The following is a 230,686-nucleotide window of genomic DNA, read 5'->3' as shown; positions in this document are numbered from 1 at the left end:
ACCGAGCCGGGAGAATTGGTCCTGTACTAAATAGTCGCATCTACGACTATCTTGAGTCAATGGAGTTGTGAGACTGCAGTCACGGGCGGGATTTCGATCGTCGTTCATCTAGGAATCAATACTCTAGTACTCTACTATTGCGTGACAGAATATCCCGAGCCGGAGAGCGAGGAAGCATGAGCGTGAACACCGAGACCGCGGCGGGTGTGGTGTGGGGTGAGGAGGTCGTCGAGGCCGACTACGCCGGACACCCCGGCCGGACCTACGCCCGGTCGCCCGGTTCACTCGTGGAGCTGCTGGCAACCGTCGGACCGTGGGACGGGCGTGACTTCCTCGTCCAGGGCGACGTCCGCATCGGCCACCGCGACTTCCTGCGTGCAATCCCTGCCGCTGCGGAAATGCTTGCGGCGCGGGGGGTCTCCCGTGGGGATCGCGTTCTGCTGCACTGCTACAACCGTCCCGAGTTCGCGCTGGCCACCTGCGCGGCATGGTGGTTGGGAGCGGTCCCGGTCTACGCCAACCGCTGGTGGAGCACCGATGAGGCCCGCCATGCGATTGCGGTGGCCGAACCTGCACTGGTCCTGTCCGATGCGACGGACTTCTTCGACGACGGCGTTCGGGTCGAGTCGATCGAGCAGCTTGCCGCGGCATGGACGAGCAACTCGACCTTTTCGCCGGTCGAGGGTGTCGCCCTCGACGACCCGGCACTCATCCTGTTCACCTCCGGCAGTTCCGGATCACCGAAAGCCGTTGTGCTGTCGTCGCGTTCGGTGATCACCAATCAGCAGAACCTGCTGGTGCGCTCACGGCGGCTGCCGCACCGGCTCGATCCGGCCGGACCGCAGCCGGTCGCGCTGGTGTGCACCCCGCTGTTCCACATCGGGGGCGTGTCGAACATCCTCACCAACCTGCTGATCGGCGGACGGATGGTGATGACCGTCGGCAGGTTCGACGCCGGCGAGATCCTCGCACTGATCGAGGCCGAACGGGTGCAGGCCTGGGGTGGCGTTCCGACGATGGCGATTCGCCTGCTCGAACACCCCGACTTCGACGCCCACGATCTGTCGAGTCTGCGGTCGTTCCCGCTCGGCGGTGCCCCGTTGCCGCCGGCCCTGCTCGGTCGGATGATCGCCAAGCTCCCGCAACTCGAGCGGCGCGGACTGGCCAACACCTGGGGCATGACCGAGACCGGCGGGTTCATGACCGTCGCGGGCAACGCGGACCTCGTCGAGCGGCCCGGCACCGTCGGGCGACCGTATCCCGTCGTCGAGATCCGCATCACCGACCCCGACGAACGCGGAGTCGGTGAGGTCATCGTCCGCGCGCCCACGGTGATGCTGGGCTACCTCGGCATCGAGGACGGCACCGTGGACGACGCCGGCTGGCTGCACACCGGCGACCTCGGACACCTCGACGACGGCTACCTGTTCCTTGACGGCCGGAGCAAGGACATCGTGATCCGCGGTGGTGAGAACATCGCCTGCGCGCACATCGAGAAGACGATCCTCGGCCACCCGTCGGTCATCGAGGCGGCGGTCTTCGGTGTGCCGCACGAGGATCTCGGCGAAGAACTCGCCGCGGCGGTGACCCACCGGGTCGGTGAGGCGATCACCGCCGACGAGCTCGTCGCCCACTGCCGAAAAACGCTCGGCTACTTCGAGATTCCCACGCACTGGCAGATCGACGACCGGCCACTGCCCACGCTGGCCGGCGAGAAGCTGAACAAGAAGGCCATCAAGGCGGCCTTCGTCGAATCCGTCCTGGAAGGATGACCGATGTTCCTCAGTCCCGCTGACGAGTACTTCACCCATCAGACCGCGCTCACCCACGCCATGGTCGCGACCAGTGACCCGTCCTGGCGGGAGCGGTACTGGGTCTCCTTCCAGGACACCGAGACCGGTGACACGGTGCTTACGCTGGGATTGGGCCGGTATCCGAACCAGGACGTGATGGAGGCGTTCGCCTGCTTCTCCGACAACGGTCGCCAGACCAACCTCCGGCTCTCCCGGTCGCTGTTGCCCGACAGTCACGCGCTGGCCGTGGGCCCGTTGTCGTGCGGGATCGTCGAGCCGCTGAAGGAACTGCGATTCACGCTGGTCGACAACGACTCCGGCCTTAGGTTCGACGTGACCTTCGAGGCGAGGTTCGAGCCGATGCTCGAGGGGAAGTTCTTCCAGATCAGCCGGGCCCGGACGACGTACGACGCGATCCGCTACGTGCAGCACGGCCGTGCGCGGGGGTGGATCGTGACCCCGGACGGGCGCCGCATCGAGGTGACGCCGGACCGGTGGTGGGCCGAGCGGGACCATTCCTGGGGCACCCGGCCGCTGCCGCGCGCGGAGGGGCAGCCGCCCGGCGAGCGTCCGGAATGGAAGCTGCTGCTGTTCGCACCGCTGCAGCTGCCCGACCTGGCCGTCCACCTGTACGTCCAGGAGTCCCGCCCCGGCCAGCCGGTGCATCTGTCCGCCGGCCTGATTGCACCACCCGGCGACGACCGGGAGCTGTCACCGATCACGGCGGTCGACCACGACCTGAGGTGGGACGACGGGGCGGCCGCGCCGACGCTCGTGGGTGGCCGCGTCACCCTCACGCAGCTCGACGGCGAGAAGATCGAACTCGAGATCCGTGCCCTGCGGGGACGGGCGCATCTGCGGGGTGGCGGCTACGAGGGCTGGAACGGCTGGCGTCAGGGCCAGTGGCGCGGTGACCTCACCGCCGAGCACGACGAGTGGGACCTGACGGACCGGGACAACTTCTACCGCTACGCCAAGGCGGGCTCTGATCACCTCGTCGAGGTGCGACGCGGGGACACTGTCGGATACGGCGTCATCGAGTACATGGTGCTGCCCGGCTACGGCCGTTACGAAGAGGCCCTGCCGCCGCGCCGATCACCGCAGCCGGAGCCACGATGAACACGCTCCGCGAGCGGTTGCCAGAACTCCTGCACGGCACCGGATTCCGCGACGCCGGTGACCCCGTCCGACTCGGTGGCGGCAGCTCGCAGGAGAACTGGGCCTTCGATGCGATCGCCGAGACCGACGGAAACCGGCGGGCCCTGCTGCTGCGCCGGGCGCCTGCCGGCGGTGTCGTCGACACCGAGCGCGACGTCGAGTTCGGCCTGCTGCGCTGTCTCGCCGGCTCCGGCCTGCCCATCGCCGCGGTGCATGCACTCGACGCCGACGGCTCGCTCATGGGCCGCCCGGCGATGATCGTCGACCGAGTGGCCGGGCGTGCGGACCGCGCGGCACTGCGGGACCGCGATCCGCTGCAACTCGGACGCGAGGGCCGGATGTCGCTGGCGCAGGAACTCGCGGACCTGCTGGGCGCGGTGCACCGGGTGGATCCGCCGGCGACCGGGCTCGTCGACGTGCTGAGGGTGCCGACCGATCCCGGGCGCGCCGAGCTCGAACGCTGGACGGCCGAGCTCGATCGCGTCGAACTCGAACCGCACCCCGCGCTGCGGGAGACGATCGCCTGGCTGCGCGACCACGTACCCCCTCCGTCACCGATCAGGCTGGTGCACGGCGACTTTCGGCCGGCCAACGTCCTGGTCGACGGGCAACGGATCAGTGCGCTGCTCGACTGGGAACTCGCACACCTCGGTGACGCCCACGACGATCTCGGCTGGTACACGTGCTCGGTCTACCGGGCCGAACACTTCATCGACGGTCGATGGGGCGTCGAGGACTTCCTGCGGCGGTGGTCGCAGGCCTCGGGCATCGAGGTCGACCACGACCGTCTGCACTTCTGGCAGGTGATGACGGCGTTGCGTCTCGCGGTGATCGCACTGACCGGGGTCAGGGCGTTCTGCGAGGGCATCACCGATCGTCCGGCCGGTCCCGCCGACCGCATCGAGCGCCTGGCCTTGCGAGAGACCGGGCTTCTCGAGGATTCCGACGACCACACTCGTGAGCGACCGGGAGGACAGCGATGAGACCACGACCATCGGAGATCATCGCGGGCGTCCGCACTGTCCTGGGCGACACGATCGCGCCGGCCGTCGAGGGCGACCACGCGCGTGCCCGGTTGCACGAGGTTCGCGCGGTCCTTGCCCAGATCGACTGGGACAACGCCGGATTCCAGCTCGCCGAACGTGCCGACCGGTTGGGTGACGCGCTGCGCGACGCCCAACCGTGGCTGGCCGGCGAGTTGCCGCCGCAGCCCGCCACAAGGGAGTACGCGGCGCTCGAGGAGTACTACGAACGGCTGGCGGCGGTCGCGGTCGCAACCCTGAGTCGTCTGCGCACCGCTCGGCGGCTGGAGCCCGATGACGATGCTGCCGCGGCCAGCCATCGCGCGCTGCTGCGCGCGCTCTGACCGCACCGATACCTGTTGCCCATCAGTAGATAATCTACTAGCCAATAGTCGAGTACTAGAGTAAAGTCTCGCGTAGACGGTCTCCCACCGAGATCGGCAATCGGAAGGCGCGCCATGGTCGACATCTCTCAGCCGTTCGTCATCGACAACGCGCCGAGCGAACGGTTCCCGGTCTACACCCGGGCGAATACCGGTGAGGTGGCCGGCGGGGTGATCACCCCGTTGCGGTGGACGCTCAACGGCGGCATGGTCGTCGAGTCGGCATGGCGTCGGGCGCTCGAGGAATTCGGCGCCTTCGACGAGACCGAGTTCCGTCCGGACGTCCTCGACATCCAGGGCGTCTTCCACGGCTATATCTACATCAACCTCTCGGTGCAGCGGGTCTTCGGTGTCCGGATGCCCGGCGCATCAGCCGATCTCATGGACCGGACCTATCTCGGGGACGTGACGGCACCGGCCTATGCGGCGCAGCCCGACGACGACCGCCCGGAGTACACCGACCGGATTCTCGCCAGTGTGGGCCGGGTGATGTCCGAACGAGATCGCCCTGACATCACCTCCGAGGACCGCGAGGAGGCCGCCCGGCTGCGTGCCGCCCGGCCCGACCTCACCGCGCTCGGGGATCGAGAACTCCTGGAACACGCCCAGGCCGTCGTCAAGGAGCGCTACGGGTCGGTGCTGCAGAAGCATCTACGGATGGTGTATGAATCCTCCATTGTCACCGGCGCACTCGACGACCTGGCGGCCGACCTGGGCGACCCGACACTGGCGGTCCGGCTCACCGGCGGTCTGGGCGACATCGCCTCGGCGGCGCCGAGTCAGGTGCTGTGGGACCTCTCCCGCCTCATCGTGCAGAGTCCGGCGCTGACCGCCGAGTTCGAACGGGGCGTCGACGGGCTCGACGACCGACTCCGGGCATCCACCGATTCGGCGATGCGGCGGTTCGTCGAGTGGTTCGATCGGTTCTGCTACGAATTCGGCTCACGCTCGACCGACGAGTGGGCGCCCATGCCCAAGACCTGGGAATCGCATCACGGTGTACCCCTCGGCATGATCGACCGGCTGCGGCTGCAGGACGAAAGCAAGAATCCGCAGCTCCAGTCGCATCGGCTGCGGCAGGACCGCGAGGCGCTGATCGGGACTCTGCGCACGCGTCACGCCGACGATGCGGCTCTGTTGGCGCGGATCGAGTCGGTTCTCGCGACGACTGACCTGTACATGCGCGCCCGCGAGCAATCGAAGACCAATACGGTGCGGGTGCTCCACGAGGCGCGGATGCCGCTCTTCGAGTTGGCGCGGCGCTTCGTTGAGCGGGGTCTCCTCGCGCGGGCCGACGACTTGAACATGCTCACGGTCACCGAACTCGAGGACCTCCTCGCCGCCCCGGGCCGCTACACCGACCGCATCGCCGAACGTCGCGAATGGATTGATCGCCTCGACGAGCTGGAGCCGCCCTTCATCATCGACGGCGAGATCCCGCCGGTCACCGAGTGGCCCGAGAAGAAGGCCCCGGCGATCTCGATGGCTGCTCCCGGAGATGTCCTCGAGGGCATCGGCGCATGTCCCGGAGTGGCAGAGGGGATTGCGCGGGTGATCTTCGATCCCGTGGACGCTCCCGATCTCGAGCCGGGGGAGATCCTCGTCGCCCCGGTTACCGATCCGGGCTGGACACCGATCTTCACCTCCGCCGAGGCGGTCGTGGTGAACGTCGGGTCGCCGCTCAGTCATGCCGCCATCGTCAGCCGGGAACTCGGCATGCCCTGCGTGCTCGGCGTCCGTGAGGCGACCAAGCGCATCGCCAACGGCACCCGCATCACCGTCGACGGCACCAACGGCACCGTCACCGTTCACTGAGCCCGGCCGTGTGCGGGCGTCGAGGACCGGTGCCCTCCAGGTAAATGATCTACACGTAGACAGTCTTAAACCAGAGTAAGAGCTGGGATGACCTCTGAAAGGTGGTGAAGTGATGACTCCGACTATCGACGAGTTCGTGGACGGGGCCCGGCGGTTCCTCGGGACCGTTGCTGACGGCCGAAACGGGTCGGCGGGGGCGGGCCCGGTGAAGTCCCGGTATGCGCTGTTCTCCGGGTCGACCGACGAAGAACTCAGTGCCGCAGTCGAATACCAGCGTGCGGCGTTCGACGCCGGCTTCGGCTGGATCACCGGGGCGGCAGACCGCGGCGGAGCCGGCCTGCCGGCCGCCTACGAGCGCGCCTTCTCCGCGGCCGAGCGGGAGTTCCCGATCCCGTCGAAGGGGCCGCTGTCGGTGAGTCTGGGCATGGTGGCGCCGACATTGGCGCAGTTCGGGTCCCCGGAGGCCGAGCGGAAGTGGCTCACCGGCCTGCGCCGGGCCGACGTGATCGGTTGCCAGCTCTTCAGTGAGCCCGCTGCGGGTTCCGATCTCGCCGCCGTCCGCACCAAGGCGGTACCGGATGCGGCGGGCGGCGAGTGGACGCTCAACGGTCAGAAGGTGTGGACCTCGGGCGCTCACTACTCCGACATCGGGATCGCCCTGACCCGTACCAGCGACGGGCCGCGGCACAAGAACCTGACCGCCTTCGTCGTCGACATGCGGGCTCCCGGCGTCGAGGTGCGGCCGCTGCGCCAGATCACCGGAGCCGCCGACTTCAACGAGGTCTTCCTCACCGACGTCACGCTGCCGGACTGGTGCAGGCTCGGCGAGGTCGGCGAGGGCTGGTCGGTCGCCATCGCGATGCTCATGCACGAGCGCAACGCCATCGGCGGCTCGTCGAGCGGCGGTAGTGGACTGTTCCGGATGGACGACCTCGCCGCCTGGATCGCCGATCTCGGACGACACGAGAATCCGGCGGTGATCGAGGCCTTCGCGAAAGTGTACTCCGGGGTGACCTCGGCCAAGGCGATGCGTCGCCGCGCCGACGCCAATCTCAAGGCCAACGGGGTGCCGGGGCCGGAGATGTCGCTCGGGAAGCTGGCACTGACAGCGAATCTGCAGGCACTGGGCGAGCTGGTCACCGTCGTACTGGGTCCGCGACTCGTCGCCGACACAGGTGCGCCGCGCACGTATGCGTGGTCGGAATTCGTGCTCAGCGTGCCCGGTATGCGCATCGGTGGCGGGACCGACGAGATCCACCGCAACACCGTCGCCGAGCGCGTTCTGCGACTCCCCAAGGACACGCCGGTCCGCCACTAGCGGCTGGCATCTCGAATTGCGTTCTCCCGCAGGGGAGACGACTCACAGGTAAGGAAACTCGATGGGACACCTCGACGGAAGAACAGTCATCGTCACCGGCGCGGGCCGGGGTATCGGACGTGAACACGCTCTGCTGTTCGCGGCCGAGGGCGCCAATGTGGTGGTCAACGACCTCGGCGGCGCACAGGACGGCAGCGGCGCCGCGGCCGGCCCGGCCCAGGACGTGGTCGACGAGATCATCGCCGCCGGCGGCCGAGCCGTCGCCAACGGTGACGACGTCGCCGACTCGGCCGGCGCGAGCCGGATCGTGGCCACCGCGATCGACACCTTCGGCGGCGTGGACGGACTGGTCAACAACGCCGGCATCCTGCGTGACCGCGTGCTGGTGAACATCGACGACGCCGACTGGGACCTCGTGCTCCGCGTCAACCTTCGCGGCACCTTCCTCATGACCCGAGAGGTCTCGCGCTTCTGGCGCGAACAGAGGAAGGCAGGTGAGCAGGTGACCGGCTCGGTCGTCAACACCAGCAGCGAATCGGGTGTGTTCGGCAATCCCGGCCAGACCAACTACTCGGCCGCCAAGGCCGCGGTCGCCAGCCTGACGCAGGTCGCAAGCAAGGAACTCAAGCGTTACGGCGTCCGGGTCAACGCGATCCTGCCGCAGGCGCGTACCCGCCTCACCGAGAGTGCCTTCGGTGACGCACTGGCCGGCAAGGACGGCGAGTTCGACCGCTTCGATCCGGCCAACGTGTCGCCCTTCGTCGGATATTTGCTGTCACCGGAGTGCCCCCTCACCGGCGAGGTCTTCCTGGTCGGCGGCTCGCGGGTGCAGCGTATCCAGCCGTGGACCAAGGACCCGGAGTGGAAGCTCATGGGCGACGGCCGATGGACCCTCGACGGGCTGAGCCGGGCAGTGGCCGAGGCCGGTGTCCCCAGTGGCGCGAGCACCTGGACCGCGAATCCGGAGAAGGCTGCCGCGCGATGACCACCACCGAGAAGGCCGCAGCGCCGGTGAACAAGACCACCGAGGCGAAGATGCCCGAGGCGGTCATTACCAACGAGATGATCGCGTCCATGAAGGCCCGGGCCGGGGTGGATCTGCGCATCGATCATTCGATCAACAACGAAGAGGCCACCCGTATCGCGGTGATCAAGTTCGCCGGCGGCATCGGCGACGTCAACCCGCTGTGGACCGACGCGGAACACGCGGCGAAGTCCGACTTCGGTGCCCCGGTGGCCCCGCCGTCCTTCGTGATCGGCTGCTTCTCCGGCATCCAGTTCGGTTGGCCGGGACTCGGGGCGTTCCACAACGCCACCCAGGCGCATTTCCATCAGCCGGTCTACTGGGGTGACACGATCACCGCGACCTGCCGCTACGACGGCTTCACCGGACCGCGGCCGAGCAAGTTCGCCGGCCAGATGGTGACCGACCACTTCGTCAACTCCTACCGCAACCAGCACGACGAACTCGTCGCCGAGATCGACTGGCAGGTGGTGAACTTCGAGCGCGGCTCGGCCAAGTCCCGGTCCAAGGCCGCGGCATCGGACTCCGGCAAGCCGGAGCTGGTTCTGCCGCATCCGTGGCAGGAGGAGGAGATCCGCGAGGTCGAGGCGCGGGTGCTGAGCGAGAAGCCACGCGGCGCGCAGGCGCGCTACTGGGAAGACGTCGAGGTCGGTGACCCGATCCAGACGCTGACCAAGGGGCCGATCGGGCTGACCGACGAGGTCGCCTTCATCGCCGGGGGCGGCACCCCGATCCCGCGACTCAAGGCGCATGCCGCCGCACTCGTCGACTACCAGACCCATCCGGCATGGTCGTTCCGCGACCCGGTGATGGGTTCCAGCGAACCGATCTACGCGGTGCACTACAACAAGGCGGCCGCGAACGCGATGGGTGTGGCCTTCCAGTACGACGTCGGCTTCCAGCGACAGTGCTGGCAGACGCAGCTCCTCACCAACTGGTGCGGCGACCAGGGCTGGGTCCGCGACTGCAGTTCCGAGTACCGGGGCTTCGTCTACCTCTCCGACGTGGTCACCCTCGGCGGTGAGGTGACCGGCAAGTCGGTCACCTCCGACGGCGAGCATGTGGTGGAACTGCGAACGTTCGCCCGCAATCAGCGCGGCGCCGATGTCATGCCCGGCGCGGCGACCATCGCGTTGCCGTCCCGCCACGAGCAGTCGCCGGTCGCCCGGCGGGCCCGGACCAAGTAGGAGATCGAGATGGCTGTCGACGCACAGGAACGAGCGGCGCTGGCCGAGGCGGTGCGCGATGCCGCCTCGGCCGGGCCCCGGGAATTCCTCGACGATCACGGCCGCCCGGAACGCGACGGGCGGTTGTGGAAGGTCCTGACCGAGCAGATGGGACTCGGCGCCCTGCTGGTCCCGGAAGCCCAGGGCGGTGCGGGCGCGGGTGTCACCGAGCTCGCGGTCGTCGTCGAGAACCTGGCCCGGACCCTGGCGGTAGTGCCGGGGCTGTCCTCGATCGGCATCGCCGGATCGTTGCTGCGGCTGGTCGGTACCGGCCCGGCGATGGAACTGCTGAGCCAACTCGGCGAGGACGGGCGGACCGCGACGGTGTGCTGGTCCGATCCGGCATCGACGACACCCGGTCCGTCGGCCGGGGCGCGCCGCGAGCAAGGCAACGAAAAAATCAGCGTCAGTGGGACTTTCGAGTTCGTGCTGGACGGAATGCACGCCGACGTACTGCTGGTTCCGGTCGTGCTCGGCGGCGACGTCGCGGTGGTGGCGGTCGACGCGGACGCGCCCGGTCTCACGCGGACAGCGGCGGTCGGTCTCGACCTGACGCGGGGCATGGCGACCGTCGAGTTCGATGGCGCACCGGCGTCCCTGCTCGGTGTAGGGGTTCCACTCGGGGCCGCGGCCGATCTCGCCCTGGTGCTCATCGCCGCGGAACAGGTGGGCATCGCGCAGCACTGCCACGAGGCGGCGGTCGCGTGGGCCAAGGACCGGGTGCAGTTCGATCGCCCGATCGGTCAGTTCCAGGCCATCAAGCACCAGCTCGTCGACCTGCTCATGGCCGTGGAGCTCGGACGGTCGTCGCTCGACGTCGCCGTCGTCGCCGCGGACGCCTACCTCGACGAGCGGTCGGAGGTGACCGCCCGGGACCTGTCGGTGGCCGCGAGCATGGCTCAGGCGAGGTGCGGCGACGCAGCGATGTTCGTCGCCGATGCGTCACTCCACATCCTGGGCGGCATCGGCTTCACCTGGGAGCACGACGCCCACCTCTATCTCCGGCGGGCCAAGGTGCTCGAGGTCCTGTTCGGCACCCCGGCCGAACACCGGTCGCGCTTCGCCGGGCTCTTGCTGCAGGCTGCGGTCCGATGAGCGAGCCGACGGTGCTGCTGGACGTCAGCGAATCCGGCGTCGCGACCCTGACCTTGAACCGGCCCGACCGCAAGAACGGGCTGAACAAGCAGATGGTGGACGAGACGATCGTCGCACTCGAGTCGGTGTGGGCCGACGACCGCTGCCGGGTCCTGGTGATGACCGGTGCCGGAACCTCGTTCTGCTCCGGCATGGACCTGTCGGAGAAGATCCTGCCCGACGAGATGACCTTCATGCGCCGCGTCGGGCATCTGTGCTCGCTGATCCACGATCTACCGCTGCCGGTGATCGCGAAGGTCCGCGGTGGGGCGGTCGGGTATGGCGCGAACCTCGCGCTGTGCGCCGACCTCGTGGCCGCCGCCGACGACGCGGTGTTCGGCGAGATCTTCGCCGAACGCGGTCTGTCCATCGACGGCGGGGGTTCCTGGCTGGTGCCGAGGCTGGTCGGTCTGGGCCGCGCCAAGGAGATCATGTTCCTCGCCGCCCGGGTCAGCGGCGCCGAGGCGGGGGAGATGTGGCTGGTCAACCGTGCTGTTCCGGCCGCCGAGCTCGACGCGCTGGTCGACAAGTGGGCCGACCGGCTCGCCGACGGCCCCCGGCGCGCCCTGTCGGTGATCAAGCAGCAGCTCAACGCCTCCTTCGAGCGCTCGTTCGCCGATGCGATCGAGGCCGAGGCGGTGGGGCAGGCCTTGTCCTTCCATTCCAAGGAGTCCCGGGAAGGCGCCCGCGCCTTCTTCGAGAAGCGCTCGCCGGACTTCCGTTCCTGCTGAGGTCGTCCCACCTAAGGCACGTGACTTGAATCACCTACATACGTAGATGTGATGCAGAACATAGGTAGCGACTTAGGTGCTTTTCCGAATGGTCGCCGGCCTCCGCGCACGCCAAGCTGGGAAGTGGCAAAAGGAGGCCGGAAATGAACGCAATGCAGCTGGACGTACTGGAACGGGTCGCGGTCGACGAGTTGGCGACGGCGATGGTCGGCACGGCGAGCGCGGATTCTCCGGTGGTGCGGAACGGGGTCGCGACAACCAGCGCCTCGGTCCTGGAGCGTCTCGTCGAACTCGGGTTGATCACCGGTGCGAGCGGTCCGACCGAACGCGGTCACGTCCGGATCACGCCGGCCGGCGTGGAGGCACTGGCCTACCTCGCTGCCGTGCCCTGACGGCTGTCAGGCGTCGCCGTCGGTCGCGCTGATCCACCGTGCGATCTGGGTCCGCGAGCGGAAGCCCAGCTTGGTCAGGATGTGATCGACGTGAGCGTCGACGGTTCTCGCGGAGATCACGAGCTTGGCCGCGATCTCCTTGTTGGTCAGACCGTCGGCCACCAGCTCGGCCACTTGCTGTTCGCGACGGGTGACGCCGGACCGGCGAGCCGGTGCAGCCGGTCGGGGCTCGGTCGGGCCGTCGGCGCCGCGCGCGAGTCGCACCGTTTCGTCGAGCGTCAGGGCCCGCCCCTGGTCGAAGGCCGACACGAACGCGGCATCGCCCATCATCTGGCGCAGCCGCTTCTCGACGATCCGGGTGACCGGATCGAGCGCTGCCTGCGCCAGCTTCATGTGACTGTGCTGGTGCCACAGCGTCGCGGCCGCTCCCAGGAGTGCCGCAGATCGCGGGGGATCGCTGTCGGCGGCACACCACCCGATCACGTCGATGGCGACCACGGTCATCCCCGGAAAGTCGAACGCCTCGTACAGGTCTATCGCCTCGGCCATCAGGGCCTCGGCGGCGGCGGTGGCGCCCTGGTGCCAACGCACGATCCCCATGGGTCCCAGGGCGGTGGCCCGCACCAGATGCCCCTGATGGCGGTCGGCGTAGTCCAGGTGACGCTGCGTGAACTTGTCGGCATCCGGGTGTTCGGTGATGAACGCGTAGAGCGCGGACAGTGCCATGCAGTCGGCGACCAGTCCAGGATCGGCTCGAGCGGTGTCCAGTTCGAGCGCCTGCTCGGCGATCTCGAAGGCCAGGCTCCCGTCCCGACGCAACGATGCCTCGAGGGCGGCTGCGAAGTGTGCCCGGAACGTGAACTCATCGGTCCCCAGCTGCTCCGCCAGCTCGTTGTGTTCGCGGAGCATCGCGTGTGCCCGGTCGATCTCGCCGATGAGGAAGCCGAGGAGGCTGCCGGTGGCCAGGCCCATCGCGCGCTCCGGCGTCGGCTCGGTGAGTTGCTCGAGCGCGCGGACCGACCACTGGAATCCCTCCACCATGGTTCCCGACTGTGACCAGTAGGGCCGCATCGCGCGCACCATCTCGAGGGTTACCCCAGCTTGTCCCGGCTCGGCCACGCTGAACGCCATCGCCTCTCGGATGTTCGCGTGCTCGGCTCGGGTACGGGCGAACCATTCGATGTCGTCCGGGCTGCAGTAGTCGGTGTCGGAACGCTGCGCGAGGCGCAGGAAGTAGTCGCGGTGACGGATACGGACTGCGGCGGCGTCGGCGGACGATTCCCGCTTCTCGAGTGCGAACTGGCGCATCGGCTCGAGCAGTCGGTAGCGGCCTCGCTGGGCCTTCTCGTCATCGATCCGAACGATCATCGACTTGTCGAGCAACGCGATCAGTTCGCGCAGGACGCCGTTCCCCGGCTCGGCCGGCAGGCAGACGCCGTCGGCCGTCTCAGCGGTGAAACCTCCCGAGAAGACCGAGAGTTGTTCCCACACCTGACGTTCGCGAGGTGAACACAATCGGTAGCTCCAGTCGACGACCGACTGGAGGGTCCGGTGCCGGGCGGTGCGGGTCCGCTCGGTCGAGGACAGCAACGCGGTGTCGCCGAGGCGAGAGGCGATCTCGGCCGGGTTGAAGATCCGGATGTTCGCCGCTGCCAACTCGATGGCCAGGGGCAGGCCCTCGAGGCTGCGGCAGATCTCCTCCACGGCCGCACGGTTGTCGTCGGCGATCCGGAAATCGGGTTTGGCGGCCGACGCGCGCTCTTCGAACAACACCATCGCTTCGCCCAGGCCGCCCGGCGAGTCGACGGTCAGCGGACTGACCGGCAGCAATTGCTCACCCTCGACACCGAGCCGATGCCGGCTGGTCGCCAGAATCCTGACCGACGGCGACACGGAGAGCAACCGGCGCCCCAGCTCTGAGCAGGCGTCGATGAGGTGCTCACAGTTGTCGAGAACCAAGAGGAGCCGTCTGGTCGCCGCATGCTCGGCGAGCTGGCCGAAGGCGTCGGCAGAATCGTTGGGAAGACCCAACTGGCGGCAGATCGTCTGCACCAGCAGGCCACCCTGGCGCAGATCGGCGAGTTCGACGATCCACACCCCGTCAGGGAACTCGCGACGGACGCTGCCGGCGACCGCGAACGCCAGCCGGGTCTTGCCGACCCCGCCGACTCCGGTCAGGGTGAGCAATCGGCTGGTGCCCAGCAGGGTTCTCGCCCGTGTCAGATCTTCGCGCCGGCCGACGAAACTTGTCAGTTCCACCGGTAGATTGCCGGCCGGACGGGTGGTCATCGAGCAAGTATCCCACTTCGCCTCGCCGAACCGGCCGAGCCGCAGGGGCCCGGGCCGACCACTTGTGCTGCCGTCGCTACCTCTTCGCGACGAGTTCCACCGGCAGTTCGGTGATCCCCCGCAGAATGAAGCTGCGGTGGTAGTCAATCTCCGTGGTGGCGCGCTCCGGGATGATCTTCTCGATGCGAGACAGCAGCGCCTCGAGCGCGATGACCGCTTCGCGGCGGGCGAGGTGCATGCCGAGGCAGAGGTGTTCGCCGCGTCCGAAAGAGAGGTGACGCTTCGGGTCGTTCTCCTCGGAGACGTCGTGCGGGCACTTGAAGACCTCGGGATCGCGGTTGGCCGCCGCATAGATCATGAAGACCATGCTCCCGGCGGGCAGGTGGATCCCGGCGAGGTCGTAGTCCCGGGTGAGGGTGCGATACATACCCTGGGTGGGCGACTCGAGTCGCAGGACCTCCTCGACGAAGTCGGGAATCCGGGACATGTCCGCCTGGAGTCCGGCGAGCAGCTCGGGGTCGCCGGACAATCGCAGCAGGCAGCTGCCGATGAGGTTGGTGGTCGTCTCGTTGCCCGCAACCAGGAACTGAACCAGCATCTGCAGGAGTTCGTCTTCGGTGAGCGGGCGTTCACCGTCGACCCGGGACTGCACGACGGCGGTCAGCAGGTCGTCCTTCGGCTCACGTTCGCGGTCGGCGATCTGCTCGGTGAAGTAGTCGTAGAAGTCGTCGACCGCCGCGAACAGCTCGATGATCTGTCCGCGGTCGAGATCATTCGCCCCGACCCCCCGCGTGAAGGCGATGGTCCACAGTTTGAAGACCTCCATCTTCGCCTCCGGGACGCCGAGGATCCGGGCGATCACCGTCATCGGGAACGGAAAGGTGAAGTTCTGCACCAGGTCGACCTTGCCCGCGGCGACCGCGGCGTCGACGATGGTCTCGGCGATCTCGGTGATGGCCGGCACCATCGAGTCGACGCTGCGGGGGGAGAAGGCGGAGGTGACCAGTCGACGTTGCCGGCGATGCTCCGGCGGATCGGAGTTCACCAGGACGGGCGACTTGCTCAGCCGCAGTCGCCGTGCCGCGTGGTCCCGGGTGGCATCGGGGTAGCTGTCGTCGGCCACCACCCGTTCGGCGAGTGCGGTCACCGAGCTCGGCCCGCTCTGCTGTCGGCTGGAGAAGACCTCGGGCTGGCGCAGGATCGTGAGGATGTCGTCGTGGCGGGTGATCACCCACGCATTCAGGGTGTCGCTGTAGGCGATCGGGTGGTCCGCTTGCAGGGTGGAGTACGTCGGGAACGGGCACTTGCGGGCCTCGGGTTCCAGGGCGACCAGTTCATCGAAACCGGTCTCCGGGGGAATCGTGTGGGTGGTGGTCATCGGGCACTCCCTTGCAGGTCGTCTGTCGCGCCGAACTTCAGGCCGGCGGATGCAAAAGCGCATTCACTCAGCGAGGCGTTGAAGTGACGTGAATCAGGCTATTGACGAAATAGCCTAGTGTCAAATAATCGCAGATGCGACTAAATTGCACACATCGACTACCGATCAACGGGTCGGATCGGCGGTGTCCCGTCCGGTGGGGCGGCCACGGCCTGACTCCTCGCAAGCGCGGGTGTCAGGATTGTGAGAGTGCGTTTGAAAACCGTCAGGTTCGGGCGAGCCGCCTGGTCATGGTCGCGATCGTCGCGATGTGAACCATGGCCTCGTGGTGGTCGGGTCTGGTTTCGCTGCTCGCACGCAGCGGCGGTGCTTGTTGATCCACGCGAAACGTCTCTCGACCACCCACACGCGGGGTCGGAGGTGGAAACCGGTGGCTCCGGGGATGCGTTTGATGATCTGCATAGGCAGGGCGAGAACGTCTTTCGCCCAGACGGGTAGCCGTCCGGGATAGCCGCCGTCGGCCCAGACCAGCCGGATGGTGGAGAACCTGCCGCGCAGTGCGGTCAGGAGTCGGTGCGCGGCGTCGCGGTCCTGGATCGAGGCAGCGGTGACGACGACGGCGAGCAGCAGTCCGTTCACATCCACGGCAATGTGTCGTTTGACGCCGTTCGTTCTCTTGCCGCCATCCCAGCCGCGGCTCGATCGGGGCACGGTGTCGGCGGCCGGCACCGTCTACGAGTCGATGATCGCCGCGGTCGGGCACTGGTCCCGCCCGGCCCGCACCCGCAGTCGGTCGCGCAGCGCGTCGAGGATGTGCTGCCACGCGCCGCTGTGGGCCCAGCGGGCGAAGACCGCGTACACCGTCCCGGCTGGCGGGAACTCCATCGGCAGTTGCCGCCACGCGATACCACCGCGGACGATGTACAAGATGGCGTCCACTATCAGAGGGCGGCAATGCTTCTCGGGTCTGCCGCCGTGGCCTGCCGTGCTGCCCGGCGCGGGCAACAGCGGTTCGAAGATCGTCGACTCTGCGTCGGTGACCGACGACGGGTACACCGCGCAACCGTGCCCGCCCGCCGCGTGGGGCGGGCACGACGGGCATGGCGAGTTCGGCGATGATGTCATTGTGGGCTCCTGGTGTGGTCGGGGACCTGGTACTCACCGACCCAACCAAGAGCCCTCTTTCTTCGATTCTCAGCGAGGCACACGCCCGCGATCGCGAGTTCTCAAACACCCTCTTAGTTTCGACGCCGCGGTTAAGCTCGGGCTTTCACGTTGGTCATGCCCGGGCCGCGTGTTGATCATGAAGAAAGGTGCTCTGAACTGGGAGAATGCGGCTTGCTGAGGGCCGATATTCACTGCGTTCGAGGAGCACCTTTCTGGTGGGCAAGTCTACTTCGTGGTACCCGTCGCTGTCCGTTGACTCCGCCGGAACTGGTTTCGTGTCGCACGCCGGGGCGGTGTTGTTGCTACGCACGGCCGAGAAATCTGGCCTGACCGCCGCGTTGTCGAGCGCGCTCGAGCCGTGGCGTAAACCGACGACCTCCCACGATCCGGGCAAGATCATCGCCGATCTGACGATGGCACTCGCCCTGGGCGGCGATTGCCTGGCCGATATCGCGCTGCTGCGGGAAGAACCCGCGGTCTTCGGCCGGGTGGCGTCCGATCCCACCGTCTCGACACTGATTGCCGAATTGGCCGCTGACGCCCGAAAGCGTTGGCGGCAATCAACTCCGCCCGTTCGGCAGTCCGACGGATCGCCTGGAGCGCCGCCGGTGAAAAGGCTCCCGATCATGAGATCGACGCCGGACATCCGCTGATCATCGACCTCGACGCCACCCTGATCACCGCGCACTCGGAGACGGAAAAGGCTGCCGCCACCTACAAGAGAGGGTTCGGTTTCCACCCGCTGTGCGCGTTCGTGGACCACGGACCGGACGGCACTGGAGAGCCATTGGCGATGATGCTGCGACCGGGCAACGCCGGCTCCAACACCGCCGCCGATCACATCGAACTGATACGGCAAGCATTGCGGCAGTTGCCGTTCACCGCCAAGGGTGGTCGGGTCGGCCGCAAGGCGCTGATCCGCACCGACGGGGCCGGCGGCACCCATGCCCTGATCGACTACCTGACGACGCAGAAGTTGTCGTACTCGATTGGATTCGGTCTGGCGGTTGACCAGTCGCACCGGCTGGTTGCGCGAGCGTCCAGGGCAGGCCTGCGGATCCGTCGACGCGGGGCAGCCCTGCGTCGACGGACCGCGCTCGTTCGGTGGTGCGAAGATGCTGTTGCCCCGAGCAGACTCACTTTCTGTGGTGGACTGAGGGCTGTCTTCAATTCGATCGGTCCTGAATGAATTCGAGCGATTTGTGAGTATTCGCTTTTCGGGTGAAGCACCGATCGTTGAATTGGAAGAACGCGGCTGCCGCGCTACTTAAACGTGTGCCAGGTATCGTTCGCTGTCCTTGTCCGCTGGGCGACGCCACCGCTTGCATGCAAGGACGACCAGCAGTAGACCGGTGATCGCCATGATGGCGGGCAACCATACTTTCAGGATCGCCAGCAGCGTGGCGTTCTTGGAGAGGTCGCCGGCAAGATTTGCGACTTCACCGTCGGCTGTGTGCATTCGAACCGTCGACAACGGCAGCACAGGAACGTCCGTACCATTGACCGGGACCGTTACGTACATGCTCTGTATCTGCTCGACGTCCATCGGCGCACCGAACTGTGCGTCAACTGCCAGTCTCGCTTGGTTGGAACTGCCGAAGCCGATGTCGATGGTATCGGGCAGACTCGCCAGGTTGTCATGCAGGATCGCTCGTGCATTCACAGGGATGATGTCGGCTCCAAGCAGTCCCGCGATCACCGCCTTCGGAAGCTGCGGCGGGAAGTTCTCGAACTGCGCCAGCACGGTGGGACTTTCGATAGGTCCTGCAGCGCTTACCTCGTAGTTGTACACGTCGCGACCTTCGAGAGTGCCCTCATTGATGAACTTCGCCTGCTGACCGCTGCGAGTAACGGAGTCGTACAGGAGGTTACCGTCCTTTTCAGGGTTCATCGGGAAACTGAAGGCGATGCCCTCGTGGTCCTCGAAGGTGTTGAGCACGCTCGGGGGAACCAGCGCTTGCCGCTTCTCGGCAGATAGGTGGATCGGACGATAGTCCACACGATTGACGGCGTAGCTGTGAACGTCCTGTTGTGTCGACCCGTCTGGCAGTGTGAGCGTGGAGTTGCTTGTGACGATCGCGGTGTCGCCGTCCGTGGCCTCGACGGTCAAGGACCGGTTTGCGGTGATCGGCAGAGTCGGTGTGATGAGATTGGCGAGATCGTTGGCCGCGAATGCCTGAGGATTCAACGCGCTAATGCTGCCCTCATACCTCTGGCTTTGATTCAAGTCGGCGGGCAGCTTGGTCAGTGCGGGCACGATCATCCATTTGATGATCACGGCGGAGCCGATCAATAGTACGCCGATCGCCAGCCAGGCGATCGACGACGTTCGGATTCTCGTCATGTGTTTTCCTTCGTGTCTCGGGCAGGTGGGCCTCGAACGCCGCATGGGGAGATTCACGGCGAGGTCGTGGCAGGGTTGCGGCTGCGGACTTGGGTTGAGTCATGGGAGCTTCGGCAGCGGATGGGTTGGTCAACACGCCCGGAACGGGCCACGCGAGTCACTGAACCGTGTGATGCGCCGCCATATCGGTCGGCACCGATAGTAGGAATTCCGCGGACGGTCGAGGGCTGGTGTGACGGCGGTGTGGTAGTACCTTCCGACTCGAGATCGGTGGAGGGTCTATAGTGCCGGCCGCGAACCCTGGGTCAGGCAGATGTCCTCCCGAAATGCACTCGCTCTGCGCGGTGACGATGTGAGTATCCGGATGTGACGCCGATTTGGCTGATAGGAAAGTGCTGGGTCAACGTAGTGAGCACCCGCCGGGTGCTAGCCGCATCCTTCGGTCGCTGCCGCGTGAGCATCCGGGACTCGTGAACCGCTTTGGCAGGTGTAGTCTTTCGCTTCCGTGGTGGTTTCGGTGCTCCGTCGGTCGAGGAACGATCGCGACTGGCCGGAAGCGGGCCCGCTGAATTCGGGTACCGGCGACGACTTGTCTCGATCCTGTTGTACGCGTTGGTATCTAGCCCCGCTCATCGGTGAGCTGCCCAGTGGGAGGCTTCGCGCACTCTACCCATGCTGCATGGGCTGGCTCGCCCTGAAGACGCCTTCTGATCTGTGCGTGAGATGGTCGACGGGGGAGTCTGCCACTGCGGTCGCGAGGTCGTCCAACTTCAGTGCGTGCAATCGACGCTCGGCCGGCACCCGTGTGACGTGGTGAGCGGCGGGTTCGGAGGGAGCGTTGTGGTGGCGGTTACGGGTTCGGTGCTGTGACCATGCCCAGCTTGTGCATGTCGGGGACGAATGGTTGGTGGGCGAGAAGACCTCCGTCGACGCGGATCACCTCGCCGTTGATGCCGCGCGAGTCGTCGGAGGCGAGGAACAGGAAGACCTTGCCCAGTTCGGTCGGGCCGTTGAGCGACGGTCGCATCGTGTGTCCGACGTAGATGTCCTTGATCTCCTCGGGTAGTGCCAGCGCAGGGGGAGTGGTGGTGGTACCCGGGCAGATGGCGTTGCAGCGCACCCCTTCCTTCCCGTACTGGGTCGCGGTGTACTTCGTCAGCGCGATGAGCGCGGCTTTGGTTGCGCCGTATCCGGTAAGGCTGCTGTCACCTGCGAAGGCGTGGGTGGATGAGGTGTTGACGATTGTGCCGCCGTTTTTGCGCAGATGGGGTAGCGCGTGCTTGGTGAGCAGCATCGCCGCGCGGACGTTGACGGCCATCACGTTGTCCCACACCTCAATGGCCATGGTGGCGACGTCACCGTCGTCGCCAGGGAAGATGCCCGCGTTGTTGACGACGATGTCGGGTGCGCCGAAATAATCGACGGTGCGCTGTACGAGATCTTGGATCTGGTCTTCGTGTCGCAGATCGATGCCGACCGCCAGTGCGGTCTTGTCTCCGTGGCGCTTGTTGAGGATTGCTGCGAGTCGCTCGGCGCCCTCGACATTGATATCGGCCACGACTACCCGGGCGCCCTCTGCGGCCAATTCGGTCGCGGTTGCGCCACCGATGTTGAGGCCTCCGGGCTCGACACTGGTTGCACCGGTGACGATGGCGATTTTTCTCTCTACACGGCCCATTTGCTTGCTCCTTGTCGAATGATGTTGTGGATTACAAATCCAGTACCAGCCGGTCGTCGTGGCACCGGGATACGCAAATCAGGATGTATTCGCCCGCTGCTCGTTCCTCGGGGGTGAGGATTTCGTCTCGATGATCGGGAGTGCCCTCGAGTACAGTTTGCTCGCAGCGTCCGCACATTCCTTGCTGGCAGGACGAGAGGACATCGACGCCGTTCGATTCCAGTGTGCGCAGGATCGTCTCGCCCGGTGGTACGACGAACGTGCGGCCCTGTTTGGCGAGGACGACCTCGAAGGCCGTGTCGCCCGATTCCGGTTGTGATGGGGCCGGGACGAATCGTTCCAGGTGCAACGAGCCGTCCGGCCAGGAACTGCACGCTGCCTCGACCGCCTGGAGCAGTCCGGAGGGACCGCAGCAGTACACCGCGGTGTCGGACCGCGGAATACCGAGTGCATGGCCCAGGTCGAGGGGGCCGGTGCGGTCCTCGGGAACGATCTCGACCCGGTCGCCGTACCGTGCGAGTTCGTCGCGGAAGGCCATCGACTCGGCGTTCCGACCACCGTAGATGAGCCGCCAGTCGACGTGCTGCTTATCGGCGTGCGCGATCATCGGGAGGATAGGGGTGATCCCGATGCCACCGGCGATGAACACGTATCGAGTCGACTCGACGAGCGGAAAGTTGTTGCGTGGTAGTCCCACTCGCAACTTCGATCCCGGGTGTATGGCGTTGTGGATGTACTCGGACCCGCCACGGCCTCTCTCCGGTGGTTCCCGAAGGACGGCGATCCGCCACGCGTGGCGATCCGAGGTATCGCCGCACAGGGAGTACTGGCGGACCGTTCCCGACGGAAGGAGGACATCGATGTGTGATCCGGGCGTCCAGGTGGGAAGCGTCGTGCCGGTGACCGGTCGCAGGACGAGCGCTTTGACGTCGGTGGCGGCGGACTCGATGCGCTCGACGACGACATCGAACTCATCATCCTCGACGACGGTGTCGAAGTCGCTGTCGTTGTCGGTCGTCACGGGGTTCCTCCTTTCCGCCTGATGCGTGGTTGTGTTGTTACGGTCGGTCCCACATGATGGGGAGTTCGTGGACGCCGAAGATTCGGGCATCGTTTTTGAGTTTGATGTCCGATGCGGGAACGGCCAGGCGCAGGGACGGGATGCGCTCGAGGAGAAGCGAGTACACGACCTGCAGCTCGAGGCGGGCCAGTGGAGCGCCCAGGCAGGTGTGAATTCCGTGTCCGAACGTCAGGTGCCGGCTGGCATCCCGATGGAAGTCGAGGCGGTCCGGCTCGTCGAACACCGACGGGTCGCGGTTGCCCGCCTCGGTGGAGAACATCAGCAGTTCGCCCTTGGCGATCCGCTGGCCCTCGATGTCGAGGTCCTCGGTCGCGGTCCGGGGGAGGCTTCCGATGATGTCGAGGTGACGGAGCAGTTCTTCGACGGCCTGCGGCATGAGTTCGGGGTCCTCGCGCAGCTCGGCGAGTTGGTCGGGGTGTTCGAGCAACGCGAAAAGGCCGAGGCCGATCATGTTGCCGGTCGTCTCGTGGCCGGCCATGAGTAGGAAGGTGGACATGCCCGCGACGTCGATTACGCCGAGGTCGCCCGACTCGATGTGCTTGACCAGTAGGCTGACCAGGTCGTCGCCGGGATTCGCCTGCTTGATGGTCACCAGCTCGGCGAGGTAGGTCATGACGTCGCCGATGGCCGCGCCGACCTGTTCGGGGGTGCTGCCGGCTGCGAGAACGGCGCGGGTGCGTTCCTGGAAGAAGTCGTGCCTGTCGTAGGGGACGCCGAGCAGCTCGCAGATGACCAGCGACGGGAGCGGCAGAGCGAGCGCGTCGATGATGTCGACGGGTTCGTCGGACTTGAGGATCTCGTCGATCAAATCGTTGGCGATCCGCTCGATCGTCGGGCGCATCGCTGCCATGCGACGCGGAGTGAACTCCTTCGCCAGGATCCTGCGCAGGTCGTCGTGCTGCGGTGGGTCCATCGCGACGAAGAAGCCGGGAACTGCCTGCTCGCCGTCGTCGCCGCGGGAGGAATCGTCGATCCCGCGCACGCTCATGCGGGGATCGGCGAGAACCGTGCGCACGTTGTTGTACCCGGTGACGAGCCATCCGGGGGTGCCCTTGAAGTCCACCTTCTGCAGATTGTCGTCGCTGAAGGACTGATACTTGTCGTTCGGCGCGAACGGGCACGTACGGCCGAACGGAAAGGCGGGGTGGCCCCCGGTGTCGGAGGCTGTGTCGGTGCCGAGTACGTCGTCGGCCGGTGTGGTTGTCATGTGTGCTCCTTCGGTAGCGGCGGAAGTGCCGTGACCTTCGGTCCGGGATTCGTGCAGCCGATGAACGGGTGACTGCTGTGATCGACCGAACCGGAAAGGCGACCCGTGAGAGTGTGACGGGCGGCACATAGTCTGTGAACGATCATATCGTGACATGACGTCGACCGGACGTCAATGGAAATCTTTGGTCGATCTCCGGTGTGAGATGGAAGTCGACGGTGTCTTCGCCTTGAGTGTGCACGAATGTGCCTGCAAAAGAACCAAATCCGGCCCATTGTCCCGTCGTTTCATCTCCCACGAGGAGGAGCGGTCGTGCCGGGAGGCAGTGTCGGCCGGAGTCATTCTGACTGCGAAAGTTAGTGATAATTCTGAATGTATGTCAGTGTCGGTGAGTAGTAGGCCGTCCGCGGTGCGCACGACGAATCCGCGCTCCGCTGCAATCGGCGCCGGACGCGATCGGAGCGGAGGGCGGAACGTCGTGCACGGGTGAGATCGCGTGCCACCGTGTGGTGTCAGGCGGTGGCTCGGCGGAAATGCGTCAACAGGTCGGGGTATTTCACCAGGTGTGCCCCGCCGTTCAGATCGAGGCTCTCACCGGTGAGCCATGACGCGTGGGTCATGTAGATGGCCGCGTCGGCGATCTCCTCGGGGGTGCCTGATCTGCCGAGCGGCGTGTTGGCGAGGTAGTCGTCCTCGAGGCCGGGAACGGACATCGACGGCGTGGTCAGCGGAGTCATGACGATGCCCGGCGCGATCGCGTTGACGCGGATCCCCCGGGGGGCCAGCTCGAGCGCGGCGACCTCGGTCAGCATCGCGAGCCCCGCCTTGGCCGAGCAGTACGCGCTCATCCCGGTGCCGGGTTGCCGTGCGTTGAGTGAGGACAGGGAGATGATCACCCCGCCCTCGTCCATCGCTCGGGCTGCGTGCTTGATTACCAGGAATGCCCCTGTGAGACAGACGTCGACGACGAGACGGAACTTGTCGACGGGAAGATCAGTGATGGAACCGGCGACGCTGATGCCTGCACTGTTCACGGCGATGTCTACTCGGCCGCGTGCTGCGCGTACCGAGTCGAACAATCTGAGGATCGAGTTTTCGTCGGTGACGTCGACCTGCGCCGCGTGGTGGGTGGGACCGAGTTCGGCGGCGAGTTCTTTGGCCTGGCCGACGTTTCGGTCGGCCACCGTGACGGTTGCTCCGTCGGCGGCGAGCGCTCGTGCGATGGCAGCACCGATGCCGGAGGCACCGCCTACCACGACCGCGCTGCGCGGTTCAGTTTCGGACATGTGATTTGTGCCCTTCTCAGGGTTCGGGGGTGGCTATTTCGGAACGAGACTCGGCGGCAGCGCCATTGCCCGCGCGAGGACTGTCAGTTCCTCGGCGAGTCCCGGGCGTTCCCGGAGCTGGGGTGTTTGCGCCACGTCGGTCACGACACCGATCACGGCCTGCGCGAGTGCGCGTGCGTCGGAGGTGGCCAGCTCGTCGGAGAGTGCGCAGATGGCAGCGATCCATTCGGCGACGTATTCGCGTTGGGTCTCGCGGAGCGCGGATTGTTCCTCGTCGGACAGGTACAGCAGGTCGGTAGAGAGGATGTGCATGATCCGTCCGTGGATACCGAGCGCCTGACGGACGTAGGTGCGAATCAAGGCGTCGAGTACCTCGTCCGGGGTGGTAGCGAGCGCGAGCGCGTCGGCGGTCACGTAGAGAAGACCTTCCGCGCCCCGCTCCAGCACTGCGCGGAGCACCTGAGCCTTACCGGTCACGTGCTGATACAACGTCGCTACCGACATCTCCGACGCCTTGGCGATGTCGTCGATCCGCACGTCGTAGAACCCGCGCTCGTCGAACAACTTCGCCGAGGCATCGATGATCCGTTCGCGGCGCCCCGCGGGCTGCCGGGGAACGGGACGCGGCGCCGAACCGGCGTCGGGACCGGGGGCGGGCAGGTTGCAGCCGAGGATCGACTTGGCCAGCGCCGATTGGATCTCCATCAACCGTTCCGCCGACAGATTGCCACGGATGTCGGGAGTGTTCGAGTACACCGCCAGGACCGCGAAGCCGAGCAATTCGGCCTTGTGTGCGTCGATCGCGGGGTTCGCCGCCCTGATCTTGGCGGCAATTCGGTGTTGATTAGCAGCGAAGTGGCCACGGAACTGCTCGCGTTCGGCGGGTTCGAGATGCCGTTGCTCGCGCCGCCACAACGTCGCCTCGTCACCGTTTGCGGTGAGATCTGCGAGTCCTTCGAGGAACAGGTCGAGCTGTTCCTGCGCGGTCGAGCCTTTCTGGTCTGCGCGGGTGTTGAGCTCGTCCACGAGCCGAACTTGGCTCATCAGAGCATGCACGAGGATGCCGTGCTTGCCTTTGAAGTGCCGGTAGACGGCGGGGCCTGTCAGGCCGACGGCGGCGCCGATCTGATCGATGCTGACGTTCTGGTATCCCAATTCCTGAAAGAGGTTCGCTGCGGCCCGCGCAATCTGCTCGGTGCGAGCGCTCCCACGTGCAGATGACGGCGTTGCCTTCTCTTCGACGTAGGTATGTGCCGCTGTCGATCGTGACATCTCAGTTCTTCCCGGTCGGCTCGATCATGGAACCAGTGTCGCATTTCCGAGCTCACCAGGATCCGACCACGCCACCACCGCGGTGCCCGTCAGGGTTCGGGTTCCGTCGGCGAGCACCACGTTCAGGTCGAGGTGGGCACGCTGCTCGCCGTCGACCTTGACAATTTCTCTGATGGCTGCGGTCAGCACGGGCTCGGCGTGGACCGGGGTGATGGCGGTGAACCGTGCAGACAGTTCCTGGATTCGGCTCTGCGGTATCCAGTCGGTGAGCAAGCGTCCCAGATAAGCCATCGACAACATGCCGTGTGCGAAGACGTCCTCCATGCCGGAGGCTTTCGCCGAGTCGATGTCGATGTGGATCGGGTTGTGGTCGCCGGAGGCGCCGGCGAACAACGCCAGGGTCGTTCGCGAGATTGCATCAGGTCGCAACTCGGCTACGACGTCGGTGGCGGTGGGTGTGGGTGTGGATGAGGTCATTTCTTACCCCCGGGATTCTTGATGACGCTGACGCTCTCGAGTTCTGCCACGACGGTGCCGTCGCGGGTCACGGTGCTGCGACGCACGAGGAAGTCGAGGGCGCCGCTCGCCTTGGAGTAGGCGTCGACATATGCGGATTCGAAGGTGACCCGGTCGCCGGCGTGGACGTCGGCGAAGTAGCGGAACCGCTGCTCGCCGTGCAGGACGTTGCCGAGATCCACTCCGTGGGCCGCGAGATCGGCGAAGACGTTCGAGTTCTCCAGTTCGAGGCCGAACAGGAAGGTGGGGGGTGCGAGTACGTCCGGGTGGCCGGCGGCGACGGCGGCATCACGATCGCGGTAGATCGGGTTCTCCTCGCCGATTGCGATGGCGAACTGCCGGATCCGGCCCCGTTCGACGTCGGTGACGATCGGAGGAACCGTGACATCGAGGATTGCGTGGTCGAGTGACATCAGTCCACCTTCTCGTACATGGTGACGACGCAGGCGCCGCCGAGACCGAGGTTGTGCTGCAACGCGATTCGTGCCCCTTCGACCTGCCGCTCACCGGCCTGCCCGCGCAGGTGCCACACCAGTTCGGCGCATTGTGCCAGCCCGGTGGCGCCGAGGGGATGGCCCTTGGAGAGAAGACCGCCGGAGGGGTTCGTCACGACCCGCCCACCGTAGGTGTTGTCACCGTCGAGCACGAACTTCTCCGCGGTTCCCTCGGGGGTCAGGCCGAGACCCTCGTACGTGATCACTTCATTGGTGCTGAAGCAGTCGTGCAGTTCGACGACCGGGATGTCCAGCGGATCGACGCCGGACTTTTCATAGACTTCGGCCGCGGCTTTGGCTGTCATGTCGTAGCCGGCCACCTTCATCATGTCGGTGGTATCGAAGGTGCCGGCCACGTCGGTGACCATCGACTGGGCACGAACGCGAATGCTCGCGTCCAGCCCGTGGGCGCGGGCGAACTCTTCGCTGCACACGATGGCGGCGGCCGCACCGTTGGTCGGCGGGCAGCACATCAGGAGCGTGAGCGGTCCCCAGATCTGCTTCGAGGACATCACGGCGTCGAGGTCGATCGGATCGCGGAACACAGCGAGCGGGTTCTGGGCCGCGTGCGACCGCGCCTTCACCGACACACGTCCGAACACCTCGGCGGATACGCCGTAGCGCACCATGTACTCGAGTCCAGCGCCGCCGAAGAGCTTCGCGGCCATCGGGGCGTTCTCGTCGCCGCCGGGCATCGACGCGGCGACGTTCTCCCCGCGTGCGGTGGGGCTCGGACGATCACCGTAGGCGTTGACGAGAGCGCCGGGCTGCATCTGCTCGAAGCCCAGAGCAAGAACACATTCCGCCGACCCCGAGGCTACCGCCTGGCGTGCGAGCCACAGGGCGCTCGATCCCGTCGAACAGTTGTTGTTGACGTTGACGACCGGGATGCCGGTCATTCCGATCTCGTAGAGAGCATTCTGACCCGACGTCGAGTCGCCGTACACGTAACCGACGAAAGCTTGCTGTACGTCGGTGTATTCGAGGCCCGCGTCCTTCAGCGCCGCTGCTGCTGCCGCGGCACCCATCCGGTCGTACGTCTCGCTTCTGCCGGGTTTGGTGAACGGCATCATTCCGACGCCGCTGATGCAGACGTTCCTCATGGGGCCTGCCTTTCGTTCGAAGTTGGTTTCCATGGGTCCAGCTCACAACGACTATACATATTCACGACTAACAATCATCCTAAAATACCAGTTGAAAGTCCCCATTGACGCGCAGGTGAGGTGAAGTTAGTATTCACCCCAGTGACTGGGGTCACAACACGATTTTCGGCGTAACGACGCCGCCGCGACCGGCGGCCGAGCGCTCGACGCAAACATCTCAGGAGGAAGCACGTGAGCGTCCACAAACTGCAGGGCAAAGTGGCACTGGTCTCCGGATCGGGTCGCGGTATCGGGCGTGCCGTCGCCGTGAAGCTGGCATCCGAGGGTGCCCGGGTCGTGGTCAACGATCTCGATGCCGAACCTGCCAAGGAAGTGGTTGCCGAGATCGAGGCTCTCGGTGGCCAGGCCGTCGCGTGCGTCGGTAGCGTCACCGACCCTGCCTTCGCCGATCGCTTCGTCTCTGCTGCAGTGGACAATTTCGGCGGGATCGACATCATCGTCAACAACGCCGGCTACACCTGGGACAACGTGATCCAGAAGATGACCGACCAGCAGTGGGCGGACATCGTCGACGTGCATCTCACCGCCCCGTTCCGGATCCTGCGCGCCGCCCAGCCGGTCATCAGCGCCGCAGTCAAGCGCGAGCGCGAGGCCGGCTTCGTGCCGTGCCGCAAGGTCGTGAACATTTCCTCCACTTCCGGGCTGCTGGGGAATCCGGGCCAGGCGAACTACTCGTCGGCGAAGGCCGGCATGGTCGGTCTGACGAAGACGATCGCCAAGGAGTGGGGGCGCTACAACGTCACCTCCAACGCCGTCGCGTACGGCGTGATCAACACCCGGCTGACGTCGGTGACCACCGAAGCGAAGACCATCAAGGTCGAGGACCGCGACATCAAGGTCGGGGTCGATCCCGCCGTGATGGACGCGGCCACCAAGCAGATCGCACTCGGGCGCGCAGGCACGGTCGAAGAGGCCGCGGGTGCGGTCTACCTGCTGTGCAGCCCCGAATCGAGTTACATCACCGGCCAGGTCCTGGTCTGCGGCGGAGGGCTGTGACGGACATGTCCGTGCACGAGGACGAAGCCGGGGTCGACTACGAGGACGTGCGCTACGAGGTGTCCGACGGCGTGGCCGTCCTCACCCTCGATGCCCCCGAGCGCCGCAACGGGATGCGCGTGGGGATGCTGGTCGACCTGCTGCGCATCCTCGATCGCGCCGACCGCGACCCCCAGGTGCGGGCCGTGATCGTCACCGGCGCCGGCGACGCGTTCTCCGTCGGTGCGGCCCTGGACGGTCCGGAAACTCTTTCCCGGGCGCTGGTCGAGGACACCGACGGGCACACTCCCACCGGTTACCGAGAACCCGCGGGCCGGATCAGTGAACGGCTCTTCGCGATGCAGAAGCCTGTGATCGCGGCTCTCAACGGGCATGCGATCGGGGGTGGCGCGACGATCGCCGCGGCGATGGACATTCGTATCGCCAGTGAGGACGCTCGATTCGGATTCGTGTTCACTCGTCGGGGAGTGGTCCCCGAGGGCGCGTCGTCGTGGTTCCTGCCTCGACTCGTCGGGGTCGGGCGCGCGACCGACTGGATTCTGACCGGCCGGGTCTTCGACGCCGCCGAGGGGTACGAGGCCGGGTATCTCACCCGGGTGGTGCCCGCGGATCAGGTGATGTCGGCGGCCCGGGCGTACGCGGAGCAGTTCGTCCACGAGACGTCTCCGACCTCGGTGGCCCTGTCCAAGCGGCTCCTGGCCTCGGGTTGGCAGCACGCACATCCAGGTGCGGCGGCGGCGGATGAATCCCGTACCTACGCCGGCCGAGTCGACTCGGAAGACGCGCGGGAAGGGATCCTGTCGTTCCTCGAACGTCGACCGGCGGTCTTCCCGCCGCTGGATCCGTCACCGGCCGAAAAATTCTGAACTCAAGCTGATCGACCTGAGGAGTGCTATGACGACCGAACCGTTCACCGTGTGCAAGTACGGCGCCGATGCGGAGGGAACCCACGATTTCGCCGGCATCCCCAATTTCAACGAGAGCGTCTACTTCAACTTCGTCGACCCCATCTCGCAGCTCGGCGGGCTCGTCCGGATCGGTAACCGGCCGAATCTCGGGTACAGCGAGACATCGGTGCAGCTGACCCTGCCCGGCGGAGCCATCGCGTTCCGGGCGGGGCGGACCCCGTGCGAGACGAACGACGGCTTCTCCGGTCAGGGCCTGGAGATCACGATCAAGGAACCCACACGGACCGCGGAGATTACCTACCGCGATACCGTTGCACGCGTAGTACATCCGTCGTTGATGGCGGAGAACGGCCGCATCGCGCTCAAGAATGCGCCGTCGGAGGAATGCGAGATCTCGCTGTCCTACGAGGCGTCGAGCCCGATGTTCGTCATCAACAGCGACGGTGACGGCGACTGCACACCGGGAAGTTCCGTCATCGCCAGCGACCACTACGAACAGTTCGGACACCTTTCAGGCACCATCCGCGTCGGCAACCGCACCTGGGTGCTCGACAAGGTCACCTCGTTCCGCGACCACTCGTGGGGTCCGCGGGAGTGGGCGTCGTACACCGGTGAGTGGCTGGCCGGCTGGCTGGCCGACGGCACCGCGTTCAGTGCGTACGGTGAATACGAGAAGTCCGGGATCCGGGTGTCCGCCGGCGCGGTACTCACCACCAACGGTGTGGCGCACCCGATCACCGACTACACAGTGCACACCGACTACGCGGGCGAATCCACCTACAACGGACGCCATGTCGGCATCATCACCGCCGAAGGACTACCGACGATCGTCGTCGACGGGGCGATCCGGCATTTCGTACCGGTCACCCAGCGAACCGAGGACCGCGCCGTCCGGATGGCTCAGATGACCGTCGACCTGGCCGGTGGGCACGGCGGCTGGGCGGTCGCGGAGTTCCTGCGACCCATCCGCCCCTGAACACACTGCGCCACCTCGTCCCTTATCCGATCGTCCGATAGGAGTCCCGTTATGTACCCCGGGCGCTATGCCACCGAACATCCCGACCGACCGGCGATCATCATGGCCCCCCGCGGTGAGGTTCTGACCTACGCAGACCTCGACGCACGCGCCAATCGTCTTGCCGCGCTGTTTCGCTCCGAGGGGCTCGGTCCGGGCGATCACATCGCGTTGTTCATGGAGAACAACATGGAGATGATCGTGGCGATGTCCGCAGCAGAGCGCTCGGGGCTGTTCTACACCCCGGTCAATTCGTTCCTGTCGGCGTCCGAGGCCGCGTACATCATCGACGACTCGCAGTCCCGGCTCGTTCTCACTACGGCGGCGAAAGCGACTGTTGCCCGCGACTTTCCCGAGCTGTGCCCGAAGGTGACTCGCTGGCTCATGGCCGACGCCGATCCGGACTCGATTGCTCTGACGGGACCGTACGAGTCCTACAGTGCCGCCGTCGCCGGTTTCGGGACGGAACCCGGCGAGCACGAGCGGCTCGGCACGCCGATGTTCTACTCCTCCGGAACGACAGGTCGCCCCAAGGCGATCAAACGCGCTCTGCCCGACGCGCATCCTGGCGAAATCCTGGCGATCGAGGATTTCGGCCGCAAGCTGTTCCATCTGCGTGAGGGGATGCGGTTCCTCTCGCCGGCCCCGCTGTACCACTCGGGTCCGCAGTCGACGGTCGCGATCGGCCTGCGCCTGGGAGCGACGATCGTGGTGATGGAGAAGTTCGACGCCGAGCAGTACCTCGAACTCGTCGAGCAGCACCGCATCACACACTCGATGGTCGTACCGACGATGTTCTCCCGGATGCTCAAGCTGCCCGAGGACAAGCGCAACCACGACATCTCGTCGCTCGAAGTCGTGGTGCACGGAGCGGCCCCCTGCCCGGTCGCGGTGAAAGAGGCCATGCTCGACTGGTGGGGCCCGGTGATCTACGAGTACTACGGCGGCACCGAGGCCAACGGCATGTGCGGATGCACCCCCGAAGAATGGCTGGCGCACAAGGGAACCGTCGGCAGACCGTTCATGGGCGAACCGGTGATCCTCGACGACGAGGGCAACGAGTGCCCCCCCGGCGTCGCCGGCAACATCTGGTTCCGCGGCGAGGGCAGCGGTTTCGAATATTTCAACGACCCCGGCAAGACGGCCGAGGCCAAGGACCCCACCGGCACGATGTCCAGGATCGGCGACATCGGCTACCTCGACGAGGACGGATTCCTCTACCTCACCGACCGCCAGGCGTTCGTCATCATCTCCGGTGGAGTGAACATCTATCCCCAGGAGATCGAAAATCTGCTCGTCACCCACCCGAAAGTCATGGACGCCGCCGTCTTCGGCGTCCCGGACGAGGACTTCGGCGAGGCCGTCAAGGCCGTAATCCAGGCCGTCGACCCGGCGCAGGCCGATTCCGACCTGGCGGCCGAGCTGAGTGAGTTCTGCCGGGCGAATCTCGCGAAGTTCAAGTGCCCCAAATCCTTCGACTTCACCGACGAAATGCCCCGGCTGCCCACCGGCAAGCTCTACAAAAAACCGCTCCGCGACGCGTACTGGACGACCGCGGACGCCGCAGCATCGCGCGCCTGACGTCCGGACCCCTTCCGGCGCGACCGCGCACCACCTCGAGAACAGGATTCGAAATGCCCCATGACGTGTACGTGTACGACGCCTTCCGCACCCCGCGAGGTCGTGGACGAGGCGGAGCCCTGCACGGCGTCAAGCCCATCTCTCTGGTCGTCGGTCTGCTGCAGGCGCTTCAGGACCGCAACCCGAGCCTCGACCCCAAGCGCGTGGACGATCTGATCCTCGGCGTGGTCGGACCGTTGCGCGATCAGGGAGCCGACATCGCGCGTACCGCGGCGATGGCCGCCGGCTTGCCCGAGACCGTGGCCGGTGTGCAGATGAACCGCTTCTGCGCGTCCGGTCTCGAGGCCGTCAACACCGCATCGCAGAAGGTGGCATCGGGGTGGGAGTCGCTGGTCCTCGCCGGCGGTGTCGAAAGCATGTCCCGTGTTCCAATGGGATCGGACGGCGGTGCATGGGCCAACGATCCGGAGACCAACCTGACCACCGGGTTCGTTCCACAGGGCATCGGCGCCGACCTCATCGCGACCCTCGAAGGCTTCACTCGTGAGGACGTCGACGCGTTCGCCGTCGAATCGCAGCGCCGCGCCGCAACCGCCTGGGACGAGGGCCGATTCGCTCGCTCGATCGTGCCGGTGCTCGACCGGAACGGACAGACCGTCCTCGACCACGACGAGCACATCCGCCGGGGCACGACCGTCGAGTCGCTCGGCCGGATCAAGCCCGCGTTCGCGGGGCTCGGCGCAGCCGGCTTTGACGCGGTCGCGCTGCAGAAGTACCACTGGGTCGAGCGGATCGAGCACGTGCACACCGGCGGTAACTCGTCGGGCATCGTCGACGGCGCGTCGCTCGTCGCACTCGGAAACGAACAGGTCGGCACCGAACTCGGCCTGACACCGCGCGCCCGCATCGTCGCGGGCGCGGTGAGCGGCTCCGACCCGACGATCATGCTGACCGGCCCGGCCCCGGCGAGCCGCAAGGCCCTCGAGGTCGCCGGACTGAGCGTCGACGACATCGACCTGTTCGAGATCAACGAGGCCTTCTCCTCGGTCGCCCTGCGCTTCATGCGAGACCTCGATCTTCCGCACGAGAAGGTCAACGTCAACGGGGGCGCGATCGCCATGGGGCATCCGCTCGGCGCGACCGGCGCGATGCTGATCTCGACGATGGTCGACGAACTCGAGCGCCGTGATCTGCGCCGCGGACTGGTGACGCTGTGCGTCGGCGGCGGCATGGGCATCGCGACGATAGTCGAGCGGGTGTGAGTGCACGTGACCGACATTTCCCCCCGACAGACATCGCACCGAGAGAATCGTGACCGCACCATGAGCGAGGCCAGCGCCGTGACCACCACAGACACCACCACCGAGACCATCACCTGGGAACAGACCGAATCCGGGGTCGTCGTCCTGACCTTCGACGACCCCACACAGTCGGTCAACACGATGACCGCGGCGTGGTCCGCGTCCCTGTCCGCGGCCCTCGACCGGCTCGCCGCCCTCGGATCCGACCTGACCGGGGTGATCCTCACCTCCGCCAAGAAGACGTTCTTCGCCGGCGGCGATCTCGGTGACCTGCTCGCGACGACGCCCGAACAGGCCGGCGAGCTCACCGTATTCGCGGACGGTGCCAAGGCCATGCTGCGCCGGCTGGAGACACTCGGTGTCCCCGTGGTTGCCGCACTCGGCGGCAGCGCACTCGGCGGCGGTTACGAGATCGCGCTCGCGTGCCACCATCGCATCGCCGTGGATTCTCCGGCGCTGCGGATCGGACTTCCCGAGGTCACCCTCGGTCTGCTGCCCGGCGGCGGTGGGGTCGTGCGCACCGTGCGCCTGCTCGGGCTGGAGGTCGCGCTCGACAAGGTCCTGCTGCCCGGTACCGCCTACCGCGTCCAAGACGCGCTCGACCTCGGACTGATCGACCGCATCGTCCCCGACGCCGGCTCCCTCATTGCGGCTGCAACGCAATGGATCTCGGCCAACCCCGGTGCCACCCAGCCGTGGGACCGAGGTGAGCCCATTCCCGGCGGCACCGCATACACCCCCGAGATCGAGGCGGTTCTGCCGGTGCGCAGTGCCGTGCTGCGCACCCGGCACAAGGGCGCGCCGATGCCCGCCCCCGCCAACATCCTGGCCGCGGCCGTCGAGAGCACGCAGGTCGACTTCGACACCGCGGCCGCGGTCGAGACCCGGTACTTCGTCGAACTGGCCACCGGACCGATCTCCAAGAACATCATCCAGGGCACCTTCTTCGACAAGCAGACCATCAAGTCCGGCGCGAGCCGCCCAAAGGGCTTCCCCGTCCACCGCGCGAGGTTCGCCGCCGTTCTCGGTGCCGGCATGATGGGCGCCGGCGTGGCCCTGTCATGTGCACTCGTGGGAATGCGGGTGGCACTCAAGGACATCGATACCGCAGCCGCGGAACGTGGCAAGGACTATGCCCGCAAGGTACTGGGCAAGCAGGTCGAGGCCGGCAAGCGCACCCGAGAGGACGCCGACGCGATCCTGGACCTCATCACCCCGACCGCATCGGTCGCCGACCTCGCCGGCGCCGACCTGGTGATCGAAGCGGTATTCGAGGATCCGGGCCTCAAGCGAAAGGTCTTCGCGGAGGTCCTCGAGGTGGTGGCCCCGGATGCCGTGCTCGCCTCGAACACCTCCACCCTCCCCATCACCGACCTGGCGAGCGAGCTACCGCGGCCCGACGACTTCATCGGCCTGCACTTCTTCTCGCCGGTCGACCGCATGGAACTGATCGAGATCATCGTCGGCGACAAGACCAGCGACGCGACCCTCGCCAAGGCCTTCGACATCGCGCTGCAGATGCGCAAGACCCCGATCGTCGTGGGAGACGGACGCGGCTTCTTCACCAGCCGGGTCATCCTGCAACGTCTCGTGGAAGCGGCCGCGATGATCGGCGAGGGCGTCGACCCGCAGTCGATCGAACAGGCGTCTCTGCAGGCCGGCTACCCCGTCGGCACCCTTGCGCTGCTCGACGAACTCACCCTGTCGTTGCCGCTGAAGATCCGCGGCCAGTTCCGCGAGGTCGCGGAGCAGCAGGGCGCCGAACTCGCCGACCATCCGGGCGACGCAGTGCTCACCGCGATGGTCGAGGAACTGGGCCGGCCCAGCCGGGTGGCTGGCGGCGGCTTCTACGAGTACCCGGAGGGGCGGCGCGGTGCCCTGTGGCCGGGCCTGGCCGCACGCTTCCCGGTCACCGGCGAACGTGCCGACCTGATCGACCTGCGCGATCGTCTGCTGTTCGCCGAGGTGCTCGAGACGGTCCGCTGCCACGAGGACGGAATCCTCCGCTCGACCGCCGACGCGAACGTCGGGTCGCTGCTGGGCATCGGATTCCCGACCTGGACCGGCGGCACCAGCCAGTTCGTCGCCGGATACCCCGGTGGCACCGAGGCATTCGTTCGCCGTGCACAGGAACTCGCCGACAAGCACGGGCCGCGGTTCACCCCACCCGCATCGCTGCTGGAGGGCTGACGCGTGCGCAGATCCCTCTACACCGCGGAACACGAAACGTTCCGGTCGGCGTTCCGGGCGTTGCTCGACCGGGAAGCCGTGCCGAACGTCGACAAGTGGGAGCAGGCCGGGACCGTCGACCGGGATTTCATCACCGCGGCGGCCAAATCCGGTTACCTCGGTTTCGAATTCGATCCGGAATTCGGTGGCCTCGGAATCTCGGACTTCCGCTACAACGCGGTGATGACCGAGGAGGTGGTGCGCTCCGGCATGGCCGGCGACACCTTCAGCATGCAGAACGACATCATCGTCCCGTATCTGCGCGACCTCACCACCGATGAACAGAAGCAGCGCTGGCTCCCGAAGTTCACTCGGGGAGAATGCGTTACGGCCCTCGGGATGACCGAGCCCGGCGCCGGCTCGGATCTGGCGTCGATCCGGACGAGCGCGGTCCGCGACGGCGACGATCTGATCGTCAACGGCACCAAGACGTTCATCACCAGCGGCGCCACCTGCGACCTGGCGATCGTACTGGTGCGGACCGGAGAGCGGGACGGACGCGGGACGTCGTTCGTCGCCGTGGAAGCCGGAACACCCGGATTCGAACGTGGTCGGCCCATGCACAAGATCGGTCGTAAGGCCCAGGACACCGCGGAGCTGGTGTTCACCAACTGCCGGGTCCCGGCCGCGAACATCATCGGTGAACCCGGCCGCGGGTTCGGCTCGGCCATCGCCAACCTTCCGCGTGAGCGACTGTCGATCGCGGTCTCCGGGGTCGCGTCCGCCGCACACGCGCTGAGTCTCGCACTCGACCATGTCCGGTCCCGGGTGGCTTTCGGTGCACCCCTGGCGGATCTGCAGTCGGTGCGCATGAAGATCGCGGAGATGCACACCGACATCCAGGTCCTCCAGCACTACGTCGACGGATGCGTGCAAGCACTCGTCCGCGGCGACCTCACCGCGGACGACGCCGCGGGCGCCAAGTACAAGGCCACCGACCTGCAATGGGATGTGGTCGACCGCTGCCTGCAGCTGTTCGGCGGCTACGGCTACATGGAGGAATATCCGATCGCGCGGATCTGGCGTGATGCGCGCATCCAGCGCATCTACGGAGGAGCGAACGAAGTGATGAAGGACCTCGTCGGCCGGGCGGTGGTGGCACGATGACCGCGGAACCGGGTGCACTCTCGGGCCGCACCGCGCTCGTCACCGGAGGCTCTCGTGGAGTCGGCCGAGCCGTCGCACTGCGCCTGGCCCGTGACGGCGCCGCGGTCGCGGTGAACTACCGGCGCGACGCCGCAGCCGCCGACGAGGTGGTCGAGCAGATCATCGCAGCCGGAGGCCGCGCCGCAGCGTACTGCGCATCCATCGACGACGAGACTGCCGTCGCGGACATTGTGGTGGCGATCCGGTCCGATCTCGGTCCAGTCGATCTGATCGTGAGCAACGCCGGGTCGGCCAGCCGCGGTCAGGATGTGGCGTCGACGCCGTATGCCGACTATCTGCAGCTCATGCGGGTGCACGCGTTCGGCCCGATCGGGCTCATCCAGCAGGTGCTGCCGGATATGCGCAAGGCGGCCGCGGGGGAGGTGGGACGCGGCGATATCGTGATGATCTCGTCCAACACCACACTGTCGGCACCGCCGAACTCCGCGCCGTACACGATGGCCAAGGCAGCGATGGAGATGTGCGTGCGCACCCTCGCGCGGGAAGAACGCCGCTACGGCATCCACGCCAACATCGTCGCGCCCGGGCTCATCGCCACCGATATGGGCAAGCGCCTGGTGTCCGCCTCGCGTGGAACCGACATCGGTGATCTCGACGCCGACTCACCGTTCGGGCGCGTGTGCAGGCCCGAGGATGTCGCCGGCACGGTGGCGTTCCTGGTCTCCCCGGACTCCGGGTATGTGACCGGGCAGCAGCTCATCGTCGACGGCGGTGGCCCGAATCCGACCATCTTCTGACGACCGATACACGAGTGAGGGCATTTCCGTGACGACCGTGGCCGAGGCAGACACTCCTATGACCGAGCACGACGATTTCTTCGCCGAGCTGACCGCCGCACTGGACGCTGCGCTGTCCGCCGGTGGATCCCTGCAGTTGACCGACATCGACCAACGTGGCGAGGGCAATTCGTGGGAGACCTATCTGGTCACCGCGCAGTGGACGAGCGGTGCCGACCGCCGCACCGACACCTTCGCCGTCAAGCGGCAACCGGTCAGCGGCATCACCGGCGACTACGACGTGGATCGTGAAGTCGCGTTGCTCGAGGCCGCGGCGCGCACCGGAATGAAGGTGCCTGCGGTTATCGCCCACCGCGGCGAGACACACGGTGTGCGTGGTTTTTTCGCGATGGAGAAGGTGCCGGGCATCATCCCGATGCCGTACACCGTGTCGCGGCTGATCCCGGACACCGCCCAGCGCGCGGAGCTCGGGCGGGAGGTCGCCCGCGAGATGGCGCGTCTGCACAGCGCGGATCCACGCACCATGGGGCTGAGCAGGCTCGGGGAGGTGCCCGACGGCGCCGACACCGGCCGGATCGAGAACGACAAGTGGGCCGGGGCATACCGCGAGGTCGCCGACATCCCGATCCCCATTCTCGATCTGGCATGTTCGTGGCTCGACCACCGCAGCGATGCGGTATCCGGCCGGGTGAGCTTGGTCCACAACGACTTCCGGGTAGGAAACCTCGTCGTGCAGGACGGGACGATTTCCGGCGTCCTCGATTGGGAGACCGCCCACTTCTCCGACCCCACCGCCGACATCGCATGGTTCGCGCAGCGCACCTCGCGGGGCCGATCCCCGCTGTTGTGCAAGCTGATCGAACTCGAGCCGTTCCTCGACGAGTACGAGCGGGCGGGCGGGTGGCGGCCGAGCCCCGAGACCCTCACCTGGTGGTCGGTCCAGTCCCTGGTCAAGACCGCCGTGGGCTGCCTGCAGGCGGTAGATGTGTACAAGCGCGGGGACCGCGACGAGCTGCGGTATTCGAACATGGCGCACAGCGTCTACTACAGCATCGGCTGGCTGACGAAGATGCTCCGCGACGGAGAATGGGGAAACTGACATGACCGTCTATTCGACAAACCTGACCAGGTTGCTGAGCACGATCACCGACACGCTCGGCCGGCGCGTCGCTCCGGCGCTCGAGGACGGACCCGCCCGCCTCGAGCTCGCGGCCGTGCTCGAACAGCTCGACAACCTCGCGGAACATCTCGCGTGGGACCAGGTGCGGCTGGGACAGACATGCAAACGCACCGAGAAGCTCGCGGTGCGGCTCGGACTCGCATCCGACCCCGAGCCGGCCGTCGACGTCGACACGCTGCGCAGGCGTCGACAAGACATCTCCGAAACCCTCCGCGCTGCCTACCGCGACGGTGCCCCCGACAGGAGCCTCGTCGACGCCGTGCTCGAGTTCTCCGAACAAGACGTACAGGAACAGATTTCGACCACACTGCGTGCCGGCCTGCCCGGCTGATCGGAAAGGGTGGTGGACATGCGTGTCCACGAACTGCTGGACCACTGGGCCGACCGATTCCCGGACGAGATCTACGTCAGCGACGGTGATCGAAGTCTGACCTGGAACGAGATGCGGGAGTGGACGCACCGCGTCGGCAACTGGCTGGCCGACACACTGCAGCCCGGTGATCGATTCTGCATGCTCGACCGCAACTCGCTGGAGATGATCGCGCTGTACTTCGGCGCCTCACGCGCCGGGGTGGTTCCGGTGCCTCTCAACTTCCGGCTGGCTCCCCAGGAGTGGAAGTACATCGTCGAGGACGCGCGGTGCACACTGGCCGTCGTCCACGAAGATTACGCCGACACACTGACCGCCGCCGTACCGGGCGTCATGGCCTCGGTCATGCGGGACGACAGTGACTCCCGGCTGAAGTTCGCCGACGACGTGGTCGCATACCCGGCCGATCGCATCGACAGGAACGTGCCGGCCGAGGCGATCTATCACCAGATGTACACCAGCGGAACCACAGGGAAACCGAAGGGCGCCATGGTGACCCACCGGGCCGCCTGTGCCAACGCGTTTCAGATCCAGCTCGCCCTGGATGCGAACCGAAAACGAACGCTGTGCGTGATGCCGCTGTTCCACGCCGGCGCGGCACTGCAGATTCTCGCGTACACGACCGGTGGCTGCTCGATCCGCGTGGTCCGCGACTTCGACCGGGCGAGCGTGCTCCGGTCGATGTCGGAACTGCAAATCCAGCTTCTCACCCTGGCACCGGCCATGATCCAGGACATGGTCGCCGACCCGCTGACCGCGGAACTGGACTTCAGCGCTCTGGACCTGATGGTCTACGGCTCGGCGCCGATGGCGGTGGAAGTGCTGAAAAAGGCGATGGGCATGTTCGGATGCGACTTCGCGCAGGCATACGGCATGACCGAATCCTGCGCGGTGGCAACCATTCTTGCCCCGGAGGACCACCATCGGGCGCTCGAATCGAACCCGGGAATCCTCATGTCCGCGGGGCGGCCCCTCCTCGGAACCGCGCTGCGCGTGGCGGCACAGGACGGCAGTGACGTCCCGGCCGGATCCGTCGGCGAGGTCCTCGTGCGAGGGCCGCAGCTGATGAGTGGGTACTGGGCTCTCGAGGACGCCACCCGCACGGCCCTCGGCGACGGCTGGCTCCGGACAGGCGACGCCGGATACCTGGATTCCGAAGGATTCCTGTACATTTCGGATCGAGTGAAGGACATGATCATCTCGGGTGGGGAGAACATTTACCCGCGGGAGATCGAAGAAGTGCTCTTCACGATGGGGGGTGTCGCCGACGTCGCCGTCATCGGTGTGCCGAGCCAGCGGTGGGGTGAGAGCCCGATCGCGTTCGTGGTGCCCCGGCCGGGGGCAGACCTCACCGAACACGACGTACTGGAGCACTGCCGGGCCGATCTCGCCCGGTTCAAGTGCCCGGCCGAGGTGGTGTTCGTCGACTCGCTGCCGCGCAGCGCGGTCGGCAAGGTGCTCAAGCGTGAGCTGCGGGCTCCCTACTGGGAGGGCATGGCTCGCGGGATCAACTGAACTTCCGGCGGCGTGCGTCAGTGCGGCCTGGCCCAAGGAGCAAGAGTGGACATAGTTTCGTTCGTCATCATCGGGTTGGTGGCCGGTTCGATCTACGGACTGGCGGCCGTCGGCCTCGTTCTCACCTACAAGACTTCCGGAGTATTCAACCTCGGGCACGGCGCACTGGCGGCTCTCGCCGCCTACTCGTTCTACGTGCTCAACGTTCAACTCGAGCTGTCGTGGCCGATCGCGGCGTTCGTCACCGTGTGCGTAGTCGGACCCGCGGTCGGGCTGCTCCTCGAATTGCTCGCCCGAAGACTGCAGGGCGCCGCGTTGCCGCTCCAGATCGCCGGTGTCGTCGGAATTCTGCTGGTCGTCCAGGCCGGGACGCTGCTGATCTTCGGTGCCCAGGAGGTGCGCCGGGTACCGTCGTTCCTGCCGAAGGGCCGCATCGAGGTCGGTGGCACCCTCATCCAGTACGACGATGTCCTGACCTTCGTGATCGCTGTCGCGGCGACGGCGGGCCTGTGGGCGTTCCTCCGGTGGACCCGGACCGGGATCGCGATGAAGGCTGTGGTGCAGAACCCCGAACTGCTCGAGCTGGTCGGGCACAGCGCAACACGGGTGCGCCGGTGGGCCTGGATTCTCGGCACCGTGATGGCCTCCCTGTCGGGTGTCCTGCTCGCACCGATCATGCCCCTGGACCCGGTCCAGTTGACGTTGCTGGTCGTCGCAGCTTATGCCGCTGCCGCGATCGGCACCTTCAGCAACCTGCCGGGAACGTTCGCCGGCGGACTCGTCGTCGGTGTGCTGGCCGCCCTGTCGACCCGATGGCTGACGAACGGCATCCTCGCCTCGCTCCCGGCGGCACTGCCGTTCGCGATCCTGTTCGTCGTACTGCTCTTCTTCCCGAAGAAGTACCTCGTCGACAAGACCGCCGTCCGGATACATCCCCGGCCGACGTGGAAGGCTCCGGTCCGGCTCCAGGCCATGGGCGGCGCCCTGGTCGTCGCCTTCCTGGTGACCGTCCCCCTCTTTGCCGGTATCCATCTGGTCGACTGGACGGTCGCGGTGGCGATGATCCTGGTCTTCGGATCGCTGTCGTTGCTGGTGCACACCTCCGGACAGGTGTCGCTCGCCCAGATCGGGTTCATGGCGGTCGGTGCCGCGACGTTCTCGCACCTGTTGCAGGGCACGGGGATGTCGTGGCCCGTGGCGCTGCTGCTCGCCGGTGTGGTCGCCGTGCCGATCGGTGCGGTGCTGGCGGTACCGGCGATCCGTCTCGGTGGGTTGTACCTGGCGATCGCGACGTTCGGGTTCGGAATCTTTTTGCAGCAGATGTTCTACACGCAGGACTTCATGTTCGGTGCCGCGTCGTCGGGTCTCGAGGTACGACGGCCCGACACCATGATCGTCGATTTCGCCTCGGACGCCGGGTACTACTACCTCGTTCTGGCGATCGCGGTCGTATCGGTGGCCGTGGTGTTCACACTCGAACGTGGCCGGCTGGGCCGACTGCTGACCTATATCAAGCAGTCGCCACGAGCGGCGGAGGCCAACGGAGTTCCCGCGGCCATGACGCGAGTGTTAATCTTCTGCATCGCGGCGTTCCTCGCTGCGATCGGGGGAGCACTGGCAGCGTCCGCCCAGCAGAGCATCTCGGCCGATAGTTACGCCCCGCTCATCTCGCTCACCGTGTTCGTCATCATCGTCCTGAACGGTCCGGCGGTGCCGTGGAACGCGGTCCTCGCCGCGGCGGCATACACGCTCATTCCCAGCTATTTTCCGAGCGCCGAGGTGGGGACCTACCTGCAACTGCTGTTCGGGCTCAGCGCGATCGCGCTCATCGTGCTGCCGCCGGCACAGCTCCCGGTGCGGGCGACGTCTCTCGCCGACCGGTGGTTCCGTCGCGACGATCGGACCGAACCGCCACTGCACACCGCACCGCCACTGCACACCGAACCCCCACTGCACACCGCACCGCCACTGCACACCGAACCGATCGACCCTGCAGTACTCGAGGTTTCGAAGGTCGGTGTCGCGTTCGGAGGCGTCAAGGCGCTCGATGGTGCCGACATCGTGTGCACTCCGGGACGAGTGACAGGGCTGATCGGTCCCAACGGTGCGGGCAAATCGACGTTGTTCAACGCGGTGACCGGATTGGTCGCCATCTCCGGCGGATCGGTGTCCTTCGGGGGAGTTGACCTTCGAGGGAAGAGTCCGTCCGCCCGGGCGCGTGCGGGCATCGGCCGCACCTTCCAGACCGTCGAGCTGTTCGAGTCGATGACGGTGCGGGACAACGTGTCGGTCGGTGCCGAGGGACGAACCGTCCGGCTCGACCCGACCACCCACCTGCGGTCCTCGAAAGCCGAACGGGACCATATCCGGTCGGCGACCGAATCCGCGCTCACGGCGTGCGGCCTCGAGGACGTCGCCGACCAGCATGCGATGAATCTTCCGACCGGTACTCGACGATTGGTGGAGGTTGCCCGCTGCCTGGCCGGCGGCCACACGATCCTGCTGCTGGACGAACCCTCGGCGGGTCTGGACCACAACGAGTCGGCGCGGCTCGGCGAGCTGGTCCGGCGGGTTGTCGACGAACGTGGAATCGGCGTGATCCTCGTCGAACACGATGTCTCGCTGGTACTCGGCGTCTCCGACGAGGTGTACGTTCTCGAATTCGGACGCGTCATCTTCTCCGGCTCTTCCGCCGACGCGCGTCGCTCGAGTGTCGTGCAGGCGGCATATCTCGGAACAACCGAGCCGGTCGACGACGTGCAGTCCGATCGGGAACTGGAGGAGATCAAATGACCACGCCGACCCTGCAGGTGACCGGACTGTCCGCCGGCTACGGGAAACTGACCGTGCTGCGGGACGCGAACGTGACCGTGGAGCCCGGTTCGGTCGTCGCGCTGCTCGGTCCGAACGGTGCCGGAAAGAGCACCCTGCTCGCGGCGATCGGAGGTGTGCTCACACCGACTTCGGGTTCCGTTCGGCTCGGGGAAACGGACATCACCTCGCACCGGCCGGCCACACGCGCCGCTGCAGGGATCTGCCTCATACCCGAAGGGCGGGGGATTTTTCCAGGACTGTCCGTGCGGGAGAACCTCCTCCTTGCTGTGGACGGCTCTCTGAGCGACCAGTACGAGCTGGCATTGGACACCTTTCCCGAGATCGGCCGGCGCATGGACGCGAAGGCGGGAAGCCTGTCCGGTGGCCAGCAGCAGATGGTGGCTCTGGCCCGCGCCTTCCTGCCCCGCAGTTCCGTGATCATCCTCGATGAGGTGTCGATGGGGTTGGCGCCGTTGGTGATCGACCAGATCTTCGATGCCCTCGACGTTCTCCGGAAGTCCGGGAAGTCGATCCTGCTCGTCGAACAATATGTCGGTCGCGCACTGGGCAGTGCGGATGTGGTGCACCTGATCGACCGGGGTCGGGTATCAGGACCGATCGATCCGTCGTCGTTGAACGAGGACGAACTCATGGGCCGATACCTGGGAATCGAAATCGCTACCGAGTTGAAAGAATCTACAGCTGAGGAGAACGTGTGATGAGAACGATGTGGAGGCGGGCTGCGCTCGCGGCCGCGGTGGGAGCACTTGTGCTGTCCGGCTGTTCCGCCGAACAGGAGCAGTCGCCGACACCGTCGACGCCTCTGACCAAACCTGCGATCGTGGTCGGTACCGTCTGTGGGTGCTCGGGCGTGTCCGCACCCACCCACGGCCGGGTCGGCGACGTCGCGCAGGCCTGGGCCGCGAGCGTCAACGATTCCGGTGGAATCAACGGCCATCCGGTGGAGGTCATCGTCAAGGACATCGGCCAGGAGCCGTCGAAGGCGCTGGCCGCGGTCAAGAGCCTCGTCGAGGAGGAGGGGGTCGTTGCGATCGTCGGTCCCATCACCGGTACCACCGGGTCGTGGCGGCAGTACGTCGAGGAGAAGGGAATCCCCGTACTTGGGGGCGTGCCCTCCGACGCAACGTTCCTCGCGAGCGACAACTTCTATATCGCGGGCTCGCCCAATCCGGTCATCACCTACGGTCTGGCGAAGCTCGCCCGTGAAGAGGGCACGACCAAGCTGGGTGTCGTGTACTGCTCGGAATCACCTGTGTGCGCGGATTCGGATGCGCTGGCGGGTAAGTCGGCGGCCGATGTCGGAATCGGGTACTTCTCGGTCAAGGCCGCGGCGGCCGCTCCCAACTACACCGCGGTGTGCCAGACGATGAAGAACGAGGGCGTCGACGGCCTCTTCCTGGCTCACATCACCAGTGTGGACGTCCGGATCGCGGAGGACTGCCACAAGATCGGTTACGAGCCCCAGTTCTACAGTTCGGCCGGAGCGGTCGGTAACGAATTCATGGAGTCACCGGCCGCCGAAGGATTGCTGTTCACGCAGTCCAATGCTCCGTACTACGACCCGTCCGTGCCGGTCGTTGGTGAGGCACGGGAGACGATCGACTCGTACTACGAGGGATTGACGGACTCGGCGCAGTTCTCGGCCGTCGCGTTCGATTCCTGGATCGCCGGCAAGCTTTTCGAGGCCGCCGCCGATCGCGCAGGGCTGACGTCGGACTCCACACCCGCCGATGTCGCTCGGGGACTGGGCGAAATCGATGGTGACACACTTGGCGGGCTGGCTCCGCCGCTGACGTACTCCGATACCGACCGTTCCTACCCGACCTGCTATTACGTCGGTGAGGTCCGAGACGGGCAGCTGGAAGCTCGTGACGGCGGAAATTCGACCTGCCTCGACGAGTCCGACCTCGAGTCGGAGGTCTTCGCGACGATCCACTGAGTAGCGACGGTTGACCGGGTAGCAAAGAAATTCGCCGGGTTTCTTCGGAAACCCGGCGAATTCCGCTTGCCTCGTGTCGGCTTTTTAGGCCCCGCGACGTTTCGTCGCCGTGAAGTCCCCAGGTTCGGGGTTGGCGGTGCGCGCCCAGTACTCGGGTACCGGCCAAGGCGAGTTGGTGACCACTCGTCCGCTGGAGTTACGGTAGTAGCTGCTCACGCCGTCCATCGCGTACACCATGGCGGCGTTGGCCTCGTCGAGCTCGGAGTTGTAGCGCTCATACGGCTCCTGCTTGCATTCGAGGGCTGCGAGATCCTCGGTGACGAGCCGGCTGATCGACTCGACGACGTACCGCACCTGGGCTTCAGCGATGGTGATGTAACTACCGCCGGGCGGATTCGTATTCGGACCGTAGAGGAAGAACAGATTCGGGAACCCCGGCGTGGTGATGCCGAGGTACGCGCGCCCGTTGTCATCGTTCCAGATGTCGCGTAGCGACGTTCCGTCGGTCCCGCGAATGTCCATCGGGTACAGGAAGCGCTGCTGCTGAAAACCGGTGCAGAGGATGAGGACGTCGATGTCGCGGTGTTCACCGTCGGCAGTGACGATTCCGTCGGGTGTGAGTCGTTCGATGCTGTCGGTGAGGAGCTCGACGTGGGGCTTGCGGAGTGTGGCGAACCAGCCGTTGTCGATGAGGAGCCGCTTACCGAACGGGGGGTAGTCGGGCAGCGTCTTGCGCTGCAGTTCTTCCTCACCGGCCAGTTGGCTCTTCAGGTACGCGGTGAAGTGCGCCCGGTACGCGTCGTTGAGGGAGCTGACGAGCTTGCCCTTCTCCTCGCGGCGCGGGTCGACCGGCAGCGCGGCGAAGGTGCGTTCGGTGTAGAGCCAGTACAGACGGAACCGGTACCAGCCCCGATAGAACGGGATGTTGTCGTAAAGCCAGTGCTTGCTGGCATCCGACTGCTGGAAATAGTGCTCGTTGGGGGCGATCCACTGCGGCTGACGCTGCAGCAATGCCATGCTCTCGACCTGATCGGCGATCGCCACGACGAGCTGCATGGCGCTCGCGCCGCTGCCGACCACCGCGACCCGCTTGCCGGTCAGGTCCAGATCCTCGGGCCACTGTGCGGAATGGACGATCTCGCCGCGAAACTCCGATGTGCCGGGGAAGTCGGGGACGTTGGGAGTGCTGTGCAGGCCGGCGGCGGTCACCAACGAGGTAGCGCGCAACTCCTGTTGCGTGCCATCGGGTCCGGTGACCGACAGGATCCACAGTTGCTCGTCCGCGTTCCATACTGCGGTGTCGACCGAGTGACCGAGCCGGATCCGGTCGGTGATTCCGGCCTCGCGGGCGACATCGGCGAGGTAGTCGAAGATCTCATTGCGACGGGCGAAGTACTCGGACCAATTCTTGGGACGGAACGAGAACGAGTACAGGTCGCTGGGGATATCGACCCGTGCGCCGGGGTACCGGTTCTCCCACCAGGTACCGCCGATGTGGTCGTTGCGCTCGAGGACGGTGTAGGGAATGCCGGCCTTCTCCAGGTTGATGGCGCAGGTTATTCCGGAGATTCCGGCGCCGACAATCGCGACACCGAAGTCGGGGCGCGACGTCCGGACGAGGTCACCGACGTTCTCGGGGGTGAAGGGTGCGAACCCGAGTTGTTCGGCGATCATCGGTGCGTAGACCTCGGAGATCGGTTCGCCCATGACCGTGCTCATCAACCGGGTCAGCTCGCTGCCGGTGGGCGCGGGGTGTGTGATCGGCTTGCCGTTGCACCAGTCGAGCACCGCGTCGGTGACCGCGTTGTGGATCTCCGCCTGGATCGCCGGTGCGAGGCCGCCGTCGTTCAGCTCCTCGAATCCCTTGGTAGAGGCTGGAAGATACGGTGAGGACAGCCACTTTTCTTCGCCGGTCAACTGATAGAGGACGGGAAGCAGGCAGGGAATATTGCCTGCGGTGACTGCGGCGTGCACGGTGGCACGGTCGAGATTCGGGTTCGGCGTGAAGACAGGGCTCACGGTTGTCCTTCCGGAGTGGGGGGTAGGGGGTCACGCGATCAGGGAGCGAAGGGTTTCGATCGCAGCGAGCCGCTCGGCGTGCTCGGATGCCACCGGTACGACGTTGAGCAGCCCGACACCGAGTTCGTCCAGCATCGCGATGCGTTCCGAGACGTAGGTCGCCGGGCCGATGAGCGAGGTGGCGCGGACGAGTTCGTCGGGAACCGCGGCCGTGGCTTCGGCATGACGTCCGGCCAGGAACAGATCCTGTATCTTCGCCGCCTCGTCGGCGAATCCGTAACGGCACGCCAGCGTGTTGTAGAAGTTGCGATCCCGCGACCCCATCCCGCCGATGTAGAGCGCCAGTTGCGGGCGGGCGCGATCGAGCCAGGGCGCGGTGTCCTCGACGATCGCGAAGGGAAGGCGAACGATGATGTTCAGTTCGTCGAGAGCGGGGTCGCGTTTGGCACTCCCGCGCTGCAGCGCCTCACCCCACACCTCGTGCATCTTCTCCGGGTGGAAGAAGATGGGTTCCCAACCTTGCGCGAGTTCGGCGGTCAGCTCGACCATCTGGTCACCGAGTGCAGCGATCGAAACCGGAATATCCGGACGCACAGGATGATTAATCAACTTCAGAGGCTTGCCGAGGCCGGTTCCCCGGTCTGCCGGAAGTGGAACGTTGTAGTGGCGTCCCCTGTGGCGGAGTGGTTCGCGTCGCCAGACGGTGCGGCATATCTCGATCATTTCCCGTGTCTTGCCCACGGCGCCGCCGAAAGGTGCACCGTGGAATCCTTCCACCACCTGTGGCCCGGAGGCTCCGATTCCGAGACGGAATCGCCCCTCGGATACGTAGTCGAGGCCGGCGGCGGTCATGGCGAGCGTGGCGGGGGTTCTGGCGTCGAGGGCGAGAATGCCGGTCGCGAGTTCGATTCGCGACGTACGTGCGGCGAGGTAACCGAGTTGGCTGACCGCGTCGAACGAGTAAGCTTCGCCCAGGGTTGCGGAGTCCAGTCCAGCGGATTCGTAATCCGCTGCCTCCGAAGCTAATTCGTGGAAGGGACGGCCGTGGCCCAGGATGGTGCCGATGCGCATGTGGTTCCTGCCTTTCGCGACGTGCAGCGCTCATGCTGCGACAGATGTCCTCGGGTGTTCGACCGCTCGGCTCTTGTCGGGCTGCGGATCGACGACGTGGCGTATGAACGGAACGGTGGTTAATGATAACTATGGTCCATGGTAACGGTCAATGGCTGTTGAACTGCTCATAATATTGGACAAGTTAGTGGCGACTATGCACTCGCGCGCATGGATCGAACGGCAATCCTGCCCGGGAGGCGTGCAACCTCGGCGTGCGGCCGGGGCGTTACTCCTCTGCCCGCGATCGTGTGCGATGCGCGCGACCGCCACGCGGCTCGAAAATCGATCTGTGAACGGAGATTGTGGACTAGTCTGGTTCGTATTACCTTTTGACCTGCGCTATCGCCTATTGACATTAGTGGTAACTATGTTAGCTTACTCACACTAGAGTGCTTTCGGAGTCAACTTCGGGGGCACCGTAAGGCAATGACAACCGGTTGCGTGGGAACACACGAATGTTGGGCACGCCTCCGGACATCCCCACGAAAGGCATGAACATGACCGAGACGCTGACCCGAGACACAGTTGCCGGCAGCGACAGGGAGGCCGACTATCTGCAGCGCGCTCGTTCCATCGCCCCGCTGATCAGGCAGGAAGCGGCCGCCATCGAAGAGGGCCGGACGATCACGAAACCGGTCGCGGACGCGCTCGTCGAATTGGGTCTGCACGGAATGCTGATCCCCGAAGAACTCGGCGGTGGCGGCCTGCTCCCCAGCGAGGGGATGCGGGTGTTCGAGGAGATCACCAAGTCCGATGCTTCGACCGGCTGGGCATGGATGGCCAGCGAATGGGGCACCGCCGGCGTGGTGGGTTACCTCGATCCCGCGGTGACGAAAGAACTGATGAGCAAGGACGAGCCCTTCATCGTCGCCGGTCAGCTCCTGCCGCGGTACCCGGGCGTGCAGGTCGAGGGCGGTTACATCATCGACGGCAAGTACTCCTTCGCCAGCGGCTCCGACCACGCCACCTGGGTGGGCGCCGGGTTCTTCGTCGCCGATGAGCAGGGAAACCCGATCCTGGGTGAGAACGGGCAGCCGCAGGCGCGTATCGCATTGTTGCCCAAGAACCAAGTCGAGTTCGAGAAGAACTGGGACGTATGGGGTCTCGCGGGCACCGGCAGCAATGACTACACGATCACAAAGCAGTTCGTTCCCGCCGAGTACACCACCCCCACCTTCGGTGGTACTCCGACGCGCTCGGAAACCATGTACAAGCTGACGAACGAACTGGCCGGTGGCCTGCCGCATGCGCCGATCGCGCTCGGAATCGCTACCCGTGCATTGGAAATCGTCGCGAGCATCACGGCTGGCAAGACCCGTCCCACCTACACTGTCCCAGTGGGGGACGCCGAGATCTTCCGGATCGACTTCGCGCGCAGGGAAGCCAACCTCCAGGCCGCGCGTTTGTACTGCTACGAGGTCACCAAGGCTGCCGAAGCTGCCGTGAACTCCGGACAGGCGGTGACCCCCGAACACATCGCCCGGGTGAGCCAGATGCTGTCCTGGGTGCACGAAGTCGCGGCCGATGTCGTGACTTTCGCCCATCGTTGGGGTGGCAGCCAGAGCATCGGCCGCAAGAGCACGCTGGGCCGTTTCGTTCGCGACATGAATGTGGCAACCCAGCACCTGCTCGTCGATCCGATCATGCTCGTCAATGCCGCGGGGGGTTCTGCTCCCGATCTACGCAGAAGCCGAAGCCTGATCCGAGATTCCGGCCCGATCATGAGATTCCGGTCCGGCCGCGCCTTCGGGCGCGGCCGGGTGTTCCGGCCTGCCCGGGGCAGGCCGACGAGTGTGAGAGGTACCCGACCATGGGGCATTACAAGAGCAATCTCCGCGACGTGGAGTTCAACCTGTTCGAACTTCTCGAGCGCGACCGTGTACTCGGGGCCGGGCCGTTCGAGGAGGTAGACCTCGATACCGCGAAGGTCGCACTGCGCGAGGTCGATCGTCTCGCGCGCGAGGAGCTCGCGGGATCGTTCGAGGATTCCGATCGCAGTCCTACGGTCTTCGATGCCGCTTCGCACACGGTTACCGTCCCGCCGTCCTATGCGGCGACGTACAAGACTTGGATGGACGCCGAATGGTGGCGCCTGCGTGTGCTTCCCGAATTGGGCGGAACTCACGCGCCCAGTTCCCTGAACTGGGCCCTCGGCGAGTTCGTCCTGGGCTCGAACCCGACCCTGTGGACATATGTGGGGTTTCCGACGGCCACGCGGGTGGTGTGGCGTCACGGCACCGATCGGGACAAGAAGATCGCGGAAATCGCTGCGGACAAGCAGTGGGGCGCGACGATGATGCTCACCGAACCGGACGCCGGTTCCGACGTCGGGGCCGGTCGCACCAAGGCCACCCCCAACGACGACGGCACCTGGAACCTTACGGGTGTCAAGCGGTTCATCACTGCGGGCGAACACGATCTGACGGACAACATCATCCACATGGTTCTGGCCCGGCCCGCGGGTGTCGAGGGCGCCGGAGGGCCCGGCACCAAGGGACTCAGTCTGTTCCTCGTCCCCAAGTTCCACTTCGACCTCGAGACCGGTGAGCTCACCGGCGAGCGCAACGGTGTCTACGTCACGGGCGTCGAGAAGAAGATGGGCGTGAAGGTCTCCGCAACCTGTGAAATGACGTTGGGTGAGAACGAACCGGCACGCGGCTGGCTTCTCGGGGAGGTCCACGACGGCATCGGTCAGATGTTCGACGTGATCGAAGACGCCCGGATGATGGTGGGTTCCAAAGCGATCGCGACCCTGTCGAGCGGGTATCTCAATGCGCTCGAGTACGCGAAGATCCGGTTGCAGGGTGCCGACCTGACGCGTTCGTCCGACAAGGCGGCACCCCGCGTGCCCATCACCCGCCACCCCGACATCCGCCGGTCGCTGCTCACACAGAAGTCGTTTGCGGAGGGGCTCCGGTCCCTGGTGCTGTACACCGCGTCGTGGCAGGACGAGATTGCGATCGGGAAGGCTGCCGGCACCGATACGACCCTCGCGGAGGCGGTCAACGACCTGCTCCTGCCTGTGGTCAAGGGATACGGCTCCGAACGCTCGTGGACGATCCTGGGAACGGAAGCCCTGCAGACCTTCGGTGGATCGGGATACCTTCAGGACTATCCCCTCGAGCAGTACGTGCGCGACGCCAAGATCGACACCGTCTACGAGGGAACGACCGCCATCCAGGCGCAGGACCTGTTCTTCCGCAAGATCGCCCGGAACCGGGGGGTGGCTTTCGGGCACCTCGTGCGAGAGATCTCGGGATTCGCCGACGATCCGGCCGCGGTCACAGACCTTGTCTTCGAACGAGACCTTCTCGTCGAGGCGACCGACAGCGTGAAGTCGATCGTCGCGAAGATGACAGCCGACTTGCAGAAGTCGAGTCCGACTGTCGAAGGCGGCGACGAGAAGAACGTCTACAAGGTCGGACTCAACGCGACCCGACTGCTCTACGTGCTCGGTGACATCCTCGTCGCCTGGCTGCTGTTGCGCAGTGCCGCAATCGCTCTCCGCGCGCTCGACACGGAGCTTCCCGCGGCCGAGAGGTCCTTCTACGAGGGCAAGGTTGCGGCAGCGCGGTTCTTCGCTCGCAACGTCCTTCCTGTCGTGGTGGCCGAGGGCAGGATCGCCGGTGCCGTCGACGATTCCGTGATGGGCCTGGACGAGGCAGCGTTCTGACGACAACAGCGTCCGAGAACGAGATGCGCGCCCGATCGAATCGATCGGGCGCGCATCTCGTGTGTGGTACCCGCGTTATGCGTGTCCGGTGGGCACCTCGGCCGTGTGCTGCTCCCAGTACGGGGCCTTCAACCGTCGCTTGAACAACTTGCCGGTGTCCTCACGCGGCAGGGTGTTTTCGAACACCACAACCTTGGGCACCTTGTACCGTGCGAGGCGACGGGCGACGTGCGCGCGGACGTCGTCGTCGGCGAGGGTCGCCCCGGGATCCGGTTGAACGTGCGCCGCCACGGCTTCGTCGAAATCCGGATCGGGAATGCCGAACACTGCGACGTCGGCCACTCCGTCGAGGCCGAGTATCACCGATTCGATCTCGGCCGGATAGATGTTGACCCCGCCGGAGATGATCATGTCGTTCCGGCGGTCGCTCAGGTACAGGAAGCCGTCCGCGTCGACATAGCCGATGTCACCGACGGTGACGAACCCGTCATTTTCCATGGCGCGGCGTTTGGCGTCGTCCCCCAGGTACGTGAAGTCGGGCCATGCGGAGAACGGCCGGAGGTAGATGTCGCCGGGTTCGCCGACGGCGGCCTCGCTGCCGTCTGCGGTGATGATCCGCACGGCGGCATCGGAGACCGGTCTGCCTACCGTGCCGGGGTGCGCGAGCCATTCCTCGCTCGAACAGATCACGGCAGCACCGGATTCGGAACCGCCGTAGTACTCGTGGACGATCGGGCCGAACCAGTCGATGATCGCGCGCTTGATGTCGGGTGGGCACGGGGCGGCCGCGTGGACGACGGCGGTCAACGACGACAGGTCGTACCGCTCCCGCACCGGGGCCGGCAGCTTCAGCAGGCGTACGAACATCGTGGGAACGGCTTGGACGTGTTCGATCCGGCGTTGCTCGATCACCCGGAGGAGTTCCTCCGGGTCGAAGCGCGGCATGATCTCGACGTCCATGCCCAGTGCGAACGCGAACTGGAACTGCGTGTTCGGGGCGGTGTGGTACATCGGGGCGGCGACGAGCGTGGAACGTGCAGTGCCGAACCCGAACGCCGCGATCACCACCTCGTGCAGCGCGGTGACGTCCTGGGGAGCAGTCGGACTGCGCAGGATCCCCTTCGGCAATCCGGTGGTGCCGGAGGTGTAGATGACGCTCATGGGCGGTTCGGTGATCCCGGCGATGTGCGGCTCGTGGACGTCGAGCAGTTCGTCGAGGTCCGGGTATCGTCCCGAGGCCGCGGGACGGGCGAATCCGTAGGCGGCCGCCACTACCTGCGGCGTCCGCACTTCGACGATCGTGGTACCCGGCGGGAGAACCGCTTCGACCTTCGGGAGCAGGTCGGTGTGCACCAGCACCACCTTGGCCGCGCTGTCGCTGAGCACGTGACCGAGATCGTCGGAGTTCCCGTGCCAGTTCGCAGGGACCGGAACCGCACCGATCGCGGCACCGGCAAGGGTGGCCTCGACGAAGCCGATCTCGTTGCGCATCACCAGCGCGTATCGGTCACCGTGCCCCACACCGAGGGCGGACAACGCCGAGGCCAGGCGAGTGGCGCGCACCCGTATCTCCGAGTGGGTACGGACGTCGGTGCCGCAACGTATGACTGCTTCGGTCGTCGTCATCGAATCCCTTCCGTGTCGCGCACGATGCAGAGGGCGTCGACCGCGACGAGACCGTCCTCGGTGACGAGGAGCGGATTGACATCGAGTGATTCGACCCAGCCGTGGCACGCGGCGGCCAGCTGCCCGAAGCCGACGAGAAGATCGGCGAGCTGCGCGAGGTGCCAGGGCTCGGATCCGCGATAACCGTGCATCAGGCGCAGGTCGCGGAACTCGTCGATGAGAGCCACGGCGTCGGTGCGGGTGAACGGTGCCGGACGACCACCGACTCGCTCGAGTACCTCGACGAGGATGCCACCGATACCCAGGACCACCATCGGCCCGAGCTCGCTGCGCCCCTCGATGCCGACCAGCAGTTCACCTCGCGCGGCCGTCATCGGCTGGATGGCCACGGTCTCTGGCAGCCCGTGCTGCTGCGCGATCGCGCGCATGTCGGCCACGGCGCGTTCGAGATCGTCCCGACCGACGTCCAGCACGACGGCTCCGAGCTCCGTCCGGTGGGGCACATCGGCGAGTTTCACCGCGTACGGTCCCGCGAAACCGGGCTCGACCTGCTCACCGGTGTCGACCGTGCAATGCGGCGCCGTGGGTATGCCGAACCGGTCGAGCAGCGCCATGGCCTGGGTGAACGGCAGAAAACTCCGGCCGTCACCGGCGTCGGGGAGCGGTCCGGTCGGGCGCGGGACGGGCGTAATCACGTCGGCCGGCGGACGTGGCGTCTCACGGTCGCGGACGAACGTGCCCATCGTGTGCAGTCCGCGCAGCGTGCCGCGGAGCCCGTACCCGAGTGCGACGCTCCCATCGGAACCGATGACTTCCTGCGCATAGGCACCGACGGGGCCGGCGCCAGCCGCGATCGCGACCGGCTTTCCGAATCGGCGCGCAGCGACGGCAACGTCGTCGATGAGGCGGCGGTACATCGGGGAGTCGTCGCCCTCGCCCCACATGTTGACGAAGACGACGGCGTCGAGTTCGGGTGATCCGACGTAACGGTCGACGATGTCCGTCCAGAACGCCGCGCCGAAGCCGGTGGTGTCGAGCGGGTTCGGGACGGTGATGCCCGGGATGGTCGAGCGCACCCAGTCAGCAAGGTCGTCCAGGGGCGGGAGGACCAGACCTTCCGCTTCGGCGAGGTCGTAGGCCAGGGACGCGAAGCCTCCGGTCCCGGCAACGACACCCAGGCGGTCGACCTTGTTCCACTTGGCGGGGTCGAGTTGGCCGACGAGCGACAGCCGGTCCACCAGTTCCTCGAGATCGTGGGCGAGTTGGATGCCTGCGTGACGGAACGCCACGTCGTAGGCCCAGGCGTTCCCGGCAAGCGCTCCCGTGTGCGAGGCCGCCATCTGCTGGGTCCGGCTGTTGCGTGCGAGTTTGAGCGCCACGATCGGCTTTCCCGCCGCGATGCATCGGCGGGCCGCGCGCAGGAACTCCTCGGGCCGGCGGATGCCCTCCACAATCAGTCCCACGGCGGCGGTCTCCGGGTCCGAGGCCAGGAAGTCCACGTAGTCGGCCATGTCGGTGGTGACTTCGTTTCCGGCCGAGATCAATCGTGAGATACCCGTGCCGGTGCGGGCGCGGGCGGCGATCGCGATGCCGCCGATCATCGCGCCGCTGTGGGAGACGATCGACACCCCACCCGCCGGTGGCTGGTAGTCCGCCGAGGCGGTCAGGTTGAGACTGCGGGGAACACTGATGTAGCCCAGGCTGTTCGGCCCGATCACGGCCATTCCGCCGCGCTGCGCTGCGGCGGCGAGTCGACGCTGGAGATCCTCCCCGTCCGCGCCTACTTCGGAGAAACCGGCGGCGTAGATGACGAGCCCTCCGCAGTCGAGTGTCGCGCACTCCTCGGCCAGGGTCACCGTCCGTTCTGCCGACATCACGGACAGGACGGCATCGATGGGTTCCGCTATGTCCGCGATGGTGCGATAGGTCGGTCTTCCCAGAACGGTGGGTGCCGTGGGGTGGACGAAGAACACCTCGGCGTCGCTGTCGAGCGTCGGCTGGATGAAGGGCGCAACGGGGGATTTGTCGCTCAGTCCGACAACCGCGATGGTCGACGGGTTCAGCACGCGTTCGAGAGAGGGTGAGGGGCGAACGTCGGACTCCTGTGTGCGGGAGGAACCGTCGGCCGAGATGAGGGTCATGGTTGTGGACCTCCGGGCGAGAGTGGGGACGTCTGGACGAGTGCCCGGCCGTTGTGTCCGCGTCCGGGGATGTGTCGGGACGGAGCAGAACTCAGGCCGGGGAAAGGACCGGGACCGCGGGTGCGGGTACCGGCGGTGTCTTTGCGGCACAGGCTGGTGTGACCGAGCCGTGCCGCTATCTGCTGAAATCTATCCTGTGAACCCCTGTTATGGCCAGATCGTTGTGCATTCGGAAAAAAGTCCTGGGAAATACCTTCCAAAGTTAGTGATAACTATGTAACATTGCTCACAACCCCATCGCGAGGCGATGTCGGGATTCGAACTCGATTTTCGGAGGACCCATGGCCAGGACCGAAGCTCTCGTGCGCGCCGAGAAGATGTGGGTGGAAGGTTTCCCTGACCCGGCGACGGCGACGGTGGACGATCTGCGCGACGCATACGACCGGCTGTTTCTGCAGTTCCCCCTCCCCGAGGGCATCGAGCCGGTAGAGGGTGAGGTCGGCGGCGTCCCCGTCCTGTCCGTTACGGCTGAGGGAGCGGCGCAGGACAAGGTCCTCGTCTGGTTCCATGGTGGCGGGTACATCATGGGCAGCGCGCGGGGCTTCCAGGAACTCGGACACAACCTCTCACGCGCCAGCGGCGTGACCGTCGTGCTGCCCGACTACCGGCGTGCACCCGAGAATCCGTTCCCCGCTGCCGTCAACGACGGCATCGCCGTGATCTCCGCACTCGTCTCGCAGTATGGTGCGGGCAATGTCGCGGCCGGTGGCGACTCGGCCGGCGGCGGACTCGGACTCGCCGCTCTCCTCGCGGTGCGTGACAAGGGTGAATCGCTTCCCGCAGCAGCGGTATTCATCTCAGCCCTCCTCGACCTCACGGCAAGCGGCGACAGCATCGACGAATTCGACGGCAAAGACGTCGCGGTCTCACGCGGGTCGATCGGTAACGTCGGCGACGCCTACCTGCAGGGCCACGATCCGAAGGATCCGCTGGCATCTCCGCTCTTCGCCGACCTGCACGACGTGCCGCCGACACTCTTCCTGGTCGGTTCCGGTGAGGTGCTCCTCGACGACTCCCGCCGAGCGGCCGCCGCGATCGTGGAGAACGGCGGAGCGGCGAGCGTCTCGACGTACGACGACATGGTCCATGTGTGGCCGCTGTTTTCGTCGATCCTGCCGGAGGGCATTCAGGCCGCGGATGAAGCTGGAGCCTTCATCCGCAAGCACCTCGGACTCTGACACCTCGTCGGGTCCCACCAGACATGCGGGTGCCGCACCGGCGGTGCGGCACCCGCGTTCCAATCCTCCATCCAGCATCACCACGTACGAAAGGCATCCGACATGCCCGCACAGCAACTCGACGAACTGGCAACGCGCTTCCGCGACGCCATGGCCGCGGTGTGCACACCGGTCGCGGTCGTGACCGCGATGGACGGGGACCGTCCCCATGGCACGACCGTCAGTGCCTTCGCGTCGCTGTCGATGTCGCCGCCGTCGGTGCTGGTCTCCCTCGATCGGGGATCGGATCTGCTGGCACTGGTCCTCGAATCGGGGCGCTTCGGGATGAACGTCCTCGGCAGTGGGCAGTCGGCGCTCGCCGGACAGTTCGCGCGCAAGGGGCAGGACAAATTCCAGGACGTGGCGTGGCGGGTCGACGGGGGAGTGCCGCGTATCGCCGATGTCCCGCACTGGATCGCTGCCGAGGTGATGGAAACCCTGGAGGTGGCCGACCACACGGTCGTGTTCGGGCGCGTCGTGGACATCGCCAGCGAAACGATTCCGCCCCTGACCTACCACGGCAGGGCTTTCGGCACCCACGCGGCGCTCGCGACCACGGGCAGGGCGCAAGCATGACTCACTCGGAAATCGCCGACTCCGCAGTCGATCACGACGGTGCGCTCGAACGTGCCCGAAACTCCTTCGCCGCGGTATTCGGCAACGGCCGCCTCACGCTCGAACAACTCCGGCACAACCTCGATGCCATGATGCTCGAATCCAGCCTTGCCGAAGATGTTTCGGTCGACGAACTCGTCGTCGGCGGCGTCGAGGCCTTGCGCGTCCTGGCCGGATCCGCGATCGACGACAACGTCCTTGTCTGGTTCCATGGTGGCGGTTACGTCATGGGCTCCGCACACGGATACCGCCACGCCGCCGCAGCCCTGTCCCGGGCGCTCGGGTCCGCCGTCATCCTGCCCGACTACCGGCTCGCTCCGGAACATCCGTTTCCCGCCGCACTCGAGGACGCGGCGGCCGTGGTAGACGCCTTGATCGCCGAATACGGACCCGAGCACACGGCCGTCGGCGGTGATTCCGCCGGCGGTGGCCTGACGGTGTCCGTCCTGGTCGACGCCCGCAACCGCGGCGCCACGCTGCCTGCGGTCGCCGTCGCGGTGTCTCCCCTCGCCGATTTCACGGCATCCGGAGAAAGCGTCGCCACCAACCGGGACACCGACCCGGTCATCACGGAACGCTCGCTCGGCATGCTCGCCGCCACATACCTCCGCGGGCACGACCATGGCCACCCCCTTGCCTCTCCGGTCTTCGCCGACCTCACCGGCCTGCCTCCGATCCTGCTGCTGGCCAGCGACAGCGAAATCCTGCTCGACGATGCGGTCCGGATCCACCATGCGGTGCAGTCCGGGGGCGGCGCGAGCACGCTGTCCGTCTACCCGGACACCTGCCATGCGTGGACGCTCTTCACCGACTTTCTCCCTCGAGCACGCGACGGCGTCGCCGAGATCGCTGACTTCTTCCGGAAGGTTCTTCCATGACTGTGAGTATCGTCGACGACAAATCGGTGCGGCACATCCTGATCGATCGTCCCGAACGCATGAACGCCGTCGACAAGGATACCTTGCACAAGGTCTCCGATGCCGTCCAGAGTGCCGGCGAGGATCCCGCCGTGCGAGTGATCGTGCTCTCGGGGTCCGGCCGGGCCTTCTGCGCCGGAGGAGATCTCGATGTCGAGGACCCGCTGTCGGTCGAGAACACTGCCAGCACCTCCGACGCGGCTTCCCGGTGCATCATCGCGATCACGCGGGTCTCACGTCCGGTCGTCGCCGCTGTCCGCGGACCAGCTGTAGGAGTGGGGGTCTCGCTTGCCCTCGCCGCCGATCTCACTGTCGTCCGATCCGACGCCTTCTTCTCGATGCCGTTCACCTCGATCGGGTTGATGCCCGACGGCGGTGCGACGGCACTGGTCGCCGCATCGGCTGGCCGCGCGATCTCGATGCGGATGTCGCTGCTCGGAGAACGCCTGAGCGCACAGGAGGCCGAGCGGGCCGGACTGGTGGCGGCAGTGTACGAGCAGGACGTGTTCGAGTCGGAACTCGAAAAACTCACGACACGCCTGAGCGGAATCTCCCTCGACTCGATCATCGAAACCAAACGCGCCATCAACGATGCGAGTCTGCGCGAACTCGAGGACGCATTTGCCCGTGAGCGCGATGGCCAAATGCGATTGACGACCAGGGACGACTTCCGTTCCGCAATCCTGGCCTTCACAGCCAAGCGCTCTCGGCCGCAATCCGCAACCAACGCAAGGAGCGGCAATGTCGATCGCTGAGATCAGCTATATGCCCCGGCTCGATCCGCGGTGCACTGTCCAGGCTCGCGTCGAACGGGCGGTGGCCGATATCACCGCCGGAAAATCGATCGTTCTGTTCGATCCCGCTTGCGGAGAAGCGAGTCTCGTCGTTGCTGCCGAGTTCGCGACCACCGACTCCCTGGCGTTCATGATTCGGCACACCTCAGGGTTAGTGAAAGTCGCGGTACCTGAAGAAGACTGCATCCGTCTCCAACTACCCCAGATGTGGCAACTTGTCGCCCCGGTGGTGAGTTCGATCCCGGCGGTGACCGTGGACGCCGCGGAAGGTATCGGTACCGGAATCTCAGCAGCCGACCGAGCGCACACCATCAGGACCATCGCAGACCCACGTACCGTTCCGTCCGGGCTTTCCCGGCCGGGACACGTGGCCCCGATCATTGCCCGAAACGCAGGGTCGGGCACGGCCGAAACGATAGTGCGCTTGGTGCAAGCGGCCAACATGCGACCGATGGCCACCATGTGCGAACTCGTTTCCCCAATCGATGCGACGAGGATGGCGAGCGAAGGAGAGGCCAGCGACTTCGCGCGAGATCACGCGTTGACCTACCTCTCGGTATCCGATATAGCGATGCGCGTGCACTGAGTGCCGGATTCCCAGTCACCGATCCGGTTGCTTTCCTCTGAGGAGTTTCCATGTCTTTTGTTGTGACACAGCCCTGCTGCAACGACGCCAGCTGTGTCCCGGTGTGCCCTGTCAACTGCATCCGCCCTACCCCAGATGATCCGGAGTTTCGCACGACAGAAATGCTCTACATCGATCCGCAAACCTGCATCGACTGCGGCGCGTGCATGGAAGCGTGCCCCGTCGAGGCGATCCACCACGAGGACGAACTCCCGGAACACCAGTCGCGGTACCGCGAGATCAACGCCGAGTACTTCCGTCACCATCCGCTCGACTCCTCCGTACCACCGTTCGACAAGCCGACACCGGTAAAAGCACCGAAGCCGAACGCGCCTCTGCGAGTGGCCATCGTCGGCTCGGGACCGGCCGGTGTGTACGCCGCGGCCGAGCTGCTCGGCAGAATACCGAGCCGCAGCGTCGAGATCGAGATGTTCGATCGTCTGCCCACCCCGTGGGGACTCGTGCGCGCTGGGGTCGCCCCCGATCATCTCGGCACGAAGGCAATCACCGAAGTGTTCCGCAAGATCGCTGCGAAGCCCGGGTTCCGATTCCACCTCAATGTCGAGATCGGCCGGCATCTCACCAATCACGAACTGCTCGCCCACCACCATGCCGTGATCTATGCCGTCGGCGCACTCGAGGACCGCGAACTCGACATCCCTGGAACGGAGCTGCCGGGCAGTGGAGGAGCCACCGAGTTCGTTGCCTGGTACAACGGGCACCCCGATTTCGCGCACCGGACATTCGATCTCGGGTGCGAGCGTGCGGTGATCATCGGGAACGGGAACGTCGCCCTGGATGTCGCCCGGCTACTCGTCACCGATCCTGATGAGCTGGTTCGAACCGATATGGCCGAGCACGCAATGGAAGCTTTGCGCAAGAGCAAGATTCGAGAGGTCGTCGTACTGGGGAGGCGGGGGGTCACGCAGGCTGCATACACCACGCCCGAGCTCCTGGCACTCGGCTCCATCCCGGGTGTCGACATCGTGGCCGATACAGGCGAGTTCGACCTCACAGACACGACCGACGCTGACCGGTCCTTTTCGGCGGACCTCAAGACCCGGATCGCCCGAGAGTACGCCGAGGTCGTCCCCAATCCGGGGCACAAGCGCATTGTCCTGCGGTACCTGGCGTCGCCGACCCGGATTCTCGGTAAGGATCGTGTCGAGGGCGTCGAGATCGTCCGTAACGAGCTGGTCCGGACCGAGGACGGTGCACTCGCGGCCCTGGCCACCGAACATCGGGAAGTCCTCGAGGCCGGGCTGATACTGAGGTCGATCGGTCTGCGCGGCACCGCCGTACCGGATGTGCCCTTCGACGACGTCGCAGGGAGGATCCCCAACGTTGATGGCAGGATCGTCGATCCGGACTCCGCGGCGACGATTCCGGGCTTGTACACCACAGGATGGGTCAAACGCGGGCCCTCGGGTGTGATCGGCACTAACAAGCAATGCGCCCACGACACGGTGGCAGCGTTGATCGACGACATGGTCGGGGGCCGGCTACCGCAGCCGAAGTTTGGTGACGGAGAGGCTCTGGCCACGTTGGTCCATAAACGCCGCCCCGAGGTTGTCGACCGCAAAGGCTGGTTGGCAATCGATGCGGAGGAACGGTCGCGGGGACGTGAGCGCGGCCGACCTCGAGTCAAGCTCACCGATATCAAGGAGATGCTCGATATCGCACACACGGTGATAAACACGGCGAAATAGAGCGCGATCAAGTGCTGCCAACCAAACGGTCGAATATGGCGTCCGCAGCGTGCAGAGCCGCTGGACCTACCGGTGTCTCGCTCTAGATTCCGGACTCCGAGAAGATGTGGCCGGCCTTGCGCCCGTTGACTTACCAACCTACAGTCAGAACCCTGCGCGTAGTCGGGTCAACCTGACGAAGAACCGTCGGTTTGCCTGCCCAGTGGCTGGGACTGACGGGAGTCCCCCAGTTGTGGGGCAGAGCGTCAGGGATTGGCCTCGAGGCGGTCGCTTCGGCGCATCAGGTGGTTGCGGCTCCACGGACACAACTGCCAGCACCGGATCGGTGCAGGCGATTCCTCCGGGCGCATTCGTTCACACTCATCAGGTTTCCGCTTTTCTGCCTTCGATTGTGCGACGAAATTTGTGTGCTGTCGCCCACACCATGTTCTTGAGGAAATCCATGGCTGCGGGAATCGTAAAGCCCTGTCGCTGCGTCGACGCCCATAGATGTGCGGTGTCGGTGCTGACGGTGAGTTGGAAGTCCAGACTTCGAAGCGTGGTACTCGGCGACGATATCGTCCCGGTGGTCGTCCCATCGAAAGCCCCTCCATCCCTTGGGGTGTTGCGTCCACCGGTTGAACCCGGTGTGTCTCCGTGCCCAGGTTTACGGAGCAGGGTCATGGACGGCATTGACGGTGAAGTCGAGCGTGCCGATGTGTTTCCGGCTCACCGTGGCCGATCTTGCGCTCGAAGACGACGCCCCGGCGGACGACGAGGTGGAAGAACTGCTGATCGAGGTGGAAATTAGTAGGCGACGACGGGGACGGCCAAGAAAAACCCCGCCGAGCTCGCCCGAGGACGTGGCTGATCCGACCGGTTACAGGATGCAGAGTCAATTCGATTGCGCACCGCTGTTGCCTCAGCCGTCATCGCCCCCGTGATGCTCGTGGGAGCCGGCACCGCAACAGCCGCACCCACGGTCACCGCGGGCGGCAAAGGCGAGATCAGCATTGCGATACCGGCGGGGGAGGGCTGGAATTGCTTCGCACTCGACTCGAATTTCGGACTGAAAGCCGGCGTCGGAAAGATCGGCGGTTTCGCGTCTGGATCTAATGTGACCGTCTTCTGCTTCGGAAGTGTGGCCCCGTTCTTCTTTACCGGGAGCGTCAAGGTCACGTAACCGACCGCGGTAGTGACGAGGATCGCCAGCACGGACAGGAGCAGTCGCGTGCGCAACTCGTAAAGGTGATCGACCAACGACATGGTGCCGTCGGGATTGGTCCTCCGCTTGCTGTGTCGCGGATCGAACGGAATACGCACTATGGGCCCTAGTCAACTCGTCCGGCCGGTCCCGCATTTCCTCTACGAGCGACGGGCTGCCTGGCGCCCCGGCCTTTCGATCTGCCGACCGCGCCCGGAACATGGCGTGTAGCAACGACCCCCGGATGCCGTGACTGCGCGTACCGTGACCGTTCGACCCGACGGCACTCGGGTCGGGACCGGACCCCATCAGCCGGGCGCACGGTCGTCGGGGGTGGTGGGTCTTGTCCTTCCTGCCATCGCGATGTGTTCGACCGGCATCGTCGACGTCTGCGGCGCGGCGGGTGAAACGGCCATCACCCTCGCTGCGATTTGACGGGTAGGGGGCTGCGAAACGAGGTGTCCCATGTTGGCCTGGGAAGTGTGGTTCCCCTTGATGATTCCGCTCGTGCGATGGCTCCGGTCGTTGCAGTGACCGCCACCAGGAAGGGTGCGCGCTCAGCGGTGAGAGGCCGACCACGGGGTTGTCGCAGCGCCGGCGGTCGTTCGCCGGGGCGTGGCAGCGCGAAGGATTGCCCGTGACGCCGTCGACAACGCCGACAGGGCCCGGGCAAGACTCACCCGGCCACACCGGTAGCCACGCGCCGCCGGGTGTCGGACCCGGCACCGCGCTGCCGGATCTGCTGCACGACATCGTCGAGGCGCTCATCGAGGCGCGGGCCGCCGACGCGTGGCGGGCGATGGACAGTATTGCGTTCGAGAGACGGGAGGCGACGCGACGCCGGGCTCCGCGGGAGAGGGACCTGGCCGCGATTTATGACCAGGATCGATACCTGTGCCGTTACTGCGGGATCAAGACCATTTTAACGCCGGTGATGCGCCTGCTTTCCGCGAATTTTCCTGACCAATTTCCGTTCCATCCCAACTGGAAGACGACCGACACGCATCCCGCGTACTGGTCACTGTCGGCCACCCACGACCATGTCGTACCGCTCTCACACGGGGGCGACCCGCTCGGTGCCGGGAACATCGTGACCGCGTGCTGGCCGTGCAATTCGCGTAAGTCCGGCCTTCTCCTCGACGATGTGGGCTTCGTCGTGCGTGAGGTCGAAGAGTCGACGTGGCGGGGTCTCGCCGACCTCTACCCTGCGTTGTGGGAGGAGTCCGGTCGCCCGGTCCTGAGCCGTGGTGATCGGTCCTGGCTCAACGCGGTGACCGCGCTGTACGGGCCGGCGTCCTCGTGAGGTCGTACAACGCTGACCACCCGGGCACGGGCGGAGGTCTCAACTGAGTTCGATCCATCGCTCATGCCTGTGTGAAAGGTGCACGCGAACCGGTCGAGGGGCCGAAAATGCCGGGCTGGCTCGGTGGTCAGATCTGCGACTCCCGCGGTGGTGCCGGGTCGGCGTACTCGGCGCGCCGGACTTTCGCTGCCGCGCGCAGGGGCGTGTTCAGGGTGTTGTACATGGTGACCAGCGTGTCGATGGCCCATTGGCGGGCTGCGTCGCGGTCGGCAGGATCGTCGAGGTCGACGGATCTGTACGCAGCAATGCGGGAGGCTCTGCGGTCGTCGAGCCGTTCCCACGACAGCTCTTGTCCGGCGTGGGCCTGCCACGAGGCGGCGTCGGCGACGAATTCGTCGAACAGGGCGTTGTTGATGTCGGCGTTGTAGGTGTCGATGTAGGCCTCGACTCGCATGCGGTCGTCGCTGATGCTCATGCCCCAGGTTCCGAAAGGACTACCAGCAAAGGAGATCCAGTTCCCTTTCTGGGGTTTCGGTACCGAGATGGCGGGCTGGCGGGTGTTCGCGGCGGTGAGGACCTCGTGGAACAACGCTTGGCGGGCAGTGTTCGCCGGGGTTGCGGTTGCGGTGCGGGCTTCGGCGGCGGTGCCGGCGGTCTTGACGGTTTTCTGCCAGTCGTTGGGGCGGGAGACGATGTCGAAGACCGGCGCCGGGGGTCCGTGGCCGATCTGGACGATGCCGATTTCGACTCCGAAGAAGCCGAGGTCGCTGTCGGTGTGTTCGTTGAGCCAGTCGAGGGCGCTGCGGAACTCTTCGCGGAAGTTGGGGGCGACCCAGATGACGGTGGAGGCGTCGAGGCCGGAGGCGTAGACCAAGCATTGTCCGAGGTGGCCGTGATCGGTGCGTTCGAGTTGGTTCTCGATGACGACGGAGCGGTCGTTGCCGTCTTTGGCGTGGATGTCGAGGCGGAAGTCGCCGATCCGCACTTCGGTGGCGACGACGGTCAGAGTCATTTCGAGGGCGTCGGCGAGGACGTCGATGTTTTCGGCGAGCCAGGGGGTGAAGTCGCCGGACTCGGAGGTCCACACCGTTCTGGCGTCCGCGATGCGGCGGAGCCTGCCCAGGTTCTTGCTGTCGAGTTCGTCCATGTCGACTCGCCCCACTTTCGCGCACGGTCCTTCGCTGTGGGGTCAGCGTACGTGCCGTCCGACCGGTGTCGGCGCCGAGTTCATGACCGGAATGAGCCTGTGTGTGGTGCAGATAGACCGCAGCCACGCACAGGGACAGCGGCGTCCGCGGTCACCACGCCCGTTTCCGCGGCATCGGTGCTCCAGGGTGGATGCTGCGCGGCGTAGAACGGCCACCGCGCCCGCGCCGCCGCGGTGGACGAGGGTTCCGGCGCGTGTCTTCCCGCGGAGCGGGTCATGTTCCCTGGGCGTTCGATGAGGGTGGGGCGTGTGGGTTCGGCGGGCCGCCGGAGGTGACGGTGAGTGTCCAGTCGCGGCGTTCGGTGACGACGCGGTGTAGGTGCTGTGCCCAGCGGCGGCGTTCGTCGCCACTGCGATCGTGGGTGATCGTGATTCGTCTGGTCCACCTTTCGGGTATCCCGCGGTCGTTGATCGCCAGCCCGATGACAACCCGAAGATCGGGATCGGGCGTTCCGGTGACCACGATGCGTCCGGGTTCGCCGCCCATCTCCATCCGGGCCCCGAGTACCGCGGCGACTGCTTCGGCCACCTCGAGCACGGACTGCGCCCCGAGCACGTCGATGTAGTCGACTTCGGTCATCTCGGTCCTCCATTTCGTGCCGGCCGCATATTGCCGGCACCTGGAACCGAATCACATCACGCACGTCGGTCGACGGCTCGGGTGGCACCGGCGGCCCGTGCATCAGCGGCTGGAACGGGTCGGGCGCTTCGGGCTCCGGCCACACCGGGTCGGGTGCACGCCTCTGCCGTTACCCCGTGCGACCGAGCGCACGGTGCGTTGCGTGAGCGTGAGGTGCGGTCGTATCGGTCTTTATAAAGGGACTTCTTATAGAGACTGATAATGTCTGATGAATGGATCCTGTCCTCAACCCGTTCAAGCCCGGAGCCGGTCTGCGCCCGCCCATTCTCGCTGGTCGCGACACTCTGTTCGGGGACTTCGACATCGTTCGCCGGCGTATCACCGAACTGGGCGAAGGTGACCGCAGCTGGATTCTCACGGGACTGCGCGGGGTCGGCAAGACCGTGTTGATCGGGGAACTCGCCCGCACTGCGATCAACGGTGGCTGGATCGTCGCCAAGCTGGAGGTCCGCAAGGGTCATCCCATGGCCGAGGAACTCGCCACCACGCTCGCCACCAGCCTGCGGGGCGCGACGCGACGATTCGACCCGCGCAAACTCACCCAACTGTTGGGCGTGTTCAAGTCGTTCACGGTGTCGCTGAACGTGGGTGTCGTTACCCTCGGCGTCGATATCGACCCGGCTGCCGGGTTCGCGGACACCGGCCGGTTGTCCACCGACCTGACCGACCTGTTCGTCGTTCTCGGTGAGACCGTGCGTGAGCTGGGTGTCGGTGCGCTCATCCTGATCGACGAGCTGCAGGAGGCCACGGCCGACGAGATGGCGGCGGTCAGCACCGCCATCCATCAGATCAGTCAGACCTCGCCGGTGTTGCCCCTGTTCCTGGTCGGCGCGGGCCTGCCGTCGCTGCCGTCGCAGTTGGCCACGGCCAACAGTTACGCCGAGCGGCTGTACCAGTTCCGGGCATTGTCGACCCTGAGCGAGCTGGACTCGCGTGCGGCACTCGTGCAACCGGTCATCGAACGGGACGCCGAATGGGACGAACCGGCACTGCGACTGGCTCTGGACGCAGCGAACGGTTACCCCTATTTCCTGCAGGAGGTGGGGAAGGCGGTGTGGAACAACGCCTTAGGCCCGGTCTTCACCGTCGAGGACGCGCAGGTCGGCACCGAAATCGCGCGAGCGGAAGTCAATGCTGGTCTCTACCAGTCGCGGTGGGACCGTGCGACACCGGCGCAGAAGGACTTGCTGCGTGCCCTGGCGGAGGAAGGCGTTGGCGATGGTGTCGTCGTCCGAGACTTGGCCAGGGCCATGGGCAAGCCCAGCGCGTCGGCGCTGTCGGTGCCGCGTGACGAACTGATCAAGAAGGGCCTTGTCTACGCGCCCGAACGAGGAGTCCTCGCCTTCACGGTTCCGGGTTTCCACCAGTTCATCCGCGAACAAGACTGACCTGATTGCTCGATGTGGCCGTGCCGCGCCGTGGCACCGCCTCCTCGATTGCGCGCCGAGATCGGCCTGCGTGGCCGTGGGGGTTGCGCGGGCCACGACTACGAGGTGTCTCAGGTGGGGAGTTCTGTGAAGCAGGTAAGCGCGGCGACGAGTTGGAGGAATCCGGCACCGAACAGGGCCCACTGTGAAGGGCGCGCTCGCTGTGAGCAAGGTGCCGTCCGGGGCTGGCGCGATGTTCCAGGGATCGGGACGAGCCGGACGCGGCACCGGTCACACAGCTCAGGACGCTGACCTGGGGATTGGTGCCCTCATGGTCGAAACAAGCCAAGCTCGGCCGCCTGATCAACGCACGCTCGGAGTCGGTGACCGAACGCCCCTCGTTTCGGGCCGCGGCCTCGAAACGTCGGTGCCTATTGCCCGCCGATGGGTACTTCGAGTGGGAGAAACGCGACGGCAAGAAGATCCCGCATTATTAACACGGCGACGGGGTGCTCGCGATGGCCGGCCGGTACGAGCTGTGGCGCGATCGTGAGCTGCCCGAGGACGACCCGAACGCCTGGTTGTGGACGGCGACGATCTTGACCCGGCCCGCTACGGATGCGCTCGGACGCATCCATGACCGCTGCCCGGTGGTGTTGCCGGCGACGTTCCAGGAGCACTGGCTCGACCCGGATCTTACCGACAAGGACGACGTCAAGGCGCTACTTGCGTCGGTGCCCGATCCGGTCCTGCAGACCTACGAGGTCAGTACCGCCGTGAATTCCCCGCGCAACAACGGCCCCACCTGCTCGAGCCCGGGGCCTGACTCCGAGTTGGTGCATCTGGCCGCCAAACGCATCCTCCGCTTCCATCACAACATCGAGAACCGGATGCTCGACGCTATGTTCCGCGCCCAGAACAACCGGAAACACCTGCTCGCCAAACATGTCCGCCGTGAGCGGATTCGTTGGATGGACCGCGGCAACGGCACCTGACCTGAGAGAATGGGCGGTGGGTCGGGCCCCGCACCACCGGAGGACCCATGTCTCGGTTTCTGCGCCTCGCTGTCGTCGCGTCCACGGCAGCCGCTGCCCTGTCCCTGACCGCGGCGCACGCACACGCCGCCCCAGCTCCGAGTGGGTGCGACATACAGTTCTTCGCGGTCGGTGCCATGTCGACCTGTGCACCAGGATCGGTGAATTCCCACCAATTGGAACTGGTGTGCGTCCCGTTTACCAATTTGATTTATCCCGTCAACACCATCACCGTGTGGGGGCCGGAGGTGCCCACCTTCTTGCCCTCCATCGCACTGTGTCCGCCGCCCATCTACTTCGCGCTCGGCCCCCTGGGGGACACCCGGGTGCACACCCGATAGGACCAGCCCCCGGCTGCTCCTGCGCCGTACAACCGGTAATTGACCTGCGGAGATGGCACGTCCCCGGGGTCGGTGCCCCTGATCGGCTGCGGCCGCCAGTAGGGTTCTGCCTGCTGTATCGAGAACGCCTACGGCTATGTACCTACCGAAGGCGACCAGTCGATGGACGCGTACGCCAAGGGCAGTTGGGATGAGGTGCGGCGGGCGTATCGGCGGGGTTTGCTCTCCGACGACGAGTGGGACCTCCTGTTCGAGGGCACCCGCACCGCACGGCAGGCGCAGCGCGCTGCGGCCCGGCGGTGAGCGTGGCCTCAGAACCACTGTGCGAGGCGGTTTCTCGGCAATTGGTGCCCCTGGGGCGACACGGGCAGCCGCTGCACCCTGACAGTGGCCGGAGCACCCTCGACCTGTACGCGAATGATCGCCGGCGAGACCGGACGCTGCAGGAGGTCATCGAGTGGTATCTCGACCTCGCGGAGCCCGATCAAGGGCGGGCACTGCGCCGCGATTATTTCTGCGGGGCCGCCGGGGGCAGGCAAGTCGACGGCGCTGCGTGAGCGTCACCTGGTCGATACCAGCTACCGCTATCTGGACGCGGACATCGTCAAGGACGAACTTCTGCGCCGCGCCATCGCGGACGGTCACTACGCGGACCTGCTGTCGACGACGCTCGCCGATGCGCACCCCATAGCCCCCGGGAACTCGCGGCCCTGGTCCACGCCGAATCCACCGAAGTCATCGACGACGTCCGCGAGGTGTGCCTGCAACGACGCGAGAACGTCGTCATCGAAGGCACCCTGCAATGGGGTCCGCTCGGGGACATCCTCATGGCCCAGCTCAGTGAGCACGACTACACCGACGTGCGCATCGTCGACGTCGAAGTACCGGCGTCGATCGCCCATGAGCAGGCGGTGCGTTGGTGGTGGGAGGGCCGGCTCCGTGGGATCAGCGGACGGGACCGGATGGGCGTCAGGTTCACACCGCCCGCGGCGATCGCACGGCTTTATGAGCAGGGTGCGGTGAGCCGGTGCGCAGCCCACGCCCGCGCGGCGTTCGAAAGCTCGCTCGCAGCGGCGATCACACAGGTCACCCTCATCCACATCGACCGCAGACTCGGCGCCGAGCCGTTGGTCTCGCGGCGTGTCGACGGCAATCTGGTCGAAGGACGATAACCACCGCGCACAGCGGTATCGGGCGGCATAGGAACCTCGTGTTTCGGGGCCGTGGTGGGACGTCTGGGGGTGTGGAGTGGCGCCTGACTGTGGTCGCCGACGCGGTCGTTCGTGTGCTGGTCGACGCGATAATGGTCGTGCGGTCGAGACCATGCCGAGCGGGGACGGCAGGGAGACGACGAAAACCTCGCTCAATATGTGATCCACCCATCACGGCAACGTGCCCTTGTACAGCACCCGCATCGTCGCCATCGACGGCGAACTCGCCCACTCGACACCGACGGCTACCGCCCGCTCACGGCACCCTGATCAAGTAGCTTCGGGCGTCCCACAGGGACCGTCCGGGCGGATGCTCGCGCGATGGTCACGTGCAGCGTCGGCCGGCTGTCCGGGCCGGTCGGATGGTTGGCGGTGCCCACGCTGCCGGTTCACGAGGTGCGAGGAATGTCGTTGTGCAGGGCCCTCTTCCGGTGGGTTGCGATCTGGACGAACTGTGCGAGCGCGTCTGCGTCGTCGAGTGCGGCCGGGTTGGCGACGCTCGATGGTGCAGCGCCCTGGAGGACTCGCTTGATGGGGACTTCGAGGCGTTTGCCGGTCATGGTGTGGGGCAGGGCGGGTAGGGCGATGACGTCGTCGGGGACGTGGCGGGGGGAGACTTCGGAGCGGATCCGGCCGCGGATTCGGGCGATGAGGTCGGGGGTGAGGTCGTGTCCGTCCGCGAGGACCACGAAGAGCGGCATCCAGTAGCCGCCGTCGGGTTCCTCGACGCCGACGATGACTGCGTCGGCGATTTCGTCGAGTTGGTCGACGACTTCGTAGATTTCGGCGCTGCCCATGCGGACGCCGTACCGGTTCATGGTGGCGTCGGAGCGGCCGTGGACGATGACGCCGCCGCGGGTGTTGACGGTGACCCAGTCGCCGTGGCGCCACACGTTGGGGTAGGTGGAGAAGTAGGCGTCGCGGTAGCGGGCTCCGTCGGGGTCGTTCCAGAAGTGCAGTGGCATGGACGGCATCGGGCGGGTGACGACGAGTTCGCCGACCTCGTCGGTCACGGGTTGTCCGTGCCCGTCCCAGGATTCGAGGGCCACGCCGAGTAACCGGGCCTGCATCTCGCCGGGGTACGACGGGAGGGTGGGTACGCCGCCGGCGAATCCGGAGACGATGTCGGTGCCGCCGCTGGCGGCGGCGAGCCAGGTGGTGGGCAGGGTGTCGTGGATCCACTGGGAGGTGCTGGCGGGCAGTGGTGAGCCGGTGCTGCCGAGGCCGGTCAGCGCGAGGTCGTAGGCCGCGCCGAGGTGGGTGCCGTCCTTGTGGGCGGCGGTCAGGTAGGCGGCGCTGGTGCCCAGGAAGGTCAGCTGCTCGTGGGCGGCCAGTTGCCACAGGGCGCCGGGGTGGGGCCAGCCGGGGCTGCCGTCGTAGAGCACGATGGTGGCGCCGTGGAGCAGGCCGGAGACCTGGATGTTCCACATCATCCAGCTGGTGCTGGTGTACCAGGCGAAGCGGGAGGAGTCGTCGAGGTCGAGGTGGAGGCCGAGGAACTTGAGGTGCTCGAGGGTGACGCCGCCGTGGCCGTGCACGATGCCCTTGGGTCGGCCGGTGGTGCCGCTCGAGTACAGCACCCACAGCGGCTGGTCGAACGGCACCGGGGTCGTCGCGAGCGGGTGGTGGCCCTGGGTGAGGGTGTCGAAGTGTTCGGTGCCGGGTGGCTGGGCCTCGCCGAGGTGCGGCACCCACACGGTGGTGCGCACCGTGGGCAGCAGGCGCCGGAGTTCGGTGTTATGGGTGGAGCGGTCGTGTTCCTTGCCGGCGTAGCGGTAGCCGTCGGCGAGGAACAGCACGGTGGGTTCGAGTTGGCCGAGGCGGTCGGCGGCGCCGTCGGGTGAGTACTCCTGGGAGCAGGCAGACCAGGTGGCGCCGACGGCGGCGGTGGCGAGGAACGCGATGACGGTGGCGGTGATGTTCGGGAGGTAGCCGACCACACGGTCGCCCGGGCCGATGTTCTGGGTGCGGAGCCAGTGTGCGAGGGAGGCGACCTGGTTGCGGAGCTCGTCGCGGGTCACCTCGCGGCGGTGCCCGCCTTCGGAGACGGCGACGATCGCGGTCTTCTCGCCGGTGTGGCGCAGCGCCTGGTCGGTGTAGTTGAGTGTGGCGCCGGGGAACCACTGCGCCCCCGGCATCGCGTCGTCGGCCAGCACTCGTATTGCCGGCCGGCGGAAGCGCACGTCGTAGAAGTCGGCGATCGCCTGCCAGAACTCGTCGAGTTCGGTGGTCGACCAGCGCCAGAGTTCCTCGTAGCCGCCGAATTCACCGCGTCCCTCGGCGGCCAGCCACCGCCCGAACGCGTTGATCTGTGTTCGGGCGGCGGCGCCGGGTGTCGGGGTCCACGCCGGCACGGGGGCGGGGTCGTCAGCCGGCATTGTGGGCCCCGGTCATCATCGCGGCGACGTCCTCGGGCATGAGGAAGGACGGGGGTGGGGGCGGTCCCCAGTTGAACAGGCCTTTCACACCTTCCCAGGTGCCGGGCGTCCAGAGCGCGTCGTCGACGATGCAGTCGATGTCGGAGTAGTACTCGGAGAAGTTGCCGGCCGGGTCTTTCAGGTACCAGAAGAAGTTGGATCCGACGTGGTGGCGACCCAGGCCCCAGACGTGCCGCTCGGGGTTGTCCTCGAGCATCGCCATTGCGCCGCGGCCGATTTCGTCGATGTCCTCGACCTGCCAGGAGGTGTGGTGCAGGAAGTTCACCGGGGCCTGCTGGACCAGCACGTTGTGGTGGTCGGTCGAGCAGCGCATGAACGCGGCGATGGACGGGACGACGTCGCTGACCTTGAATCCGATGCCCTCGGTGAAGAACCGCTGGGTCGCGGCCTGGTCGGTCGACCCGATGACCACGTGACCGAGCTTGCGCGGGGTCACCGGGTCCTCGCGGACGATGCCCGGCGCCCGCACGTTGGGGCGGTCGATCCGGCCGGGCCCGTTGTACGGGGTGGGTGCGGTGCGCTGCTGCTCGATGCGCGGCGCCACCGAGATCACGGCGCGGAAGCCGGCGATCGGCTCCTCGGTGACCAGCGTGTCGGCGGTCCGCTCGACCGGCAGGTCCAAGGTGCGGAGCTTACCGGCGATGCGGTCGAGGTCATCGGGAGTCTCCGCGCCGATGCCGATCTCGACGAGGCGCCTGCGGGGTGCGTGGGTGAGTTTGAACTGTTCGCCGCCGTCGGTGGTGGCGAACGCGTTTTTACCGAGCGGTGTGAGACCGAAGTCGGTGTAGTAGGCGGCGGTCTCCTCGACGTTGGGGACGCCGACGGTGATCGAGGTGAGGCGGTGCAGAGCCATGGCGGGTGTCCTTCCCTGTCAGCTCTTACGAGGCGGATGCGGTGGTGTACGGGGGGCCGGGCACACATCGTTGACGGAGTGTGCCGATGCCCTCGATCCAGGTGACGACTTCCTCGCCGGGGACGAGGAACCGCTTCGGGTTCCGTCCGCCGCCCACGCCGCTGGGTGTGCCGGTGAAGATCAGGTCACCCGGCTGCAGCGGCAGGACCGCCGAGAGCCGCTCGATGAGAACCGGGACCGAAAAGATCAGGTCGCTGGTGCGGGCCTTCTGGACCTGCTCGCCGTTGATGCTGCAGCCGATCTCGAGGTCTGCGGGGTCCGGCAGCTCGTCGAGGGTGACGACGACCGGGCCGATCGGCGCGAAGCCGGGGAACGACTTGCCGAGGCTGAACTGCGGTGCGGGCGCGACGAGTTGCCGCGTGCGCTCGGAGTAGTCCTGCCCGACGGTCAGGCCGGCGACGTAGTCCCACGCGTCGGCCGCGGCGACATGGCGGGCCTCGCGGCCGATGACGACGACCAACTCGGCCTCCCAGTCGACGGTCTTCCCCGGTAGGGCGAGATCACCGACTGGACCGGTGATCGAGGTGCGGAACTTGGTGAAGACCGGCGGCTCGACCGGGAAGTCGAACCCGCTCTCGGTGGCGTGCGCGCGGTAGTTCAGGCCGATCGCGAACACCTGTCCCGGCTCCGGCACCGGTGCGCCGAGTTCGGTCTCGTCGTAGGACCGGCCGGACGGAAGCTCGGTCGATGCGGCCCAGGCGGTGAAGTCGGGCCACCGGCGGTAGATGGCGGTCGGGTCGGGCCCGAACTGGCCCCGGCTGGCCTCTTCGACGTCGACGGCACCGGTGTCGGTGACCAGGACGAGCCGTCCGGCGAGGTTGGCGATACGCATGGGGGGATTCTCCTTGTGAGATTCGGGGTCAGCGGAGCTCGGTCGAGAGCACCTGGGACAGGGCGTCTTCGAGCGCGGCGCGCGGGTCCGCCACGCCCTCGCTCGCGCGGAACGCGACGTATCGGTCGGGGCGCACCAGGACGGCGCCGGTGGAGGAGATGCCGCGGTTCTTCAACCAGGCGCAGCGCACGTCGATGAAGTCGGAGTCGAGGACGCCGACGGTCCCGGCGACCAGCGGGAGGTCGTTCTCGGCGGCGAGTTTGTCGGCGGCCTCGACCCACGCGTGGCCCTCCTCACCGGCGAGGAGCAGGAACTTGCCGCCGTGGACGAGGGTGCCGAGCGGGATCCGCTCGCCGCGGCGCTCGACGAACGCGTGCGGCATCGGGTGGCCCGGCTTGGTGCTGGGCTCGTAGAGGCGGACCGGGTCGAGCGGCACGTACTCCGGGCTCCCGTCGGGCACGATGGCGGTGGAGTCGTAGCGGTAGCCGAATTCGACGTTGTGGTGGCGGAACTCCATGGTCTGTGAGCCGATCGCCCGGTTGAGGGCGTGCCGCTTGGCCGCCGACTCCGGGAGGTCGTGCCACAGCGGGGCGAGCTCGGCCCAGTTCTCCTCCGGGGTCTTCTCGGCTGAGAGGCCCAGGGCCTGGTCGATCGTGAAGTGGTTCATCGCGTTGGCGATCGCGTTGTCGATGTTGTTCTGGTCGACCGGTTTACGCTCGGCCTCGTAGGTGTCCAGCAGGCCGTCGCCGGCGCGGCCGGCCAGGACGGCGGCCAGCTTCCAGCTCAGGTTGTAGACGTCGTGGATCGCCGAGGTCAGGCCCAGGCCGCCGGTCGGGGGGTGGCGGTGCGCGGCGTCGCCGGCGAAGAACACCCGGCCCTGGCGGAACTTGTCCGCGATGACGCCCTCCATCACCCACTGGCTGATTCGGTGCACCGTCGGCACCAGCTCGGGCGGAAGACCGAGCGAGGCCCGCATCCGAGCGAGGACCTTCTCCTCCTGCATCGCGTCCGGGTCGTCGGTGGCGTACTGCATGTGGAAGACCCACTCCTCCGATGCCGGGCCCCAGTGGTCGGGGCCCATCGGGACGAGCACCCCGCTCCACGAGCCGCCGAAGTCGGGGTTGACCAGCCAGCGGATCAGCACGTCATCGTCGGTGGCCCACCGCGAGAGGTCCGCGGTCATGTGGATCGAGACCATCTTCATGATGTCCCGCGGACCGTTCATCTCCACCCCCACGAGCTTGCCGACCGTCCGGCCGCCGTCGGCAGCGATCAGGTACTGCGAGCGCACCTGGTAGGTCGCGTCGGCGTCCTTGTCCCGCACGGTCGCGGTCACCCCGTCGGCGTCCTGGACCAGATCGATGAGCTCATGGTTGAACCGGATCCCACCCGGGTTCAGCTTCTCGGCGTGCTCCTTCAGGACCGGCTCGAGGCGGATCTGCGGCAGGTTGCAGGTCCGGCAGGGACTCGCCGCCACGTAGTCCGGGTCGGTGTAACCACCGCCCCACGCCTCGAGCTCGCCCAGCTTCCGGCCGTAGCCGTCGTGGGCGCCGGCCAGGCCGGCGTACCAGCCGTTCGCCCGCATGTTCGCCGCCGGGGTGCTGCGCTTGTAGATCTCCGGAGCCACACCCACCTCGGTGAAGATTTCCATCGCCCGCTGGTTGAGCACGTGCGCCTTCGGCAGCGTCGAGGTGCCCGGCAGCGAGCTCACCAGCAGCGAGTCGACGCCGAGGTTGGACAGCGTCATCGACGCGGTGAGACCGGCGCCACCGCCGCCCACGATGAGAACGGGAACCTGGATGTCAGTCATGGAATGTCTCCTTTATCGGGACCGCCGGATCAGTGGTCGAGAGGGGTGCGACGGCCCGGCGCTGCGGCCCTGGCAGGTGTATTGCCTGGATCACAGTGTGCTCCAGGTCTCATCGATGTGTCAACAGAAAATCGATTATTTCTTCCTATACCGATATTCGGATGGATTCCGTAGACTGACCGCATGACCAACACTCCCGCCAAGCCCACGCGCGTCCAGGAGGTCTACGACCGCATCCGCGGCGACCTCCTCAGCGGTGAACTGGCGCCCGGGAGCAAGCTCAAGATGAACGACTTCACCGAGCAATACGGCGTGAGCCTCTCCGTCGTCCGGGAGGCCGTGATCCGACTGGCCGGCGAGGGCCTCGTCGAGGCGACACCTCAGCGCGGATTCGCCGTCGCGACACTCACGATCGACGACCTGCAGGACCTGACACGGACCCGTGTGCTGATCGAGACCCTGGCACTCGCGGAGTCGATCAAGCACGGCGACCTGGCCTGGGAGGCTTCGGTTCTCGCCACGCACCATGCGCTGGCCCACACCCCCATGATGACCCGCGAAGGGCACGTCGACCCGGCCTTCACCATCGTCCACCGCGACTTCCACCACACCCTGCTCGCCGGCTGCGGCAGCTCACGGCTCGAGGCCATCGCCACCGGCCTGCGCGACTGCGCCGAGCTTTACCAGCACTGGTCCCAGGAATTCGCCCGCGACGCCACCCGCGACATCGCGGCCGAGCACAAGACCATCGCCGAGCTCACCGTCGCCCGCGACGAAGCCGGCGCCACCCAGGCGCTGCGCGAGCACATCGAACGCACCACCGCCGCCCTCGTCCGCTACGCCGAGCAACTCGACGGCAGAGACGACCAGCGCGCCCTCGCCTGAGCAAATCTCCAGCACCACCTGCCGGGGAGTGCGCCCCGAAATATGTTGGGAACCTGAGCGTTCTGAGCGCGCAACGATATTCCTCGACGACAAGTTTCGCGCAACCGCAGTTCGCCTACACCCTGTTTTCTTAGGTTCCACGTTTCCGTGTCGGTTTCCGGATTTCACGTAATGGAAGAGTCGGACCCCGGTCCGACACGAAAAGCGACCGGCAGGAGGTCACTGAGATTTCACCGATCCGGGCGCAGTCTGAAGCGGTGAGCTGCTGACAGGTGACCACTGCTGTTGACGACACGGACTGCGCGAGAGGTCTCGCAACGTAGACGGTGGCCCTGCCAGTCGCCCCGGGGAGAGGTGATCGGCTTGTGAGATGCCGCGCCCGCGAGCGCTGTCCATTAGGTCGCCGCACCACCCCGATCTCACCGACAGGGACGACGCCGACACAGGGAGGACACCACATGGGTATCACCTGCGGAATCGATTGGGCCGAGGCACACAACGACATCGCCCTCGCCGACGACACCGGACACATCGTCGCACGAGCGCGAATCGGCACCGGCGCAGACGGATTCAATGCACTACTTCGGTTGATTGCCGCGAACGGAGGCAGCCCGAAGGACACTCCGATAGCGATCGAAACCGACAAGAACCTCTTCGTCGTGGCCCTCGCCGAGGTCGGCTTCACCGTCTATCCGATCAACCCACGGGCGGTGGCCCGCTACCGCGAACGCCACGGCCAGGCCGGCGGCAAATCGGATCCCGGTGACGCCGCGGTTCTGGCGAACATTCTGCGCACCGACCCGGACACGCACCGAACGCTGCCGGCCGTCAGCGAGCACGGACGAGCGGTCAAGGCACTGGCCCGCCAACATCAGGAGGCCATCTGGGCCCTGCACCAAACCATCAGTCGGCTCCGGTCGGTACTGCTCGAATTCTATCCCCAGTCCCTGCAGGCTTTTCCGAACTTGAAGCACCGCGCCGCACTGACCGTGCTCACCGCTGCGCCCACCCCGTCGGCGGGTCGCAGGCTCACCCGCCGACGTCTCGAAACTCTTCTCGGACGTTGCGGCCGGCGCAACGATCCGGGCCTCATCGAACAGATCCTCACCGACCTGAAGGCACCGACACTACGACAGCCACCGCAGGTCGAGGCCTCGCTCGGGCAGGCGGTCACCGGACTGTTGGGCATCATCGCCTCGATGCACCAGGCCGTCGACGGGCTGGAAAAGGAACTGGGCCGAACATTCGACACCCACCCACAGGCGTCGATCCTGCGGTCCGTCCCCGGCTTGGGTCCAATCCTGGCTGCTCGAGTCCTCGCCGAAATCGGCGACGATCCGACACGATTCACCAGCCCGGCGGGGTTGCGTGCGTTCGCGGGCACCGCGCCGATCACCCGCGCCTCCGGGCGTTCGTGCTACGTCAAGGCCCGCAAGGTCCGCAACAAACGACTCGGCGACGCATGCCACTGGTGGGCATTCGCCACGCTCACCAGATCGACCGGAGCCCGCGCCCACTACGACAAACGCCGCGCCGCCGGTGACCACCACAACGCCGCGCTGCGCAACCTCGCCAACAAGCTCCTCGGACGCTTGTGGTGGTGCCTGCAGCACGACGAACCCTGGGACGATCACGCCGCATGGCCCGATTATCCAGTCCCGGCTCAACCGGTAGCTGCTTGACGTCTGACTCGCGTGGGATGTCTCGGTAGAAGGCCCTTGCCTAGGCATCTCCGCAGCTCAAAATCAGCATGGAGCATGAAAACCCGAGGATTCCGAAAAGATCGCGAGAATCCGTCGACGAGAACCTATATGTCTCTGTCTTGTCATCATTTTGGTTGGTGCGTCATTTGGGGCACCTGACTGTGAGCTGGGGCGGTCAGTCCGGGGGATCGTCCTGCTCGGACGCGTGGGTGCGCTCCTTTGCGCCGCTGGTGGGGTGGTAGTGCTCGACCAGCGATGCCGGACTATTTCCCGGCGGGGGAGAAGGGGCGTCGGGTGCGTCGGTGGGTGTGCTGCTCGGCCGAGACCTGCTGCTCCCAGTAGTGGTGCCCGCGTACCGGGCGTGGATGAACCATGTGAACTCCTCTCACTGGCCGTCGACGATCCGTTATCGGAGTTCACGCCCATGGTGCCGACAGTGCTCCGGGCATGTCGACCGGGTGAGCGGCGAGCCAGCGGGCTGCGGCCCGGTGACAGCCGACCAGGAGCTGCTCGCAGGCCAGCCGACCAGGAGCTGCTCGCAGGCCAACCGGGCAGGGGCGCCGTCGTCGAAGATGACAGGCAGCACGCCCTCGTCGAGCGCTTCGACGATCGGCCGTTGTTGATGGCGATCGACCGGTTGGGGGCATACACACCGTTCGCGGCTGCGGCGTTGACCAGCCAGTCCGTCGCGGCGATCGTTCGCGCCCATCAGACCGGTAAGGCCCCGGTGCACCGGCAGCCCCCCGCGCGGCCACTCCGAAGCACGGTGACACCCGTTGTCGTGGCCGCCGTCGACAACGCGGAAGTCGAGCTGGATCAGGGGTATTACGACCGCGGGATCGCGGGAGCCGCGACGCCCACAGCCGTTCTGAGAGATGTCACCGACATCCTCGACGGCCTCGATGGACGAGGCGGACAAGCTGCCTCGCCGACCTGCCCGTGATCCTCGACGACGCCGATCTCGACCCGTAAGAGCACCGCCCAACGTTGGCCTCTGTGGATCCGCGTCGGGCGGCGGGTAGATTCGATAAAAAGTTGATATTTGGTGATTTCGTTACGCCGTGGCAGCGCCGTAGAAAAGTACACCGTTGGCCGTCGCAGCTGAAATCGCCAGCTGAACTGTGAGTGGTGTGATGGGTGAGGGCGATGGGGTGGTGACACGGCGGGACGTCGCCGCGATGGAGCGTGAGTTGAGTTCGGCAGGTTTGACCGAGGCCTACGAGGTCGGCCGTGGCGGGTTCGGAGTGGTTTACCGGTGTCTGCAACCCTCCTTGGACCGCACGGTCGCAGTCAAGGTCCTTACCGGAACCATCGACGACGAGAACTTGGCGCGATTCTTCCGGGAGCAACGCGCGATGGGTCGTCTGACCGGACACCCCAACATCGTCAACGTGCTTCACGTCGGCACCACGGCAAGCGGCCACCCATACATCGTGATGCCCTACCACCCCTTGGACTCGCTGGATACATGGATTCGAGAGAAAGGTCCTCTTTCCCAGGAGCAAGTCTTGCGGATGGGAGTAAAAATCGCGGGTGCCGTAGAAACTGCGCATCGACTCGGGATCTTGCACCGGGACATCAAGCCGGGGAATATTCTTCTCTCCAGCTACGGAGAGCCAGCCCTCACTGACTTCGGCATCGCGCACATTAGGGACGCGTTCGAAACTTCGAAGGACACGATCACCGCTTCACCGGCATTCACGGCTCCTGAAATCCTCAAAGGTGCTCCGCCGACTCCGGCCTCGGACGTCTACAGCATCGGCGCAACTCTCTTTTGTGCGTTGACTGGCCACGCGGCGTTCGAACGCCGCTCCGGAGAGCAAATGATGGCACAATTCGTCCGCATCACGCGGCAGCCTGTACCTGACCTGCGCGAATACGACATTCCAGAAGACATCGCCGCAGCAATCGAGCACGCGATGACTCGCAATCCCGGTGACCGCCCCCGTAGCGCCGTCGAGTTCGGCGACGAACTCCGGGCCATCCAAGCCCGGAAAGGCCTCGACGTCGACGAGATGGCCCTCCAGGTTGATGAGCCGTCGGCGCCGATAGGCCGTCGAGATGAAAATGGGGGAGCATCCACGGAGGGGCACGCACGTCGCCGTACTCCGTTTCAGAGTGGAAGAGGGAACCTCCCTCTGGAGGTAACCAGCTTCGTCGGTCGCCAGGACGAACTCGCCGACGCGAAACACATGTTCGACACGGCACGGCTCGTTACGTTGACGGGTATTGGCGGGGTGGGGAAGACGCGTCTTGCGCTGCGGCTTGCCGCCGACATGCGCAGCGAGTTTCCGCACGGCGTGTGGTTGGCGGAGTTCGGTGAACTGTTAGACGAAAGCGTCCTTATCGAGGTGATTGCGAGAATTCTGGGTCTTCGAACGGGTCACTCGGATCCGATGAACGAGGTTGTCGATTTCCTGATGGACCGGAAGCTCTTGATTGTGTTGGACAACTGCGAGCATGTGATCGCACCGGTAGCACGATTCGCCGAAACGGTTCTTCGAACTTGTCCAGATATCTCGATCCTGACTACCTCCCGCGAGCCGTTGAACATCGCCGGCGAGTCTGTCTTGCGTGTGCCGCCCTTGAGGACACCCGACGCCGATCATGAGCCCGCGTTGCTGGCATCGCCCAATTATGATGCCATCGCGTTGTTCGAGGAACGTGCGGCAGCCGCAGTGCCGGGATTCGAGCTCTCCGATGACAACATCGATACCGTCGTAAAAATCTGTCGACAAGTCGATGGCTTAGCTCTTCCAATTGAACTGGCGGCAGCCCAGTTACGCGCGATGTCCCTCGATCAGATCGAGCAGCGATTGACTGATCGCTACAAACTCCTGACCCATGGACGTCGTGCGGCGCCCGCGCGTCAGCGCACCCTTCTCCTCTGTGTCGAGTGGAGCTACGACCTGTGTACCCCGCTCGAGCGGCAGATATGGACGAACCTATCGGTATTCGCCGGCAATTTCGAGCTTGATGCAGCAGAAGGAATTTGCTCGGACATCGACCGAGACGACCTGCTCGACGGCGTATTTTCCTTGGTCGACAAGTCGATTCTGATCCGCGAGGAGCAAGGGGCTGTCGTTGGATTTCGGATGCTGGATACGATCCGTGAGTTCGGGCGAATGAAGGCAGATGCCTCGGGAACTTACTCGCAACTGCGCCGCCGTCATCTTGATTGGTATCGCCGGTTAGTGCTCAACGCGGAGAATGATTGGATCAGTGTCCGTCAACTCGAATGGCTCGGGCGGCTCGGCCGCGAACAATCGAACCTGCGTGAAGCTATTGACTTCGCTGTACTCGAGTCCGATGACCACGAATCCAACTCCGCACTCGAAATCACTGCGGCGCTATTTCCTTTCTGGCTTTCCCGAAACCTCCTCAGCGCTGGCAGGTTTTGGCTGGACCGGGCCCTACAGACCCGGCCGATACGGGCTTCGGCGGATCGAATCAAAGCTCTCTACGCTGATAGCGTGCTCGCGGAGATACAGGGCGATCTTTCCGCCGGAGCAAGGCTCATCTCGGTTGGGGAGGCACTACTTGCAGAAGATCCGGATCCTGTCAACCAAGTACGTATGGCCCACGCCAAAGGCATCTTCGACTTGTACAACGGCGATCCGCTTCAGGCGTCCGACAGACTTGAACAGGTTCTCCAGGCCTTCGATGAGCAGGATGAACTGGCAGTGCGGATATGGATCCTTGTGATACTCGGATTGGCATACGAACTGGGGGGCCGCAGCGAGCGTGCAATCGCCTGCCATCAAGAGGTACTCGACATTACCGGGGCGCGCGGTGAATCGGTCAATCGATCGTTTTCTCTGTGGGGTACCGCTGTCTCGCTGTTCCGGCGGGGTGATTTCGCTGAAGCAGCACGGTATGCGCAGGAGAGCCTGCAGCTGTGTCGTCTCATCGACGGGCCGCTTGTATCCGCCCTGGGCCTAGAAATTCTCGCGTGGGTCGCCGATCACGATGGGGACGCAGACCGGGCCGCTATTCTGTTAGGCGCGGCAGAGTCACTCGGATCCGCGGCGGGAAGTTCACCTGTGGTATTTCACGAACTGCAGATTTATCACAATCAATGTGAACTATCGACTCGTGATCGTCTCGGCGACAGCACATTCCAATCCCGGCATCGTAAAGGATCACGGTTGGGGCCGGATCAGGCCATCACGTTCGCTCTTGATCAGGGGTGATTGTGGAGCTGGCGTGTCCCCTCTGAGTAGGTTCGGTTGTTTTAGAGTCCTGATTGCCCAGCGAATCGGAGACGGGACGACGAGTGGGCGGCGGAGGGCGGGAAGGGCGAGGAGACCGCGGCCGAGCTCGGGTGTCGGCGGCAGCGTCGTACAACTGGCGTCGCCAGTACTCGGGCATGGATGCCGATGCCGCGAAGGAAGTCGAGGGGTGCGTGAGCGGTACAGCCGGCTCGAGCGGTTGCTCGCGAATGCCGAGTGGTCGATCGCAGCCTGTCACTCCGTGATGGATCCGAATTCACCTGACTCGTCTAAAGGTCGCGTCTCAGTGTTTTGTGGACGGGATTCGGTCGTGCGAGTTAGGGGCGGCGTTTCGTCAGCCCTGCCGTGACCCCGCACTCACAGCAGGGTCCTCCAGAATCGACTGACCCCGCCGCCGTCCGTTCGAAATACCTGCTGTCGCCCAGCGACTCTTTCCACCGGGGCTGGCCGCAGCCGGCACGCGGATTCCGTCGAGAACGGCGGTGGACTACAGACTGTCCCAGCCCTGACCGGCCATGATCAGGATGGAGAACGGGTCTGCGGCGCGGCCGCGGAGACGAGTCCAGGTGCGGAGGGTGGGTTGAGCCGGTCGTTGCCCTGCTCGCAGGCCAGATGGGGTTGGTGGCGAAATAGTTGCTACCTTATTGGCCGTACATCTCCCACGTCAGCGCCTGATTCATCACTTTGGGATGCTTTCGTTCGAAGTAGGCACGGGTCTCGGCCATGTGCTCGGCCATGGCCACCCGAGCGCGATCAGCATCCCCATCTTCGATTGCTTCGCAAATCTGGTCGTGGATCACCGCGACATGTTTTCGGGAGGTCTGGCTGTAGACGACTCCCAAGCGGGCTCCGTCGATGATCCAGTCGAGCGAGTTGAGAAAATAGGAGATCAGGTGATTCTGCGCACCTTCGGCGATCAGTTCGTGAAATCTGTGGTTCTCGTAGAGAAATGCACTCTCGTCGGCGAGATTCGTTCGCATGGCGTCGACGGATTGGCGGAGTCCGCCGATGACCCGGTCGTCACCGTTCTGTGCGCAGAGGGCAGCGGCGATTGGTTCGAGGTGTTCACGAGTTTCCAGTACGGATCGAAACGGTGTGTCGGAGAACTGCATCAACAGGGCTAGCGTGCTCGCCAGGTGGCGGGAGTCGGGCAGTCCCACGGTAGGTCCGCCACCTCGGCCCGGTCGGATAACGATCACGCCTTGCTGTTCGAGTACTCGCAGAGCCTCCCGAAGCGTGCTTCTTCCGACACCGAAGAACTCGTACATTTCCGATTCGACCGGCAACGGGTCGCCGGGCTTCAAGCCTTGTTCCTGAATCATCCGCACGATGCGCTGAGCGATCATCTCGCCCCGCTTCTGCGGCATCTCTGGAGGGCGGGTGAGTGGCGTGACGTCACGGAAGAGTGGCAGAATCTGGGTGAGCGTGTCGCCGGAGGCGGAGGGACGACCGGTGCGTATGCGACTACTCGTCGTAGTGGACCTGGCCGCCGCCTTCTTTTCTGGCATATGTTCATCATACATTTCCACACTCTGACTCGTGGTCCATCCTCCCCGCCCGGCCCATCTGCTGTGGCATCGGGCGAGAATGCACTCTTCAATCCTTCGAGACCGTGCGCCTGGGCGGCGGGTCGGATCTGCGATGAGGACCACTGTAGGTGGCCGTTGGATCGAGGTGTCGTGGTCATCTACCGTGGCCGGAAGGTGAGCCGCCTGCTGGCTGGCGGCCGGCCTATTTCGCAGTGAGGTGACGGCGGAGCGCTTCGAGCCCCTCCGGGAGGCACTCCGGCCACCCGGTGAACCTCTTCCGAAGCATCACATCTCCCAGGGTTGACGAACGACCCGGGGGCTGTAAATATGAATAAGTTATGTACTGAAGTCTGCTGCGGCTTTTATCGCAGGATGCGGGTACTTGGCGGGCGAAAAGGCTCGGAGCCTGCTGGGAGACAACCCGGAGTCGCCGCTATCGCGTTCGGGAGGAATGGCATGCAGAGCTATCGTCCGCACCCGCGACAATCAGGGGCGGCCTGGAAGGCCGTCGACGTCAAGGTGTTACAGCCGAGCCTTCTCCTCGGGACTCACGCCGTGGTCACGGGTGCCGGAAGCGGCATCGGCCGGGTCATATGCGTGCGGTTAGCGGAGTTGGGTGCGACGGTGACCGGGATCGGTCGCACCGACTCCGCGCTGCAGCGCACGGCAGAACTGGTGGCCAATGCGCAGGGCAGCTTCCGGTGGTTCGCGGCCGATGTCCGCGACTGCACTCGGATCCGGTCCGTGATCTCCGAATCGTCGGCCGAACTCGGCTTGGATCTTCTCGTCAACAACGCCGGTGGGCAGTTCTATGCCGCGGCGGAGCAAATTTCCGACAACGCCTTCAGGTCGGTAGTTGATCTGAATCTCAATGCGGTCTTCACCGTCATTTCGGAGGCCAAGCAGTTCCTCGCGCAGCGAGGCGGCAGCATCGTCAACATCTCGTTGTCCGGAGTCGAACGGGGAAGTGTTGGTCTTGCGCATTCGCTGTCGGCCCGCGCCGGTGTGCTGGCGATGACGAAAACCCTGGCACTCGAGTGGGCGCACCTGGGCATCCGCGCCAACTGCCTTGCCCCGGGCGTGGTGATTTCGGAGTCGTTACCCACCGCAATTGCTACGACGCTGCGTGATCGAGTCGTCCCCGAATCCGTGCCGGCCGGAAGGCCCACGCCCACCGAGGATGTCGCCGAGCTCGTTGCCTTCCTCGCGACACCGGCGGGGCGAATGATCACCGGTCAACTGCTACAGATCGACGGCGCCGCACACCTCGGACGCGGTTTGCACATGATCGAGAACTGGCCGCCCGGCGAAGAGAAGTAAGAAATGAACAGAGACGCAGATATCCTTGCCTTCGCCGTCAAGTGGCGGCATTGGGGCGGTGGAAGTTCCTCCGAGATCTTCGTCGAATTCGGACTATCGCCGAACGAGTACTTCACACGTCTCGCCCGGGTGCTCGATAGCGTGCAGGCCCGAGAGTTGGCGGTCGATGTTCGCGGAGACCTGCGGAGAATCTGTCGGGCCCGCCGATCGGAGCGCACCTCTCCGTCCGCGGGATAGCAGAGCACATCGGCGTTGTGATGCAGTGCCGCGCCAACGGCGCACGTGGGGTTCGTCGTACTCATCTCCGCGCGGCGCCGTACATGCAGCACCATGACGGAACATCCGGGGCCGAGTTGGTGAAACCGGTGAACAGAAGGCGTGTCGAGCTTTCGGGCTCGGCGCCCGCCAACCGGCTGTGCGACGGCGAGGGTCGCACAGCCGGTTGTTCGCGATCCTCACATCATGATGTCGAGCACTCCCCGTGCTGAGCCTCCCTCGACGATCAGTGGCCATGCACCGTCTCGTCCGGCGTCGACCGCTGTCTGGGTGAGCAGCCGATCCCACTGGCCGACGGATCCGAATTCGGACCGCCACGCGAGTACCGGTTTGGTGTATCGGTGCAGTTGATGCTCGTAGGTTGTGCCGATGGCGCCATGCACTTGATGGGCATTGCGGACCACCGTGGAAGCGGCATGACCGGCACAGGACTTGGCTACCGCCACAGCGAAGGCAGCGCCCGGTGCGGCCCACCCATCTCTTTCGATCTGGGCAATCGCCGCGTCGGCCGCGGCGCGGGCCAGCGCGGTCTCGGTAGCTATACCGGTGACCAGGCGCTGCACTGCCTGGAATTTCGACAGTGGTCGGCCGAACTGGACGCGGCTGGATACGTGATCGATTGACAGTTCGACGATCCGTTCCATAGCTCCACAAACCTGTAAGACGCGAGCGAGAGCGCCTCGCAGGATGAACGTTTCGCCGACGTGATCTGGGACCGGGGACCAGTGCACGTCGTCGATGTCGACGGTGACCGTGTCGCGCGGTTCGCCGGCAATATTCTGCAGTGGGGTGATCGATGCCCGCTCTGCCGCGATGTCCGCCACCACCCACGATGAGGGGGAACGGCGGAGGGCCACGAGGAAGTCGGCGGCACGCGCCCACGGCACCGCGTTCGCGCCATCCGACTCGGTGAGCAGGAAAGCTGTTCGTAGGCGGCCGTCCATGGGAAGTCCGGCGGTCTCGAGAAGCCAACCGGCCAGCAGATCGTGCTCGACGAGGGGGAGAGGAACGGCTGAGGCGGCCGCGGCGCCGAGCAGCGCGGCGGCGGCGGGCCAGTTCGCGCCACTCCCGCCGTGGGATTCGCTGCCGGTCAACCGTGCGAGGCCGAGGTCGTCCAGTATTTCCCACAGTTTGGGATCGAATGCCTCCTCGACGGGATTCGGAAGGGCAGTGCGATGTGTGGTGAAGACCGATTCCATCATCTCGACGAGATCCGGATCGACCATCGTGGGTGGGTTCATCAGCGCAGTCCTAGCTCTCGTGCGACAACGCCTTCGAGGATTTCGTTGGTGCCGCCGCGCAGGGTGAATCCGGGTCGTTGCAGCACGGCCTGGTCGACGAGGTCGGCGAAGTGCTCGGCGTCGCAGGCGTGAGTGTCGCGGTCCATGAGCACATCGACGTAGTCCGCAATGTCGCCCTCGGTTGCGGTGCCGAGAAGTTTGACTGCGGCGGCGGCACTGTCCGCTCGCTCACCGCGGTGCAAGGCGCCGGCGACGGCGGACGACATGTGGTGCAGCCCGGCGATTCGGGCAGTCAGACGCCCGAGGCCACCGTCGCTGCTCAGTCGTTCGGCACCGACCTGGCTCAGCGTCTCGGCGAGCAACGCGAAAGTGGAGAGAAATCGCTCGGGACCGCTGCGTTCGTAGGCGAGTTCGGAGGTCACCTGTCGCCAACCGTCGCCGATTCGGCCGAGGACCATGTCGTCGGGCACCATCACCTCGTCGAGGACGACCTCGTTGAAGTGATGGCTTCCCGTCATCGAGATGATGGGTCTGATCTCGACTCCAGGTGACCGCAAATCGACGATGAATTGGCTGAGTCCGGCATGGCGGACGTCCGGGTCCTTGGGCGAGGTCCGGGCGAGGGCGATGAACGCATCCGCGCGGTGGGCCCCGGAGGTCCACACTTTGGTTCCGGTGATCGCCCATCCGCCGTCCACCTGAACAGCTTTCGTGCGCACGCTCGCCAAGTCCGACCCGGAATCGGGTTCACTCATACCGATGCCGAAGAAGCACTCACCGCGGGTGATCGCCGGGAGGAAACGCTGCTTCTGCTGTTCGGTTCCGAATTTCAACAATGACGGGGCGATCTGCCGGTCCGCGATCCAATGCGCTGCGACCGGTGCGCCCGCGGCCAAGAGTTCCTCCGTGACAGCGAACCGCTCCAGGTGCGACCGCCCATGGCCACCGTATTTGGTGGGAATGGTCATACCGATCCACCCACGCGCAGCCAGGGATGTGGAGAATTCAGGATTCCAACCTGTCAACCATGTGTCGACGCCGGGTGTGAACACTGCATTGTCGAGGCAGTCGCGGAGGAAGGCGCGCACCTCGCCGCGAAGCGCAGCGTGGTCCTGCGGATCGTCCACCGCGGGTGGGACCAGTCGGATTCTGCTCACGGGAAGCTCCTTTGAAGGCATGCCGGAGGCCAGCAGTGCCAGCTCGGTGATGTCGGTACGCTCACGAGTGGTTCCTGACCGAGACGGCGGTTAACTGTGCAGACCAGAAAATCTCCGCGTCGCCGTCGGCAGGAGCGGTCACGTGGAAACGCGAGTTCAACGCGTCGAGCACAAGCGGCCCGTCTAGATAGTCATAGGGGTAGAGGTGCTGCGCATCATCGTGCTGGCTGATTCGCTCGCCCGCCAGATCTGCTCTGGCGAGTTCGACATAAGATATGTCACCATCCATCCACGACTTCTTCATTGCCGCAGACAAATCGGCGATCGACGGCGCGGGGCCGCACGGTATCCACATCTCTTCGGCAGAGCTAGGGGAGTGGGCGATTTCGGCCATGGTCTCGTGGACACTCATGGCGTTCTCCTTCACTGGGGGCGCGGCCACCGGCTGCCGAAGCCGGGACCGCTTGCTCGGGGCAGGCGAATTGGGTCTGGCGTCAGCACCGTATGACGTTTAATATGGCAAATATAATCAGGTTAATGTGGCCTGGCAAGAGGCGACCCCGGTTCGGTTTCACTGACGGGGATCACGCCGAGTGTTCAGCACCGAAAGGAATGGGATCAATGGACCTCCAGCTTCGCGGAAAGGTCGCGATCGTCACGGGTGCAAGCCGTGGACTAGGGAGAGCAGCGGCGGAAGCGCTGGTCGAGGAAGGTGCGTCCGTACTGCTGGTGGCACGCTCGCGTGAGGCTTTGGAGGAACTGCACGCGCGGTACCCCGACCGCACGGCCGTGCGGACATGCGACATGCGAGACATGGACGCGGTCGCCGCGCTCGCCGACGCCGCGGTCGAAGCATTCGGACGTTTGGACATCGTGGTCAACAACGCCGGCATCGCGCCGGCAGGACGATTCGACGAGCAACCTCAGAAGCTCTGGGACGAAGTCTTCGATGTCAACGTCCGCGCTCCCGCGGTTCTGACACGGGCGGCGGCACAACACCTTCTTCCTCAGAGGTCCGGCAAGATCATCAACATTGCAAGCACATCCGGGCTCAAGGGCAAGCCGACGTTGGTGGCGTACTCGTCGTCCAAGGGTGCGCTCGTGCAATTCACCAAAGCGCTCGCGGGTGAGTGGGCGAACAAGGGTATCCAGGTCAACGCCATCGCGCCCGGCGCATTCACCACCGACGCCCAGAGCGCGGTCACCGAATCACCGGACATCCTTGCTCGACGGCTGAGGAAAATTCCGGCGGGACGAATGGGCGATCCTGCAGAGTTCGGGCCGCTCGTGGCGTATCTGGCCTCCCCGCTGTCCGACTTCGTAACCGGTTCCGTCGCCGTCATCGACGGCGGCGAAGTCAGCCGACTCTGAAAGGTGCTGCAATGATCATCGACGCCCACACCCACATGTGGCCGGACGCCGTCGCCAAACGCGCTCTGGCCGGTTCGGTACCGGATCTCGAACGCCGCGGAGACGGCACGGCGAACGGTCTCAAGAGATCGATGGCAGCAGCGGGTATCGACCGATCGGTCTGCCTTGCCGTCGCGAATGACGGTGCAGCCGTCGACAAAGCCAACAAGTTTTCGGGTTCGCTCGATCCCGACTACTTCATCGGATTTGGGTCCGTTCACCCCGAATTGTCGGTGGAAGAGAACGTCGACAGTCTTCGCCGGCACGGTCTGAAGGGAGTGAAAATTCATCCCTTCTTCCAGAAGTACGCTCTCGACGACCCGCGCATGGATAAATTGTTCGATGCGATGCAGGGGGAGTTCGCGGTCATTATTCACATCGGTTCCATCTCTACCGCGAGCTCGGAGGGTGTCTGTAGTCCGGCGATGTTGGCGGAACTGGTCCGAAAATTTCCCAAGCTCGACGTCATCGCCTGCCACTTCGGTGGTTACCGGCAGTTTCAGGCGGCGATCGACACGGTGGTCGGGTTGCCGGTCTATCTCGACACCTCGTGGCCGCCGAGTCTTGCAGAGCTCAACCCCTCCGACGTGCGGAAGTTGATCGAGTCGCACGGTCCCGAGCGGATCATCTTCGCCTCGGACTGGCCGATGGCGGATCAGAGCCGGGAGATTCAGGCGATCCGTGAATTGGGTCTGCCCGACACCGACGTCGACAACATCCTCGGTCTCAACTTGGCGCGGTTGTTGAATATCCGGACCGATCGCCCCTAGGACGAATTGCGGTCGTCGGTCCGAGCTCTCCTCGTGCCAGGGGGCTCGGATCGACGCCGTTCCGGTGGGCGGTGGATCGACTCCGCTCCGGGTGTGAGAGTTACGCCGGAAATGGTGCGCGTGGACGTCAACCGCTCGGTCGGCCATTCCCGATGGCGGCTCACGGGCGAGTTGATTTTTCGTGTGATCGCACTCGGGTTCGACCGGCTCTGGGCGTCTACGCCAGCGTGAGCAGGATCAGTTGTGCTCGTCGGGGTGGGCATGTCGCAGGATCGGGTGACGTGTAGCCGGCGGATCTCGGGAACGCGTATACACGCGATCTTGCCCTGATCTACGATCCAGATTCCCCACGTTTTACTTCGGCTATCGATCCGGCGAGCCAGGCGAGGACAAGCCTCAACAAGGTGTGTGGGCGTACCGGGCTCGGTAGGTCCGCATGTGGTGTTGGTCCAGTCCGGCCTCGTTCTCGGCCTGCTGGAAGCACTCCTCGACCCGCCCGCAGAGGGATTGATGGGCGAGTGACCAGTGCCCACGGCCAGGTAACCCAGACGACCGCAGATCGGCACCCGACCCAGGAGTACTCCCGAGTGCTCCCGCGGGCCGTGCGCGCCGTCGCCAGGCGGAGATCATCCGGCGCCATTGCTTCGGCGGGACCGCAGCGATCGATCAGCTCGCCGGCCCGGTCGCTGCGACCGTCCGAGTGAACGTCGTCTTTGCCGCGGCCGGCCGGCACATACGACACATCGCGTTGTTCGAGCCAGACCCGTAGGCACTTCCTCTGGACGTACGCCTGGCCGGCAGTCACCCAGGTGAACGGGACACCGGCGCCCCAGATGCGTTCGACTATGCTGCGCCAGCTCGGGTTTCGTCGCAAGTCGATGTCGTCACCGATGGCGGCGCGGGCACCGGTCGCGGTCGGAGGTCCACGATTCGGGGAGGTGGAGCTCCCGGCCGATCAGACCGTGCCCAGCTGCGCTCGCGTAGGCCAGGAAAGGAACACCTCGACTTGACAGTTCTCCACCCGACAGGAAGGGCCCGAGCGGTGGCGTTGAACCCGGCCGAGCGGGTACCCTTCTTCTCCGAATCCGGTGTCATCGACGATCAACACCCCGCTGCGGTGGCCGAGGAACCAACCACGTTGGCACGCACAACGCGACGGACCCGGTCGAACGTCGCTGTCCGCCCTCGCAGCAGCCGCTGCATCCCGTCCGGGCTCTCCTCACCGGCACGGTCGGCTTACGTCCAGCCGATCTTGCGCTCAAGACCCGCAACGAGACCACCAGCGACATTCTCACGCACCCGGACCGCGGCTCGGACCGCGCGAACCGGGCCGGACACGCTCGTGTGCAGGCCTGCTTTCGTCGGCGGTCTTGTGTCCCGTTTACCTGCTCAGCACGGGTCGGGCATTACACCTCGCGCTACTCAATCTCTCGCCCCGCACAACCAGGCGTTGTGGGACCTAGCCGAAACCAACTTCACTGAGCAGTTTTCCTCGTCCGCCCACCGCCCGCGCGGAAGGGGGACGGCTTGTTTCGGCGGGGAATGGTGTCGGTTCAGATCATCTTGTATTGATCTGAACCTGGCGTCGTTGCATTCCGCCCGTCAGTCGAAGGCCAACCATCCGCCGGTGTCCAGGTTCACGGGAAGTGACCTGGACACCGGATCGCTCCTTCACAAACGCAGATCTTGGGCTCGGCCGAACCGAGGTTGTGGGCAGACCTGTTATACCGGTCGCCGTTTCCGAACTCAGCGTTCGACGAGCATCTGATACTCGAGCGGTTCCCTAAGCGCTGAGCATTCGGAAGCAGGCGATTGTGCGAAGGCGAGCTTGACGTCGTTTAGGTGTAGAGCGCGACTTCCTCGCCCTCGACGTCCACTTTGTAGACACGGGCACGAAGCTTGAGTTTGGGCGCGACGACTGATTTACCGTCCGACAGGTTGAATTCGAAGCCGTGCCAGGGGCACCGCACGATTTCGCCCTCGCGGCCCCATTCGTACACGTGTGGCGCACTTTCGAGCATCATGCCGGTGGGGGGGAGTGTGCACAGTGGGGCGCCCTTGTGGGGGCAGGCGTTGCGCATCGCGTGGAAGGTGCCGCCGACGTTGAAAACTGCGATCTCTTCGCCGTCGATGTCGACGACGTGGCGGGTGTCGTCGGGAAATTCGTCCAACTTGCCGATTACGTGGCGTGTCATTGTGGTGCTCCAGTTGTGCTGTGGGACCGTTCCTGTGGTGGGGAATGGCGGCTGGGGTGGGTCAGATTCGTTCGATCAACGTGGCGGTGCCGAGGCCTCCGCCGCAGCACATCGTGACGAGGCCGAGGCGGGTGTCGGTGTTTTCCAACCGGTTGACGATCGTGGTGAGGAGTCGGGCGCCGGTGGTCCCGAGCGGGTGCCCGATCGCGATGGCGCCGCCCCAGGAGTTGACGCGGTCCATGTCGGGCTGGAATTCGCGCTGCCAGGCGAGCACGACCGAGGCGAATGCTTCGTTGATCTCGATGGCGTCGATGTCGCGGATGCTCAGGTTGTTGCGTTCGAGGATTCGTGTGGTCGCCGGGATCGGGCCGGTCAGCATGTCAACGGGGTCGACCCCGAGGACCACCTGGTCGACCACCCGGGCACGCGGCCGGAGTCCGTGTTCCTGCGCGAAATGGGCGCTGGCGAGCAGGATAGCGGCTGCGCCGTCGGAAATTTGGGAAGAATTCCCGGCTGTCACTTTTCCATAGTCGGCGAAGACCGGTTTCAGCGCTGCCAGCGACTCGGCTGTCGAATCGGCGCGGATGCCCTGATCGGTGTCCACTTTCGTGCCGTTGACATCGATGGGGTGGATTTCCCGAGCCAGGTGCCCGTCCCGGGCGGCGGCTGCGGCACGGTGGTGGGAGAGCACGGCGAACTCGTCCATTTCAGCGCGGCTGATCCCATAGCGGTCGGCCAGCCGCTCGGCCGCCACGCCCTGGGAAACCAGGGGGTACCGGGAGCGTAGTTCGTCGGTGAACGCCTGACCCCACTGCTCCTGCGAACCCTGGTGTACGCGGAAACCGTTGCGTCCCATGTGCTCGATGCCAGCGGCGATCACCGCACTATCGATACCGGCGGTGATGGACGATGCTGCGTAGTGTGCCGCCTGCTGGCTCGAGCCGCACCGGATGTCCACCGTCGTCGCGCCTGTGGTCGCCGGGAGACCTTTCTGCAACCATGCGGTACGGGCAATGCCGGAGGACTGTTGCGCGATCTGGTTGGCGCACCCAGCGATCACGTTGTCGACGGCAGCCGGGTCGATGCCCGCCCGTTGTAGGACACCCTCGTAGCACTGCCCCAGCAGGTCGGCGGGGTGAACGTCCCGGAGAACTCCCTTTTCGGCGTGACCACGGCCGACTGGAGACCGGACCGCGTCGATGATGACGGCTTGACGTGCCGCGTCGTTGTTCATCGTCGAGTCCCTTCCTGGGTCGTCGCGTCGCGGGCCGCATCGGCTGTGAGGACGGTGCTCACGAGTGTCTTGGAGATACCGAGTCGGAGGATTTCCGAGGAACCCTCGTAGATCCGCATGGGGCGGGCCTGGCGGTAGAGCCGCTCGAGCTTGGAGTCGCGCACCAGTCCGAAGCGGCCGGAGATTTGCACCGCGCGGTCGGTGACGCGGCCGGCGGTCTCGCTGGCGACGAGTTTCGCCATGGAGCTGAAGTGCAGGGATGCCGCCGGGTCGACCCGGGCCATGTCGGCGGCCTTGTAGGACAGCAGGCGGGCAGCTTCGACTTCGGCCCACGATGCACCGAGCATGTCGGCGACCGCGCCGAGCTTGGCCAGCGGGCGCCCGAACTGTACGCGCGTACCTGCATGCCGTGCAGCCTCGTCCAGGGCCGCCTGGGCGAGCCCGACCGATGCTCCCGCAACCGAGACGCGGAACACTGCCAGGGTGGCGAGGACATGCTCGAGTCCCTTGCCGATTTCGCCGATGCGGTTGCCCTCGTAGACCTCGACGTTGTCGAAGGCGAGTTCGGCCAGGATGTGGGGAGCGATGATCTCCGGGGTGGGGGTAATCGTCAGGCCGGGTGCGTCCGCCGGGATGAGGAACAAGCTCAGGCCGTCGTCCTCCCGGGCAAGCACGCAGTAGAAGCCGGCCGCGCCGCCGTTGGAGATGAAGGATTTGTTGCCGTTCAGCACCAGGCGTTCACCGTCCCGGTGCACCTCGGTGACGATGTTCTTCAGGTCCGAGCCGGCGTCCTGCTCGGTCAGCCCGAGTCCGGCGAGGACCTCGCCGGAAGCGACCTTGGGCAGCCACTCGTCCCGGAGCTTGTCGCCCCCGGCCCGCGCCAGTCCGAAGCTGCCGATGCCCTGCAGGGCGAAGAGCGAGTCCAGGTGCGCCGAGGTCCCCATGAGAACCTCCCGCACGATGCACACCGCGAGCGGGTCGACAGTCTCGAACCGCCCGCCCCAGCGGGCCGGCACGGTCAGTGTCCACAAGCGGCTGTCGGCCAGCACCTTCCGCATGCCCTCGTGCGCGGTGCTCATCGCATCGGCCTCGACGGCGAACGGTTCGGCAGCGGCCGCGGCAACAACCGCTTCGTCGCGAATATCGAGGTACTTCTGATCCAGTTCGAAAGCCATTAGTTTTCCTTGTCTACCCGGGCATTGTCGGCTCCGAATCCGGGCCGTTCGGGCTGCGCCCATTGCTGCGCCATGCGTTTCACAGGTCCAACTTGAGGCATTTGCTCTTGGCACGTGAGACGCAGACCATCATGCATTCGCCGCTCTCGCGTTCGCTCTCGGTGAGCACCACGTCGTGATGCTCCGGAGTGCCCTCCAGCACGACCACCTCACAGGTCCCACAGGTGCCCTCCGAGCAGGACGAATCGACATAGATATCGGCCTCGGTCAGCACTTCGAGGATGGTCTTGTCGGGTGGCACCGTCAGCGTCATGCCGGACTGGGCCAGTTCGACCTCGATCGGACGGGCGTGCGTCAGGTCCGGCAGATCGGCGCGGAACCTTTCCACATGCAATGCTCCTGCAGGCCAAGTCGCTTCGCAGTGATTCTCGATCGCCGCGAGCAGCGGTTCGGGGCCGCAGCAGTAGACCGCGGTCCCGAGCGCGGGATTGGCCAGCTCGGTCGCCAGATCGAGTAGCCCATGGGTGTCCTGCGGGTGAATACGCACCTTGTCGCCGTAGCGTGCGAGTTCCTCTCGGAAGGCCATCGATTCGAGCGAGCGGCCGCCGTACAGGAGCGTCCAGGGAGTGCCGGATGCTTCCGCCGCGGCGATCATGGGCAGCATCGGGGTGATGCCGATCCCGCCGGCCACGAACTTGTAGGTACCCGCGGGCTCGAGGGGGAAGTTGTTCCTCGGCCCCCGGCTCTTGACGCTCGTTCCTGCGGGCAGGTTGTCGTGGATGTAGTCGGATCCGCCCCGGCTGCTCGGCTCGCGAAGCACCGCGACGGTCCACGTCTGCCGATCGGCCGGATCGCCGCACAAGGAATACTGTCGTGAAAGTCCGTTGGCGAGGTTCATTTCGACGTGTGCGCCGGGGGACCAGGACGGAAGAAGTGCACCGTCATTCGCCCGAAGATCCAACGCGACGATGTCCGGTGTCAGCATCCGTCGGGAGTGCACGACGAGGTCGAGGTCGACTTCGGTGTCGTTTGTCGTCAGCATGACATTCATGGCTGTGGTATCCCACTCAGTTGATGCGGTCACCGTAGAACTCCCGTGGATTGTCGAACATGATCCGGCGCTGGAGGTCCTCCGGCAGGCCGGCGAGGGCGTTGGTGGGGTCGTTGTAGTTCCAGTGCGGGTAGTCGGAACTGAACATCAGAACCTTCTCCGCGTTGATCATGTCCATCAGCGCAAGCAGATGCTGCTTCTTCGGCGGCTCGACGAACGGCTGCGTGGTGAACCGCATGTTCTCGTTGAGATAGTCGCTCGGGTGCCGCTTGACCCAGGGGATCTCGTCGCGCAGTCCGTACCAATCGGCGTCGAGCTTCCAGGACAGTTCCGCGATCCAGGCGATGCCGCCTTCGGCGATGACAATCTTCAGCTGCGGGAAGCGCTCGAACACACCGTGGCACAGCAGGCTCGCGGTGTTCGCCTGATGGATCTGACCGAGCAGGGCGTGCCATTCGATGTAGTACGTCGGGGTGCCGGCCATCCTGGGGGCGCGAGCGTAGACGTTCTCGGTACCACTGGGGTGTACGCAGATGGGGAGCCCGTGGCGCTGGGCGGCCTCGTAGATCGGGTAGTAGTGCTTCTCGCCCATCAGGATGTCGTGCAGCGGCATGAAGATCTCGACGATTCCGGGGCGATCGGCCATCCGGTCGATCTCCTTGACGGCGAGTTCGGGATCCTGGGGGGCGATGACGAGGCCGCCGCGGTACCGCTTGTCGAACTGGAGCCAGCGTTCACACATCCAGTCGTTGTATGCCGAGGCGATGGTGGCGGCGACCTGCGGATCGGGCATTGCCCCGATACCCAACAGGTGTCCGGACAGCAGAATCGCCCGATCGATGCCGGCTCCGTCGAGAAGCTGGCTGGCGGTGAAGGCGGGGTCGGTGGCCGGGGACATGCCGGGGCGGGAGGTATCGCCACGCATGCCGCCGGAGGAGTTGATGTACAGGTAATCCAAGGGCAGGTGGAACTGCGATGCCACCGTGTGGCCGCCGCCCAATCCGCTGCCGATGCGGTTCTGCCACGCCTTGCTCATGTAAGGCACCAGAGTCGCGAGACCGTTCTCCATGTAGGGGTGGACGTCGGAGTCGATGATCGTCAACGACTGCTTCTTCTCGGTGGCCTGAGCGGCTGCATACGCGGTGGTCATGGGCACTTTCCTCGATTCATCGAAGGGGACCTTAAATATTGCTATGTTATGTACCATACAGATCGTCGGCCGGGTTGTCGAGATCTGGGTCACACGCCCGAAAAGCTCTGGTCAATCCCTGAATCGCAGATCGATATCAGTGCTCTGGCGCGGAGCTCGAGAACAGCAAGTACCTGGTGTTGCATGACCGGCGGCATCGCAGCGGCAAAGGGAGTTGTCCAGCAGCTGTCGCAGCGCCCTGGCGCACGGACTGTCCGCGAACTCCGGCGGGAAGCGGCCGGTAGCCATTGCTGACGTCCTCGGCACCGAAAGATGCTCGCGACCTTCGTACCTGGCGGCTGCGGGCAGGTAGGGGTCGCACTGCCACAGGCCCTGTTCTCCGCGGGCGCTGCGGTGGGCGTCGTCGAGCTCGCCTGTCGACACGATCGATACCGTCGAGGTCAACGACCCCTTCGGCCCGGACACCACTGTTTCTGGTGTGCCGTGGCTCCGACATCCGAATCCACACCGCAAACGGATAGCCCGTATCCCACATAGGTGGGGAGATGCGGGCTATTCGTCCGGGAGAACATCAGAGGCCGTACATTTCCCACGTAACGACTTGCTGCATGACATTCGGGTACTTCGTCTCGAAGTACGCAGCCGACTCGGCCACGTGGCGTCGCATCGCCTCCGCCGCCTCGGCGGGTTGACCTGCCTCAACCGTTCGGCAGATCAGTTCGTGCACCGCGAGCACCGAACGGCGAGCTTTTCTGGTGTATTGCACGCCCAGCGGCGCGCCGTCGAGAACCCAATCGAGGGAGTTGGAAATGTAGGTGATCAACGGATTGTTGGCGCCGGTGGCCACGAGGGTGTGAAACTGGTGATTCTCGTGCAGGAAGGTGGCCTCGTCGTCGATGTCGGCCCGCATGTTGGCCACCGACTCCTGCAGGGCGCGGACCGTCTGCTCGCTCCGGTGTACCGCGCACAGCGATGCGGCGATGGGCTCGATGTATCCCCGGAGCTCGATGACGGAGCGGAATGTGGTCTCCGAGAACTGCATCAATAACGCCATAGTGCTTGCGAGATGGCGGGAATTCGGTGTGGCCACGATCGGCCCGCCGCCCCGCCCGGGACGGATCTCGACCACCCCGAGAAGCTCGAGGATGCGCAGCCCCTCCCGCAGGGTGCTCCGGCCGACCATATGGGAGGCGCACATGTCGGTTTCCGTGGCCAGGGGTTCACCGGGACGAAGTCCGCGAGCCCGGATGTCCTTGACGATCCGCTGGGCGATCACCTCGGCGCGTTTCGGCGGCATCCGCGGCTCATAGGTCTGTGGTGTCACGTCGTTCAGGGTGACGCCTATGCTAGTGCCGTTCGCTTCCAGCATCCGATGCTCCTTGGGCCTGATATCACTGGTGTAGCTGCAGGGCACGGGACCGTTGTTCCCGCAGATGCAACGCGAGTTCGGTTACGCCGCCGCCCAGTTCGTCAAGCTCCGTCCGGGGATGCGCTGGTCTGTAGCCTGCCGCGACTGTCATCGACCGGACCAGATCGGCTTCCGCTTCTCGGCGAAAGCAGTCGCACCTTCGCGTGCGTCGGCGGAGTGGCGAATCGGGTCGACGATGGCTTCTTGACGCTCGAACGCCTCATCGGTGGCCCAGCTGCCGGACTCGATGATCACCTTCTTCGAGGCCTGTACGGCTAAGGGGCCGTTGCGACCAATTTCCTCGGCGAGATCAATGGCCGTATCGAGGGCGCCGCCGGGCGCAGCGATTTTGTTGACAAGGCCATGTTCGGCGCACCACCGAGCGGTCAGACGCCGTCCGGTCAGGGCGGCCTCCATGGCAAGGTGGTATGGGATGCGCGACGGCAGCCGCAACAGGCCGCCGCCGGCGGCGGTAAGTCCGCGCTGCACCTCGGGGAGCCCGAACACCGCGTCCTCGGCGGCCACGATGAGATCGCACGACAACGCGATCTCGAACCCCCCTCCCACGGCAGCTCCCTCGACAGCGGCGATGAGCGGGGTTATCGGCGGCATGCGGACCAGGCCGAATGGTCCCCGCTTGTCGTCGACGGGACGTTCCCCCGTCGCGCGGAACGCCTTGAGGTCCATTCCCGCCGAGAAATGTCCGCCCGCGCCGGTCAGCACGATGACGCGGCAGTTCGGGTCGTCGTCGAGTGCGTCGAGGGCGCCGCTGATGGCCCGAGCGGTGGCCAGGTCGACCGCGTTACGGGCCGCCGGCCGGTTAATCGTGAGGACGACGACCCCGTCCGTCGGACTATCGATCGCCAGTGATGCCGGGGCCTCGGTGGTGCTCATCGCGGCGCCATCCGAATCGCGCCATCGAGGCGGATGGTTTCACCGTTGATCATGGAGTTCTCCATGATGTGGACGGCGAGTGCGCCGAATTCCGCCGGATCACCGAGACGGCTGGGGTGCGGTACCGACTGTCCGAGCTTCTCGCGCACGTTCTCGGGCAGCCGTGCGAGTAGAGGGGTGTCGAAGATGCCGGGTGCGATCGTCGCGACCCGGATCTGATGAGTGGCGAGGTCTCGTGCGGCGACGATCGTCATACCGACCACGCCTGCCTTCGACGAAGCGTAGGGAATCTGCCCCACCTGGCCCTCCCAGGCCGCAACCGATGCCGTCATCACAATCGCGCCGCGATCCCCGTCGAGGGGTTCGTTGCTCACCATCCGGGCGGCACTGAGCCGCAGCACATTATAGGAGCCGATGAGATTGGTTTGGATCACTCCTGCGTAGTTCTCGAGCGGGTTGGGTTGCCCTTCCTTGTTCAGGATGCGCATCGTATGACTCCGTCCGGCGCAGTGCACCACCGCACGCAGGGGGCCGTGGGATTGCGCGGCGTCAAGGGCGGCCGACACCGTTTCCTCGTCGGTGACGTCGCCGGCTGCGAAGCTGGCGCTGCCACCGAAGCTTGCGGCCACCGCCTCTCCGGCGGACGTGGGTAAGTCCAGGAGCGTCACGTGCGCGCCCCGTTTGGCCAGTGCGCGCGCGCTGGCCAACCCCAGGCCCGACGCACCTCCCGTGACCAGCGCGGATGTTCCATCCAGATTCATACGATTTCCTCCGTCTCGAAGCCCAAGTCGCCCCTGTTTGGCAGAAGCTCCGGATTAACGTAATTAATATAAGCATGATTAGTGTTGCCGGTCGAGACTCGAGTCGAGACTCTTGCTGATCGGCGGCCTGCCCGCGTCCCTTGCAGGGTGCGGGCGGGGAATCTGTTTGCGGAAGCTCTTCTCAAGGGCGCCTAAATATGCCTATGATATCACCACATATTGATCTACGTGTGTGACGAGTAGCGAACTGGCGAGGAGAACTGACGTGGGCGAGACCCTGCTGGAGCGGGAAAAGGACCATCCCCAGGAAGTGGTTGCCGAGCGTGACGGGCGACGGATCATCATCATGGACTCGGCCCGCTGGGTAGATGAGCGGAACACGGATCGGGATGTCGTCCTACCGGCGTCGTACATCGGTGTCCTTCCGGCCCGCATGTGTGCCATCCACCGACCCCGCGGGGTCATCGGGCACGACGCCTGTGTCGGCAAGGACGGGGCCGGGATCGCCGGGCTCTGGTACCTGGAGGCGCTGGGTATTCCTGCTGCGACCGCGGACGGGATGACCGTGGAGATGGGCAACGGACGCGATCTCTACGACAACGGCCTGATTTCTCATGTGAACTACCACGCCGAGAGCTTGGGCGTGTCGGTCGGGATGCCCGTTCGCGAGGCCGCCGAACTGTTGCGGGACAAGGAATTGACCGACACCGCCGTGGGGAACAAAATTCGGCGGGAAGTCGTCGAGGAGCTCGAGGACGGCCGAAGAATCGTCGTCACCGATTCCATCGTCTGGGCGTTGCCGGAGGACGCCGGCCGCAGCGTCATGGTGACTGCGGGCCACACAGGGCGCAGTGGCGCGAAGTTCCTGCTCGAAGCCGATCCGTGGGCCTTCATCTGCCACGACGGAGGCATGTCGAAGAACGAGTCCGGCATCGTCGGCCTGCGCACCGCCGAGGACGCCGGACTGGCCGGTGCGTGTATCGACGGACGGACGGCGCCGATCGGGGACGCGTTCCGCGGCTACCGCGAAGGGTCGATCAGCGCCTGCAACGGACCGGCCCGCGACCGCGGTGTCACCATCGGCATGCCGGTCGCCCAAGCCGCTCATCTGCTCCTCGTCGGTGGCCGATGATCGAGGTGCACCATGCGCGGCCGCTTCCCACGCCTGGCGAATTGACAGCACCGTTCTGGGCGGCCGCTCGTGAGCGCCGCCTGGTCCGTCCCGTCTGCGACGACTGCTCGCGCAGCTTCTTCACCCCCCAGCTGATCTGCCCGCATTGTCTCGGCGAGGAGTGGAGTTACCAGACCAGCACCGGCCGCGGAATCGTGTACAGCAGCACGGTCGTTCATCGGTCGCCGTCCCCGGCGCTGCCGGCCCCGTACGAGTTGGCGATCGTCGAGATGGACGAGGGATGGCAACTGCTCACCAACATCGTCACCACGGGGGACGAGCCGACGCCGATCGGCGCACGCGTGGAAGTGACCTTCGTCGACATCGACGAGAACTGGACCTTCCCCGCCTTCCATACCATCGACACAGAGGACCCGCGATGAACATCGGACTCGCCTTTAGCAGAAACGCCCGCCGGGAACCCGACGCCCTCGCCTGCTTCGCCGGCACGCGGTCGCGCACCTGGGCGCAGGTCAACGACCGCGCCAACCGCCTGGCCAACCTCCTGATCGACCGCTACGGAGTGGCCCGCGGCGATCGCGTCGCCGTGCTGGTCGCCAACCGCATGGAGGTGCTCGAACTCGTCGGCGGCTGCGCCAAGGCGGGCGCCGTCTACGTCGGCCTGAACTTCCGGCTGGGTGAGCCCGAATACGCCGACATCTTCACCAACAGCGATCCCAAAGTCATTCTCGCCGACTCTGAACTGGCACCGATGGCCCGGCAGCTCACCGACGGCACCGACATCGTCGTAGTCGATATCGACGATCCGACCCAGTACGAGACCCAATTGAGCGCCGCGTCAGAGATCACACCGGCGATCGAGCGGCAGGTGGGCCCGGACGACGACTTCTGCATCGTGTACTCGAGCGGCACGACCGGACGACCGAAGGGCATCCTCTTCAGCGTCGGCGCCACCCTGCAGCACGCCGCGGTGGCCGCGATCGAATACGAACTCACCCCGCAGACGCGGTGGATGATCACCATCCCTCACAACTCCAGCATGCAGATCACCCTTGCACCGCTGACGCTGCTCGGCGGGGCGATCGGATTCTCGGACTCCCGTGGATTCAAGCCCGAACGGTTCGTCGAGGACGTGCAGTCGAACGCGGTCACCCACACCTTCCTGGTACCCACCATGCTGATCAGACTCCTCGAATCCGAGTACGGCCCCGACACCATCCCGACCCTGCAGACGATCGGCTACGGATCTGCGCCGATCGCCCCGGACCGGGTGGCAGCCCTCGTCGAGCGGTTCGGACCGATCTTCGTGCAGTTGTACGGCATGGCGGAGATCGCCTCGATCGGCACCATGCTCCGCAAGAGCGACCACGCCCTCGCGGCGGCCGGACACCCGGAATTGTTCTCCACCTGCGGCAAAGAGTCGATGGCCGTGATGGTGCGCCTGATCGACGACACCGGAGCCGACGTACCACCGGGGGAGCGCGGCGAGATCGTGTTCGGCACCCCGTACACAATGGTCGGCTACTACCGCGAACCCGAGCGGACCGCGGAGGTGCTCCTCGACGGTTGGATGCATTCCGGTGACATCGGACAATGGGCCTCCGACGGCTATCTGAAGATCGTGGGCCGGAAGAAGGACCTCATCATTCGCGGCGGATTCAACATCGCGCCCACCGAGATCGAGAATGTGCTGACCCTGCACGAGCAGGTCCGTGAGGCCGCCGTCGTCGGCCTCGACGACCCCGAATGGGGTGAGGCGATCGCCGCTGTCGTCGTCGCGAGGGGCCCACAATCCCCCTCGGCCGAGGAACTCAGGCAATGGTGCCGAGAACACGGCCTGCCGAGTATCAAGGTCCCCGAACGTATCGAGGTGTGGGACGAGCTCCCCCGTAATGCGGTCGGCAAGATCACGAAAGCCCAAGTGCGGGAGAAGTTGGCGTCCCCGGCCGGCGTGTCATGATGGCCCACCACCCCTTTCACGACATCGCCGTCGTCGGCGTCGGCATGACCCAGCAGGCCCGGCGTCTCGAGATGAACTCGCTGACCGCCAGCGTGCACGCAGCCAAGGCGGCCCTCGCCGACGCCGGCATCGATCGGACCGAGGTCGACGGCATCTGCGCCCGCTGGCCAGGCCCTGGTGGCACCGTCTTCCAGCCCGGATCGGCCGACTGGGCCGGTCTACTGGGAATTCCGGTGCGCTGGATCGGGGACACCTACCCACAGGGAGTGCCCGCGGTCCTCGACGCCGCCGCCGCGATCGCGACAGGGCAGTGCCACACGGTGCTGATCACCGGCGGCCAAGCCGGGGTGATGAGCGCCGAAGCCGGCCGGGTTGCGTCCTACACCCGACCCGCGAACGAATTCGTCGAACCCTTCGGATCGTTCACCACGGCCCAATTCGCGCTCGTCGCCCAGCGCTACCTGCACGAGTACCCGCATGCACGCGAGGCGATGGCCGAAGTCGCCGCCACCATCCGCAACACCGGATCGTCGAATCCCGATGCCGTGATGGCCGGGCGCGGCCCGTACACCGCCGAGGACGTCCTCGCTGCACCGAAGCTCGTCGATCCCTTCACCCGGCTGGAAGTATGCCTGGCCAACGAAGGCGCCGCAGCACTGGTCGTGACATCGATGGATCGGGCCCGTGACCTCCCGTCCACACCGGTCCGCATCCTCGGCGGCGGCGCCGAATGGATGCGCCAGCAGTATGTCGACCCACCCCGGTACGACGACGTCTGGATGATCGGAGCCGATGCCTCCCGCCGCGCCTACCACGCCGCCGGCCTCGAACCACAGGACCTCGACTTCGTCCAGTTGTACGACGTCAACTCCGCCGAAGTCCTCCGGCAATACGAAGCCCTCGGTTTCTGCAAACAAGGTGACGGCGGACCCTTCGCGCTCGACACCGGAATCGGAATCGACGGAGGACTACCCACCTGCACCGATGGTGGTGTCATGTCCTTCAGCCACATCGGTTGGGGTGCACCGACCTTGAAGATCATCGAAGCCGTCCGCCAAATCCGTGGGAACGGTGGCAGCAGGCAGGTGCCCGGAGTCCGGACCGGTCTGGTTGCCGGTGCCGGATCCGGTGCCCAGTACTACAACGTTCTCGTTCTCGGCGCCGCAGACTGACCGTAGACATCGGACCAATCGCCGCACCCACCGAAGGAACCACCATGGCAGACATCGACTATGCAGTGGCCGACCACATCGCCACCATCACACTCAACCGGCCGCAGCGCAAGAACGCCTTCACCTTGGAAATGATCGACACCTGGGCGAACGCACTGATCGAGGCCGAACATGATCCCAATGTCCGCGTCGTCGTCCTGACCGGAGCCGGGGGATCGTTCTGCTCGGGTGTCGATCTCACGGTGCTCGACAGCATCGAACCAACACCCCTCGGCGCCAAGAACCTCCTGACCCAACACGTGCACCGGGTCGCTCACGCTGCTGAGGCGCTCAGCAAGCCCTACCTGGCCGCAGTCTCCGGGGACGCGTTCGGTGCAGGGATGGACATGGCACTGCTCACCGATATCCGGTTGGCCTCCGAGTCCGCCCGGTTCTCCCAGGCCTACATCCGGGTGGGCCTTGTTCCCGGTGACGGAGGATGCTATCTGCTTCCTCGCATCGTCGGCACCGCGACCGCCCTGCAGCTGATGTGGACCGGGAAAGTCGTCGCCGCGCAAGAAGCGTTCTCCCTGGGGCTGGTCAGTGCCGTCCACCCCGACGACCAATTGGACGAGGCGATACGTGCGTTGGCCACCGACATAGCTCGTCAGCCCCCCGTCGCGGTGCAGATGATCAAGCGCAGCGCGAAACTGGGCGAGAAGCACGACCTGCGAACGGCGCTCGACCTCATCTCCTCCCACCACGCAGTCGTCATGTCGACCGAGGATTCCCGCGAGGCCCGGCGTGCTCTGACCGAGAAGCGGCCGGCGCACTTCATCGGAAGCTGACCGACCGCCCGCTCGGGTCGCGGCAGTGTTCGTAGTTCCAGCGACCTTGCTCTCGGTGCGCATCGGATCGAGTGTGAAGCTATCGGAAAGTACTGCTGGGGACCGGCATATTCGCTGTTGTCTGGGTCTTTCCCGGAGATTGGTTGATCGGTCTCGGACACCGTGCTGTTGGTGGTGTCGATGACCGTCGGACTACTGACGTATGGACTGACAAATGGCGTCATCGGGGCAACGATGAGACAGCATTTCCGGTCGAGCAGCGCTACACAGGGGTGTGGTTTTCGTTTGCAGTCGCGAATGTGCTTGGCAGTGCCCTCTTTTTCCATACCGGCGCTGGCGTGGACGAAGGCCGCTGGAGGTTCCACGTTCTCCCTCCCCGTGGACCTTGCGATCGGAGGTGTGCTGCCATTGCAGGCACAGTCGGCATGCGCCGATTGCCGACCTTCGACTCCGCAACTGCGGAACTGGATGAGTCCGCAGCCGATGGGCAGGGGAGTGCAGCGTCTGACCCTGGGCACCCGCCGCAGGGTAGCCACAGCCACCATCGTAGATGCGAATCCCGCCGAACCGCGGATGCGCTGATGAAAGTTGACAGTTGGTTGCGTGGTCATCCCGACTTTCTGTGCACCTGGCCACTCGAGGCCGACAAGGTTCGGTGGTCGGAGTGGGCAAGGTGGTGATCGACGCGTCCTTTACGTATATGACTGGGTGCGCTCCTCATTGCCGCCGTGGTGGAACACCGGCGACTCACGATCCCAGGTCTGCCAGAAGCGTAAGCCTTACAAGACACCTCAGCGGCATAGAGCCCATGGTCATCAATGCGCGCTAGGTCAACTCTTGCGAAACGAGTCGGACGGAACCCTTGATAAATATCGCAATATTAAGTATGTTTAACGTCGTTGTGATGCACATCATGAAAAAGGAGACGTTGTGACAAATCTGGCTGCTGTCCTGCATGGGCCGGGCAAGTTGGAGATTCGTGATGTCGGAACTCCTGATGCCGTCCCAGGCGGAATCTCCATTGAGATGATGCTGTCTGGCGTGTGTGGGAGCGACGTGCACCTATACGAGGGCCAGGCCGGTGCCCTTCCTATTTCGGTAATTCTTGGGCACGAGGGTGTCGGCCGGATCGCCACTCTCGGCGCCGGGGTCTCAACGGACTATGCGGGGCAGACTGTTTCAGTCGGCGACCTTGTGTATTGGGCTCCCATTGCATTGTGCGGTGCGTGCTACACATGCACCGTGCTGGAGCAGACTCCGTGTGAAAAGTCCTCGTTCTTCGAGGATGCCGAGAAGCCGAATTGGGGCACCTTCCAGGAGCGAATCTGGTTGCCGGCGCGTCAGCCTTTCTACAAGTTGCTGGACGGTACCGACCCGGTCGCACTCGCGGCGATGGGGTGTGCGCTGCCGACAGCGCTGAAGGCCTTTGATCAGGTTCGACCCGTACGGCCCGGGGAAACGGTAGTGATCCAGGGTGCTGGACCTGTCGGTTTGGCGACCGCGATGATGGCATCGGTGTCAGGGGCGAGCAACGTGGTAGTGCTCGACTCTGTTGCCGCGAAGCTCGAGGTAGCGCGCACCATGGGCGCGACGGCAACGCTCGATCTGTCGATGACCACTGCCGAGGAGCGTCGCGCGGCAATCTACGAACTCGCTGGCCCCACTGGCCCAACCGTTGTGGTTGAGGCAACGGGCGCACTTCCAGCCTTCGTGGAGGGTTCGGATCTGACGGGTGTGAACGGTACTTATGTCGTGCTCGGTCTGTTGGGCGATGTCGGTCGCACCGATGTGCATCCCGGCGACATTTCTTGGCGGAACAAGTCGATTGGCGGCGCAACGTTCCCCAAGATCAAGCATTACTATTACGCAGTCCAATTAGCGCGCAAGCTGCAAGATCGCTTTCCTCTCGCCGATCTAGTTTCGCACCGATTCAAGATCGCCGACACCGAAGCAGCACTTCGGGCCGTCGGGAGCGGGGAGACTGTCAAAGCAGTCATCGATGCCACGCTGTAGTCAGTCCACCTCGGCAAGGAGTTAAGAAATGCATACCATAAATCTTCCCAATTCTGCGATTGCACGAGGCCGTGCAATGGGTCTCAATAAGCCGATCGAACCGGCGACGACCGCTGTGATTACGGTCGACTTCCAGAACTTTTTTGTTGCAGACGGCGAACCGATGGCAACTGAACACGCCCGAGACGCTCTGGTGAACGCAAATCGGGTGAATGCGGCAGTTCGCGATAGCGGCGGGGTGGTGGTGATTATGCAGCATTCGTATGGCCCGCCCGACGAGGTCATGCCGAATCAACCGCTCACCGAACAGGCACTGATGTTAGGCAGCCCCTCGTACGAGCTTCACCCCGATCTTGTCGTTGGACCGGGCGATGTGCGGATGGTAAAGCGTGTTTCGAGCCCGCTACACCCGCTCGCCGACACACAGCTGCAGCAAACTCTTGAGCAGCGGGGTATAAAGACCGTGATCATCACGGGGGTGGCGAGTAACGGGTGTTGCGACTGCCTGGCTCGAGATGCCTTCCAGTACGGTTTCAACGTCGTGTTCGTCTCCGACGCCACGTCTGCGATGTCGGACGAGGAGCATAATGCGACCCTACTGAATCTCGCGATCTACTATGCTCAAGTGCTTGACACGGACGCGGTCGTAGAAGCGCTCCAAGGGTAACCGCGATTCTTGCGCCCGAATATTCTCGAGGTCGATTGCGAATTTCAAGCACCTGAGGTGTGGCGCGGGCGTGCGCCCGTATCGGGGCTACCCTGGCCAGGCAATGCTCGTATCGGCTTCGAGTAATTCTTGATCAGGTCGGCGAATTCACCATTCCTGATGGATTCATCCCACGCTACGAGGCAGGTAACGCCCAACGGATGACTTTGGCAGGTCCCCGATAGTCGGTCTAGAGCCGGTTCCTACTTGCAGGTCGATCAGTCGATCTCGCACGCCACAGGCTGGTGCTTGTGGGTGCACCCGGCAGCGTACTGAGCAGGGGACTTGTAGCCCAGCGCCGAATGCCGGTGTCGATGGTTGTGGTCGTCCTTGAAGTCCGCGATCACCACGCGGGCTTTAGCAGGGTAGGCCAGTAGTTGCGGTTCAGGCACTCATCGCGCAACCGGTTGTTGAACGACTCGATGAACCGTTGTTGCATGGCGTACCTGGTGGGATGTAGGAAACCCCCACCGATCCTGCACAGAAGGATCGCAGGGCTTCGGAGATGAACTCGGACCCGTTGTCCATGCGCAGCACGAACGGCGCCCACCCCACATCGCGAACGCCTTCTTTAACCACTCGATCAACCGGTCAGCGGTGATCGAGGGTCCACGATGTTCAGCAACGACATCCGGGTGTGTTCCTCGACCATCCACGCGATCTTCACCGTCTTGCCCTCGATGGTCGAGTCGAACTGGAAATCCTATGCCCACACCACATTCGGAGCATCCGCATCGACGATCGGCACCGAGGACCTGCCCGGCCCGTTTGCGGCGCGGAGACCGCCGCGGATCTGCGCTCTGAACTGCGCAGTACCCCGTCAGCATCCGCGGCACGGTTTCCGTCGAGCGTGGGCGTGGCTGCGCTACGACAAGGGCATCGAGGTGAACAAGAAGAAGGTGCACCGCCTGTGGAAAGAAGAAGGACTGCAGGGGACGCCGAGTTGGAGAAGGACGCGTTGCAGGAGACCGCAAAGGGAAATTCTGAGCCCGACCGCCAAACGCGCCGCCGATCACCCTGCTCACCGGTACCATGCAGATGTAGGAGCGATTCGCGCGCAGAGTGGTTGGGCTATCCCGATCCGCCCACCGACGGCTGCTCTTGGCGCAGACGCCCGAACGACCCGGATGCCCGGCAAGCAGCCGTTTGAGCCGGCTGTTCTGCTCCCGTAGCAACACAGTTGACCTCGCCCGCGACGCGGATGGTGTTCGACGCCGACTACGACCATATACTGACGATGCTTGCCCGCCGTCGACGTCTCGACACAGCGATCGAGGAAATGGCCACATCGAGCGAGTTCACCCCGATCGTCCGCAGGATGTGCTGCCTGCGCGGGGTGAGCACCTTGACCGTTCGCATTGGCCGTGGAGATCGGTGACTGGAACCCCTTCACCGGCAACACCATCGAATCATTCGTCGGTCTGGTGCCCTCGGAATACTCATCCGGTTCGTCGCGAGTGCAGGGCGCGATCACCCGACGTATCACGTCGGTGCGGGCATGCGGTCACGGTGGGATCTGCCCCGGCCGCTGCCCGGGCGCGTGGGGACGAGGGCAATCGTCGCCTGCATCAGCGGTGGGCGAGTTTACTACGCGTCGAACCGCGGATGCCTGTCTCGCATGTGGAACGACGAGAGACCACGAGTTTGCGGGACGAGTATCGACGGATTCTGTTCGAACTCCTGGCCCGAGCCAAACAGCACGGCCGCATCCGCGAAGATGCCACCGACGCCGACCTCGATCTCATCTTCTGGTCCGTGCGGGGCGTCGTCACGACAACACCCGGCGTCACCGACACCGGGTGGCGCCGGATCATGGCCATCATGATCGCGGGACTTCGCCCCGGCGCGGATGATCTCGCGGCGCCGATGAGTGCCCACCACCTTACCGAGACCGCCGATGAGTGCCCACCACCTTACCGAGACCATGGACCGTTTCCAGGCCCAGTGAAGACCAGCCGCCGAACCGAGGCGAAGGCGCCGGTGCGATCGGCCGTCCGACGACGAGCCGCGGTTCAGGCCGTAACGGCGCCCGTGTCCGCGAAGGCACCGCCGGCCGGAAGGCTCGGTCGGCAAATGTACCCTAATGGCGAGAGCTCCAAACGAAAAATCCTCGGTGACGCCAGAAGTAGTCCAGCTATTCTGGGTGTAGGCGGCTGGCTGTCCCAGTCGAACAGGTCATGTAGGAGTGTCAACCGCTGCACGGGTGGACGGCTACGACCGGAGTCGACCTGGCCACCATTCTTCCTGGGATGTGTTCATCTGTGCACTGGCCGAAAGCGGCCCGCAACCTCTGTCGGGAGGTTGCGGGCTCGCCCGTCCAGCGTATGCCTTGTCTACGAACTGCCGAGCGTTGCGCACCACGTACTTTTCGGAAGACGTTGGTCGGCTGAGTCGACTTGTGTAGCCTCCGACGTCAGCTGTCTGTACGCGATTGAATTATTCCGTCCGCAGCGGGCAACCAGGAAGCCACGCCTGCGAATGGAAGTGCAGTCAAACAGGATTCGACCAACTCGGATTCCGTCGCTCCGGACCGTCGCGCACCACGGGCGTGGATCATGACGAATCGGGTCTGATACTCGGCTGCGTTGACGGCACACAACAGTAATTCCATGTATTTGCTTGGCATCGCCGTTCCGTCGAGCGCAACCTTGCGCATGAGTGTGTACCCTTCCAGGGCCTTCGGGGCGGCGTTCGCAAGAAGCTCAATGTAGTCCGGGATGAACCCGAAGTACTGTTCGAAATACGCCTTGGACGCGTCGACGTCCAGGTCGTCTACCTCGGTGCTGTCGCCGCCCGGACTCGCCTCGACAGCTTCGCCGTAGTGAGCTGCGATGCTCTCCGTAAGGAGCTGATGGGGGACTACGCCTCGCGAGATCAGGACGCCCACGGCGGCGCTTTCGGCCTGGTCTCGGGGAAGTCCACTCTCGAGGGCAATCCGCAAGAAATGAGCCACAAGCTCCCGGTCGCGCTTCACCGCTGCGATGGTCGCAATGAACAGCATCTTGTACGGCTTCGGCACCGCCCCGTCTTCGGCGATCACGTCTCCGATTCGTGCGATTCCCTCGGCGAATTCGGGGTGTCGTGCCGATAGTGCAGGCACCCAGTCCGCCGGCGGAAGCCACGACGTTGCGCGATCGCCCACGATTGCAAGATTATCCATTGTTGTTGCACCACTTTCTATGATCAAGGTGCGCGGTCATGCGGCCGCGACCAAGCGTTGGGGGCTTCGTAGGAAGCCGTCGGACACGTCGCGGGTTCGGCTCATGGAGTGGAGCCGAACCCGCCTCACTCAACCGCGTACAGCAGAAGATTCCGGCACGTCATTATCGAACGCGCCATCTGAGGTGGAGCTCAGATACTTGGGGAGCCGCGTTATCCACAGCGCTCCGGCGACGGTCAGAATCCCACCACCAAGGAAGGTCAGCGCGAGGGGCATCGACGAACCATCGAGCTCCGCCACCCACGCGAGTGTGGGAATGGGAAGGACCGCACCGCCGATGATGCTGGCAACCGCGAAGGACAAGGACACGCCCAGGTATCGGACTCGCACCGGAAAGTTTTCAGTCATCGTGGCCCCGATGACCCCATTGGTCAGACCGTAATTGATCAGTCCGATGGTCATGGCCACCCAAAGAAGGACTGGGTCTCCAGATGTGATGAGCGCGTACCCAGGAAATGCCCACCCCACCGAGAGTGCTCCCGCAAGCAGCAGGACCTTTTCCTTCCCTATTCTCTTGCCGAGATACGCGGATCCCACCGTCACCGGAACAACGGCGATGGTCGCGATCACCATACCGATCTGGACGTCGGTGGCCGTGACGCCATCGACGTAGCGGGGTACGTATGCGAGGAGTCCCGTGCAGAAGAACAGCACTGCAATTGCCGCTGCCTGCCAGACCAAGATCATCGCAAGAATGGGACGCCAACCCTCACGGAGAGTCACCCCCAGTCCTGCGCGTAGGTTCTCCTCGGAGGGGTTGTCCAACGCATGCTGGAACTCGGGAGTCTCTTCGATACGAGTACGGATGAACAACCCGATGATGATCAGGACGGCACCCAGAAGGAATGGGACGCGCCATCCCCAGGATGCGAACAGTTCCGGGCCGACGGCATTGCTGATGATGAGCAACGATGCGGCCGCGAGACCGACGCCCAGCGTCGCGCCCACCTGGGGGAGTGCGCCGAGGATCGTCTTCTTCTCGGGCGGGGCATGCTCGACAGCGATAAGTATTGCCCCGCCCCACTCCCCGCCGTAGGCGAGACCCTGAATCAGGCGGACACTGATGAGCAGGATGGGTGCTAGAGCACCGATGGTGCTGTAGGTAGGCATCAACCCGAGGGCGAGAGTGGAAAAGCCCATCAAGCCCAGTGTGGAAATCAGCCCGACTCGTCTACCGAATCTGTCACCTACCCACCCGAACAACACCGCCCCGACGGGTCTGGCGACGAACGCGACTCCCTGCGTAGAGATCGCAACCAACGTACCGATCCAGGGCTCTTCGCCGGGAAAGAAAAGATGGCCGAAAACGAGGGCAGCAATGAAGGAATAGACAATGAAATCAAAGATCTCAATGAGATTCCCTATCGTCGACGCGATCGCAATCTTACGCAGCGACGCCGGAGAAGAATATTTGATACCTGAATCGTGAAGCACAGACTCGCCTTTCTTACTTCGCGGTAGGAGATTTGGCCGGGCCGCCCACTCCGTGCCCGGTACGCCATCGCAATCGGAGAACATCGGGCACGCAGATTCCGGATCCAGCTCAGCGGGAGACGGGGAAACTCGACCGGTGATCATCTCCGAGTCGCCGCTGAACATGGTGGGTGGCAGAGGACTGCTCGAATGCTCCGTCGGGGATGGGGCCGTCGCTTCGGACGTCTCTTCACGACGGTGCCACCGCTCCGCCTCTTGGATGTCTGGCATGAGTTCCTCGGTTCCGTGGGCTGTTGTAGGAAAAATCGGACGGCAAACGATCGCCGGCCTCGCGGCTGGTCAGGCGCGCCATACCCGGCGCGAGTCCGTCGACGAACGAAAGATCCTCCTGTGATCCAGGCAACCCATCTAATGTGCATATAATTACTCTGGTTTGTCGAGCTGTCAACAGTCAGAGTTCCCGCGGTCCTATTACCGACGGCCTCTGGGCCGGCAGGTTCGGCTCCAGGACCCACGAGGGCGTAATCCTCGACCTCGGGACCTGTTCGGCGCACGCAACTTCACCGACGATCGCGCCCACCCTGACTCCGACGATCGTGCTGGCCATATCGGAGAAACTCACGCTGCCGCGGTATTTCCCGATTCGACGGGAGCCACGAGCGTGGACGTTCGCGCAGATGTCGTACGGGTTGGTCCTGCCACCTCTGCCCGCACCGACTTCTCCATCTGGTAGGTGCTGATAGCTGCCGGTCGAGCACTGATCTCGAGTCGCACTTGCCTAAATAATATGCTTATGGTTACGCTACTTCTTGGCAGTGTCGTTCATCACAGACCCGCAAGACGACCAGCGGGATCTGGCCCGGACCTCAGTCGGGCCTCGCACACCACTCTGCTCCTGAAGCCCAATCGAAGAGGAAAAATGAGCACTGAACCGCTACGCCGAAGGATTGACACCGACTTCGACCTCAATGATCCGGAAATCAACGAACGCTGGGACGACGTGATTTCCGCGATGCACCAGGGGGGATGCCCCGTTGCCCGCAGCGAGGTGGGCGAGGGTTACTGGGTCCTCTATCGGCATGATGATGTCGCCAACGCCGTAAAGGATTGGGAGACGTTCTCCGCTTCTGACGGCTTCATGGTCAACCGGCCCGCCGAGATGCCGTACTTCGCGCCGGGCGAGTCCGATCCACCCCTGCACACCGAACTTCGCGCCGCTCTCGAACCCTTCCTTCGCCCCAGGGCTGTAAAGGGGCTCGAGGACAAGATTCGGGGACATGCCGACAGGCTGATCGATACGTTCATCACGCAGGGTGAGACTGATGTCGTTGATTTCGCGAATGCTCTTCCACAAGCGGTCTTCTCGGTAGAGGTAGCAGGAATGGATCCTGCCGACATGCCCTATCTCCTCGAAGTCTTCAGCCTGTCGGGGCCAGCCGAAGAACGGGCAGAAAACTTCGGCCGCGGCATCGCCAAGATCGACGAGTACCTCCGTCAACGGTCGAAGGAGCCGTCCCGCGGCGACCTGATCGATGCGCTGCTCGCCTTCGAGCACGAAGGATACGAGTGGATGGACAAGGTAGGCACAATGTGCCAGCTAACCATCGGCGGCATCGGCACCACCGGATTCGCCATCACCGGTGGGCTCCACCACCTCGCCACGCATCCAGTTGATCGACAGCGACTTGTCGAAGACCCGTCGCAACTTCCGCGTGCAATCGACGAATTTCTCCGCATGTTCATGGGAGCGCCCAATATGGCACGCCGAGCCATGCGAGATGTCGAAGTCGGCGGAACCAAGATTGCGGCGGGCGATCGTGTCCTGATGTCGTTCGGCGCCGCGAGTCGAGATCCGGAAATCTACGAGCGACCGGACGAGGTCGATCTCCAACGTAAGCCGACCCGCCACTTCGCATTCGGTGGCGGAAATCATCTCTGCATCGGGCAACATCTCGCAAAGTTGATTTTGCGGGTCGCCTACGAGCAGTTCCTGGCCCGAATCCCGGAATTCACGGTTCCCGAGGGCTTCAAGCCCGAATACGAGACCGCCAACGTTCGCCACATGGTCTCGCTGCCGATCATCTTCGAGCCGTCCAACGTGGTTGGGTCCGTCGATTCGACAGAGGTCGTGTCGTGAAGGCGGCAGTCGTATACGAAGTGGGCAATCCAGTACAGGGTTGGCGACATCAAGACAACTGCTCTGGGTGACAACGACGTTCTCGTGCGGATGGGGGCGGCCGGACTGTGTCATAGCGACGTCTCGGTCCAGACCGCGCTCTTCCCTGGCCAATCCCGATGGTCCTGGGACATGAGGGGGCGGGGACGGTCGAACATGTTGGAGCCCGCGACACTCACGTCGTTCCCTGCGATCACGTTGCGACATCTGCGGTCTTGAACTGCGGTCGGTAGGTACTGCATGAACGGCACACCCACGCTCTGCGCCTGGGGTCGGCTATACATGTTCGAGTCATTGGCACCTGATGGGCCCGAGCGTGCTACCGACCCGCAGGGCGCGGGTCTGCGTCAGATGTGTTGCGTCGGCACTATCGCCGAATCCGTCGTGATTCCAGGGAACGCTGCAGTCAAATACCTAATGACGTACCTTTTCAGGTCGCTGCAGTGGTCGGGTGTGCCGTCACCACAGGACTCGGGGCAGTCTTTCGTCGAGTAAAGGTGCAGCCCGGATCGACAGTCGCTGTGGTCGGTTGCGGAGGGGTCGGATTCAATATCGTCCAAGGTGCGCGTATCGCGGGAGCGCCAAGATTATCGCTGTCGATCCGGTTCCCTCGAAGCGAGAGTTTGCAGGGAAGTTCGGCGCAACGGATCTCGTCGACCCCTCCGCCGGCGATGTAGTCGGGCAGGTTCTGGCACTCACAGACGGATTCGGCGCCGACTACGTGATCGAGTCGGTGGGATCTACCGATGTGGTGCAGCAAGCCTGGGAGATGGCGGGGGTTGACGGCACGATCGTAGTGCTCGGCGTTCCTGACCCGTCTGTAAGAGCCAGCTTGAGCGTGCAGGGGATCGCCCTCAGCCAAAAGATTCTGACCGGCGCTTTCTATGGAAGTGCTCGCCCGCAGGAAGATATCCCGAAGTACTTGGAGATGTATCGTTCGGGTGTCCTCAAGATTGACGAGTTGATCACCAACACCCTGTTCCGGTCGGTGTTGGAAACCCGGCGCTATCTGTAGCCCATGGTGGCCACATTGCGTAGACCCATTGAGTTGTAAATTATGACTATGTTATGTCCGTGAAAATGTAAGGTCGGTCACACCCACGCACGGTCACGCCAACCCCGAGAGGCACAATGTCAGCGCCCAGTACAGACAAGATCGACATCGACATTCCCCATCTCGACCAGCTGTTCATCGCTGGTGAATGGGTCGACTCAGCGCACTCGGAGACCATCGATGTCGTGATGCCCTCGACGGAGGAGGTCATCGCACAGGTTCCCTCACCGAGCATTGCCGACGCCGACGCAGCGGTTCGGGCGGCGCGGGCAGCGTTCGACGTCGGTGTGTGGCCGCGATCGACCGTCGAGGAACGTGCGGCCGTGTGCCGTCGTTTCGCCGATGAATTGGAAAGCCGTCTCGACGGTATGAACCGCGCGTGGACATACGAATCGGGATATACCCAGGCGTTCGGCGAAATGATCAACTCGGGCGCAGGCACGGCGATCTGGGGACATGCCATCAGTGTCGCAGCATCGTTGCCGTGGGAGGAACGTCGCAGCAACGGCGCGAGTGAAGTACTCGTCCAGCGTCAGCCCATCGGTACGGTGCTCGCCATTCTTACCTACAACGGACCCGTCACTTTGATGGGAATGAAGGTCATTCCAGCGCTCCTCGCCGGCTGTACGGTCGTCGTCAAGTTCGCCCCCGAGTCCCAGCTGACATCTCGGTTCATCGCGGATGCAGCGCATGCTGCCGGCTTCCCTTCCGGAGTCATCAGCGTCCTCGCGGCCGGAACCGACACCAGCCAGCACCTCGTACGGTCCGAAGGCATCGACATGGTGCATATGACCGGCGGTACCGCGGTGGCCATGGAGGTCGTCAAGCAGACGTCTCAGCGCCTGGGGCGTACTGCGCTCGAACTCGGCGGCAAGTCTCCAGCACTCATCACCGACGACGCGGTCCTCGACGACGTTCTGCCTACGCTGATTCCAGGATCGGTGGGGAGCAGTGGACAGGTATGCGTCGCACTGTCTCGAATCCTCGTCTCGCGCAAACGCTACGAAGAAGTGGTGCAGCGCCTTGCCGACGGCTTCGAAGCCCTCAAGGTCGGAGATCCTTTCGACCCAGCAACCGATCTCGGCCCCATGGCGAACAAGCGATCCGTCGAACGCACCCAGGGTTTTCTGGACCGTGCGATCGCCCAAGGGGCGAAGGTTGTGACTGGCGGCGCCCGACCGTCTGATCTCGACCGCGGCTTCTACTTCGCCCCGACGCTACTGCGAGACGTGACTACGGACATGGAAATTGCACAGGAAGAGGTCTTCGGCCCGATCATCGTCGTCATTGCTTACGACGACGTCGACGATGCAGTCCGAATCGCCAACGACACCAAGTTCGGATTGGCCGGCTCGGTGTACGCAGGCGACCGCGAATCTGCGTTGGCCATTGCGCGGCGTATCCGCAGCGGCGCTGTAGCGATCAACATGGCTGGCGTCTCGCTCACCGAACCGTTCGGTGGTGTCAAGCAGTCCGGATGGGGTCGCGAGTGCGGCGCGGAGGGCATCCTTGAATTCACCGAACTCAAGCAGATCCTGCTCAGTGGCGCCTACTCCGACTGATCTTCATCTCGATCGGCACGGGCGCGGTTGCGGACCTGGAGTCCGCGACCGCCCGGTGCCGTTACATTTGTCTGGTCGGCATCGTCCGTGCGACAGCACGCGGTCCGGGCCACTCGCGCACGAGAGGACGGACCGCGGGAAAGAACTGTTCCGAGTCCGTACCCGCCGGACGGGACACCCCTATCGCAGATGTCGCCGAATTCGTCGGGTTTCTGGCGTCACCTGCGACCCGCGTGATCACCGATCAGCGTCTACAGATCGACGGCGACGCTCTGGCCGCGGACTGCACATGGTCGACCATTGGCCGCCGGCCACAGCTTTCAACGGGTGGCTTCGACGAGTAGTACATTCAGAACCACGAGGAGACAACGATGTTCAAAATCATGGTACTCATCAAACGCCGAGAAGGCATGTCGATGGCCGACTTTATCGACTATTACGAGTCCCACCATTCTGTTCTGGCGGCGAAACATCTGCACCACACTCAGAGCTACCTCCGGCACTACCTCACCCCGCTGGGGGACCACGTCGGTGGCGCCCCGATCGAGTTGCCCTATGACGTGATCACGGAGATGGTCTTCGGCGACAAAGCCGGGTTCGACAAGGCGATGGAGATACTCGGCACCCCGGAAGTCCGCAACGCCATCACCTCCGACGAAGAGCATCTCTTCGAACGATCGACCATCACGTTCATGAAAGTGGACAGCCATGAAACCGATATGACGTTGCACGCCTGAGCCACACACTCGTGTGGCTGAGTTCTCGAACCAATCTGAAATGTTGATCCGATGCACGCTGTTCGATACGTCGGTCCGCGAGGTCCACATCCTCGAAGTGCCGAATCCAGTAGTGAAACCCGGCCACGCCCTGGTAAGGGTAACTGCTGCCGGAATTTGTCAGACAGACGTTCACATTCGTCGTTCGCCCACTGCCATGATCCCGTTCGGGACAACCTTGGGTCACGAATGCGTTGGCGAAGTGGTTTCGCTCGCCAGTGACGTAACATCGGTCGACATCGGTCGACATCGGTCGACATCGGTCGACATCGGTCGACATCGGACAACAAGTGGTCATCCATCCGGTCTGGTCGTGCCAGATTTTCCGAATGTGCCTCACCGGCAACGAAGATACCTGCCAGCACACTGGAGCTCGACTCAACCCGGCGAGCACTCCAGGCGTGTCGGTAGATGGACGAATGGCAGATTTTCGTATCCGCTCCCGCAACCGCCCTGATTGCCTCGGACGGAATAGATCCGGCCTTGCTGCGGTTCTGGCCGACGCCGCCATCGTTCCCTACCGCTCCATCGATGTCACCAAAGACCTGCTCGGTCCGGGCTCGGCCGCGGCAGTGATCGGAATCGGTGGGCCCGGCCAGTTCGCCGTCCAACTGCTGCGAGAAATGGCCGGCGCCGGTGCCGCTTTCCGGACCGCGGCCATCACCACGGCGCCCTACGTATACGAATACACTGCAACGATATTCGCTTGCGGATCTGTTCGACTTCGACCGAATCCACGCGCGCAACAGTTCGGTCGGTTCGGTGTCTGTTACGTCAGTTACACGGCAAACCCAGCAAGGTTGCCGCCCAACCGGCGCGGGGTCCTCACCGCTGTCGGAAACTGCTGGGTGATCGACTGTCTCGAACAGTGGATCGAGCACGCCCGCCCTGCCTTCGGGCGCGAGAGTGCAGCGTTGTTTCCCACCGAATGGTCCGATCGGATCAGTGCCGGGGCCATCTATTAGCTTCGCTTCCCTATGTGACCAGGCTGGACCCACCGATCCAGGACTGGACTTTAACTCGCAGCGCCGTTCCTACGTGAGCATGCTTGTCGAATCGTTTACGACACTGAGGCATCAGGATTTCCGCTCGGCTCGAGGCAGATGACTCAACGGCGTCGGGGAGGCACACAATCTGGTTGTTCCAAAGCCTTGTGATTTCGATCATATTATAGTTATATTATCGATGTACGGGGCGTTGAAAGTGACCTCCGAACTCCGAATACATCCTGGCCTGCCCATCCGCCGGAGGGCAACGTAAGGGCCAGGCCCATCACCTTAAGGAGACTCAACATGGGACGACTAACGGGCAAGGTTGCCCTGGTGACCGGGGCCGCTCGTGGCCAGGGTCGCTCGCACGCCGTCAGGATGGCGGAGGAGGGCGCAGACGTGATCGCCGTCGACCTCTGCGACCAGATCGCGACGGTGGGTTACCCGCTCGCGAGTCGGGACGACCTCGACCAGACGGTGAAGCAGGTTGAAGCGCTGGACCGCCGCATCGTTGCGGAGCAGGGCGACGTGCGTGACCTTGCGGCGATGCGTGGGCTCGTGGAGCGCGGTGTCGCCGAACTCGGACCCATCGACATCGTCGTCGCCAACGCGGGCATCTTCAGCCCTGCCCTGACAATCGACATGGAGGAGCAGGCCTGGCACGACGTCATCGACACGAACCTCACCGGCGTATGGAACATCGTGCGCGCTGCTGCGCCGGGCATGGTCGAACGCGGCGCGGGAGGGTCCATGATCCTCATCAGCTCGACCGCGGGCATCAAGGGCTTACCGATGCTGGGCCACTACACGGCGGCCAAACACGGCGTCGTCGGCCTGATGAAGTCGCTGGCTCAGGAACTCGGCCCGCACCGAATTCGCGTCAACACCATCCACCCATCCTCGGTGAACACTCCACTGGTCCAGAACGACGTCATGTACAAGCTGTTCCGCCCCGACCTGGAGAACCCCGGCGCCAGCGACTTCGGCGAGCTCTTCCAGACGCTGCACCTACTGCCCGAGCAGTGGGTGGAGCCGCGCGACATCTCCAACGCCGTGGTTTTCCTGGCGTCGGAGGAGGGGCAGTACATCACCGGCACACAACTCAAGGTCGACCTGGGTTTCACCGAGAAGTGACGGCAGCGCCTACCCACGAGCGGGAGCTGAGAGGAACCGGCTAGATGTACCCGCCAGGACGTTGGTAGCAGGCGTGTCAGCTTGATGTGAAGAGAACCTCCGAGTGTGGTGTGATTTGTCGAAGACCAACATCCTCTCGGAGGTTCTCGTGTCGAACCGTAACGCAGCGTAGTTGGCATTTCCGTAGCGATTAGGCGGGTCCGATTCGAGTGGCGTTGACGTGCACAGACGATGATGCCGCCGCAACTCAGATCAGCCGCAGGATGTTGTAGTGGGTGTCGCGGATCGGGCTGCCACAATGCCTGACAATCAAGCGCCAAAACGTAGTGTGTTGCAAAACCTGTCAATGATGCCAACTGTCCCGTCAACGGACAGCATCGCCTACCTCGGCAGAATTTCAATCATCAATACCGGGCGCCAAGGTGACATAATCTCTGTTACTGGCGCGTGAAATGCTCTGGGGAAGAGGCCCTTCCGCCCGGCGATCCTAAGATTTGAGGGCCAGGAAATACCGGCACACCGCTGATCTGACCCGCACGTCCCGTCCCCGGGACCTGACCACTGCCGCACAGCCACGCCCACCGCAAGGGCCTACCGCGGCGTCTCACCTGAACATCGAGGAAGTCTCCGGCCCTATCGCCCGGATTGCCTTGACGCGATCGCTTCCGAAGTGCTCCACCGCGGCGCGGCGGCGGCCACGCACAACCTCGGCGGTCTCTACGCGGACATCCATCAGGCGGACTGGGACACCCCGCCGGCCAACCTGCCGCGCGAGGTCTGGGACCTGCTACTTGCCAAACACCGCACCGCAGCCGGGCATGAACCTGCCCAGCGAATCTGGAAAACAGGTCGCCACACCCCAACCGATCTGAGGCGACTCCGCAGATCAGGACCATGAACGATCCATGGTCTTTGTCAGTGTGCAGCGACCTGTTGCTCGTCGCGGAAGCCGCCATAACCCGCCCCACCGACAACACCGCGACGGCAAACAGTTGTCGCGACATCAAGTGTGGTCGCGATGGCGTCCTCCAGTTATCCGAACAGACCGATGTGCACCAGGATGAGTCCCATGCGAACGAAGTTTCAGGACCAGCTCGATGCGCTGACCGACCGGTTGGCGTCGATGTGTCACCTGGCAGGCCAGGCCATCGAGGTGGCGACCGATGCCCTGGTGCGGGCGGATCTGCCCGCGGCCGAGCGGGTCTTCGACCTCAACGAGCAGATCGAGGCGTTGCGGGGGCCGTGCGAGGAACAGGCGATGACGTTGCTGGCGTTGCAGGCTCCCGTCGCGCGGGATCTACGGCAGGTCATCACCGGGGTACACCTGGTGGCGGACCTGAGCCGGATGGGTGGGTTGGCGCAGCATGTGGCCGAAAGTGTGCGCCGCCGGTATCCGAACCACGTCACCTCTGGTGAGGCCGAACAACTCCTCGGCCGGATGGGGCGGGTGGCGGGTGGGTTGGCGGGCCTGGCCGAGCAGGTGCTGCGGACCCGAGATCCGGAGCTGGCCGCGGAACTGGATCGACGTGATGACGAGCTCGACAGTCTGCACCATCAGCTGTTGGAGCTGATTCAGGATCCCGCCTGGACCGACAGCGTCACTGTCGCCGTCGACGTGACCTTGCTGGGCCGGTTCTACGAACGTTTCGGTGACCACACCGTGGTGGTCGGCCGCCGGGTGATCTTCCTGGTGACCGGAGAACCGATGGCGCAATAAGTTGTGCATCGGTGTCACAATCGGCGGGGGGAACCTCCGCCAGGCGGCGGTGTGCCGGTTCGCGTTCGGTATCCAAGCCGCGGGTTCCTCTGGCATCAGTTTTTGGAGTGTGTCGGCATGCGATGGTGGCGTGGGCGAGTTGGACGTCGGTGACCACGCTGGGGGCGAGTCCGAGTTCAGTGATTCGGTCAAATGCCCCGTCCGGCGGCGTGTTAAGGATGTCGTAACGAAGCACGGGTTCGAGTCGCGCGGCCTCGACCTCCGCCGCTTGTCCACCCGCGGCGGCAATCGGTTCGAGGGGAGCCGCGCGGACCGACCGGACGGCGTTCGGGAGTGTCTGCATGACGTGCGGTCGTCGTCTGTCATTGCAGATGCCGTTCGATCATGCCTGCGCGCCTTGCTTGCCCTACGGCCGACCGCGGATTCGCCCGGGTTTGTCGGGTGGGTTGAGGGTACGGTCAGAGTATCTCCGAGAGGATTCCGTCATGCGTCAAAGCGTGTGGGTGGCCACGGCGGACCTGGCGCGCTACGCGGCACTCGATTCAGACCGGCGGTGCTGATCGCTGAGCGCAGCTGGGAGGCGGCGCCGCGGCCGGATCCCGTCTTGATCTTCGCGTGCCCGTAGGACGCTCCCTGTTTCTGGTGCCCGTACACCGGGCGCAGCAACGAGTCGATGTCGAGGAACGCCCGGTCCTCGATGCCGGGCAGCAGCGGGGTGCCGCCGGCGCGGATCGTGTCCACATCGTCGACGCTGTCCGCTCCGGTGAGCATCCCGCCGATGATCGAGGTCAGTTTCCCTGCCGGGTTCGCCGCACCCGAGGCCACCCGCGTGGAGGCGAGGTCGACATGAGCGTCGATCAGCTCCGACAGTCCGGCCTGCTCGCCCAGTTCGAGGACCGGGACCAGCCCGGCCGCGGACACGAGATTGTATTCGTCGAACACCGCGGACGCAGCCGTGAACGTGTGCGATGATTGCACTGAAAGTGCCCTTCCTTAGGTGGACGATCGTGACCTGAGAATCTTGATTGCCTCACTACGGGAGGTGCTTTCGTCATTCACACGCCGTTACGGCCGGCGTAGTCTCCACGGATCCAGGCTAAGCGCGCACAACGTCACACCACGTCCACGACACACCGGGCCGCCGCGAGCATGAAGCATGAGCCTGGCGGGCCACTCATCATCCTGGGAGCAAAGCCATTGAATCTGGTCGAGAACATGCACAACGCTGTTGCGTCCATCCCTGTTGGACGCGTAGCCACCTACGGCGACATTGGCGTGAGCATCGGGGTCGGCGCACGGCAAGTAGGTCGAATGATGACTCTGCTCGACAGCAGCGTCCCTTGGTGGCGCGTCGTCCACGCCGACGGTACCCCGCCCTCCTGCCACGGAGGTGCCGCACCACGATTGCTCCATGCCGAGAGGACCCCCATGCATGGACGACGCGTCGACATGACAGTCGCCCGATATCGTCCTGAGCCGACCACATAGAAGCGCACCGGGCAAATGAGTCACAGGATGCCCAACTACCTGACGATTGTGGGCCGACTCCAGACGGTACGGAGCGGGGATATTGTCCTTGCATACTCTCGACGGTCCGACGAATCCGCTAGGACAAAATGATGGACTGGGCCGGCTGGGCGATCTTCGGACTGATCGCGACCGCAGTGTTGACCGCCGTGATGATCGGCGCTCAACTTGCCGGTCTGACCCGTTTGGATCTGCCGCTGATGCTCGGGACGATCGTGGTTCCCGATCCCGATCGAGCCCGTGTGGCGGGCTTCTTCATCCACCTGGTCAACGGACAAATTTTCGCGGTGGGTTACGCTGCCGCGTTCGCCGCCTCTGGTCGCGCAACGTGGTGGAGCGGTGGGTTGTTGGGAGCGCTGCACGGGGCAGTGGCGTTGTTGGTCATCGTGCCCTTGCTGCCGGGGATCCACCCCCGTATGGCGTCCGAGCGCGCGGGGCTGCGGGCTGGGCCAGCGCTGGAGCCGCCGGGAGTGTTGGGTCTGAACTACGGGCGGCAGACTCCAGTGATCACCCTTGCTGCGCATGTCGCCTACGGGGTCGCCTTGGGAATGCTGCTGGATCCTTCCTGAGCGTCTCGAATCGCCAGGGCGGCCTGGACGAGCGTTGCATGGGTGAGGGCTTGGGGATAGTTGCCCAATAGGTGGCCGCTTGCGGGATCGACTTCCTCGCCGAATAGGCCCAACGGCTTGCCCATTTCGATGAGCTCGGTGAACATGGCGGTCGCGTCCTCGACCGCACCAGTGGCGGCGAGGGCTTGGACGAGCCAGAACGAGCAGGGCAAGAACGCACCTTCGTCACCGACGAGCCCGTCGTCACCGCCCCGATACCGGTAAAGGAGCGGACCACCGGCGGACAGTTCCCGACGGATGGTGTCGATGGTGCCGCGCAGCCGAGGTGAACCCGCGGGCTCGATCCCGATGACGGGCAACAGCAGGAGGGCGGCGTCGACATCGGAGCGCTGGTAGGTGCGCATGTAGCTACCCCGGCTGATGTCGAAGCCGTGGGCCATTACGTGGACTGCGATGGCGTCGCGCTCGCTCTCCCAACGGTGCCGCCTGCGGACGGAGGTTCGGTGGTGATCAGCGATGCGCAGCGCCCGGTCCAGAGTGAGCCACGCCATGAGTTTGGAGTGCACGTAGTGGGCGGGTTCCCCCCGAACCTCCCAAATCCCGGCGTCGGGTTCGCGCCAGCGTCGCACGACCTCGTCGGCGAGCGCCGCACCAACCCTCCAGGTCTCACCGTAGAGGCGGTGGCCGGCGCGTTCGAGGAGCCACATGGCATCGAGAACCCACCCGTAGTTGTCGAGCTGGTGCTGGTCGCGGGCACCATTGCCGACCCGGACAGGTCGGCTATCGGCGAAGCCGGGCCAGTCCAGCTCGCGCTCGCGGGGTGCGGGTTGGCCGTGGATGGTGAGCAGGACCGGCAGCCGGGGACGATCGAGGCGGCTGGCGTGCAAGAGCCAGTAGAGGAACGCACGTGCCTCGTCGACGAGACCGACGCCCAGGAACGTCCCGACCCCGATGCTGGCGTCGCGCGGCCAGGCATAGCGGTAGTCCCAGTTCCTGCTGCCGCCAGAACTTTCCGGCAATGACGTAGTAGGGGCGGCGACCGGAGCCCCTGAGGGCGAGTAGGTCAGGAGCCGCAGCGTGATGAGGCTGCGGATGACCGTCTCCTTGCCCGGGCCCTCGTAGTCGATGGCGCCGGACCAGTTTCGCCAACCAGCCGCGTCCTGGGCCAGGGTCGCCCAGGCGTGCTCGGGCTGGATCAGCGTAAGGGGACCATGGTGCTCGGCGCTCAGGATCAGGGTGAGCGGATGTCCGGGACGGACGCCGACATCGATGGCCGAGCCAGGCGTGATGTGGATCAATGGATCCGTTGACAACGCGACGGCGGTTGCTCGACTGCTGCAGATCACCCCCAACGGCCCGGCTCGGCTCCGCATGGGCCGACGGGCGGCGCCAGCTCGTGGGTCGAAAGACACAGTGACCCGCACTGGGGCGCCGCGGCTCTCGAGCCGGCGAACCAAACACAGGGTCGGGAAGAGCGTGGAAGGAAGTTCGCTGACCATCCCGTCGGTCAACAGCAGCCGGCCGGCACCGGCCTGCCACTCGGTTTCCAGGACTGCGGTTCCGGGCTGATAGCGCCGACTGATGACCTCGGCGGGTCCGGCTGGCCCGACGGCGAAGTGGCCGCCGTCAATACCGGCCACCAGACGAGCGAAGACGGGGTCACCATCGAAGTGGGGCAGGCACAGCCAGTCGATGGAGCCGCATTCGTCGACGAGCGCGGCGGTACGGGTGTCTCCCAGGAGGCCGTAGTCGGCGATCCGATCTCTACTACTCATAGCCTTGACTTCACGGTTCAGTCGATGCTGATCTGGAATTCGAGGTTGGTCAATGCTCATCCGGCCTGCTCCCGAGCATCTGCCCGACCCACCAGTTGCCGTATTGTCCAATCCGCAGGCCAGTTGATCTTCCCCGCGCATTCGAACCGATAGGGCCGCAAAGTCTTTCGTTTTGGCGGTGCGCCAGCGGCGCGAGCATTCGCCACTCCGCTGTGCTGGATGGTTTCATCTGCAGACCCTTACTCGGAGAGGAACTCGGCTACTGGTTCGTTGAACCGGGCCGAATGCTCGCTTACGGAAAGGCCAGATAGTTCTCACTGGCGGTGTAACCGCCGCGATCCCATTGACTCCCGGCCAACAAGTGCTATCCATTTTTTCGACTGCGGGATTGCGGTCGAGGTTTGCAGAGCACAGTCCGTCTGACCTCACATGTCCTCCAGAACGAGCGCCTGTTGCCTCAGGTCAAGACGCCCGCGACGTCCCGTGCGCGATCGCCCCCAACGTGTAGTACTCCGCGAGGAACGGTTGCCCGGACGTGTAGAACCCGATCGCACCCTCGCGAGCTGAACGGCTACCGTCCACCCCGACTCCAGCCGATCGGCAATCGATCGGTATCGGTCTCAACTGCCACCGACCCCCAGCGCGGTGAGGAGCACCAGCACCTCGGTGATCGCAGCGAACAGACCGTGGCCGGCGACGACGACGACGGAGAAGTGTTTCTCGGGCACCGTCGACGCGTCTTCTGACGTGTGCGTGCCCACGGCGGTGCGTGCCCCGACCGCGGCCTGGGGGGTGTGCGCGCGGTAGGTGGGAATCCAGCGCACCAACATGACGAAGCCCAGTGCTGCGACCGGTATGAGCAGGGCGAAGGCGACCCAGGCGAGGGCATCGGCGTCGCTGACGAGGTAGATGATCCATATGACGAGGCCGATGACGGCCAGTGCGAAGTGCCCGAATATCACCGCCGGCGGAAAGCGGGTGGTGCGGGGCTGACGGGGACCGCCCTTTGTGATCCAGGTGGCGAGCATGTAGAAGCCGCCGACAGCGGTCAGAAGCCAGGCGACCAGTGCTGCAATACCCATGTCGACTCCGGGGTGATCTTCAACGCGTCGTCGAGGAGCCCTGTGGTGCGGGTGAAGCCTTCAGCCTGAGTCGACTCGTCCGCTACGCGAATGCCGAAGTGGTATGCGAGCTTCCCGCCGAGATATCCGGACACGGCGAGCGCGGCCAGGCTCACTACCGAGAGGGCGAGTGGACCGGCACTCACCTGCTGCTGCTCCTCGTATGTGCTGTGGCGCCACAAGAAGTTCACGATGTAGGCGGCAGTGACTGCCAGGTTCAGACTCATGTGGATCAGACCGGTACGAAACGCCGGCGTCCCGGTGGGAATCGCGAATAGATCGAGGAACCCGATCATCGCCGCGGCCACCGCGCCGAGCACGCCGATCCCGATCAGCCACACCGATCCCTGGGTGAGGAATCCCGGTGTGTCGACGACTCGGGACCCAATGTCGAACACCAAGGACGACACCCAGGCACCGATCGGGACCGTGACCAGAATCGGATGGAAGGGATGCCCGTACGGACCGGCCAGTCCCGCGCTGACCGGATGCTTTCCTCTGTCCGTATCACTCGACAACGCGATCACCCACTTGTGCAGGCACAGTATTTGGTAAATAAAGTTTGGTCCTATTCCTGATGCGGGTCAACCCCTACGTGGTCAACGGGTCCGCCCGTGGAGTATCTCCCACCGCCGTACGCGTTACTCTGAGACCATGGCGAGGGAAACAGGCGCCGCTTTCCCCTCGGCGCTGCAAATCAAGGCGATCGCCGCACTCGACGATGATCTACGCCGCGGGTTGTACGAATTCGGTCGTCGCGCGGGGCGTCCGGTCACCCGTGACGAAGCCGCCGCCGCGGTGGGAATTTCGCGGAAGCTGGCGGCATTCCATCTCGACAAATTGGTGGCAGCGGGTTTGCTGCGGGCGCACTACGAACCGGTGGGCGGCATCCGCAGGGTTGGCCGGACGCCGAAGGTTTATGAACCGACCGGCGACGGTATCCACGTCGCCATTCCTGCCCGCCACCATGAGGTGCTGGCCGAAATCCTGATCGACGCTGTGATGACCGAAGGCGCGGGCGAGAGCGCCCGCGCGGCTGCGATGCGAGTGGCGGCGGCGCGAGGAGAAGACCTCGGTTCCCGAGAACGCGCTCGGTACCGGCCGGGGCGTTTGGGGGCCGAACGCGCGCTCACCCTCGCCGAGGAAGCGCTCACTCCGTACGGTTTCGAGCCGGCACGGTCGACTCCCACGTGTGTGCACCTGCGCAATTGCCCCTTCCACCCACTCGCCGCCCACGCACCAGACCTCGTTTGCGGAATCAATCACTCGTTCCTCACCGGATTCGTCACCGGCCTGCAGGCTCACACAGTCCACGCGGTGCTCGCACCCACCGACGGTCAATGCTGTGTCCATCTGACCGCCGATCCTCCGGCCGAGCACGTTGGAGGAACCTCAGCCTGAATTCACGTGTGTCACGAACGTCGAAGGTTGTTCCGTACCGAGAGGCGTTGGCCGACTTGCCGTGTGGGTGGACGACCACCCGGATCTCTTCTCCCAGATTATGCGGCCGATCATGGGACCGTCGTGTTTCGGTTCGGAAGAGGTACCCAGGTGCCCGCGGCGCTGTCGGATGCGCCGGTTGCGTTGGAAGTCGACGATTAGGAGGCTCGGTCGCGCGAAGCGTGGAGCGTGGTGATCAAAGGGGCGGGCCGACGGGGGATCCGTGAGATCCATGAAGTTGCTGGACACGGTGGATGTGCCGCTCTTTCCGTGGCATGCCGGGACGAAGAGTCTCTTCATCAGACTCGTTCCCGCTCTGGTGACCGGTCGGCCGGTTTCCTGTTGTCGACCCGGCCGTGTGGCGAGCTTCCTTCTCGAACGTGCGACGTTCGCCTTCGGGAGTAGGTGTGGACTGCAACGTCCACTGACCTAGGGATTAACCTGTGGATGGACAATGCGTCCACCAACAACGAGCCGGCGGCCGAGCGATGGCTGGCGGCGCACCGCTCCCGCTGAATCCATATCATCAGTAAGTCCTGGCTGAGCCTAGCCGATCGGCTGCTCGCCGATTTGAGGACGAAAACTTGCCACGCTCGACCTCATCGGTAAGTTCGGTGTCTGAGACCAGAGGTCTTCATCGGTTGTCACCGTGACGGCGTATCCCGCGTGACGCGTTGGCCGCTCACGTATTCCATGTCGATGATGAGGTGGTTGTCGCCGGGATGGTTCGACCACGGGGCCGTGCTCCGATCGTGGAATCTGGCCATGGTTTCCGCGAAGGACACGTTAGGTGCCGTCGCCCATGGTAACTGCGCTCCATCCGATTCGGGTGGTCAGGTCGATGTTCCCCGCTTCGAATGCAAGAAACTTCCCGTCGAAGCGTTCGAACGTCTCGTCGTCGGTGGGGATGACGACTTCGCCCCCGATGGCGGCGAAGGACGCAGCGTTCTCGGTGAAGGCCATTCGACCGACCGGAACCGACCGCAGCACTCGGTCGCAGAGAGCGTCGAATCCGGGGCTGTCGTGGTCACTCTTCGGGGGTGGTGGCGGTGTTCTGGGTGGGAATCCAGCTGATTCGGCGGTCGATCCCGGTGGCAGCGGCGGCGAGGTCGGTGCTCCACTCGCTCAGGGGCGGTTCGGGGTTGTCGACATCTTCCCACTCGAGGATCCGGCGAGTGAGTTCCACTGCAGGTCGGTGGAGTGGATGGTTCGGGTCGTCATCGGGTCCTGGCTTCTGTTGGGTTGGCTGGTTTCGGTCGGCGATCTCGGCGAGCACGGGTGGTGGTGGTTCCGGCGTCGCCGTGTCGGCGACGCGCCGGGATGACGGGGGTCGGGCACGGGAATGCGCGGGAGAAGGCTATCGGCCCGACCTCACGCGAGCGGGACTACTCGCGTTCCGGCGCTCCCACGGTTCGCCGGCTCAACCGTTCCGTGATCCGGTCCGGTTCCACCAGCTCGGAGTAGCGCGGATCGACGATTGGTTCGCGCCGCGACGCTGCCGCCGTAGTTGCTCATCCGGGTCGCAGCGCCGAGATGGATTCTCGAGTGGGTGCCGACGTATCGGAATGTGGCATGACGATCCTCCCCCCATGGACGTGGCCGGTGACCAGGCGCACTGCCGGACGAATTTGAGGCGCCCCCACCACATGCGCGTCGGCCCAGCCTGAGTTGTGTGGCCCCGATTCCCCGTCGCTCGATCCGGGAGGCGCATGGCCCACCTCAGCCCACCGGCACTTCCATTACGGCGACCCTTGCCAGGGACGGCAATTAGCGGTTGGTCGTGAACGGGGTGCACCCCGGGATGTGGGTTGCACCCGTGGTTTTTGCTGGATCAGGGTGCCGACCGGTAACGGGATTCGTAGGAGGCCTGCTGCTGGTCGAGTCGGCGTTGTTGGTGAACGTTGAGGAGGCGGGGGTCGAGGCCGTGGCTGACCAGCCGGTGGCGGAGGTAGATGCTCTTCAGGGCGAGAAGGAAGTACACGAACGGCAGGAACAGCAGCAGCACCATCCCGGTGCGGATGATCCAGGGTCCGGGGATCAGCAGGAGTCCGGCAAGGATGGGAATCAGCGGGGTGAGGCAGCGGGTGGCGTAGCGGCGGGTGGCGCCGGGGCCGGTGGTGTCGGCCACGACCCATGGGTGCAACTCGGTGGGCAGTGTTCTGCCCAGGACGTAGCCGAGGTGTTGCCGCGCAGTGGGTTCGGGTGTGGTGGTGGGGTCGGAGGTGGGGGTCGTGTTGTCTGTGGTCTCGGTCATGATCGATCTCGTTCGTGGTGGAGGTGTGGTGGGATTCGGGTAGGACGAGCATGCGGGCGTAGGCGATGGCGCGCGGGGTGGTGTCGACGAGGCGGTGGCTTCGCTGTCTGTGGTGGTGAAAGACCCGGAAGCTTGAGGGGGCGTAGGTGTTCGGGTGTGGCTCCGGAGGTCAGGACGGTGATGTGCCGGTGCGCGAGGGATGATCGCGCCGGTGGCGTCCATTGCGATGATCCGCGACATGCGCAGGATCGCCACCGTCACCTCGGCCGGGTCGGCGAGTTCGAGGAGGAACCGGTGCGGCAGCGTGACGAGCGCCCCGATTGCGCGGGCGTTGTCAGAAGCGGGGCTGCGCCCACCGGGATTCTCCGTCCCCGGGTGCGGGGTCGCGTAGGATATCGATGGTGGCGGCGTAATCGGACGCGGCGGCGAGGCGTTGGCGGAGGGCGGCGAGTTCCTCGCGCAGGACGTCGGGCAGCCTGTTGCCGCCGATGGTGGCGAACCATTCGTCGATCAGCCGAAGTTCGGTGGCCCATTCCGTGGGGTCCACCCGCAGCGCGTCGGCGATCGTGGTGGGGTCGAATTTCAGGCCGGTCAGGTCGAGGGCGCCCGGGGTGGGCACGTTGCCGAGCGGGGTCGCCGCGGCCTCGGCGGTGCCCTCGATCCGCCGCAACGCCCACTCGAGGATCCGGGAGTTTTCGCCGAAGCCGGGCCAGAGGAATTCGTCGTCATCGCCGCGGCGGAACCAGTTGACGTAGAAGATCTTCGGCAGCAGCTCCGGGCTGGTTTTCTCGCCGATGTCGAGCCAGTGTTGGAAGTAGTCGCCGACGTGGTAGCCGAGGAACGGCAGCATCGCCATCGGGTCGCGGCGCACCACACCGACCTTTCCGGTGGCGGCGGCGGTGGTTTCCGAGGACAGGGTGGCGGCCAGGAACACCCCGTGCCGCCAACTCAATGATTCGGTGACCAGCGGGATGGTGGTGGCGCGGCGGCCGCCGAAGAAGATCGCCGTGAGCGGCACCCCCGCGGGATCATCCCATTCGGGGGCGACGGTCGGGCACTGGGCGATCGGGGTGCAGTACCGGGAATTCGGGTGCGCCGCCGGCTCCCCGGAGGTCGGGGTCCAGTCCCGTCGTTTCCAGTCCGTCAGATGCGCCGGCGGCGTGCCGGTCAACCCTTCCCACCAGATGTCGCCGTCGTCGGTGAGGGCGACGTTGGTGAAGATCGAGTTTCCCCGCTCGATGGTGTCCATGGCGTGCGGGTTGGTGAGGAGGCCGGTGCCGGGGGCGACGCCGAAGAACCCGGCCTCCGGGTTGACCGCATAGAGCCGGCCGTCGTCACCGAACCGCAGCCAGGCGATGTCGTCGCCGATGGTTTCGGCGGTCCACCCGTCGAGGGTGGGGTCGAGCATCGCGAGGTTGGTCTTGCCGCAGGACGAGGGGAACGCCGCCGCGATGTAGTGCACCTTCTGCTCGGGTGAGGTGAGTTTGAGGATGAGCATGTGCTCGGCGAGCCAGCCCTCGTCCTTGGCCATCTTCGACGCGATCCGCAGTGCGTAGCACTTCTTGCCGAGCAGGGCGTTGCCGCCGTAGCCGGAGCCGTAGCTCCAGATGGTGCGTTCCTCGGGGAAGTGGGAGATGTATTTGGTGTGGTCGCACGGCCACGGTGTGTCGGTCTGCCCCTCGTGGAGCGGGACGCCGACCGAGTGCAGGCATTTGACGAATTCGGTGCCCGCGGTGAGTGTGTCCCACACCGCGGTGCCGGAGCGGGTCATGATCTGCATCGAGACCGCGACGTATTCCGAGTCGGTGATCTGAACCCCGAACTTCGGCTCGGCCGCGTCGAGGGGGCCCATGCAGAACGCGATGACGTACATCGTGCGGCCGGCCATCGCCCCGCGGTAGTGCTCGGTCATCATCGTCTTCATGTCGACCGGGTCCATCCAGTTGTTCGTCGGACCGGCGTCGGCCCGGAACTGGGAGCAGATGAACGTGCGGTCCTCGACTCGGGCGACGTCCTCGGGATCGGAGGCGCACCAGAAAGAGTTCGGTTTGCGCTCCAGTCGCACGAAGGTGCCCTTGTCCACCAATTGTGTGGTCAGCCGGTCCCATTCGTCGGCGCTGCCGTCGCACCACACGACACGGTCGGGGGCGGTGAGGTCGGCGATCTCGTCGACCCAGGACACGACGGCGGTATCTGCGGTGGGGTATGCGGCGGTGGGGGTGTTCACGGGTGTTCTCCTTCAAAAGATATTCGACAGAATGTGCTGCTTGCGGCGCGGTGCGGTGGATCACCGATGTGGATCGCGATAGGGGACGGGATGGCCGAGGGCCCGGCTCACGTGGCGGGCGATGGCGGAGACCAGCCGCCGGTCATCGACGGACGGCAGCAGCTGGTCGGCGGGGGTGATCAGCGCCAGCGCCCGCACACAGGCGGCCACCGCCTCGACCGTCAGGGCCCGCACCTCGTGCCCACACAGCGCGGCGAGCAGCCCGGGCAGCACCAGCGCGCCGTACGGGAAGCCGTCGGCGGGAACCGCCACCGTGCGGCCGACTGCCGCACCCTCCGGGGCGCAGCCGGCCAGATCGATCAGGACGTCGTTGCGGTCCATCAACCGGCGCAGCGGGAACACCTCGGCATCACGCTCGTGCCAGCTGCTCAGATCCCCGACCCCGGAGGCGATCAACACCGGCGCCAGCAATGGTGCCCACGAGGCGCCGGTGATGACGACCCGGCCCGCGCGTGGCGGGACGCCGCGGCGGCGCAGGGTGGTGATCGTCGCGGCCGCCACCGCCGCCGTCAGCACGTCCAGTTCGGTGAGGACCACGGGCCCGCCGCGCTCGGTCACCTCACGCACCACCGCAGCGGACTCCCGGAGCCTCAACCCGACCACGAACACCGCGGACACCGCCGTCGGGAGACCCAGGATGCGCTCGGTCAGCACGTGCGGGTCGTCCGTGGTCACCGGAACGCTGAGCGCGCGCATCGGAGTCCGGTCCCGGATGAGGGCCGCGTAATCCTCCATCGCGGCCCACGGGGTCCGCGTCCGCCCCGACCCGGCCGCGTTGGGCGAACGGGTGGCGGACACGGCGAGCACCGCGACAGCGATTCCCGTCAACGCCATCGCGGGCCTGTCGGGCGGCCCGCTGGCGTGACCGTCGTGATTGGTCGTCACCGTCCACTTCTCTTTCCGGATCCGAGAGACGCATCTCCGCCGCTCATGATTCCAATATATGTACTTTAGAAAATTCGCAACTAATACTTGTGCTGTGGGGTTCTGCCTGGGTGGGCCCCGTCAGCCCCCGGTCTCGCCCACCAAGGCGGGAGGTGCGGGTTGGTCCTCGAGCATCTCGGCCTGCCCGGCGACCACCCCCGTCAAAATCCCGCGTGCGACGCGTAGCAGCTCGGCGATGCGGGGGGAGGTCAGCGCGTAGGACACCGACAGGCCCTCGCGGCGGGCGGTGACCAGGCCTGCGCGTCGGAGGATCGACAGCTGCTGGGACAGGTTCGCCGGCTCTATGCCCACCTCGGGCAACATCTCGGAGACGGCGTGTTCGCGTTCGCTGAGCAGCTCGAGAACCCGGATGCGTGCCGGGTGCCCCAACGTTTTGAAGAAGTCCGCCTTCATTTGATACAGCGGTTGGCGCGAGTTCGCGGCCATGATGCCTCCTGTCGTCCGGGTCGATCCGGTGCCGGCGAGATGTGTTGGGCCTCTCGATGCGGCGCGGGGCCTGCTGCCTCGCCTGCAACCTACAGCTCCCGCAGGGTGTGTTACTTGCGAATCTTAGCAAGTTGCTTGGATTCGTGTTGCAGGGCCAGTTCCGGCCACGCATCCCGAAGCGGGCTCCCGCGAACCGCGCGTCGCGGCAGGTGCCTCGCCACCGAGGGGGAACCGGGCCGACCGCGCTGGTCAACGATCCCCTCCGCTGTCCGATGCCCGCGACCGGTCGGTGGTGACTACTGGTGCACGGGAAGGATTCCGTCACTCGTCGGATTCGCAGCACTGATGACTGGGCAGGAACCGTGATCGCATGGTCAGGAGAACACCTATCGTCAACACGAAGACGGAGGCGACGATCTTCCACCATAGCGGTTAATCGGGCACGACGGCCCGGACAGTCCAGCAGAGGACGCCGGCCAGGGCCAGGCCCATCGAGATCTTGTGTGCGCCATGGTGAGCGGACCGGTCTCAATCCCCGGATCAAGCCGTCGCCCAGTCCTCCGATACCGATGAGGCTGAGTCCGGCGAAGTACAGCGCGGTGCTCACTGGGGATCCTCCGATCGGTGCGACGCTGCCCTCTTCTCGGGCATCGACTGGTCAGGCTGCGCCGCCCTGCCGCGCCGGTGCCCCGCCCGCGCTATCCGCCGGTGGTAAGTGATGTGGTCTCGGATCCGACGGAAGTCGTGGTGCTCTGGGGAGTCGGTCGCCGGGCTCGCCGATGTCTCCCACCGTCCCCTGAAGGTGTATTCGGCCGTCGGACAGCTTGTAGGTGACGCCCGCGATGGCGCAGGTACCGGCCTCGATGCGTCCGGCGATGATGCGTGAGCGCTGCGCAAGAAGTGCGCCGGTCTCCACGACGTGATGGGCTTCGAGTTCGTCTGCGGTGCAGAGCCCTTCGCGGCGTCCCGTCATGACCGACGGTGCCACGCGTTCGACGACGGTGCGAATGAATCCGTCCGGCACCGCGCCGTTGTCGAGCGCGTCGAGCGTCGCCTTCACGGCACCACAGCCGTCGTGGCCGAGCACGACGATGAGCGGAACGTTCACGATTTCGACGGCGTACTCGATCGAGCCGAGAACGGCGTCGTCGAGGACGTGGCCTGCGGTGCGCACGACGAACACGTCACCGAGACCCTGATCGAAGATGATCTCGGCGGCGACTCGCGAGTCTCCGCATCCGAACAACACGGCGGTGGGGTGCTGCCGGTCGACGAGCGTCGCGCGGTCCGCGATCCCCTGGTTGGGATGCAGTGGGGTTCCGTTGACGAATCGCTCGTTTCCCTGCCGCAAAATCTTCCATGCGGACGCGGGGTTCATAGGGTGCGAAGAATCTCTGTGCACTGAGGCCTCATTTCCTCTCGAGCGGGCTGGGTACTCGTGTCGCTGCGCGGGCCCGGATCGGGGCGAAGCTCGAACATTACTGACGAGGTCACCTCAGCGCGGCGCGGCGGTCCAGTGCCCACCACGCTACCCAAGTTCTTGCATCATGCAAGCCTTAGTTTCTGCAATACTTGAGCTATGCACAAACACGGCGGTGACGACGAGTCGGTGAGCACGAGTCCCGAGGATCTGCGAGCATTCGAAGTCGCCACCCGAGATCTCGTGGGTGTGGCGCTGCGCAGCATCGAGGGCGGCGACGTCGACGTCACGTTGCCGCAGCTGAGGCTGCTGATGGTGCTCAGCGAGGAGGGCACAGTGAGTTCGGGTCAGGCGGCGCGAGCACTGGGTGTTGCCGCATCGACGGTCACCCGCCTCGCGGATCGTCTCCTCGCCTCCGGACACCTCAGTCGAGGCGCGGATCGATCGAATCGCAGCGTCGTCACCCTGGAACCGACGGCGCGGGGGCGCGCCGTCGTCGAGCAGGTGAATGCTCGACGACAGGACGAGCTGCGTCGCATCCTCGACCAACTCGACCCCACCGAGCGGTCCGATTGTGCGGCCACCCTCCGTCGCATACACGAGTGCCTCGACGGAACGGCGACACCACCCGCGCTCAGTTTGCTGTTGCGGTGAACTGCCCGCTCCCGTGGTAACCGGCTGGTGCGCTACGCCACGACGTCCGATCCGATGTCGCATCGAGCACGACTACCGGAAACGTCGAAACCGGGCCCGGACTGGCCATTTGCGACCATTATGTCGAGCCCTCCTGGCTCGGCGGGCACCGCGACGCCGCCATGTCACCGTCGCCCACCTCTTCCTCGCCACCCAGCGATTGCTCACCCACATCCGGCTGGCAGGCCTGGCCCGCTACGCCACCGCCCGCGAACGTCCACGCGCACCCATTCATGGGATCGGTACCTGCCGACCGTGCCACCGCACCACCTGGCGCAGTCCTACCAGGGGAGGGCGTGGGGTACGGGTCCGATCTCGATGGTCGACGACATCGCCGCCAGACCGATCCGGACCCATTCCACGGTCACCGTGAGCGACGCCGGCGCGGGGATACCGTCTATCCAATACCGCGGCGCGGTGCGGAAGTCGATTGACCGCCTCGTTCCGGTCGACAGGATCGGGGCCTGGTACGGGTCGGCCTCGCCCGTGAGATCCATGGCGCGCACGTGCGTTCGGAGGAACGACCACCGCGGCGACGGGTCCCCGGGGTCGGTCAGCGGTCGTGTTTCATAGCGTGCCTGCTGGGCCGCGTGCCCGAAGGCGGTGAGGGCAAGACGCAGTTCCACCCCGGCCGGGTAGCGAAGAAGGTCGACGAGTTCGACGGTGATCCCGAGGTCGGCAGCGAGAACGGAACGCCCGTGAACAATACCCACCCCGCGCCACGCGGGTGGGGGTGCGGCCGGCCAGCGTCTTCGCATACGCATCATACTTCCACTGAGACAGAGCCTCGACGTGAGAATCCCATCGGAGGAGCACTTTTCGCGTCCCACGGCACGCAAACGACATTGGTCCCGTGGATCAAGTCCCGTGCCGTGGTGTGCACGACGATTGTATCAAGCAACACCTGTACCGGCGGACTTCCCTGTGCGCGCGGTAATGTGAGTGGGCCGGAACGACAGTGCCTCACGGCTATGCGACTGGTGCTGGCAGGGGGAGCGGCGCTGAAAAGGGCCAGCACGAGCACCAGACGGTGGGCCATCCTGGGGAAGTCGAACTTGGGGGTCCTGCCTCCTCGGTGAGGCCGTCGGTCATGCGCCGAGCTACCCGCCGGCATGGAAAGTCATTGACCCCATTGTCTTGCATTCCTGCAAGCACGTGACGAATACTCTCAGCGGTTGTGGACGCTTCAGTGCCGTGGGGGCGCTCATCAACAGGCGAATTCTGGAACACGATGACCACCTCCCCGCCCCTCGCACGACGTGGGGTATGCGGAACCTCGCGTCCGGCGGACAACGTTTCGCGCGTGGCTCGACGGGCGGCTCTCGCGCGGGTTGTCCAACAGTCACTCGGTGCTGGCGCCCTGACCGGCGTTAGCGAAAATCGCTGTGGCGGAGGCAGAGTAGCCGGAAGAAACGTGTCTCCTCCTGGGTGTCACTCAGCTGCGTCGCACCCCGGCGCGGTCGCCGGTGCGGCGGGGCGGCGCAGGCGTGTCTCCACGGTGGCGTAGTGCTCCGCCTTCGGACTCCCAGCGGTGCTGGGCGAGCAGTGCCAGCCGGCGATCCTCGGCCTCGCGGGCACCGATCGCGAGCAGTTCGTCGGCGGTGGAGACGTCGCGCGGACTCGCCGCCGTCATCATGGTCGCATAGGCGAGGATCGGGTCGGTGTAGGGAGGAACCACCAGCAGGACCAGCCGCCCGAACTTCTCGCCGGTGACCGCCAGTGTGTTGCTCGACTGGTCGCTGGAGTGTCGCAGAGCGACCGTGTTGCCTGCGTGGTGGATAGACGATGGTGCTGGCGCCCAGCCCTTCTCGTCGTAGATGATCCGGTCGATGGGGCCCAACCGTCGGGAGAGGGCCGTGAGTAGGGCCGGAAGCTCATGGGTGAGGCGAGTCGATCGTGGCCACCAGGCGCCCTGTACGAATCCGCGGGACTGGGCGGGCGTGAGCCGCAATCGCAGTCCTCGACCGGTTGAGGGTGTCGCCTTCGAGGCATCCACATGCAAGGTTGGTGTGGACATGAGTGGCCTCCTGTCTGTTGATGATTAGTGAAACTGGTGCCGTGGGATTTACGGATTGGGGTTTCGTCGGCATGTTGTGGGTGCATGCTGGGTCATTCTCGCGGTGTTGCCCAGCACCACCGGGTCAGTGAGATGTGTGGTGTTTCGGCAGACATCCACACCACCTGCCGGTGGGTATCGCACGAACGGCCCGGCGGTCGAGTTGTGGGGTTTCCCGCAACGGTTCTGTGAGCGATCGCCATGCTCGTGGTCGATGGCCCCCAGGCGCAGTGGACCGTCGTCGGAGTCCACCGCCGACTTCAGACCGGCAACTTCGTTGTGCAGCCGCTCCATCTTCCTGTCGAGTCGGTGTGCGACGTCGGCGGCCTCGGTCAGCTCCTGCAACAGTCGGCGGGGTACTGAGCGCTGGTACTTGTAGTAGATCTTGTGCTCGAGGCTGGCCCAGAAGTCCATGGCGATTGTCCGGATTTGCAGCTCGACGGGTACCTGGACAACTCGGTCGCTCAAGAATACCGGGATCTCCACTGCCACATGCAAACTCTTGTAGCCATTGGATTTCGGCTTCGAAATGTAGTCTTCAACCTCGAACACGGTGACATCGGGCTGACCGCCGATCAGGTCCGCAACGCGGTAGGTGTCCGAGATGAGACCGCAGGTGATGCGGACTCCGGCGATATCGCGGATGTTCTGGCGAATGTCGGCGGCCGTGAGCGGGCAGCGCAGACGCTGCGCTTTGGCCATGATGCTGTCGGGGGATTTCACCCGTGCCGACACATGCTCGATCGGGCAGTGGCGATCCAGGTGCGTGAAACCCTGTCGCAGGATGTGCACTTTGGTGGTCAACGTCGCGATTGCGCATTGGTAGGGCAACACGAACTCGGTGAATTCGGGACCGAAGAGCTCGAACTGCGTCGTCGGTAAGTCGGGACCGCACATGCTCTCGACCGTCATGCCCTACCTCTGCTGTTCTGAAGCGGCTAATATTTAACGGAAGTATATCCGTTAAATAGGTCGAATGTAAGGTGACGAGGTGAACGAGGACAGCGATACCCGGGGTCCACGGCGAAATGTCGTGCCGCGCAACCGGCAACGGGAACGTGTTCTTCGGATGGTGCGTGAGCACGAGGGTGCGGTGGACGCCGTCGAGCTGGCATCACAGATCGGTGTGCACGTGACGACGGTGCGGTTCCATCTGGACGCGCTGTGTGACGACGGTGCGATCACGCGCACCCGGATGAACCGGCCGGGCGCCGGCCGGCCCCGTACCGGCTACCTGGCGATCGAGGAACGCGTGGATTACCGGACTCTCGCCGACGTCCTCGCGAGGGAGCTGGGCCAGACGGTGCAGACGCGGGCTCGCCGCGCGGAGCACGCCGGGCACGAATGGGCGACGCGGATGGCGGCTTCCCGCAGCGCAGGCACCGGTGACGGCGGGCACACCCCGGAGCCGGATGCCGATGATGCGCTCGACCACGCGGCGGCGCGTACGACACATGCTTTTGCGCGGATGGGGTTCGGCCCCGAGCTGGTCTCGGCGCCGGGCCCGTCGACACGGCCGTCGGCGGACAGCGGCGGCCCCGCGGGCGAACGTGAACGGATCATTCGCCTGCACGCGTGTCCGGTACGGGATCTGGCCCGGGCACATCCCGAGGTGGTGTGCGGAGTGCATCGGGGGTTGCTGCAGGGTCTGCTGGACACGTCAGCGAACGAGGGAAACCGAAAGCCGCAGCGACCGGCCCTCTCGGCTCACCTCGAGCCGTTCGTCGAACCCGAACTGTGTGTCGCCAGGCTGATGGCGCGGTGAGTCAGATTGCCCGAAACCCGCGCCGCCGGTGCCAGGGTATGGCCCGGGTGATGGTGGCGATGTCGGGGGTGATGGTGGCGATCGTTCTCCGGAACGCTCTGTGACATGTTGTCTCAGTGAGTGACTCAGTGGATGATGTTCGATACTGGCGAAATCTCGAGGCTCCGGCCTTCTTTCGCGGACATCTGGTGATGTGAGGCACTCGTACGCGCCCGAGCCACGCCGCGCGCCACCGTTGCCGGTGCGGCCGCGCGCGAATCTGCACAGTTGTCCTCCACTTCGGCCCCCGTGTGCCGACAGCGGTGATCTGGGTTGACGGGTGGGGGATTGCTACGACGCCGCCTTGTCGACGCTGTACCCGGAGAGGTCGGGGACGGCCCAATTCTCACCGTGTTTCTCGAGCGGGATGGTCGCCACGACGATGTCCGGATCCAGTGGCACCGCTCCCATGATCCGCGGAACCCACCGACCGGGAGTACTCGACGGTCCCGCCATCTCGTCCCAGCGAACGTCGACGCCGGCATCGCGGAGTGCGTCCTGGTCGATCACAATCACCGCCAGGGGAAGAGTGACGTCACCGTATACGGTGGCGAGGACGTGCGCGAGTTGCTCCGCGGTCGCGGCGTGGATGAATCCGATCTGATCGAGTGTGTGGGCGCGGGTGGACGCTTCGTATTCTCCGAATCGTGCGGCGCCTTCCCAGTCGTCGGCGAGGGCTATGTGAAAGATGTGTTCGCTCATCGTGATGTCCTTGTGGAGGAGTGTCCGGGGGAATACAGGTGTCGGGCGCCGGCCCGCGCCATCGGGTCGACGGGCATTTCGTGCGCGGCCGGTTCAGGCCGAGGAACGTCTGCGGCGCGGGCGGAGGTGAGCGCGCTGCGCGTGACCGCTTCCCGCTGCGCGGCCGCTTCGTACAGTTGATGCGACAGGTCTGCCAGGGCGCGGGCAGCGGCCATGTCATCGCTGACCTCCGGGACGTCGGTATGGTGCGGATTGCGCCGTGCGAGTCCCGTTCCCACGAAGGTGGCCGGGCCACTGGTACGCAGACGGGCCCTCGCTCGTGTCTGGGCGCCGGTCTCCGCCGATTTGTAGTCGTCGATGACGATGGTCACCGACCATGTCTTCTGGTTCATGGTTGATGCACTTCCTTTCGTGTTCTGCCGTCGCGGACGCATCCGTTCTCGTCGCTGGCACCCCGGGTGGGCTTGTCTGCGGCCACTGAGTGTTCTGTTCGGCGCGGATTGTGGTGGGTTTCCGGGAGGTCCGTGGCCTCACGGTGCGCCCGGCGATGAGATGCCGTTCCGTCGTTGGGGTCGCCGCTGGGGGAGTGATCAGAGGGGTGGTCATCGCGGACCGGATGGTGGAGTCGGGAGGTGAGGGCATCGAGTTCGGCGGAGTCGGTGCCGGTCAGGTTGCGGTGCATCGCCCGGGCGATCCTGGTGGCTTGGACGGTGGCGTGTGCGGCGATCGGACCATGAAACATCTGCCCGACCGTGGTGGACCAGAGGGTGAGCCATCGTAGGAAGTGCCGTGCCTCGAGTCGATGCCGGGTGTGGACGCTCCGGTGCACCCGCAGGGCGCTGCCCTGGTAGAGGCGGGCCCCGAACAGGACGGTCTCCCAGAAGTCGCACATGATCGGCAGGTGTGATTCGAGCCCGCTCTCGCGGATCTCGGCGAACGGATCGGCGAGGAGGTCGTCGACGAGCACGCGCCCGTAGAAGCGGCGGAGCAGGTCCTCGATGTCGGCGCGAGTGGCCAGATCCGTGCGTGGGTGTTCGTCTGGTGTCAGGGAAGGCATGAGGCCACCGCCCGGAACAGCTGGAATATCAACGCGATCAGCAGTGCGACCTTCGCTACTTCCAGTCCGATGTAGACCAGGTGGACCCTCGATCGTGGCAGGTCCTCGCCGGCGAGGATCCGGTCCGATCGTGTACTGAGGGGCGGGCGGACCACCGCGATCTGCACCACCAGCACCACCGTGACAAGCGCGAGCACCGTCAACGCGGTCGCGTCCGGTGGCGCGGCGACGCACGACGCCAACAGCGCCAGTGCCAGCACCAATTCCACCGCATTGAGCGCGAAGAAGACCTTCCGGCCGATCCCGAGCCCGATGGCCAGGGTCACGCCCGGGGCCCGAAATTTGATCGGCGCCTCGAGAAACGAAATCGCCACCACCATCCCGAGCCAGAAGACCGGCAGGAGCAACTGCGTGTAGCGCGCCACCTCAGTCATGGGCCACCCACCTTGCGACGCGGGCTCGGGTTCGGGTTCGGGTTCGACGGACGGTGCCCGGTCGGCGGGTGCAGCAGTAGTCTTCGCGCAGGGTCGGACGGTCGCCGCCGCTCACGGACCACGACCGTGCATGCGCCGCGGCCGCATCGGCTTCGGGATACCGCACGAAACTGCGGGAGCGATCGGCGGTGTCACTCATCGCCGGCCTTTTCTTGCTCGGGTTCGGAGACTGTGCCCGCGGTGACCGTCACCGACTTGGGCCCTCGGCCGACGTACGCTTCGGCGCGCATCCGTTGCACCATGTGGGGGTAGTGCAGTTCGAACGCGGGGCGCTCGGAACGGATTCGGGGCAGCTCGGTGAAGTTGTGCCGGGGCGGGGGACAACTGGTGGCCCACTCGAGCGAATTCCCGTAACCCCACGGGTCATCGACCGTGACCACCTGCCCGTACCGGTAGGACTTGAACACGTTCCAGACGAACGGCAACACGGACCCGCCCAGGACGAACGACCCGATCGTCGAGACCGTGTTGAGGGTAGTGAACCCGTCCGAGGGGAGGTAGTCGGCGTAGCGGCGGGGCATGCCCTCGGCGCCGAGCCAGTGTTGGACCAGGAAGGTGGTGTGGAAACCGATGAACGTGGTCCAGAAGTGCCATCTGCCGAGGCGTTCATCCATCAACCTTCCGGTCATCTTCGGGAACCAGAAGTAGATGCCGGCGTAGGTGGCGAACACGATGGTGCCGAACAGCACGTAGTGGAAATGCGCAACGAGGAAATAGGAGTCGGTGACGTGGAAGTCCAGCGGCGGGCTCGCGAGCAACACACCGGACAGGCCACCGAACAGAAAGGTCACCACGAAACCGAGCGAGAACAGCATGGGCGTCTCGAAGGTGAGTTGCCCTTTCCACATCGTGCCGATCCAGTTGAAGAACTTCACCCCGGTGGGCACCGCGATGAAAAAACTCATCAGCGAAAAGAACGGCAGCAGAACGGCACCGGTGGCGAACATGTGGTGCGCCCACACCGCGGTGGACAGCGCGGCGATGGCGATGGTCGCGTAGACCAGGCCGGTGTAGCCGAAGAGCGGCTTGCGGCTGAAGACCGGGAAGATCTCCGAGACGATGCCGAAGAACGGGATCGCGACGATGTACACCTCAGGGTGACCGAAGAACCAGAACAGGTGCTGCCAGAGCAGGGCGCCGCCGGTGGCCGGATCGAACAGGTGCGCCCCGAGATGCCGATCCACGAGCAGGCCCAACAGTGCCGCCGCCAGAATGGGGAAGGCGATCAGTACCAGGATCATGGTGATGAAGATGTTCCAGGTGAAGATCGGCATCCGGAACATCGTCATCCCCGGCGCCCGCAAGCAGATCACGGTGGTGATCATGTTGACGCCACCGAGGATGGTGCCCACACCCGCCACCGCCAGTCCGGTGATCCACAGGTCGCCGCCCACCCCCGGCGAATGCACCGCGCTGGTCAGGGGGGAATACCCGGTCCAGCCGAAGTCCGCCGCCCCGCCCGGGGTGAGGAACCCGGACACGGTGATGATCGCGCCGAACAGGTACAACCAGTAACTGAACGCGTTCAGCCGGGGGAACGCCACGTCCGGGGCGCCGATCTGCAGCGGCAGAATGTAGTTCGCGAATCCGAAGACGATCGGCGTCGCGTACAGCAGCAGCATGATGGTGCCGTGCATCGTGAACAGCTGGTTGTACTGCTCGTTGGACAGGAACTGCAGTCCGGGGACCGCGAGTTCGGTGCGGATCAGCAGGGCCATCAACCCGCCGACCATGAAGAACACGAACGAGGTGACCATGTACATCAGACCCAGCATCTTCGGGTCGGTGGTGGTGGCGGCCCTATAGAGCAACGACCCCTTGACCCCGCGCCGTGCGGGGAACGGGCGGACCGGAACGACGTCCACGGTGAGCGGAGTCACGATGCACCGCCGTCGCAAGGGAATGCCTTGTCGGTAGCGGCGGGATCCGAAGGTGGATAGCCACTGACCAATTCGGTGTCGGCGGCGAGCGGACCGAGCTTGCCCGCCCCGCCCGGCATCCCCAGCGCAGCACTCGCGCCGGGGAGCGGACTGTGGAAGAACCGGGCGTTGTCGTCGGTGAACGCGCCCCACCGGGCGGGCAGATCGTCCTCGTAGAAGATGGCCTCCACCGGGCAGACCGGCTCGCATGCGCCGCAGTCGATGCATTCGTCGGGATGGATGTACAGCGACCGGCCGCCCTCGTAGATGCAGTCCACCGGGCATTCCTCGACGCAGGCCCGGTCCATCACATCGATGCACGGCTCTGCGATCACATAGGTCATGGCCACCTCCGGGAAGCTCACCCTTTTTTAGAGGAATCCCTTCCTCTAAAGTCATACAGTATGGCGATACGAAAAGGAACCGGTGCCGGACGCGCCGGGACGCACGCAGTGTTGGCCTCGCGCAGGCGGGTCCAGCTGCTGGACGCCTTGCGGGCCAGTCAGACACCGATGACCGTCGGTGAACTGGCGGCGCTGTGCGAGCTGCACGTGACCACGGTTCGCTTCCACCTCGACGTGTTGACCAGCGCCGGATTGGTCTCGGCCGAACCCGAACGGAATCCGGCGCGCGGCCGTCCCCGCCAGCTCTACCGGGCGCTGGCCCCCCTCGAGCCGGGCCACGCCGACTCCGGATACCAACAGCTCGCTCGCGTGCTGGCGGCGCACTGGGCGAGCCCCGCGGACGACCCCATGGACCGGGCGGAGGCGGCCGGACGCGCGTGGGCACTCGACGACCTCACCGACACTCCCGGGTCCGGGTCCGCCCGATCGATCGACGACGCCGCGAGCACCCTCACCGCCCTGTTCGCGGAGATGGGATTCGACCCCGAACTCGAGTCCACACCCGAGGAGATACGAATCCGGTTGCATGCCTGCCCGTTCGAATCGGTCGCCCGGCAGAGCCCGAACGTCGTGTGCGCGCTGCATCGCGGACTGATGCGCGGCGTCCTCGACCGGCTCGGCGCACCGGAAACCGACAATCGGCTGATCCCGTGGGAAACACCCCAGACCTGTGTCGCCCACCTGACGCGACGCTAGCCGGTCCGGTATGCCCGGCGCCGACCTCGATTGCGCACCAAGGTGGTGTGGTCTGCGGCAGGGGGAGGTGGTGAGGCGATGTTGCTGTCCGTGGGGCACGGCCGGCTCGGTCGGGAAGAACTGACAACCCTGCTGAACCAGGCCGGCGTCGACGCGGTGGTCGACATTCGCCGGTATCCGGGCAGTCGCCGCAATCCCGATGTCGGCAGCGAGATGATGACGCACTGGTTGCCGGACGCCGGGATCGGCTATCGCTGGGAGCCGCGACTCGGCGGTCGCCGCCGCCTGCCGCCCGGGCAGCCGCGTGAGGACCCGTGGTGGCAGGTCGATCAGTTCGCCGCCTATGCCGTACACACCCGCAGCACCGAGTTCGCCGCGGCACTGACCGAGCTGTTGGATCGGGCGGCGCGGCAGAGAACGGCGATGATGTGCAGTGAGAGCGTGTGGTGGCGGTGCCACCGCCGGCTCGTCGCCGACGTCGCAGTCCTGCGCTGCGGGGTGCGCGTCGAGCACCTCATGCACGACGGCCGGCGCACCCCGCACCTCCCGGCGGAGGGCGCCCGGGTGCGGTCCGACGGCCAGGTGGTCTGGGACCTTTCCCGGGCGAGGTCCTGATCGGCAGGCAAAGTGGCCCGCCCTCGTGCCCGACGCCCGACGCCCGCTCCGGGTCGTCGCCGGCCGAGACCGCAACGCGGAGCGACGCAGCGCTCGGCGTGCCGCCGCGGAAGGAATGACGGGCCGCGGGTCGTCCACCCGCCCGGTCAGGCGTGGACGCCGGCGAGGGCGAAGAATTCCTGGCGCGAACGAGGATCATCGCGCAACGCTCCCAACAGTGCGGAGGTGACGGTGGCCGATCCCACCGATTGCACCCCGCGCAGGGTCATGCAACTGTGCTCGGCCTCGATGACCACCCCGACACCGCGAGGTTGCAGGTGTTCGTCGAGCCAGCCCGCGATCTGCTTGGTGAGCCGTTCTTGAACTTGCGGTCGACAGGCGAAATGCTCTGCCACGCGGGCGAGCTTGGACAATCCGATGATGCGTTCGCCGGGCAGATACCCGATGTGCACGGTGCCGGCGAACGGCAGCAGATGATGCTCGCACACCGATCGCAGCGGGACGTTGCGAACCAGGACGAGCTCGTCGTAGTCCTCGTCGTTGGGGAAGGTGGTCAGATCGAAGGCGCGGGGGGTGAACAGTTCGGCGTAGCCGTGGGCCATGCGCCGGGGCGTCTCGCGCAGGCTTTCCGAGTCCAGGTCGATCCCGAGAGCTTCCAGGAACGCCGCTGCCGCCTCTTCGGCCGCAGCCAGGTTTCGTCCTGGTGCCTGATGGAGAACGTGGAGTGTCGCGGTCGACGGCATGCCGGGTTCCTTCCGCAGTGATTGTGGTGTGGCGTCCACCCGGCGAAGCCCAGTGGCCTCGGGCGGGTGGACGAAATTACGAGGGCGCCACCGGCGCGCGTTACGAGCGCCGGTGTCGGCTAGGCGGCACTCAGTTTCGGGGCGAGCGCGGTGCGCCGGTGCCAGGCCGGGTCGTACACGTAGGCCAACCGGCCAAGGGTGAGGGCGGCGAGCATCAGTCCGAAGTCACGCAGTGCGACGTCGTAGAAGCCGGGGTAGCTCAGCAGGTTGATCACGATTCCGGCGAGCCAGGCGGCGACGATGTAGGCCGCATAGCGTGGTTTGATCGCGACGGCGATACCGGCGACGATTTCGATCACTCCGACGATCAGCATGGTCTGGTGCGCGCTGAACGGGCTGAGGTCGACGATCCACGGCGCCAGGTAGTCCTCCCAGGTGGTGAGCACGTTCGTGAACTTGTCGATGCCCATGACGATCGGGAGCACGGTGAATCCGATTCGCAGCAACAGGAACGCGCCGTAGGCGGGATCACTGCGAGCGCGTTGCAGGGCCGTCCCGGGTGTGGGTGCGGTCGCCGCGGAGTCGGGCGTGGGAGTAGTCATCAGAAACCCCTTTGTAAAAGTAAAAGGAACTATTTTTAGAATCTTCCCTCCGCACCTATTTGTCAATACTTTTTGGTGTTACAGTCGGGGTATGTCCACTCCGCGATCCGCTGCGCCGGCGGTTCTGGCGGCGTTGAGCAACCTCGATGATCCGTTGCGGCGCAGGCTGTATGACTACGTGATCGAAAGCGATGCACCGGTCTCGCGGGAGCAGGCGGCCGCCGCCGTCGACGTCGGCCGGACCCTCGCGGCCTATCACCTCGACAAGCTGGCCGATGCCGACCTGGTGACGGTCAGTTACCAGCGGCCGGCCGGCCGCGGCGGACCCGGTGCGGGCCGTCCGGCGAAGCTCTACACCCGGGCCACGACGGAAATGACCGTCAGCGTGCCGCCCCGGGACTACGAACTGCTCGCCCGGCTGCTCGTCTCCTCGGTCGAACAGGACACCAGCGGAGCGGTGCGGGCGGCGGTGAACGAGGCCGCGCTCGACGCCGGCAAGCGGGCCGTCGCCGACACCGGGGGAGATCTCCTCGCGGCGCTCCGCGGCTGCGGATACCTGCCCCACATCGACGACGACGGCCGCATCGACCTACGCAACTGCCCCTTCCACCATGTCGCCCGAGACCACCTGGACGTGGTGTGCGGGTTGAACTTACGCCTCGTCGAGGGTGCGATCGCCGGGAGCACCCAACACGACGCGCACGCAGAACTGGACCCGCGACCGGACCGGTGCTGTGTGGTGGTCCACCACGCAGCGTCCGCACATGCGCACTCGCCCCCGCCCCCGGGTCCCGCCCGCCCCTGACGGACACGAATCGGGTGAGGCGAGGCGCCGGATCGGCTCGCGCGCCGTAAGACCCGCGTAACCGACCACCGGCATACCGGCGCACCGCTGACCGCGACGCTCCATGCGAGCGCCGCGTGCCAGGAAGCGCTCGTCGCGCATCACACCGCGAACCACCGGGACCACGTCTGGAAACCCCCGAAATCGGGGACCATGACGCTCACCGTTCGCCATCTTTTTTTCGGTGACACAGTGGGTCCAGCGCGGTCCGCATCGCTCAAAACCATACCTCTGTAAGGGATCACATCCCATGGGTGTCTACCGAATCCTCTGGTGGGTGGTGACCGTGCCGCTGGGGTTGGTCGGCTTCGCGGTCGCGATCTTCACCGTCCACCCCGACGTCCTCGTGTCCGCGGCATTCGCGGCGGCAGTGACCGGCGGCGGCCTGACCGCGATGGTGGCCGACAGGTCCGCCACCGCCACGCCGCGTTCATCGCTGCCGACCGCCGCACTCAACGCCGCCACCGCGGGCGCGGCCCTGGTCGTTGTCGTGGGCCTGATCGCACTGTCCGGCGCTGCGGCCGTGCCGCTGGTGCTCGTGCTGACGGTCACCGCCGAGCCGGTGGCGCGGCGGCTCCGACGCTGGCCGCCGTTGGCGCAGTTACTCTCCCCGCAGCCCTTGGCTTCGTGTGATCCGGACGAGCCGAGCGCTCCGGGTTCCCTGCCGGCACCGCCGCCGCGCTGTGCGGAATTGTCGGATGATGCGTTGTGCCGCGGCTGGCGCACCAGTTTCGCGGAGCTGCAGAACGCCAGGTCGGTCACCGACCGGCTGCGACTTGCCCGGATCCGCCAGCAGTACCTCGACGAGATCGAGCGCCGCGATCCCCAGGGATTCGCGGCGTGGTTTACCACCGGCGCCCGGGCAGGCAGCGATCCATCGAAGTTTCTCACCACACGAGATCAACCACCTACCGACCGGCAGTGACACGGTCCGCACGCCGGCAGAGCGGTGAGCCACGTGGGCGTGGATGAGACGCCCGCACGACGAAAGGCACGACGATGAACAGATTCCCACCCCCATCGGTAGAGGTAACGGTGAGCCGGTTGCATCGCCTGTACCGCGAGCAGGGGCAAAGCCCCTGGTTGGACAACCTCACCCGAGCGTATCTGCGCGATGGCACCCTCACCGGGTTCGTGGCCGCCGGGATCCGGGGGGTGACGGCCAACCCCACCATCTTCGCGCGGGCCATCGCCGGATCCGATGCCTACGACGCACAGTTCGCGGCACTCATCGCCCAGGGACTCGCGGTCGAGGACGCGTATTGGGAGCTCGCCGCGGTCGATGTCGTCGACGCCGCCGCGGTACTGCGACCCGTCTACGACACCTCGGGCGGCACCGATGGGTTCGTCTCGATCGAGGTCGCCCCGGAACTGGCCCGGGACACCGCCGCCACCATCGCCGCGGCCGGTCGACTGCACGAACGGATCGCCCGCCCGAACGTGTTCGTGAAGATCCCCGCGACCGCGGAGGGAATACCGGCGATCGCGGACATGATCGGCAAGGGCGTCAGCATCAACATCACCCTGATCTTCTCCCTCGCCCGCTACGAACAGGTGATCGAGGCATACCTGCAGGGCCTGGAGACGCTGGCGGCACGGGGCGGGGATCTGGCCGCGGTGCGCAGTGTCGCATCGTTCTTCGTCAGCCGCGTCGATACGGAGGTCGATCGACGACTCGAGCACAGCAGCGACCCCGAGGCCCCGGCGCTGCGGGGCCGGGCGGCGATCGCCCAGGCCCGCCTCGCCTACCGGATCTTCCGGGACCGCTTCACCGGCACGCGGTGGGAGACACTCGCCGCCCGCGGCGCCCGGGTGCAACGGCCACTGTGGGCATCGACCTCGACGAAGAACCCCGACTACCCGGACACCCGCTACGTCGACAGTCTCATCGGCCCGGACACCGTCAACACGCTGCCCGAGGCCACCATCACGGCATTCGAGGATCACGGCACCCTCACACGCTCCATCGACACCGACCCCCCCGCCGCGGCCGCCGTCCTCGGCGAGCTCGCCGCGGTAGGCATCGACATGGACGACGTCGGCCGCACCCTCGAAGACCAGGGTGTCGCCGCCTTTCACCGGTCGTTCGCCGAGCTGCTCACCGAACTCCGTGCCAAAGCCCACCAGCTGGCACAACGATGACCCCCCGGGCGGCCGACCCGACCCGACCCGGCACTGCGAGATATGGGCGGTGTGCGGTGAACAGGACACGGCGACCTGAACCGCAGCGCATGAGATCGGTCTTCACCCCTTAAAGCACCTCGCATCAGGAAAGGACATGACATGGCCACTGCAGAGCAGACATTCGTCATCGTGGGCGCCGGACTGGCCGGCGCCAAGGCCGCTGAGGCGCTGCGCACCGGCGGGTTCGGCGGAAGGATCGTTCTCATCGGCGACGAGACCGACCGCCCTTACGACCGACCCCCACTGTCGAAGGCCTACCTCCAAGGCAAAACCTCGCGGGAGAAGATCTACCTTCACCCGGCCGGGTGGTACACCGAACACGACATCGAGTTGCGGGTGGGGACCCGGGTCACCGCCCTCGACCTAGCCGAACACGAGGTGGTCATCGATGGCGTCGAGCGGCTCGGATACGACAAGGTGCTGTTGACCACCGGTTCGTCGCCCCGCCGGCTGCAGGTGCCCGGCGCCGATCTGGACGGGGTGCACTACCTGCGCCGGGTCACCGACTGCGAAACACTGAAGGCCGCGTTCGCCGCGGCGGACCGGGTCGCGATCGTCGGAGCCGGGTGGATCGGTTTGGAGACCGCGGCCGCCGCCCGAGCGGCGGGCTGCGACGTCACGGTGGTGGGAAGATCGAAATTGCCGTTGCTGGCGGTGCTCGGCGCCGAGGTCGCCGAAACCTACGCCGCCCTGCACCGCGACCACGGTGTGAAGTTGCGACTGAACTCCGGGGTGCACGAGATCGCCGGTGAGGACAACCGGGCCACCGGGATCCGCCTCACCGATGGCACCGTGGTCGAGGCGGACGCGATCGTCGTGGGGGTGGGGATCGTGCCCAACACCGCACTGGCCGAGACGGCCGGGCTGGCGGTCGACAACGGGATCGTCGTCGACGAACACCTGGCCACGACCGACCCCGACGTGTACGCCGCCGGGGACGTCGCCAACACCTATTACCCGCTACTGGGAACTCATCTGCGCCTCGAGCACTGGTCGGCCGCCCTCAACCAGGGACCGGTGGCGGCGGAGAACATGATCGGCCGTGCCACCGCCTACGACCAGGTGCCCTACTTCTTCTCCGATCAGTACGAGCGCGGGATGGAGTATTCCGGCTACGCCCCGCACGGTAGTTACGACTCGGTCGTGTTCCGCGGCGACGTCGCCGCCGGCGAGTTCATCGCCTTCTGGATGCGGGACGGGCGGGTGCTGGCCGGCATGAACGTCAATACCTGGGGTGTCACCGACGCCATCGAGGCGCTGGTGCGCTCCGGCGAGCGGGTCGACCCGGCGAAACTGGCCGACCCAGACGAGCTCTTGAGATACCTGGCCGATCGGGTGCCCGGAGGTGCACGGTGACACTCACGCCCCCGCAGCAGGCACGGACGCGAACCCCCGAGACACCGCCCCCGGCTCAGTGGTGGTGGTGGTGGTGGTGGTGTCGACGGCCTTGCTCGAACTCGTCCGGGTTTCCTGGATTCACCGACGGCGCTTCCGGTTCGGCCGCACCTGCTCGATCGAGTGCGCTGGGGCGAACACGGAGGGTGGGCGCCTCGTCCGTGCGCACGCGCCGGGAGGGACTCCCGTGATCCGGTGGCTGGTCATCGCGGGCGCCTGGGTGCTGGGGTCGGCATCGCTGCTGCCGGTCTTCTTCGTCTCGGCGTGGTGGCTGCTCGGCACGGTGATCGCGGCGTCGATCGCCATGATCGGCGCCTGGGACCTGCTGCAGCGCAGGCACAGTGTGCTGCGGAACTATCCAGTGATCGGCCACGCCCGGTTCCTGCTCGAGCGGATACGCCCCGAAATCCAGCAATACTTCATCGAACGATCCACGGACGGAACACCGTTCGACCGCGACACCCGCACCACGGTGTACGAACGCGCCAAGGGCACCAAGGACGTGGAACCGTTCGGAACCGAACGGGACGTCACCGCCACCGGATACGAGTTCGTCACCCACTCATTGCGCGCGCATACCGCCTCCGAGGACACACCACATGTTCGGATCGGCGGTCCACAGTGCACCATGGGGTACGACATCGCCTTGTACAACGTCTCGGCGATGAGCTTCGGATCCCTGTCGGGCAACGCCATCGAGGCGCTCAACGGGGGCGCGGCACGCGGCGGGTTCGCCCACGACACCGGCGAGGGCGGTATCAGTCCCTACCACCTCACGCAGGGCGGCGACCTGATCTGGGAAATCGGATCCGGCTACTTCGGCTGCCGCGACCCCGATGGGCACTTCGATCCCGGCGAGTTCGCCGCCAAGGCCACCCTCGCGCAGGTGAAATGCATCTCCATCAAGCTCTCCCAGGGGGCGAAACCAGGGCTCGGCGGCGTACTGCCCGCCGCGAAAGTCAGCCCCGAGATCGCCCGAACCCGGGGGGTGCCGGTCGGGCAGAGCGTGATCTCGCCGCCCTCCCACAGCGCGTTCCGCACCCCGCTCGAGCTCATCGACTTCATCACCACCCTTCGCGCATTGTCCGGCGGAAAGCCCACCGGCTTCAAACTCTGCGTCGGTTCCCGCACCGAATTCCTCGCCATCTGCAAGGCCATGATCGAGACCGGCATCACCCCGGACTTCATCATCGTCGACGGCTCCGAGGGCGGAACCGGGGCTGCCCCACTCGAATTCGAGGACCACGTCGGAATGCCGCTCACCGAGGGCCTGATGCTGGTGCACAACGCGCTGGTGGGCACCGGGCTGCGGGACCGGATCAAGATCGGCGCCTCCGGCAAGGTCGCCAACGGAATCGACATCATCAAACGCCTGATCCAGGGAGCGGACTTCACCCTCGCCGCCCGCGCGATGATGTTCGCGGTCGGCTGCATCCAGGCCCAACGCTGCCACACCAACCGGTGCCCCGTCGGTGTCACCACCCAGGACACCCGCCGGGCCCGCGCACTGAATGTTCCGGACAAGACCACCCGGGTGTACAACCTCCAGAGATCCACCGTCGCGAGCGCCCAACAAATCCTGGCATCGATGGGGCTGGACGACTTCTGCGACCTCGATCCGTCGATGCTCCACCGGCGCATCCAGGGACACCGCACGATGACCTACGCGGACCTACACGAGTGGCTGCAGCCAGGTGACCTGCTCACAGAGGACCCTCCGACGAGTTGGCTCCGCGACTGGACGAACGCCGACTCGTCAAGGTTTTGACCGCACCGCCCGGGTCCGTGGTGCTCGTCCAAGCCCCGCCGAAACCGGCTACCTCGCACCACCTACCGCAGAACCTGCGCCCACGAGCACGACGTCCCCGATATCCGGGATCCGACTGCGCCAGCTCTCGCCCGGCGCCTACCGACCCTCACCGCAACGTCTTCACCGACTGATGGGAACCGGGATCGATGTGCGGGCGACCGATCACCGCCCCGGGCGGGTCGACGAAGGTCGCGACGTCACCGATCCTGGGAAGGGTCGTCCCAGATGGGTAACTCGAGGGTGGGTCCGAGGCGCAGCAGTTCGTCGCGGTGCATCGCGCTCAGGCGTGCCAGGATCAGCTGCCCGCGGTCGGTCAACGTCACCCGTACCGCGCGCGCGTCGGACGGGTGCGGCGCGCGCTCCACGAGACCCTGCTTCTGAGCCCGGTCGACAAGCTCCACCACGCTGTGATGACGCAGCTGCAGTCGGTCGGCCAGTTCTCGCATGGTGGCCCATTCGCGGCCGGGAAATCCCTTGAGTGCGAGCAGCAACTGGTAGTGCTGCGGGGTGAGACCATGGTCACGGACCGTGTCCTCACTGAAGCGCAGATAGCGGCGGATGCCGAACCGGAAACGTGCCAGTGCCTCGAAATCCCGCTTCGTCAACGGCTCCGACTCCACGTGCTCCTCTGCAGTCACGGCACCTCGTCCCTTCAGTCGTCAGAACCGCCGCACTATATATCGTCATACGATACACCGGGTATGCTCTGATGGTCATCACGCCTGAACGGGGCGTTGCCCGACATCGTGCGACGAGCCCTTGGAGACAGCCCGACGTCGATGCCACGGCGACGAGTGCGTCACGCCCCGCCGTGCGATCGGCCACCGAATCGGCAATGTCGACAAAGTATCGCCGAGTGGCAATCGCGATTGTGGCCAGACGATTTCCGATTGCCCCAGAAGGACGCTCCATGGACTCATCATGTATCAGCACCGGCACCGCCACGTGCAGCGCAGCGATGAGCACGGGCGGAAGATTCCGCAACGAAAGCATCGCGCACTCGTTCGGGTGCAATTGCGACAGGATCGCCGAGGCCCGAAAAGGGTCGTCGGGACGTTGTGAACCGTCGACGCGTCCCCGCAAAAGGCTCCGGCAGAAGGCCGCTCACCCGCGGAGTCAAAGGAGCGGGCGGGCACGTGTAGCCTTGTGGGTGCCGAGGGCCCGAACATGCGCGGTCAAGCCATGTCGTCCTCGGCGCCCGAAACGGCCCGATGTCACAGGGCCGAGAACTGGAGCGCCGCCATGGCGTCGAATGCGACCGATGTGTCGAACCCTGAACGGGCACTGGAATCAACGCCGTACTGCATGGCATGTCCGCACGGCCCGGATTCCCACGATGCGCTCGGTACTCGGTTTTGCGCCGCGACCTCGGACCGAAACCTCGGCCGAAAGTGCATCTGCGCTGGCGAACCGGCGACTGGACAGCACTACTCCCGGTACTGAACGAGAAGTTCAGCTCGAAAAGCCTACCCAGGCAAATCCGCCCGATTCCCGGCGAGTACTAGCAACCCCTATTCGCGCGGTGCGGGACCGGCACCCATGCGGCGACATCACCGACCGCACCAATCGGTGACCGTCGCTGGAAGAAGGGTAGCGGTGGTACTCCCACCTTTACTGGCGCGCAATCACCTTCGTGTCCGGCAGCGGTCGGGCATCCCGTGCTGCGTCCAGGCCAAGAATCTTTATATCGTGATACGATACAGAAGTGGTCGTCCCGGCACCAAGACCTCGCCGGGGGAGTCCGGGAGGTGCGCTGTGCTCAGCGACGATGAACGAAATGCTCTGTGCGAGATCGAACAACGGCTTCTCGCAAGCAGCCCGACGCTGGTCCGAGCGTTTCACGGCGTCACACCGCGCCCACCATTCGATCGCAGTGTGCGGGTCCGGCTGAGAGTGCTGGTGCTCGCGGTGACGTTCGGTGTGTTTGCACTGTTGGGTCCCCGCGTTTTCAACGAAGCCGAGATTACTGTCCGGAAGAGTTCACCGACGCCACGAACCACACGGGCGGTGCCTGTACGCAACCGTCTGGCCGTCGGCGGTTCCACTTCCGCGAGCGTGATTCCGGTCAATACCGACACCGTCCGGATCCTCGATCCATCGACCGCATCCGGTGCTGTGCTCATACCGTGGCCGCCCCGCGGGGTGCCGGGACCGCAATGATCCGCGAAATCGGAATCCAACGCCTCGCGCAGGTTTGGGGCGACTCCACGAGTCGAGGCGCTGCTCCGAGGAGCCGCCAACGCGGGGACGTGACGTAAATTCATCGATTGGCAGCAAGCCCGTGGTGACCGTGTATCGGTAGAGGCCACGGGCGGATGGGAGAACACCATGATTCTCTATGCGGTGGCCGTCTTGGTCGGACTCGGCCTGCTCGGCCTGAGCTCGAGCATTCGCGTCGTCAAACAGTTCGAACGCGGCGTCGTGTTTCGGTTCGGGCGCGTCCAGCCCGCCGTCCGCGCACCGGGCCTGATGTTGCTGATCCCGATCGCGGACCGACTCGAGAAGGTGAACATGCAGATCATCACGATGCCGGTGCCCGCCCAGGACGGCATCACCCGCGACAACGTGACCGTCCGGGTGGATGCGGTCGTGTATTTCAACGTCGCCGATCCGGTGCGAGTGGCAGTGGACGTGCAGGACTACGTGTCCGCGATCGGCCAGGTCGCACAGACGTCGCTGCGGTCGATCATCGGCAAGAGCGAACTCGACGACCTGCTGTCCAACCGGGAGGGCCTCAACCAGGGCTTGGAGCTGATGATCGACAGCCCCGCGCTAGGGTGGGGTGTGCAGATCGACCGGGTGGAAATCAAGGATGTGGTCCTCCCTGATTCGATGAAGCGGTCGATGTCGCGCCAGGCCGAGGCCGAACGTGAACGGAGGGCCCGCGTCATCACCGCCGACGGCGAACTGCAAGCCTCGGCGAAGCTGGCCCAGGCCGCCGAGACCATGACGGAACATCCCGCCGCCCTGCAACTGCGGCTCCTGCAAACCGTCGTGGAAGTCGCGGCCGAGAAGAACTCGACCCTCGTGCTGCCGTTCCCGGTCGAGTTGCTCCGCTTTCTGGAACGAGCGACACCGCACACCGCCCATGCTCCGACGCGAACAGCCGAGCCTACAACCACAACCACTCCGGCCAACATAAACGACGAATCGTCGGCCCGGCACACACAACACACGCCCGTCGACGCCCGCGGATTCGCCCTCGAGCAATCACGATTCGGATAGGACCAATAGTCCCCTCAGGCTCCAGACGGTGACCGCCGGTTCCGTTCGCGGTGGTCCTGGGCGGCAGGCGGTGTATCGGGAGCTGTGGTTCACCCCGACACCCCGGTGACCTCTGTTGCGGCGGGACTCACTGGTAGGGGCAGGACCGTCACCCCTCGCCCTCCGGTTTCCAAGATGTCGCCCTGGGCGCCTCGGGGTCTGACTGACCGCACTGACCTGCGCCCGACCTACCACTGCCCCGTTCTGACCGCGGCCGGACGGTACGGCTCGAGGTGCAGGCCGAGGGTTCATGGCTGCGATGAGAGTTCAGCCCGTCCTACGGTGATGTCAGAGCTGATTCGAGATCCACTCGCGCAAGACCACGGCTTGGTTGTGCTCGAGGTCCTTCGCCGAATACAGCAGCACCACAGTCCCGTTACGCGCCGCCTCGACGATCGGTTGGGCGGCAGTGCGATTGGCGTCGAGTTCCTGAAGGTAGCGGGTGCGGAACTCCGGAAAGCGATCCGGCTGGTGGCCGAACCAGGTCCGCAGTTCCGTGCTGGGCGCCACCTCTCTGAGCCAGGCGTCGCAGTCGAGGTCCGCTTTCGCGATGCCCCGTGGCCACAGTCGATCTACCAAGAAGGTTGGCGATGTCTTCTTGGTGCCGCGAGCGTCATAGGCTCGCACCAACTCGATCGGGCCCATAGATCGATCATGACACGAAATGACGGTGCCCACAACGAATGACAAGCTCGGGCTGCACGGTGGCGGTGGCGGAAGATCGCGGACACCACTGATGGGCAAAGCTGCTGAAGCTGCCCGAGTCGATCCATCCGGCGAAGCGCGCTGTGGCCGTGATGCGGCAGAACATCGCTGTCGCGCCCGCAAGTGTGTCGTGTTGCCGGCGGGCGTCTTCGCCGGCCACGCCGCTATGTCCATCGGGATGCTCGTGCACGACCTGTCGGTGCTCGTGGCCATCGTCCACGCGATGCGCCTGTGATGTAGGAGGGGTGTCGCGTCCGCACTTCACGCGGCGCCCCGGCGCGAGAGAGGGTCCGGACCGGGTTTTCCGATCCGACGATCGAACCACTGAGCTAGCCTGTGGACAATCCGAAACAAGCTCCCCAAAAACGTAATTGACGAGGTTGGAGTCGATAACCATGTCTGTCACCATGAACAACGCGGGCCCGGGTTCCGTCGCGCTACCGCCGGTCCCCGAAGGCGCCGCGATGGTCACGTTGAAGATTCGTCGTTTCAACCCCGAGGACCCGGGCAAGGCCGGATGGGCGAGCTTCGAGGTTCCCTGCCTACCCACCGATCGGTTGCTCAACCTGCTCACCTACGTCAAGGGGTATCTCGACGGGACCCTGACCTTCCGTCGCTCGTGCGCGCACGGCGTGTGCGGATCGGATGCAATGGTCATCAACGGAGTCAACCGGCTCGCGTGCAAGGTGCTCATGCGCGACATGCTGCACAAGGACGGTAAGAACACCACCGTCACGATCGCACCCCTCAAGGGACTCCCGGTCGAGAAGGATCTCGTCGTCGACATGGAGCCGTTCTTCTCGGCGTACCGCCAGATCAAACCGTTCCTGATGACATCGGGTCAGGGGCCCACCCGCGAGCGGATCCAGTCCCAGGCCGATCGTGCCCGGTACGACGACACCACCAAGTGCATCCTGTGCGCGTGCTGTACCGAGTCGTGCCCGGTGTATTGGGCGGATGGTAGCTATTTCGGGCCGGCCGCCATCGTCAACGCCCATCGCTTCATTTTCGACAGCCGCGACGAAGGCGCCGGGGAGCGGATGGATATTCTCAACGGCATCGACGGCGTCTGGCGTTGCCGCACCACGTTCAATTGCACCGACGCTTGTCCGCGCGGAATCAAGGTGACGCAAGCGATCACCGAGGTCAAACGCGCGTTGCTGTTCCACCGCAAGGCAGTAGTGCGGTAGCCGCACGAATTCTGCGGCACTGCCAGGTCCTTAATGGGGCTCTTGAGGCCCTGGTCGGGAAATGAAGAGGTGTCACCCTGTTGCTTCCCCGACCGACTCTGTTGCTGTGGGGTGAGTCCGGCGAGCATCCGATGCACGTGGGGCGGCCTGGCACTGTTCACTCCACCGGGGGGTGACGGCGGCGGAGGTGCAGCGGGGCTGTTCGAGAGACGCTGTTTCCGCATGGTGCTCCGGGCAGGACGTGGACCGGGGCCACCACTCCCGTTCTGGCCGGCGCTCGCTGCCCCGGTGGGCATGGCGAGCCGCTCAGGTGACGAGGAGCTGTCGCAGCACGTATTGCAGTATCCCGCCGTGCCGGAAGTATGCCGCCTCCGCGGGGGTGTCGATCCGCACGGTGGCCGGGAATTCCTGTACTTGACCATGGTGGTCGGCTCGGACGGTGACCTCGGTAGGGATGTCCGCGCCCGGGTCGCCGCCTTCGAGTCCGGTGATCGAGTATTCCTCTTCACCGGTCAGCCCGAGGCTTTCGCGGGTGCGACCGGGCGGGAACTGCAGGGGCAGCACCCCCATGCCGATCAGGTTGGAGCGGTGGATGCGTTCGAACGACGTCGCGAGGACCGCTCTGACCCCGAGGAGCAGTGTTCCCTTGGCCGCCCAGTCGCGCGAGGACCCGGATCCGTATTCGGCGCCGGCGAGGATGATCAGCGCAGTGCCCTCGGCGGCGTAGGCGTCCGCGGCGTCGAAGATGCTCATCTCCTCTCCGCCGGGGAGGTGGCGGGTGACGCCGCCTTCCGTGCCCGGGGCCAGCAGATTCCGCAGGCGGATGTTGGCAAAGGTGCCGCGGATCATCACCTCGTGGTTGCCGCGACGGGATCCGTAGGAGTTGAAGTCGGGCGGTTCGACGCCGTGCTCGCGCAGGTAAATACCGGCCGGGCTGTCGCGGCGGATCGTGCCCGCGGGTGAGATGTGGTCGGTGGTCACCGAATCCCCCAACATGACCAGTACCCGGGCGCCGGTGATGTCGGAGATCGGTTGCGGTTCGGGCTGTATGCCGTCGAAGTACGGTGGCCGCCGCACATAGGTGGAGTCCTCGTGCCATTCGAAGATCTCGCCGGAGGCGACATCGAGGCCGCGCCAGTTGTCGTCACCGGCAAAAACATTTGAGTAGCCGTCGGTGAACATCTGCGACTGCAGGCATTCGTCGATGACTGCCTGGACCTCCTCGGTGCTCGGCCAGATGTCACGCAAGTACACCGGCTGCCCGTCCGACCCGGTCCCGATCGGGTCACGGCGCACATCGGCGAGCATGGTCCCGGCGAGTGCGTAGGTGATGACCAGCGGCGGGGAGGTGAGGAAGTTCATCTTGCACTCGGCGTGGATGCGGCCCTCGAAGTTGCGGTTCCCGGACAGCACCGCGCAGGCGGTCAGATCGTGTTCGGTGACCGCGTCGCTGACCTGGGGGATCAGCGGACCGGAGTTACCGATGCAGGTGGTACAGCCGTAGCCGACGAGTCCGAAGCCGAGCCGTTCCAGATAGGGGGTCAGACCGGCCCGTTCGTAGTAGTCGGTGACCACACGCGATCCCGGGGCCAGCGACGTCTTCACCCACGGTTTGCGGGTCAGGCCCGCCTGTACGGCCTTCTTCGCCAGCAGGCCCGCGCCGATCATCACCGACGGGTTCGAGGTGTTGGTGCAGGAGGTGATCGCGGCGATGACCACGTGTCCGTGATCGACACTGTGCACCTCGCCGTCGAGGACCACCTCCACCGGGTCGGAGGGCCAGTCATGACTCTTCCCGCACCGGCACGGTGCCGCCGGCCCGTCCGAGGCGCGGTCGTGGTCGACCGCGATCGGATCACTGGCGGGAAATGACTCGCCGGATGCCTCGTCGAGCCCGGCTTCCAGCGCAGTCGGCAGTGGTTGGTCCGCCAGCAAGGACCCGACGGCGTGCGGCGCGCTGGCCAGCGGGATGCGGTCCTGGGGTCGTTTCGGGCCCGCGATGGAGGGCTCGACGGTGGCGAGGTCGAGCTCGACGGTGTGGCTGTAGGCCGGTTCCTGATCGGGGTCGTGCCACATTCCTTGTTCTTTGGCGTAGGCCTCGACGAGTCGGATCTGCTGCTCGGGTCGCCCGGTCAACCGCAGATAGTGGAGGGTTTCGTCGTCGATGGGGAAGATGGCGCAGGTCGAACCGTATTCGGGGCTCATGTTTCCCAGGGTGGCCCGGTTGGCCAACGGGACGTTGGCGACGCCAGGGCCGTAGAACTCCACGAATTTGCCGACGACCCCGGTCTTGCGGAGCAACTCGGCGATCGTGAGGACGAGGTCGGTGGCGGTGGTGCCCTCGGGTAGGGCACCGGTGAGTTTGAGCCCGAGGACCTGCGGCAGAAGCATGCTCATCGGCTGGCCGAGCATGGCCGCCTCCGCCTCGATTCCGCCGACTCCCCAACCGAGCACGCCGAGACCGTTGATCATCGGGGTGTGCGAGTCGGTGCCCACGAGAGTGTCCGGGTAGGCGAGGGGGCCGTCCGGTGTGTCCCGTGTGAACACCACGCGGGCCAGGTATTCGAGGTTGACCTGATGACAGATGCCGGTATCGGGTGGCACGACCAGAAAATCGTCGAAGGCATGCTGTGCCCACCGCAACAGTTGGTAGCGCTCCTTGTTGCGGGAGAACTCGAGGTCGGCGTTGACCCGGTAGGCGTCGGGCCGGCCGAAGACGTCCGCGATCACCGAGTGATCGATGACCAATTCGGTGGGAATGAGCGGGTTGATCTTTCGCGGGTCGCCGCCCAGCGCCGTCATCGCGTCCCGCATCGCCACCAGGTCGACCACACACGGCACGCCGGTGAAGTCCTGCATCAGCACCCGGGCGGGGGTGTATTGGATCTCGGTGTGGCCGGGATTGCGCGGGGACCAGGAGGCCAGGGCCGAGACCTGTCCGGCGGTGACCAGACGGCTGTCCTCGTTGCGGAGCAGATTCTCCAACAGCACCTTCATACTGTAGGGAAGCTGCACGTCGGTCTCGATCGCATCGAGCCGATAGATACCGTACGTCTGGTCTGCGACCGTCAGTGTGGAGCGCGCACCGAAACTGTTGCCGCTCACGGTTCGGGCTCCCCGGCAGTGGTGTGGCTATGGGCGACCACATGGTTCATCGCGTTCAGGGCCAGCGTGGAATGCGCGAATGCACCACCGGCCCGCATTTCCGCCGCGACCCAGATCGCTTCCATGATTTCCTCCGGCTCGGCGCCCGTGCGGCGGGCCAGTGTGGTGTGCCCGGTGATGCAGTAGGGGCACTGCGTCACATGGGCGACCGCGACCGCGATCAGCTGTTTCGTCTTCTCCGGCAGCGCACCGTCGGCGAAGACGGCGCGACTGAAATTGTCGAAGGCGTCGTGAATCCCGGGTGCGAGCGCCTTGCGACGTTCCGAAATCTCCGGCGTGGTGGGCTGATACAGCGACTCGGGCATACAGCTGTCCTCCTGTTTCAGCGTTGCCAGCCGTAGCACAGACACCGCAGCAGCAGCGCGGACCTTGCCTGCCACCATAACCCGTCCGCATCAAATTGCCAGGGCCGAACGTCCCCACCTCCACGACCGATCCGGTGGCTCAACGGTGCCGACGCAGTGGGCGATCGGCACGACAGCGTGGGACGAGTGATCATCGGCCCGATTCGCTTGCCGCATTGCGCGGCACCATGGTGGCGGAGGACAATAGTGGATGCGTGCGTTCCGATCTGAGCGACGAGACCAACCCACCCCGTGAGCGGTACGGTGAAGATCACGGACCGCCCGGGCGTAGGAGATGAGATGTGCGCTGCCAAGGTTGCCTCGTCGGTGATGCAAGTGGCCGAGCTAAATCGGTCGGTGAAGTACTACTGCGACGTCTTCACCTGCCGCGTCGCGGTGCGCGAGCCCGATGCAGCACTTCTTGTGACGCCGGACAACTTTCAGATCTACATGTACGCGAAGAAGGGGGCATCGACCCGTCGCGGGGTAAGCGTGATCGGCATCCACTACGTCATGTGGGCCGCCGACACCGAGGACGAGTTGGCGCGGATCACCGAGCGACTACACGCATATGACGCAGCCACCTACACGCAGACGGTCGGTGGGGTGACCTTCGTCGATGGTTGCGACCCGGACGGCATCCGGGTCATCGTCGCCTACCCGGGCCCCGAGCAGCTACCGCGGGAGCTGATCGCGCAACGATTCCGCGGGTGACCACTGGCGGTGGTGCATGCGCCACGCTGGCAAGGAGGGCGTCTTGTGATCGAATGCGACCGTGCCGCCGTCTGGCTATTTCAGACGACGACTTACGCACAACGGATCTCAGGCGCCGAGGATACGATCGTTCGACAAGAATCGTCGGGGACCAGAGGTCATCGAGCCTCTGAGGTACCGTGCACGGTTCGGTCAATTCCGCCGACGATGCCCGATCCTGACACTGGCGTGGATCAGTATCTAGTCGCGGATTTCACCCACGGGTTTCCATCTGTTGATGAGAACCTTTGATACGAGGTTTGCCTGAGCAAATGGATCGTGCGTGAACAGCCGTGTGACGGTGTCTTCGTCGGCAGCGTCGACGATGAACTGGGCGCCGGTATGGTCGGCGAGGGGACCCGATGACAGCACCACTTTGCGGCGGACCAGTTCGGCGAGCCACGCATGGTGATCGGTTCGGTGATCATCACGACCGGAGGATGTTTCGGGGCTGTAGGTGTATTCGACGACGAACACGGGCATGCTCTTCTCGTTCTCTCGTAGGCCGATCTATTCAGTGTGCAACCACGCTCGATTCGATACCAGTCCTTCTCGCGCGATTTTTCATGACGGGGCGCCCCGCCTAACTGTCCGAGCCGAAGACTTCGTCGGGGATGTTCTCGGCCGCCGCGTCCTCTTCGAGCGGTGCCTCGCGCACGCCGAGCAGGCCACAAGAGTAGGTGAGCTCGGCGAGGTACGGCGCGGCCTTTCACGGAGATGCCTTCGGGGCCCGGCGTCGACCACCGCCTCGATATCGGCGCAGTGGAGCAACATCAAACTCCTCGCTGTCGGGTCGACCGTGTCCCACGGAAATCACCACCGCGGGAAAGGTTGCGCCGCCAGGATCGAACCGGGATCCGGTCCTGGCGGCGCATAAGTCCGGCAAGACTCGGGCCCAACGTTGTGTTCATCGGTGTCCTCGACCCTCTGGTGGAGCGAAGCCTTGATTGTCATCGGTCGCCTCGGCATCCCCATGGCCCTCGCGCACTGGGTCGGCGAGGGCCTGACGACCGTGTTCTCCTTCCCGGTCGGCCTCGACGTCCGGCGTGAGCTGACGATCGGCAATTGCGTCAGCGCCGACGGGCGATCCTGTCCGCGTCCTGTGCCCCCTCGCCGCAAGCAGTCAGCCGAGGGTGGCGAGAGATCCGAATAGGCCTGTCGTTTACTCCCTACTGAACGACAGGCGTATTTCCGTGTGGTGGGCGGATCAGCTACCCGTGGAACCACCCGAGAAGCACACCGACCGGTGCAGACGAAGTGAGTGGTCGCGGTGTAGGTGATCACGATCTGACGAAGTCCTCAGGCTTTGTTTTGAGCGGATCGACGCGACGGGTTGTCTTGTCCCGCGGCCTTGGGATCGACTTGATCCTTTGTGGCGCGCACCCCCTGCGCGACTTTGTCGCCGAGGTCTTTGTCCACATTGCGCCAATACTCGAACGCTCTCGCCAGGACGGGTTCGCTCACGCCGTTGAGTAGGTGCCCGACGATGTTGTCGACCAGGCGTCCGCGGGCCGCATCGTCGAGAACGTCGCGTACCATCGTGCCTGCCTGTCCCCAATCGTCGTCGTCCTGGCGAAGTGTGTAGGCCTGTCGCACCATGTCCCCGTCGCTGTACCAGCCGATGGGTTCGCCCGCCACCGCTGGATCCGCGTGCGGGCCGCCCTTGGAGTTGGGTACATACACCGGGTCTCCGGGATTCGTGTGGCGCATGGGGCCATCCTTCGAATACGACCGCACGGTGGTCGCGTGGGGCCTGTTGACCGGCAGCTCCTTGTAGTTGGCACCGATGCGGTGCCGATGCGCATCGGGATACGAGAACCACCGGCCGAGCAGCATCTTGTCCGGACTCGGCCCGGTTCCGGGCACGGCGTTGCTGGGCTCGAATGCCCCCTGCTCGATCTCGGTGTGGTAGTTGCTCGGATTGCGGTTCAGCGTCATCTTGCCGACTTCGACGAGTGGATAGTCCGCATGCGGCCAGACCTTGGTGAGGTCGAACGGGTTGAACCGGTACGTCTTGGCATCCTCGAACGGCATGATCTGCATCTTGAGTGTCCAGCTGGGATAATCACCTTGTTCGATGTGCTCCCACAAGTCACGAAGGTGGTAGTCGGTGTCCATCGAGGCCATCTGATCGCCCTCGTCCTGGGTGAAGAACTCGATTCCCTGATCGGTGATGAAGTGGTACTTCACCCAGAACTTTTCGCCCGCGGCGTTCATCCACATGTATGTATGGCTGGAGTAGCCGTTCATGTGACGCCAGCTGCGCGGAATCCCGCGGTCACCCATCAACCACGTCACCTGATGCGCGGACTCCGGAGACAGCGTCCAAAAATCCCACTGCATATCATGATCGCGCAGATTGTTGTCGGCGCGACGCTTCTGCGAACGGATGAAATCCTGGAATTTCATCGGGTCCCGCATGAAGAAGACCGGAGTGTTGTTGCCGACCATGTCGAAATTGCCTTGTTCGGTATAGAATTTGAGGGCAAATCCGCGCGGGTCGCGCCAGGTATCCGGACTGCCACGTTCGCCGGCGACTGTGGAGAACCGTGCGAGCATCTCCGTCTTCTTGCCAGGCTGGAACAGGTCCGCCAAGGTAAACGCACTGACATCGTTGGTCACCTCGAATGTGCCGAACGCCCCTCCTCCTTTGGCATGAGGCTGCCGCTCGGGTACACGCTCGCGATTGAAAGCAGCCATCTTTTCGATGAGGTAGGCGTCGTGCAGCAAGATCGGACCGTCCGCGCCGACGGTGAGCGAACGCTCGTCGCTCGGTACCGGAATTCCCGCATCATCGGTGGTGTAGTTGTTCTCAGCCATCATGCCCTTCCTTCTTTCGACGTTGCGGACACAGTCCCCAGACGACGACCTCGGTAACGCTTGCTCGAGACACCTGTTTCGATCTGCTCGCGGACCAGATGGGCGATGTCTCCAGCACTGAGGTGTGTGATCATCGGAAACCTCGAGCACAGCCCGTCGCGGGCTGGTGACCCGAAGGCCGACTTCCCGCAACCGCCATTCCACATCGTGTGATGTGTTGTGCCGCATACACCTCAGGGCATCACGTCTTCTTGAATCCGTCAAGCGATGTTCTCGGTGGTTGCCGACATCTGGTTCCGGCGTGATCTGTTGTCCGGGAGGTTATCCTGGAAACAACCACTCGCTTATCACTCGACTGATGGAGGTTACTCTCATTCGGGGGTGGGGGTCAGGTGCGCCAGGCAGAGCGACGGCTCGACGAACGGTTCGAGCCGATCGGCCGCGAGCGGTGCCCGCCCCTCGGCCAGCACCCCGCGGATCAAGCCCAGGTGCAGCGAACACACCACGTCCCGGTGCCGCACGGCAACCTCCCGGAACGGGCAGTGCCGCAACGGAATCACTGGTCGATCGAGGTTCTCCACCACACCCGGAGCGAAGCCGGACTCGGCCAGCACCGTCGACAACCGGCGGACACCGTCGGCGGCGTCCACCCGCTGCGACGGAGCCGGCCGCTCCGCCAGGTAACGACCCCACGCCTCCCCGGCCGTCTCGGCAGCCCGGCCGGGCTCCGGCAGAGTGTCGGCGATCAGGCCGGTCAGCATCTCCGCCAGCAACCGGTAGCTGCGCTGGCCGGTGGACGCATCCGAGGTGGTAGCGGCATAGACCATCCGGGGCCGACCCGGCCGGCGGCGGTCCTCGGCGCGCCGCTCGGCCAGGCCCGCGTCGACCAATCCGTCCAGATGGAACCGGGCCGTATTCGGATGCAGATCGACCCGTTCGGCGATGTCCTGTACGCCCATCGGTTCCGCCGCGGCGCACAGCAGCTCCAGCACCCGGTTCCGGGTCTCGCCGAGCGCGGTCGGCAGCGTGGGGTCGGTCAACGCCTGCTCGCTCATAGTGCCTACTTTAGCCGAGACTAGTAGTAGAAACCATCCGCATCAGTGGACGACTGAGCGCGGGGATAATCGCCGGATCATTCAAGGTCAAGAGCGGTCAGTGATGCTCGTCACATGCATTGCAGCTTCCGTCGATTAGTTAGTTTGCACTAATATCATAGTAAATACTAGTTCTGGTATGAGGTAGTGCTTGCTTGCTCTCCTCGCGCAGAGAGAGGACCTCGTCGTGACCGCACCATTCGACATCACCGACACCACAATCGACCCCGGTGTTCGGGCCGGCTCGGCCATCCGAGACGACGCTCACCGTCTGCTCCGCGAGTATCGAGCGAAAGCCGCACTGGTGACCGAGTTGTCACTCACTGGCCCACTGTCAACGAAGACGTACGCCGGGGCGAACCCCTCCACCGCCGGCCGTCGACGGCATCCGGCCACCAGCGACCCGCCGTGGGACCATGACGAGGTCGAGGCACTGCCATCCGGTTCGGCACTGCTCGTGGTCACCCGGGGACCCAACCGCGGTGACTGGTTCCTGCTCGATCAGACGGTCACCACGATCGGTCGCCACATCGACAGCGACATCTACCTCGACGACACGACCGTCGGCCGTCGCCACGCCCAGATCCGGCGCGACAACAACACATTTCGGGTGACCGATGTCGGCAGCCTCAATGGCACCTACCGCAACCGGGTGCCGGTCGACACCGCACTGCTCGCCGACGGTGACGAGATCAAAATCGGGAAATTCCGGCTCGCGTTCCTCATCACCCCGCCGTCAGCGGCCACAGATCAATGACCACGACGGAGTGAGTGATCCGGCTTACCTCGTCACCATGATCGCCCCGCAAGCTGCTGCGTGGCGTCCTCGACCAGCACGAGGCGCCGGAAGCCGATAGCCGGCTCGTCCGGTGGAAAACTGATCACACTCGCGTCGCCCGACCACCGGGCCGGAGTTTCGGTGCAGGTGGTGTGGCCGTAGCCGACGAGGTCCGAAGCCGAGTCGTTTCCAGATGGGGGAGCAGTCCGGCCCATTCAGCCGTATTCGGTGACCACACGCGCTCCCGGAGTCAGTGTCGTCGTCACCCACGGTGTGCGGGCCGACGCCGCCCGGCGGCCTTCTTCGCAGCAGGCCCCGCAGATCATCACCGACGGGTTCGAGGACACTGCACGCTCTATTGTCGACCGCCAAACGGCGCGCCTGCATTCCCACAGATGATCTGCGGCAGTCCTGTGGAAAACTCCCCGAGCCGCGCCTGCCCCACGCACAGCGTTCCCACTAGCGCCAGCTGCCGGTATGCAACCGGAGCGCGTCCAAGCGTTCCGCGAGCCGTGGATCTCAACCCGCGAGCCACAGACGCCGTGCCACCGCCTTCATCCTCTCCACGATCTTCGGCCGAAGCGGAGTCGGGGGTTCGGGTGCAGCTGCGCGTGCAACAGCGGAAAAACTCGCCGGTATCCACACCGATAACAGCGATAATCTCCTCCGACGGGCAACCGCCATGTGGGAACCCGCGAAGCGCGACGGTCATCATCCGATTCACATTTGCCGTGTTTCCGGTCATCGTATTTCCTGTCCCACACCGCTACCCGGCCCGAGTCGATGGCGGAGTGCCCTATTCCGGTGGGTCTTCGCAATCGATTCCGGCAACGCGGTCGAGGACCGATAGTTGCGTCACCAGTTCGCTCATGTTCGTGGTTCCATGCAGTTCGACTTCGACGCTGCACGCGTGGGTGCCTGTCCTGAAGGTCGGGTATATTTTGGTGCTGGACGGGACGACGAACTTGTCGCCACCAACGGTGGGTTGGAAGGTTCGCTGCCGGAAAAGTTGTTGGCCTCAAGGCACTCTCGCAACGTGGGCGTCATGCCGCGGCGACTCGGAGCGGTGCCCCATACCTGCGTCTCGAAGGGGAAGATCGACTCCCGCCGTCGACGTTCGAGGTCCCTGACAGGTGTCATGGCGGGCGAGGCCAGCGGCGGCGCGACCGGTGTCGGTGTCGGTGTCGGTGTCCTGCCGGGGCGACGACGTGCGACAACCTCGAATAGGGCGAGAGCGCCGATCGCCGCGGTGACCGCCACGGTGAACCCCCAGCGCTGCAGGTCCGCCGGCGATGCCGCGACGGCCGCGTGGAGCGCGGTCGCGAACAGCGCACCGGCGGCCGCGGCCGATACGAGCGTGGACCTCCGGTCTCGGGCGGGGGCGAGCGCGTGAGGCAGCAGACAGCTTTCCGCACTGTCACAGAGCTTGCCGAGTTCGGTATGCAGGAAGGCGATCTCGTCGGCGGTGCGGTGGACCAGCGTTGATCGAAGGTGTGTCGATTCGAGCCGTGGCGGGGCCGGATGAGCATCGGCGGGGTGTGTTTGCAGAAGCCGTGTCTCGATCATCCGTGTGCGGGCCGCCGCGATGTCGCCGAGGCAGGCGAGGGCGCCGCGTTCGCACAGTTGGCGGCGGTTGCGCAGGAGCGAGAGTACGCGTCGGTGGTCCGCCGAGTGCTGTGCGCGGAGGGCGACCCAGCCGATCAGGCAGTAGAGCATCGCACGGGTGCCCCGATCGAGGTGGCCGGGACCGGTGGCGGCGGCACCGACGTCGACGGCGAGGGCTCGGGCGTCCTCGCGAATCGCGATCCCCGATCCGAGACGTGACGCCCCGTCGATCAGCGGGACCCGGTGCCAGCGCAAGAGCCCAGGGTAGGAGTGGGACGCGGCCCCCGCGCAGGGTGTGGTGCCCGGTTCGTCGACCAGTCGTCGAACCGTATCGATCCCCTCGGTGTGGACCTCGATGATCAGGCCCTCGAGGGTGTCCCGCTCGGTCCAATTTGGGCCGCGCATTGTCAGGCTGCGCAGCGGCCGGTAGACCTCGGATTTGGGCAGTCGGGTGTCCAGCCGCGGGAATATGTCGTTCGGGCTCGCCTCGGGCGTCAGCCCGAAGGGACGAAGAAATGCTTCGATGGCGGCCCAGAATTCTCCGCTACCGCCGCCGCGGAGCGGGTCATTGTGTCGGTCGATCAGGCTGCCGGTGCGGTCGGGGGTGAGTTCCTCGCAGGCCAGGACCAGTCCGTTGCCGGGAACCTCCCACAGTGACAGGCACGTGGCTGGGGGACCGACGTAGCGGCGTTGTGGGCCGTCAGGTACGCGCTGTCCATCGAGTGCGAGGCCGAACGCTATCGGGGGACTGCTCCGATCGACGATGTGCCGGAACGCCAGCAACTGTGCGTGCGGTCCATCGTCTCCGGTGGCGGTGGGGGAGCTGATGCGGGCCGGCAGGAACGGCTCGACCTCGTCGACCGCGGGTACCGGGACCGGGTCGGCGCTTTCGACGATATTCAACGGCAGCAGGATGACCCGCAACATTGCCCCGCGTCTCCTCGACGACAGCGAGGTCGGGGCCGGCCGACGGGTAACGAGTCCAGGACGATTCATTTCTGTTCCATCAATTCTCGACACATCCGGCACTCCTGCACCGACCAATAGGTCGGCAGGGGAGACGTCGTCTCACCGGATGTGGTGTGAGTGCCCCTGTCTCGCGCACCCTGAACTCGTTGGAACACGCCCGCCCCGGCCGCGGAGGGGCCGGGAGGGGCGTGTCTGAGGCCGGAAGTTGGCCCCCCGATCGGGTGATCACATGCGGGGCGGACCGATAAGACTGCGGTGTGTTCCATCGAACTCGGCAGGGTTTTGTGAGCCGCTTTCACCGCTGTAGAAAAATGGAAGAGAGTGCAGTCGCTGATATTTCCACGCTCCGAGCCGTTCTCCTCCGAAGCTGCTACGCCTGATGTGGGCGCGGGTCAGGGTTGTGGGCCGAGTTCCCGGGGCACCATCATCGATCCTCAGGCAGCGAAGACGGTGGCGGGGTGCGGTGATGACGCCAGTGTCGCGTCAGTTCTTCCGCTTTCGGATGAGTTGAGTGGACTCTAGCGTCTTCTCTCGCTTCTCCGCCCGGCGCTCCTTGAGGGCCCGCGCGGACTGTTTCGAACTTTTGACGGCGGACTTGTCAGCCATTGTCGGTCCTTTCCGAATCGGCAACCGCGAACTGACCTTCGACCATACCCAGCAAATGAAATAAGTCCACCTCAGCGACCGATCAGGGGCGGTTCGGTGATGCGCGGGTCGTGACGAGGGGGTCAGTTGGTGCGTCGGCGGGTTGTTCCCCGATCAGGCACGCTCTCACCTCCAGTGGCGTCCGGTGCGGTCGCGTGCGATGTCCGTCGGTAGTTTCCGGCGTGCAAGGCGCGCAAGATTTTACGGACTTGCTTATTTCTTGCCGATGGCTATGGTGCAGGGCAGCGATAATGGCATCTAGTTGGAGGACTGAAATGTGAGTGCAGCTACCGATCGTCAGTGGGCGGTTCGTGACGCTGTTCTGCGTTGGCTTCTCGCGAAGACAACGGAGGGTTATCGCAGCCCGATTCTGGACGCGGATGCCATCGGAGCGGAAGTTGGGTGGGTGGCCTCGGCCCTCACTCACGACGAAGTGGTCGACGCCTCGATGTTTCTCTTCAAGGAGAACTATGTGACAGGCGTGCCGGTGATGGGTATCGGGATTCCGCGACCGATGCTGACTGTCGCGGGACGTCGGGTTGCCAAGTCAGGCAGACCCCTCAAGCACAAGGACGACGCTCACCGAGCGAAGTTGCGCCAGCGTCTGCCGGCTCCGCTTGCAGAGACATCCGCGACGACGGTGGTAGTCGAGTGAATGAGCGAATGGTTTAGCCGGTCACTCGCCGATGTGTACGTGAGCACGGGTTGAGCTTGGAACCGTTGCGGTATGCGCCGTTGTCGGGGCACACCAAGCCGACACCGACCAGGACGCCAAGCCCGGTCGCGTCCGTGATTTGGGTATCCGCCTACGCGCACTCTGCGGCGATGGTCCCGACCTGAATCAGTGACTTTTTCAGATGCCGGCGATCGGTATACGGCCTGGCCCGTATACCGGCGCCGGCCGCCAGGGCGGATCACCGAAAAATCAGGAACGATAGCAGGTTTCACTTTGGAACCTGATGGATGACAAGGGTGCTCCGGAGATTGTCGCCTGGGTGCTGGACGGATCGGCCGAGGTGCGCAGAGCGACTTACAGTTTCGCCTGTCCGTCGCCGTTCGCGTGGTTCGGCGATGGGCACGTTGTAGTTCGTTGGTGAGGGTGTGACGGTCGGTGACGGTTTCGCGGCCTTCTCGTAGGGTGACTGCATGCCCGCTGGTGATCTGACCGATTGCACTCAGGTGTCAACCCATTACTTCTAGACGAAGGCGGGAATCGTCCATCATGAGTGTGACACCCGACCACAGGATTCCGTCGACCCTCGCCGGTGCCGGGTCGATCAGTACCGCGGAGATCATGGCCCGACTCGCCGCGATGTTCGCTGACGACAACGCCGACACCCCTTCGCCCTCGTTGCCGGCCCCGCGGGCTGCGAGCGAACTGAGCCCCACCACATCACGATCCGCACCGGCCGCCGCATTTGACCCACCCCGAGGAGGACCTGTCCCGTGAACCTCAATGTCGTCCTGCTGTTACTTGTCCTCGCCGGCGGAATCGGTGGCACCGCCGCCGTCCAGGCCGCGTTGCGCCGCGGCGCCGATGGCGGCCGGCGCGCGGTGTTCCACGTCGGCGGCTGATCAAACATTCTCGGAGCCAGGCCCATCAAGGGCCGAGAAGGACATACGTGTGAGCAATCACGCGATGGGCTGGGCCTGGTACGGGTGCTACTGTCGCCGGCCACTTTCATTTGCAGATCCCTGCAGCCGGGTGCGTACGGGCCCGGACACAGACCTTGCCGATCTCGTCGACCCACGGCACTGAGGGTCCCACCAGGATGGCGAACACCGCCTGCGCGGAGAGTGGCTCGTGGTGTCGAAGGGCCCTGCACGACGTCGAGGTGCACCATGAGGCGATCCCCGGGGACTTCGTCTATGGCGACGATATCGAGGTGCCGGCGGCCGAAGTGTTCGGCGGTGGCCAGCCGCTGACGAGGTTTGATCACTACCATCGGCGCCAATCCGCTCTTGGTTTTGGTCTTCCGGATGCAGCCGCATAGGGGCGTCCGACCCAGGGACAGGCTGCAACCGTGAGTGGCGGTGAGGAGATCCGGACTCTCAGATCACTCGGGTTCTCCTCTGGTCTGCCTGCCCGATCGCTACGGGGACGAGGACGTAATCACCGGGGTGTTCCCGAGATGCACCTGGCGAGGACCTCGATTTCTGTTGTCCCGATCGCCCTGCCGAACTTGCGTTTGAGAGCTGCCCGCACCGTCGAAGCTGATGCACCCTGGTGTGCGCGGTACACCTGGTCTACGCCCCGCTGGAGGTTCGCCGCGACGGTGGGCACCAAATCTGGCGCACACCCGATGTCGATGCGCACCGCAACCTCGACCACGTCAACCTCGACCACATCAACCTCGACCCTCGTGCATCACCGCACGCTCTTCTTGAGAGAATAAGAGACACTGAATGACTCGGCGAAATACCTATCCTTTGCCGATGACCGTGGTGCATGCCATCGCGGCTGGATTTGTTGACCGGAGGCTCATTCAGCCGATCGGGCGCTCCCATTCCGGTTCCTCGCTCGGGTCGAGAACGTCCCGATCGACCCGGCGAGGGTGCAGCGCACTGTTCGGAGTGGGTGCCGCGCGCCAGAGTCGGCCACACACTGCGACGGACACTGTCACATCGATCGGCACCGCTCGGCCAAAGAATGCGACCGATCAATCGGTAGCGGCGTCAACTAGTGCCGCGACCTGAGGTTTCATCGATTCACTCCTGCACAACCAGAGTCATCCGCACCTTTGCCCGAGTGAACCGCTCGTACACGCGGGCGTATCGGTGTCGTGCCACTCGGCTACACCGACCTGCGGGGTCCGCGACACAAGACCGAGCACCCCATCAACGGTCATATCCACGACACCGGCCTTTACCTAGGTAAGGACTAGGTGAAGGCCGGTGGTCTCTGGGTGTCCGTTCCTGGAAGCTGGAGTGACGGACCATACCAGGCGGCGTCGACAGTGAGACGCGAGACATCGCCTCACACGCGCCGACGTCACCTGTCCCGCAGTACCATCCGATGCAGCGAAAGGACTCTCATGCCGACCGACACCTCCGCAGTACCCGGACGAGGGCCTTCGCCGCAGCGTGCGGACGCGCAGTTGCTGTCCGCCGCGGCGGCAGTCCTGGCCGAGCAGCGCGCCTGTAGCCATGACGCCGGCTTCGATGCTCTTCTCGATGTGGCCCGCCGTAGCCACGTCAGCGTCACCACCGCAGCTGTACGGGTCCTGTCGCGGCCGTCTGCGGATCGCAAGTGCCGTGAGCAACATCCCCGTGCAACAGCGCATCTGCCGCGCCGCGCCGGCGGCGGTGGTGTCAATGGATAGGAATCCGCCGGGTTCGATCCCGACGGATCCGCCCTTGGTGGCGGTCTCCGTTGATTCTGGTGAGTGGCGGGTGCGTGCCGCGTGCCGCGGCGCCGCTCTGTCGGTGTTCTTCTCGCCGGACGGCGAACGGCGCGGCGCTCGCGATCGGCGTGAAGCGCGGGCCCGGCAGATCTGTCGGGTGTGCCCCGTGCTGGTGCGGTGTCGCGATCACGCGCTGACCGCGGGTGAATCCTACGGCGTGTGGGGTGGCATGACCGAGTCGGACCGACGAAATCACATTAACCGTGCCCGCCGCGGTGAGCGTCGACCGCTCACGTCTTTCCATGAGCGACCTGCTGGCGCTGCATCGGGAGTACGCCGGCCCGCATTCACCGTGTCGTCCGACCGTGCGTACACCGGTGGGGCGTCGAGGGGTCGCCCCACCGCCGGGTGACACCCACGCCGACCTGGACCGGGGCGGATTTGCGCCGTCGGACGAGTTCGGCGAGGCAAGGAAGCACCGGGGCATGCGCTTCACGTACCGTCGACAGAGGCGAACGGGTACCGTAGGTTGCACCTGATCGTGCGGATTCCGGTGTCCCGTCGAGTGCAGACGTGTTCGTCGAACCCAGATCCGCAGGCCCTTGGGATGAGTTTCTGGGCGAGGTTCGTGCACAGATTTTTTGCGAGCGAAGACCGCGACACACCGTCCCGGTTGACCAGAACTCCACCCGGCAGTCTCCACCACGCGGTACCACCGCGCTGATGTACTGGATGTCATTCACTTTCAACGGCAGCGCTACTTCTCGGGTCACGTCCCGAGACCTGCCGCGCCGCTGGTGCAGGAAAATCGTGATTCGAGGGGCGCACTCGTCGTCGGTGACCGACGACGAGTACACCGCGCAATATTCCCGGGCACAACGAAATCGGCGATGATGACATTGTGGGCTCCCGTGGGTCGGTGATCTGGTGATCACCGCCCGAATCGGAGCCGATTCTCGGAGGCGCAGGCGTGCCATTTCGGGTTCTCAAACACCTTCTGGCGCAGCCGATGGAATGGCCCGAAACCGATCGGCATGACTGTCGTCGAACTCGGGCTTCGCGTGCTGGAGCTGCTGGGCATGCAACGTGAGCGTTACGGCACTGAGCCCGAGGCGACCGGTGCCGATCGTTTATCGCGGCCGCCTCCTCGTTTCGCGCGGTTGACGGAGCTATCCGACGAGCACCTGTCCGAGCCGACGGCGCTGGGCAGATGGTTGCGCGCTCTGGGCCTGCCACATCCAGTGCAGTTGCTCGAGTCGTGCGGTGATGCCGATCAGCAGGTCCTGGGTGACCGGGTCCGCCTTCTCGGTGGACTCGATGCGGGCCCGCAACCGCTCGATGACGGCGGCCAGGTTCGCGACCATCGTCTCGACCACATCGGCGTCGGGTGTCCACCCTTCGGCGAATCCCGCGGTAACCGCGTCCGCGGCCACGGTGGCCGCGCGGCCGTCCGGGCTGACACCGATCGAGGTGGCCCGCTCGGCTGCCTCGTCCGTGAAATTGCGTGCGATGGTGACTAGCTCGTCGAGGGCAGGGTGTATCGCCAGGAAGTGGGGTCCGATGACGTTCCAGTGGGCCTGTTTGGCGATCAGGCTCAGGTCGATCAGGTCGACGACGGTGCCCTGCAGTGCCTTGCCGGCGATCCGTTGCTGCTCGGCGTCGAGGGTGGTGGTGATGGGGGAGGGGGTCATGGTCGCTCCTGTCGTTGTCGTAGGTCGGTTTCGGGATCGTTGTTTCGGTCGTACCGACCGAGACGTCGGGATTGTGCTGTCGGCATGGTGGGGGACCGTGCCCGTCGGTGTGATCGGTACCCACGCGTGCTGCGGGGTGTCCGGCGCTCTGCGATCTCAGGCACTGTCTGCGAGAGGCACAACTGTGTTCTACTCAGCCTCGCTGAGCCGGTGTGCGAGCACTGAACCGGTGCTTCCGGGCCGGGCGTTGTGATCGGTCTCGGCGGCGAACATCACCTCGAGGTGGGCCTTGATCTGGCGGGTGCTCATCGATCCGCCGTGGGCGAAGGATCTGTGGATTGCCGCGGCGGGCGTGCGGGATCGATACATTCCTCGTTCTCTCTCTTTCTCGGCCTCCGGGCCGCTATCAGCGCAGGGGCCGTGCGTGCGGTGCAGCGTCTCGACAGGAGCCGCGGTCAGAGTGCCTTCGGCCACAACCGGTCGGCGTGGTCGCGGACTGTTCACTCAGGCCGTCAGGGTGATGCCGAAACACCGTCATCGCGCACTGAGTTGCGGCGGTGCAGTGATCACCGCGGTGTGCCGTCGCCTGATAGCTCGAGCCTCGGCGACCCAACGCCTATTTTCCGGCGGCAATGGACACTGTGCGGGTGCCCGGTACGGTCTTGCTCAACGCGATCGCGATGCGGCGTTCGGATTCGTCTTCGAACTGGCCTGCGATGGTGACGCAGCCCTCCTCTACCGTGACGCGCCAGCGCCCGTCCCCGGTGTAGTCGTCGAGGCGGCGTTGGGCGCCCACGGCGATCGTCTCGTCCGGTTTGAGCATCAACCGCACCACGTCACTGCGGCTGAGGATGCCCACTACCCGCCCGTCGATATCCACGACCGGCAGACTGCGTAGTCCCTGCTGATGCAGCGTCTGGCTCACATCGGCCAAGTACTGATACAGCGGCGCAGCAACGGCGGGTGCAGTCATCACCTCGCCCACCGTCTCCGAGGACGCGGTACCAGCCCGCAACACGTCTCCGCTGTTCAACATCCCAACCAGGCGGTCGTGGTCGTCGACCACCGGCACTGCCGCGAACCCGTACTCGGCCAGTAGCACTGCGGCCGTGCGCATACTGTCGGATTGGCGCACCACTCGAACCGGTCGCTGCATCACGTTCAACACTCGCATCGTCACCACTCGTTTCAGTCGATCCGACACCCAGATTAAGGAGCGCCGGAAGTTGGCCCCCCGTTAGGTCTCACGCGGATGCGGACCAATGACATTCGCCGTGTTCCAGAACACTCTTCAGCGCTCCGTGAGCCCTTTTTCGATTCTGTATATGAGCGGAAGAGAGGGAAGCCCGGCGAGGTCCTCACCCCAAGTAGCTGGAACCCGAAATTGCTAGTCCCGTGATGGGGCGAGTCGGCATTTCTCTTGGCCGAGCTTCGAATGCGACATTCCAACCCTCAGGCAGGGACGAGGATGGCGGGGCGGTGGCGATGCTCCAGGATGACGTCAGCTCTTACGCTTTCGAATGAACTGCGTCGATTCGAGGTCCTTCGCTCTCTTCTCCGCCCGGCGCTCCTTGAGAGCACGTGCAGACTGTTTTGAACTCTTGACGGCGGACTTGTCAGCCATTGTCGGTCCTTTCCGAATCGGCAACCGCGAACTGGCCTCGACCATACCCAAAAAAAGAAATAAGTCCAGTTCAGCGGCATATTAGGGGAACGGCACGTCTACCGAGTCACGCCCAAAAGGGGCCGTTCGGAGAGCGTCGACGGTGACGACGGGATCGGCCAGAACGTCGTCACCGGCCTGTTCCCGCGCGAGATGCCCTGCGCCCCATCCGCGCCGGCGTCAACCGTCTTGCGCCAACAGCTGGGTGCTGCTCCGAAAACCCAAGACGCGCAAAATAGTTCGATACTTGCCTATTCCTTGCCGACGGCTATGGTGCAATTAGGCATCAACGACATCTACCGGAGGACTGAAATGTGAATGCAGCTACCGATCGTCAATGGGCGGTTCGTGACGCTGTCCTGCGTTGGCTTCTTGCAAAGACGACGGAGGGTTATCGCAGCCCGATTCTGGACGCGGATGCCATCGGAGGAGCAGTCGGGTGGGCAGCGTCGGCGCTCAGCGACGACGAGGTGTACGACGCCTCGAACTATCTCTTCAAGGAAGGTTATGTGACAGGCATGCCGGTGAAGGGTGTCGGCATTCCACGACCGATGTTGACTCTTGTCGGACGCCGTGTGGCCAAGACAGGCAACCCTCTGCGGTCCAAGGCCGACGCTCGCGACGCTAAGTCGCGCCGGCGCCCGCGGACTTTCGCAGAGGCATCCGTGACGACAGCGGGCACAGCGAAGTAGAGGCTCCGCCCAATTCGGCTACGCCACGGGGTCAAGCCCGTCGAAACATTTCCGACCATCACCACACCCGAAGGGACGTCTACATGAACACCAATGTGGCACTGCTGCTGGGGTTGCTCTCCGGAGGGATTGGGGGCACCGCGGCCTTGCAGGCACTTCTGAGACGGCCCGGGAGACCGAACCATTGGGCACTCTCGGTAATCCAGTTGGGCCATGTTTCCTAATGGTTTGAGCCACTCGACGATGCCCGCAAGGAGGAATCCGGCTGGGTAAGTGAGGGCGATTTTGTCGTAGCAGGTGGGGACCCGCGCGCCACTGTTTCAGCCTTGTTGAAAGCCCATTCGACCATGATGCTCGGGTTCGGTGATGAGGGATGTCGCCGTTGATCGCGGCGTTATCGCCGCCGGGTCGGATGTGGAGTGCGGTGGTGTGGCCGAACGGGGCAATGCCAGATGGCCGCGGTCCTCGATGGTGTCGCGGCGGGCGATGGCCATGGCGGGCCATCGCCCGAGCGAGTTCGAGCACCTGGGTCCACCACGCAAATGAGGTTCGCTCGAGGGCACTGTCAACTCGAGCAATCCGACGGCGATTTCGCCGGTTCGACCTCCGCGGTTCACCAGGTCGCTTGTGACGCATGAGGCTTATGTGATTATCAGATTGTCCACGCGACCTCTAGTTGACAGTGACCGACCGGTCACGCACGAAGGTTCTTACGATAAGTGACCACCTCGCAGGGGACCTTCAACAGCGGCGTCAGAGCCGGATACACGTCGTTGGGTGCGTCGATTCGCACACCTCGATAGCCCATTCGGGTGTACCACCCGGTCAGAAATTCCTTCGACGGGAGCGAAAAATCGCGCGGCTGAATCACTTCCAGCGTCATGATGTGATTGCCGGTATCCGCAGCGCGGTTCTCGGCGAATTTGAGGTGCGCTGCCGGTTGACCACCCATCTCATGAGCCAGCTCGAGTCCTTCGCCGTGACAATCCCCCCATGACGACTTTGCCGCTAACGGTCGCGTTTGCAGATCTTCTGGATGGGTGTCGGTCCTAACCCAGCTTCGCGACGGTAAGCAACACTGTGGCAGCGTCGAGGGCCTCCAGCGAGTGCCGTGCGTTGGGCACGATCAACAGGTCTCCGGGCGAGCCCTCCCAACTGTTCTCACCGGCACTGAGCCGGACCCGCCCGTGCAGGACCTGAACAGTCGCCTCGCCTGGGTTTTCGTGCTCGTCGAGCCTTTGCCTCGCAGCGAGTGCGATCAAGGTTTGGCGCAGAACGTGCTCATGACCCCCGTAGATCGTGCGAGCGCTGCGACCGCTCGACGCGGTGCTTGCGAGCTCGAGTTGCCGCCGCGCCAGGGCTGGCAGTGACATTTTCTCCATGTTGCGTGCCTTCCTCGTGGGTCTTCAGATCACACCAGTCACCGGATGAACCGACTCACCTCAGAAGCCCCCATGCAGCTCCTTCCTTCGCGGTTCTGCCGTCCACGCTACCGAGTCCGGCTCTCGGTCTCTTTCCGCCACACGGGGCTGGGGAGTGGGGTATTGGCCGGTCGGCACTCATACCGGTGCCCGCGTCCAATGTCTGGGATCTCGCCCGGTAGCGGTGGTAGAAGCACTCCTCGATCGAGTCCAATACCGCATTGGCGCCAATCGAACCCCACCGTGAGGGGCGGAGGCGACGACAAGGATAGTGAGCAGGACTGCGATCAAGGCGGCGTCCGGTACTGCGGCCGTCGCCGAGCGGTACGGCACGGGCACCGGCGGAAAAGGCCCGGCAGGTTGCTCTGTCCAGCGATCGAATCAGTGACCGGCCTGACGCCGGTTCCCGCGAAGCGTGCCACTCGGCCACGTGAGAAGAAGACCGTACCGACCTCCGCTCACACCCGGCCGCGTAACATCGGTCACATAATTGGTATATGAGATGCGCATTAACGTACGGTCGGGTCATGCAACTCACCAGGTTCACCGACCTCGGACTGCGGGTCGTCATGCGACTCGCCGTTGCCGCGGACGGTGACCGCCCGGGCAGCCGGTATATCGCCGATGAATTGTCGGTGTCGTACGCGCACGCGGCGAAGGTGATCACCCGACTCTCCGAGCTCGGCATCGTCGATGCACGACGCGGCCGCGGAGGTGGCCTGGCCATCACCGAACTCGGCCGCACCGCCTCGGTGGGATGGCTCGCGCGCCGCCTCGAGGGAGAGGCGGAGGTTGTCGAATGCGACGGCGTCAATCCGTGTCCGCTGCGGTCGGGTTGCCTGCTGCGGTCGGCGCTGCGCCGCGCCCAGGAAGCCTTCTTCGAGTCACTGGACACTCTCACCATCGAAGACCTCACCCAGGCTCCCACCCGAACGGTCCTGCTCGCCCTGCCCGGGCCGGTCGGCACCGACCCCCAAATTTCTTCAACGATCGGAGAATGACATGCTCTCGCCCTCCTCGACCGAGATGATCCGCGCCACCCTGCCCGTGGTCGGTGCCGCGATCTCGGACATCACGGCGCTGTTCTACCGCAAGATGTTCGCTGCGCACCCCGAACTCGAACGTGACCTGTTCAACCGCGGAAACCAGCAGCAGGGCGAACAGCAGAAGGCGCTGGCCGGCGCCATCGCCGCGTTCGCGGCGCTCCAATTGGAGCCCGATCAGGCCCGTGTCGATCTCATCCTGTCGAGGATCGCGAACAAGCACGCCTCACTGGGGATCGAGCCCGCTCAGTACGCGATCGTGCACACGCACCTGTTCGCTGCCATCGTCGAGGTGCTCGGTGACGCCGTCACCGCCGAGGTCGCTGCGGCCTGGGACGAGGTGTATTGGCTGATGGCGGAGACGCTGATCTCGATGGAAGCCGGTCTCTATCAGGCTGCGGGTGTCGCGGTGGGCGATGTGTGGCGCCAGGTGCGCGTTCGCGAGCGGCGCCACGAGTCGGCCGACACGGTCTCCTTCGTGCTCACCTCGGCGGACGGCGCGGCGCTGCCGTCCTTCGCTCCGGGGCAGTATCTGTCGGTGGGTGTTCATCTCCCGGACGGTGCGCGGCAGATCCGCCAGTACAGCCTCTCCTCTGCACCGTCGAGCGATGATTGGCGCATCACCGTCAAGCGCGTCGACGCCCAGAGCCTGCCGGACGGAGTCATACCGGCCGGGGAGGTGTCGAACTTCCTGTTCCGCAACGTGTTCGAAGGTGACATGCTGAACGTGACCACGCCGTTCGGTGACCTGGTACTTCAGGACGACGACGCTCCGCTGCTCCTTGTCTCCGCCGGCATCGGCTGCACGCCGATGATGGGGATGCTCAGTCACCTCGCCGACACCGAGGACTCCCGTCCGATCTCGGTGCTGCATGCCGACCGCTCGCCCAGCAACCACGCGCACCGTGCCGAGTTGACCGAACTGGTGGAGCGTCTGCCGTTCGCGGTCATGCACCGTTGGTACGAAGACCTCGGCGCCCGCCGCCCCGAAGGCCACCTTCGGGAAGGCCGCGCTGACCTCGGTGAGGTCACCATCGCACCGGGTACCCGGGCCTACCTGTGCGGTCCGCTGCCGTTCATGCTCGGCATCCGTGAGGCGCTACTCGCGAAGCAGGTGCCGGCCGAGAACATCCACTACGAGGTCTTCGGCCCGGACAGCTGGGCAGTCGCACCGGCATAGGCGCGCCGCCAACAAGCCCGGCTCGAAGTGTGCAGCGTTCCGAGTTGCTCGACTCGGCGGCGACGCGTGTGCCGGCCGAGTGCACAGTCAAAGGACACCAGATGACCACCGCGCAGGCCGTCGCGGCCGCCGTGACCTTCGTGTGGTTCGGAATGGTGTTGGCGATCTCGTTCCTGGAGACGCCACTGAAGTTCCGGGCGCCCGGAGGTCCGGTGCGGGTCGGACTGGGTATCGACCGGCTCGTGTTCCGCGTCGTCAAATCGCATCGAGATCGTTTGGGCGACAATACTGCTCGTTGCAGTCATCATCGACATGCCGCCCACAGGTGTGGTGGTCGCCGCAAATGACGGTCGTCACGGTGCTAGTCGTCGAGCTGGCGGTGTTCGGCCCCGGCTGACGCGTTGCTCCGACCAGGTCCTCGCCGGTGAGGATGGCCCACGCTTCCGATGGGGGCCGTCCCCGCGGTGGTTGACCTCGCTCGTGGGGCAACGGCGTTGGATGTGATGCCGCTTATTTCCATTGAACCCTCAACCTGTGTGTCGCTATCAACAACATCACACCCTTTCGCCAGCTGTTTTCGCGGCGACGAGGGTGGGGAGCCATCCCGGACACGGCGTCTTCCCATTCGCCGATGTCGAGCCCAGGCATCAGCGCACACCGCCATTTCGACTGTGAACGAGGTGCGGCCGTGAGTCCCTGACCTGGTCCCATCGTTTTGCCCGACTGCGTCTTCCCAGGCACCAGAGTGAATCCGCGATGGGTAGAGGGGTGGTGTCGCACACCATGACTCGGAAGCCGCTGCGGGTGCGCACCCCGTCCGACTCCCTTCGCCGCGAGGAGCCAAGCCCACCCACGTGCCCCATATCGACGGCCCCGCGTGGACCGGCGGGCTACCACCTGCCCTGCCCGCACCCATTCCGCGCCGGCCAGCCCGACCAGATCGTCCAATGTCCGACTCCGAAAGCGCCTCATCCCGCCCGTGCCTGATCATTCGCACCACCACGTCCACTTCGACGGGGACTGGCAGCGCCGCGCATCGTGCCGCGGCACCGACACCGACATGTTCTTCTCCCCCGACGGTGAACGCGGCCACGTCCGCGCCCAGCGCGAACACGCCGCCAAACAGATCTGCCAAGACTGCCCCGTGCTCACCGAATGCCGCATCCACGCCCTCACCGCCGCCGAAGCCTACGGCATCTGGGGCGGCATGTCCGAGACCGACCGCGCCCGCTACACACGACGACGCACCCGCCTCGCGCGCCGACCCCACGACAGCACACCCGCCTCGCGCGCCGACCCCACGACAGCACACCCGCCTCGCGCGCCGACCCCACGACAGCACACCCGCCTCGACGGCAGTCCATCGCCGACCCGCAACATATTCCAGCACCCAACACACATTCCACTGGTCTGCCAATAACTTTCGCTGCGCGTGCCGGCGAAACCCGGTCATGCCGAGCATGAATGGGGCACTACCGTCCCTCTGGAGAACATCGATCCATTACTGCCCCGCCCGTTTTCTACGATCACGTCGACACTCAGCGGTTACGCCCGACACGACCGTTCGCCACCCTCTGCGATGGGCAGACCTCGAAACGAGGGTAGTCGGGGCGGTGGTCACGGACCATGCGACGCAACTCGTCGATCAGGTCCCGGGTCTCCGTGGCGACAAGAGTTGCAAGCCGCAATTGCCAACGCCCACACCGCACAGCAACCGGGACACTCCGCGACGCGGCCGCTAGAGAGGCGCAGAGCGCGCGACGATCGACGTCAGCGCACGTGAAGCCGGCGCTGTGTGGTCCGGTACTACCAGCGAGGATGCATGCCGATCGCCGAACTCCAGCTGCGGAAAGTCCAATGACATCCTGCATACCGAGAGTGCGTACTTCGCGGCGGCGGAGGTCGACCGCCGACGGCACCCCGGGCAGTCAGTTGGGGCGGTGCTCGGCGGGGTCGATCGCGGACCGGGCGATGGTCTGCAGGAGCGACAGATCCTCTGGATGGATGCCGGGTTGGGCGGCGGCACCATCGAGGATCATCCGGATCTGCCGTTCGAGGGCGGGTGCGTGCTCGGGTCTTCCTGCGGCGCGGACGTGGGCGACGAGCATGCGCAGCACTCTGATCAGTGCGATCGCCACGTGCACCTGGTCGGCGGATGTCCGGCGGATTTCGTCGAAGGCGTGCTCGATGTACTCGTCGGAGGACAGTTGCCATGGCCGCACCAGCACCCGTCCGCCGGGGCCGCGCACCGAGACCTGCTGCACCGGAGCGACGAGCGCTTTCCGTAGGAGACTGCCCAGGCGCAGGATGACCTCGATGGCCGTGGTGGGGTCGTTGATCGCTGGGCTCAGTGCGCGCAGCGCGATGTCGAGGAGTTGGCGCAGCCCGAAGTCGAAGTCCTGTTGCATGGTGCGGGCGTCGGAGATGGTGACCGTCGCGAGCAGTCGGGCCTGGACTCGGTCGGGGTCGGGCGGGGCGGGGCGGACTCGCATGAGGACCTCGCCGCTGTGGATGTACGCGCCGGGGCGCGTCTCGAGCCGGACGACCGTTGAGGGGGGAACCGCGCCCAGGATGTACTTGGCAGGTGCCTGTGAGACCCAGCCGTCGCGGACGGCGAAAACGGAGATCTCGTCGCCGAGTTCGTCGAATGGCACCGGTCCGGCCGGAACTTCCTGGTCGGTTGCGCGCACCATCGCACCGATCACCGCGTCCGCTTCGTTGCTGATGGAGCGGATCACCTCGCCGACCTGCAGCCGATGGGCGAGTCGGTCGAGGAAAGCGACGATCAGCATCACCGTCGCGACCGTGAGCGCGAGGGCCACTGTCATCGCGATGCTCGGTGCGGGGGCGGTCGTGTCTCCGGTGACGTGGCGAAGGGTCAACACGCAGAAGACGAACGTCGCCACGAGCATGCCGATGACGGTCTGACTGAAACGGTCTCGGATGAACGATCGCATCACGCGCGGCGAGAACTGGCTGCTCGCAAGTTGCAGACTCACCACCGTCAGCGAAAAGACCACGCCGGCCGTGGTGATGGTCGCACCGGCGACGGTACTGAGCAGCCACGTTGCCGCATTGGCCTGCATCTGCACCGTCCATGGGGCCGAAGCTGCGCCTTCGACCGTTCGATCGAGTAGGGCGGTGATCTCGGCGACCACAACGCCGACGACGACGATGAGCGCGGGCAGCGCGAACAAGCTTTCCCGGAACCGGTACACGGCCGAGGCGAGCCGCAGTCGCGGCAGCGGAGCGGGGCGAGGCGTCATGGCCTTGCACTGTATTCGCGACAGCGCTTGTTCGTGGGAGCGCGACGCAGGGGCGGACTATCCTGTTGAGCCGGACTCGACTCTTCTCTGAAGCCATCGATCACGAGACAGTTCGATGACTGACGCGAACATTTCCGATGATGACTGGGCCGAGTTTCCCCACGTCGCATCGCCGGCGGGCTTGCCCTGCACCTGTGTGCGAGAACGGTGGTGTGCCCTGAAGTCTGATTTGGTCGCATCGGTGGTCTGAGTGGGATCTGCTGGCGGTGGTGCCGGCGCCCACAACCGGATGATCGCCGGATAACGCGGGTCTCGCGTGGCCGATGCCCGTCGGCAGGTGCGCTGGACTCCGTAGTCGCCGGGCGGGGGAATCGGCAGGGGACGAGACTGTCGTCCGCGGATGTCGACACGCCGAACCCGGTTTCCGGCAACTGACCGGGCCGAACTCGACGCCCGCACGGCGGCTGCGGCCGAGCGCCACTAGATCGGGCACCGCCACCACACCCGCACAACGCGATGCCCGGCCGCGCAGCATCCGGATCTCTGTGGGGTTGGGCCGCGGTGGACTTCCGACCGTGGGTACGGTGCGAGTCAATCGATCTCGTGAAGCTGCGCTGACATCAAGCGCGACTCTACAGCCGAAGCCCCAGGAAGGAACCATGACGACAAAGCATTCCGACCCCGATCCTCGTTTTACCTACTCCGAGTCGATCTATGTCGACGCCTCCCCGCAAACGGTGTGGGACGTGGTGACCGATATCGAGCGTACGGGGGAGTGGAGTCCCATTTGTCGCGCATGCTGGTGGAAAGAGCCCGCGACCGGCCCGGAAGTCGGTGCCTGGTTTCACGGCCGAAATCAAGCTGGCGACCAGGTCTGGGAAACCGAGTCTCAGGTAGTAGTGGCAGAGGAACCGGTTGAGTTCACCTGGATGGTCGCCGGTAACGCGGTCCGCTGGTCCTACACCCTCGCGCCCGAGGGGAACGGTACTTCGCTGACCGAATCGTGGGCGGTGCAACCTGCAGGTTTCGAGATGTTCGCCGAGATCTTCGGGAACGATGCGGAAGCTCAGCTCGAAGTGCGGCGCGAAGCTGCACTGTCCGGAATACCCACAACCTTGAAAGCGATCAAGGGGATCATCGAACGCTTGTAGCCTCGCTCCCACCTATGGTCTTACCGACTGCGCGTGGAATGGTTGAGGCTGTTGTCGTTGGTCGGGGGGTGTCAGTGTTGCCTCGCTGTTCCTCCGGCTACTACCGGTATCCAGTCACTTCCAATCGTCCCGCGTGGGTGCGGCATCGACGACCCCGTCGGGCGCGTGCGCCGGCGGGGTCGTATGTGGTTCGGGAGCCGATATATCGCCTCGGGTTGTGTGGAGGCTGTCGAGGGGACAACCACGACAGCACTACGGAAGTGCAGCGCGGAGCTCGAGGAGCGGGCGGCGCGGATGGCGGTGGAGTAGCGCCGTGGTCCGGCTGTGGCGTGATGTGGCCACGTCCTGCCGCCAAATGTGGTCAGCGAAGACGGCGCCAAGGAGTTGCCGAGCTGATTCCGACCGCCACACTGATCGACGTCCCCGGGGCCGGTCTTATGGTTGCAACCGTCTGCCTTCCGGTGCCGAAATCTCATCACCGGAATAGCACCTGGCGGTGGAGCGCTACACTTGACATAGCTACGATACCCGTAGCGTATCTTAATTTGGGAGGTGCCTGAATAATGACGGCCCAAACAATGACGATCCGGAATTCGTGGTCGGGATGGTCGGCGATGTTCCTCGGTGTTGTCACGATGTCGGCGTCGTGGTGGGCGGACACCACGCCCGTTGGTGCGGGGCTCACCCTTGGGTTCGGTGCGTTGGTGACTGTCTATGCGGCGTGGTCGCTGATCGCGCGGGATCCCACGAAGGATCACTGGGCGCTGTCGGTGGTGGGGTTGGCGCTGTTCATCGCGCCGTGGGTGGGGTTGTTCGCCGGTGACGGTGCGGCCTGGACCGCGTGGATCTGCGGCGCGTTGATCATGCTGGTCGGCGGCGGTGCGTATCTGAGCGACGAGTCGGCCAACGTGACCGAACAGGTGCAATTGCACAACCGTGCGAGCTACGAGGCGTCGATCCGATGAACGCGAACGCTGTACCCCAGCAGGAGGGACATCGGTCGATGTCCTTCCTGCTGTGTGCCTGAGGGACGCCGAAGACAACGGTCGACTGCATTAGGCCCGCACCTATGAACTGTTTGTTGACCGCGTAGGAGGAACGCGAACGGTTCATGGGGAATCATTCGGCGGTCGAGGTACGCGAAACCGCGACGTTAATTGCAGCCATCGTTCCGGCGAATCGCGAACCTATCGGCGAGCAGACGTCTTTACCGGTCCCCCAGTTTATTTCGACGAATTCCATGTTGAAGCTCAACATTGTGTCGGGAGAGCTCTCCCGCCATGGCGGGACATTTCGAGCGAACGCGTCATCGCCCCGCTGTAAGAGTCGGCCCGCCGTCGACCAGGGGCCGGCGCAACGCAGTCGGCAAGCCGGGAGTGGTGCCCCCGGTCGAGCGCTCCGTCAAACCTCTTGGCCGACGAGGTCGATGGCTCGCGGAGTATCGGCTTGGTCGGCGGACTCGATGAACGTGCCCCCTGGTGCGGTATTTCGGGGAGTGTGCCCCGGGGTGGACTGCCGCCACCTGGTGATTCCCGGTGCATCCGAATGCCGATCCGGTCGCCCGATTCGGAGCTGAGGATTGGGTGACCGTGCTCATCGGGTGAACTGATTATGTTGGAAAAGCTTCCGTTGCAGTTGTGCTGAGTCGGCAAGAGGGGATTGCCCATATGAGATGGGCATTGCGATGTGTGGTGGCCGAGGACGGGCCGCTGCTTTGCGGGGACGAGGGCACACGATGGGTCATGCGATCACTCGCAGCGAATGCTGTTGCCCGGGAGGGTGGCCTCGACCGCCGTGTGGGCGGTCGAGGCCACCTAGGAGATGCTCAGGCGTCCTTGCGACGGTTGGCTGCTTCCCGTCCTGCCAGGTAGCCGAAGACGAGCCCGAGGGAGATCGTTCCGCCGGCGCCTCCGTAGAAACCCTTCGTGGGTGCGCCACCGGAATTGCCTGCGGCGTAGAGGCCCGGGATGATGTTGCCTTCGGTGTCGAGCGCGCGCCCGAGTGCGTCGGTCTTCGGACCGCCCACGGTGCCGAGCGCGCTGGCCTTCACCTCGAGCGCGTAGTACGGGGCGGTGTCGACCGGTCCCAGCACGCTCGACTTCGGGCTGTTCAGCACGGGTCGGATGATCTTCGCCAGGGGCCCGACCACGAGGGAACGGACAAGTTCGGGGTCGTTGTTCCTCGCTACCCGCCCTGCGAGTTTGCTCACGAGCGGACCGATCGCCGCGGCGATGCGCATCCGGGCCTTGGCGGCGGCGGCGGGGAACCGCGCGTCGGGCGAGTTCTTGCCCAGCCGGGGATAGTAGGCGCCGAAGTAGCGGTCGAACAGCGTGTCACCGCGGTGGAACTGCGGGTCACGCGCGCGTGCGGCCTCGGGATTGAACCGGTCGACCGTGCGGAGCAGCCCCGCCTCGTCGACCCCGATCGTGCTCGCCAGCTCCGACAGGGTGCCGGCACGGTGGAGGTAGTCGGGCACCTCGCCGCCCGGCGTGACGCCGAAGATTCCGAACCTCGTCCAGTAGTTCTGGTCGAAGATCAGCCACGCCGTGGCATTCGGCATGGTGCCGGTCTCCGGGTCGACCTCGCGCATGATCTGTCCGAACTGGTCGTAGGCCAGGGCCTCGTTCGCGAAGCGCTCGCCCTTGCTGTTCACCATGATGCTGTGTGGCAGCGCGCGTTCGCCCAAAAACACCCGAGCGAGCGGGCGGCCCTCGAGCTCCTCCCCGGGCAGCTGCACCCCGGGCATCCACCAGGCGTCCTCCATGCCGGTCAGATCGGCGCCCACTTCCTGGGCCAGCTGCACCGCGATGCCGTCATGGCCCTTGGGGGAGACCTGCACGCCGAAGGGGGCGTCGAGGTAGGTCGTGGTGATGTCGGGCGAGCTCTCGAATCCGCCGCTGGCCAGCAGGACGCCCCTGGTGGCACGCACCGTGTGCTCGACGCCGTCCGACCGGACGACGATCCCACGCACGCCCGACTCATCCGCGATCAGCCGGGTCGCGGATGTCTCGACGCGTACGTCGATGCCGTTGCGCAGGCCCGCCTCGAGCAGGGCTCCGATCAATGCCGGTCCGGCGAGCCAGACGTCGTCGATGCCGATCCCACCCAGGAGCCAGAACGGGAGCGGGTTCTTGGCCATGCCCGTCGTCAAGGCCGGTCGCACGAACTTCGCGTCCGCCCCCAGTCCCTTCGGGGAGTACGGACCGGGGAACAGCGCCCGACCTACGGACGCACCGTCGATGTCGGATCGGTAGTCCGGCCAGATCGTCGGGATCCACCCGAAAGGGGTGTGCTCTTCGATGAACCGGGCGACGTGGGATCCGGTGTGAAGAAACTTCTCCGCCAAATCGTGGTCGAGGATCTGGTCGCGGCCCTGGCCTAGATGTACCGCCGGGCCTGGTCCAGGTCGTCGTGCACCTTCAACGCCTTGGTCGAGAAGCCGTGGTTCGGGATCCAGGCGGCACCCGCCGAGATCCCGGTTGCGCCCCCGACGATCTCGCGGGACTCGACCACGAGGACTCGGGCCCCTTCCTTGGCGGCGGTCAGTGCCGCCATCAGGCCGGCGCCGCCGGACCCGACGATCGCCACGTCCACCTCGTCGGGGATGCCCTTCTGGGACACGGTCCCGATGGAGCCACTGTGCTGAGTCGAACTGCTAACCATGATCCTCCGTACTGTGAGTTTCGGTCGCGGCCCTTCCAGATCGGAAGGATGCGACACCGATATTTAGTTGAAATGTCAATCATGCTGGCCTATTTCCGTGTGAACCTGGCCCTGCGAAGGCCACTCGGACTCTTACTGGGAACGGTGCCCTACCGGCTCCGTGCCACTCAGGGCTGACATGCTCATCTGCCGCGCGTCGAGCGCCCCGTTGCGTCGACGAGTGGGCCGGACGGGGATTCGGCTGAGCCGATCCTGTTGACAGATCGAGGCCCCGAATTGATCACGATTCGTCGCGACTGGGCGTAGGGTAAGCGCGTCTAGTCAAATGTGTAAGACGCTGTGCCTGACAATATTTGGGCAATTCGTCCTTTAGGTATAGCCGGATCGGCAGTGGGAAGCGATGCCGCCGGGAACGTGCTTGATGATTTGCACGTAAAGGGCGAGAACGTCTTTCGCCCAGAGGGCAACCGTTCAAGCTACCCGCAGTCGGCCCAGGCCGGTCGGATGGAGAACCTGTCGCGCAGCGCGGCCAGGAGTCGGTGATCGGGGTCGGGATCCTTTGCGATCGTTGAGGAATTGTTGCCGGAGGCCACCGGTGCCGATCGTTCGTTGCGGCTCCTCCTCGTTCGCGCACCGCCTGGCGAGCTATTTGACGAGCAACTGTCCGAGCCGACGGCGCTGGTCGCATGGTTGCGCGCTCTGGGCCTGCCACATCCAATGCAGTTGCTCGAGTCGGGCGGTGATGCCGATCAGTAGGTCCTGGGTGACCGGGTCCGCCTTCTCGGTGGACTCGATGCGGGCCCGCAACCGTGCGATGACGGCGGCCAGGTTCGCGGCGATCGTCTCGACCACCTCGCCGTCGGGTATCCAGCCTTCGCCGAATCCCGTGGTACCCGCGTCCGCGGCGACGGTGGCCGCGCGGCCGTCCGGGCTGACGCCGATCGCGGTGGCGCGTTCGGCCGCGTCGTCCGTGAAATTTCGTGTGACGGTATTCAGCTCGTCGAGGGAGGGGTGTGCAGACAGGAAGTGGGGTCCGATGACGTTCCAGTGCGCCTGTTTGGCGATCAGGCTCAGGTCGATCAGGTCGACGACGGTGTCTTGCAGGGCTGTGCCGGCGATCCGCTGCCGCCCGGCGTCGAGGGTGGTGGTGATGGGGGTGGTAGTCATGATTGCTCCTGACGTTTCGTAGGTCAGTTTCGGGGTCCTTGTTGTGGTCGCACCGGCCGTGGTCGTCCCGATTGTCTGGGCGGCGTGGTAGGGGATCGCGCCCGTCGGTGAGATCGGTACCCACGTGTGCCGCCGGTGTTTCCGGCACCCCACGGTCGATACATTCGTCGGTCTCCTCTACTTCGGGTCGCTACCGGCGTCGGGTCGCCGTGGGTGCGGCGCATCGTCACGGCGAGGACCCGGATGCTGCGCCACCCCGGTTTGCTAGACCGTGCGGGCTCGAGTGGCCTTACATATTCAGGGGCTCATCTCGGGCGCATCAACGGTCCGATACGCTACGGATAGTGTAGCGAACGTCGGTAAGAATTCGCTGAGGGCACCTTCTCGCGAGGACTCCACCGGAGCTGCGAGTCGGTGCGCACCGTTGCCCGTGCCGGCCGGTCCGGCCTGCCGAGCCGAAACATCGTGTCGGCCCTATGATGTCCGACGTGACGCCGCGGCAATGCTCGCCATCCGGTGGGGGAACTCGACGAAATCGGACTATGGAGGATCGGCTCGTCTGCATGACTGCATTCCTGCGCGTCGACGTTCGAGCACGCAGGACGTTACTGCGAAAGTCTCACCTGGTTCGAACTCGACGACCTGACTTCTGCGGACGGCTGGGTGGGGAGGGTTCCGCCCTCGTTTTCCCATCGATCGAGTTGTTTCGCTTCGGGCGCGGGTCGGGAGGACTCGAACATGGCCTCGATGTGGGACTTGATGTCGACGGTGTTCATCGATCCGCCGTAGGCGACGGATCCGTAGAGGGTGTGGGTGGGTGTTCTCGACAGGTTCATTGGGGGGTTCCTGTTGTGGGTGGGCAAGATCCGGGTTGTGGCGGTGCCAGTGCGGGTTCGTCAGATCATCCGGGCCGCCAGGATGACGGCCGCGAACATCAGCAGGGCGATCAGGGCTCCGGTGGCCACCGACCGGGCGACGACTGCCGCGAACGCGGAGGTCGGCGCCGCCGCCGCGACCGCGATCAGCGGCACCACCGGTGACCGCGCGTCGCGGCCGATGGTGTGGGGGGTGTCGAGGTCACCGCGGAGGAACGCGACGACGGCCCGCAACGCCTCGCGGGGGAAGGTGCGGGTGGGATTGTGCGCGTTCGTCGCAGGCAGCCGATCTGCTCGTTCGAGTGCGGATGGATGTGTCATCTCCTGCTCCCTCCTGTGAAAGCGAATGTCGGTGGTGACGTCACTCCGGCCCGGGGGCCGGGCGGGTCCTTGTTCCCCTCCGGCGGGCGGCGACGGCATCGGGTGGTGGGTTGCCGGCCATGCCCGAGAGTTCGCTACGATACGATCAGCGTAGCGAATGATTCTGAGGGTTCGCTGAGCGTCTTTCACCGCCCTCACCCGGGCGGCGGGAAGCGCCCCGGCCGGGCCGAGTGAAGCAGGACCCATGACCGAGAGGACGCGACAAACAATGCCCACGACAGACGGTCCACCGCCGCAGGCTCCGCCCTATGCGCTGCGCGGACAACGCAGCATGGCGCGGATCATCGACGCCACCCTCGACCTGCTGCGCACCCAGGGCCCGCAACGGGTCACCATCGACGCGGTGTCCGCACGCTCGGGTGTCGCGAAGACCACCATCTACCGGCACTACCAGGACCGGGCGCAGATGTTGCGGGCGGCGCTGGCGGCGGCGGTGGACGAGGACGCCCCCCGCATCCCGGAAGAGCTGCCGATTCGGCAGCAACTGCTGTGGATGTTCGACGACACCCGCCGGGTCCTCGAGGAACAAGCCGGTATGGGGACGATCGCGGCGATCCTGACCGATCAGGACCCCGAGTTCACCGACCTGTTCCGCGCCGTCACCGCCGCCCGCCGCCGCACCATGATCGACGTCCTCGACGCCGGCATCGCCGCCGGCGCCCTACCGGCGGACCTCGACACCGACCAGACCATCAACATCATCATCGGCTCCTACCTCGCCGCGGCGCTGCGTCACGGAACCATCGCCGACGACTGGGCCGATCGACTCCTACGCACCCTGTGGCCCGACCTGACAGAGTAAAGAGCGCCGATCACCGCGCCCCGAGACCGCACCCGGCGGCGATCGGCGGGCGGCGGGCGGCGCGCCCATCAGGAGCGTACCGTGTGTCGCAGGCACTGCATTGCCAGTGCATTCGTATACTTCTGTGCCGGAGGAAGTTTCCGGTCACAGAGCGGGATCGGCGACCAACCGGCGAGATCTCGTCAATTTGTCACCGCCTGTTCCGTGCCTCCGGCGATCTCGCCCCGGATGCGCACTGCATGTTGCTGTCGCGTCGGTGGTCGCCGTGTCGAACGCTGTTCGCGGAGGCAAGTCCGACTGTGCGCTGGCGTCGACGAGAGGCGTACGCATGTACTGGATGCGGTAGACATGCAGCCATGGCAACCGAACCGCCGCCGGCGGCGATCGGTGATGTTCGGCGCCGAGTGTCTTTGCACCGTCGGTGAGCTCGTCGAGCAGTTCGGCGTTGTCGGTGAGTGATTGCGTGGCCGCGGCGGTGTCGACGACAGGGAAACGTGCGATGACGACCACGCTCATGACTGGCTCCTTCGCCCGGGTCTTCGTGTCGATCTTCCCTTTCAGCATCGTGCCCGGCCGGGGCAGGGGAACACCCCGCTGCGGTAGTTCTCCGAGGCCACGGCCGCCCGGGCTGCACCGCCCCGGTGCGGGGGTGTGCGCCCCGCACCGGGCACCGGCGGTGTCTATGCGAGTGTCCGTGTTCCACCCCCGCGCGCCCGGCCGCCGATGGCGGACAGCGCATCGCATCGGCCTCACGCGCCCCGCACAGCGGCCCGCGCCCTCATGGCCGCTGAGGCCCTCGCGGTCACGGTCGACGAGCTCGACAGCGTCTCGCAGGCGGCCAGTGCCCACGTTCGGGCGCTCACGCGATGCGCATCGGCACCGCACCCAGGAATGTTCGCGTGGTCCGCGCGTTGGCAGTTGACTGCTCCGGGCGGTTCGGTCTCGGATGGTGTTCGTGCAGGTCGCCTCGCGTACCGGGCCGGATGGTGCTTATGCTCGATCTCGGGGGTTTCGCCGAGCGAAGAGGTGCATCAGCATGGCCCGAAACAGCGGCAGCCGGCCGGTCGGTGGCCCGGGGTTGACGGTCGGTGTCCGGGTGCTGGTCCGCAGGAGCGTCGGGGTCGATCTCACCGGTGAGGTGGTCGAGGATTATGCGGCGGTGACCGATCCTGGCGGTGGTGGGCACGAGTGGGCGCCGGTGCATCGGTGGGCGGTCGCGCTCGACGACGGGCGGCTGGTTTTTGCCGATACCGAAGACCTGACCATCGATCCGGGCTCCACCGCTCGGCCCCGGACCTGAACCCGAACCGGGAGTCGGCTGTGCGGGCACCCGGCCGACACCGGGGGCAGTGATCGGCGGCGGCCGCTTCGTGGCCGGTGGGCGTCGCCGAACAGCGTGCACACGAATTGTGCTAGCAGTCAGTCGATTACATGAATGGTGTGGGTGAGGTCCCGGAGGGGGTACGTCGATCCCCGCCGCATGAGCTGTCGGGGTATGCGTCAGTCGTAACATAGCCGCACCGGACGTGATTTGCGCTGTGGTGTTGTTCGAAACTGACGTTGCGGGCTTACCGTGTCCGGTATGAGAGGTGATGAGGCTCGCGTGGCCGGGCGTTCCCCCCGAGATGTGGACACCAATTCCTATGCAGCAGTAGCCAGGGTAGCCGATCGCTGCTCGAACTCGATCGGACAGATCTGGCCGAGAGTGGAATGCCTCCTTCTGGTGTTGTATCGAGTGATCCAGCGGAAGACTTCGGCGCGGGCCTCACCCGCGCTGTTCCAGCGCTTGCGCCCCTTCAGCGTTTCCCGTTTCAACGTCGCGTTCATTGATTCGGCAGCCGCGTTGTCCGCCGACGTTCCTACCGCACCCCGCGACCGGGTTACCCCGAGCTCGCGGCAGAGGGCGGCGAACTCGGCCGATGCATACTGGGCTCCATTGTCGCTGTGGAAAATTGACCCATCGAGACCTGCGGCGCCGCGACAGGCAGCGGCCGCCCGCAGCGCGTCGGCGACCAACTCGGTACGCATGTGGTCGGCGATCGACCACCCCGCCAACCGTCGCGAACTCAGGTCCAACACCGTCGCCAAATACAGAAATGCACCGTCACCGACTGGGAGGTAGGTGATGTCGCCGACGTATCGGGTGTTCGGTGCGCTCGCGGTGAAATCCCGCCGGATCAGGTCCGGCACCACAGCTGCATCCGGATCGGGGACGGTCGTACGTACCGGTTTGCGTAGGTGCACGCCGACGATCCCGTGCTCGCGCATCACCCGTTCGACCCGCTTGTGGTTCACCTCGATCCCTGCCTCGCGCAGCTCGGCCGTGATGCGCGGGGCACCGTAGGTGCCGTCGGAGTCGGCATGGATGGCGCGGATCCGCGCGGCCAGCTCCTCGTCGGCGCGGTCGCGGGCGGCCCGGGACGGCGCAGAGCTCCGCCACCGGTAGAAACCCGAGCGGGAGACTTCGAGGATCTGGCACAGCCACTTCACCGGAACGGTGTCGCAGTGGTCGTCAACGAACTGGAAGCGGCTCACCAATTCGTCTCGCCCGCGAAATACTTCGCCGCCTTGCGCAGGATCTCCCGCTCGGTTTCGAGCTTTCGGATCTGGGCCTTGAGCTGCTTGTTTTCTTCCTCCAACACGGACTCGGACGATACCTCGCCCGCCGACGACGCCGGCCGCGCCGCCCCACTGGCCCGGAGCTCGGCCGTGGAGGTACCGGTGCGTTTGCGTTCGGCCCTTACCCAGTTGCGCAGGGTCTCGCGGCTGACGCCCAGGTCGTTGCCGATGCCGTCGAAGGTGTGGCTCGGATCGGACAGATACAGCGCGACGGCATCGGCCTTGAACTCCGCCGAGTACGCCTTCATCGCCATCAGTGACATCTCTTCCTCTGGGACCTTCACGACCCAGTGTTCACGATGTCCTCACTCAGGGGGAACTCCCGCCCGGGACTTCGCGAGGTGGTTGTCATCTCACGGGTGGATGGTGGTGACCGATACGGATGTCGTGGATATCGTTGCCGAGAAGGACGGCCACCGGCTCTACGCCGAGGTCGAGGGTGCGTCCACCGTGCCGGGGTTGGATGTAGATACCGCGATCGGGCAGTTGGTGCGGCGGATGCCGAGCGAGGCGGATCAGTCGGTGTCGTTTGCGTTGGTCGTGCGGGACGAGCCTGGATCGGTGGAAGCGGCGGGGCGGGCGCCTCAGCGGATTCTGGATCTGTTGGGGATGGCGCTGTATGCGGTCGATGAGGACGGTGGTGTGCGGCAGCTCTTCGGCCGCGCATGACGACTGCCGCCCGGCACGGGCGGAGACTGGCCAGCAGGGTGGCCATGAGCATCGCCATGACCCGTGATGGTGGGGTAATGCCGTGTTGGGGGCTACAGCTCAGTCGGTGAGAGCCGTGGACTCGGAATCGGTGGTCGCGGGTTTCGCGCCCCGCCCGCCCCACCGCCCCGATTGCGGGTCGCCGGGAGGTACGTGAGACGAAGACATCGCGCGGGTCGAGTGTGTGCGATGCGGTGACATACGGCGGTGGCAGACTCTACGCAGATCAGCCGCCCCGGAGGATTGCACCGTTTGTGGTGTGGAGACGTGCGGGTCCTTGGATGTTCCGAGGTTCTCAGGCGCAGTCGCGGCAGATCAGCTGCGCGGGGTCGGCGAGGCGGCTGCGATGGTGGACCAGAAAGCAACTGGTGCAGGTGAATTCATCGGCCTGCTTCGGGATGACGCGGACGGTGAGTTCTTCACCGGACAGGTCGGCGCCGGGCAGTTCGAAGGATTCGGCGGTGTCGGAGTCTTCGACGTCCACGACGGGGACTGGGTGTCTTTGCGGCCGGCGGTCAGCAGTTCGATGGACGTGTCCGCGTCGTCGGATTCGGTGACTCGCGGGGCGTCGTAGTCGGTGGCCATGCCTGATCTTTCCTCATGCTCTTCGGTGTTCGGATCCGCCAGATGAGAGGGTCCGCCGCCGCGACACGCATCCGGGGTTATCGGGTGCTGTGGTTGCCCCACCGCCGATGCCATCCCGCCGACGCAAGTGCGCGCCGCCGCGCCGGTCTCGCCGGAGCGGCGACGCGATGGGCGGGAGCGCTGAGGGTGGCCCGGTGATCCGGCGGCGCCTCGGTGAACCTCAGTTCTTGTTTCTTAAAATGCGGTGTGTGGTACAGATATTCAACATCCGGCCTTGTCCAGTCAATGAGTATCCGAGCGAGGACCCCGCCCGTTTTCGGAAGTCAGGTAAGCAGTTTGCGCGACATCTCCAGGTCGGGTGGGCGAACCCCGCACTGGTCCGTGCGCTTCCGGGGGTGGTGACCTGAACTGAAGGACCGTGCACAGCGACGACAGCGGCGGCCCCTCGTCGCGACCGGTGCGCATCACCCTCGGTGTGTCGGCGGGTGTCGACGTTGGTGCGGGTGTGGTTCAGGTGGGGGAGAGGATGGCGCTGTGGTCGGCGATGATGCGGGCGACGAGGTCGCGGCCGGGCCCGTGGTCGAGTGGCAGGGGCGTGGTGGTGGGGACGACGGTCAGGTCGGGGTGGGGTGTGATCGCGGGGTCGGTGGTGAGGACCGCGGCGAGGGTGTCTTCGTTGTGCCGGGGCCGGTAGGCGAGGCCGTCGATGTCGGGGTCGGCGGTACGCCGGGCTAGGGTTCAGAAGTAGCGGAGCCACACGTACCCCCATGCCAGGGTGGTACTCAGCAGGGTGACGATGATTCCGTACTTGGTGAAATGCCAGAAGGTGATGGGATGCCCTGCGCGGTGTGCAATACCGATCGCGACGACGTTGGCACTGGCGGCGACTGCCGTGCCGTTGCCGCCGAAGCATGCGCCGAGAGCGAAGGCCCACCACAGCGCACGGCCGGTTTCGGCGTCCGGCGCCTGACCGGCCATGCCCTCGACGACCGGAGCCATTGTCGCGGTGTAGGGGATGTTGTCGATGAACGCGCCGAGGATCGCGGATCCGAAGATCAGCGAGGTGGCAGCCGAAAAATAGTTGTCGCCGAACGCTGAGACGGCGGCAGTGCCGACGGCTTCGACAATGCCGGTGTGCACCAGGCCGGCGACCATCACGAACAATCCGATGAAGAAGACCAGGGTCGCCCAGTCCACTTCGGGCAGTACTTCGGCCACGTCGATATCGGTCACCACCAGCATTGCGCCGGCCCCGACGAGAGCAACGATCGACGGCTCGACATGCAGCACCGAGTGCAGCCCGAATCCGATGATGACGAGACCGAGCACCGCCAGCGACCGCATCAGCAGCCGAGTGTCTTTGATCGCGCGTCGTTCCTTCAACGCCATCACCTGACCCACCTGCACCTCGTCGGTGTGTAGCGCGGAGCGGAACAGCACCCTGGTGGAAACCACGAACAGGGCAAAGATCACGATCACGGCAGGAGCCATGTGAATGAGAAAGTCGTTGAACGTGAGGCCTGCCCGGCTTCCGATGATGATGTTCGGCGGGTCTCCGATCAAGGTGGCGGCGCCGCCGATGTTCGAGGCGAGCACTTCGGCGATCAGATAGGGCTGCGGGGCGATGCGCAGGCGCGCGCACACGACGATGGTCACCGGTGCAATGAGCATGATGATGGTGACGTTGTCGAGGACCGGCGATGCGATGGCCGTGATCAACATCAGCATGACCATGAGGCGGAAGGGTTTGCCGCGGGAACGTTTCGCCGCCCAGATTCCGAGGTAGTCGAACACGCCGGTTTGTTTGATGACGCCGACGATGATCATCATTCCGAGTAGCAGGAAGATGACGTTCCAGGCGATCCCTTCGTGCTCGGAGTAGAACACCTGCTCGCCGGGGATCAGCCCGAGCACGGCCATCAGGGCCGCGGCGACGAGGACCGTTTTGACCTTGTGTGCACGCTCGGTGGCGATGAACCAGAGAGACCCGACGAAGATCGACAATGCGAGTACGGGGGCCATCGCTCAACCTGTCGTCGCGACCGGGTCTGCTGGTTCGGGATCAGTCACCGGGCCCGGCGACCGCCAGGCTGGTCAGAAGCCGCTCCAGCGTTACCGCGCCGACCAGCTTGCCGGTCTGGTCCACCACGGCAATCAGGGGGCTGTGTTTCTTCGCCATGACGGTGGCGATCTCGAGCAGCGTCGCCGCCGGAGGCACACTGGTCGGCTTGGCAATGGGATTGGGCAGGCAGTCACCGACGGTCAGCCGGCCGGCCTCACGCCAGAACAGGTCGGCGTGCATTTCGTCGATGGTGCGGACCAGGGCGGGGTCGTCCTGATACGACTCGGGAATGGCGAGCCGCAGCACCTGTGTACCGGGTAGAACGGCGATTGGACGGCCCGCGTCGTCGACGACGATCAGCCCGGGCAGCCGGTTGACGACCATGAGCCGGACCGCAGTCGACACCGGATCATTCGTCCGAACGGTGGGTGGGCTCACCGCGATCTCGTGTGCTTGCATGGCTTCGTTCCGTTGCGTGCAGGCTGGAGTGGTCGTCATCATCATCGTCCTCGTTCTCGAATCAGTTCGCGGACCTGTCGTTCCACCGCGGCGAGTCGATGCGCGATCGTCGTCCGATTGATGTGCATAACGCCTCCCTGCTGGAGATGGTCTCGAGTGTTCTCCGACCACCGATCCCGCCACAATCGGCCGCAACACCCATTTCTGTGGGTGAACGACATGTATGGACAATGCCGTCGTTGTGCGGTCACTCTGGTGGGGTGAACCGTCGCGTATCGGTCGTGAGCAGGTGTCGGGGGCGGACACGGACACCCGCCGGGGCGCTGTTCCGGCGACTCTTCGTGATCAACGGACTGGTCTTCACCCTCGGAACCCTCGCGCTCGCGCTGTCACCGGCGACGGTGTCGGCCCGCATCAGGTTGACCGAGATACCGGTGCTCGTGGTGGGGCTGGCTGTGATCCTCGCTGCCAACGCGTTTCTGTTGCGCTCGAGCCTCGCCCCGTTGGACAACCTCGCCCGCTCGATGAGCCGGGTGGATCCGCCACACCGTAGCGACCGCCTCGACGATCGCGGGAACGGCGATCTGCACGATCTCATCGCCTCGTTCAACGCCATGCTGGACCGGCTCGAAACCGAACGGAGCTCGGCGACCGGGTCGGCACTCGCAGCGCAGGAAGGTGAGCGAGCGCGGATTGCGCGGGAGCTGCACGATGAGATCGGCCAAAGCCTCACCGTGGCTCTACTCGCCCTCAAACGCGCGGTCGACAAGGCGCCGATCGAGCTGCGCGGCGACCTTCACCACGCCCAGGAGGCGGTGCGCGCCAGCCTCGACGAGGTCCGGGGCATCGCCAGCCGGTTGCGCCCCGACGTGCTCGAGGACCTCGGACTACACAGCGCACTCAACGCCCTGTGCAGTGAGTTCACGCAGGCGACGCGGATTGATGTCGTCAAACACATCTACCCCAGGCTCGCCCGGCTGGATCCGAACATCGAGCTGGTCTGCTACCGCGTCGCCCAAGAGGCCTTGACCAATATCGCCCGCCACGCCGGGGCCCAGGAAGTGCACCTGGACCTGCACGTCGCCGACGATCAGCTGACGTTGTGCATCGTGGACGACGGCAAGGGCGGCGTCGTCGCCGACGGGGCCGGGATCAAGGGGATGCGCGAACGTGCCCTGCTGGTCGGCGCCACGCTCGGCATCGACTCGCCGTCCGGTGAGGGCACGAAGGTTCGATTGGTCGTCCCCTTGCGCGTGGAATCGAGCGTGCGATGAATGGTCGAGGTGCTCGCATACTGCTCGCCGACGATCATGCGATGGTGCGGAGCGGTCTGCGGATGATCCTCGATGCCGAGCCGGACCTCCAGGTGGTGGTCGAGGCCGCGAATGGATATGAGGCAATCGGTGCGCTCGACGACACCCTGGTCGACCTTGCGATTCTGGACATCGCGATGCCCCGGATGACGGGGCTGCAAGCAGCGCGAGAGATCAACCGGTCCCACCCACAGGTTCGGATCCTCATTTTGTCGATGTACGACAACGAGCAGTACTTCTTCGAAGCACTCAAGGCCGGCGCGTCCGGTTACGTGCTCAAATCTGTGGCCGACCGCGACCTCCTCGAGGCCTGCAGGGCCACCCTGCGAGGGGAGCCATTCCTCTACCCCGGTGCGGTGACCGCCCTCATCCGCGACTACCTGCACCGGGACCGGACCGGAGAATCCTTGCCGGCCACCATTCTGACGCCCCGTGAGGAGGAAATTCTGAAACTGATCGCGGAGGGCGACACCACCCGGGAGATCGCGAACACCTTGAGCATCAGTGCCAAGACAGTCGACCGGCACCGCGCGAACATTCTGCAGAAGCTCGGACTGCGGGACCGACTCGCGTTGACTCGTTACGCGATCCGCGCCGGACTGATCGAACCGTAAACGACAGGCGAACCGAGGCAACCGCTTGGCTACACTCCCCCGGGGGGCATGCGGACGGCGTGTCCGGACCGGGGGCCGCCGGCGCCGCCGCGCTCGCGCTGGGCGCGCTTGGTGGCATGCACGTTTCGGCCGGTGGTGTGGCCGAGATCCCGGCGCGCTGGCGCCGCATAGCTGAGCGTTTCCTTAATGTTCGGGTTGTGGTGTAGACGCGCGCCGCCCAGCCAGGGTAATTACATGTTCAGAGAGTGCGGCGAGTGCCGAACCGGGGGGCGGAGAGGTCCCGATGGTGTGGAAGCCGTGCGTGTACGCGAGGCGTTGGCCGGAGTTGTGGGAACCACTGACTCAGTCGCAGCGGTGGGAGCTGTCGCAGGCACTGGCTGATGATCCGCCAAGCGATGCGAGCCGCGGCGAGATCGCGGACCTGGCCGACTATGTGGCTGGAACCATCACAGCTGACGAGTATGAACAGCGGGCCGAGTGGCGAATGGTCGATGCGGATTCGGACCATGGCTCGGTCGACACGGCGCCGATCGACACCGCCGCTTGAGCTGTATACCTCCGTGTCCTACGGATCTACCGAACGAGTTTCGGCACGCCGATCCACTGTGTCTGATGCGGGCGCGTCCTGGACCGGGTCGCGCAGTGCCGCAACAGGTTCCGCACAGGGTTGGCCACCATTCGGTCGGCGTTCCGTGTGGGCGGGCCAGGAGTGCCCCGCCGTGAGGGATGCCAGTCGCTCGATGAAGGAGGTCTTGGCGGCCATCCAGGTACCAACGATCGCGGCGTGGCTCCACCGGCGTGTCCATGCAGAGGAACGGCGCGGTGAGCGCCGAGGGCGACGAGTTGACCGCGGTGGCCGAGGCCTCGGTACAGCAGTGTGCCGCCCTGGTGCAGGCTGCGATCGCAGCGGCGTCGAGTCGATGGGGCAGTTGGCATTCGCGAGTCTTGGCGGCGCGGAAGGTGGCGAGTTCATCGCTCTTGCGCGCAGGCAGCGACGCGGGTGTCTCGGGACTGATCCGGTGGGTCCCCGTGGTGGTGCCGCTGAAGCGGCCGATGAGACAGATCTCAACCATGAAGAGAATCCGTGTCACTTTCCAAATTTCATGTCACTCGCGTGTCACTTTCCAGGTTTGGTGTCACTCGGGACAACACTGGATGCGTGCCCAGGACCAGCGTGGTCGAGGTCAGGTACGTGCAGGACGACGGCGGTCCTGTCGCGACAACGGTCGCTGCTGTGTGGATACGCATCAAGTCGTACATAGTTTGCCGGTTCGACGGGTATCGATGAACATCCCGATGAATCACCAGGGCTGGGGCGCGCAGCTTCGCCAGAGAAGGTCATCCCGCCTCATTCGACGGCTGTCGCGTCTCCTCGAGGCGCTGCCGCTGCCGGATCCCGTACGCCGCCTCCTTGACGGCGGCGTCGTCTTCGAGACCCGACCCGAGCGCCCCACCAATGGTCGCGATGGACGCCAGTAACCAGGCGAGCGTGAGGTAATCGGAGAAGTTCACCCCGTGTCCGAGGATGCGGGACAGCAGTTCCGGGGGAAGAGTGAGACACGCGGTGAACAGCAGCAGGCAGAACAGGGCCACGTGCAGGACGACGACGCCGATGACCAGGGTGACCACGGTCGCGGTGTTATACAGCACCGAACGATCCCGCTCGGCCGGCGACTTCGGCCGCTCCCATAGTTCATGATCAAGGATCAACCAGAGAATCATCGCCACGATCGACAGGACCGTCGCCGCACTCATACGCCACGGACCCATCGTGTCGGCGAACAACCAGATCGTGTTCGTGGCCAGTGCGATAGCGCCCGTGGCGAAGGCGCCGACGAGCACCTTCGACAGTCCGGTGACCAGTCGCCACGGCCGGTTGGCCCGCACCATCCCCGACAGCAGTCGCAGTCGCCGCAATCCCGAGGGCGCAAAGTACCGGATGCCGTCCTCGATCTGCACACACGGGAACCGTCGCGCCGCGCCAGGCGGCGTAAGTTCCGGTTCATCAAGGATACGGGCGATCGCGAGTTCGGTGACGGAGCGGACGCGGTGCGCGATGTGGACGCCGCCTACTCCGGCGACGGAAATGAGCGCAAACAGGTGGTCGGCGCTGACGTCGGCCACCACCGGCAGGGTGTCCTCGCGGCGCGGTAGATCGGTGAGGTACACGACGATGTCCTCCTCCTCGGAGGACGGATCGACCGCGTCGATGACATCTGCGAAGTTCGCTTGCTCGTCTGCGAGGTAGGGCTTCTGGCGCACGCACGTCGTCCACCGGCGCTCGAGCCGGTCAGGGCTACGCAGGCGTTCCGGTAGGTACTCCGCGATGCGTTCCGCGAGAGCAGCTGGTTCACCCGGATCCGCGATCAACAGCACCGAGACCTGCTCACTCGCTGCATCGGGTTGCAGGTGCTCGTTCGCCTTCACCGCCTACGCGTACCCGTCCGGACTGCCCGATAGTGCCCCGTGGAGTGGTGGACTTCGGATCGGCACGCGGTACGCATAGCGATCAACGAGTCGCGGTGAATACTATGCTGTTCCGCTCGAGCCGGTCAACGACAACGCCGGCTCGGTAGCGTGTCCCTTCGCGGCGATCACCGCACGGAGCTCGTCCATGCTCACATCCGAGACGTAGCGGCGGGTGACCTGCCATTCGTCGTGCTGCTCGATCACCACCGCGGTCGCCAACCGCAGGAACGCGGCCGGGTTCGGGAAGATCTCCACCACATCGGCTCGACGCTTGATTTCCTTGTTCAACCGCTCAATTGGATTGTTGGACCAGATTTTTTGCCAATGCGCCTTCGGAAACGCGGTGAAGGCGAGCACATCGTGCTTGGCGGCTTCCATCAACGCCGCAACCTTCGGGAACGAACCGGTGAAGGTATCGGTGACCTGGTCCCACTGCGCGGCCACGTCGACCGGATCGGTGTGCGAAAAGATCGTCTTGACCGCCGCCATCACCGGCGGCACATGCTTGGCCGCCACTGCCGATCGGATGTTACGCATGAAATGAACCCGACACCTCTGCCACGATGATCCCGCGAACTGCTGCATCACAGCAGCTTTGAGACCGCTGTGCGCATCGGAGATCACCAGATGCACCCCCGACAGACCACGGTCTTTGAGGCTGGTGAGGAACTCACGCCAGAACTCGTAGGATTCACTGTCGCCGACCGCGGTACCGAGGACCTCGCGGGTGCCGTCGATCGACACCCCGGTGGCGACCACCAACGCCTGGGACACCACGTGCGCACCGACCCGGACCTTACAAAAAGTGGCATCGAGGAACACGTACGGAAAGCTCGTGTGCGTCAGGGTGCGCTCCCGGAACCGGGCGATCTCGGTATCGAGACCGGCGCAGATCCGCGAGACCTCCGACTTCGAGATTCCGGATTCGACCCCCAATGCACCGACCAGGTCATCGACGCTGCGAGTCGAGACCCCGTGCACATACGCCTCCATCACGACCGCGTACAGGGCTTTGTCGATCCGCCGGCGCCGTTCCAGCAAGGATGGGAAGAACGACCCGGACCGTAGCTTGGGGATCTTGACCTCGACATCGCCGCTGGTCGTGGAGACGGTCTTGGTGCGGTGGCCGTTGCGGTGGGTGGTGCGGGTAGCGGTGCGTTCGTAGCGGCCGGCGCCGAGCTTGTCGGTGGCTTCGGCTTCGATCAAGGCCTGCAGGCCGGCGCGGATCAGTTCGGCGAACACGCTGGCGCTGTCGGCGCCGGTGAGTGCGTCGAGTTGGGCGAGCAGTGCAGAATGGTCGTGGGTCATCGCGTAGCTCCTGGTAACGAGTCACTGTGAGAGGTAACTCGTTGATCACTACGCGATGGCCCACCCTTTTCGAGGGAGCGACACGCCCGGACCTGGCCGGATGCCGTCAGCCGATTCCCACCACTCCCTGGGACTTACCCGACTGCCCCCAAACTCCAGGCAGTGAGTTCGAGTCGATCAGCGCTGCGGATCTCCGCTGGCTCGGTCCGGGAGACACCTCCACTAGCGTCCGAGAATGCACCTTCGACACGACCGGGCGCAGTCGTCGGGATCTGGCGTGGTCGGTATACACCTGCCAATCGACCCATCCGGGCAAACCGACCATCAATCGGCGGGTGATCGATCGTTTTACGGGACAGCGACCGGGCTGAGGATTTCGACAAGTTTAGCGAGAATCAAGCACTGGCACGACCTTATGAACCTGCAGGTCAGGTGCGCAGAGGACTGACACCGAGACGTGGAACCTACACCAGTTTTGTAGGTTCGGCAAAGCGGTGTTCTCCAGAATTTGCATGTCTCATGATTCTCTGAACTTGTAATCCACCGTTGTTGTGTGCGTAGTCGTCAGTCCTTGGCGACGGTCACCGACCGTCCGGCGATGTCTCGGAAGCTGGGCAGTCCAAGACCGACGGTGTCGGCCCGGTGGGTGAGTTGGGCGAGTTTCTGTTCGGCACCGGCGAGACTGACCTCGAGGCCTTCGACCTCGCCGAGCCAGCCCTCGCGTGCGGCCTCTGCGATGCGGGCTCGCAGGTTGTCGCGGACCTCGGTGATTCGGTGTCGCTGGGATGGGTCCGGCCGCAGCAGGCTGCAGCGCAGGCAACTGTGCTCATGGACGCAACCGGTCGCGTATGCCCGACCGCAGTCGCCCATGGCTACCCGGCGGCGCTCGAAGTGGCCGAGGAACTCCTCCCATTCTGCGTCGGTGGGGGTCCGGTATTCCTCGCTGGGGCGGGAGGCTCGGCGTCGCGCGATGAAGGCGCGATGGCCGTTGATGACCTCCTCGGGATAGACCGCCTTGTACCCCATAGTGGTATTGATATCACGGTGGCCGACCACAAGTTGGGCGATATGCGGCGGCATCCCATTCAGGATGGCGTCCGTGATGAATAGTCTTCGAAAATCGTGGGGGGAGAACAATAACGGTGCGCCGGCGGCGTCGGTCAGGCCGGTGCGCGCGAGGGTGTAGTTGAGTAAGTCCCGGACGCCGGCAGCGGGGATCGGGCGGTTCTCGCCGCCGATCCTCCGCTGGAACAGCAGGGGCATCGGGGAGTTCCAGACCCGTTCGTGGGTGTCGTAGGACACCACCAACGGGACGGAGTCGCTGAGGCCGCGGATTCGGCAGATGATCGCGCTGAGCACGTCTGCCAGATCGGGGTCGATGACCAGCAGCCGTTCGGCGTCGGTCTTGGATGGGGCGATGTGCAGCAACGGAATGAGCTCGCCGGTGCTGGGCATCCGGTATTGCACGAGGCTGTGGTGAGACAGCTCCGTCAACTCCTCACTGCGCATTCCTGTGCGGTGCAAGACTTCCACCGTCGCCCACGACCAGAACGCTCGGTGCTCCTCCAGTGTCAGGTCACGCCGTTTCCCGGTCTGGGGGTCGTCCGCCCAGGCCTTGGCGGTCGGTTTCTTGGTGATCGACCTGCGCCAGCGCTGTCCGGTTGCAGTGAACTCGCACCCTGGTCCTACGGCTTGCGCGGCCGCCAGTCGCTCGGCGGCCAACTTGCGCTCGGTGTCGACCGTTCGCCTCAATGCGGGCAGTACCGGCAGGCGCTCGCGGGTCCTCTGGTCCATGCGTGACTTGCGGACGGCGTTGTCCTTCTTACGGGACAACTTCTCCTCCCGGATGGGACAGGGAGCCGCCCACACGCCCCAGCGGCCGGGGTCGTCGACAGCCCACTGGGCGAGGTCGAGGTAGAAGGCACGCACCATGGCCAGGTAGTTGGTGCCCAGGGTGTCGCGCGGAACCTCTGTCTCGACGACCTCACCATCAGCGGTTTTGGTCCGGGTCCTCTTCATCGCGATCCGCCGTTGCCACGCTGCCGCGACATCAGGAGCCAGGCGCAGCGAGCCGATGCCCGGGTGGTGGTCCTCCAGGTCCTTCCAGAACAATTTGCCCAGACCGAATGCCAATGCCCGCAAGGAGGTGTAATCGACGGAGGGTTGGCGTTCTTGCAGGTATTCGACTAGCAGATCCCGCATTGGGCGACAGGCGATCTGGTAGCGGTCGACCATCTGCTCGACGCTGATCTGGCCCTGGGCGCGGCCGCCGATGGCACGGACGGTCGGCGGGGCGGCGTCGGGGAACACGCCCATCGCGTGCAGTAGCTGGTAGAAGTACGCGCTGGTGTCGACTGGCCCCTTCATTCCCAGCAGCAGTTCGGCCAATTCCACACAGTCGCCGGCGGTGATGTCGCCGACCTTGCCGCCCTTGGCGGCCATGATGGTTGCGATCCGCCGCAGCGCGCCGTCCTTGGTGTGGGCGTTGGCGGGGTCTTGGCGACAGACAGCGACCAGCGCGGCAAACCCTTCCGGGTCGCGACTGCGGGCCATCTCGGCGGTCAGGATCTGCACAGTTCCGGGCGTGAGCAGCCACGACAGACTCGGCCGGATCACCTCGCCACTGATCAACAACAGTGCCCCGCCGCCCAGGGCGCCGAAGTCATTCTTCGGGCTCGCGTAGGCGTGGCCGTTCCGCTGAAGCCATTCGATCGCGTGCCGTCGCCACGCGATGTTGCCGGCCGCGTCAGCGCCGCTGACCAGCCACCGATCCTGCCAGTTCTGGCCAGGATGCTGCTCCAGCCAGTGCAGAATCTTGCGCAGGCCGACCCTGCGCCGGGCCTGCGTGCCGAGGACGTCTGGGGCGAACGGCGGTGCAAGCAACCGCGCCAGCACCTCGTCGCGGGACTGCTCTGTGGCAGGCCACGTCGATACCGGCTGGCGGGGCGGGAACTGCCGGAGCAGTGCCGCCCCCACGGGGCCGAGCTTGCGCCCGGGCCGGGCGCTGGTCAAGATCTGCGCGGTCATGCCGTGCCCTCCCCGAACAAGACGTTGAGAGTCTCTGGCCGATACGACACCTCCGGCGGGCTCGCTGCGGCCGAGGACGCCTGCCCTTCTCGACGCGCGTGGTGTGCGAGCACACTCGCGATCACGTCCTCGGCCAAGGGTGTCGTGTAAATCTGGGTGGTGCTGAGTAGCGCATGACCAAGAACCCACTGCACGTCGGTCAGCGGCATCTCGGGGTCGCGGGCCATCCTGTAGGCGGCAGTGTGCCGAAGATCGTGCAGCGACCAGTTCGACCCCAGCACCGCGTTGGCCCGGAAGAACATCCGGTAGGCGGCGTGATAAGTCAGCGGCCGAAACGGTCGCCGCAGCGTCCACCACAGCGCGTCATCGGCCTTGGTCGGGACCAGGCCATGCATCTGCGCCTGATACAACCTCAGCCACACGAACGCGTCCGGCGAGGCCGGCACCTGCTGGATAGCCCGAGTGCCTTTGCGCACCAGCGCGATCAGCTGCTGCCCGGGGTCGGCATCGCGCTGCTTGGCGCCCAGCAGTTCCGAGGCCCGCGCCCCCGAGGACACCCACAACGCCACAAGCGCTCGGTCACGATGCGAGCCGAGTTGGGCGAACAGTTCGTTGAACTTCTCATCCGGGATGCTGCGCGGCACTCGCTGCACATGCCGGGGCCGATACAACCCGGACCTCTCGTTGCGGTACGGCTCCATCGGATTGTGGTGTGCGTGTGCCCTTTCGTTGCGCCGAGCCAGAGGGAACGGATTGACCATCGGACCCGACCCGGCCTCGCGATGGAACTCGTAGAAGCCCCGCAGCACGCTCTCGCAGTGGCCACGCGTGCTCGCCGCGTACTTGTTGCCAGGCTTGGGTTTTCCTGTCACCGGGTTCGGGACGCCCGCGTCAGGACCAGGCTTCCTCGGCTTGTCGGTGACCTGGACCCAGCGAGTGAAATCCCGCGCCTCGGCGCGGGTGGCGTGGTTCCACGGCACTTCGATCGCCCACAGGAACCGGAACCAGCGCAGCAGGTCCATCCCGTATGACCGCTGCGTCGTCGCGGACCGTCCGGCCGCCTGCAAGTCTCCCAACCACACCGCGACCGGGCCGACCACCTCGCCAGTCGGGTCCAGCAGCCGCCATGGCTCCCACAGGTCGTCGGTTCCGGTCATCGACCCGACCCTCGGCACGGCCAACGTCGCCAGATCCCGGCCGTCCTCGTCTCTATCGATCATAGAGCCGGACCATAGTCACCCAGTGGTATCCCGTGCGCTGATCTGCGCGAACTGTCCCGGTAGTTCAGTCAACGGGTAGACATCCAGACTCTGGCGCCGAGGCTGGTCAGCGAGGGACTGCACCGTGAGACGTCGCCTCACTCGGCTGGACGGGCTTGCCATCAGGGCGTGGCCGCGGTGAGCGACGAGTTGATCGCGGTGGCCGAGGTCTCGGTGCAGCAGTGTGTCGCCCTAGTGCAAGACGGCGATCGCAGTGTCGTCGAGTCGATGAGACAGTTGGCATTCGCGAGACTTGGCGGCGAGTAAGGTGGCGAGTTCGTCGCTCTCTGTGTCGCAGGGTGGCCCAGGACTGATCCGGTGGAGCCCCGTGGTGACGCAGCTGAAGTGGCCGATGAGACAAATTTCAACCATGAAGAGAATCCGTTTCACTGTCCAAATATCGTGTCACGCGCGTGTCATTTTGCAGGTTTCGTGTCACTCGGGACAGCATTGGATGCGCGCCAGGCCAGAGAGGTCGAGGTCAGCTACGTGTAGGACGAAGGGGGGTCCTGTCGCGACAGCGGTCGCTGCCGTGGATCCGCATGAAGTGGTTCCGTCCGATCAGTCCCAGCAAGGGTGCGTGAAACTGCGATGCCGTCGGTGAAGTTCAGTTGCCGCCGGGATCCTCGGGGCGGAACCTGAGTCGGGCGGCGAGGATGTCCTGGGCGATGACCGTGATCCTGCGGTGTTGCGCGAACGCCATCGCCCGCAGTCGGGCGAGGGCAGCGGCAGGAGAGACCCGAAGCTGGACGGCCATCATTCCGGCGGCCACGTGCACTGTGCCGCGCGGAAACAGGGCGGGATCGACCAGCGTCGGGTTGCGCGTGGGATCGAGTTCATCGACCACCATCGGGCCGAGGGCAGCGGCGTAGCCGGCCGCGGCCCGATAGTGCTGGGCGTCGAGCCGGCCGGGCTGGGTGCGATAGAGCTCGAGGACACCGATGCGGGCACCGTTGAACAAACGGAGTGGAAAGGCGAAGACGGCGCGAACGCCGAGGTCGAGTATCTCGGGGACGAACATCGGCCACCGTGTCACTGCGGCGGGATCCGTCAGATCGGAGTGTGATTCGGGCACCGAGGAGCGATACGCGGTAAGGCCGGGGCCCTCACCCAGGGTGAACTCGAGTTCATCGATCCGTTCGGCGGTGATGTCGGTGGCGTACACCAGGTCCCGACTGGTGTCGCTGGCTACTACCGCGACGGCCGCGCCGTCGACACCGATGTCGTCCGAGCATTGCCCGCACAGGGTACGAGTGCGGGTGAGCACGGACACCGTGTGATCGTCGTCGAGACGAGCGGGGTTCTGTTCGGCGCTCATTTCCCACACTTTCCCCGGCAGCGCGACCGCAAACAGCGACCGCAAACAGCACGCGGCTCACGCCACGAACCTCCGTAGAGGTACACCCGCTGCCTCGGCCGGCGACACCCGGCGGGGACACCTCGCAATCCTTCCGCTACTGATGCGCTAGAAATAAGCGTGAATTCCGAGCAGGTGGTCGGTGGTGGTGAGCCGCAGCGGGTGGGTAGTTTCCGGTTCCTTCTCGCCGGCCAGCGGTGGGAGTGGTCCGACACCGTCGCCCGCATGCACGGGTACCGGCCGGGTGAGGTCGAGCCGACCACCGAGTTGTTGCTCTCGCACAAGCATCCCGAGGACCATCCGCAGGTCGCCCGGGTTCTCGATCGGATGGTCACCGACGCCGAACCGTTCAGCAGCAAACACCGCATTGTCGATACCGCCGGCAAGGTCCGGCACGTCGTCGTCGTCGGTGACCGTGTGCACGATGACACCGGCCGGGTGATCGGCACGAGCGGGTTCTACATCGATATCACCGATTCGCACACCAGCGATGTGAAGGACTCCGTCGATGAAGTGGTCGCCGAACTCGCGCAGTCACGGGCGGTGATCGAGCAGGCCAAGGGGGCGCTGATGCTGGTTTACGGCATTTCCGCGGATCGGGCGTTCGATATCCTCGCCTGGCGCTCTCAGGACACCAACATCCGGCTGCGCACGATCGCCGAATCGTTCGTCGCCGGTCTTGCCGACCTCGACCCTGACGAGGGCGGGCTCCGCCGCCGGGTCGATCACCTGCTGCTGACCGTGCACAGCCGCGGCCGCTGACCTCTCCCCGCGGCCGTGCCGGTGACCACACGGTGGTGGAAGTGGCCGCTGCGGCCGAGGCTCATGGGTGTGGTCCGCTCGCGCGGACTTTCCGGCGGAACATGCTGTCAGCCTTCGAGATGCGGTTACTCGAGGTGAGCGTTCGCAACTCCGGGTCGCGAAGTATTCATGTGGCTCACACGATGCCCCGGCCCCGAGGCCGGGCCATCAGCATGGTAGAAGGTCAGAGGCGACTCGTCGGGTCGGTCCCGACGCTGGTGCGCACGGTCGACTCGTTTCGACGTTCGAGTCCGACGAGACCGAGTAGGCCCGCGAGGCGTAGCAGCCCACCCGGACCGTGTCGGGCGCGGCCGAGATGGGGATTACGTTCTTCAGATGGGCCCGGCATTCCGGAGTGCCGGTCGCGTTCAGGCCACGTCGGTTCAGCCATTGCCTGGCCGCCTTCCGCATCGCGTCCACGTACTGTCCCTCGCCGAATCCACTGAGCACACGCCACCTTCACTGAGTCCGCAACCGGGACATCGGCTCCGCAACCGCAACCGCAGCCGGTGCCGCAGGCAGCAGGTGCCCTTCTCCGACACCACCTGGCTCGGCGGCCACGGCCGCCATGGCACTGTGCCCCAACGGCGTCCGGGCGATAGCGGCGACCGGAAGGTGCGTCCGTTCTGCTGGCACGACCTGCGCGACGCCGCCGTAATCGGGGCGGACGATGGCCACCTCCCACGTCCGGGACCAAAGCTAGAGGCGCGGATGAGTGTGCGGGTGTGTGACACCGTCGATCACGACCAGATCCGCCGGGGGATCCCACTGCACCAGGGCGCCGGGTCTCGGACATGGCGGCGGCCGGGGCGGCGGAGGTTATGCTCGTCGGCGTCCTCGGTGCCCGCTCGGGTCACTATTTCGAACACATTTTGTGGGAGGAATGGTTCGCCCGGTTCGACGCATCGCCTGTGTTTCCGCTGCCCGGACGATCCGGGTGCGTGTCGTCTCACCTTTTTCGTGGAGCGACCGCCGACCGTCCATATGGTCAGTCTGAGCCCGTAACCCACCTCCCGAACCCTTGTCCCGTGCGTGGTGCTGCGGGGTGGTGTGCGCTCGGGTCGCTGCGTCGGAGAGTGTGAACCGGCGCACCCCCCGTGTCGGGTGCCGACAGTCTCAGTGGATGCCGCTGTCGGGGGTGCGGTTAGAAGTCCTCGTCGATGCAGGCCAGTCGGTCACCGGCCATGCCGGCTTGCCCGGGGCCGGTCTGGGTGTGCTGGTCGTGGACCACCACGGACTTGGCTTCGCCGGGACGGAACTCCCAGTTCACCGTCGTCGAGGCCTGGGCGTTGCCGCTCGGGTCGGTGGTGATGTCGAGCCAGATCTCGTTCTGCGGGTTGGCATACGCGGGATCGGACGATGATGCTTGCGGGGTGGCGGCGGGGTCGACGGTGTTCTGGTAGTGCGGTCCCGAATCGGCCGGGGAGGGCCCGCACGGCTGGGTGTGGACGTGGACCCCGAAGTCGCGATTGGGGGCGAGGCCGGTGGCGTCGAGTGTGATGGTGGTGCGGCTGTTGTCCTCGTCGGAGTCGATATTCACGGTCGATCCCACCGGGACGGCGGCTTCGTTGTAGGTGAAGGCGTTGTCTTCGGCGAGGGCGGTTCCGGGTGGCTGGAAGGCGCCTCCGGACGTGTCGGGGACCGGCAGCATGTCGGTGCTCGTTTCCGAGGATGCGGGCGGTGTTTGTACGGCGGGTTCCTCCGTCGAATCGTTACTCCCGCATCCGGCGACGATCAGGGCGGTCAGGGACACGCCTGCGAGGACTGTGGTGCTGTGCAGCGGATGCATAGGGTCGCAGTACCCGTGACCGGGGATTTCGAATCGCGGGTTTCCGCCCTGTCGAGCTGGCGGGGCTGTGCCTGGTACTTCCAGTACTGTCGTCTGGTTCGTACCGACGAAGAACGCGAGAAGTGGATCTTCTGTGGCAGGCACCGGTCGTGGTGGAGCTGTTCGACGACATCGACGGCACGCGAGCATCAGCGACGCGGTCGACGGGGTCGACGGGGTCGACGGGGTCGAGTCTGTGATCGATCGGAAGAAGGAGCACGCGAAAGAGCTCCGCGAGACCTTCGAGTCACTACATCGCCTACTCCACCCGGGTGGGGCCGTAAATACCGAGCGGGGGCACAAGCTCTCCTCCCGCGGCCGCATCCCCGCCGTTGGAATACCAGCGGAGGGTCCGCTGTGGGATGAGCCCGACGGGGGCGCATACCCCGGGTACCACAGCAGAACAGTCGCCGAGCGACCACGTGCCACCGAACCGGCCATGCCCGCGGTGATGCTGCCCTCGGACCCGGGCGGGAATCGCCGCGATCTTCCGGCGCAGCTGGCCGAGTTCCTCCGCAGACCCGACGACCCGTGGTTGGCGGCGATCACCGTGGAGGGCACCGACGCGCGGGCATTGACAGCTCGAACCCGACATGATCGTCACCGCCGACACCATCAGCGAAACGCCCTCGCCGTACCTGCCGATGCCCCTGCCGCGACGGGCGATCCGGACGCCCTAACACCCCAGGTCAGATGTGGTGTGCGATCCCGTGAGCGGGATCCCCTGTCGGACAGGAACGTCCGACATCACACACCGGATCCATCGCGTGACGAGTGTTTCCGCTGGGGTTTCGTCGACTGCGGGGTGTGGTCGTCGAGCTCGAGTGCGACCGCGCGGGCGAGGGCGTCCTCGGCGGGGAGCGCGGCCTGCTCGGCGGGCGAGAGATCGTAGCGGGAGACGGCGATCGGCTGGGTGGTGCCGGCCAGTGCGTACCGGACGACGGACTCGTTCTTGTCCGCGACCAGCAGCATCCCGACCGTGGGCTGGTGCTGTGGCCGCCGTAGCCGGTCCTCGACGAGGGCGACGTAGAAGCCGAGCTGGCCGACGTCGCGTGGATCGAATCTCGTGGTCTGAGTTCGATGACCACGTACCGGAGTTGCTCGACGTGAAAGAAAAGTAGGTCGAGAAAATAATCATCGCCCTCGACATCGAAGTGGACCTGACGGCCCACGAACGCGAACCCGGGGCCGAGCTCGCGAAGGGTATCGATGATGCGTTCGACGAGCCGATCCTCGAGCTGTCGCTCGGCGGCGTCCCCGTCGATGGCGAGGAACTCGAGCGTGAACGGATCCTTGGTGATCTGCTGAGCGAGCTCGGAATCGGTGCGCTCGAGAGCGTGCGGGAAGTTGGACGGGGCGGCACCTTCCCGCTGGTGCAGTTGGGTCTGGATCTGGTGCGCCAGCACGGGGCGACTCCAACCATGGGCGATGTCCTTGGCGCTGTACCAGGCGCGTAACTCGGCGTCATCGAGCTTCTCGAGCAACTCGATGACATGACCCCAGGGCAATTGGCCAACGGGTCGTTGACCGATTGCCTCGTGGTCGGGCCACGCCTCGGCGAACCTGCGCATGTACTTGAGGTTGGCCGGTGAGAACCCCTTCGCTCCGGGAATCTCTGTGCGCAGATCCGCGGAGAGCCGGGAGAGGACCTTGCTGCCCCATGGGGCTGTCTTCTGTCGCTCGATGATCGTCGCCCCGATCTGCCAATAGAGCCGGAGCAGTTCGGTGTTCCCTCGGCGTTGGGCGATGTAGCGCGCCTCATGCACGAGCCGTTTGATGCTCTCGAGCGTGGCGGCGTAGTCGGTAGGGACGGGGGAGGACATTGCTCGACGCCATTGGAACCGGCTGGTCGAAGGTGCAGCCGTTAGAGGAGAAAGCGCTTTACCGGGCTTGTCGAACAGCGAGATCGACTGGCTGCCGTAGTTGGTGACCCAGACGTTGGCGTCGATGGCGGTGTCGAACCCGGGTCCGTCGAACCCGCGTGCAGTGTGGAATCGATTCTCTAGATCCTGCGATAGTTCTTAGATTCAGGTTCCTGGAAACACTGCCTGGCACGACCATGCCGGGCAGTTATTCTCGACCCCGCCGCTATCGGACCGGGTGCTAGCACTGTTCGCACAATGCGCGGCTTCGGCATGGAAAGGTAGGGGCCCCACCGCGTCACTGGCGGTACAACTTCGGCGAGGCCCCTGCCATGCCACCAGCTTCGGGGGAGGTGGCAGAATCAACATATACCAATCGTTGCGCTGCATGTAAGTAAAATCTTCTAGACAGGAAAATATCTCTTGTAAATAGAATCGTTTATGTATATTCTTTGGCGAAGTGGTTCGCAGTCGGACGCGCCGGGTGCGGCGAACTATCACGGAGGGCAATTACTGATGAGTTTCCGAGAAAGCGTGTCCTGTGCTGCTGGTGTGATGCGGCTTGGTATTGATGCAGGCATCGCCTTGATAGCGATAGCGGTGGCGGTCCCCGTCGCATTCGCCATAGGCGAGGGAAGCGCAATGCGGCGGACGGTGCGCGGCGGCCACTATCCCACCGGTCCAGTGACTGACGATCTTGGAACGATCTTGACACACAGGTGAAGTGGTGCGGAGGCGTCACGCCGTCGGCCGCCTGGTAACACCGACCCGTAGGAAGTTGAGATGGATGCGCCAAAAGCGAGAAGGCGGTGTGTACTGCGTTGACGCGGGCTGTCCCAGTGTGGTCCTGCGCCAGTTCCGTGAGGCGGCGCCCAGTGCGATCGTCGCGGACTACGGCGAAGTGGCGGCCACCAAGGAAGGCGTGCACCGTTGGGCTCCAGTGCCTCGGTCGGCGGTCCCACGAGATGACGAGCGTGTGGCTCTGCCGACACCCGAGAACTTCACCGTCGAGCGTGGTGCACCCGTGCGTACCGGAATCTAGCCCGAAAATGACTGAACACGTGAGAGCGGTCGATCTGCGAGTGGTTTCTGTTGATCGAAGCGATGAGGAGGCATACTTCGATGGACGTACCAGCCTTGTCCTCCGAGGAACGCGCGGAGGCGTGGGCGAAGGCCGCCGCGATCCGGAAGGCACGCAGTAATCTTCTCGCAGCAGTTCAGGCCGGTGAGCTCACGGTTTCCGACGTACTTGAGCAGGCGGAAACCAGTGCGATCGTGAGTAAGACCAGGGTGAGCGTGGTGATGAAGGCACTTCCGGGCGCCCATGCGATGTGGGCCACTCGGATCCTCGAGCAGCTGTCGATAGCCGACGCGCAGCGGATAGGCGGCCTCAGCGCGAAGCAGCGGCATGCCTTGCGGGGGATCACCACCCGCCGTTTCCCGAAGTACCTCCTCGGGAATGATCGGCCTTCGGCGGGCTTTGCGCTCAACTGCTCGACCATCGGGGCGGCAATTTCGGAATTTCTAGAAGGGCTGTCGCCGGCGCATAATGCGAACTCCGCTGATGACGAGGGTTCGGTACTCGACTGCCTGTGGACCGATGAGCACCACATCAAAGTGGTCAACGTTGTCGTAAGAAGCAGGGCCACGTCTCCGGCAGAGATGGAACGCATCCGAGCGGGCAAGGTCTACACGGGCGACTACCCCAGGTACAAGATCGTCGACACGGACCGCCTGCGGGCGGCGAACGCCGTGGGAGCCATGATGGTCGATCCAGACCCTGTTGGAAAGCATGAGGTCTCTGAGATGCAGGACATCATTATTCGGACGCCACAGTTGCAGGTCGAGGGGCTGTCGTGGAAAGCGCCGATAACCATCGAAATTGGGACCCGGGTGGCTGAACTCATCGCAAGTGACAACTGAACCTCACGAAGGCCGCCACTGAACTGCACTAGTCCGTCGCTACTCAAAATTAACCCTACGAACAGCACGGTTGCTGTGGTTGTACCTGGAGCCTGCTTTAGTTTAGCGACCATTTCGAAGGAAGGGCGCATCGATTCTGAAGGGAGGCCCCGCTACGGGTGGACTCGATTTCTGGCACTTTCCCGACGGCCAGTTGGGGCATCGCCCACTGTCAATAACGCGAAACTGCTCCTGAACCCGCGCGGCACCGTCGCTTCGTCCTCTGGGCTTGCCATGACCCTCCTCAGCCGTGCGTTGGCCGCTCCGCGGCAACTCTCCGGCCTGAGCCTGAACGATCTGACCATCGTCACCGCCACCGAAGACGGTCGACAAGACAATGGCGTGTTTGTGAGGCGATCACCCAGTGGGAGGGTCATGTTTCATGAAGCTTCCTCAATGAGTGCGTGGGCTATCGCCCGCAACCGCTCGCGGGCGCTATGGTCGGGGGTGAAGACATTTGTTGCCCCGACAAACCATGCCCCATCGGCCAATAAGCGTGCTGCCGTCAGCCTCGCACGTTGGTCGGCAGACAATTCGTCCGGCAGATGAACCCAAGGCGCGATCTGCTCGGACCACCGTGCCGATAGCGGCTCACATAGCCGCGGGTCACTGAGCATTACGATGTCTGTGCGATCGAAATTCCTTGTCAAGGCGAAATCGACGTACGCGTGGATGCGCTGGGGAGGCGAGGCTTCTTCGATCCGTCCGTGCAGATGGGACATCAATTGTTTCTCCCACTGCAGGGCAACGTAATCGACAAGCCCCAACATTAGTGCTTCCTTGGTGGGAAAGTAGTACATCAACCCGGGCTTCGATATCCCGACTTCACGCGCCGTCGATTCGAGCGCAACGCTGCTTCCGCGCCGTAATCGGTGCAGGGCGCCATCGAGTATCCGAGTACGTGTTTCGGAAGCCATTCGGTGGTTCCACCATTCGAAAGGTAGGCGGACAAAGTCGTTCACTGCTGTGGCGACACTGCAAACGGAGCGCACTTGAACAGCGGGTAGCGGGACCCTGCACAGCACTGCTGAGGACCCCAAAGGTTCTCCCACCCCGCTTCGGTCGGTGGTAGCCACAGGTCGTCCCAGTAGGGGTCTTCCATTCAGGAGGAGGCGGCCGTAGGTGATATCGCGGTGACAACGGACGCATCGGTCAGCGCTTGGATGCGGTCGGCGGAATAGCCGAGTTCCTCGAGGATCGGGAAGGTATCTTCGCCGAGCTGTGGGGCATGTCGGTTGAATACCACCGGGGTCCGCGACATCGCAAATGGTGTGCGGGTGGCGTAGTACTCGCCTTCGGAGGGGTGCTCGCGCCTGGTGATCAGCTCTTGGCTGAGGACATAGGGATCCTCGTGCGCGTTCGAAAGGTCGAGCAGACCCGAGGCCGGGATGCCGAGCGATTCGCACTGCGCCAGCCACTCCATGGTGGTGCGCCGAGGTGTTATTTCTCCTATTGCCGAGAGTAATTCGCCCATATGTCGGTGGCGGTCGTTTACGGTCGCGTAGCGGGGGTTATGAACCATGTCGTTGCGGCTGGCTAGGGTGAAGAAGTCGTTCCAGTTCTTCGCCGAGTACGGCATGATGCAGATCCAGCCGTCGGCCGTCCGGTGAGGGGCTCGTTCCGGCGTGAGCACGCGCGCCCATCCGAAGTTCCCTTCGGCGGGGGCGAAGGTGTGCCCACCGAAGTGCTCGACGAGGTTGAAGCCGATCATCGCGTCGACCATCGGTACGTCGACCTCCTGGCCGAGGCCGGTACGGGTCTTCTCCATCGCGGCGGTGAGAATGGCGATGACGATGTAGAGACCGACGACCTTGTCCGCGATGACGTAGGGGGCATAACGCGGTTCGCCGTCAATGAGTTCGGAGAGCTTAGCGGCACCGGAGGCGGCCTGAACAATATCGTCGTAGGCGGGGTAATCCCGGTAATCGGTTCCGGAGCCGTACGCCTGGGCGGTGCACAGAACCAGACCAGAATTGATCTGTGCCAGGCGCTCGTAGGTTAAGCCGAGCTTGACGCGGGAGCGCGGCCGCAGGTTGGTGACCAGCACATCCGCGTCACGGACCAGGTCGTCGAGGATCTGCTGGCCGTCCTCTGAGGCGAGGTCTAGCGCGATGCTGCGCTTATTTCGCTGCAAATTCATTGTCAACGCACTCATCCCCGCGTGGCGCTGAGCCCCGACGCTTCGACTCATGTCCCCCTCGAGGTTCTCCACCTTGATGACGTCCGCCCCCAGATCTGCCAATGTGGCGGTGGCGAACGGGCCCATGATCACCGTCGTCAGGTCAATGATGCGCAGACCGTCGAGAGCGCCTGGTGTGAGCTGCATTGAGTCCTCTTCTCGCTGTGACTACGGGTGGCGCAGTGCAAACGATTATGCCCGTATAGCTATTGGCTACGCAATAGAGTGAAGGATTACGTATATAGGTAGTTTCTCGGATACGGTTGCAGCCGCGTTGGTGTGCAGCACGAATGGGGTGTGTTCGCGGAGTGGGCAGGAAAAGGCACGCTGACCTCGTCCTGATCGAGAGCCGTAGGGATCGATCGATGACCTCGGAATGCTGTCACCGAAGACATCGCCTGGTTCAACTATCGCCGAGTCTACGGCCAGATCAGGATGGTCCCGCCCGTCGAAAGCCGCACAGTCCTAATATCATTCAACAATGCCACCAGATTCACACAATAGAGAGCGGGTCGTCGAGAGTCGCTGCTGAAGCCGGGGTGCAACAAATTCCGGTTGTAGGTTCGGTGGTACTTGTAGTGATGGAGCCCGGACTGGTAGATGACCGAGCGGGCCTCGGCGGGCAGACACGTCTGGACGTATGCCCACTCGGCGGCCGGTGTCCGGCTGATTCGCTCTGCCTTCCCGTGGGTCTGCGGACGTTCCGGGGCCGTGTAGCGGTGCTTGAGGTCGGACCGAGCGCGGCTGGAAGCAGTGGGGTGATATCAAGAACGTTGTCAGCCAACATCGCCCGCACTCAATACCGTTCTCGGCGAAGAACCGGCGGGCTTTTCCCTCAATGCGGTGACCGTCGACTTGCGTTCGTAGAGTGGTCGTCTGGGCACGCTAATCGGGAATGGTCGTCGACCACATGATGGTGGAAGGCGTAACCGCGGCTCTTCCTCCTATTGTGAGCAATGCCGTTCGCAACTTCGTAGGACTACAACGAGTTGACCAGATAGCCGCCGGCAGAACGAGTTCTGGATGCGGTCCTTAATTGCTCCGCGGTGGCCTCGAGAAGTTCGTTCCACGACACCTCGAACTTGTCGACTCCCTCGTTCTCGAGGACGAGGAAGACGTCGGTCAGGTCGACGCCGACGGCGGCGATCTTGTCGAAGACCTCCTGCGACTGGCTGCGGTGCCGGACACCGTGTCACCGGTGATGTCACCGTGGTCGGCGACGGCGTCGAGCGTCTTCTCGGGCATGGTGTTCACCGTGTTCGGTGCCACCAGCTCGGTGACGTACAGGGTGTCGGAGTAGTCGGGGTTCTTGACACCCGTCGACGCCCACAGCGGACGCTGGGGCCGCGCGCCGTCGCCCAGGAGCCCCTGGAACCGCGGCTGGACCTCGAACACCTGCTGGTAGGCCGCGTACGCCAGTCGTGCGTTGGCGAGCGCCGCCTTGCCGCGGAGTTCGAGTGCCTCCGGCGTACCGATCGCCTCGAGTCGCTTGTCGATCTCGGTGTCGACGCGGGAGACGAAGAACGACGCGACCGAGTGGATGCGGGAAAGGTCGTGTCCTGCTGCCTTGGCCGCCTCGAGCCCGTCGAGGTAGGCGCCCATGACGAGTTCGTACCGCTCGACCGAGAAGATCAGGGTGACGTTGACGCTGATGCCTTCGCCGATGACCTTCGCGATGGCGGGGATGCCGGCCTCGGTGGCCGGGATCTTGATGAACACGTTGGGCCGGTCGACGATCTTCCACAGCTCCACCGCCTGCGCGACGGTCTTGTCGGCGTCGTGTGCCAGCCGGGGATCCACCTCGATGGAGACCCGGCCGTCGACTCCGTGGCTCGCCTCGTACTGCGGGGCGAGGATGTCGCAGGCGGCGCGCACGTCGTCGGTGGTGACCGTGCGGATGGTGGCTTCGACGTCGGCGCCGCGCTCGGCCAGCTCGTTGACCTGCGCGTCGTAGATGTGGCCCTTGCTCAGCGCGGCCTGGAAGATGGACGGGTTGGTGGTGACGCCGACGACACTCTTGGTGGCGACGAGTTCGGCCAGGTTGCCGGACTCGATGCGGTCACGTGAGAGGTCGTCCAGCCACACGGAGACCCCGGCCTCGGAGAGCTTCTGAAGATTCGGATTCTGAGTCATGACGTTTTTCTATCCCTTCACTCGGGAGAGCGAGCGCTGTGCGGCCGCGGTGACGGCTTCGTCGGTGAAACCGAACTCGCGGAACAAGGTCTTGTAGTCGGCAGAGGCGCCGAAGTGCTCGATCGAGACGATTTCGCCATCCGAGCCGACGAAGCGGTACCACGGCATCGCGATGCCGGCCTCGACGGCGACGCGGGCCCTGACGGTCGGAGGCAGCACACCGTCCCGGTAGGCCTCGTCCTGGGCGTCGAACCACTCGACGCACGGCATCGACACCACCCGCGTGGGAATGCCCTCGGCCTCGAGGGTCTCGCGGGCGGCCACGGCGATCTGGAGTTCGGAACCGGTGCCGATCAGGATGACCTCGGGAACACCGGAGGAGGCATCGGCGAGGACGTAGCCACCACGGGACACTCCCTCGTAGCTGGTTCCTTCGAGGACGGGCAGATCCTGGCGAGTCAAGGCCAGGCCGGAGGGCGCGCGGGTCGCCTCGTCGGCACCCTTCTCGAGGACGGCCCGCCAGGCGTGGGCGGTTTCGTTGGCATCACCGGGGCGCACCACATTCAGGCCCGGGATGGCGCGCAGCGCGGCGAGGTGTTCGATCGGCTGGTGGGTCGGGCCGTCTTCGCCGAGGCCGATGGAGTCGTGGGTCCAGACGTAGGTGACCGGGGTCTTCATGATCGCCGCAAGCCGCACGGCGGGACGCATGTAGTCGCTGAACACCAGGAAGGTGCCGCCATAGGGGCGGGTGGGCCCGTGCAGGGCGATGCCGTTGAGAATCGACCCCATGGCGTGCTCGCGGACACCGAAGTGCAGGGTCCGGCCGTAGGGGTCGGCGTTCCACATCGACGTGGAGATGGAGGCGGGGCCGAACGAGTCGGAGCCCTTGATGGTGGTGTTGTTGCTTTCGGCGAGGTCGGCGGAACCGCCCCAGAGTTCCGGGAGCACCGGTCCGACAGCGTTCAGGACCGCTGCGGACGCCTTGCGGGTGGCGACACCCTTGGGGTCCGGCTCCCAGGTCGGAAGTACGTCGGCCCAGCCGGCGGGCAGGTCGCGACCGGTGAGGCGGTCGAGGAGCTTCTTGCCCTCGGGGGCGCGCACAGCCCACTCGTCGAAGCCGGCCTGCCATTCCTTGTGCGCCTGGGCGCCGCGCTCGACGACCTTGCGGGTGTGCGCGATGACCTCGTCGGTGACCTCGAACGTCTTGTCGGGGTCGAAGCCGAGTGCCGTCTTCACTGCGGCAACCTCGTCGGCGCCGAGCGCCGCACCGTGGGCGGCACCCGTGTTCATCTTGGTGGGCGCCGGGTAGCCGATGATGGTGCGCAGCAGGATCAGTGACGGGCGGTCGAGGACGTCGCGAGCCTTCTGGAGCGCTTCCTCGATCGCGACGACGTTCTCGCCGCCCTCGACGACCTGGACGTGCCAGCCGTACGCCTCGTAGCGGGCGGCGGTGTCCTCGGACAAGGCGATCGCGGTATCGTCCTCGATGGAGATCTTGTTGTCGTCGTAGATCAGGGTGAGGTTGCCCAGCTGCTGCACGCCGGCGATCGACGACGCCTCGGAGGTCACACCTTCTTCGATGTCACCGTCGGAGGCGATGACGTAGATGTGGTGATCGAACGGGCTCTCACCGGGTGCGGGCTCCGGGTCGAACAGGCCACGTTCGCGGCGAGCCGCCATCGCCATGCCGACGGCAGAGGCCAGACCCTGACCGAGTGGACCGGTGGTGATCTCCACGCCGCGGGTGTGACCGTGCTCGGGGTGTCCCGGGGTCTTCGAGCCCCACGTGCGCAGCTGCTTCAGGTCGTCGAGTTCGAGGCCGTAGCCGGCGAGGTAGAGCTGGATGTAGAGCGTCAGGCTCGAATGCCCACAGGAGAGGACGAAACGATCGCGGCCGATCCAGTCGGCGTCGGTGGGGTCGTGGCGCATGACGCGCTGGAAGAGCGTGTAAGCGAGGGGTGCGAGGCTCATGGCCGTGCCTGGGTGGCCGTTACCCACCTTCTGCACCGCGTCCGCGGCGAGTACGCGGATGGTGTCGACGGCCTTGGTGTCCAGTTCGGTCCAGTCTGCTGGGTGAACCGGTTGCGTGAGGACGTGGATGTCGTCTGTGATCGACACGGGCAGAAGTCTCCTGACATGGGTGAACGAGTTCGGAGTGCAACGGCGCACCAGGCTGGTGGCAGCGCAGTGCGCCCTGCACTGCGACGGTCACCGCACCGTCTATGGCTAGGCGGTGCGGTGACGGGATTCGGGGAGTTAGCCGAGCTTGCGCAGCCGTGGCGCGAGGTCGCGCTCGAACAGTTCCAGGAAACGCTTCTGATCATGCCCGGGAGCATGGAACACCAGATGGTTCAGGCCAGCGTCGATGTAGGGCTTGATCTGCTCGACCACTTTGTCCGGATCGGAACCGACGATCCACCGCTTGGCTACCTGTTCGATGGGAAGCGCATCCGCGGCGGCCTCCATCTCGATCGGATCAGTGATGTCATGTTTCTGCTCGGCGGTCAGGGACAGCGGTGCCCAGAATCGGGTGTTCTCTAGTGCCTGTGCGGAATCGGTGTCGTATGAAATCTTGATCTCGATCAGTCGATCGATGTCATCGATCTGACGTTCGGCCTTTCGGGCGCCTTCCGCGAGAGCCGGCATCAGCTTGTCGTTGTACAGCTCCATGCCTTTACCGGAGGTGCAGATGAATCCGTCACCTGCGCGACCGGCGTAGCGGGCGACGACCGGACCGCCAGCCGCAACATACACCGGAATTCCCTCTCTAGGAACGTCATATATCGATGCTCCCGTAGCGCGGTAATATTCGCCCTCGAAGTCGACTCGGCCACCCTTCCACAGTTCGCGCATGAGTTGCACGGACTCGCGCAACCGGGCGAATCGCTCTTTGAAGTCCGGCCAGTCGCCTTCGAACCCGGTCGCGATCTCGTTAAGCGCCTCGCCGGTACCGACGCCGAGCATCACCCGCCCGGGATAGAGCAGCCCCATCGTGGCGAATGCCTGCGCAATAACTGCGGGGTTGTACCGAAAGGTCGGTGTCAGCACCGAGGTGCCGAGCTGGATCCTCGTGGTCCGCTCGCCGACGGCCGTCATCCATGCCAGGGAGAAGGGGGCGTGTCCACCCTTGTGCCGCCAGGGCTGGAAGTGGTCGCTGACCATGGCACTGTCAAGGCCGTGGTGTTCTGCGAGGACGGCGAGTTCGACCAGTTCACGTGGTCCGAATTGTTCCGCCGAAGCCTTGTATCCGAGCCGGAGTTCTGAAGTCATTTCAGCTTCCTACCAATCGTTTCGAATTTCTGAAGACCGCCCTGCGCGGGGCGGCCGGATCTGTCTGTGCGAACGAAGCGTCAGCCGTGGAAATTCACTGTCGAGTATTCTCGGAGTTTATTCAGGCTGTGTTGTCCGTCGATCATGCGGACCGTGCCCGACTTTGACCGCATGACGATCGACTGCGTGGCGGCTCCACCTGCGGCATAACGCACACCGCGCAACAGGTCACCGTCGGTGACCCCAGTCGCGCAGAAGAAAACGTTGTCTCCGGACACGAGGTCCTCAGCGAATAGAACCCGATCCAGGTCGTGCCCAGCTTCGATCGCGCGTTGGCGCTCGGCATCATTCGTGGGCGCCAGCACGCCCTGGATCGCGCCGCCCATGCACCGGAGCGCTGCTGCCGCGATGACGCCCTCGGGTGTACCGCCGATCCCCAGCAACATATCCGGGGCAGAACGAGGGTCCGCGGCCGCGATGGCCCCGGCAACGTCGCCGTCGGCAAGTAGTTGGACCCTGGCCCCGGCATCGCGCACGCTAGCAATAAGGTCACCGTGGCGGAGGCGGTCGAGTACGGCCACCGTCACGTCGGAAAGCGACGACTTCTTCGCGCGTGCCACGCGTCGGATGTTCTCGCGGACAGGCGCCGTGATATCGATGACGTCGGCGGCTTCGGGACCGACCACGATTTTCTCCATGTAGAACACCGCGGATGGATCGAACATTGTTCCACGTTCAGATACCGCGAGCACGGCGATGGCGTTGGACATTCCCTTAGACAGCATGGTCGTGCCATCCACCGGATCGACTGCGACGTCGCAATCGGGACCGTCTCCAGTTCCGACGGACTCGCCGTTGTAGAGCATGGGTGCGTGATCCTTTTCGCCCTCACCAATCACAACGACTCCGCGCATGGAGACCGAATTGATGAGTTGTCGGATCGCATCGACCGCGGCACCGTCGCCGCCAATTTTGTCTCCCCGCCCCACCCAGCGTCCCGCTGCCATCGCGGCCGCTTCCGTCACTCGGACCAGTTCCAGCGCGAGATTGCGGTCCGGTTTCTCTCCGTGGTTCGTTCTCGACACAGTCATCGGGTGGCCGCCTCTAGTTGAACGGCGGCGGCTTCTCCGCTGCTCGTGGAGTGTCCCCCGAATTGGTTCCGTAGGGCTGAGACCGCCTTCATGGCTGGTGACGAATTCTGACGGCTCCCGAATCGGGCGAACAGTGCGGCTGAGATAACGGGGACCGGCACAGCATTCTGAATCGCCTCTTCGAGGGTCCATCGGCCCTCTCCCGAGTCCTGGGTCCATCCAGAGACTCCCGCCAGATCAGGGTTGTCCTTTACTGCCCGCACCAGGAGATCCAGTAGCCACGATCGCACCACGGTGCCGCGACTCCAGGCCTCGATGACCGCGGGGACGTTCTCGATGAGTTCTGCGGCCCCAAGAAGTTCGAAACCTTCCGCGCACGCCTGCATCAGCCCGTACTCGATTCCGTTGTGCACCATCTTGGAATAATGGCCGGCACCGACAGGTCCAGCGTGAACGAAGCCTTCACTGCGAGGACCTTCGGGTCGGAGGGCGTCGAAGAGCGGCATTGCCCGGGCGATGTGTTCCTCGGCTCCGCCGACCATCAACGCGTAGCCGTTCTCGAGGCCCCAGATTCCGCCTGACACACCGCAGTCGAGGTAGCCGATTGCGCGTGTGTCGAGAGACTTGGCGTGGTGGACGTCATCGCTGAAGTGTGAATTGCCGCCTTCGATGACGAGGTCACCGGCGGAAAGCGTTTGGTATAGATGAGTGATCGTCTCCTGCGTCGGCCCGCCGGCCGGAACCATCACCCACACGATTCGCGGGGACGGGAGTGTTTCGACGAGCGCGTCGATCGATGACACATCGGAGGTATCGACGTACGGATCGTACCCGATGGCTTCGATCCCCGAACGTCGGAGCCGTTCGCGCATGTTGAGGCCCATTTTTCCCAGTCCGATAAGCCCGATCTGCATAGCGTGGAGCCTTTCGAAATCGATAGAGCATGCCCGCTCGGCCGAGATCGAAGAGCACACAACTCTCGGGCCACGCGGGGTATCTCGAATTTGTGATTTTGTTGAAATCGCCTCTGGTTTCCAGCAGGTATTCATCTGCAACAGGAGTCAGTCGCTCACTCCGGTAACCTGCTCGTGTGTGTCTAGGAGACGGTGACGCACACGTCTTAGTACCCGGGCCACCAGTTGCGGCGGTACAGATTTCGTTCGTTTGGTGCGCAGTGGCGAGCACGTGTGGGACATCCGGTTCAGTTCTCAGTGATCAGCTTTCCGTTGCAGAGGTGTGGTCTCGAAAAGGAGATGCAGTGACGGGCTCCCCGCCCATCTCCCTGTCGCGAGAGTATGCAACGTTCGTCGATTCCTCCGTCTTCTCGAAGTCCATGCAAGGCGGACCCCAGTTGCCGTCTCCGCGTGCGTTCGAGACGCCGGTTTGGTGCTCCCACCAGTGTTTCCGCTGCAGTAAGAACTCCCGAGCTGCACCTGCCCGCCGCCACATGCTGCCTGAGGATTCGAAGCGCCGATGGGCGCGACCGGGCTCGGAGCAGAAGCGGTGCGCTGTGCAGAGTTGCCCGGGGACTCACGGATCAACTTCCCCGTGTCGGCGGTGAGCCGGCGAGCTCCCTTCTCAATCCGCATTTCGAGCGGCTCTCCGGCACGCCGGAAGAACATTCGCGCGCTTGATGGCCGGCAATTGCCACCAACCGAACTGTGCGCCGACAGCTGACGCGACCACCCGGTTCATGTGAGCGGGAGGTTACTCAGTCGAAAGCGCCCACAAGGATGCGGAAACAGAACGGGTCGAATCGATTAAAATGGTCTTCACGCTGCTCACCCCCCGCCATGTGAAGAGAGTTGCACCGTCGGGGAGCAGCAAGTAGTCAAAGCTGTGAGGCATGTGGTGGGATACCCTCCAAAGTAGAATCGTTTACATAGAGTAAATGTCGATGCTGCAACGGTCAAGGAGGCCTTGATGGGAAACCAATTTGTGCAGGCGTTTCGTCTAGGCGACTTCGTCGGTGGCGAAGACGCGCCACACGAGAACTCGGTGGAGGTAGTTCGTTGCACGGCGTTGTGGAACCTCGCGTCCACCGTCCCAGGGCAGCTGAGCGGTCCGGGTGCCGGTCCCGTCCAGATACGAGATCGTGGCCGATCCTCAGCAGCCTTTCGCGCATCTACCGCTGGTAGCAAGGTTGAGCGAGGATGGGAGCTGGTCCAATCCCGGTACACCATTAGCCCCAGTGAGCCCTTCAGAAGAGCACCCAGACCGCATCCAGGGAACACCACTTCGGGAGTTGTCTCGGCGATCCGGGGTGAGTCGGACTCTTCTCGCTCAGTGTTGACGGACTGCCTTCCATGCTTCTCGACGAATTTGATCGACGCGGATTGCGCTTCGGGTGCTGACCGGGCTTGCCGACGCCGCGGGTCTCGATGGAAATCACGGCTATACGCACCTGTACACGAGTAAATAGGACAGACGTTCGCGCAGTTGCGCACGTCGTCGGCGGAGTTCACCAAGTCCTTGGTCGGGTAGGTTCAGGTTCCTCGCAGGCGCAACGTGCGTTTGGATGGACTCGACCAGAGTGGAACCCTCGACGTCGTCGTTTCCAAGATCTTTACAGTTGTGGTGATTGTTTCAACGCCCTTTACAATTCTGCGGCATTGACAAACGCACGTACCGCCGTCGGATTGACATGGATCACGGGTGGCAGATCGATTGAGCCGCCCAGCTATACCGCCGGCCACCACCTGATTGCGTCTTTGGATCATCCCTGCTTCGTCGCAAAGTGCTCTGCATTAAGCCCTTTTGGGAGCAATTGGCTGGAGCATAGGCAAAGGAACCCGGGCGGTTCTCGGTAGAGTTCTAAGTACTCTTCTGGCTCGGCGCCGAGTCTGGCTCGTCGAGGGTGGCGGGCAGGTTTTCCGCTTGACGGCCCGAAGCCGCTCTTGTAAATTAGAAACGAATCAACAGGCGTTGAAGCCCCAGTTTTGGGGGAGAAGATAGACGAATATTGAATCGATTCTTGCTCTGGGCCGACGACTCGGCCACCAATCGGCTAAGGGGAGTGCGGTTTCGAAGGGAAGCCGAGGGCGCAGAATCGGCCTAGTGCTCTCGGAGGTGCGAAACGCGCTCAACCAAGCTCGCCCTCCCAATATCGCGCGGAGCAGTCCCCCGCAATGGCTCAAGAGTTGAGTTATGAACATCTTTGGAACTGGAGTAGGTATGAGTTCGACTAAGGACGCAGCCGTTCGAGTGCTCGTGATTGGCGAATCGTGGATAAAACACACGGTGCACATCAAGGGCTTCGACGAGTTCCGGACGGTCGAGTACGAGGAAGGCGGCGGCGTCTTCTTGAACTCGCTGAAGGCTTCCGGTCTCGAGGTGACGTACATGCGCGCACATGAGATCTCGGGTCTGTTCCCGAAGACGCTTGAAGAGCTACAGCAGTTCGATGTCGTGGTGCTCAGCGACATCGGAGCAAACTCTTTCCTGTTGGCCGATGAGACTTTTCTGCGATCCGAGCGCAGCGTCAACCGCTTGGCGCTACTAGTGGATTTCACCGAAGCTGGCGGCGGCCTGATCATGGTGGGTGGCTACATGTCCTTCACCGGCATCGATGGTAAGGCACGCTATGGGATGAGCCCGCTGGCTTCGGTTCTTCCTGTCACTATGCTCGACTA

204 protein-coding genes and 15 pseudogenes (1 of these 219 running past the window's edge) are annotated in these 230,686 nt (G+C 65.0%); 113 read left to right on the top strand and 106 right to left on the bottom strand.

The features are described from left to right. The first annotated feature begins 176 nt into the window (after positions 1-176). The 11 genes from HYG77_RS32845 (at position 177) to HYG77_RS32795 (ending at position 11,996) form a co-directional block, all read left to right on the top strand. Positions 177-1,772 (top strand): AMP-binding protein, encoded by a 1,596-nt coding sequence (locus HYG77_RS32845; RefSeq protein WP_208963818.1) that lies wholly within the window; start codon positions 177-179, stop codon positions 1,770-1,772. Positions 1,773-1,775: 3 nt separating this feature from the next. Further along, positions 1,776-2,912, top strand: coding sequence for a hypothetical protein (locus HYG77_RS32840; RefSeq protein WP_208963817.1), 1,137 nt, complete (start codon positions 1,776-1,778; stop codon positions 2,910-2,912). Then, entirely contained in the window at positions 2,909-3,934 is a 1,026-nt protein-coding gene (locus tag HYG77_RS32835) for a phosphotransferase family protein (RefSeq protein ID WP_208963816.1), read from the top strand. The genes HYG77_RS32840 and HYG77_RS32835 overlap by 4 nt, the downstream gene beginning before the upstream one ends. Continuing rightward, positions 3,931-4,317, top strand: a complete 387-nt coding sequence (locus HYG77_RS32830; protein WP_206016538.1) for a hypothetical protein — start codon at positions 3,931-3,933, stop codon at positions 4,315-4,317. Before HYG77_RS32835 ends, HYG77_RS32830 begins: the two co-directional genes overlap by 4 nt. Before the next feature lie 114 nt (positions 4,318-4,431). Continuing rightward, positions 4,432-6,171 (top strand): PEP-utilizing enzyme, encoded by a 1,740-nt coding sequence (locus HYG77_RS32825; RefSeq protein WP_208963815.1) that lies wholly within the window; start codon positions 4,432-4,434, stop codon positions 6,169-6,171. A gap of 112 nt (positions 6,172-6,283) precedes the next feature. Next, positions 6,284-7,489: an acyl-CoA dehydrogenase family protein gene (locus tag HYG77_RS32820; RefSeq protein ID WP_208964242.1), complete on the top strand. Its 1,206-nt coding sequence runs from the start codon at positions 6,284-6,286 to the stop codon at positions 7,487-7,489. Between the two features lie 61 nt (positions 7,490-7,550). Beyond that, entirely contained in the window at positions 7,551-8,474 is a 924-nt protein-coding gene (locus HYG77_RS32815) for an SDR family oxidoreductase (protein WP_208963814.1), read from the top strand. Next, entirely contained in the window at positions 8,471-9,700 is a 1,230-nt protein-coding gene (locus HYG77_RS32810) for a MaoC family dehydratase N-terminal domain-containing protein (protein WP_208963813.1), read from the top strand. Before HYG77_RS32815 ends, HYG77_RS32810 begins: the two co-directional genes overlap by 4 nt. A 9-nt stretch (positions 9,701-9,709) precedes the next feature. After that, the gene (locus tag HYG77_RS32805) at positions 9,710-10,834 is read left to right on the top strand and encodes an acyl-CoA dehydrogenase family protein (protein WP_208963812.1); all 1,125 of its coding nucleotides are present in this window, start codon (positions 9,710-9,712) and stop codon (positions 10,832-10,834) included. Then, positions 10,831-11,604 (top strand): enoyl-CoA hydratase-related protein, encoded by a 774-nt coding sequence (locus HYG77_RS32800; RefSeq protein ID WP_208963811.1) that lies wholly within the window; start codon positions 10,831-10,833, stop codon positions 11,602-11,604. Before HYG77_RS32805 ends, HYG77_RS32800 begins: the two co-directional genes overlap by 4 nt. A gap of 143 nt (positions 11,605-11,747) precedes the next feature. Then, complete coding sequence (locus HYG77_RS32795; RefSeq protein ID WP_133987148.1) at positions 11,748-11,996, top strand: hypothetical protein; 249 nt, start codon at positions 11,748-11,750, stop codon at positions 11,994-11,996. A 6-nt stretch (positions 11,997-12,002) separates the two neighbouring features. Here HYG77_RS32795 and HYG77_RS32790 read toward each other — a convergent pair whose 3' ends face one another. The 4 genes from HYG77_RS32790 to HYG77_RS40115 form a co-directional block, all read right to left on the bottom strand. Then, positions 12,003-14,285 carry a LuxR C-terminal-related transcriptional regulator gene (locus HYG77_RS32790; RefSeq protein WP_208963810.1) on the bottom strand — a complete coding sequence of 761 codons (2,283 nt, stop codon included), beginning with the start codon at positions 14,283-14,285 and terminating at the stop codon, positions 12,003-12,005. A gap of 76 nt (positions 14,286-14,361) precedes the next feature. Further along, positions 14,362-15,663 carry a cytochrome P450 gene (locus tag HYG77_RS32785; protein ID WP_208963809.1) on the bottom strand — a complete coding sequence of 434 codons (1,302 nt, stop codon included), beginning with the start codon at positions 15,661-15,663 and terminating at the stop codon, positions 14,362-14,364. A gap of 288 nt (positions 15,664-15,951) precedes the next feature. Beyond that, entirely contained in the window at positions 15,952-16,392 is a 441-nt protein-coding gene (locus HYG77_RS40120) for a transposase (protein WP_244461462.1), read from the bottom strand. A gap of 3 nt (positions 16,393-16,395) precedes the next feature. Beyond that, positions 16,396-16,788, bottom strand: a complete 393-nt coding sequence (locus HYG77_RS40115; protein ID WP_244461461.1) for a transposase — start codon at positions 16,786-16,788, stop codon at positions 16,396-16,398. Between the two features lie 257 nt (positions 16,789-17,045). Here HYG77_RS40115 and HYG77_RS32775 point away from each other — a divergent pair. Continuing rightward, a pseudogene (locus tag HYG77_RS32775) lies at positions 17,046-17,833 on the top strand (transposase); the annotation flags it as partial. Between the two features lie 264 nt (positions 17,834-18,097). Here HYG77_RS32775 and HYG77_RS32770 read toward each other — a convergent pair. The 9 genes from HYG77_RS32770 to HYG77_RS32730 form a co-directional block, all read right to left on the bottom strand. Then, positions 18,098-19,174 carry a porin PorA family protein gene (locus tag HYG77_RS32770; protein ID WP_208963808.1) on the bottom strand — a complete coding sequence of 359 codons (1,077 nt, stop codon included), beginning with the start codon at positions 19,172-19,174 and terminating at the stop codon, positions 18,098-18,100. 850 nt (positions 19,175-20,024) lie between these two features. Continuing rightward, positions 20,025-20,852, bottom strand: a complete 828-nt coding sequence (locus HYG77_RS32765) for an SDR family oxidoreductase (RefSeq protein WP_208963807.1) — start codon at positions 20,850-20,852, stop codon at positions 20,025-20,027. Between the two features lie 31 nt (positions 20,853-20,883). Then, positions 20,884-21,873, bottom strand: coding sequence for a PDR/VanB family oxidoreductase (locus HYG77_RS32760; protein WP_244461459.1), 990 nt, complete (start codon positions 21,871-21,873; stop codon positions 20,884-20,886). 37 nt (positions 21,874-21,910) lie between these two features. Further along, on the bottom strand, positions 21,911-23,140 hold the full coding sequence (locus HYG77_RS32755) for a cytochrome P450 (RefSeq protein ID WP_208963805.1): 1,230 nt from the start codon (positions 23,138-23,140) through the stop codon (positions 21,911-21,913). A gap of 512 nt (positions 23,141-23,652) precedes the next feature. Further along, positions 23,653-24,426, bottom strand: coding sequence for an SDR family oxidoreductase (locus tag HYG77_RS32750; protein ID WP_208963804.1), 774 nt, complete (start codon positions 24,424-24,426; stop codon positions 23,653-23,655). Between the two features lie 33 nt (positions 24,427-24,459). After that, the gene (locus tag HYG77_RS32745) at positions 24,460-25,698 is read right to left on the bottom strand and encodes a TetR/AcrR family transcriptional regulator (RefSeq protein WP_208963803.1); all 1,239 of its coding nucleotides are present in this window, start codon (positions 25,696-25,698) and stop codon (positions 24,460-24,462) included. Positions 25,699-25,722: 24 nt separating this feature from the next. Then, positions 25,723-26,175, bottom strand: a complete 453-nt coding sequence (locus HYG77_RS32740) for a MaoC/PaaZ C-terminal domain-containing protein (protein ID WP_208963802.1) — start codon at positions 26,173-26,175, stop codon at positions 25,723-25,725. Then, positions 26,172-26,627, bottom strand: coding sequence for a MaoC family dehydratase N-terminal domain-containing protein (locus HYG77_RS32735; protein WP_208963801.1), 456 nt, complete (start codon positions 26,625-26,627; stop codon positions 26,172-26,174). Before HYG77_RS32735 ends, HYG77_RS32740 begins: the two co-directional genes overlap by 4 nt. Beyond that, on the bottom strand, positions 26,627-27,811 hold the full coding sequence (locus HYG77_RS32730) for a lipid-transfer protein (RefSeq protein WP_095870630.1): 1,185 nt from the start codon (positions 27,809-27,811) through the stop codon (positions 26,627-26,629). The genes HYG77_RS32735 and HYG77_RS32730 overlap by 1 nt, the downstream gene beginning before the upstream one ends. A 231-nt stretch (positions 27,812-28,042) precedes the next feature. Between HYG77_RS32730 and HYG77_RS32725 the strand changes: the two genes are divergently transcribed. The 14 genes from HYG77_RS32725 (at position 28,043) to HYG77_RS32660 (ending at position 45,644) form a co-directional block, all read left to right on the top strand. Further along, positions 28,043-28,867, top strand: a complete 825-nt coding sequence (locus HYG77_RS32725; RefSeq protein ID WP_208963800.1) for an SDR family oxidoreductase — start codon at positions 28,043-28,045, stop codon at positions 28,865-28,867. A 5-nt stretch (positions 28,868-28,872) separates the two neighbouring features. Further along, a complete protein-coding gene (locus tag HYG77_RS32720; protein ID WP_208964241.1) occupies positions 28,873-29,733 on the top strand; it encodes an enoyl-CoA hydratase-related protein in 861 nt (286 codons plus the stop codon). Positions 29,734-29,761: 28 nt separating this feature from the next. Beyond that, positions 29,762-30,751, top strand: a complete 990-nt coding sequence (locus tag HYG77_RS32715) for a hypothetical protein (protein ID WP_208963799.1) — start codon at positions 29,762-29,764, stop codon at positions 30,749-30,751. Between the two features lie 51 nt (positions 30,752-30,802). Further along, entirely contained in the window at positions 30,803-32,371 is a 1,569-nt protein-coding gene (locus tag HYG77_RS32710; protein WP_208963798.1) for an AMP-binding protein, read from the top strand. A gap of 53 nt (positions 32,372-32,424) precedes the next feature. Next, on the top strand, positions 32,425-33,633 hold the full coding sequence (locus tag HYG77_RS32705) for an acetyl-CoA C-acetyltransferase (RefSeq protein WP_208963797.1): 1,209 nt from the start codon (positions 32,425-32,427) through the stop codon (positions 33,631-33,633). Positions 33,634-33,711: 78 nt separating this feature from the next. After that, entirely contained in the window at positions 33,712-35,862 is a 2,151-nt protein-coding gene (locus tag HYG77_RS32700) for a 3-hydroxyacyl-CoA dehydrogenase NAD-binding domain-containing protein (RefSeq protein ID WP_244461458.1), read from the top strand. Between the two features lie 3 nt (positions 35,863-35,865). Beyond that, positions 35,866-37,008, top strand: a complete 1,143-nt coding sequence (locus tag HYG77_RS32695; RefSeq protein ID WP_208963795.1) for an acyl-CoA dehydrogenase family protein — start codon at positions 35,866-35,868, stop codon at positions 37,006-37,008. Then, the gene (locus HYG77_RS32690) at positions 37,005-37,805 is read left to right on the top strand and encodes an SDR family oxidoreductase (protein ID WP_208963794.1); all 801 of its coding nucleotides are present in this window, start codon (positions 37,005-37,007) and stop codon (positions 37,803-37,805) included. The genes HYG77_RS32695 and HYG77_RS32690 overlap by 4 nt, the downstream gene beginning before the upstream one ends. Positions 37,806-37,833: 28 nt before the next feature. Then, positions 37,834-38,904, top strand: a complete 1,071-nt coding sequence (locus HYG77_RS32685) for a phosphotransferase family protein (RefSeq protein ID WP_244461457.1) — start codon at positions 37,834-37,836, stop codon at positions 38,902-38,904. A 1-nt stretch (position 38,905) separates the two neighbouring features. Further along, a complete protein-coding gene (locus HYG77_RS32680; RefSeq protein ID WP_208963793.1) occupies positions 38,906-39,316 on the top strand; it encodes a hypothetical protein in 411 nt (136 codons plus the stop codon). Between the two features lie 18 nt (positions 39,317-39,334). After that, positions 39,335-40,870, top strand: a complete 1,536-nt coding sequence (locus tag HYG77_RS32675; RefSeq protein ID WP_208963792.1) for a long-chain-fatty-acid--CoA ligase — start codon at positions 39,335-39,337, stop codon at positions 40,868-40,870. Positions 40,871-40,915: 45 nt separating this feature from the next. Then, positions 40,916-43,663, top strand: a complete 2,748-nt coding sequence (locus tag HYG77_RS32670) for an ATP-binding cassette domain-containing protein (protein ID WP_208963791.1) — start codon at positions 40,916-40,918, stop codon at positions 43,661-43,663. Further along, positions 43,660-44,403 carry an ABC transporter ATP-binding protein gene (locus HYG77_RS32665; protein WP_208963790.1) on the top strand — a complete coding sequence of 248 codons (744 nt, stop codon included), beginning with the start codon at positions 43,660-43,662 and terminating at the stop codon, positions 44,401-44,403. The genes HYG77_RS32670 and HYG77_RS32665 overlap by 4 nt, the downstream gene beginning before the upstream one ends. Further along, positions 44,403-45,644, top strand: a complete 1,242-nt coding sequence (locus HYG77_RS32660; RefSeq protein ID WP_208963789.1) for an ABC transporter substrate-binding protein — start codon at positions 44,403-44,405, stop codon at positions 45,642-45,644. The genes HYG77_RS32665 and HYG77_RS32660 overlap by 1 nt, the downstream gene beginning before the upstream one ends. An 84-nt stretch (positions 45,645-45,728) precedes the next feature. Here the strand turns inward: HYG77_RS32660 and HYG77_RS32655 are convergent, their stop codons facing one another. Continuing rightward, positions 45,729-47,663 (bottom strand): NAD(P)/FAD-dependent oxidoreductase, encoded by a 1,935-nt coding sequence (locus HYG77_RS32655; protein ID WP_208963788.1) that lies wholly within the window; start codon positions 47,661-47,663, stop codon positions 45,729-45,731. Between the two features lie 30 nt (positions 47,664-47,693). Continuing rightward, positions 47,694-48,734, bottom strand: coding sequence for an LLM class F420-dependent oxidoreductase (locus tag HYG77_RS32650; RefSeq protein ID WP_208963787.1), 1,041 nt, complete (start codon positions 48,732-48,734; stop codon positions 47,694-47,696). Between the two features lie 539 nt (positions 48,735-49,273). On the opposite strand from HYG77_RS32650, the gene HYG77_RS32645 reads away from it, so the two are divergent. Both HYG77_RS32645 and HYG77_RS32640 read left to right on the top strand, forming a co-directional pair. Further along, the gene (locus HYG77_RS32645) at positions 49,274-50,686 is read left to right on the top strand and encodes an acyl-CoA dehydrogenase family protein (protein ID WP_244461456.1); all 1,413 of its coding nucleotides are present in this window, start codon (positions 49,274-49,276) and stop codon (positions 50,684-50,686) included. Then, positions 50,587-52,449, top strand: a complete 1,863-nt coding sequence (locus tag HYG77_RS32640) for an acyl-CoA dehydrogenase (RefSeq protein ID WP_208963786.1) — start codon at positions 50,587-50,589, stop codon at positions 52,447-52,449. The genes HYG77_RS32645 and HYG77_RS32640 overlap by 100 nt, the downstream gene beginning before the upstream one ends. Positions 52,450-52,524: 75 nt before the next feature. Here the strand turns inward: HYG77_RS32640 and HYG77_RS32635 are convergent, their stop codons facing one another. After that, positions 52,525-54,075 (bottom strand): AMP-binding protein, encoded by a 1,551-nt coding sequence (locus HYG77_RS32635; protein WP_208963785.1) that lies wholly within the window; start codon positions 54,073-54,075, stop codon positions 52,525-52,527. After that, on the bottom strand, positions 54,072-56,216 hold the full coding sequence (locus HYG77_RS32630) for an acetate--CoA ligase family protein (RefSeq protein ID WP_208963784.1): 2,145 nt from the start codon (positions 56,214-56,216) through the stop codon (positions 54,072-54,074). The genes HYG77_RS32635 and HYG77_RS32630 overlap by 4 nt, the downstream gene beginning before the upstream one ends. A gap of 341 nt (positions 56,217-56,557) precedes the next feature. Between HYG77_RS32630 and HYG77_RS32625 the strand changes: the two genes are divergently transcribed. The 7 genes from HYG77_RS32625 (at position 56,558) to HYG77_RS32595 (ending at position 63,315) form a co-directional block, all read left to right on the top strand. Beyond that, positions 56,558-57,454, top strand: coding sequence for an alpha/beta hydrolase fold domain-containing protein (locus HYG77_RS32625; RefSeq protein WP_208963783.1), 897 nt, complete (start codon positions 56,558-56,560; stop codon positions 57,452-57,454). 102 nt (positions 57,455-57,556) lie between these two features. After that, positions 57,557-58,069, top strand: coding sequence for a flavin reductase family protein (locus HYG77_RS32620; protein ID WP_208963782.1), 513 nt, complete (start codon positions 57,557-57,559; stop codon positions 58,067-58,069). Next, a complete protein-coding gene (locus HYG77_RS32615) occupies positions 58,066-58,986 on the top strand; it encodes an alpha/beta hydrolase (RefSeq protein ID WP_208963781.1) in 921 nt (306 codons plus the stop codon). The genes HYG77_RS32620 and HYG77_RS32615 overlap by 4 nt, the downstream gene beginning before the upstream one ends. Beyond that, on the top strand, positions 58,983-59,780 hold the full coding sequence (locus HYG77_RS32610) for an enoyl-CoA hydratase-related protein (RefSeq protein ID WP_208963780.1): 798 nt from the start codon (positions 58,983-58,985) through the stop codon (positions 59,778-59,780). Before HYG77_RS32615 ends, HYG77_RS32610 begins: the two co-directional genes overlap by 4 nt. Beyond that, on the top strand, positions 59,767-60,405 hold the full coding sequence (locus tag HYG77_RS32605) for a 3,4-dihydroxy-2-butanone-4-phosphate synthase (RefSeq protein WP_208963779.1): 639 nt from the start codon (positions 59,767-59,769) through the stop codon (positions 60,403-60,405). The genes HYG77_RS32610 and HYG77_RS32605 overlap by 14 nt, the downstream gene beginning before the upstream one ends. A gap of 50 nt (positions 60,406-60,455) precedes the next feature. Further along, positions 60,456-62,153: an FAD-dependent oxidoreductase gene (locus HYG77_RS32600; RefSeq protein WP_208963778.1), complete on the top strand. Its 1,698-nt coding sequence runs from the start codon at positions 60,456-60,458 to the stop codon at positions 62,151-62,153. A gap of 922 nt (positions 62,154-63,075) precedes the next feature. Then, on the top strand, positions 63,076-63,315 hold the full coding sequence (locus tag HYG77_RS32595) for a hypothetical protein (RefSeq protein ID WP_208964239.1): 240 nt from the start codon (positions 63,076-63,078) through the stop codon (positions 63,313-63,315). Here the strand turns inward: HYG77_RS32595 and HYG77_RS40110 are convergent. Then, positions 63,315-63,455, bottom strand: a pseudogene (locus tag HYG77_RS40110) (twin-arginine translocase subunit TatC); the annotation flags it as partial. The gene HYG77_RS32595 and the pseudogene HYG77_RS40110 sit on opposite strands and share 1 nt — an antisense overlap. A 145-nt stretch (positions 63,456-63,600) precedes the next feature. Here HYG77_RS40110 and HYG77_RS32590 point away from each other — a divergent pair. Then, on the top strand, positions 63,601-63,771 hold the full coding sequence (locus HYG77_RS32590) for a hypothetical protein (protein WP_208963777.1): 171 nt from the start codon (positions 63,601-63,603) through the stop codon (positions 63,769-63,771). A gap of 202 nt (positions 63,772-63,973) precedes the next feature. After that, positions 63,974-64,639, top strand: coding sequence for an HNH endonuclease (locus HYG77_RS32585; RefSeq protein ID WP_208963776.1), 666 nt, complete (start codon positions 63,974-63,976; stop codon positions 64,637-64,639). Positions 64,640-64,766: 127 nt separating this feature from the next. Here the strand turns inward: HYG77_RS32585 and HYG77_RS32580 are convergent, their stop codons facing one another. Both HYG77_RS32580 and HYG77_RS32575 read right to left on the bottom strand, forming a co-directional pair. After that, positions 64,767-65,801 carry a DUF4268 domain-containing protein gene (locus HYG77_RS32580; protein ID WP_244461455.1) on the bottom strand — a complete coding sequence of 345 codons (1,035 nt, stop codon included), beginning with the start codon at positions 65,799-65,801 and terminating at the stop codon, positions 64,767-64,769. A gap of 259 nt (positions 65,802-66,060) precedes the next feature. Further along, positions 66,061-66,426, bottom strand: a complete 366-nt coding sequence (locus HYG77_RS32575; protein ID WP_208963775.1) for a hypothetical protein — start codon at positions 66,424-66,426, stop codon at positions 66,061-66,063. A 272-nt stretch (positions 66,427-66,698) separates the two neighbouring features. On the opposite strand from HYG77_RS32575, the gene HYG77_RS32570 reads away from it, so the two are divergent. The 5 genes and pseudogenes from HYG77_RS32570 to HYG77_RS32550 all read left to right on the top strand — a co-directional run bounded on the left by HYG77_RS32570 (position 66,699) and on the right by HYG77_RS32550 (position 69,785). Next, positions 66,699-67,874 carry an AAA family ATPase gene (locus tag HYG77_RS32570; RefSeq protein ID WP_208963774.1) on the top strand — a complete coding sequence of 392 codons (1,176 nt, stop codon included), beginning with the start codon at positions 66,699-66,701 and terminating at the stop codon, positions 67,872-67,874. A gap of 245 nt (positions 67,875-68,119) precedes the next feature. Further along, a pseudogene (locus HYG77_RS32565) lies at positions 68,120-68,656 on the top strand (SOS response-associated peptidase); the annotation flags it as partial. Positions 68,657-68,895: 239 nt separating this feature from the next. Next, positions 68,896-69,228: a hypothetical protein gene (locus HYG77_RS32560; RefSeq protein WP_208963773.1), complete on the top strand. Its 333-nt coding sequence runs from the start codon at positions 68,896-68,898 to the stop codon at positions 69,226-69,228. A gap of 162 nt (positions 69,229-69,390) precedes the next feature. Then, positions 69,391-69,531 carry a hypothetical protein gene (locus tag HYG77_RS32555; RefSeq protein ID WP_208963772.1) on the top strand — a complete coding sequence of 47 codons (141 nt, stop codon included), beginning with the start codon at positions 69,391-69,393 and terminating at the stop codon, positions 69,529-69,531. A gap of 2 nt (positions 69,532-69,533) precedes the next feature. Beyond that, positions 69,534-69,785, top strand: coding sequence for a hypothetical protein (locus HYG77_RS32550; protein WP_208963771.1), 252 nt, complete (start codon positions 69,534-69,536; stop codon positions 69,783-69,785). Between the two features lie 87 nt (positions 69,786-69,872). Here the strand turns inward: HYG77_RS32550 and HYG77_RS40105 are convergent, their stop codons facing one another. Then, a complete protein-coding gene (locus tag HYG77_RS40105) occupies positions 69,873-70,076 on the bottom strand; it encodes a hypothetical protein (RefSeq protein ID WP_244461454.1) in 204 nt (67 codons plus the stop codon). Between HYG77_RS40105 and HYG77_RS32545 the strand changes: the two genes are divergently transcribed. Next, positions 70,056-70,400, top strand: coding sequence for a hypothetical protein (locus HYG77_RS32545; RefSeq protein ID WP_244461453.1), 345 nt, complete (start codon positions 70,056-70,058; stop codon positions 70,398-70,400). The two genes, HYG77_RS40105 and HYG77_RS32545, sit on opposite strands and share 21 nt — an antisense overlap. A gap of 428 nt (positions 70,401-70,828) precedes the next feature. Here the strand turns inward: HYG77_RS32545 and HYG77_RS32540 are convergent, their stop codons facing one another. From HYG77_RS32540 to HYG77_RS32525, 4 genes are read right to left on the bottom strand one after another with little or no spacing between them, the layout of a single operon-like run. Then, entirely contained in the window at positions 70,829-72,817 is a 1,989-nt protein-coding gene (locus tag HYG77_RS32540; RefSeq protein ID WP_208963770.1) for an acetoacetate--CoA ligase, read from the bottom strand. After that, positions 72,807-73,730 carry a VOC family protein gene (locus HYG77_RS32535; protein ID WP_208963769.1) on the bottom strand — a complete coding sequence of 308 codons (924 nt, stop codon included), beginning with the start codon at positions 73,728-73,730 and terminating at the stop codon, positions 72,807-72,809. The genes HYG77_RS32540 and HYG77_RS32535 overlap by 11 nt, the downstream gene beginning before the upstream one ends. A 25-nt stretch (positions 73,731-73,755) precedes the next feature. Further along, complete coding sequence (locus tag HYG77_RS32530) at positions 73,756-74,622, bottom strand: fumarylacetoacetate hydrolase family protein (protein WP_208963768.1); 867 nt, start codon at positions 74,620-74,622, stop codon at positions 73,756-73,758. A gap of 28 nt (positions 74,623-74,650) precedes the next feature. Beyond that, complete coding sequence (locus tag HYG77_RS32525) at positions 74,651-76,432, bottom strand: FAD-dependent monooxygenase (RefSeq protein ID WP_208963767.1); 1,782 nt, start codon at positions 76,430-76,432, stop codon at positions 74,651-74,653. 183 nt (positions 76,433-76,615) lie between these two features. Between HYG77_RS32525 and HYG77_RS32520 the strand changes: the two genes are divergently transcribed. The 4 genes from HYG77_RS32520 to HYG77_RS40780 all read left to right on the top strand — a co-directional run bounded on the left by HYG77_RS32520 (position 76,616) and on the right by HYG77_RS40780 (position 83,213). After that, positions 76,616-77,317 (top strand): GntR family transcriptional regulator, encoded by a 702-nt coding sequence (locus HYG77_RS32520; protein ID WP_208963766.1) that lies wholly within the window; start codon positions 76,616-76,618, stop codon positions 77,315-77,317. A 458-nt stretch (positions 77,318-77,775) separates the two neighbouring features. Beyond that, positions 77,776-78,999 (top strand): IS110 family transposase, encoded by a 1,224-nt coding sequence (locus tag HYG77_RS32515; RefSeq protein ID WP_208963765.1) that lies wholly within the window; start codon positions 77,776-77,778, stop codon positions 78,997-78,999. A 382-nt stretch (positions 79,000-79,381) separates the two neighbouring features. Then, complete coding sequence (locus tag HYG77_RS32510) at positions 79,382-79,963, top strand: hypothetical protein (RefSeq protein ID WP_208963764.1); 582 nt, start codon at positions 79,382-79,384, stop codon at positions 79,961-79,963. A gap of 190 nt (positions 79,964-80,153) precedes the next feature. Then, positions 80,154-83,213 carry a protein kinase gene (locus HYG77_RS40780; protein ID WP_208963763.1) on the top strand — a complete coding sequence of 1,020 codons (3,060 nt, stop codon included), beginning with the start codon at positions 80,154-80,156 and terminating at the stop codon, positions 83,211-83,213. Between the two features lie 680 nt (positions 83,214-83,893). Here HYG77_RS40780 and HYG77_RS32500 read toward each other — a convergent pair. Next, positions 83,894-84,760, bottom strand: coding sequence for a FadR/GntR family transcriptional regulator (locus tag HYG77_RS32500; protein ID WP_208963762.1), 867 nt, complete (start codon positions 84,758-84,760; stop codon positions 83,894-83,896). A gap of 477 nt (positions 84,761-85,237) precedes the next feature. Here HYG77_RS32500 and HYG77_RS32495 point away from each other — a divergent pair, with 477 nt between their 5' ends. Together HYG77_RS32495 and HYG77_RS32490 are read left to right on the top strand one after the other, a co-directional pair. Beyond that, positions 85,238-86,101 carry an SDR family oxidoreductase gene (locus HYG77_RS32495; protein WP_208963761.1) on the top strand — a complete coding sequence of 288 codons (864 nt, stop codon included), beginning with the start codon at positions 85,238-85,240 and terminating at the stop codon, positions 86,099-86,101. Between the two features lie 3 nt (positions 86,102-86,104). Further along, complete coding sequence (locus HYG77_RS32490; RefSeq protein WP_208963760.1) at positions 86,105-86,338, top strand: DUF3263 domain-containing protein; 234 nt, start codon at positions 86,105-86,107, stop codon at positions 86,336-86,338. 218 nt (positions 86,339-86,556) lie between these two features. Here the strand turns inward: HYG77_RS32490 and HYG77_RS32485 are convergent, their stop codons facing one another. From HYG77_RS32485 to HYG77_RS32475, 3 genes are all read right to left on the bottom strand, one after another. Further along, positions 86,557-87,618 carry an acyl-CoA dehydrogenase family protein gene (locus HYG77_RS32485; RefSeq protein ID WP_208963759.1) on the bottom strand — a complete coding sequence of 354 codons (1,062 nt, stop codon included), beginning with the start codon at positions 87,616-87,618 and terminating at the stop codon, positions 86,557-86,559. Further along, positions 87,618-88,775: an acyl-CoA dehydrogenase family protein gene (locus HYG77_RS32480; protein ID WP_244461452.1), complete on the bottom strand. Its 1,158-nt coding sequence runs from the start codon at positions 88,773-88,775 to the stop codon at positions 87,618-87,620. Before HYG77_RS32480 ends, HYG77_RS32485 begins: the two co-directional genes overlap by 1 nt. A 61-nt stretch (positions 88,776-88,836) precedes the next feature. After that, complete coding sequence (locus HYG77_RS32475) at positions 88,837-89,187, bottom strand: hypothetical protein (RefSeq protein WP_208963757.1); 351 nt, start codon at positions 89,185-89,187, stop codon at positions 88,837-88,839. A 209-nt stretch (positions 89,188-89,396) separates the two neighbouring features. Here HYG77_RS32475 and HYG77_RS32470 point away from each other — a divergent pair, with 209 nt between their 5' ends. Both HYG77_RS32470 and HYG77_RS32465 read left to right on the top strand, forming a co-directional pair. Next, positions 89,397-90,146, top strand: a complete 750-nt coding sequence (locus tag HYG77_RS32470; protein ID WP_208963756.1) for a glucose 1-dehydrogenase — start codon at positions 89,397-89,399, stop codon at positions 90,144-90,146. An 11-nt stretch (positions 90,147-90,157) separates the two neighbouring features. Next, on the top strand, positions 90,158-90,955 hold the full coding sequence (locus tag HYG77_RS32465) for an amidohydrolase family protein (RefSeq protein ID WP_208963755.1): 798 nt from the start codon (positions 90,158-90,160) through the stop codon (positions 90,953-90,955). A 331-nt stretch (positions 90,956-91,286) separates the two neighbouring features. Here the strand turns inward: HYG77_RS32465 and HYG77_RS32460 are convergent. From HYG77_RS32460 to HYG77_RS32420, 9 genes and pseudogenes are all read right to left on the bottom strand, one after another. After that, a pseudogene (locus tag HYG77_RS32460) lies at positions 91,287-92,257 on the bottom strand (transposase); the annotation flags it as partial. Positions 92,258-92,793: 536 nt separating this feature from the next. After that, the gene (locus HYG77_RS32455; RefSeq protein ID WP_208963754.1) at positions 92,794-93,150 is read right to left on the bottom strand and encodes a Rieske (2Fe-2S) protein; all 357 of its coding nucleotides are present in this window, start codon (positions 93,148-93,150) and stop codon (positions 92,794-92,796) included. A 61-nt stretch (positions 93,151-93,211) separates the two neighbouring features. Continuing rightward, positions 93,212-94,384 (bottom strand): thiolase family protein, encoded by a 1,173-nt coding sequence (locus tag HYG77_RS32450; RefSeq protein ID WP_208963753.1) that lies wholly within the window; start codon positions 94,382-94,384, stop codon positions 93,212-93,214. Next, positions 94,381-95,559 carry an acyl-CoA dehydrogenase gene (locus HYG77_RS32445; RefSeq protein ID WP_208963752.1) on the bottom strand — a complete coding sequence of 393 codons (1,179 nt, stop codon included), beginning with the start codon at positions 95,557-95,559 and terminating at the stop codon, positions 94,381-94,383. The genes HYG77_RS32450 and HYG77_RS32445 overlap by 4 nt, the downstream gene beginning before the upstream one ends. 79 nt (positions 95,560-95,638) lie before the next feature. After that, entirely contained in the window at positions 95,639-96,544 is a 906-nt protein-coding gene (locus HYG77_RS32440; protein WP_244461527.1) for a PDR/VanB family oxidoreductase, read from the bottom strand. An 82-nt stretch (positions 96,545-96,626) separates the two neighbouring features. Then, positions 96,627-97,760, bottom strand: a complete 1,134-nt coding sequence (locus tag HYG77_RS32435) for an amidohydrolase family protein (protein WP_208963751.1) — start codon at positions 97,758-97,760, stop codon at positions 96,627-96,629. A 571-nt stretch (positions 97,761-98,331) separates the two neighbouring features. Next, complete coding sequence (locus HYG77_RS32430; protein ID WP_208963750.1) at positions 98,332-99,084, bottom strand: FCD domain-containing protein; 753 nt, start codon at positions 99,082-99,084, stop codon at positions 98,332-98,334. Between the two features lie 192 nt (positions 99,085-99,276). Continuing rightward, entirely contained in the window at positions 99,277-100,062 is a 786-nt protein-coding gene (locus HYG77_RS32425; RefSeq protein WP_208963749.1) for a crotonase/enoyl-CoA hydratase family protein, read from the bottom strand. After that, on the bottom strand, positions 100,059-100,823 hold the full coding sequence (locus HYG77_RS32420) for an SDR family NAD(P)-dependent oxidoreductase (protein WP_208963748.1): 765 nt from the start codon (positions 100,821-100,823) through the stop codon (positions 100,059-100,061). The genes HYG77_RS32425 and HYG77_RS32420 overlap by 4 nt, the downstream gene beginning before the upstream one ends. 265 nt (positions 100,824-101,088) lie before the next feature. Here HYG77_RS32420 and HYG77_RS32415 point away from each other — a divergent pair, with 265 nt between their 5' ends. The 10 genes and pseudogenes from HYG77_RS32415 to HYG77_RS41025 form a co-directional block, all read left to right on the top strand. Then, the gene (locus HYG77_RS32415) at positions 101,089-101,955 is read left to right on the top strand and encodes a hypothetical protein (protein ID WP_208963747.1); all 867 of its coding nucleotides are present in this window, start codon (positions 101,089-101,091) and stop codon (positions 101,953-101,955) included. After that, positions 101,952-102,377, top strand: coding sequence for an OB-fold domain-containing protein (locus tag HYG77_RS32410; RefSeq protein ID WP_208963746.1), 426 nt, complete (start codon positions 101,952-101,954; stop codon positions 102,375-102,377). The genes HYG77_RS32415 and HYG77_RS32410 overlap by 4 nt, the downstream gene beginning before the upstream one ends. Further along, a complete protein-coding gene (locus HYG77_RS32405; protein WP_208963745.1) occupies positions 102,374-103,915 on the top strand; it encodes an AMP-binding protein in 1,542 nt (513 codons plus the stop codon). Before HYG77_RS32410 ends, HYG77_RS32405 begins: the two co-directional genes overlap by 4 nt. Then, the gene (locus tag HYG77_RS32400; RefSeq protein WP_208963744.1) at positions 103,912-105,087 is read left to right on the top strand and encodes a thiolase family protein; all 1,176 of its coding nucleotides are present in this window, start codon (positions 103,912-103,914) and stop codon (positions 105,085-105,087) included. Before HYG77_RS32405 ends, HYG77_RS32400 begins: the two co-directional genes overlap by 4 nt. A gap of 44 nt (positions 105,088-105,131) precedes the next feature. Continuing rightward, a complete protein-coding gene (locus tag HYG77_RS32395) occupies positions 105,132-105,914 on the top strand; it encodes an enoyl-CoA hydratase-related protein (protein ID WP_208963743.1) in 783 nt (260 codons plus the stop codon). Between the two features lie 930 nt (positions 105,915-106,844). After that, a complete protein-coding gene (locus tag HYG77_RS32390) occupies positions 106,845-107,927 on the top strand; it encodes a zinc-binding dehydrogenase (RefSeq protein ID WP_208963742.1) in 1,083 nt (360 codons plus the stop codon). 28 nt (positions 107,928-107,955) lie between these two features. Further along, a complete protein-coding gene (locus HYG77_RS32385; protein WP_208963741.1) occupies positions 107,956-108,594 on the top strand; it encodes an isochorismatase family cysteine hydrolase in 639 nt (212 codons plus the stop codon). Between the two features lie 866 nt (positions 108,595-109,460). Further along, positions 109,461-109,562 (top strand): annotated as a pseudogene (locus HYG77_RS40095) (transposase); the annotation flags it as partial. Between the two features lie 242 nt (positions 109,563-109,804). After that, positions 109,805-110,211: pseudogene (locus HYG77_RS32375) on the top strand (transposase); the annotation flags it as partial. Between the two features lie 13 nt (positions 110,212-110,224). After that, a pseudogene (locus tag HYG77_RS41025) lies at positions 110,225-110,508 on the top strand (TetR/AcrR family transcriptional regulator); the annotation flags it as partial. 538 nt (positions 110,509-111,046) lie between these two features. On the opposite strand, the gene HYG77_RS32365 reads toward HYG77_RS41025, so the two are convergent. Both HYG77_RS32365 and HYG77_RS32360 read right to left on the bottom strand, forming a co-directional pair. Continuing rightward, positions 111,047-111,775 carry a carboxymuconolactone decarboxylase family protein gene (locus tag HYG77_RS32365; RefSeq protein WP_208963738.1) on the bottom strand — a complete coding sequence of 243 codons (729 nt, stop codon included), beginning with the start codon at positions 111,773-111,775 and terminating at the stop codon, positions 111,047-111,049. A gap of 147 nt (positions 111,776-111,922) precedes the next feature. Continuing rightward, positions 111,923-113,371, bottom strand: coding sequence for an MFS transporter (locus tag HYG77_RS32360; RefSeq protein WP_244461526.1), 1,449 nt, complete (start codon positions 113,369-113,371; stop codon positions 111,923-111,925). Between the two features lie 835 nt (positions 113,372-114,206). Here HYG77_RS32360 and HYG77_RS32355 point away from each other — a divergent pair. The 8 genes from HYG77_RS32355 to phoU all read left to right on the top strand — a co-directional run bounded on the left by HYG77_RS32355 (position 114,207) and on the right by phoU (position 122,695). Continuing rightward, positions 114,207-115,424, top strand: a complete 1,218-nt coding sequence (locus HYG77_RS32355; RefSeq protein ID WP_208963736.1) for a cytochrome P450 — start codon at positions 114,207-114,209, stop codon at positions 115,422-115,424. Between the two features lie 158 nt (positions 115,425-115,582). Next, entirely contained in the window at positions 115,583-115,696 is a 114-nt protein-coding gene (locus tag HYG77_RS40090) for an alcohol dehydrogenase catalytic domain-containing protein (protein ID WP_244461451.1), read from the top strand. 218 nt (positions 115,697-115,914) lie between these two features. Continuing rightward, a complete protein-coding gene (locus tag HYG77_RS32345; protein ID WP_244461450.1) occupies positions 115,915-116,478 on the top strand; it encodes a zinc-binding dehydrogenase in 564 nt (187 codons plus the stop codon). Positions 116,479-116,594: 116 nt separating this feature from the next. Further along, positions 116,595-118,079, top strand: coding sequence for an aldehyde dehydrogenase family protein (locus HYG77_RS32340; RefSeq protein ID WP_208963734.1), 1,485 nt, complete (start codon positions 116,595-116,597; stop codon positions 118,077-118,079). 371 nt (positions 118,080-118,450) lie between these two features. Beyond that, positions 118,451-118,816 (top strand): EthD domain-containing protein, encoded by a 366-nt coding sequence (locus HYG77_RS32335; protein WP_208963733.1) that lies wholly within the window; start codon positions 118,451-118,453, stop codon positions 118,814-118,816. A gap of 458 nt (positions 118,817-119,274) precedes the next feature. Next, complete coding sequence (locus HYG77_RS40085) at positions 119,275-119,820, top strand: hypothetical protein (RefSeq protein WP_244461449.1); 546 nt, start codon at positions 119,275-119,277, stop codon at positions 119,818-119,820. Positions 119,821-120,147: 327 nt separating this feature from the next. Continuing rightward, a complete protein-coding gene (locus HYG77_RS32325) occupies positions 120,148-120,978 on the top strand; it encodes a mycofactocin-coupled SDR family oxidoreductase (protein WP_208963732.1) in 831 nt (276 codons plus the stop codon). A gap of 1,069 nt (positions 120,979-122,047) precedes the next feature. After that, positions 122,048-122,695: a phosphate signaling complex protein PhoU gene (phoU, locus tag HYG77_RS32320; RefSeq protein ID WP_208963731.1), complete on the top strand. Its 648-nt coding sequence runs from the start codon at positions 122,048-122,050 to the stop codon at positions 122,693-122,695. 549 nt (positions 122,696-123,244) lie between these two features. Here the strand turns inward: phoU and HYG77_RS32315 are convergent. Then, positions 123,245-123,673, bottom strand: a pseudogene (locus HYG77_RS32315) (IS1380 family transposase); the annotation flags it as partial. Positions 123,674-123,892: 219 nt separating this feature from the next. On the opposite strand from HYG77_RS32315, the gene HYG77_RS32310 reads away from it, so the two are divergent. After that, positions 123,893-124,183, top strand: a complete 291-nt coding sequence (locus HYG77_RS32310) for an MGMT family protein (protein WP_208964235.1) — start codon at positions 123,893-123,895, stop codon at positions 124,181-124,183. Between the two features lie 131 nt (positions 124,184-124,314). Further along, the gene (locus HYG77_RS32305; protein ID WP_208964234.1) at positions 124,315-124,791 is read left to right on the top strand and encodes a hypothetical protein; all 477 of its coding nucleotides are present in this window, start codon (positions 124,315-124,317) and stop codon (positions 124,789-124,791) included. Here the strand turns inward: HYG77_RS32305 and HYG77_RS32300 are convergent. The 3 genes from HYG77_RS32300 to HYG77_RS32290 form a co-directional block, all read right to left on the bottom strand. Next, on the bottom strand, positions 124,752-126,566 hold the full coding sequence (locus HYG77_RS32300; RefSeq protein ID WP_208963730.1) for a glycoside hydrolase family 15 protein: 1,815 nt from the start codon (positions 126,564-126,566) through the stop codon (positions 124,752-124,754). The genes HYG77_RS32305 and HYG77_RS32300 overlap by 40 nt on opposite strands. A 620-nt stretch (positions 126,567-127,186) precedes the next feature. Then, positions 127,187-127,648 carry a hypothetical protein gene (locus HYG77_RS32295; protein ID WP_208963729.1) on the bottom strand — a complete coding sequence of 154 codons (462 nt, stop codon included), beginning with the start codon at positions 127,646-127,648 and terminating at the stop codon, positions 127,187-127,189. Then, positions 127,615-128,205 carry a DUF2231 domain-containing protein gene (locus HYG77_RS32290; protein ID WP_208963728.1) on the bottom strand — a complete coding sequence of 197 codons (591 nt, stop codon included), beginning with the start codon at positions 128,203-128,205 and terminating at the stop codon, positions 127,615-127,617. Before HYG77_RS32290 ends, HYG77_RS32295 begins: the two co-directional genes overlap by 34 nt. A gap of 136 nt (positions 128,206-128,341) precedes the next feature. Here HYG77_RS32290 and HYG77_RS32285 point away from each other — a divergent pair, with 136 nt between their 5' ends. Beyond that, positions 128,342-129,088: a transcriptional regulator gene (locus tag HYG77_RS32285; protein WP_208963727.1), complete on the top strand. Its 747-nt coding sequence runs from the start codon at positions 128,342-128,344 to the stop codon at positions 129,086-129,088. An 825-nt stretch (positions 129,089-129,913) separates the two neighbouring features. Here the strand turns inward: HYG77_RS32285 and HYG77_RS40080 are convergent. The 8 genes and pseudogenes from HYG77_RS40080 to HYG77_RS32250 form a co-directional block, all read right to left on the bottom strand. Then, the gene (locus HYG77_RS40080) at positions 129,914-130,090 is read right to left on the bottom strand and encodes a hypothetical protein (RefSeq protein WP_244461448.1); all 177 of its coding nucleotides are present in this window, start codon (positions 130,088-130,090) and stop codon (positions 129,914-129,916) included. A gap of 64 nt (positions 130,091-130,154) precedes the next feature. Further along, a complete protein-coding gene (locus HYG77_RS32275) occupies positions 130,155-130,313 on the bottom strand; it encodes a hypothetical protein (protein WP_244461447.1) in 159 nt (52 codons plus the stop codon). 645 nt (positions 130,314-130,958) lie between these two features. Then, positions 130,959-131,381, bottom strand: a complete 423-nt coding sequence (locus HYG77_RS32270) for a DUF5313 family protein (protein WP_208963726.1) — start codon at positions 131,379-131,381, stop codon at positions 130,959-130,961. Positions 131,382-131,388: 7 nt separating this feature from the next. Continuing rightward, positions 131,389-131,678: pseudogene (locus tag HYG77_RS40075) on the bottom strand (sodium-independent anion transporter); the annotation flags it as partial. 37 nt (positions 131,679-131,715) lie between these two features. Next, positions 131,716-133,608, bottom strand: coding sequence for a phosphoenolpyruvate carboxykinase (GTP) (locus tag HYG77_RS32265; protein ID WP_208963725.1), 1,893 nt, complete (start codon positions 133,606-133,608; stop codon positions 131,716-131,718). A gap of 60 nt (positions 133,609-133,668) precedes the next feature. Further along, positions 133,669-134,553, bottom strand: coding sequence for a hypothetical protein (locus tag HYG77_RS32260; RefSeq protein WP_208963724.1), 885 nt, complete (start codon positions 134,551-134,553; stop codon positions 133,669-133,671). A gap of 120 nt (positions 134,554-134,673) precedes the next feature. Further along, entirely contained in the window at positions 134,674-135,039 is a 366-nt protein-coding gene (locus HYG77_RS32255; RefSeq protein ID WP_208963723.1) for a metalloregulator ArsR/SmtB family transcription factor, read from the bottom strand. A gap of 658 nt (positions 135,040-135,697) precedes the next feature. Then, on the bottom strand, positions 135,698-136,417 hold the full coding sequence (locus HYG77_RS32250; RefSeq protein WP_208963722.1) for a carbonic anhydrase: 720 nt from the start codon (positions 136,415-136,417) through the stop codon (positions 135,698-135,700). A gap of 201 nt (positions 136,418-136,618) precedes the next feature. Here HYG77_RS32250 and HYG77_RS32245 point away from each other — a divergent pair, with 201 nt between their 5' ends. After that, positions 136,619-137,113 (top strand): MarR family transcriptional regulator, encoded by a 495-nt coding sequence (locus tag HYG77_RS32245; RefSeq protein ID WP_208963721.1) that lies wholly within the window; start codon positions 136,619-136,621, stop codon positions 137,111-137,113. Between the two features lie 118 nt (positions 137,114-137,231). On the opposite strand, the gene HYG77_RS32240 is transcribed toward HYG77_RS32245, so the two are convergent. The 4 genes from HYG77_RS32240 to HYG77_RS32225 form a co-directional block, all read right to left on the bottom strand. Then, positions 137,232-137,414 (bottom strand): hypothetical protein, encoded by a 183-nt coding sequence (locus HYG77_RS32240; protein ID WP_208963720.1) that lies wholly within the window; start codon positions 137,412-137,414, stop codon positions 137,232-137,234. A gap of 19 nt (positions 137,415-137,433) precedes the next feature. Further along, positions 137,434-137,865: a hypothetical protein gene (locus HYG77_RS32235; protein WP_208964233.1), complete on the bottom strand. Its 432-nt coding sequence runs from the start codon at positions 137,863-137,865 to the stop codon at positions 137,434-137,436. 722 nt (positions 137,866-138,587) lie between these two features. Then, positions 138,588-139,103, bottom strand: coding sequence for a DUF5994 family protein (locus HYG77_RS32230; RefSeq protein WP_208964232.1), 516 nt, complete (start codon positions 139,101-139,103; stop codon positions 138,588-138,590). A gap of 114 nt (positions 139,104-139,217) precedes the next feature. Continuing rightward, positions 139,218-140,120: a GTP pyrophosphokinase family protein gene (locus HYG77_RS32225; protein ID WP_208963719.1), complete on the bottom strand. Its 903-nt coding sequence runs from the start codon at positions 140,118-140,120 to the stop codon at positions 139,218-139,220. Between the two features lie 121 nt (positions 140,121-140,241). Here HYG77_RS32225 and HYG77_RS32220 point away from each other — a divergent pair, with 121 nt between their 5' ends. Then, a complete protein-coding gene (locus tag HYG77_RS32220) occupies positions 140,242-140,973 on the top strand; it encodes an HTH domain-containing protein (RefSeq protein WP_348273606.1) in 732 nt (243 codons plus the stop codon). A 330-nt stretch (positions 140,974-141,303) separates the two neighbouring features. On the opposite strand, the gene HYG77_RS32215 is transcribed toward HYG77_RS32220, so the two are convergent. The 6 genes and pseudogenes from HYG77_RS32215 to fdxA all read right to left on the bottom strand — a co-directional run bounded on the left by HYG77_RS32215 (position 141,304) and on the right by fdxA (position 145,528). Continuing rightward, a complete protein-coding gene (locus HYG77_RS32215) occupies positions 141,304-141,714 on the bottom strand; it encodes a DUF952 domain-containing protein (RefSeq protein WP_208963718.1) in 411 nt (136 codons plus the stop codon). A gap of 107 nt (positions 141,715-141,821) precedes the next feature. Next, a pseudogene (locus HYG77_RS32210) lies at positions 141,822-142,106 on the bottom strand (dsRBD fold-containing protein); the annotation flags it as partial. Beyond that, the gene (locus tag HYG77_RS32205; RefSeq protein WP_208963717.1) at positions 142,103-142,771 is read right to left on the bottom strand and encodes a group III truncated hemoglobin; all 669 of its coding nucleotides are present in this window, start codon (positions 142,769-142,771) and stop codon (positions 142,103-142,105) included. The pseudogene HYG77_RS32210 and the gene HYG77_RS32205, both read right to left, overlap by 4 nt. Further along, on the bottom strand, positions 142,759-143,205 hold the full coding sequence (locus tag HYG77_RS32200; RefSeq protein ID WP_208963716.1) for a hypothetical protein: 447 nt from the start codon (positions 143,203-143,205) through the stop codon (positions 142,759-142,761). The genes HYG77_RS32205 and HYG77_RS32200 overlap by 13 nt, the downstream gene beginning before the upstream one ends. Before the next feature lie 191 nt (positions 143,206-143,396). After that, positions 143,397-145,145 carry a cytochrome c oxidase subunit I gene (ctaD, locus tag HYG77_RS32195; RefSeq protein WP_208963715.1) on the bottom strand — a complete coding sequence of 583 codons (1,749 nt, stop codon included), beginning with the start codon at positions 145,143-145,145 and terminating at the stop codon, positions 143,397-143,399. Then, complete coding sequence (gene fdxA / locus HYG77_RS32190) at positions 145,142-145,528, bottom strand: ferredoxin (protein WP_208963714.1); 387 nt, start codon at positions 145,526-145,528, stop codon at positions 145,142-145,144. Before fdxA ends, ctaD begins: the two co-directional genes overlap by 4 nt. A gap of 60 nt (positions 145,529-145,588) precedes the next feature. On the opposite strand from fdxA, the gene HYG77_RS32185 reads away from it, so the two are divergent. Together HYG77_RS32185 and HYG77_RS32180 are read left to right on the top strand one after the other, a co-directional pair. Next, complete coding sequence (locus tag HYG77_RS32185; RefSeq protein ID WP_208963713.1) at positions 145,589-146,284, top strand: helix-turn-helix domain-containing protein; 696 nt, start codon at positions 145,589-145,591, stop codon at positions 146,282-146,284. 78 nt (positions 146,285-146,362) lie between these two features. After that, positions 146,363-146,899 carry a DUF488 domain-containing protein gene (locus HYG77_RS32180; RefSeq protein ID WP_208963712.1) on the top strand — a complete coding sequence of 179 codons (537 nt, stop codon included), beginning with the start codon at positions 146,363-146,365 and terminating at the stop codon, positions 146,897-146,899. Positions 146,900-147,045: 146 nt separating this feature from the next. Here the strand turns inward: HYG77_RS32180 and folE are convergent, their stop codons facing one another. Together folE and HYG77_RS32170 are read right to left on the bottom strand one after the other, a co-directional pair. Beyond that, positions 147,046-147,642, bottom strand: coding sequence for a GTP cyclohydrolase I FolE (gene folE, locus HYG77_RS32175; protein WP_208963711.1), 597 nt, complete (start codon positions 147,640-147,642; stop codon positions 147,046-147,048). 119 nt (positions 147,643-147,761) lie between these two features. Next, positions 147,762-148,244: a hypothetical protein gene (locus HYG77_RS32170; protein WP_208963710.1), complete on the bottom strand. Its 483-nt coding sequence runs from the start codon at positions 148,242-148,244 to the stop codon at positions 147,762-147,764. 91 nt (positions 148,245-148,335) lie between these two features. On the opposite strand from HYG77_RS32170, the gene HYG77_RS32165 reads away from it, so the two are divergent. From HYG77_RS32165 to HYG77_RS32145, 5 genes are all read left to right on the top strand, one after another. Further along, complete coding sequence (locus HYG77_RS32165) at positions 148,336-149,049, top strand: helix-turn-helix domain-containing protein (RefSeq protein ID WP_208963709.1); 714 nt, start codon at positions 148,336-148,338, stop codon at positions 149,047-149,049. Positions 149,050-149,338: 289 nt separating this feature from the next. Beyond that, positions 149,339-150,013: a hypothetical protein gene (locus HYG77_RS32160; RefSeq protein WP_208963708.1), complete on the top strand. Its 675-nt coding sequence runs from the start codon at positions 149,339-149,341 to the stop codon at positions 150,011-150,013. A gap of 110 nt (positions 150,014-150,123) precedes the next feature. Further along, entirely contained in the window at positions 150,124-151,230 is a 1,107-nt protein-coding gene (tal, locus tag HYG77_RS32155; RefSeq protein ID WP_208963707.1) for a transaldolase, read from the top strand. A 141-nt stretch (positions 151,231-151,371) separates the two neighbouring features. Further along, positions 151,372-152,628: an FAD-dependent oxidoreductase gene (locus HYG77_RS32150; protein ID WP_208963706.1), complete on the top strand. Its 1,257-nt coding sequence runs from the start codon at positions 151,372-151,374 to the stop codon at positions 152,626-152,628. Between the two features lie 226 nt (positions 152,629-152,854). Continuing rightward, entirely contained in the window at positions 152,855-154,435 is a 1,581-nt protein-coding gene (locus tag HYG77_RS32145; protein WP_208964230.1) for an FMN-binding glutamate synthase family protein, read from the top strand. 239 nt (positions 154,436-154,674) lie between these two features. On the opposite strand, the gene HYG77_RS32140 is transcribed toward HYG77_RS32145, so the two are convergent. After that, positions 154,675-155,115, bottom strand: coding sequence for a helix-turn-helix domain-containing protein (locus tag HYG77_RS32140; protein WP_208963705.1), 441 nt, complete (start codon positions 155,113-155,115; stop codon positions 154,675-154,677). Positions 155,116-155,644: 529 nt separating this feature from the next. Between HYG77_RS32140 and HYG77_RS32135 the strand changes: the two genes are divergently transcribed. The 3 genes from HYG77_RS32135 to HYG77_RS32125 all read left to right on the top strand — a co-directional run bounded on the left by HYG77_RS32135 (position 155,645) and on the right by HYG77_RS32125 (position 157,702). Then, entirely contained in the window at positions 155,645-155,920 is a 276-nt protein-coding gene (locus HYG77_RS32135) for an RGCVC family protein (protein WP_208963704.1), read from the top strand. 96 nt (positions 155,921-156,016) lie between these two features. Beyond that, the gene (locus HYG77_RS32130; protein ID WP_244461444.1) at positions 156,017-156,637 is read left to right on the top strand and encodes a DUF3040 domain-containing protein; all 621 of its coding nucleotides are present in this window, start codon (positions 156,017-156,019) and stop codon (positions 156,635-156,637) included. A gap of 168 nt (positions 156,638-156,805) precedes the next feature. Next, on the top strand, positions 156,806-157,702 hold the full coding sequence (locus tag HYG77_RS32125) for an SPFH domain-containing protein (RefSeq protein WP_208963702.1): 897 nt from the start codon (positions 156,806-156,808) through the stop codon (positions 157,700-157,702). A 327-nt stretch (positions 157,703-158,029) separates the two neighbouring features. Here HYG77_RS32125 and HYG77_RS32120 read toward each other — a convergent pair whose 3' ends face one another. Next, entirely contained in the window at positions 158,030-158,386 is a 357-nt protein-coding gene (locus HYG77_RS32120; RefSeq protein WP_208963701.1) for a DUF488 family protein, read from the bottom strand. Between the two features lie 25 nt (positions 158,387-158,411). On the opposite strand from HYG77_RS32120, the gene HYG77_RS40070 reads away from it, so the two are divergent. Together HYG77_RS40070 and HYG77_RS32110 are read left to right on the top strand one after the other, a co-directional pair. Next, entirely contained in the window at positions 158,412-158,681 is a 270-nt protein-coding gene (locus HYG77_RS40070; RefSeq protein ID WP_348273597.1) for a hypothetical protein, read from the top strand. Between the two features lie 160 nt (positions 158,682-158,841). Further along, positions 158,842-159,636, top strand: coding sequence for a succinate dehydrogenase iron-sulfur subunit (locus HYG77_RS32110; RefSeq protein ID WP_208963700.1), 795 nt, complete (start codon positions 158,842-158,844; stop codon positions 159,634-159,636). Positions 159,637-159,942: 306 nt separating this feature from the next. On the opposite strand, the gene HYG77_RS32105 is transcribed toward HYG77_RS32110, so the two are convergent. Together HYG77_RS32105 and HYG77_RS32100 are read right to left on the bottom strand one after the other, a co-directional pair. Next, a complete protein-coding gene (locus tag HYG77_RS32105; protein WP_208963699.1) occupies positions 159,943-162,741 on the bottom strand; it encodes an aconitate hydratase in 2,799 nt (932 codons plus the stop codon). Then, complete coding sequence (locus tag HYG77_RS32100) at positions 162,738-163,106, bottom strand: carboxymuconolactone decarboxylase family protein (RefSeq protein ID WP_208963698.1); 369 nt, start codon at positions 163,104-163,106, stop codon at positions 162,738-162,740. Before HYG77_RS32100 ends, HYG77_RS32105 begins: the two co-directional genes overlap by 4 nt. 339 nt (positions 163,107-163,445) lie before the next feature. On the opposite strand from HYG77_RS32100, the gene HYG77_RS32095 reads away from it, so the two are divergent. Further along, positions 163,446-163,859, top strand: a complete 414-nt coding sequence (locus HYG77_RS32095; RefSeq protein ID WP_208963697.1) for a VOC family protein — start codon at positions 163,446-163,448, stop codon at positions 163,857-163,859. Between the two features lie 240 nt (positions 163,860-164,099). Here the strand turns inward: HYG77_RS32095 and HYG77_RS32090 are convergent, their stop codons facing one another. Then, positions 164,100-164,381, bottom strand: a complete 282-nt coding sequence (locus HYG77_RS32090) for a YciI family protein (RefSeq protein WP_208963696.1) — start codon at positions 164,379-164,381, stop codon at positions 164,100-164,102. A gap of 430 nt (positions 164,382-164,811) precedes the next feature. On the opposite strand from HYG77_RS32090, the gene HYG77_RS32085 reads away from it, so the two are divergent. Next, the gene (locus HYG77_RS32085; RefSeq protein WP_244461443.1) at positions 164,812-165,051 is read left to right on the top strand and encodes a Na+/H+ antiporter NhaA; all 240 of its coding nucleotides are present in this window, start codon (positions 164,812-164,814) and stop codon (positions 165,049-165,051) included. A 146-nt stretch (positions 165,052-165,197) separates the two neighbouring features. Here HYG77_RS32085 and HYG77_RS32080 read toward each other — a convergent pair whose 3' ends face one another. Continuing rightward, positions 165,198-166,718: a catalase gene (locus tag HYG77_RS32080; RefSeq protein ID WP_208963694.1), complete on the bottom strand. Its 1,521-nt coding sequence runs from the start codon at positions 166,716-166,718 to the stop codon at positions 165,198-165,200. A gap of 371 nt (positions 166,719-167,089) precedes the next feature. Then, entirely contained in the window at positions 167,090-167,773 is a 684-nt protein-coding gene (locus HYG77_RS32075) for a helix-turn-helix domain-containing protein (protein WP_208963693.1), read from the bottom strand. A 226-nt stretch (positions 167,774-167,999) separates the two neighbouring features. On the opposite strand from HYG77_RS32075, the gene HYG77_RS32070 reads away from it, so the two are divergent. Next, entirely contained in the window at positions 168,000-168,569 is a 570-nt protein-coding gene (locus HYG77_RS32070; protein WP_208963692.1) for an FHA domain-containing protein, read from the top strand. Positions 168,570-168,805: 236 nt separating this feature from the next. Here the strand turns inward: HYG77_RS32070 and HYG77_RS40775 are convergent, their stop codons facing one another. Beyond that, positions 168,806-168,937 (bottom strand): hypothetical protein, encoded by a 132-nt coding sequence (locus tag HYG77_RS40775; RefSeq protein ID WP_280123330.1) that lies wholly within the window; start codon positions 168,935-168,937, stop codon positions 168,806-168,808. A gap of 520 nt (positions 168,938-169,457) precedes the next feature. After that, positions 169,458-171,122, bottom strand: coding sequence for a hypothetical protein (locus HYG77_RS32065; RefSeq protein WP_244461442.1), 1,665 nt, complete (start codon positions 171,120-171,122; stop codon positions 169,458-169,460). A 964-nt stretch (positions 171,123-172,086) separates the two neighbouring features. On the opposite strand from HYG77_RS32065, the gene HYG77_RS32060 reads away from it, so the two are divergent. After that, positions 172,087-172,464: a serine recombinase gene (locus HYG77_RS32060; RefSeq protein WP_208963691.1), complete on the top strand. Its 378-nt coding sequence runs from the start codon at positions 172,087-172,089 to the stop codon at positions 172,462-172,464. Positions 172,465-172,991: 527 nt separating this feature from the next. On the opposite strand, the gene HYG77_RS32055 is transcribed toward HYG77_RS32060, so the two are convergent. Next, a complete protein-coding gene (locus tag HYG77_RS32055) occupies positions 172,992-173,198 on the bottom strand; it encodes a hypothetical protein (protein WP_208963690.1) in 207 nt (68 codons plus the stop codon). A 57-nt stretch (positions 173,199-173,255) separates the two neighbouring features. Here HYG77_RS32055 and HYG77_RS40770 point away from each other — a divergent pair, with 57 nt between their 5' ends. From HYG77_RS40770 to HYG77_RS32040, 4 genes are all read left to right on the top strand, one after another. After that, a complete protein-coding gene (locus HYG77_RS40770; protein WP_280123329.1) occupies positions 173,256-173,384 on the top strand; it encodes a hypothetical protein in 129 nt (42 codons plus the stop codon). A 197-nt stretch (positions 173,385-173,581) separates the two neighbouring features. Continuing rightward, the gene (locus tag HYG77_RS32050) at positions 173,582-173,803 is read left to right on the top strand and encodes a hypothetical protein (RefSeq protein WP_208963689.1); all 222 of its coding nucleotides are present in this window, start codon (positions 173,582-173,584) and stop codon (positions 173,801-173,803) included. Positions 173,804-174,844: 1,041 nt separating this feature from the next. Continuing rightward, positions 174,845-175,132: a hypothetical protein gene (locus HYG77_RS32045; RefSeq protein WP_208963688.1), complete on the top strand. Its 288-nt coding sequence runs from the start codon at positions 174,845-174,847 to the stop codon at positions 175,130-175,132. Further along, on the top strand, positions 175,125-175,565 hold the full coding sequence (locus HYG77_RS32040; RefSeq protein WP_208963687.1) for a WhiB family transcriptional regulator: 441 nt from the start codon (positions 175,125-175,127) through the stop codon (positions 175,563-175,565). The genes HYG77_RS32045 and HYG77_RS32040 overlap by 8 nt, the downstream gene beginning before the upstream one ends. Before the next feature lie 757 nt (positions 175,566-176,322). On the opposite strand, the gene HYG77_RS32035 is transcribed toward HYG77_RS32040, so the two are convergent. Next, a complete protein-coding gene (locus HYG77_RS32035) occupies positions 176,323-176,844 on the bottom strand; it encodes a DNA starvation/stationary phase protection protein (protein ID WP_208963686.1) in 522 nt (173 codons plus the stop codon). Between the two features lie 616 nt (positions 176,845-177,460). Then, the gene (locus HYG77_RS32025) at positions 177,461-178,018 is read right to left on the bottom strand and encodes a CBS domain-containing protein (RefSeq protein ID WP_208963684.1); all 558 of its coding nucleotides are present in this window, start codon (positions 178,016-178,018) and stop codon (positions 177,461-177,463) included. Between the two features lie 803 nt (positions 178,019-178,821). Here HYG77_RS32025 and HYG77_RS32020 point away from each other — a divergent pair. Next, entirely contained in the window at positions 178,822-179,199 is a 378-nt protein-coding gene (locus HYG77_RS32020) for a serine recombinase (RefSeq protein ID WP_208963683.1), read from the top strand. Positions 179,200-180,132: 933 nt separating this feature from the next. Here HYG77_RS32020 and HYG77_RS40065 read toward each other — a convergent pair. Further along, a pseudogene (locus HYG77_RS40065) lies at positions 180,133-180,237 on the bottom strand (oleate hydratase); the annotation flags it as partial. An 11-nt stretch (positions 180,238-180,248) separates the two neighbouring features. Further along, complete coding sequence (locus HYG77_RS32015) at positions 180,249-180,581, bottom strand: cupin domain-containing protein (protein ID WP_208963682.1); 333 nt, start codon at positions 180,579-180,581, stop codon at positions 180,249-180,251. Between the two features lie 566 nt (positions 180,582-181,147). Between HYG77_RS32015 and HYG77_RS32010 the strand changes: the two genes are divergently transcribed. From HYG77_RS32010 to HYG77_RS31995, 4 genes are all read left to right on the top strand, one after another. Further along, a complete protein-coding gene (locus HYG77_RS32010; protein WP_208963681.1) occupies positions 181,148-181,621 on the top strand; it encodes an Rrf2 family transcriptional regulator in 474 nt (157 codons plus the stop codon). A gap of 1 nt (position 181,622) precedes the next feature. Further along, positions 181,623-182,843 carry a globin domain-containing protein gene (locus HYG77_RS32005; protein WP_208963680.1) on the top strand — a complete coding sequence of 407 codons (1,221 nt, stop codon included), beginning with the start codon at positions 181,623-181,625 and terminating at the stop codon, positions 182,841-182,843. Between the two features lie 101 nt (positions 182,844-182,944). Beyond that, on the top strand, positions 182,945-183,190 hold the full coding sequence (locus HYG77_RS32000; RefSeq protein ID WP_208963679.1) for a hypothetical protein: 246 nt from the start codon (positions 182,945-182,947) through the stop codon (positions 183,188-183,190). Positions 183,191-183,822: 632 nt separating this feature from the next. Next, positions 183,823-184,263: a WhiB family transcriptional regulator gene (locus HYG77_RS31995; protein ID WP_208963678.1), complete on the top strand. Its 441-nt coding sequence runs from the start codon at positions 183,823-183,825 to the stop codon at positions 184,261-184,263. A gap of 508 nt (positions 184,264-184,771) precedes the next feature. Here the strand turns inward: HYG77_RS31995 and HYG77_RS31990 are convergent. Next, positions 184,772-186,109 carry a DUF2254 domain-containing protein gene (locus tag HYG77_RS31990; RefSeq protein WP_208963677.1) on the bottom strand — a complete coding sequence of 446 codons (1,338 nt, stop codon included), beginning with the start codon at positions 186,107-186,109 and terminating at the stop codon, positions 184,772-184,774. A 659-nt stretch (positions 186,110-186,768) separates the two neighbouring features. Between HYG77_RS31990 and HYG77_RS31985 the strand changes: the two genes are divergently transcribed. Next, positions 186,769-187,260 (top strand): SRPBCC family protein, encoded by a 492-nt coding sequence (locus HYG77_RS31985; RefSeq protein ID WP_208964229.1) that lies wholly within the window; start codon positions 186,769-186,771, stop codon positions 187,258-187,260. 563 nt (positions 187,261-187,823) lie between these two features. Beyond that, the gene (locus tag HYG77_RS31980) at positions 187,824-188,225 is read left to right on the top strand and encodes an SPW repeat protein (RefSeq protein WP_244461441.1); all 402 of its coding nucleotides are present in this window, start codon (positions 187,824-187,826) and stop codon (positions 188,223-188,225) included. 860 nt (positions 188,226-189,085) lie between these two features. On the opposite strand, the gene HYG77_RS31975 is transcribed toward HYG77_RS31980, so the two are convergent. From HYG77_RS31975 to HYG77_RS31960, 5 genes are all read right to left on the bottom strand, one after another. After that, positions 189,086-190,606 carry an FAD-binding protein gene (locus tag HYG77_RS31975; RefSeq protein ID WP_280123328.1) on the bottom strand — a complete coding sequence of 507 codons (1,521 nt, stop codon included), beginning with the start codon at positions 190,604-190,606 and terminating at the stop codon, positions 189,086-189,088. A gap of 32 nt (positions 190,607-190,638) precedes the next feature. Next, on the bottom strand, positions 190,639-190,923 hold the full coding sequence (locus HYG77_RS40765; RefSeq protein WP_280123327.1) for an FAD-dependent oxidoreductase: 285 nt from the start codon (positions 190,921-190,923) through the stop codon (positions 190,639-190,641). A gap of 645 nt (positions 190,924-191,568) precedes the next feature. Next, on the bottom strand, positions 191,569-192,090 hold the full coding sequence (locus HYG77_RS31970; RefSeq protein WP_208963676.1) for a DNA starvation/stationary phase protection protein: 522 nt from the start codon (positions 192,088-192,090) through the stop codon (positions 191,569-191,571). 605 nt (positions 192,091-192,695) lie between these two features. After that, positions 192,696-192,926: a hypothetical protein gene (locus HYG77_RS31965; protein WP_208963675.1), complete on the bottom strand. Its 231-nt coding sequence runs from the start codon at positions 192,924-192,926 to the stop codon at positions 192,696-192,698. 60 nt (positions 192,927-192,986) lie between these two features. Next, entirely contained in the window at positions 192,987-193,286 is a 300-nt protein-coding gene (locus HYG77_RS31960; RefSeq protein WP_208963674.1) for a hypothetical protein, read from the bottom strand. Positions 193,287-193,554: 268 nt separating this feature from the next. On the opposite strand from HYG77_RS31960, the gene HYG77_RS31955 reads away from it, so the two are divergent. Further along, a complete protein-coding gene (locus HYG77_RS31955; RefSeq protein WP_244461440.1) occupies positions 193,555-194,148 on the top strand; it encodes a TetR/AcrR family transcriptional regulator in 594 nt (197 codons plus the stop codon). A gap of 144 nt (positions 194,149-194,292) precedes the next feature. Here HYG77_RS31955 and HYG77_RS31950 read toward each other — a convergent pair whose 3' ends face one another. Further along, a complete protein-coding gene (locus HYG77_RS31950; protein ID WP_208963672.1) occupies positions 194,293-194,664 on the bottom strand; it encodes a hypothetical protein in 372 nt (123 codons plus the stop codon). 520 nt (positions 194,665-195,184) lie between these two features. On the opposite strand from HYG77_RS31950, the gene HYG77_RS31945 reads away from it, so the two are divergent. Next, positions 195,185-195,448 carry a hypothetical protein gene (locus tag HYG77_RS31945; protein WP_244461439.1) on the top strand — a complete coding sequence of 88 codons (264 nt, stop codon included), beginning with the start codon at positions 195,185-195,187 and terminating at the stop codon, positions 195,446-195,448. Positions 195,449-195,789: 341 nt separating this feature from the next. On the opposite strand, the gene HYG77_RS31940 is transcribed toward HYG77_RS31945, so the two are convergent. Further along, positions 195,790-197,021 (bottom strand): IS3 family transposase gene (locus HYG77_RS31940; RefSeq protein ID WP_208964227.1). Its coding sequence is split into 2 segments (ribosomal slippage): positions 195,790-196,700 and positions 196,700-197,021, totalling 1,233 coding nucleotides; the frame shifts between segments, so codons are not numbered across the junction. A gap of 109 nt (positions 197,022-197,130) precedes the next feature. Between HYG77_RS31940 and HYG77_RS31935 the strand changes: the two genes are divergently transcribed. Beyond that, positions 197,131-197,436, top strand: a complete 306-nt coding sequence (locus tag HYG77_RS31935; RefSeq protein ID WP_208963671.1) for a hypothetical protein — start codon at positions 197,131-197,133, stop codon at positions 197,434-197,436. Between the two features lie 334 nt (positions 197,437-197,770). Here the strand turns inward: HYG77_RS31935 and HYG77_RS31930 are convergent. Continuing rightward, positions 197,771-198,060 (bottom strand): annotated as a pseudogene (locus HYG77_RS31930) (DUF4193 domain-containing protein). 534 nt (positions 198,061-198,594) lie between these two features. Between HYG77_RS31930 and HYG77_RS31925 the strand changes: the two are divergent. Continuing rightward, positions 198,595-198,795, top strand: a complete 201-nt coding sequence (locus HYG77_RS31925) for a hypothetical protein (protein ID WP_208963670.1) — start codon at positions 198,595-198,597, stop codon at positions 198,793-198,795. Between the two features lie 3 nt (positions 198,796-198,798). Here the strand turns inward: HYG77_RS31925 and HYG77_RS31920 are convergent, their stop codons facing one another. Together HYG77_RS31920 and HYG77_RS31915 are read right to left on the bottom strand one after the other, a co-directional pair. Then, positions 198,799-200,082 (bottom strand): ArsB/NhaD family transporter, encoded by a 1,284-nt coding sequence (locus HYG77_RS31920; RefSeq protein ID WP_208963669.1) that lies wholly within the window; start codon positions 200,080-200,082, stop codon positions 198,799-198,801. A gap of 40 nt (positions 200,083-200,122) precedes the next feature. Next, on the bottom strand, positions 200,123-200,581 hold the full coding sequence (locus HYG77_RS31915) for a CBS domain-containing protein (RefSeq protein ID WP_208963668.1): 459 nt from the start codon (positions 200,579-200,581) through the stop codon (positions 200,123-200,125). A 260-nt stretch (positions 200,582-200,841) separates the two neighbouring features. Between HYG77_RS31915 and HYG77_RS31910 the strand changes: the two genes are divergently transcribed. The 3 genes from HYG77_RS31910 to HYG77_RS31900 all read left to right on the top strand — a co-directional run bounded on the left by HYG77_RS31910 (position 200,842) and on the right by HYG77_RS31900 (position 203,055). Beyond that, positions 200,842-201,855 carry a histidine kinase gene (locus HYG77_RS31910; protein WP_244461438.1) on the top strand — a complete coding sequence of 338 codons (1,014 nt, stop codon included), beginning with the start codon at positions 200,842-200,844 and terminating at the stop codon, positions 201,853-201,855. Continuing rightward, positions 201,852-202,508 (top strand): response regulator transcription factor, encoded by a 657-nt coding sequence (locus HYG77_RS31905; protein ID WP_208963667.1) that lies wholly within the window; start codon positions 201,852-201,854, stop codon positions 202,506-202,508. The genes HYG77_RS31910 and HYG77_RS31905 overlap by 4 nt, the downstream gene beginning before the upstream one ends. 283 nt (positions 202,509-202,791) lie before the next feature. Next, positions 202,792-203,055 (top strand): hypothetical protein, encoded by a 264-nt coding sequence (locus HYG77_RS31900; RefSeq protein WP_159928078.1) that lies wholly within the window; start codon positions 202,792-202,794, stop codon positions 203,053-203,055. A 791-nt stretch (positions 203,056-203,846) separates the two neighbouring features. On the opposite strand, the gene HYG77_RS31895 is transcribed toward HYG77_RS31900, so the two are convergent. From HYG77_RS31895 to HYG77_RS31875, 5 genes are all read right to left on the bottom strand, one after another. Continuing rightward, positions 203,847-204,935, bottom strand: coding sequence for a hypothetical protein (locus tag HYG77_RS31895; protein WP_208963666.1), 1,089 nt, complete (start codon positions 204,933-204,935; stop codon positions 203,847-203,849). 102 nt (positions 204,936-205,037) lie between these two features. Beyond that, positions 205,038-206,285 carry an IS256 family transposase gene (locus tag HYG77_RS31890; protein ID WP_208962286.1) on the bottom strand — a complete coding sequence of 416 codons (1,248 nt, stop codon included), beginning with the start codon at positions 206,283-206,285 and terminating at the stop codon, positions 205,038-205,040. A 564-nt stretch (positions 206,286-206,849) separates the two neighbouring features. After that, positions 206,850-209,312 carry a site-specific integrase gene (locus HYG77_RS31885; protein ID WP_208963665.1) on the bottom strand — a complete coding sequence of 821 codons (2,463 nt, stop codon included), beginning with the start codon at positions 209,310-209,312 and terminating at the stop codon, positions 206,850-206,852. Further along, positions 209,309-210,532, bottom strand: coding sequence for a site-specific integrase (locus HYG77_RS31880; protein ID WP_208963664.1), 1,224 nt, complete (start codon positions 210,530-210,532; stop codon positions 209,309-209,311). The genes HYG77_RS31885 and HYG77_RS31880 overlap by 4 nt, the downstream gene beginning before the upstream one ends. A gap of 646 nt (positions 210,533-211,178) precedes the next feature. Next, the gene (locus HYG77_RS31875; protein ID WP_208963663.1) at positions 211,179-211,889 is read right to left on the bottom strand and encodes a GAF domain-containing protein; all 711 of its coding nucleotides are present in this window, start codon (positions 211,887-211,889) and stop codon (positions 211,179-211,181) included. 159 nt (positions 211,890-212,048) lie between these two features. Here HYG77_RS31875 and HYG77_RS31870 point away from each other — a divergent pair, with 159 nt between their 5' ends. Beyond that, positions 212,049-212,690, top strand: coding sequence for a PAS and ANTAR domain-containing protein (locus HYG77_RS31870; protein WP_201453688.1), 642 nt, complete (start codon positions 212,049-212,051; stop codon positions 212,688-212,690). 498 nt (positions 212,691-213,188) lie between these two features. Here the strand turns inward: HYG77_RS31870 and HYG77_RS31865 are convergent, their stop codons facing one another. Both HYG77_RS31865 and HYG77_RS31860 read right to left on the bottom strand, forming a co-directional pair. Further along, the gene (locus HYG77_RS31865; RefSeq protein WP_208963662.1) at positions 213,189-213,407 is read right to left on the bottom strand and encodes a hypothetical protein; all 219 of its coding nucleotides are present in this window, start codon (positions 213,405-213,407) and stop codon (positions 213,189-213,191) included. Between the two features lie 466 nt (positions 213,408-213,873). Then, on the bottom strand, positions 213,874-214,518 hold the full coding sequence (locus HYG77_RS31860) for a superoxide dismutase family protein (protein WP_159928067.1): 645 nt from the start codon (positions 214,516-214,518) through the stop codon (positions 213,874-213,876). A gap of 122 nt (positions 214,519-214,640) precedes the next feature. On the opposite strand from HYG77_RS31860, the gene HYG77_RS40060 reads away from it, so the two are divergent. After that, complete coding sequence (locus tag HYG77_RS40060; protein ID WP_244461437.1) at positions 214,641-214,757, top strand: Lsr2 family protein; 117 nt, start codon at positions 214,641-214,643, stop codon at positions 214,755-214,757. A 59-nt stretch (positions 214,758-214,816) separates the two neighbouring features. Here the strand turns inward: HYG77_RS40060 and HYG77_RS40055 are convergent, their stop codons facing one another. After that, a complete protein-coding gene (locus tag HYG77_RS40055) occupies positions 214,817-215,161 on the bottom strand; it encodes a hypothetical protein (protein WP_244461436.1) in 345 nt (114 codons plus the stop codon). A 143-nt stretch (positions 215,162-215,304) separates the two neighbouring features. Continuing rightward, a pseudogene (locus tag HYG77_RS31850) lies at positions 215,305-216,380 on the bottom strand (PDDEXK nuclease domain-containing protein). An 826-nt stretch (positions 216,381-217,206) separates the two neighbouring features. Between HYG77_RS31850 and HYG77_RS31845 the strand changes: the two are divergent. Further along, positions 217,207-217,461, top strand: a complete 255-nt coding sequence (locus tag HYG77_RS31845) for a hypothetical protein (RefSeq protein ID WP_201453687.1) — start codon at positions 217,207-217,209, stop codon at positions 217,459-217,461. Between the two features lie 80 nt (positions 217,462-217,541). Continuing rightward, a complete protein-coding gene (gene mihF, locus HYG77_RS41020) occupies positions 217,542-218,342 on the top strand; it encodes an integration host factor, actinobacterial type (RefSeq protein ID WP_348273596.1) in 801 nt (266 codons plus the stop codon). 419 nt (positions 218,343-218,761) lie between these two features. On the opposite strand, the gene HYG77_RS31835 is transcribed toward mihF, so the two are convergent. From HYG77_RS31835 to gnd, 8 genes and pseudogenes are all read right to left on the bottom strand, one after another. Continuing rightward, entirely contained in the window at positions 218,762-219,298 is a 537-nt protein-coding gene (locus tag HYG77_RS31835) for a TetR family transcriptional regulator (RefSeq protein ID WP_208963661.1), read from the bottom strand. A 185-nt stretch (positions 219,299-219,483) separates the two neighbouring features. Then, complete coding sequence (locus HYG77_RS31830; RefSeq protein WP_208963660.1) at positions 219,484-220,707, bottom strand: CoA transferase; 1,224 nt, start codon at positions 220,705-220,707, stop codon at positions 219,484-219,486. Positions 220,708-221,192: 485 nt separating this feature from the next. Then, positions 221,193-221,291: pseudogene (locus HYG77_RS40050) on the bottom strand (IS481 family transposase); the annotation flags it as partial. A 248-nt stretch (positions 221,292-221,539) separates the two neighbouring features. Beyond that, a pseudogene (gene tal, locus HYG77_RS31825) lies at positions 221,540-222,693 on the bottom strand (transaldolase). A gap of 9 nt (positions 222,694-222,702) precedes the next feature. Then, complete coding sequence (gene tkt, locus HYG77_RS31820; protein ID WP_208963659.1) at positions 222,703-224,811, bottom strand: transketolase; 2,109 nt, start codon at positions 224,809-224,811, stop codon at positions 222,703-222,705. A gap of 138 nt (positions 224,812-224,949) precedes the next feature. Next, positions 224,950-225,963 (bottom strand): glucose-6-phosphate dehydrogenase (coenzyme-F420), encoded by a 1,014-nt coding sequence (fgd, locus tag HYG77_RS31815; protein WP_208963658.1) that lies wholly within the window; start codon positions 225,961-225,963, stop codon positions 224,950-224,952. Between the two features lie 80 nt (positions 225,964-226,043). Next, the gene (gene glpX, locus HYG77_RS31810) at positions 226,044-227,054 is read right to left on the bottom strand and encodes a class II fructose-bisphosphatase (RefSeq protein WP_208963657.1); all 1,011 of its coding nucleotides are present in this window, start codon (positions 227,052-227,054) and stop codon (positions 226,044-226,046) included. Then, positions 227,051-228,103 (bottom strand): phosphogluconate dehydrogenase (NAD(+)-dependent, decarboxylating), encoded by a 1,053-nt coding sequence (gene gnd / locus HYG77_RS31805; protein ID WP_208963656.1) that lies wholly within the window; start codon positions 228,101-228,103, stop codon positions 227,051-227,053. The genes glpX and gnd overlap by 4 nt, the downstream gene beginning before the upstream one ends. A gap of 2,125 nt (positions 228,104-230,228) precedes the next feature. Between gnd and HYG77_RS31800 the strand changes: the two genes are divergently transcribed. After that, positions 230,229-230,686: the 5' portion of a glutamine amidotransferase gene (locus HYG77_RS31800; RefSeq protein ID WP_208964225.1), read on the top strand. 355 nt of this gene lie beyond the right edge of the window; the window shows 458 of its 813 coding nt (coding positions 1-458); the start codon lies at positions 230,229-230,231; its stop codon lies beyond the right edge, outside the window.

The organism is Rhodococcus sp. ZPP, assembly GCF_017656075.1.
GTDB classification, from domain to species: domain Bacteria; phylum Actinomycetota; class Actinomycetes; order Mycobacteriales; family Mycobacteriaceae; genus Rhodococcus_F; species Rhodococcus_F oxybenzonivorans.
This window is presented reverse-complemented; position numbering and strand designations above follow the sequence as displayed.

Excerpts from the sequence above, each read along its gene's own strand:
- HYG77_RS32660 (WP_208963789.1), top strand. The coding sequence starts at position 44,403 with ATGAGAACGATGTGGAGGCGGGCTGCGCTCGCGGCCGCGGTGGGAGCA.
- HYG77_RS31920 (WP_208963669.1), bottom strand. The coding sequence starts at position 200,082 with ATGGCCCCCGTACTCGCATTGTCGATCTTCGTCGGGTCTCTCTGGTTC.
- HYG77_RS32000 (WP_208963679.1), top strand. The coding sequence starts at position 182,945 with ATGACCACCGCGCAGGCCGTCGCGGCCGCCGTGACCTTCGTGTGGTTC.
- HYG77_RS32150 (WP_208963706.1), top strand. The coding sequence starts at position 151,372 with ATGGCCACTGCAGAGCAGACATTCGTCATCGTGGGCGCCGGACTGGCC.
- HYG77_RS32600 (WP_208963778.1), top strand. The coding sequence starts at position 60,456 with ATGTCTTTTGTTGTGACACAGCCCTGCTGCAACGACGCCAGCTGTGTC.
- HYG77_RS32035 (WP_208963686.1), bottom strand. The coding sequence starts at position 176,844 with ATGACCCCCTCCCCCATCACCACCACCCTCGACGCCGAGCAGCAACGG.
- HYG77_RS32245 (WP_208963721.1), top strand. The coding sequence starts at position 136,619 with ATGCACAAACACGGCGGTGACGACGAGTCGGTGAGCACGAGTCCCGAG.
- HYG77_RS32005 (WP_208963680.1), top strand. The coding sequence starts at position 181,623 with ATGCTCTCGCCCTCCTCGACCGAGATGATCCGCGCCACCCTGCCCGTG.
- HYG77_RS32605 (WP_208963779.1), top strand. The coding sequence starts at position 59,767 with ATGTCGATCGCTGAGATCAGCTATATGCCCCGGCTCGATCCGCGGTGC.
- HYG77_RS32830 (WP_206016538.1), top strand. The coding sequence starts at position 3,931 with ATGAGACCACGACCATCGGAGATCATCGCGGGCGTCCGCACTGTCCTG.
- HYG77_RS32420 (WP_208963748.1), bottom strand. The coding sequence starts at position 100,823 with ATGAATCTGGATGGAACATCCGCGCTGGTCACGGGAGGTGCGTCGGGC.
- HYG77_RS32730 (WP_095870630.1), bottom strand. The coding sequence starts at position 27,811 with ATGAGGAACGTCTGCATCAGCGGCGTCGGAATGATGCCGTTCACCAAA.
- HYG77_RS32325 (WP_208963732.1), top strand. The coding sequence starts at position 120,148 with ATGGGACGACTAACGGGCAAGGTTGCCCTGGTGACCGGGGCCGCTCGT.
- HYG77_RS31890 (WP_208962286.1), bottom strand. The coding sequence starts at position 206,285 with ATGACCCACGACCATTCTGCACTGCTCGCCCAACTCGACGCACTCACC.
- HYG77_RS32610 (WP_208963780.1), top strand. The coding sequence starts at position 58,983 with ATGACTGTGAGTATCGTCGACGACAAATCGGTGCGGCACATCCTGATC.
- HYG77_RS32710 (WP_208963798.1), top strand. The coding sequence starts at position 30,803 with ATGTACCCCGGGCGCTATGCCACCGAACATCCCGACCGACCGGCGATC.
- HYG77_RS32640 (WP_208963786.1), top strand. The coding sequence starts at position 50,587 with ATGGGGCATTACAAGAGCAATCTCCGCGACGTGGAGTTCAACCTGTTC.
- HYG77_RS32125 (WP_208963702.1), top strand. The coding sequence starts at position 156,806 with ATGATTCTCTATGCGGTGGCCGTCTTGGTCGGACTCGGCCTGCTCGGC.
- HYG77_RS32815 (WP_208963814.1), top strand. The coding sequence starts at position 7,551 with ATGGGACACCTCGACGGAAGAACAGTCATCGTCACCGGCGCGGGCCGG.
- HYG77_RS32455 (WP_208963754.1), bottom strand. The coding sequence starts at position 93,150 with ATGACACGCCACGTAATCGGCAAGTTGGACGAATTTCCCGACGACACC.
- HYG77_RS32675 (WP_208963792.1), top strand. The coding sequence starts at position 39,335 with ATGCGTGTCCACGAACTGCTGGACCACTGGGCCGACCGATTCCCGGAC.
- HYG77_RS40080 (WP_244461448.1), bottom strand. The coding sequence starts at position 130,090 with ATGGCCTTCACCGAGAACGCTGCGTCCTTCGCCGCCATCGGGGGCGAA.
- HYG77_RS32570 (WP_208963774.1), top strand. The coding sequence starts at position 66,699 with ATGGATCCTGTCCTCAACCCGTTCAAGCCCGGAGCCGGTCTGCGCCCG.
- HYG77_RS32625 (WP_208963783.1), top strand. The coding sequence starts at position 56,558 with ATGGCCAGGACCGAAGCTCTCGTGCGCGCCGAGAAGATGTGGGTGGAA.
- HYG77_RS32010 (WP_208963681.1), top strand. The coding sequence starts at position 181,148 with ATGCAACTCACCAGGTTCACCGACCTCGGACTGCGGGTCGTCATGCGA.
- HYG77_RS32425 (WP_208963749.1), bottom strand. The coding sequence starts at position 100,062 with ATGAGCACCACCGAGGCCCCGGCATCACTGGCGATCGATAGTCCGACG.
- HYG77_RS32120 (WP_208963701.1), bottom strand. The coding sequence starts at position 158,386 with ATGGGCCCGATCGAGTTGGTGCGAGCCTATGACGCTCGCGGCACCAAG.
- HYG77_RS32075 (WP_208963693.1), bottom strand. The coding sequence starts at position 167,773 with ATGAGCGAGCAGGCGTTGACCGACCCCACGCTGCCGACCGCGCTCGGC.
- HYG77_RS32015 (WP_208963682.1), bottom strand. The coding sequence starts at position 180,581 with ATGGAGAAAATGTCACTGCCAGCCCTGGCGCGGCGGCAACTCGAGCTC.
- HYG77_RS31830 (WP_208963660.1), bottom strand. The coding sequence starts at position 220,707 with ATGCAGCTCACACCAGGCGCTCTCGACGGTCTGCGCATCATTGACCTG.
- HYG77_RS31960 (WP_208963674.1), bottom strand. The coding sequence starts at position 193,286 with ATGACACATCCATCCGCACTCGAACGAGCAGATCGGCTGCCTGCGACG.
- HYG77_RS32255 (WP_208963723.1), bottom strand. The coding sequence starts at position 135,039 with ATGGCCGCGAACTCGCGCCAACCGCTGTATCAAATGAAGGCGGACTTC.
- HYG77_RS32635 (WP_208963785.1), bottom strand. The coding sequence starts at position 54,075 with ATGACGACGACCGAAGCAGTCATACGTTGCGGCACCGACGTCCGTACC.
- phoU (WP_208963731.1), top strand. The coding sequence starts at position 122,048 with ATGCGAACGAAGTTTCAGGACCAGCTCGATGCGCTGACCGACCGGTTG.
- HYG77_RS32285 (WP_208963727.1), top strand. The coding sequence starts at position 128,342 with ATGGCGAGGGAAACAGGCGCCGCTTTCCCCTCGGCGCTGCAAATCAAG.
- HYG77_RS32790 (WP_208963810.1), bottom strand. The coding sequence starts at position 14,285 with ATGACCACCCGTCCGGCCGGCAATCTACCGGTGGAACTGACAAGTTTC.
- HYG77_RS32755 (WP_208963805.1), bottom strand. The coding sequence starts at position 23,140 with ATGACAACCACACCGGCCGACGACGTACTCGGCACCGACACAGCCTCC.
- HYG77_RS32630 (WP_208963784.1), bottom strand. The coding sequence starts at position 56,216 with ATGACCCTCATCTCGGCCGACGGTTCCTCCCGCACACAGGAGTCCGAC.
- HYG77_RS32800 (WP_208963811.1), top strand. The coding sequence starts at position 10,831 with ATGAGCGAGCCGACGGTGCTGCTGGACGTCAGCGAATCCGGCGTCGCG.
- HYG77_RS32160 (WP_208963708.1), top strand. The coding sequence starts at position 149,339 with ATGGGTGTCTACCGAATCCTCTGGTGGGTGGTGACCGTGCCGCTGGGG.
- HYG77_RS32825 (WP_208963815.1), top strand. The coding sequence starts at position 4,432 with ATGGTCGACATCTCTCAGCCGTTCGTCATCGACAACGCGCCGAGCGAA.
- HYG77_RS32250 (WP_208963722.1), bottom strand. The coding sequence starts at position 136,417 with ATGAACCCCGCGTCCGCATGGAAGATTTTGCGGCAGGGAAACGAGCGA.
- HYG77_RS32215 (WP_208963718.1), bottom strand. The coding sequence starts at position 141,714 with ATGAGCGAACACATCTTTCACATAGCCCTCGCCGACGACTGGGAAGGC.
- HYG77_RS32525 (WP_208963767.1), bottom strand. The coding sequence starts at position 76,432 with ATGACTGACATCCAGGTTCCCGTTCTCATCGTGGGCGGCGGTGGCGCC.
- HYG77_RS31950 (WP_208963672.1), bottom strand. The coding sequence starts at position 194,664 with ATGAGCGTGGTCGTCATCGCACGTTTCCCTGTCGTCGACACCGCCGCG.
- HYG77_RS32560 (WP_208963773.1), top strand. The coding sequence starts at position 68,896 with ATGTCTCGGTTTCTGCGCCTCGCTGTCGTCGCGTCCACGGCAGCCGCT.
- HYG77_RS32040 (WP_208963687.1), top strand. The coding sequence starts at position 175,125 with ATGGATAGGAATCCGCCGGGTTCGATCCCGACGGATCCGCCCTTGGTG.
- HYG77_RS32130 (WP_244461444.1), top strand. The coding sequence starts at position 156,017 with ATGCGGCGACATCACCGACCGCACCAATCGGTGACCGTCGCTGGAAGA.
- HYG77_RS32025 (WP_208963684.1), bottom strand. The coding sequence starts at position 178,018 with ATGCGAGTGTTGAACGTGATGCAGCGACCGGTTCGAGTGGTGCGCCAA.
- HYG77_RS40090 (WP_244461451.1), top strand. The coding sequence starts at position 115,583 with ATGGTCCTGGGACATGAGGGGGCGGGGACGGTCGAACATGTTGGAGCC.
- HYG77_RS32335 (WP_208963733.1), top strand. The coding sequence starts at position 118,451 with ATGTTCAAAATCATGGTACTCATCAAACGCCGAGAAGGCATGTCGATG.
- HYG77_RS31905 (WP_208963667.1), top strand. The coding sequence starts at position 201,852 with ATGAATGGTCGAGGTGCTCGCATACTGCTCGCCGACGATCATGCGATG.
- HYG77_RS32720 (WP_208964241.1), top strand. The coding sequence starts at position 28,873 with ATGTCCGTGCACGAGGACGAAGCCGGGGTCGACTACGAGGACGTGCGC.
- HYG77_RS32400 (WP_208963744.1), top strand. The coding sequence starts at position 103,912 with ATGATGGCCCACCACCCCTTTCACGACATCGCCGTCGTCGGCGTCGGC.
- HYG77_RS32745 (WP_208963803.1), bottom strand. The coding sequence starts at position 25,698 with ATGTCACGATCGACAGCGGCACATACCTACGTCGAAGAGAAGGCAACG.
- HYG77_RS32475 (WP_208963757.1), bottom strand. The coding sequence starts at position 89,187 with ATGAGTGTCCACGAGACCATGGCCGAAATCGCCCACTCCCCTAGCTCT.
- HYG77_RS32845 (WP_208963818.1), top strand. The coding sequence starts at position 177 with ATGAGCGTGAACACCGAGACCGCGGCGGGTGTGGTGTGGGGTGAGGAG.
- HYG77_RS32665 (WP_208963790.1), top strand. The coding sequence starts at position 43,660 with ATGACCACGCCGACCCTGCAGGTGACCGGACTGTCCGCCGGCTACGGG.
- HYG77_RS32770 (WP_208963808.1), bottom strand. The coding sequence starts at position 19,174 with ATGACGAGAATCCGAACGTCGTCGATCGCCTGGCTGGCGATCGGCGTA.
- HYG77_RS32410 (WP_208963746.1), top strand. The coding sequence starts at position 101,952 with ATGATCGAGGTGCACCATGCGCGGCCGCTTCCCACGCCTGGCGAATTG.
- HYG77_RS32065 (WP_244461442.1), bottom strand. The coding sequence starts at position 171,122 with ATGTTGCGGGTCATCCTGCTGCCGTTGAATATCGTCGAAAGCGCCGAC.
- HYG77_RS32705 (WP_208963797.1), top strand. The coding sequence starts at position 32,425 with ATGCCCCATGACGTGTACGTGTACGACGCCTTCCGCACCCCGCGAGGT.
- HYG77_RS32575 (WP_208963775.1), bottom strand. The coding sequence starts at position 66,426 with ATGACCGAAGTCGACTACATCGACGTGCTCGGGGCGCAGTCCGTGCTC.
- HYG77_RS32680 (WP_208963793.1), top strand. The coding sequence starts at position 38,906 with ATGACCGTCTATTCGACAAACCTGACCAGGTTGCTGAGCACGATCACC.
- HYG77_RS32095 (WP_208963697.1), top strand. The coding sequence starts at position 163,446 with ATGTGCGCTGCCAAGGTTGCCTCGTCGGTGATGCAAGTGGCCGAGCTA.
- HYG77_RS32595 (WP_208964239.1), top strand. The coding sequence starts at position 63,076 with ATGCTCGTGGGAGCCGGCACCGCAACAGCCGCACCCACGGTCACCGCG.
- HYG77_RS32470 (WP_208963756.1), top strand. The coding sequence starts at position 89,397 with ATGGACCTCCAGCTTCGCGGAAAGGTCGCGATCGTCACGGGTGCAAGC.
- HYG77_RS32490 (WP_208963760.1), top strand. The coding sequence starts at position 86,105 with ATGAACAGAGACGCAGATATCCTTGCCTTCGCCGTCAAGTGGCGGCAT.
- HYG77_RS31900 (WP_159928078.1), top strand. The coding sequence starts at position 202,792 with ATGGTGTGGAAGCCGTGCGTGTACGCGAGGCGTTGGCCGGAGTTGTGG.
- HYG77_RS32495 (WP_208963761.1), top strand. The coding sequence starts at position 85,238 with ATGCAGAGCTATCGTCCGCACCCGCGACAATCAGGGGCGGCCTGGAAG.
- HYG77_RS32835 (WP_208963816.1), top strand. The coding sequence starts at position 2,909 with ATGAACACGCTCCGCGAGCGGTTGCCAGAACTCCTGCACGGCACCGGA.
- HYG77_RS32180 (WP_208963712.1), top strand. The coding sequence starts at position 146,363 with ATGTTGCTGTCCGTGGGGCACGGCCGGCTCGGTCGGGAAGAACTGACA.
- fgd (WP_208963658.1), bottom strand. The coding sequence starts at position 225,963 with ATGACTTCAGAACTCCGGCTCGGATACAAGGCTTCGGCGGAACAATTC.
- HYG77_RS32110 (WP_208963700.1), top strand. The coding sequence starts at position 158,842 with ATGTCTGTCACCATGAACAACGCGGGCCCGGGTTCCGTCGCGCTACCG.
- HYG77_RS32545 (WP_244461453.1), top strand. The coding sequence starts at position 70,056 with ATGGCCCAGCTCAGTGAGCACGACTACACCGACGTGCGCATCGTCGAC.
- HYG77_RS31980 (WP_244461441.1), top strand. The coding sequence starts at position 187,824 with ATGACGGCCCAAACAATGACGATCCGGAATTCGTGGTCGGGATGGTCG.
- HYG77_RS31845 (WP_201453687.1), top strand. The coding sequence starts at position 217,207 with ATGCGCCAAAAGCGAGAAGGCGGTGTGTACTGCGTTGACGCGGGCTGT.
- glpX (WP_208963657.1), bottom strand. The coding sequence starts at position 227,054 with ATGACTGTGTCGAGAACGAACCACGGAGAGAAACCGGACCGCAATCTC.
- HYG77_RS40085 (WP_244461449.1), top strand. The coding sequence starts at position 119,275 with ATGGCAGATTTTCGTATCCGCTCCCGCAACCGCCCTGATTGCCTCGGA.
- HYG77_RS32535 (WP_208963769.1), bottom strand. The coding sequence starts at position 73,730 with ATGGCTCTGCACCGCCTCACCTCGATCACCGTCGGCGTCCCCAACGTC.
- HYG77_RS32200 (WP_208963716.1), bottom strand. The coding sequence starts at position 143,205 with ATGACTGAGGTGGCGCGCTACACGCAGTTGCTCCTGCCGGTCTTCTGG.
- HYG77_RS32185 (WP_208963713.1), top strand. The coding sequence starts at position 145,589 with ATGGCGATACGAAAAGGAACCGGTGCCGGACGCGCCGGGACGCACGCA.
- HYG77_RS32540 (WP_208963770.1), bottom strand. The coding sequence starts at position 72,817 with ATGCCGGCTGACGACCCCGCCCCCGTGCCGGCGTGGACCCCGACACCC.
- HYG77_RS31935 (WP_208963671.1), top strand. The coding sequence starts at position 197,131 with ATGGTGGTGACCGATACGGATGTCGTGGATATCGTTGCCGAGAAGGAC.
- HYG77_RS32810 (WP_208963813.1), top strand. The coding sequence starts at position 8,471 with ATGACCACCACCGAGAAGGCCGCAGCGCCGGTGAACAAGACCACCGAG.
- HYG77_RS32205 (WP_208963717.1), bottom strand. The coding sequence starts at position 142,771 with ATGCCTTCCCTGACACCAGACGAACACCCACGCACGGATCTGGCCACT.
- HYG77_RS32530 (WP_208963768.1), bottom strand. The coding sequence starts at position 74,622 with ATGCGTATCGCCAACCTCGCCGGACGGCTCGTCCTGGTCACCGACACC.
- HYG77_RS40780 (WP_208963763.1), top strand. The coding sequence starts at position 80,154 with ATGGGTGAGGGCGATGGGGTGGTGACACGGCGGGACGTCGCCGCGATG.
- HYG77_RS32300 (WP_208963730.1), bottom strand. The coding sequence starts at position 126,566 with ATGAGTAGTAGAGATCGGATCGCCGACTACGGCCTCCTGGGAGACACC.
- HYG77_RS32690 (WP_208963794.1), top strand. The coding sequence starts at position 37,005 with ATGACCGCGGAACCGGGTGCACTCTCGGGCCGCACCGCGCTCGTCACC.
- HYG77_RS32715 (WP_208963799.1), top strand. The coding sequence starts at position 29,762 with ATGACGACCGAACCGTTCACCGTGTGCAAGTACGGCGCCGATGCGGAG.
- HYG77_RS32080 (WP_208963694.1), bottom strand. The coding sequence starts at position 166,718 with ATGGCTGAGAACAACTACACCACCGATGATGCGGGAATTCCGGTACCG.
- HYG77_RS32500 (WP_208963762.1), bottom strand. The coding sequence starts at position 84,760 with ATGCCAGAAAAGAAGGCGGCGGCCAGGTCCACTACGACGAGTAGTCGC.
- HYG77_RS32100 (WP_208963698.1), bottom strand. The coding sequence starts at position 163,106 with ATGCCCGAGTCGCTGTATCAGCCCACCACGCCGGAGATTTCGGAACGT.
- HYG77_RS32465 (WP_208963755.1), top strand. The coding sequence starts at position 90,158 with ATGATCATCGACGCCCACACCCACATGTGGCCGGACGCCGTCGCCAAA.
- HYG77_RS32515 (WP_208963765.1), top strand. The coding sequence starts at position 77,776 with ATGGGTATCACCTGCGGAATCGATTGGGCCGAGGCACACAACGACATC.
- HYG77_RS32750 (WP_208963804.1), bottom strand. The coding sequence starts at position 24,426 with ATGTCCGAAACTGAACCGCGCAGCGCGGTCGTGGTAGGCGGTGCCTCC.
- HYG77_RS31835 (WP_208963661.1), bottom strand. The coding sequence starts at position 219,298 with ATGGCTTCCGAAACACGTACTCGGATACTCGATGGCGCCCTGCACCGA.
- HYG77_RS32650 (WP_208963787.1), bottom strand. The coding sequence starts at position 48,734 with ATGCGCATCGGCACCATCCTGGGCCACGGCCGTCCCTTCCACGAATTA.
- HYG77_RS31965 (WP_208963675.1), bottom strand. The coding sequence starts at position 192,926 with ATGAACCTGTCGAGAACACCCACCCACACCCTCTACGGATCCGTCGCC.
- HYG77_RS31955 (WP_244461440.1), top strand. The coding sequence starts at position 193,555 with ATGCCCACGACAGACGGTCCACCGCCGCAGGCTCCGCCCTATGCGCTG.
- HYG77_RS32450 (WP_208963753.1), bottom strand. The coding sequence starts at position 94,384 with ATGAACAACGACGCGGCACGTCAAGCCGTCATCATCGACGCGGTCCGG.
- HYG77_RS32305 (WP_208964234.1), top strand. The coding sequence starts at position 124,315 with ATGGACTGGGCCGGCTGGGCGATCTTCGGACTGATCGCGACCGCAGTG.
- HYG77_RS32225 (WP_208963719.1), bottom strand. The coding sequence starts at position 140,120 with ATGACGGTCGAGAGCATGTGCGGTCCCGACTTACCGACGACGCAGTTC.
- HYG77_RS31945 (WP_244461439.1), top strand. The coding sequence starts at position 195,185 with ATGGCCCGAAACAGCGGCAGCCGGCCGGTCGGTGGCCCGGGGTTGACG.
- HYG77_RS32820 (WP_208964242.1), top strand. The coding sequence starts at position 6,284 with ATGACTCCGACTATCGACGAGTTCGTGGACGGGGCCCGGCGGTTCCTC.
- HYG77_RS32355 (WP_208963736.1), top strand. The coding sequence starts at position 114,207 with ATGAGCACTGAACCGCTACGCCGAAGGATTGACACCGACTTCGACCTC.
- HYG77_RS32485 (WP_208963759.1), bottom strand. The coding sequence starts at position 87,618 with ATGAACCCACCCACGATGGTCGATCCGGATCTCGTCGAGATGATGGAA.
- fdxA (WP_208963714.1), bottom strand. The coding sequence starts at position 145,528 with ATGACCTATGTGATCGCAGAGCCGTGCATCGATGTGATGGACCGGGCC.
- HYG77_RS32765 (WP_208963807.1), bottom strand. The coding sequence starts at position 20,852 with ATGGGCCGTGTAGAGAGAAAAATCGCCATCGTCACCGGTGCAACCAGT.
- HYG77_RS32520 (WP_208963766.1), top strand. The coding sequence starts at position 76,616 with ATGACCAACACTCCCGCCAAGCCCACGCGCGTCCAGGAGGTCTACGAC.
- HYG77_RS32740 (WP_208963802.1), bottom strand. The coding sequence starts at position 26,175 with ATGACCTCATCCACACCCACACCCACCGCCACCGACGTCGTAGCCGAG.
- gnd (WP_208963656.1), bottom strand. The coding sequence starts at position 228,103 with ATGAATACCTGCTGGAAACCAGAGGCGATTTCAACAAAATCACAAATT.
- folE (WP_208963711.1), bottom strand. The coding sequence starts at position 147,642 with ATGCCGTCGACCGCGACACTCCACGTTCTCCATCAGGCACCAGGACGA.
- HYG77_RS32405 (WP_208963745.1), top strand. The coding sequence starts at position 102,374 with ATGAACATCGGACTCGCCTTTAGCAGAAACGCCCGCCGGGAACCCGAC.
- HYG77_RS32620 (WP_208963782.1), top strand. The coding sequence starts at position 57,557 with ATGCCCGCACAGCAACTCGACGAACTGGCAACGCGCTTCCGCGACGCC.
- HYG77_RS32805 (WP_208963812.1), top strand. The coding sequence starts at position 9,710 with ATGGCTGTCGACGCACAGGAACGAGCGGCGCTGGCCGAGGCGGTGCGC.
- HYG77_RS40765 (WP_280123327.1), bottom strand. The coding sequence starts at position 190,923 with ATGGTTAGCAGTTCGACTCAGCACAGTGGCTCCATCGGGACCGTGTCC.
- HYG77_RS31990 (WP_208963677.1), bottom strand. The coding sequence starts at position 186,109 with ATGACGCCTCGCCCCGCTCCGCTGCCGCGACTGCGGCTCGCCTCGGCC.
- HYG77_RS32170 (WP_208963710.1), bottom strand. The coding sequence starts at position 148,244 with ATGACTACTCCCACGCCCGACTCCGCGGCGACCGCACCCACACCCGGG.
- HYG77_RS32555 (WP_208963772.1), top strand. The coding sequence starts at position 69,391 with ATGGACGCGTACGCCAAGGGCAGTTGGGATGAGGTGCGGCGGGCGTAT.
- HYG77_RS32735 (WP_208963801.1), bottom strand. The coding sequence starts at position 26,627 with ATGTCACTCGACCACGCAATCCTCGATGTCACGGTTCCTCCGATCGTC.
- HYG77_RS32795 (WP_133987148.1), top strand. The coding sequence starts at position 11,748 with ATGAACGCAATGCAGCTGGACGTACTGGAACGGGTCGCGGTCGACGAG.
- HYG77_RS32165 (WP_208963709.1), top strand. The coding sequence starts at position 148,336 with ATGTCCACTCCGCGATCCGCTGCGCCGGCGGTTCTGGCGGCGTTGAGC.
- mihF (WP_348273596.1), top strand. The coding sequence starts at position 217,542 with ATGGACGTACCAGCCTTGTCCTCCGAGGAACGCGCGGAGGCGTGGGCG.
- HYG77_RS31880 (WP_208963664.1), bottom strand. The coding sequence starts at position 210,532 with ATGATCGATAGAGACGAGGACGGCCGGGATCTGGCGACGTTGGCCGTG.
- HYG77_RS32360 (WP_244461526.1), bottom strand. The coding sequence starts at position 113,371 with ATGTTCTCCGATTGCGATGGCGTACCGGGCACGGAGTGGGCGGCCCGG.
- HYG77_RS40115 (WP_244461461.1), bottom strand. The coding sequence starts at position 16,788 with ATGACATCATCGCCGAACTCGCCATGCCCGTCGTGCCCGCCCCACGCG.
- HYG77_RS32615 (WP_208963781.1), top strand. The coding sequence starts at position 58,066 with ATGACTCACTCGGAAATCGCCGACTCCGCAGTCGATCACGACGGTGCG.
- HYG77_RS32440 (WP_244461527.1), bottom strand. The coding sequence starts at position 96,544 with ATGCTGACACCGGACATCGTCGCGTTGGATCTTCGGGCGAATGACGGT.
- HYG77_RS32445 (WP_208963752.1), bottom strand. The coding sequence starts at position 95,559 with ATGGCTTTCGAACTGGATCAGAAGTACCTCGATATTCGCGACGAAGCG.
- HYG77_RS31885 (WP_208963665.1), bottom strand. The coding sequence starts at position 209,312 with ATGACCGCGCAGATCTTGACCAGCGCCCGGCCCGGGCGCAAGCTCGGC.
- HYG77_RS31915 (WP_208963668.1), bottom strand. The coding sequence starts at position 200,581 with ATGCAAGCACACGAGATCGCGGTGAGCCCACCCACCGTTCGGACGAAT.
- HYG77_RS31970 (WP_208963676.1), bottom strand. The coding sequence starts at position 192,090 with ATGACTACCACCCCCATCACCACCACCCTCGACGCCGGGCGGCAGCGG.
- HYG77_RS32840 (WP_208963817.1), top strand. The coding sequence starts at position 1,776 with ATGTTCCTCAGTCCCGCTGACGAGTACTTCACCCATCAGACCGCGCTC.
- HYG77_RS31875 (WP_208963663.1), bottom strand. The coding sequence starts at position 211,889 with ATGAGCGCCGAACAGAACCCCGCTCGTCTCGACGACGATCACACGGTG.
- HYG77_RS32270 (WP_208963726.1), bottom strand. The coding sequence starts at position 131,381 with ATGACCGAGACCACAGACAACACGACCCCCACCTCCGACCCCACCACC.
- HYG77_RS31985 (WP_208964229.1), top strand. The coding sequence starts at position 186,769 with ATGACGACAAAGCATTCCGACCCCGATCCTCGTTTTACCTACTCCGAG.
- HYG77_RS32385 (WP_208963741.1), top strand. The coding sequence starts at position 107,956 with ATGCATACCATAAATCTTCCCAATTCTGCGATTGCACGAGGCCGTGCA.
- HYG77_RS32395 (WP_208963743.1), top strand. The coding sequence starts at position 105,132 with ATGGCAGACATCGACTATGCAGTGGCCGACCACATCGCCACCATCACA.
- HYG77_RS32785 (WP_208963809.1), bottom strand. The coding sequence starts at position 15,663 with ATGACCACCACCCACACGATTCCCCCGGAGACCGGTTTCGATGAACTG.
- HYG77_RS32340 (WP_208963734.1), top strand. The coding sequence starts at position 116,595 with ATGTCAGCGCCCAGTACAGACAAGATCGACATCGACATTCCCCATCTC.
- HYG77_RS32135 (WP_208963704.1), top strand. The coding sequence starts at position 155,645 with ATGCGCGGTCAAGCCATGTCGTCCTCGGCGCCCGAAACGGCCCGATGT.
- HYG77_RS31860 (WP_159928067.1), bottom strand. The coding sequence starts at position 214,518 with ATGCATCCGCTGCACAGCACCACAGTCCTCGCAGGCGTGTCCCTGACC.
- HYG77_RS32045 (WP_208963688.1), top strand. The coding sequence starts at position 174,845 with ATGCCGACCGACACCTCCGCAGTACCCGGACGAGGGCCTTCGCCGCAG.
- HYG77_RS32090 (WP_208963696.1), bottom strand. The coding sequence starts at position 164,381 with ATGCCCGTGTTCGTCGTCGAATACACCTACAGCCCCGAAACATCCTCC.
- HYG77_RS32435 (WP_208963751.1), bottom strand. The coding sequence starts at position 97,760 with ATGACCACCGCGTATGCAGCCGCTCAGGCCACCGAGAAGAAGCAGTCG.
- HYG77_RS32050 (WP_208963689.1), top strand. The coding sequence starts at position 173,582 with ATGGCGAACACCGCCTGCGCGGAGAGTGGCTCGTGGTGTCGAAGGGCC.
- HYG77_RS32295 (WP_208963729.1), bottom strand. The coding sequence starts at position 127,648 with ATGGGTATTGCAGCACTGGTCGCCTGGCTTCTGACCGCTGTCGGCGGC.
- HYG77_RS32645 (WP_244461456.1), top strand. The coding sequence starts at position 49,274 with ATGACCGAGACGCTGACCCGAGACACAGTTGCCGGCAGCGACAGGGAG.